Genomic DNA, 230686 nt, shown 5'->3' on the forward strand with positions numbered 1-230686 from the left:
GCCGAGTACACGGCCTCGCCGGACGAACCGACCCGGCCGGCATCCGAACCCAGGTTGACCACATGACCGTGGCCCTGCCCGACCATGATCGGCAGCACGGCCTTGGTGGTGTTCAGCACGCCGTACAGGTTGATCTTGATGACCCGGTCCCAGTCGGCCTCGTCGCTGTCGACGAACGGCCCGACCTTGTCCCAGCCCGCGTTGTTGACCAGCACGTCGATCCGGCCGAACCGCTCGGTGACGGCGGTGACCATGGCGGTGACGCAGGCGCGATCGGTGACGTCCACTCGCAGCCCGACGTGCCGGTCCGAACCACCGCCCAACTCCTTGGCCGTGTGCACGGCGGACTGCTCGTCGACGTCGGTGACGACCACGACGGCGCCTTCGGCCGCGAGCTTCTCGGCGATGCCGCGGCCGATGCCGCGCCCCGCCCCGGTGACGATGGCGATCTTGTGGTCCAGCTTGCCCATGAATGACTCCTTGGTCTGATGTGTCCGTCCGCCCCAAGTGCTGTTGATCATGGGAAGAGTGCCGTTCTGAGGCTCCGATAACGGGCTTCTTCCCATGATCAACAGCAAGGCAGGGAGGCGCGGGGAGGGGAGGCGCGGGGAGGGGAGGCGCGGGGGAGGGGAGGCGCGGGGAGGGGGGAGGGGGGAGGGGAGAGGGGAGGGGGAGGGTGCGCGGGGAGGGGAGAGGAGGGGTTCAGGGGGCGAGGGCGCGGCCCAGGCGTTGCCGGGCGATGATCAACTTCATGATCTGCGCGGTGCCGTCGCCGATCTGCAGGCCGAGCACGTCGCGCAGGCGCTGCTCGATCGGCTTCTCGGTGCGGTAGCCGTACTGGCCGTGCAGCAGCAGGCAGCTGTTGATCACGTCGTAGGCGGTCTTGGGGGCCCACCACTTGCACATGGCCGCCTCGGCGGTGTGCGGCAGGCCGGCGTCCTTGAGCCAGAGGGTTTGGTAGCACAACATTCTCGCCGCAGCCAGCAGGGTCTCGGACTCGGCCAGAGGGAACGAGACGCCCTGGAACGTGCTGATCGGCCGGTCGAACGCCTGCCGCTGCGACACGTAGGCCCAGGTTTCGTCGACGGTCTGCTGGGCGGCGCCCACGCACTGCAGGCCGATCAGGGCCCGGCTGAAGTCGAAGCCCTGCATGACCGAGGTGAAGCCCTGGCCGACCTCGCCGAGCACGTTGCGCGCCGGCACCCGGACCCGGTCGAAGTGGATCGCGCCGCGCCGCACGGGCTTGGTGCCCATGTCCGAGTACGGCTCGCGGGTGAGGCCGGGCCCGGTGAGGTCGACGACGAAGGCTGTCATGCCCCGCCCGCGGCCCTCGTCGCCGGTGCGGGCGAACACGACCGCGCCGGTGCAGTACTCCATCAGCGACATCGACTTGGCCCCGGTGATCAGCCAGTCGGCCCCGTCGCCAGAGCCGTCCCGCTCGGCCCGCATCTGCGGGTTGCCGGCGTCCGACCCGCCGGTCGGCTCGGACAGGCCGATGCCGACGACGCCGGTGCCGCCGGTGATCTGGGGAACCCACTCCTGGGCCACCTCGGGCCGGGCGTTGCCGGCCAGGATCTGCCCGACCAGTGAGCCGACGACCTGCAGGTAGCCGATATTGAAGTCGCCGGTGGCGATCTGCTCGAGCAGCAGCCCGGAGGTCAACCGGCTCTCCCCACGACCACCCAGCTCCGGGGCGATCTCGGCGCCGATGAATCCCCGGCGGCCCATCTCCAGGAAGACCTCCTTCTCGATCAACCCGGTCCGTTCCCGGTTCTGGTAGTCCGCGGCGAGGTCCCGGGCGTAGGCCCGGGCCGCGTCGACCTGCGCCTGCTGCTGGGGGATGAGCGAAAACTCCATTGGTCTCTCGTCTCTCGGCGCTGAGTGGGGTCGCTGGCCGGTCAGTGCCAGGCGACTTGCTGGACGAAGTCGGCCGGGCGCCTCTGTGCGAACGCGGCCGCGCCCTCCAGGCCCTCGGGGGACGCGGTGAACAGGTCGAGGGCGGACATGGCCAGGTTGGACAGGCCGGCCTGGTGATCGGTGTCGGCGTTGAACGACTGCTTGAGGAAACGCAGTGCGGTGGGGCTCTTCTCGGCGATCTCGGCGGCCCATTTCGTGGCCTCGGCCAGCAGCTGGTCAGCCGGCACGACCGCGTTGACCAGCCCCCAGCGCTCGGCGGTGGCCGCGTCGTACATCCGGCACAGGTACCAGATCTCGCGGGCCCGCTTCTCGCCGACGACCCGGGCCAGGTAGGCCGAGCCGAAACCGGCGTCGAAGGAACCGACCTTGGGGCCGGCCTGGCCGAAGCGCGCGGTCTCGGACGCGATCGACAGATCGCACAGCACGTGCAGGACGTGCCCGCCGCCGACGGCCACACCGTTGACCGCGGCGATCACCGGCTTGGGGATGTCGCGAATCAGCTTGTGCAGGTTGCCGATCTCGAACATGCCGGACTCGGTGGGGCCGTAGTCGCCGGTTTCGGCCCGCTGCTTGACATCCCCACCGGTGCAGAACGCCTTCTCGCCGGCGCCGGTGAGGATGACGGCCTGCACGGACCGGTCGGCCCAGGCCAGCCGGAATGCCTTGATCAGTTCCTCGACGGTGATCCCGCGGAACGCGTTGTAGCGGTGCGGGCGGTTGATGGTGATGATCGCGGTCGGTCCCTCGACCTCATACCGGATGTCCTGCAGGGCCGGTGCGGGTCGGGCCGCGGGGCCGGCGTCGGTGATCGTCTGGCTCATGTGCGTCTCCTCGTCGAGTGGCATCGGGCCTGGTGAGAACCAATTAAATGAATGACGGTTCATTCAATGAGACCGACTGTAGGGGTCGATCCGGCCTGGTGTCAAGAGGAAAATGAATGGGCGTTCAACGCGCGCCGCGCCGGCCTAGACTGAACCGGCATTCAGCCGGATCGGGAGGTCGCGATGGGGCAGGCGTTGGACGAGCGGAACGCACGGCAGGCGGCGCGGACCGACGCCCGGGTGCAACGACGGCGACGGCAGATCCTGGATGCGGCGACCGAGGTGATGTCCACGACCGGATTCCACGCCACCTCCATGCAGGCGGTGGCCGAACGGGCCGGGATCAGTGTCGGGCTGATCTACCAGTACTTCGGCAACAAGGACGAGCTGCTCGTCGCGGTGATCGTGGACATCCTGGAGGACTTCCGGGATCAGGTGCCGGCGGCGATCGCGGCGGCCGGGGAGGATCCGGTCGACCGGTTCGGCGCCGCGTTCCGGATCTGTTGCCAGGTCGTCGAGGCCAAGCGGGAGGCGGTGACCCTGACCTACCGCGAGAGCCGAACGCTGCCGGCCGACGGTCTGGAGCGGATCAAGGACCTGGAACTGCAGACGGCCGAGCCGATCCGACAGGCGGTGGCCGACGGCATCGACGCGGGGGTCTTCCGCGCCGTCGATGCCCGGCTGGTGGTGCACAACGTGCTGCTGCTGGCCCATGCCTGGGCGCTCAAGCACTGGAACCTGGCCCGGTTCCTGACGCTGGATCAGTACATCGAACAGGAGTGGGCCCTGCTGCTCGCCTCGGTCTCGCCGCGAGCGCAGTGAGCCCGGGTCAGCTGGCGGCGGCCAGGTCGAAGTCCTGCGTGGTCTCGGCCCGGTCGTAGGCCTTGATGACCTCGACCTTGGCCGCGGAGGCGGACGTGGTGTCGAAGCGGTAGTCGAGCCATTCGCGGACCAGCCGGCGGGCCAGTTCCAGGCCGATGACCCGCTGGCCCATGCACAGCACCTGGGCGTCGTTGCTCAGCACCGATCGCTCGACCGAGAAGCTGTCGTGCGCGGTGACCGCGCGGATGCCGGGCACCTTGTTGGCGCTGATGGCCACGCCGAGCCCGGTGCCGCAGAACAGCAGGGCCCGGTCGGCCTGGCCGAGGGCGACCGCCCGGGCGGCCGCGACGGCCACGTGCGGGTACGCGGCGGGGTTCGCCGGGTCGATGCCGACGTCGATGACCTGGCCCACCCGCGGGTCGGCCAGCAGATCCGCCTTCAGCGCCTGCTTGTACTCAAGGCCAGCGTCGTCGCAACCGATCACGATGCTCCACGGCTCGGACATGGGGTGCTCCTTCGAGGCCAGGCGATGCGTTCAGGTGATATCTAACATTATGAATGTTAGATCGACCATACGCAAGGATCTGGCACGATATTTTCCACATGAACGTGCGCTGGATGGGGCCCGGTGGGCGGTAAAGTGGGGTTTTTCTCACCGGTGACGTGGAGGAACGAGATGACCGCAGGGCCCGGCCGGGGCGACGATGCCGGGTGGCACACCCGCACTGCCAAGCAGCGGCAGCGGCAGCGGGAGATCGCCGAACTCGTCGTCGCCGAGGGCACGGTGCGCATCGAGGATCTGATCGAGCGGTTCGGCGTCAGCGCCATGACCGTGCACCGCGATCTGGATCAACTGGAAAGCCAGGGGCTGCTGCGCAAGACCCGCGGTCAGGTGACCGCGCTCAGCTCCAGCCTGACCGAGTCGGGCATGACGTTCCGGCAGACCCAGCACAACGCCGAGAAGGATGCGCTCGCCGTGGCCGCGCTGGAATTCATCGAGCCCGGCCACAGCGTGTTCCTGGACGACTCGACGACCGGCCTGCACCTGGCCCGGCTCCTGCCGCAACGGGCGCCGCTCGGCGTGATCACCCACTCGGCGGCGGTGGCCGCGGAACTCGCTCGGGAGCCACAGATCTCGCTGACCGTCGTCGGCGGCCTGTATCACTCCTGGTGCGACGCCTACCTCGGGCAAATGACGGTGGACGCCATCCGGCGGATCCGGGCGGACACCTTCGTGATGTCCACGGCCGCGATCACCGACGACATCTGCTTCTTCCAGACCCAGGACACCATCGCGGTCAAGCGGGCGATGTTCGACTCGTCCGCCCAGCGGATCCTGTACACCGACCACACCAAATTCGGTCAGCGGGCCTTGCATGCGTTGCTCCCGCTGACCGAATTCGACGTCGTCATCGTTGACGAACTGACCCCGGACGTGCATGTGGATCGGTTGCGCCGCAAGGGGATCGAGGTGGTGGTCGCGCCGGTGCCGGGAGCCGCCCAGGCCTAGCGGAGGACCTCGGGGATGTGGTCCAGCGCGTGCAGCACCTGGGCGGCGGCGTCGGTCAGGGTGGTGCCGCTGGGCGGGGCGATCTGCTGCGCGGCGAGGGCACCCTCGACGGTGGCGAGTCGCTGTTCGTAGGTCTGGCTCATGAGGTGCTCCTGGGTGCGGTGGAGGGGTCGCGGGAAAGCAGATCGGTGGTGCTGTCCTGGTTGTCGCCGGTGCCGGCCCGGCGCAGGGCCCGCTCGGCGACCTCGGGATCGGTGTCCGGCGGGATGACCAGCAGGGTCAGGATGGCCTTGCCGGCCGGTCCGCTCAGGTGGATCGCGTCGGCGGGTCGGCGTCCGCGGAAGCCGTCCAGCCGGACCCGGCGGCCGCGCACGGTGATCCGCCGCGCGGCCGGCGACCAGGCGGACAGGTCGTAGGAGACACGGTCGACCGCGCCCCAGCCGTCGGCGAGCCGGTCCAGCAGCGCCGGGATTTCGGCGACCAGGTCGGGGGTGCGTGGCCACCAGGCGCCGTCGACGTGACCGGGGGTGGCATTCGCGGGTTTGAGCGAGCACCGAAGCTCGCCGCTCGGGGCGTGTGTCGGGTCGGTGGTGAGAGTCGATGCTCCGGTCATGGCCGGCGTTCCCGTCCCCTGACCCGTCACCGGGCCTGGACCTGTTGATTCGTGAGGAACGCGGCCGGCTCCAGCGCCGACGAACGAAATGCTCCCTACTTGTCCGACTCTACTCCGTCCGCCGCTCCCGGCGGACGCAGTTCCGGCTGCGGGCGGCCGGTGTACCTGCTAGACCTGCAGGTCCGAGAGCATCGAGGGAGAGTGCCGTGAGTTCATCCGGACCGTCCGACTGGAACCGCGCCGTCATCGAGGAATTCCGGGCCAATGCCGGCCGGGTCGGCGGCACCTTCGCCGGAAACCCGATGGTGCTGCTGCACCACATCGGCGCGCGCAGCGGAACCGAACGGATCAGCCCGCTGGTCTACGCCCCCGACGGCCAGGACCTGGTCATCGCCGCCACCAAGGGTGGGTCGCCGACCAACCCGGACTGGTATCACAACCTGATGGCCCACCCGCGGGTCCAGGTCGAGGTGGACAGCCGCACCCTCACCGTGCAGGCCAGCGAGGTCACCGGCCCCGAACGCGATGAACTCTGGCGCCGGATCGTCGCGGTGCGCCCGTCCATGGGCGAATACGAGACCAAGACCGATCGGGTGTTCCCCATCGTCCGGTTGACGCCGGTCCCGGACGAGGACCCCGCCGCCGACGGGCCGGAGCGCTGATCATGACGCTGGACGTCGATGCCCTGCTGGCCGAGTTGACGCTGGAAGAGAAGGCCTCGCTCACCTCCGGTTCCGCCTTCTGGTTCACCGCCGCCGTGGACCGGCTGGGGATTCCCCGGATCATGGTCTCCGACGGCCCGCACGGGCTGCGCGCCCAGCCGGGCGAGGGGGACCACGTCGGCCTCGGCGGGAGCCTGCCGGCGACCTGCTTCCCGACCGCGTCGGCGGTGGCCTCGAGCTGGAATCCCGACCTGCTGCGGCGGATCGGGGTGGCCCTGGCCCGGGAGGCGCGGGCCTGCCGGCTCTCGGTGATCCTCGGTCCGGGCATCAACATCAAGCGATCGCCGTTGTGTGGCCGCAACTTCGAGTACTTCTCCGAGGATCCCTACCTGACCGGCGAACTCGGCCTGGGCATCGTGGACGGCATCCAGTCGCAGGGGGTCGGCACCTCGGTCAAGCACTTCGCCGCGAACAACCAGGAGACCGATCGGCAGCGGGTCGACACCCAGGTCGACGAGCGCACCCTGCGGGAGATCTACCTGCCGGCCTTCGAGCGCATCGTCACCGCCGGTCAACCGTGGACGATCATGTGCTCCTACAACAAGATCAACGGCGTCTCGGCCTCGCAGAACGCCTGGCTGCTGACCACCGTGCTGCGGGACGAATGGGGCTTCGACGGGCTGGTCGTCTCCGACTGGGGCGCCGTCTACGACCGCGTCCCCGCTCTGGTCGCCGGCCTGGACCTGGAGATGCCGCCGAACCGGCCCCACAGCCCGGACCAGATCGTCGCCGCGATCCGGGCCGGGAACCTGGACGAGACCGTCCTGGATGCGCGGGTGCGCACCGTGCTGACCCTGGTCGACCGCGGGGTGGCCGTGCTCGATCTGGACGAGTCCTTCGACGCCGACCAGCATCACCGGCTGGCCCGGGCCGCGGCCGCCGAATCGGTAGTGCTGCTGGCCAACTCCGGTGGGCTGCTGCCGCTGGCCGCCGACGCCCGGATCGCGGTGATCGGCGAGTTCGCCCGGACCCCGCGGTTCCAGGGCGCCGGCAGCTCGCAGGTCAACCCGACCCGGGTGGAGAACGCGCTCGACGAGCTGACGGCCCTGCTCCCGGAGGTCGGCTTCGCGGCCGGCTACGGGATCGACGACACCGCGTCGGACGAGGCGTTGCGCGCGGAGGCGGTGCGACTGGCCGCCGAGGCCGACACCGTGGTCATGTTCCTGGGTCTGCCGGGCGCGGACGAGTCCGAGGGCTTCGACCGCACCCACATGAACCTGCCCGCCGGCCAGCTGGCCACGCTGCGGGCGGTGGCGCAGGTCAATTCCCGGGTGGTCGTCGTGCTGGTCAACGGCTCCACCGTGGTCCTGGGCGAGGTGGTGCCGCACGCCGCGGCGATCGTCGAGGCCTGGCTGGGCGGTCAGGCCGCCGGGGGCGCGATCGCCGACGTGCTGACCGGGCGGGTGAACCCGTCGGGCCGGTTGGCCGAGACCATCCCGCACCGGCTGGCCGACAACTCCTCCTACCTCAACTTTCCCGGCGACTCGCAGGTCGTCCGGTACGGCGAGGGACTGTTCGTCGGCTACCGCGGGTACGACGCGACCGACACCGATGTCGCCTTCCCGTTCGGATTCGGCCTGTCCTACACCACCTTTGCGGTCGACGAGCTGGTCGTGAGCACCTCGGGGGCGGTCGCCGACGGCACCCTGACCGCGCAGGTCTCGGTGCGGGTGCGCAACACCGGCCCGGTGGCCGGCGCGCAGGTGGTGCAGGTCTATGTCCGGGACGTCGCCGCGTCGGTGGCCCGCCCGGTGCGCGAGCTGAAGGGGTTCGGCAAGGTCGAGCTGGCGCCGGGCCAGGCCCGCACGGTCACCGTCACCCTCGACCAGCGGGCCTTCTCCTTCTTCTCGCAGCTGCTCGGCCGGTGGGTGGTGGAGGCCGGCGAGTTCGCCGTCGAGGTCGGCTTTCATTCGCGAGACCTGCCGCTGTCCAGCACGATCCGCGTCGACGCGCCGTCCATCGCGGCGCCGATCACCGCCGGGTCGACGCTGCACGAATGGATGGCCGACCCGGTCGCATTGGAGCTGATCGGCGAGGCGGTGGCCGCGGGCGCGTCCGACCCGACCCGGGACACCGAGCTGGTCGCGGTGATCGGCTCCATGCCGATGTCCACCCTGGCCGCCTTCAGCGGCATGAGCATCGACCACGACACCCTGGACCGGCTGGTCGAGCGCTGGCGGGAACGCACCGGCGGGTGACCGGCCCGGCCGGTCAGCGGCGCAGCAGTACCGTGAGCTCGTCGAAGGTCTCCAGCAGGCCGCTGCGCAGGGCGATCTGGTACTGCCCGCGCTGGTGCACCGCGATCGCGACCTGATCCTGGGCGGCGACGGCCGCCTCGTCGACCAGGTCGGTGTCGTGCAACTCGAACCGCAGGCGGGCCCAGCAACGGGTCAGCGACGCGACGTTCTCGCGGCCGCCGACCGCGGCCAGCAGCTCCTGGGCCAGGCTCATCGGTCCGCTCCGTCCGGGGCGGCGGCCGTGGCGGCGTCCACCAGCCGGCTGACATGCAGCGCGAGATAGAGGATCTCGTCGGTGCTGATGGCCCAGCCGTACTGGTCGGCGAGCAGCGTGCCGATCCGTCCGGCCGAGGTGTACTCGCGGGGCCGGGCCGACTGCAGGGCCGCGTGCAGCTCGGCCGGGGTCTCCCGCAGCTTGCGGCCCTGCTGCTCGCGCAGGAACAGGTACCGCAGGTGGGTGACGAACCGGGCGACCTCCACCGAGCCCTCGTCGATCTCCACCCCGTACTCCTCGCGGATGATGTCCAGGGTGCGGTGCAGGGTCTGCGTCATCTGCGCGGTGGTCGAGATGTCGCTGGTGTCGAACTGCGCGTTGACCAGATGCAGGGCCAGTGGCACCGCCTCCACCTCGGGCAGCCGCACCCCGCGCTCCTGGGCGACCAGGTCCAGCGCGGCCCGGGCCACCTGGACCTCGGCGGGGTAGAGGTACTGCACCTCCCAGCGCAGCGGGTACTCGATCTCCCCGGCGCCCTCCGCGGCCCGGCGCAGGGCGAAGCTCAGGTGGTCGGCCAGCGGGAGCAGGATGTGGTCGGTGATGTGCGGGCCGAGCCGGCCGCGGGCCAGCTCGACGATCCGGCCGGTCAGATCGATGTCCTCGGGCGGGATCTCGTTGACCAGGGCGGCGATCCGGTCCACCCCGCCGGTCCCGCTGGGCCCGAACCGGCGCTCGACCCGGCTCTCGTCGACCGTGGCCCCGGCGGTGACCTTGAAGCCGAGCCCGCGGCCGAACAGGACGTGCTCGACCCCGCGCTCGTCCCGGCCGAGCACGACGTTGTTGTTGAACACCTTCAGGACCTGCACTGCGTCTCTCCTCGCTGAGAGCTGGGGACCGTGATCGATCCTGCCTGCTGATCGGGGTCGCGGCTCGGGCGGGGCGGCGGTGGCCCACCCGAGCCGCGGGTCGGGTCAGTTCTGCCGGAGGGTGGCGCCGTTGGTCGCGATGACCTGCGCGTACCAGTGGAACGACTTCTTGCGGTAGCGGGCCAGCGTGCCGGTGCCGTCGTCGTTGCGGTCGACGTAGATGAACCCGTACCGCTTGGACATCTGCGCGGTCGAGGCGCTGACCAGATCGATCGGGCCCCAACTGGTGTAGCCCAGCACCTGGACGCCGTCGGCGATGGCCTCGCCGACCTGCTGCAGATGCGCGCGCAGGTAGTCGATCCGGTAGTCGTCCAGGACGGTGAAACCGTCGACGGCGTCAGCCGACTCGACCAGCTCGTCCCGGGCGCCGAGCCCGTTCTCGACGATGAACAGCGGCTTGCCCCAGCGGTCCCAGAACTGGTTGAGGATGACCCGAAGCCCGACCGGGTCGATCTGCCAGCCCCATTCGGAGGCCGGCAGGTGCGGGTTCGGCACCCCGCCCATGATGTTGCCCGCACCGGCCAGGCGCCTGGCCGGATCCCCGGTCTCGCAGATGCTCATGTAGTAGCTGAACGAGACGAAGTCGACGGTGTGCGCGGCCAGCAGTTCCCGGTCCTGTTCGGTGATCTGCAGCTCGATGCCGTTCTCCCGGAAGTACCGCAGGGCGTATCCGGGGTACTCGCCGCGGGTGTGCACGTCGCTGAACATCAGGTTGGCGTGATCGGCGGTCATCGACGCCAGCAGATCGTTCGGGTCGGGGGACAGCGGGTAGATCGGCATGCCCAGCACCATGCAGCCGACCTTGATCTGCGGGTCGGTCTCGTGCGCGATCTTGGTGGCCAGCGCGCTGGCCACCAGCTCATGGTGGATCGCCTGGTACAGGTCGGTCGGGGTCAGCTCGTCCTTGGGGGTGTTGATGCCGCCGCTCATGAACGGCGCGTGGATCACCGAGTTGATCTCGTTGAAGGTCAGCCAGTACTTCACCCGGTGGCCGTAGCGGGCGAACACGACCCGCACGTACCGCTCGAACAGGGCGATGACGTCCCGGGAGACCCAGCCGTCGTACTTCTCGGCGATGGCCAGCGGGGTCTCGTAGTGCGACAGCGTGATCAGCGGCTCGATGCCGTGCCGCTCCAGCTCGTCGAGCACCCGGTCGTAGAAGGCCAGGCCCTCCTCGTTGGGCTCGGCGTCGTCACCGCCCGGGAAGATCCGGCTCCAGGCGATGGAGAACCGGTAGACCGAGAAGCCCATCTCGGCGAACAGGGCGATGTCCTCGGCATAGCGGTGGTAGAAGTCGATGCCGGTCAGCTTGAGGTTCTCCGGGGTGGGGCCGTCGGTGCGCGGACCGACGATGCCCTGGGGCATCACGTCCTGGATGGACAGGCCCTTGCCGCCCTGGTCGTAGCCGCCCTCCACCTGGTTGGCGGCGGTGGCGCCGCCCCACAGGAAGCCGGGCGGGAACTGCGTTGGTGCGGAAATGCTGGTCATGATTGCTCTTTCGACGTGGGGGATGGCGAAGTGGGGTGGTCCGGGTGGCGGCCCGCCACGGGGGCGGGCCGCCGGTCGCACGTGATCAGCCCACGAGGTCCAGGGCCAGCGCCTTGGCCTCGACGGTCCCGGCGGCCACCGGCACGACGGCCTGGTAGGCGCCCGGGTTGGTCACGATCATCACCGTGATCGGGTTGTAGCCGGCCTGCTCGATGGCGGCGATGTCGAACTCGCCGAGCAGGTCGCCCGCCCGGACCTGCTGGCCCTGGCTGACCGCCGGGGTGAAGTGGGTGCCGCCCAGCTCGACGGTGTCCAGCCCGATGTGCACGAGCACCTCCAGGCCGTTCTCGTCGCGCAGCCCGAAGGCGTGCGGCATCACGGTGAGCAGGGTGCCGCCGATCGGGGCGAAGGCCTTGCCCTCGGTCGGGATGACGGCCAGGCCCTTGCCCAGCGCGCCGGAGGAGAACACCTTGTCCGGCACCTGGTCGAGAGCCACGACCTGCCCGGCGACCGGCGCCTGTACCGGCAGGGCCTGCGAGGCCACCTCGCCCGGGGTGGTGGCGGTGGGGCCGTCGGCGGCCGCGTTCGGCAGGTCCTTGAAGCCGAAGACCATGGTCAGGCCGAAGGCGACGACGATGGCCAGGGCCGAGCCGATCAGCTGCAGGGTGAAGTTGCCGATGTTCAGCGTCGAGGTCAGGGTGATCGCGCCGGGCAGCACGAAGCCTTCGGCCGCCGACCCGCCGAAGGCGGCGATGGCGCCGCCCACCGCGCCGCCGATCAGCGCGAAGATGAACGGACGCTTGAGCCGCAGCACCACGCCGTAGATGGCGGGCTCGGTGATGCCGGCCAGGAAGGCCGAGATGGTGGCCGGGCCGGCGATCTTGCGCAGATCGGAGTTGCGGGTCTTGAGCCATACCCCGAACGCCGCCCCGGAGATGGCCAGCACGGCCGGGAACAGCGGACCGGTCAGCGGTGAATACCCCTGCGTGGCAATGTCCTGGATCATCACCGGCACGAAACCCCAGTGCAGGCCGAAGATCACCATCAGTTCCCAGGTCCCGCCCAGGATCAGACCGCCCAGGGCCGGCGAGAGGTTCCACAGCCAGTTGACCCCGGCGGACAGCGCATCGCCCAGGTAGTACGAGGCGGGGCCGATGGCCAGGAAGGTGAGCGGGACGACGACCGCGACCGTGACGAGCGGGATGGTGAAGTTACGGATGGTCTCCGGGACGACCCGGGTCAGGAACCGCTCGACCAGCGACTGGATCCACACCGCGAGGATGGTCGGGATGACCGCCGACAGGTAGCTGACCATGACCACCGGGACGCCCAGGAAGGTCAGCTCGCCCCCGCCGTCGGCAAACGCCTTGAGGGTCGTGGTCACGCCGTCCGCGCCGGGAATGACCGCGACGGTGGCCGAGTAGACCAGCGCCCCGACGACGGCCAGCGCGGTGAACGGGTTGGCCTTGAACTTCTTGGCCGCGGTGACGGCCAGCAGGAACGGCAGGAACTGGAAGGCGGCGTCACCGGCGGCGAACAGGATCGCGTAGGTCGAGGTGGTGGCGAACTCGGGGGCGATCTTCACGCCGACCGCCAGCAGGGCCTTGAGCAGTCCGGTGCCGGCCAGCACCCACAGCAGGGGAGTGAAGATGCTGGTGATCAGGTCGATGAACCGGCCCAGCAGGCCGCCGGAGGCCGTGCCGCCGGTGCTGACCGAGGACCGGGCGACCATGGCGTCGTAGACGTTGTTGACGGTGTTGCCGATGACGACCTGGAATTGGCCGCCGGCCTCGACCACGGTGATGACCCCGGGCGTCGCCTCCACCGCCTCCTTGTTCGCCTTCGACCGGTCGTTGAGCTGGAACCGCAGTCGGGTCGCGCAGTGCGCGACGGTCTTGACGTTCGACTCACCGCCCACCCCAGTGAGAATCGCGTCGGCCAGTACGTCGTACTTGCTCGCGGTTGTCATGATTCCTCCGTCGTTCAGGTGTGGAATTTCATGGCTGTCCGCAGCAAGGGGCATGCCTACGAGAACAAAAAAACCCGGGACGGACCCCACGCGATCGATTCGATCAGCAGGGGTTCGGCCCGGGTTTTGCCTGCGGCTCGCAGTAACAATCCCAAGTCTTCGGGGACGCCGGAAGGCATCCAGGACGCAGATTAGAGCCTCCGGTGCCGTGCTGTCCAGAGGTCGACAAGACTCACCAGAACTGCCCGCGAAACGCTCTCCGTGCCTCACGTAGGAATGCCCGCGTAGCGGTGACCGTGCTGGGGCATGGAGAGTGGGTTGTCGATGGCGTCTCGGGCGGAGATCACCACCAGGTACGCCAAGGCGTTCAAGGCTGCGGACAGGCGTACGAAGGGCCGGATCCTGGACGAGGTGGTGTCCGTGACGGGCTGGTCGCGGGACAACGCCCGGCGACGGTTGACCAGCGCCGCGCAGTGCCCGCCGGGCGGCGGCCGACAGGTCGCCCAGCGGCCCAGGAAGCAGCGGGCGAACAAGTTCTCCTACGAGGCGTTAAAGGTCCTCCAGCGGGTCTGGGCGGCTTCCGGTGGGCAGTGCGGCAAGTACCTGGCCGCATCGATGGACACGCAACTGGACGGGCTGGAACGGCACGGGGAGCTGGTCGACGGCGAGGGCCGGTACAGCGCTTCGGTGCGGGCCGAGCTGCTCGCGATGTCGCCGGCGACGATCGACCGCTACCTGCGGACCGCGAAGGCCACCGACCAGGTCCGCGGTGTCTCGACCACGAAACCGTCACCGTTGCTGCGGTCCTCGATCAAGATCCGTAAGGCGGGCGACGAGGTCGAGGCCGAGCCCGGCTTCTTCGAGGGCGACACGGTTGCGCATTGCGGCCCGACCCTGCGGGGCGAGTTCGCTCGCTCGGTGAACCTGACCTGTGTGCATACCGGGTGGGTCTTCACCCGCTCGACGCGCAACAACGCGCACGCCAACATCCTGGCCGCGCTGCAGGCCGGGGTGCAGGAGATCCCTTTCGCGGTCACCGGTCTGGACTTCGACAACGGAGGTGAGTTCCTGAACCGGGCCGTCATCAAATGGGCCGCCGAGCAAGACATCTACTTCACCCGGTCCCGGCCGTACAAGAAGAACGACCAGGCCACGATCGAGTCGAAGAACAACCACCTGGTCCGCCGGTACGCGTTCTACTACCGGTACGACACCGACGAGGAACGACACGCGTTGAACCGGCTCTGGAAGCTGGTCAACGACCGGCTCAACTACCTCACCCCGACGATCAAGCCGGTCGGCTGGGGCGAGAACAAGGCCGGTCGCCGCAAACGCCTTTACGACAAGCCGCAAACCCCGTTGAGTCGGCTGCTGGCCGCCGGCACGCTGTCGCCGGCGCAAGCCCACGAACTGACCGCCTACCGGGACGGGCTCAACCCGGCCGCGCTCGCCCGTGAGATCGCCGGCATTCAGGCCGTGCTGCTGGGCCTGGCCAAGAACAAGACCGAGCAGCTCTACCTCGCGACCGTCCCCAAGGCACTGCCCGACGTGCGCAAAGGCGTCCGGATCAGGGCCGGCTGACGCCCTGCTTCGCGGGCATTCCTAGATGAGGCACGGACCGTCCTACGCGGGCATCTTGACGTGAGGCATTGCGGAGGTGAGCGGCCGGCGATCGGTGTGAGCTGCGCGTCATCCCGCGTCGGGGCCGGCGAAAGCGGTTGTCGGCCCGGCCACCCCGCAATCGGCCGACGGTCAGCCGGTGAGCGCGATCGTGCCCGCCGGTGAACCGGCCGCGGTCAGCGCGGGGTCCTCGTAGGTCAGCGTGTAGGTGCCGCGGCTGGTCGAGGGGACCAGGAAGGCCAGGGTCGCGCGCTCGTCGTCGACCACGGTGCCCGGGTACAGGGCCTCGCAGCAGAAGCCGCTCCGCAGCTGGTCGGTGGCCAGCTTCTGCCCGGCCGGGTCGACAAGGGTGAAGTACCCGCGGTCGACGTAGTACCCGGACGCCTGACAATCCGCCGCGCAGCTGAGCTCGATGCGCAGGCTGATCACGTCGGTGCCGCGCTCGCCGGACTCGTAGCTGGGGGCCCGGGTTCCGCCGACCAGGTCGATCACCACCTGGCCCTGGTTGGCCCGGGCGGACTCGGACAGGGTCATGGGCTCGACGCTGTCCACGGCGCTGCCGGCCGACAGCGGGATCGTCGTCTGGTTGTCCTGGGCGTCACCCCAGACCAGCGATGTCCGGTCGATGGCGGCCTGGGCGCCGGCGGACGGGTCGGTGCCCTGGTCCACCGACACCACGATCGATCCCTTGGCGGTCGCCCCGGCCGGTGTCGCATCCGCCGGCAGGTCCTCGGAGGAGTCGGCCATCGAACCGTCCACCAGCACCACCCCGCGCGGGACGTAGGCCTGCTCGGCGGTGATGTTGCGATACTCCAGGTCGATCTCCAGGTCTAGTCCGCCGGCCGCCTCGGCCGCCCGCACCTGGGTCACGGTGATCGCGAAACCGCCGTACCAGCCGGTCTTGTCGATCGTGACGGCGACCGGCGCCGGCCCGGTGGTGGTCGTGCCGGCCGAGGCCGCGTCGGTGGCCGACCCGGGGTTCGATCGGTCCGTCGATTCGCTGCTCGAGGTGGGCGCGGCCGGTTTCATCGCCCCCATGTCGGTCGAGGTCCGAGAGGTGACCGCGGCCGCGTCACCGCCGACCGGGGTGCTGCAGGCGGCCAGGCCCACCAGGGCGGCGGTCAGGCCGACCGCAAGGGCAAGGCGGCGGGCAGGCGACGGCGTCACGGGAATCTCCTCACGGCAGCTGGGCTGGCATGAAGTCTGATCGCTGCGCCGTCATGGTGATACCCGGGCCTCGATTCCAGGCGCCGTCCCGGGCACCGGAGCCTGCGGCTTTCGCTCCCGCGATTAGGGTGTGCTCGTTCGGATGCGCAATGACGGAAGAGACCGCCATGACCGAAACCCCCCGTCCGGGTCCGGCGCCCCGGGTCGTGTTCCGTGGCCCGTCCCCGGCCGCCCGTCGGTTCCTGGCCACCGAAGCGGCCGGGTCGGTGTTCCTGCTGATCGGCACCGTGCTCGCCCTGGCCTGGGCCAATTCGCCGTGGGCCGCCTCCTACGCCGGCCTGTGGCACCTGCCGGTCGGTGTCGAGATCGGCCCGCTGGCCTTCCAGATGAGCCTGCAGCATTGGGTCAACGACGCCGCGATGGCGGTGTTCTTCTGCGTGATCGGGCTGGAGATCACCCGGGAGATCGCGCAGGGCGACCTGCGGGATCGCCGGACGGTGACGGTACCGACCCTCGGGGCCGTCGGTGGGCTGCTCGTGCCCATCGGCATCTACCTGCTGTTCAACCCGTCGGGGGAGGCGGCGCAGGGCTGGGGTGTGGTGATGTCCACCGACACGGCGTTCGTGCTCGGGGTGCTGGCCCTGTTCGGGCCGCGCTGCCCGGACCGGATCCGGGTATTCCTGCTGACCTTGGCCATCGCCGACGACATCGGCGCGATCACCCTGATGGCGGTCTTCTATTCCGAGGACCCCTCGCTGCCGGCCCTGGGCGTGTCCGTGTTGCTGGTCGGCGCGCTGCTCGGGCTGCGCTGGATCGGCGTCTGGCGGTTGTACCCGTACGTGCTGGTCGGGATCGCGCTGTGGTTCGCCGTCTACCAGTCCGGAGTGCACGCGACGCTGGCCGGGGTGGCCATCGGGTTGATCATTCCGGCGATGCCGCCCGCGCAGTCGGTCGTCGACCGCAGCGCCGCCTACAACCGGGCTCTGCGGGAATCGCCCACGGCCGAACGGGTCCAGCTCGCAGTCCTCGCCGCCCAGGCGACGATCCCGGCCAACGACCGGCTGGAGCGGGCCCTGCACCCGTGGACGGCGTACCTGATCGTCCCGGTGTTCGCACTGGCCAACGCCGGGGTCGCGCTGGACGCCGACGCGCTCGGGTCGGCGTTGGGCTCGTCGGTGACCTGGGGAGTAGCGGTGGCCCTGGTCCTGGGCAACACCGTGGGCATCACCGGGGCCGCCATGCTCACGCTGCGGCTGGGATGGGGGGTGCTGCCGGGCGGGGTGCGCTACTCGCACCTGCTGGCCGCGGCCATGCTGGCCGGCATCGGCTTCACCATCTCGCTGTTCATCGCCGAGCTGGCCTTCACCGATCCCGCCGTGATGGAGCAGGCCAAGATCGGCATCCTGGCCGGGTCGCTGGTGGCTGCAGTGCTCGGCTCGACCACCATGCGGCTGCTGGGCAACCGGTTCCCGATGTGCTCGCCCGGAGCCGGGGAGTCCACCCTGGCGTTGCCGCCCCGGCCCTGGCGGGCCCCGCAACCGGTGCTGGCGCCGGGGCGTTGACCGCCCCGCGAATAATGGCCGGATGACGGATCCGGTGACCGAGGTGCCCGACGAACCGGCGGCGCCGGACGGCGACGTGCCCCGCGAGGACGGCCTGGTCGACCATGTGCGGGGCGCCCTGGACGCCCCGGTCACGGTCATCGAGTACGGCGACTTCGAATGCCCGTACTGCGCGGCGGCCAAGCCGGTGCTGGAGGAGGTGCTGGCGGGCTCGGCCGGCCGGGTGCGGTTGATCTTCCGGAACTTCCCGCTGTACGAGGTGCATCCGTACGCGTTGACGGCCGCACTGGCGGCCGAGGCGGCCGCCGCCCAGGGCGCCTTCTGGCCCATGCACGACATGCTGTTCGCGCATCAGACCCGGCTGTCGGACTGGGATCTGGCCAAATACGCGACCAAGCTGGGGCTGGACGGATCCCGGGTGATCGGCGACCCGGCCCAGCCCTACGGCGACAAGGTCGAGGCCGACTTCGCCCTCGCCCTGGCCGCCGGCGTGCAGGGCACCCCGACCGTGTTCATCAACGGCGTGCTGTACGAGGGTCGCTTCGATGTCACCGGCCTGCGCCGGGCGGTGGCTCAGGCCGGGGGCTGAGCCCGGTCCACTCGGCCTCGGGCCGGGTTCGTGCGGATCGCGCCTCAGTCGCTCAGCCGCCCAGCCGCCGGTACGCCCGCACCGCCAACGGCGCGAAGACCGCGGTGATCGCCACCGGCCAGATCACCGACAGCAGCAGGGCGTGCTCGTTGACCCAGCTGGCCGAGGCCCAGGTCGGGTTGCCGAACAGCTCGCGAGTGGCGGTGGCGGTGGCCGACAACGGGTTCCAGGACGCGAGCGCGCCGAGCCACCCCGGCATGGTGGCCGGGTCGACGAAGATGTTGGACAGCATGCTGATCGGCCAGACCAGGATCTGCACGGCTACCACCGTTTCCGGTCCGGGCGCGATCAGGCCCACGAAGATGCCCACCCACAGCAGCGCGAACCGCAGCATCAGGAGCAGGGCGACCGCGGTCAGGGCCCCGGTCATCCCGTCCGACCATCGCCAGCCCAGCGCCAGGCCGGCGGCCATCAGCACGATCAGGCCCAGCACCGTGTAGATCATGTCGGCCAGGCAGCGGCCCAGCACGACCGCCGCGGGGTGGATCGGCAGCGACCGGAAGCGGTCGGTGACACCCCGGCTGGCGTCGGTGTTGACCGCCGTCATCGTCGTCTCCAGCCCGAACAGCATGGCCATGACGAAGATGCCGGGCATCAGGAACGAGTAGTAGTCCTCGCCCGGCCCGGCGATCGCGCCACCGAACAGCGCGCCGAACATCAGGGTGACCAGCACCGGGAACAGCAGCCCGACGGTGAAGCCACCCGGCTGCGCCCGCCAGTGCCAGAACTGCCGGCGGGTGATGGTCCAGGCGTCGCCGAGCATCGGCTCGGTGCGGTCCCGGGTGGTGGTCATCGGCTCACCTCATCGACGGTCGGGCCAGCAGTGGCAGTGGCAGGAGGAGTGCTGGCGGGGCCGGTGAGCTGCAGGAACGCCTCGTCCAGGGTGGGCCGGCGCACGCTCAGATCGAGCGGATCGAGGCCGGCCTCGGCCAGCGCGGCGGACACGGTGACCAGCGCCCGGGTGCGGTCGACGACCGGCACGGCCAGCCCGCCACCGCGATCCACCGGTTCGCCGACCCGGGCGGCGATCTCGCGGTACCGGGGCAACTCGGCCGGGTCGGCCGGGGTGATCTCCAGCCAGTCACCGCCCACCCGGGCCTTCAGCTCGTCCGGGGTGCCCCGCGCCACCACCCGGCCGGCGGCCAGCATGGTGATCTGTCCGGCCAGGGCGTCCGCCTCCTCCAGGTACTGGGTGGTCAGCAGCACCGTGGTGCCGCCGGTGACCAGGTCGCCGATGGCCGCCCAGACATCCCGCCGGCCCGCGGGGTCCAGGCCGGTGGTGGGTTCGTCGACGAACAGCACGGGCGGGTCGACGACCAGCGCGGCGGCCAGGTCCAGCCGGCGTCGCATGCCGCCGGAGTAGGTGGACACCCGGCGGTCGGCGGCGTCGGTCAAGCCGAACCGGTCCAGCAGTGCCCCGGCCCGGTCGGCGGCGGTGCACAGGTGGTTGAGCCGGCCGAGCATGAGCAGGTTCTGCCGTCCGGTGAGCACCTCGTCGACGGCGGCGGCCTGACCGACCAACCCGATGCGGCGGCGCACCTGGCGACCCTGGGTGCGGACGTCGAATCCGGTGACCCGGGCGGTGCCCGAGTCGGCCCGCAGCAGGGTGGTCAGGATCCGGATGGTGGTCGTCTTGCCGGCCCCGTTCGGGCCGAGCAGCGCGTGCACGCCGCCGGCCGGCACGTGCAGGTCGACCCCGCTCAGGCCGGTGCCGTCGGGGGTGTTCGGGTAGTGCTTGCGCAGGTCGCGGACGTCGATGGCGGGTGCGGTCGAGTTCATGGCGCCTCCGGGAAGTGGGTCGCGTACAGTGTACCGTACAGCGTACGTGAACTTGCGACGAGGGGTGAGCGGCCGGCCGGGGGTGGGACGACCGGCGGAAAGGACAATGGCCAGATGTCCCCGACGGCCGACCGGCCCACCAAGAAGGCCCCGCCGGCCGACCCGGCTACGACGCTGGCCCTGCTCTGGGGCCCGCAGGACCGGCCGGGGCGTTCCGGGCTGACCGTACGGGCGATCGTGCGGGCGGCGATCGAGCTGGCCGACGCGGGTGGGGTCGACGCGCTGTCCATGCGCGGCGTCGCCGAGCGGGTGGGCGCCGGGGCGATGTCGCTGTACACGCACGTGCCGAGCAAGCCGGCGCTGATCGAGCTGATGATCGACACCGTCAACGGCGAGCTCTACGCCGACCTGGACGAGCCGGCCCGGCAGGGTGATTGGCGGGCCGGGCTGCGGTTCGTCGCCGACCGGAACTGGCAGCTGTTCGCCCGCCACCCGTGGTTGCTGCAGATCCCGCAGGGCCGCCCGGTGCTGGGGCCGAACATCAACCGCAAGTACGAGGCCGAGCTGCGGCCGCTGGACGGCATCGGGCTGTCCGACCTGGAGATGGACGGTGTGCTGACCATGGTGCTGGTGCACGTGGCCGGGTTGGCCCGCTGGCAGGGCGCCCTGCAGGCCGACCGCGACGGGACCGGCGAGGACGACCAGCAGTGGTGGGCAGCGATCGAACCGGCGCTGGCGGCGGTGATGGACCCGGCGGCGTTCCCGGTCGGTGGTCGGGTCGGCCGGGCCGTCGGCGAGCATCTGGCCAGCGTGGGTGACCCGGCGGGGTCCCTGGATTTCGGTCTGGACCGGATCGTGGACGGGGTGGAGCGAATACTGGAGCGGAAGCCGCGGCCGGACATGGCACCCTGATCGCCATGACGACGATCGCCATTCTGGGTGCGGGCAAGATCGGTGAGGCCCTGCTGGCCGGGCTCATCGGGGCGGGACGGGCCCCGGACTCGCTGATGTTCACCGAGCGCTACCCGGACCGGGTGGCCGAGCTGACCGAGCGCTATGGCGTGCGCGGGGTGGAGACCGATGAGGCCGCCGCCCAGGCCGACGTGCTGATCGTCGCGGTCAAGCCGCAGGACATCGACCCGTTGCTGCAGTCGCTGGCCACCGCGATCACGCCCGGGACGCTGGTCGTCTCCCTGTGCGCGGGCCTGCCGACCGCCCTGTACGAGCGGCACCTGCCGGCCGGCACGCCGGTGGTCCGGGTCATGCCGAACACGCCGATGCTGGTCGGCGAGGCGATGAGCGCGATCTCGGCCGGGTCGCACGCCGAACCCGCGCACCTGCAGCTGGTGGAGGACCTGCTGTCCACCGTCGGCAAGGTGGTCCGGGTGCCCGAGTCCCAGCAGGACGCGGTCACCGCGCTGTCCGGGTCCGGGCCGGCCTACTTCTTCTTCCTGGTCGAGGCGATGATCGACGCCGGCATCCTGCTCGGCCTGCCCCGGGCGGTGTCCACCGAGCTGATCATCCAGTCGGCGGTCGGGGCGGCCACCATGCTGCGGGACTCGGGCGAGCATCCGGTGACCCTGCGCGAGGCGGTCACCTCGCCCGGCGGGACGACCATCGCCGCGATCCGGGAGTTGGAGAACCACCGGGTCCGGGCCGCGCTGCTCACCGCCATCGAGGCCGCGGCCCTGCGGTCGGCCGAACTGGGCAAGGCTCACGAACCCGGCTGATTCGGCGAGGGCGGACAGAATCGGACGTTTTTGCCCGGGTTGGCCGATCCTCGGTGCCCTGGCCTGGGCTTTTTACCGACCTCTCCGCGCCTTTTTCCGGGTGTGCGGGAAATGGCGGGCTGCGCCGATTCTTGACCGGGCGTAGATTCTCGGTCGAGAGGACTTTCGGCCCTACCGAGTGCGGCGGGGTCACTGGTGAGGTGCGAAGGTCCCCTGCTCTTTCGGGACCCACCACTGCCGAGGAGTGCCCTGAGATGATGCTGGCCCACCCCGCCCCCGCCGCCGATCGCGCGGTGCTGCCGTGAATACCGTTCGGCCGACCGGCCCGTCCTCCCCGGCGGTCACGCAAATGACCGGGCAGGGACGCAACCTCGCGTTGGCGACCTGGACGTTCGCGATCAACTTCTGGGCCTGGAACCTGATCGGCCCGCTGTCCACCCCCTATGCGACCGCGATGAGTCTGTCCAGCACGCAGACCGCGCTGCTGGTGGCCACCCCGATCCTGGTCGGGTCCGTCGGTCGGATTCCGGTCGGTGCGCTGACCGACCGCTACGGCGGGCGAACGATGTTCATGGTGGTGTCGGTCGTTTCGATTGCTCCGGTGCTGCTGGTCGCCTTTGCCGGAGCAATTGATTCGTACGTACTGCTACTGATCTTCGGTTTCTTCCTGGGTATTGCCGGAACCGCCTTTGCGGTGGGTATCCCTTTCGTCAACGCCTGGTACCCGCCGGCCCGGCGAGGGTTTGCGACCGGTGTTTTCGGGATCGGCATGGGTGGAACCGCGCTGTCGGCGTTCTTCACGCCGCGATTCGTGAACTGGTTCGGGCTGTTCGCCACCCACGTGATCATTGCCATCGCGCTGGGCGGGACCGCGGTGCTGGTGATGGTCGCGATGAAGGACGCGCCGAACTGGCGGCCGAACACCTCGCCGGTGCTGCCCAAGCTCAAGGCGGCAGCGAAACTGTCCATCACCTGGCAGATGTCGCTGCTGTACGCGGTGTGCTTCGGCGGGTTCGTGGCGTTCAGCACCTACCTGCCGACGTACCTCAAGACGGTCTACGACTTCTCCATCACCGACGCCGGAGCCCGTACCGCGGGCTTCGCCCTGGCCGCGGTGATCGCCCGGCCGATCGGCGGGATCCTCTCCGACCGAATCGGTCCCAAGGTCATCGTGTTGATCTCGCTGATCGGCTCCGGAGCCCTGGCCGCGGTGGAGATCCTCCAGCCGCCGGCCGAATTGCCGGCGGGCGCGTCGTTCGTCGCGCTGGCGTTCTTCCTGGGCATCGGCACCGGCGGTGTCTTCGCCTGGGTGGCCCGGTCGGCGCCCCCGGAAAAGGTTGGTACGGTCACCGGGATCGTCGGCGCCGCAGGCGGTCTCGGCGGCTACTTCCCGCCGTTGGTGATGGGTGCGACGTACGACTCGGCGGACAACGACTACACCGTCGGCCTTTCGTTGCTGGTGTTGACGTGTGCGCTGACCGCGATCTACACGGCTTGGCGGCTGCATGTGCGGTCGTCCGCGACTTTGGAAGGGACCAGATGAGCACCGGAATCGACGGGCCCGTCGCCGATCTGCTGCTGCGCAGCGGCCGGTTCTTCACCCGTGGCGAGGTGTCGCCGGACTTGCGCACCATCAGCAAGACCGGCGGTCGCGAGGGCGACGTCTTCTACCGGGACCGGTGGAGTCACGACAAGGTGGTGCGGTCCACCCACGGGGTGAACTGCACCGGCTCCTGCTCGTGGAAGGTGTACGTCAAGGACGGCATCATCACCTGGGAGACCCAGGAAACGGACTACCCCAGCGTGGGTCCCGACCGTCCCGAGTACGAGCCCCGCGGCTGCCCCCGGGGTGCCGCCTTCTCCTGGTACACCTATTCGCCCACCCGGGTCCGCTACCCCTACGCCCGCGGGGTGCTCGTCGAGATGTACCGGGAGGCCCGCACCCGACTGGGTGATCCGGTGCTGGCCTGGGCCGAGATCCAGGACGATCCGGAACGGCGGCGCCGGTACCAGCGAGCGCGCGGCAAGGGCGGCCTGATCCGGGTGACCTGGGACGAGGCGACCGAGATGGTCGCCGCCGCGCACGTGCACACGATCAAGCGCTACGGGCCGGACCGGGTCGCCGGGTTCTCGCCGATCCCGGCCATGTCGATGGTCTCGCACGCGGCGGGCTCCCGGTTCGTGGAGCTGATGGGCGGGGCGATGACCTCGTTCTACGACTGGTACGCCGACCTGCCGGTGGCCTCACCACAGGTGTTCGGCGACCAGACCGACGTTCCCGAATCCGGGGACTGGTGGGATGCCTCGTACCTCATGCTGTGGGGCTCCAACGTGCCGGTCACCCGGACGCCGGACGCGCACTGGATGGCCGAGGTGCGGTACCGCGGCACGAAGGTCGTCACCGTCAGCCCGGACTACGCCGACAACACCAAGTTCGCCGACGAGTGGATGCCGTGCGCCGCCGGTACCGACGGCGCTTTGGGCATGGCGATGGGGCACGTGATCCTGCGCGAATTCCTGGTCGAGAAGCGGACGCCGTTCTTTGTCGACTACGTCCAGCGGTACACCGACCTGCCGTTCCTGATCGCCCTCGAGGAGCGGGACGGCGCGTACGTGCCCGGCAAGAATCTGACCGCCGCCGATCTCGGTGACGAGTCCGAGGCGTCGGCCTTCAAGCCGGTGCTGGTCGACGGCCGGACCGGAGAAGTGCTGGCGCCCAACGGTTCCCTCGGCTTCCGGTACACCGACTCCGGCATCGGCAAGTGGAATCTGGAGCTCGGTGACGTCGTGCCGCAGCTGACCGTCCTCGCCGAGTCCGGGGAGTCCGTGCCGGTGCTGCTCACCCGGTTCGACACGCCGGACGGCCACGCCGAGGTGCTGACCCGCGGGGTTCCGGTCCGCCGGATCGGGGACCGGCTGTGCTGCACCGTGTTCGACCTGATGCTGGCCCAGTACGGGGTGCACCGACCCGGCCTGCCGGGCACCTGGCCGGCTGGCTACGAGGACGCCGCCGAGCCGTACACCCCGGCCTGGCAGGAGGCGATCACGGGAGTCTCGGCCGCGCAGGCGATCCGGGTGGCCCGCGAGTTCGCCCACAATGCCGAGGAGTCCGGCGGCCGCTCCATGATCATCATGGGCGCGGGCATCTGCCAGTGGTTCCACGGCGACGCCACCTACCGGGCCATTCTGGCGCTGTTGATCCTGACCGGTTCGATGGGCCGCAACGGCGGCGGCTGGGCCCACTACGTCGGGCAGGAGAAGTGCCGGCCGATCACCGGCTGGGCGACGATGGCCATGGCGTCGGACTGGGTGCGGCCGCCGCGGCAGATGATCGGCACGGGTTACTGGTACGCGCACACCGACCAGTGGCGGTACGACGGCTACCGGGCCGACGCGCTGGCCTCCCCGCTGGGTCGCGGCCGGTTCGCCGGGATGCACACCATGGACGTGCTGGCCGCGTCGACGGCGATGGGCTGGATGCCGTTCTTCCCGCAATTCGATCGCAGCAGCCTGGAGCTGGCCGACGAGGCCGACGCCGCCGGGGTGCCGGTGCCGCAGTACGTGGCGCAGCAGTTGGCGTCCGGTGCGCTGAAGCTGGCCGTCACGGACCCGGACAACCCGGTGAACTGGCCGCGGGTGCTGACCATCTGGCGGGCGAACCTGCTCGGCTCGTCCAGCAAGGGCAACGAGTACTTCCTCAAACACCTGCTGGGCACCTCGTCCAACGTGCGGGCCGACCCGACCCCGGCGGATCTACGGCCCCGCGACGTCACCTGGGTTGACGAGACTCCCGAGGGAAAGCTCGATCTCGTGCTGTCCCTGGACTTCCGGATGACCTCGACCACGCTGCTGTCGGACGTGGTGCTGCCCGCCGCGACGTGGTACGAGAAGGCCGACCTGTCGTCCACCGACATGCATCCCTACGTCCATGCGTTCAGCCCGGCGATCGACCCGCCGTGGGAGACCCGGTCGGATTTCGACACCTTCCACACCATCGCCCGGGTGTTCGGACGGCTGGCCGCCACGCACCTCGGCGTGCGCCGGGACGTGGTGATGGTGCCGCTGCAGCACGACACGCCCGGCGAGACCGCCTACCCGCACGGCACCGAGCGCGATTGGCGGGCCACCGGCGAGGTGCCGGTGCCGGGCAAGACCATGGGTCAGATCGCGGTCGTCACCCGCGACTACCCGGCGCTCGCCGAGCAGTGGGAATCGCTCGGGCCGCTGGTGGAAACCTTGGGGGTGACCACCAAGGCGATCACCGTGTACCCGGACCAGGAGGTCGCCGAGCTGGCCGGCCGGCACGGGGTGATGGGCCACGGCGCGGGCGCCGGCCGGCCCGCCCTGGACACCGCGGTCAAGATGGCCGACACCATCCTGGCGCTGGCCGGCACGTCGAACGGGCGGCTGGCGGTCGAGGGGTTCAAGGCGCTGGAACGCCGCACCGGCCGCCGGCTGGTGCATCTGGCGGAGGGCAGCGAGGAGAAGCGGATCAGCTACGCCGACACCGTCGCCCGCCCCGTCCCGGTCATCACCAGTCCGGAATGGTCCGGCAGCGAGACGGGCGGGCGGCGGTACGCGCCGTTCACGGTCAACGTCGAGGAGCTCAAACCCTGGCACACCCTCACCGGGCGCATGCACTTCTACGTCGACCACGACTGGATGGAGGAACTGGGCGAGCAGTTGCCGGTGTTCCGGCCGCCGCTGGACGTGGCCGGCCTGTTCGGTGAGCCCCGGATCGGCACCGTGGACAAGGGTCTGGGCCTGTGTGTGCGGTACCTGACGCCGCACTCCAAGTGGTCGATCCACTCCGAGTACCAGGACAACCTGTTCATGCTGTCGCTGTCCCGGGGCGGGCCGACGATGTGGATCAGCGGGATCGACGCGGCCAAGATCGGCGTGGCCGACAATGACTGGGTCGAGGCGGTCAACCGCAACGGGGTGATGGTGCTGCGGGCGATCGTGTCCCACCGCATGCCGGAGGGAGTGGTGTTCGTCCACCACGCCCAGGAACGCACGATCGACATGCCGCTCGCCGAGATCTCCGGTACCCGCGGCGGCATTCACAACTCGCTGACCCGGCTGCTCGTCAAACCCACCCACCTGGCCGGTGGGTATGCCCAGATGTCCTTCGCATTCAACTATCTCGGGCCGACCGGGAACCAGCGGGACGAGGTCACGATGGTTCGCCGGCGCTCGCAGGAGGTGCAGTACTGATGCGTGTGATGGCGCAACTGGCCATGGTGATGAACCTGGACAAGTGCATCGGCTGCCACACCTGCTCGGTGACCTGCAAGCAGGCCTGGACCAACCGGTCCGGGGTCGAGTACGTGTGGTTCAACAACGTGGAAACCCGCCCCGGGCAGGGCTATCCGCGCACCTACGAGAATCAGGACCGCTGGGAGGGTGGCTGGGTCCGCGACTCGCGCGGCCGGCTCCGGCTGCGGGCCGGCGGGCGGTTCAAGAAGCTGCTGAACATCTTCTCGAACCCGAAGATGCCCTCGATCGAGGACTACTACGAGCCCTGGACCTACGACTACGAGAACCTGACGACCGCGCCGCTGGGCGAGCACATGCCGACGGCCCCGCCCCGCAGCCTGCTCTCCGGCGAGCCGATGAAGGTGACCTGGTCGGCGAACTGGGACGACAACCTCGGCGGTTCTCCGGAGATCCTGGCCGGTGACCCGGTGCTCGCCCAGGTCAGCGACAAGATCAAGCTGGAACTCGAGCAGGCGTTCATGTTCTACCTGCCCCGAATCTGCGAGCACTGCCTGAACCCGTCGTGCGTGGCGTCCTGCCCGTCCGGGGCGATGTACAAGCGGGCCGAGGACGGCATCGTGCTGGTCGACCAGGACAAGTGCCGCGGCTGGCGGATGTGCGTGTCCGGCTGCCCCTACAAGAAGGTGTACTTCAACCACCGCACCGGCAAGGCCGAGAAGTGCACGTTCTGCTACCCGCGGATCGAGGTGGGTTTACCCACCGTGTGTTCCGAGACCTGTGTGGGCCGGCTGCGCTACCTCGGGCTGCTGCTGTACGACGCCGACAAGGTGCTGGCCGCCGCCTCGACCGAACGCGAGCAGGACCTGTACGAGGCTCAACTGGACCTGCTGCTGGACCCGTTCGACCCGGCGGTCGCCGCCGCGGCCAAGGAGAACGGGATCACCGACGAGTGGTTGGAGGCCGCGCGGAGATCGCCGGTCTACGCACTGATCAAGCAGTACAAGGTGGCGCTGCCCTTGCATCCGGAATACCGGACCATGCCGATGGTCTGGTACGTGCCGCCGTTGTCGCCGGTGGTCGACGCGATCAGCCGGGAGGCGCACGACGGCGAGAACGTGGACAACCTGTTTGGCGCGATCTCCGCGCTGCGCATCCCGATCGAGTACCTGGCCGGGCTGTTCACCGCCGGGGACACCGAACCGGTCGACCGGGTGCTCCGCACCCTGGCGGCGATGCGCGCCTACATGCGTGACCACAACCTGGAACGCGAGCCGGACCCCTCGATCCCGGCCTCGGTGGGGATGAGCGAGGAATCGATGTACGAGATGTACCGGCTGCTGGCGATCGCCAAGTACGAGCAGCGGTACGTCATCCCGACCGCCTACGCGGCCCAGGGGCATCGGCTGGAGGAATCGGTGACCGATTGCGCGCTGGACTTCGACGGGGGGCCGGGCATGTACGACTCCGGCCCGTTCGGCGAGGCCAGCGGGTCACCGGTACCGGTCGCGGTGGAGACCTTTCAGGCGTTGCGGGAACGGCAGACCACCGAGGAGCTCGGCGTGCGCGGTGGCCACCGGTCCCGGGTCAACCTGCTCAATTGGGACGGCAAGGGGACCCCGGAGTCGATGTTCACCCCGCGGCCCGGCTCGCCCCGGGCGACCGGACGCGAGGAGCAGGCATGAGACTGCGCCGCCGAGAGACCGACCGAACCGCCGACCGCCGGGTGATCTGGCAGTCCGCGTCCCTGCTGCTGGCCTACCCCGACGAGGCCTGGGCCGACCGGTTGGCCCTGGTTCGCGCGGCGATCCCGGCGCTGCCGCCGGCCGCCGGCGAACCGTTGCGTCGCAGCGTGGACCGGCTCGCCGAGCAGCCGACGATCGACGCCGCCATCCGGTACGTCGACACGTTCGACTGGCGTCGCCGGCGCACGCTGTTCCTGACGTACTACACGGCCGGTGACACCCGCGGCCGCGGCGTGGCCCTGCTGGAGTTCGCGTCGGCCTACCGGGCGGTCGGGGCGGTCCCGCCGGCCGGCGAGCTGCCCGACCACCTGGCGGTGGTGCTCGAGTTCGCCGCCACCGTCGACGAGGACGCCGGGTACCGGCTGCTCGCCGACCACCGGACGTCGATCGACCTGCTGCACGAGGGGTTGCAGGCCATGGACTCCGCGTACGCGGACGTGGTCCGGGCGGTGGCCGCGACCCTGCCGCCGCCCAGTGAGCAGGACCTGCTGCTGGCCCGCCGGTTGATCATGCAGGGTCCGCCGGCCGAGGCGGTCGGCCTGGACCCGTACCCGCTGGCCGGGCCGCCGACCGCGGCCGGCCGCCGGGCCGGCCCGATCGACCTGCTGCTGACTCCGAACCCGAGAACTCCTGCCGGAAAGGCACTGTGATGAGCGCTGGGGCGCTGTTCTGGGCGATCGTGCCGTACGTGACGATCGCGATCCTGGTGGTCGGGCTGTGGTGGCGGTACCGGTACGACAAGTTCGGCTGGACCACCCGGTCCTCCCAGCTGTACGAGAGCAGGCTGCTGCGCATCGGCAGCCCGCTGTTCCATTTCGGCATCCTGGTGGTCATCGTCGGCCACGTCATCGGCCTGGTGATTCCCGAGAGCTGGACCCACGCGGTCGGTCTGAGCGAGACGGCCTACCACGTCCAGGCGGTACTGCTCGGCACGATCGCCGGCGTCTGCACGCTGGCCGGGGTGATCATCCTGGTCTACCGGCGGCGCACGAAGGGTCCGGTGTTCATGGCCACCACCGCCAACGACAAGCTGATGTACCTGGTGCTGGTGCTGGCCATCGTCGCCGGCCTGGCCACCACCATGGTCGGCTCGGGCATCGTCGGCGAGCCGTACAACTACCGGGAGAGCGTGGCGGTCTGGTTCCGGTCGATCTTTCTCCTCCGCCCGGACGGCGCGGCGATGGCCGGGGCTCCGCTGAGCTACCAGCTGCACGCGATCATCGGGCTGGCGCTGTTCGCGTTGTGGCCGTTCACCCGGCTGGTGCACGCATTCAGCGCCCCCGTGGCCTACCTGTTCCGGCCGTACATCGTCTACCGGTCCCGGGACGCCGGCCGCCCCGGCAACCCGGTCGGCTCCCGGCCGCAGCGCCGGGGCTGGTAAGCGACGTCGCGCCAACGGTGCGCAGGTCGCGCCGACCTGTGCCGGCGCGACCTGCATGGTCCCGGCGCGAAGCCGGCCGGGGGCGAGCCGCGCTCAGCCGGGGACGGCCAACGCCTCGGCGGCCGCGCTCAGGGCGTCCGGGTCCAGGCGCTCCTCGACCAGCTCGGCCAGGCTGCCGTCCTGGACGAGGCTGCGCACCGCCTCCAGATCCGGGCCGATCGGGTCGTCGGCGACGCGGGTGGGGACCAGGCGGCGGATCCCGGCTTCTCGGGAACGACGCAACAGGGCCCGACCGATGAGGGGTCTTCAGACTTGATGGGGCTCTGGGCTTCCGACCTGCGGCGGCGTGTCGGGTGAGATGAGGGCTCGTGGCCTTCGAAACTGGTTGTTCTCTACGCAATCAGCCGAAGGACCACGAGCATGGACCAGAGTAGTAGCTCGCTGCTGTTGGACATTGACGGGTTGGTCGTCGACCGGGTCGTCCGCAACGACGCCGGCCGACGGGTCGTGCACTGCTCGACCGACCCCCAACTGGCCGGCTGGTGCCCGGAGTGCGGTGAGCAGTCGAAGTCTCCGAAGGCGTGGGTGACGACCCGCCCGCGGGACGTCCGGCTCGGCGAGGACAAGCCGATCCTGTTGTGGCGCAAACGGAAATGGCGCTGCCAGGTCGACAGCTGCGAGCGGAAGGTGTTCACCGAATGCCTACCCGAGCAGATCCCCGCCCGGGCCCGGATCACCACCCGCGCCCGCCGGCTGGCGGCGGAAGCGATCGGCGACCACACCCGACCGGTGTCCGGCGTCGCGGCCGAGTTCGGCATGGACTGGCGCATCGCGCACGACGCGTTCGTCGCCCACTCTGCCGCGGTGCTCCCCGACGCGCCGCCGCCGGTCACCGTGCTGGGCGTCGACGAGACCCGCCGCGGCAAGGCCCACTACGAGACCGACCCGACCACCGGGGAGAAGACCTGGGTGGACCGCTTCGACACCGGCCTGGTCGATCTGAGCGGCAACGGTGGCCTGTTCGCACAGGTCAACGGCCGCACCAGCAAGGTCCTCATCGAGTGGCTGCAGGCGCAGGACCCGGACTGGCTCGCCACCATCACCCACATCTCGATGGACACGTCCGCGACGTACGCCCGCGCCGCCCGCCTCGCCCTGCCGAACGCCGTCGTGGTCGTGGACCGGTTCCACCTGGTCGCCCTGGCCAACAAGGCGGTCACCGACTACCGGCGGGAGTTGGCCTGGGCGCTTCGTGGCCGGCGGGGCCGCAAGAGCGACCCGGAATGGGGGGTCTTCGGACTTGATAGGGCTCCGGGCCTCCGACCTGCGGCGGCGTGTCGGGTGAGATGAGGGCTCGTGGCCTTCGAAACTGGTTGTTCTCTACGCAATCAGCCGAAGGACCACGAGCATGGACCAGAGTAGTAGCTCGCTGCTGTTGGACATTGACGGGTTGGTCGTCGACCGGGTCGTCCGCAACGACGCCGGCCGACGGGTCGTGCACTGCTCGACCGACCCCCAACTGGCCGGCTGGTGCCCGGAGTGCGGTGAGCAGTCGAAGTCTCCGAAGGCGTGGGTGACGACCCGCCCGCGGGACGTCCGGCTCGGCGAGGACAAGCCGATCCTGTTGTGGCGCAAACGGAAATGGCGCTGCCAGGTCGACAGCTGCGAGCGGAAGGTGTTCACCGAATGCCTACCCGAGCAGATCCCCGCCCGGGCCCGGATCACCACCCGCGCCCGCCGGCTGGCGGCCGAGGCGATCGGCGACCACACCCGACCGGTGTCCGGCGTCGCGGCCGAGTTCGGCATGGACTGGCGCATCGCGCACGACGCGTTCGTCGCCCACTCTGCCGCGGTGCTCCCCGACGCGCCGCCGCCGGTCACCGTGCTGGGCGTCGACGAGACCCGCCGCGGCAAGGCCCACTACGAGACCGACCCGACCACCGGGGAGAAGACCTGGGTGGACCGCTTCGACACCGGCCTGGTCGATCTGAGCGGCAACGGCGGGCTGTTCGCACAGGTCAACGGCCGCACCAGCAAGGTCCTCATCGAGTGGCTGCAGGCGCAGGACCCGGACTGGCTCGCCACCATCACCCACATCTCGATGGACACGTCCGCGACGTACGCCCGCGCCGCCCGCCTCGCCCTGCCGAACGCCGTCGTGGTCGTGGACCGGTTCCACCTGGTCGCCCTGGCCAACAAGGCGGTCACCGACTACCGGCGGGAGTTGGCCTGGGCGCTTCGTGGCCGGCGGGGCCGCAAGAGCGACCCGGAATGGGCGCAACGGAACCGGCTGCTGCGCGCCGTGGAGACTCTCACTCCGGACGAGCTGGCCAAGGTGCGGGAAGCGATGCGCCGGGCCGACCCCTCCGGCGGCCTCGAGAAATGCTGGCAGGGCAAGGAACTGCTCCGCAAGCTGCTCAAGCTCGCCGGCACCAACCCCGACCGCGGACAGATCTTCAACGCGCTGACCGCGTTCTACCTGCACTGCGCCGACTCCGAGATCTCCCAGCTGCGCAGGCTCGCGTGGACGGTGCATGCCTGGCAGAACTCGATCATCGCCGGCCTGCACACCGGCATCAGCAACGGCCGCACCGAGGGCTACAACCGGATCGTCAAACACATCGGCCGGATCGCCTTCGGCTTCCGCAACCAGGACAACCAGAAGCGCCGGGTACGCTACGCCTGCACCCGGAAATCCCGGGCGTCAACCAGCCACGCGAAGCCCTGCTAACTCTGAAGAGCCGGAATGGGCGCAACGGAACCGGCTGCTGCGCGCCGTGGAGACTCTCACTCCGGACGAGCTGGCCAAGGTGCGGGAAGCGATGCGCCGGGCCGACCCCTCCGGCGGCCTCGAGAAATGCTGGCAGGGCAAGGAACTGCTCCGCAAGCTGCTCAAGCTCGCCGGCACCAACCCCGACCGCGGACAGATCTTCAACGCGCTGACCGCGTTCTACCTGCACTGCGCCGACTCCGAGATCTCCCAGCTGCGCAGGCTCGCGTGGACGGTGCATGCCTGGCAGAACTCGATCATCGCCGGCCTGCACACCGGCATCAGCAACGGCCGCACCGAGGGCTACAACCGGATCGTCAAACACATCGGCCGGATCGCGTTCGGCTTCCGCAACCAGGACAACCAGAAGCGGCGGATACGCTACGCCTGCACCCGGAAATCCCGGGCGTCAACCAGCAGCGCGAAGCCCTGCCAACTCTGAAGAGCCCCGATGAGGGACCCGAATGACCCATCCAGCCAACAATTCCACCCCTATCGGCGCGTCGCTGCTGAGCGAACAACAAGACCGCTACTTTCTGTTGATGCGTCGAGGTATGAACAATGTCCAAGCCTGCCGAGCCGTCGGCATCAGCCGCAAGACCGGAACACGGTGGCGACTCGGCCGCACCGAACACAAGAATGGTCACCGCCGAACATATGCCCCTGTCGGCACGTCCGCAATTCCGCCGATTTCGTCTCGGTACCTTTCCGAGCCGGAACGGGTTCGAATCGCCGACCTTCGCCGGCTCGGGTGGACCATTCGAGCCATCGCGGACGACCTGGGGCGCGCACCGTCGACGGTCAGCCGCGAGCTGAACCGCAACAGCGACCGCGCCGACGGGCCGGGGTATCTGCCGCACCACGCACACCGCCGGGCCGCAGCACGGAGGGCACGTCCCAAGCCGACCAAGCTCGCTCTCGATGCCGAGCTGCGCGAGTTCGTCGCCGCCCGGCTGGCGAAGAAGTGGAGCCCGGAGCAGATCGCGCACGCGCTGCGTACCGAGTTCCCGGACCAGCCCTGGCGGCACCTGGCCATCGAGACCCTCTACCGCGCCGTCTACCGACCGGGACATAGTGGCCTGCAGAAGAACTCGACGGAAGCGCTGCGCACCGGCCGTCCCCGTCGGCGTCCACAGCACCACCCCCACCGGCGAAAGGCCCGGATCTGCGAGCCGAGCAACATGATCGACCAGCGACCGGCCGAGGTCGACGACCGTGCCGTGCCCGGCCACTGGGAAGGCGACCTCATCATCGGAAGGAACGGCGGCTCCGCCATCGCCACCCTCGTCGAGCGGACCACTCGGTTTCTCCTCTTGGTGCATCTGCCCGGGTCGCGTACCGCCGCGACGCTGCGAAAGGCGATCGTCCCGGCTCTCCAAGCCATCCCTGCGCACCTGCGCCGGTCGATCACCTGGGATCAGGGCGGGGAAATGGCTCTGCACGGAGAAATCACAACGGTCACCGGTACCCCAGTGTATTTCTGCCACCCGCACTCGCCCTGGGAGCGTGGGTCCAACGAGAACATGAACGGCGTCCTTCGTCAATACTTCCCCAAAAGTACCGACCTTGCCATCCACACTCCCGAGCGCCTCACCGAGGTCGCCAACGAAATCAACGAGCGACCGCGTAAGACACTGAGTTGGGCAACGCCTGCGGAAATCCTTGCTACACTGTCATCGACCACAAATTGACCGCCATTGTTGCGACGATCGAAAAAATCCGCCGATTGCGGCGTGGGCCGCGCCGGTGCCGACCCCGGGGCGCAGGGGGGCGTGGAAATCCAGCGCCTGCGCCGCGCAGAGCAGCTCGACGGCCAGGATGTGGCCGGCGTTCCAGGCCGCGCGGCGGGCCTTGATCGCGGCGGTGGTGCCCATGCTGACGTGGTCCTCCTGGCCGGCGCAGGTGGAGACCGTGTGCACGGTGGCCGGGGCGGCGTGGGCCCGGTTCTCGGCGGCCAGGGCCGCCGCCACGTACGGCGGGATCATGAATCCGGAGTTGGCCCCGGACCCGGCGACCAGGAACGGCGGCAGCTCGGACAGGTGACTGTTGGTCAACCGGTCCGACCGGGCCTGCGACATCGTGCTCATTTCGGCGATCGCGATCGCCAGGCAGTCCAGCGCGGTGGCCACCGGCGCGCCGTGCCCGTTGCCGCCGGGCAACGCCACGAGTGAGGGCGCCCCGTCGGCATCCTCGCCCGGCACGAAGACCGGATTGTCGGTGACGGAGTTGATCTCGCACTCGACCACACCGGCCACGTAGTCCAGGCAGTCGCGCACGGCACCGTGCACCTGCGGGATGCAGCGCAGGCTCAGCGGGTCCTGCAGGCGGTGGTCGCGGAACCGCTCGATGATCTCGCTGCCGGCCAGCAGCGCGCGCAGCCGGCGAGCCGTCAGCACCTGGCCCGGATGCGGCCGCAGGGCCTGCAGGCGGGCGTCGAAGCCGCGGGTGTTGCCGCGCAGGGCCTCCACGCTCGTCGCCCCGGCCACGTCGGCCACGTCGATCAGGGTCTGCACCTTGCCCACGGCCAGCGCGCCGATGCCGCTGATCTCGAAGGTGCCGCTGATCAGCGCGTGCCCCTCGCGCAGGCCGGGGGCCTGGCCGGGCAGGCCGGCCCGCCGCAGCGCCTCGGCCCCGGGCAGCAGTTCGCCGCCGAACCAGGCCTGTCCCTCGCCGAACACGGCCAGGCCGATGTGGGCGGTGGCGGTGAGGTAACCGACCGACCCCTGGGACGGGGCGTAGGGCACCACACCCCGGTTGAGCATGTCGACCAGCGTCTGCACCAGCCGCACGCTGACCCCGCTGTACCCGCGGGCCAGGGAGCGCACGGTGCAGGCCATGATCGCCCGCACGGCGGCCTCGTCGTGCGGATCGCCCACCCCGCTGGCGTGGCTGCGCAGCATCTGCAGCTGGGCGTCGGCCGGGTCGTGGGTGTCGGGCACGATCGTGTACAGGTCGCCGACCCCGGTGTTGAGGCCGTACACCGGGGAGCCGGACCGCAACACGGTCGGCAGCAGCCGGTGGGTGCGGTCGATCGCCCGGATGGCCCGCTCGTCCAGCGCGACCGGTGCCCCGTGGGCGATGGCCACGATCTCCCGGATCGAGGTGGGTGCCGAACCCAGCAGAACCGTCTCGGTGTCCATGACCGTCCCTTCGCCGGTCCCGATCATGCCGCAGACGCAGCCCCGGTCAGCGCGAACTCGGGGCCGGTCCACCGGCGGCGCAGCCACCGGTCGTGACTGGCCAGGATGACGGCGCCGGGCGCGCTGCCCAACGCCTCCTCCAGCTCGCTGGCCAGCGTCAGTGACAGGTGGTTGGTCGGCTCGTCCAGCAGCAGCAGGTCCGGGGCCAGCGCGACCAGGATGCCCAGGGCCAACCGGCGACGTTGCCCGACGCTGAGCCGGCCGACCGGGACGTCCAGGTCGGCGGCCCGCAGCAACCCGACCGCCAGCAGCAGCGCACCGTCGGGGTCACGATCCCCGGTGGCCCGGCCGAAGGCGGCCCGGGCCGATTCGGCCGGCGCCGGGAAACTCACCTCCTGCTCCAGCAGCCCGACCCGGCGGGCGCGCACCCGGACCGATCCGCGGCTCGGCGCCACCCGCCCGGCCAGCACGCCAAGCAGGCTGGACTTGCCCGACCCGTTCGCCCCGGTGACCAGCAGACGACCGCCGTTGGGGACCACCAGGGTCGGCACTGCCACCCGGCCGGGCACGGCCAACTCGTGCACGTTGACCACCTCGGGATCCGTCGAGCCGCCGTCGGGCCGGCCGGTCAGCGCTCCGGAGAAGGTCAGCGGCGCGGGCGGTGGCGGCACCGCCGCCCGCTCGGCGGCGGCCAGCCGGTGCTCGGCCTGGTGCACCCGGCGGGCGTGGGCCCGCTCGACGTTGGCCCCCTTGAATGCGTAGATGAACTTGTCGTTGTCCCGGGGGCCCCGGTTGTGCGCGATCCGGTCGGTGTCGATGGCGGCGGCCCGGCGCAGCCTGGCGATCCGGTCCTGCTGGTCGGCGTAGGTCCGTTCCCACCGGCGGCGGGCGGCGGCCCGGTGCTCCAGGTAGTCGGTGAAGGTGCCGCCGAACCGGCGCCCGCCACGGCCGTCGGTGCCACCCGCGCGCGGATCGAGGTCGAACAGGTCGGTGCAGACCCGGTCCAGGAACGCCCGGTCGTGGCTGACCGCCACCAGCACCCCGGGCCGGCCGACCAGGTGGTTCTCCAGCAGGTCCAGCGCCGCCTCGTCCAGGTGGTTGGTCGGCTCGTCCAGCAGCAGGCAGTCCGGGTCGGCGATGAGCAGTGCGGCCAGCGCCAGCCGGGAACGTTGCCCGCCGGACAGCTCGGTGACCGGCCGGTCCGGATCCACCGCGCCCAGGCCCAGGCTGGTCAAGGTCAGCTCGGCCCGGCGGTCGGCGTCCCACGCGTCGTGGGCCTGCGCCCACTCCAACCGTTGCGCGAACGCGGCCGCCGCGGCCGGATCGGACGCGAGCCGGTCGCTGAGCAGTTCGACGTCATCGACGGCGGCGTGCAACGGGGCCAGCGCCTGCGCCATCACCTGGCCCAGCGTGCCGACCAGCTCCGGTTCCTGGGCGAGATAGCCTACGGTTCCGGCAATCTCCACCGATCCGGAGTCCGGCGGGGCGGCCGCGGCCAGCAGCCGCAGCAGGGTCGACTTGCCCACCCCGTTCTCGCCGATCACGCCGACGCGCCGGCCCGGGGCGACGTGCAGGTCGATGCCGTCCAGGACGAGGCGGTCGCCGAAACCGACCGTCAGGTCGCGGGCGGTCAGCGTCCCCGGCGGGCCGGCGGGAGACGGTGGCGCCGGGTCCGCCGAGACAGCGGCAGCCGAATGGGTGAAGGGAGATGACATCGCCGGGCCCGTTTCGGGGTGGAGGGACCCGCCGGGCCGGTGGCCACAGGCGCGGGTGGGGGCGAGGTCAGCGATCCATGATGGGTCCACCGTACCGAGCCGCCCGGGCGGGACAACCGGATTTTCACCGGGCCACCGTCGTCCCCCGCGCGTCGCATCCGGTCGCGGCGGGGGTCGCGGACCAGGATCGGCGGGTGGATCCCGCCGTGCTCGCCTTCACCCTGGTGATCCTGGCGGCCTTCACCTTCGGCGTGGCCAGCGCGCCGTTGGGGCTGCTGCTGGGGCTCTCGCCGGGGCTGGTGGCCGCCGGGGTGTTCCTCGGCAGCGCCGGGTTCGTGCTGGTCAGCGGGCCCATCGTGGTCGACCGGGTGCCGGACCGGTGGGCCCGCCCGGTGCGTCGGCTGCTGACCCACGGCCCGCGGGTGGCGCGGTGGTGGGGTCGGGGCGAGCGCACCGCGGGTCGGCTCGCCGTCCGGGTGGTGGACCGGTCGTCGCTGGTGATCGACCGGCTCGGCTACCGCGGTCTGGCCGTGCTGGCCCCGGTGCTGGGACGCTGGCTGGTCCCGGCGGCGGAGATCGCGCTGGACCCGCCGCGCCGGGACCTGTACCGCTGGGCCGTCCTGGGCTGCGCCACCTGGTCGGTGCTCGTCACCGTCGGCACCGACGCGCTGGTGCTGCTGGTGCGGGGCGGCTGACCCGGCGACCCCGCCATCCCGCACGCCCGCCGGGCCCCTGCCGGGCCCGCGGGCTCAGGCCATCTCGGGGACCCGCAGGTGGGCGATCAGCAGGTCGAACTCGGCGACGTCCAGGATGTCCACCCGGGCGTCGCGGGCGGTGCGCATGCGCAGCTCGCGCGCCGAGTCCCGGGTGGCCATCATCAGCTCGGGGGAGTCATAGGTGGCCGAGAGCACGGCCCGGCCGGTCGAGCGATCAACGAACAGGCTGGCGCTGCAGAACCCGTCCAGGCTCTCCATCGCCGGCATCGCGACCATCCGGTAGACGTCGATGCTGCGCTCCAGGTCGGCCGGGGCGCCGTGCATCCAGGTGGCCCGCACGCACGCGCCCTGCTGGCAGTGGTGATGGCGGTGCATGGCCGCGATCTCCCATTCCTCGACGAAGGGCAGCCCACCCAGCAGGACGCCGGCCCGGGTCCGCATCGAGGCCACGGCCGCGTCGCTGGCCCGCATGTCCGTCATCGAGTCCCAGGACGAGGTGACGATGCACCGGCCGGACAGGCGGTCGGCCATCATCGATATCCCCAGGCATCCGGGCATGGCCTGGAAGGCGGGCGCGACCTCGGCGCGCAGGAGGTCGATGCCCGCGTCCATGGAGCGCGCGCGGGCCTGGAACGTCGTGGAGCGTGCGTACATCGCCGGATCCCTTCGGCTCCGGGCAACGCCCCGGCGGCGCTGCCGTGTGTCCAGCCTTCACCCGTGCGGGCCCGCAGGCAATGGTCGGGGAGCCGTTCGGAGCACGCCGTCACTCGAATTGGTGCTCACGCAGGGTGGGTAGTCGCTCACCGCGAAAATCAGCCATCGCGCGGATCCCACCAGTCACGCTAGAGTTCACAGAGCACGTACGTTGGGTGTCCACCGGAGGGGAAGCCGGCGGCGCGAAACGTGCCGGAAGACGGTGTCCGATGCCCGCTCGAGACGACCGACCCCCGAGGGAGCCGACGCCTCGGGATTCGACTCTGTCCGAAATGCGTTTCCTGACGGTGGCCGAGGTGGCCACCCTGATGCGGGTCTCCCGCATGACGGTGTACCGACTCGTGCATTCCGGCGAGCTGCCCGCGGTGCGGGTGGGTCGATCCTTCCGGGTGCCCGAGCGTGCGGTGCACGACTACCTGCGGACCGCGTTCAACGACGTCGGTTGACCCTGGTCAGCCGGCCGGTACCGGCCGGTAGGATGGCCCGGGTTCGGCATCCGCCGGGCCTTCGGACGGGCAGGTTCCGTCCGTGCTCATGCGTCGATGCGGCCAGCGGACCGCGGCGGCCGCACACCGGGAGAAGTATTCATGGGTTCTGTCATCAAGAAGCGTCGCAAGCGGATGGCCAAGAAGAAGCACCGCAAGCTGCTGCGCAAGACCCGGGTGGCGCGCCGCAAGGCCGGTAAGTAGCCGCCCGCTCGCGCCCGGCCGCCGCTCGCGGCGGACCGGGTCGGGCGTGGGTCCTGGTACCTGCGCCCGAGTGCGGGGTAACCCGTTCGGGACTGCGGTCCCGGCTCGAGAATCAGGCAGGGGTGTCAGGTCGATGGCGGGACTGATCGTCCTGGTGACCGGGGTGACCAGGGTCATCGGGTCGTGCCTGGCCGGCCGGTTGGCCGCCCATCCGGGCGTCGACCGGGTCATCGGTGTCGATGCCGCGCTGCCCGAACCCGCCGCCCGGGCCCGCATGGGCGCGGCCGACTTCGCCCGGGTGGACATCCGAAATCCGTTGGTGGCCAGGGTGATCGAGGCAGCCGGCGTGGACACGGTGGTGCACGCCTCGGCGTCATCGACACCGGCATCGTCGGCGGCCCGGACCATGGCCAAGGAAATGAACGTCCTGGGCACCATGCAGCTGCTGGCGGCCTGCCAACGCTCGGAGAGCGTGCGCAACCTCATCGTCCGCTCCACCGGGGCGGTCTACGGGGCCTCCTCCCGCGATCCGGCGATCTTCACCGAGGACATGTCGGCGCGGTCCGTGCCCTCCTCCGGTCCGGGCCGGGACGCCATCGACATCGAGGCCTACGTCCGCGGCTTCGGCCGCCGGCGGCCCGATGTTCGCATCGCCGTGCCCCGCTTCGCCGAGATCGTCGGCCCCACCGTGGTCACGCCGCTGACCCGCTACTTCAGCCTGTCGCCGGCCGTGCCGATGGTGCTGGGCCGCGACGCCCGGCTGCAGTTCGTGCACGAGCAGGACGCGATCGGGCTGCTGGAGCACCTGGCCCTGGGCAGCTTCGCCGGCACCGTCAATGCGGCCGGGGACGGCACCATCACCCTGGCCCAGGCGATCCACCGGGCCGGACGTATCCCGTTGCCGGTGCCCTCGATCGGCCTGGACCCGTTGTCGCGGGTGATGCGGACCCTGCACGTGGGCGGCTTCTCGCCGGGCCAGGTCAAGGTGCTCTCGGCCGGCCGGGTGATGGACACCACCCGGCTGCGCGAGCGGGTCGGATTCATCCCCACGTTCACCACGATGCAGGCGTTCGACGACTTTGCCGCCGGACTGCGGCCCGTGGTGACCCCCGAAGCGGTGCGCCGGGTCGAGGTCCGGGTGGCGTCCACCCTGGGCGTGCAGCCGCTCCCGGACACCCCGATGCCGGGGGCCGCGGTCGAGCCGGCCGATTCGGTCACGGACGTGCTGCTGGCCGGGCCGGACCGCTCCGCGGCCGACGACCCGGCGGACGGGGCTCGGCCCCGGCTGGTCGGCATCGACGGGCACGCCGCGGGCACCCCGCGACGCCGGCGGATCCGATGAGCGGGCCCGAAGGCCCCTCGGTCACCGGGGCCACCGGGGCGCCGCCGGCGCGGATCGCCGCGGTCACCCGCACCAACCAACACACGCTCGAGCGGGAGGGAGGAGCCACCGTGGCCGGCACCGATGCGCCGCCGCCGCGCGGGGGACGGGAAGGCACCGTATCCCCGCAGTTGCCGGCGGCGGCCGGCGCCGGTCCCGCCCCCGTCGATCCCGTTGGCGCCGCGATGAGCCCCGAGTCCGGCGAGTCCGGGTGGCGGCGTGGCCTGGCCGGCTCGCTGGCCTTCCTGCGCCGGCGGATCACCGGCGAGTACCAGGTCGACGACTTCGGCTACGACGCCGACTTCACCGATCACGTGGTCGTCCCGCCGCTCAAGGTGCTCTACGAGAAGTGGTTCCGCATCGAGACTCTCGGGATGGAGAACATCCCGGACAGCGGCGGCGCGCTGCTGGTGGCCAACCATTCGGGCACCGTCGCGGTCGACGCGTTGATGACCGCGGTGGCCGTGCGCGAGCACCATCCGGTGCACCGCCCGCTGCGGATGCTGGGCGCCGACCTGGTCTTCCAGACCCCCGTCATGGGACCGATCGCCCGCAAGATGGGCAACACCCTGGCCTGCAATCCCGACGCCGAACGGTTGCTGTCGACCGGTGAGCTGGTCGCCGTGTTCCCGGAGGGCTTCAAGGGCGTCGGCAAGCCCTACTCGCAGCGGTACCGGCTGCAGCGCTTCGGTCGCGGCGGGTTCGTCACCGCGGCGATCAAGACCGGCGTGCCGATCATCCCGGTGTCCATCGTCGGCGCCGAGGAGATCTACCCGCTGATCGGCAACCTCAAGCCGCTGGCCCGCGCGCTGGGGTTCCCGTACTTCCCGATCACGCCGACCTTCCCGTGGCTGGGGCCGCTCGGGGCGGTGCCGCTGCCCAGCAAATGGATCATCGAGTTCGGCGAACCCATCCCGACCACCGGCTTCGGCGACAACGCCGCCGACGACCCGATGGTCGTGTTCAACATCACCGACCGGGTCCGCGAGACCATCCAGCAGACGCTCTACCGGCTGCTGCTGCGCCGCGGGCACCCGTTCCTGGGCTGACTCAACTCCGGGCTGGCGCCGGGCCGACCCGGGCTCGAGTGTCGAACCCCGGTCAGGGCTTGGCCCGCCGCCAGATCGAGCGCCAGATGACGGCCGCGATGCCGGCCAGCACCACCAGCGCCGTCGGCGGCACCCAGAACTTGGCCGCCTTGCGGCCGGTGCGGAAGTCCCGGATCTGCCAGCCCCGTTCCCGGGCGACGTCGCGCAGCGCGCTGTCCGGGTTGATCGCGACCGCGGTGCCGACCACCGAGAGCATCGGCACGTCGTTCACCGAATCCGAGTAGGCGGTGCATCGCCGCAGGTCCAGACCCTCGCGCGCGGCCAGCGAGCGGATCGCCGCGGCCTTGGCCTGGCCGTGCAGCAGCTCCCCGAACAGCCGCCCGGTGTACTGGCCGTCCTCGGTCTCGGCGACCGTGCCCAGGGCCCCGGTCAGCCCCAGCCGCCGGCCGATGATCTGGGCCAGCTCGACCGGGGTGGCGGTGACCAGCCAGACCCGCTGCCCGGCGTCCAGGTGCCGCTGGGCCAGCTCCCGGGTGCGCGGGTAGATCCGGTCGGCCATCAGCTCGTCGTAGATCTCCTCGCCCAGGTCCACGATCTCGGCGACCTGCCGCCCGGCGACGAAGGCCAGTGCCCCTTCCCGGGCCCGGGAGGTGTCCTGCGCGTCCTCGCCGAGCAGCCGGAACTTGATCTGCAGCCAGGCGAAGCGCAGCAGGTCACCGGTGGTGAAGAAGTTGCGCGCGACCAGGCCGCGGGCGAAATGGAAGATCGACGCGCCCTGCATCATCGTGTTGTCGACGTCGAAGAAGGCGGCCGCGGTCAGATCGGTTCCGGGCGGAAGGTGGGTTTCCTCTTCCTCGTGCACCGCGTTGTACGCGGCCTCGGCGGAGGCGGCCCCGGCGATCTCGGCGGCCTGTGCCTGGTCGTCGAACGCCTTGCGGTTCCTCACCCGTGACCTCCCCTGCCGAGCGCGATCAGCCGATCACCCGCGGCGACCGACTGCGCGTGCCTGCCGTCGGCCAGAGTAGGGCCTGGCGCGACGGCGGCGGCAGACCGGTCCGGCCTGGCGACGGCGGCCTCGCCCGGTGCCTCGGCGGCGGGTACCGGACAATGTCAGCGTGAGCAGCCCCCGCCCGGCCGATCCCTCCGGCGTCCACCCCGGTGACGCCACCGATGCCGACCCGTCAACCGCGCCGACGAACGTCGCCGACCTGCTGCGGTCCGCGGCGGCCCGGTACGGCGACCGGCCGGCGGTGATCGCCGGCGCGACCAGCGGCGGCACCCGGACCTGGGCCCAGCTGGACCGGGCGGCCGATGCCGGCGCGCGCCGGCTGCACGAGCTGGGGGCCGGCCCCGGGGAACGGGTGGTCATCGCCCTGCCGACCGGAGCGGATCTGGCCGCGGCCCTGTTCGCGGTCGCCCGGGCCGGCCTGATCGCGGTCCCGACCGGACCGGGCGCGGACATCGGGGCCCTGGCCGACCGGGTGGGCGCGCTCGTCTCGATCGGGGCCGAGCGGGACCGCCGGCTGGGCCTGTCCCTGGGCCGCGCCGACCTGGCCGACTGGTGGACGGCCCAGGTCGAGGCGGCCGCAAGCGTGGGCGGGGGCGAGGACCTGGCCCTGCTGGCCCGGGCCCGGGGCGACCGCGCCGTGATGCTGTCCCATCGGGCGGTGCTCGCCGCGGTGCGGGCGATCGGCGAGCTGGGACCGGCTCGGGTGACCGACGCGGACCGGGTGCTGCAGGTGTTGCCGCTCTACCACGTGGCCGGCTGGATCGTCTCGTTCCTGCCGACCGCGCTGGTCGGCGGGGCCGCGGTCATCCCCGAGGTCGGGTTCGACGTGGCCAGCGTGGGGGTCGGGATTCCCGGCGGCACCGGCACGATGACCGGCCGGTCCGGTCGGCCGGCCACCGAATCCGCGTTGCGGGCCGCCGCCGACCATGCGGTCACCGTGATCCCCGGCGCGCCCGGCTTCTACCACCACCTGATGTCCGTGCCGGATGCCGAGGCCGCGCTGGCCACCGCCCGGCTGTTCACCTCGGGCACCGCGTCGCTGACCGCGGCCGACTTCGACGCGGTCCGCGCCCGGTTCGGCCGGCCGGTCTGGGAGGGCTACGGCCTGTCCGAGTCGGCCTCGGTGGTCACCACGTCGTTGACCACCGACACGCCCGTGCACGGGTCGGTCGGCCGCCCGCTGCCCGGGATCGAGGTGCGGGTGGTCGGATCCGACGGTCAGGACCTGGCCGTCTCCGGGGCCGCCGACGAGGACGCGCCGACCGCCGATCCCGACCACGATCCGCTGGACACCGTGGCCGACGCCCCGGACGCGGGCGAGGTCGGGCGCATCGTCATCCGCGGCGCGACCCTGTTCTCCGGTTACTGGCCCAACGGCGGTGGTGGTCCCGATGCGGACGGCTGGTTCGTCACCGGCGACATCGGCTTCCTGGACGACGACGGTCGGCTGCACCTGGTCGACCGCGCGGCCGAGGTGATCGTCGTCTCCGGTTTCACCGTCTACCCGCGCGAGATCGAGGACGTGCTCGCCGAGCACCCGGGCGTCGCCGAGGTCGCGGTGATCGGCGTCCCCGCCGACGACGGTCACGAGGAACTGGCCGCCGTGCTGGTCGCCACCGACCGACCGACCGACGGACCGGCCGACGGACCGGTCGACGGCGGCCTCGACGGTGCGGTGCTGGCCGAGTTCGTGCAGGGCCGCCTGCCCGGGTTCAAACACCCGGCGGTCTATCACCTGGTCGACGCGCTGCCGCGGACCGAGGTCGGCCGGGTCGACCGGGACGAGGTGCGCCGCCGGTTCGGCTCGGCCGCCCGGCAGGCGTTGCCGACCCTGGTCGCAGTGCCCGACGACGAGCCCGACGAGGCTGATCAGTCCACCCACCGGAGCCCCGACCAGGCCCCCGATCAGGCCGCCGCGCCGACCGAGAACGCCGAGCCGGCCGTCGATGTCAGCCCCGAACCGGTCGGTGACCTGCAGGAGTTGGGGACCCGGCTGCCGGCCGCCGGCGACCGGGTCGAGCGGGCCCGGGACGACACCGACGAGGACCTGTTTTGACCGGCGGTCACCTGGTCACCGTCTACACCCGGGCGGGCTGCCACCTGTGTGCGGAGGCGATCGCCACGGCCTCCGCCCTCGCCACCGAAGCCGGGGCCGGCTTCACCACCGTCGACGTCGACGCCGACCCGGAGGACCAGGCCGAATACGGCGACCTGGTCCCGGTGATCATGGTCGACGGGGTGCTGCACGGTTACTACCAGGTGGACACCGAACGGCTCCGGGCTGCGCTGGCCGGCTGACGCCATACCCTCTTTCGGCTGTGATGCGCGTCACGGCTGCTCCGACCGGGTGCCGGTCGGCCGCGAGCGGGGTTTCGCTCCGACGCTCCGGTCGGCCCGGACCGGGCACTCGCTGACTTTGTGCACGCGTTCACGAGTGACTAGGCTCGGCGCCGTACCGGGGACCTAGCACATGACGGTCGCCACGGCAGCGGTGGGGGCGTGCTTCGCCCTGTGGAGGACAAACGGGTGACAGGGCAGGTCGGCGGGGCTCGCGAGGGCGGCCGTCAGCGTGCGATTCCGGAAGCCACCGTGGCCCGCCTGGCGCTGTATCTGCAGGTGCTCATTGCCCTGGACGACGGCACCGCCGGCCAGGAAATCATCTCCTCCGAGCGGCTGGCCCAGTCCGCCGGGGTCAACTCGGCCAAGCTCCGCAAGGACCTGTCCTACCTGGGTTCCTACGGGATCCGGGGCGTCGGCTACGACGTGCGCACCCTGACCGAGGAGATCAGCCGTATCCTCGGCGCGCACCGCGCCCACCGGGTCGCGCTGGTCGGCCTGGGCAACCTCGGGCAGGCGCTGGCCGGGTACTCCGGATTCGCCGGCCGCGGCTTCGTCATCTCCGCCCTGTTCGACGTCGATCCCGGCCGGGTCGGTCGTGAGGTCGGCGGCCGGGTCATCCGGCACCTGGACGAGGCCGGTCAGGTCTGCCGGGCCGCGGGCGTGTCCATCGGCGTGATTGCCACGCCGGCCGGCGCCGCCCAGCAGGTCGCCGACATCCTGGTGGCCGCCGGCATCCGCTCCATCCTCAACTTCGCCCCCGGCGTGCTGACCGTCCCCGACGACGTCGAGGTGCGGCCGGTCGATCTGGCCCTGGAGCTGCAGATCCTGGCCTTCCACGAGTCCCGTCGGGACGCCGAGCGGCTGGTCCCGCGGGTGATCGCCGAGACCGAACCGGCGGCCGGCTTCCATCCGGCCGAGCCCGCCCGCGTGGCGGTGACGACGTGAACGACGTGAACAGCGGTGGGTTCAACCTCGTGCTCGACAGGGTGGTCGAGAGCGAGTTCGCCGCGTGTTCACCCCGGCGTCATCGCGACGTCGGTCTTGCAGTACCCGACCGTGCCGCTGACCCAGCAGGGTCAGCTACCGGTCGGCGGCCGCAGCCAGCGGCCGCCGGCGCACCTGAATGCTCGAGGAGCTCGTCATGACCCGCGCACGTAAACCCGTCGGCCGGATCGCCTTTGTAGGGGCGGGTCCCGGCGATCCGGGCCTGCTGACCATGCGCGCGGCCCATGCGCTCGACGCGGCCTCACTGGTGGTGACCGATCCCGACGTGCCCGCCGACATCACCGCGCTGGCCGGCGAGGCCGAGGTCAAGCCGGCGGTCGGCGAGCCGGCCGAGGTCGCCAAGGCACTGGTGGCGGCGGCCAAGAACGGCCAGTTCGTGGTCCGGCTGGTGGCCGGGGACGTGCTCACCGCCGATCCGGTGGTCAAGGAACTGCAGAGCGTGTCCCGCAGCGCCGTGCTCTTCGACGTCATCCCCGGACTGTCCGCGACCGCCGTCGCGTCCTACTCGGGCATCGCCGTCGGCTCGGTGCACACCGTCGCCGACGTGCGGTCCACCTCGGACTGGCCGCGGCTGGCGGCCGCGCCCGGCACCCTGCTGCTGCAGGCCTCCTCGGGTCACCTGGCCGACACCGCCGCCCTGCTGGCCCAGTCCGGGATGGCGGGGGAGACCCCGGCCTCGGTGACCTCGGGCGCCACCCTGCCCACCCAGCGCACCGTCGACGGCACCCTGGCCACCCTGGACGGCATCGGCGGGGACATGACCGGGCCGCTGGTGGTCACCGTCGGCGCCGGCATCACCCAGCGGAACCGGTTGTCCTGGTGGGAATCTCGGGCACTGTACGGCTGGCGGGTGCTGATCCCGCAGACCAAGGACCCGGCCGAGGAGATGCTCGAACTGCTGCGCCTGCACGGCGCGATCCCGCAGCGGGTGCCGACCGTCGCGGTCGAGCCGCCGCGGACCCCGGCCCAGATGGAACGCGCGGTCAAGGGTCTGGTCGACGGCCGTTACCAGTGGATCGTGTTCACCTCGATCAACTCGGTCCGCGCCGTCTGGGAGAAGTTCGTCGAGTTCGGCCTGGACGCCCGGGCGTTCTCCGGCGTGCGGATCGCCTGCGTGGACAGCGCCACCGGTGACGCGGTGCGGGCCCTGGGCATCGTGCCCGAGCTGATCTCCGCCGACCAGCAGTCCTCGGCCGGCCTGCTGTCGACCTTCCCCGAGTACGACGACATCCTCGACCCGGTCGACCGGGTGCTGCTGCCGCGGGCCGACATCGCCACCGAGACCCTGGCCGAGGGCCTGCGCGAGCGGGGCTGGGAGATCGACGACGTGACCGCGTACCGCACGGTGCGAGCCGCGCCGCCGGCCGCGCCCATCCGGGAGGCGATCAAGACCGGCGGATTCGACGCGGTCTGCTTCACCTCGTCCTCCACCGTGCGCAATTTGGTCGGCATCGCCGGCAAGCCGCACGCCCGGTCGCTGGTCGCCTGCCTGGGACCCAAGACCGCCGAGACCGCGCGTGAGTTCGGTCTGCGGGTGGACGTGCAGCCCGAGGTCGCCGAACTCGGCGCGCTGGTGGAGGCCCTGGCCGAGCACGCGTCCCGGCTGCGGGCCGAGGGCGCCCTGCCGCCGCCGCGCAAGTCGCCGCGGCGCCGCTGAGGGGGTGCCGCTGAGGGGGTGCCGCTGAGGGGCGCTGCTGAGTCGGTCGACCGCGGGGGCCGGCCAGGACTCCGCGGAGCTGGCATAGGTCGTTACACTGTGTGTTCGGCCTGTCACACTCTGCTGACAAGATGTACCCGGAGGAGATCAGTCGCCTGGCGCCGACCGGCCCCAAGGTCTTGATCATGACCGAGTCCAGCGCCACGCCCGTCCCTGCATTTGCGTCCGACCCTGGCGGCTTCGGCCTGCCCAAGCCTGTCCGGCCCACGACCGTCACCCTGGCCTTCTACGCCTGGTTGGTGATGACCGCGCTGTCGCTGGTCTCGCTGATCATCGTGTTGACCAGCCCGATCTGGGATCAAGCCGTCGCCGCCGGCCTCCAGGCGGTGGACACGAACGGAGTGCGCATTGACGCGCAGACGCTGGTCAATACGGCCAAGATCACTTCGGTGGTCGGCTTCCTGATCGGGGCCGCGCTCTACCTGTTGTTCGCATTCAAGATGCATGCCGGACGCAACTGGGCCCGGATCGTGCTGACCATCATCGGGGTACTGGGCGTGCTCAGCGCGGTTCTGCCGACCTACCGCTCGGTGACAGTGAACGGCAGCACCTTCGTGGTGCAGAACTACGGCATCCACTGGATCAGTCTGGCGTTGCTGGTGGTCGCGCTCGTGCTGATGTTCATGCCTGCGTCCAACACCTTCTTCACCGCGTCGAAGGCCTACCGGCAGTCGCATCGCTGAACGAACTGGTGGGGGAGATTCGTCTCCCCGGCGATCCTGTGGAGTTACTGTTGATCATGGCCAATCCAGGGTGGGACCAGAACAACAATCCCTACGGAGCGCAGCCGCCGGCGGGCGGCCAGGGCGGGTACTCGCCGCCGCCGTCCTACCCGCCGCCGTCGTACCCGCCGCCCGGTGGTCAGGGCGGGTACCCCGGCGCGCCGGGCGGGTACCCACCGCCCTACCCGGGTGGGCCACAGGGCTACTCGGCCTACCCCGGAGGTGCCGGTCTGCCGCCCGAGCCGGTGCGGCCGATGACCGTGACCCTGGCCTTCTACGACTGGATTCTGATGGTCGTGATCTCGGCCATCTCGGTGATCCTGGTGCTGACCAGCTCGGTGTGGGACCAGGCGGTCGCCGCCGGCGCCGCGTCGAGCGGGTCCGGCTCGATCTCCATCGACGTGAACAGCCTGGTGACCACGGTCAAGGTCATCACCGTAGTCATCTTCCTGGTCTTCGCGGCGCTGTACCTGTTCTTCGCGTTCAAGATGAACGCCGGCCGCAACTGGGCCCGGATCGTGCTCACGGTCGTGGGTGCGCTCGCGGTGCTGTCCGGATTCAGCGCGACGTCCACCGTCACGGTGAACGGGCAGTCCTACAGTGCCAACAACCAGGTGTTCGGCTGGATCGGGGCGTTGCTCGCGGTGGTCGCCATCGTGTTGATGTTCCTGCCCCAGTCGAATGCGTACTTCACCGCGTCCAAGGCCCACCGGCAGGCGCTGCGCTAACGGGTATCACACGGTCGACCGGCACAAGTGTGCCGGTTGACCCCGTGCGCCCGGTAAGTTCGACGGTATGAGTTTCGGCGCGGGCGACGCCCGCAAGCGCCCGGGTTTCATGGATTCGTTCCGTGCCGCCCTGACCCCAGCCCCCCTGCCGCCCGACGACGGGGCGCCGTTGGTGCGCCCCAACACGGTCACCATCGCCACGGTGCTGGCCATCGCGGCCGGCGCGATCTTCGTGCTGATCGGTGCGTACTCCATCTTCACCACCGACGATCAGCTCAACCAGGCGGTCGCCCAGTACAACGCCGACATCTCCGCCTGCACCGCCCAGTTCGGCGGCATCGGTGACGCCGTGGTGGTGCCGTCCGGTGCGTCCACCGACGTCGCCAACCAGGCCGAGACCTGCAAGACCTACGTCGTGCTGACGCCCGAGACCATCTCGAGCGCGCGGACGCAGAACATCATGATCAGCGCCATGGTGGTCGTCATCGGGGCGATCGCGCTGGCCGCGGCCTGGTTCATGCGCTCGGGCAACCGCTGGGGCCGGACCGGCCTGGTGGTCGCGGTGCTGCTGTCGGTGGTGCTCAGCATGATGTTCAAGGTGTCGAACCTGTTCACCCTGGGCGCCTCGCTGATGCTGATCATCGCGGTCATGCTGTGCTTCATCGGAAAGGGCGGCGTGTACTTCGCGCGGGTCAAGGCCCGGCGCGCGGGGTGACCGCGCCGGGCGGGTCGGACGGCCCGAGCATCGGGGCCGGTGTCCTGCCGGAGGCTCCCACGACCTCACCAGCCCCACCGGCCGCCCCGGCGGCGACCGGCGGGACAAATCCGGTGCGCTCCATCGTCGTCCCCGGCCTGCTCACGGTGCTGTTCCTGGCCCTGGCCGTGTTCTGCGGTCGGCGGGGGATCGTCACCGACACCTGGCCGGCCTTCCTGCCGGGCGCGGACTCGACCGCCATCACCCGCTACGTCGGTCCCTGGCTGACCGCGGCCGCGCTCGCGCTGCTCGGCGCCGGCCTGTCGGTGCTGGCCCTGATCCGGGGTCTTCGGGCCCGCGGGAGCCGGGCATGAGCGCGACCACGGTCGTGCACCTGCTGCGGCACGGCAAGGTGCACAACCCGGACAACATCCTGTACGGCCGGCTCCCCGGGTACCGGCTGGCCGCCTCCGGCCGGGCCATGGCCGAGGGCGTCGCCGAGTACCTGCGCGATGCCGACATCGCCTACCTGGCGGCCTCGTCGCTGCAGCGGGCGCAGGAGACGGCGCAACCGCTGGCTGCCCTGACCGGGCTGACGGTGGTGACCGACGACCGCATCATCGAGGCGGCCAACGACTTCGAGGGCACCGCGTTCGGCTTCGGCTCGTTGGGCCGCCCGGCGACCTGGCGGCGGCTGCGGGATCCGCTGCGCCCGTCGTGGGGCGAGCCCTACCTGCAGATCGCGCATCGCATGCTGGCCGCGGTCTACACCGCGGTGCAGGCCGCGCCGGGCCAGGAGGCGGTCCTGGTCTCACACCAGCTGCCGATCGTCAGCGTGCGCCGGTACCTGGAGGGGCGCCGGCTCTGGCACGACCCGCGGCGCCGGCAGTGCTCGGTCGCCTCGCTGACCTCCCTGACTTTCGTCGACGGGGTGTTCAGCCGCGTGGACTACGCCGAGCCGGTGGCCGGCATCGCCGCCGTCAACGATCCCGCCGTCAACGATCCCGCCGCCGGTCCCGACGCGGAACCGGTCGGCCGGCCGACGAAGGGAACGGCATGACCACGCGACGCTCGCTTCGTCACGCGCTGGCGGCCCTGGGCGTCGGGGTGAGCCTGCTGCTGGCCTCCTGCAGCACCGGCAACGACGCCGCCGTCTACGGGGGCTCGTTCACCTTCGTCTCACCCGGTGGCCAGACCGAGTTCTCCTACCCGGCGGCCGAGCGCGGCACCGTGGCCAACCTGTCCGGCGAGAGCCTGTCCGGCGAGGGCACCGTGGCGGTCTCCGACTTCGCCGGCAAGGTCGTCGTGCTGAACTTCTGGGGTTCCTGGTGCGGTCCGTGCCGGGCCGAGGCACCCGCGTTGGAGCAGGCGGCCACCGCGTTGGCGCCGTCCGGGGTGCAGTTCCTGGGCGTCAACGTCAAGGACACCAAGTCGGCCGGCGCCGACTTCATGGCCAGCAAGCAGGTCAGCTATCCCTCGATCTACGACCCGTCGATGCGCACCCTGCTGGCGATCTCGGGGTACCCGGCCAGCGGCATCCCCTCCACCATCGTGCTCGACCGGCAGGGCCGGGTCGCCCACATCTGGCTCCGGGCGATCGACGACGCGCAGGAAATGATCGACGTCATCGGGCCGATCGCCGCCGAACAGGCCTGACGGACCGCCGATGACCGAGACCATCACCTCCGGGCCGTACCTGCTGGCCGCGCTGCTCGCGCTGGCCGCGGGCGCGGTGTCCTTCGCCTCGCCCTGCGTGGTGCCGCTGGTCCCCGGTTACCTGGCCTACCTGGCCTCGCTGGTCGGGGCTGAAACGGCCGCGGCACCCGGGTCGACGTCCCCGGCGAGCGTCGAGGGGACCGGTCCGGTGCGCACCGGGGTGTCGACCGGGACGAGGTCCGGAGCGAAGACCGGGGTGCCGGCCGGGGTTCGGGCCCGGGCGGTCCTGGCCACCTGCCTGTTCGTGCTCGGCTTCACGGTCGTCTTCCTGGCCCAGTCGGTGGTGGTCGTCGGCCTGTCCCGAGCCGTCCTGGCCAACTCCGAGACGCTGATGCGGGTCGGCGGCGCCATCACCGTGGTGATGGGGGTGGCCATGCTCGGGTTCATCCGCCCGCTGCAGGCCGAGCGGCGCCTGCACCTGCGCCCGGCCGGCCGGTACCTGGGTGCACCGTTGCTCGGCGCCGTCTTCGCCTTCGGGTGGACGGTCTGCCTGGGCCCGACCCTGGTCGGCGTGCTGTCCCTGGCCAGCGCCTCGGACTGGGGCGGCTCGGCCTGGCGGGGCCTGTCCTTGGTCGTCTTCTACTGCGCGGGTCTGGGCCTGCCGTTCATCGCGGTGGCCTTCGGCTTCAGCTGGGCGGCCGGCGCGCTGGCCGTCCTGCGGCGGCACAGCCGCACCATCCAGATCGTCGGTGCCGTCGCCCTGATCGTGCTCGGACTGCTTATGCTCACCGGCCTGTGGGGCTCGTTCATCGCCTGGCTGCAGGTCCGCATCGCCGGAGTGGGGACGCTGCTGTGACCCACGCACCGACCCGCCCGGCCCCCGCCCCGGAACCCGCGCCGCCGACCCGGCCCGGCCTGATCCGCAGCGTCCTGGCCTTCCTGCGCAACGTGTGGCGGCAGCTGACCAGCATGCGCACGGCGCTGATCCTGCTGTTCCTGCTGGCCGTCGCGTCGCTGCCCGGGGCTCTGCTGCCGCAATGGTCGCTGAACACCAGCAAGACCGCGCAGTACATCGCCGACCATCCGACGATCGGTCCCTGGTTGGACCGGCTCGGCTTCTTCGAGGTCTTCGGCTCACCCTGGTACGCGGCCATCTACCTGCTGCTGTTCACCTCGCTGGTCGGCTGCCTGATCCCCCGGCTGTGGGAGTTCCTCGGTCAGCTGCGCGCCCAGCCGGTGGCCACCCCGCGCAACCTGGGCCGGCTGCCGCATCACGACCGGCGCGAGGTCGCCGGTTCGGTCGACGAGGTCGCCGACCGGATCACCGCCGGGCTCCGCGGCTGGCGACTGGCCCGCCGGGTGGAGGAACGGCCCGGCGGCGCGGCGCCCGCGGTCACCCTCTCGGCCGAGAAGGGCTTCGTCCGCGAGCTGGGCAACCTGATCTTCCACTTCTCCCTGCTCGGCCTGCTGGTCGCGATCGCGGTGGGCAAGATGGTCGGCTACGAGGGGTCGATCATCGTCAACGTCGGCTCCCAGTTCTGCTCCACCTCGCCCGCCTCCTACGACAACTTCCGGGCCGGCCTGCTGGTCGACGGCACCCAGCTCTCGCCGTTCTGCCTGGACGTGCGCAGCTTCGACGCCGAGTACACCCCGGCCGGTCAGGCCACCAGCTTCGTCGCCGAGGTCGGCTCCCAGGCCGGGAGCCAGGCCGGGACGGACGCCTGGGACCCGGCCGCGCTGCAGGTCAACGACCCGTTGCGGCTGGACGGCGAACGGGTCTACCTGATCGGGCACGGCTACACCCCGCACTTCCAGGTGAGCTTCCCCGACGGCACCGTCCGCGACTACGCGCAGCCGTTCGCGCCCACCCCCAACGACCCGAACTTCACCTCCGAGGGGGCCGTCAAGATTCTCGACCCGCCCGGGGTGACCGGTGACGACGTCCGCAAGCACCAGCTGGCTATCGTCGGCATCTTCGCCCCGACGGTCTTCCTGCACGGCGGGATCATGACCTCCAGCTACCCGGCCGCGAACAACCCCGGGGTCGCCGTCGACGTGTACCGAGGCGACCTGGGTATGGAGGGTGGCCGGTCGCAGTCGGTGTTCTCCATCGACACCAACCAGGTCGACAAGGGCGCGCTGGTCAAGCAGGCCCGGTCCAACCTGATGCCGGGGGAGTCGATCACCCTGGACGACGGCACCGTGATCACGTTCACCGGGTACAACGAGTGGGTGTCCCTGCAGACCTCGTTCGATCCGGCGCAGGGCTGGGCCCTGGTGTTCGCGGTGACCCTGCTGATCGGCCTGATGATCTCGCTGGTGATCAAGCGTCGGCGGGTGTGGTTCCGGCTCACGCCGCCCCCGGCCGGGGGCGATGCGCATCCGGTCCGGGCCGACCGTACGGTAGTAGAGGTCGGTGGGCTGGCCCGAACCGACCAGGCCGGGTACGGCGAAGAGTTCGACGGTCTGGCGGCGTTGGCCGACCAGCCGGTGGTGAATCGGTGACTCGCCCGAGCGCGGGCGCAGAGATGGGTGAGTGCGGATGAGCCAGCTATGGGCCGACATCTCCGACCTGGCGTTCGAGGCGGCGTTGGCCGCCTACATCGTGGCCCTGGTCTGCTACGCCATCGAATTGGCCTCGCGGCGGGCGGTGAACCCGGCGGAGGCGATGGCCGGCGGCCGGGCCACCCTGGTCCGGGCCGGTGGCTCGGGTTCGATCGACCCCGGTGTGATCGGCCGGGTGGAGTCGGCGCCGGTGGCTCCCTGGGGCGTCCGGTTCGGCCGGGCCGCCGTGGTGGTCACCGTGATCGGGGCGGTCGCGAACGTGATCTCGATCGTCACCCGCGGGCTGGCCGTGGGCCGGCTGCCGCTGGCCAACATGTACGAGTTCGTCTCCATGATCTGCGCGGCGGCGGCGATCACCTGGTTGATCGTGCTGGCCCGCACCGGCGCCCGGACGCTGGGCACCTTCGTGCTGACGCCGGTCGTCATCCTCGCGGTGGTCGCCGGGACCAAGCTGTACGTGCCGGCGGCCCCGGTCGTGCCGGCGCTGAACTCGTACTGGAAGTGGATCCACGTCACCACCATCGCCATCTCCTCCAGCATCCTGCTGGTCAGCGGGGCGGCCTCGGTGGGGTACCTGCTCCGGGCTCGCCTGGAGCGGTCCGGGCGGCTGGCGACCAAGGATGCCCAGCCGGTCGGGCCCGGTGGGGTCGGCGGCGACGAGGCGAGCCCGGTGCGGTCCCGGTCCATGCTCTCGGTGCTGCCGTCCATGGTCACGCTGGATCGGATTGCCTACCGGACCGCGATCGTCGGATTTCCGATCTTCACCTTCGCGGTCATCGCCGGAGCCATGTGGGCCGAGGTGGCGTGGGGACGCTACTGGGGCTGGGATCCGAAGGAGACCTGCGCCTTCGTCACCTGGGTGTTCTACGCCGCGTACCTGCACGCCCGGTCGACGGCGGGCTGGCGGGGTAAGCGGGCGGCCTGGATCTGCGTGCTCGGATTCGTGTCGATGATCTTCAACTTGTTCTTCATCAACATGGTGGTGTCCGGCCTGCACTCCTACGCCGGACTGAACTGACCACTGGGCGCAACCCCGGGGCTCGCCGCGGTCAGCACCCGCGGTGAGCGACTGCGGTTAGGAACTCTTGTCCTCGCCGCGGAGCTTGCGGTCGATCTCGTTGAGAAATTCGGGGTCGTCGTCCGGGGCGACCGTCCGCGTCGGCCGCGGTCGCGGCGCGCGCGTGGGACCGGCGCCATGACCCGGCTGCTCCGCCCCCGGCGTCCGTGCGCCCATCCCACGCCAAGCCAGAACGATCACCAGTACCGTGACGGCGATGGCAATGAGCATGTACATCGGCCTACCTCCTCGTTCCCGTCCAGCCTACGCACTTCCGCGCGCGGGCGACCTGCCCAATATGGGTGAGTGGAACAGCCCCTGATACCAGGCTCGGCGACCGACGACAATGCCCCGGTCGGCAGGCGAACTGCCGATCCGGGGCATGTGCCGGAGCGAAATCCCGGGGCGGGATGTGCCGCCCCCGGTCAGATCAGGCTGTGGATCGCGGCGCTTCGACGGTCAGGTCCGCCAGCAGCGCGCTGACCTCGGACTCGCGGAACCGGCGGTGTCCGCCCGGCGTCCGGATGGATCCAATGCGTCCGGCCGATGCCCACCGCGTCACGGTCTTGGGGTCGACCCGGAACATCAGGGCCACCTCTCCCGGCGTGAGCAACCGCTCTGTGATTTCCATGGTCACGTGCCACCTCCACATCGGGCCCCGACTGGCCTCGTTTTGACGGACGAACGGCTGCCCGGAGGCATCCGCCTGATGCCGGGACGTGCCACACCACACTCACGCAGATGCGTCCCAAGTCAACTGGCGTACCGTTTGTCCCATTCTACATTGACACCTGGCTTAGTCGAGGGGGGTCCACTGAATTTTCTTGCGCTCGCTCAACACTTGAAGATCGCCCGCTCGACGCCGCGGAAGCGTCAGCACGGTGGTACCCGGTCGCGACCGGGGCGAAACGACCGAACCGCCTGACCTACCCGGTCGATACCCTGACCGGGTGAGCAGCATCGAACCGGACCGCCCCCCGACGACCATCGGAGCGGGCGTTCCCGACTCCGACATCCAGGCCCCGGGAGTGACACCGGGGTCGACTCCAGGGGCGGGCGCCGGGCGATCCGTCGGCCTGGTTGGGCCGCTCCTGGTCTACACGGCCCTGCGCCTGGGCCTGATCGCCGTCATCACCGCCCTGCTCATGCTGTTCATGCCGTTCATCGTGGCGCTGTTGTTCGCGATCATCGTGCAGTTGCCGCTGTCCTGGTTGCTGTTCGCCGGCCCGCGGCGGCGGGTCAACGAGGCGATGGCGGCCTCGTCGGCGCAGCGCCGGGCCGAACGGGAGCGGCTGCGGGCCGCGCTGGCCGGCGACCGTCCGGCGGCCGAGGGGGAGCGGGCGTCATAGGCTGCCCGTCATGATCACGGGGGATGGCGGCAGCGTGGCCGTGGTGGACCGGTCCCGGCCGGCCGATCGGGCCTGGCTGGCCCACGCAGTGCGGCTCATCGAGGCCGACCTGCAGCGCAGTGCGGACACCCACCTGTTGCGGTTCCCGCTGCCGGACTGCTTCGCCGAGGCGGGCATCGATCTGTATCTCAAGGACGAGAGCACCCACGTCACCGGCTCACTGAAACACCGGCTGGCCCGATCGCTGTTCCTGTACGCGCTGTGCAACGGCTGGCTGACCGAGCGGACCACCGTCATCGAATCCTCCAGCGGTTCGACCGCGGTGTCGGAGGCCTATTTCGCCCGGATGATCGGGCTACCGTTCGTCGCGGTGATGCCGGCCAGCACGTCACCGGAGAAGATCGCGCTGATCCAGGCCCAGGGCGGGCGGTGCCACCTGGTCCAGGATCCGTCCGCGATCTACGCCGAGTCGCACCGGCTGGCGGCCGCCTGCGACGGCCACTACATGGACCAGTTCACCTACGCCGAACGGGCCACCGACTGGCGCGGCAACAACAACATCGCCGAGTCGATCTTCGCGCAGCTTGCGTTGGAACGGCACCCGGTGCCGCGCTGGGTGGTGGTCGGGGCCGGGACCGGCGGCACCAGCGCGACGATCGGCCGGTACCTGCGCTACCGGGGGCATCCGACGCAGCTGTGCGTGGCCGACCCGGAGGGCTCGGCCTTCTTTCCGGGCTGGCGCGACGACGACCCGACCCGGACCGGGACCCCGTCCCGGATCGAGGGCATCGGCCGGCCCCGGGTGGAGCCGTCGTTCATCGGCTCGATCGTCGACCGGATGCACCGGGTGCCCGACGCGGCCTCGGTGGCCACCATGCGCGAGTTGGAGACGATCCTGGGCCGGCGGGTCGGCCCGTCGACCGGCACCAGCGTCTGGGCCTGCCTGGAGCTGATCAACGGCCTGCGCGATGACGGGTTGGACGGCTCGATCGTCACGCTGCTGTGCGACTCGGGCGACCGCTACGCCGGGACCTACTTCGACGACGACTGGGTCGCCGCCCGCGGCTGGGACCTGGCCCCGTACCGGGTGGCGGTCCGCGACTTTTTGGCCGACGGACGCTGGACGCGGTCATGACCCCGACCGGGCTGGCCGACCTGGTGGATCGGCGGCTGCCGCAGCTGCTGGCCGACCTGGAACAGCTGGTCCGCTGCGAGTCCCCCTCGGCCGACCTGGGCGCCGTCGCCGCCAGCGCCGACCTGATCGCCGCGCTGGGTGCACGGCGGCTGGGCGTCGAGCCGCGGCGGTTCACCGTCGAGGGCTGTCAGCACGTGGCGTTCCGGTTCGGCACCGGGCCGATCCGGGTGCTGCTGCTGGCCCACCACGACACGGTGTGGCCGATCGGGTCGCTGGCCGAACACCCCTGGTCGATCGACGAGGCCGGATCGCCGGCGGTGCTTCGCGGGCCGGGAACGGTCGACATGAAGGCCGGCCTGGCGATGGCGATCCACGCGATGGCGGCCGTGGCCGAGCGCGGTCACGACCTGGCCGGCGTGTGCCTGCTGGTCACCGGGGACGAGGAGATCGGCTCGCCGACCTCACGGGCCCTGATCGAGGAGCACGCCCGCGGGGCGCGGGCCTGCCTGGTACTGGAAGGAGCCGGCCCGAGCGGTGCCCTCAAGACCGCGCGCAAGGGCACCTCCTGGTACCGGATCGGGATCGTCGGCCGGGCCGCGCACGCCGGCGGTGAACCGGAGAAGGGCATCAACGCGGCGGTCGAGCTGGCCCACCTGATCCTGGCCGTGGGCGCGCTGGGGGCGCCGGAGGCGGGCACGACGGTGACGCCGACGGTCGCCGCGGCCGGCACGACCACCAACACGGTGCCCGCGGCGGCCGTGCTGAACATCGACGTGCGGGCCCGCACCGCGGCCGAGCAGGAGCGGGTGCACGCCGCGATGCTGGCGCTGGCACCGACCGTGCCCGGGGCCACCCTGACCGTCGCGGGCGGCATCAACCGGCCGCCGATGCCGAGGTCGAGCGCGGCCGGGCTGTTCGCCATCGCCGGCCGGCTGGCCGACCGGGAAGGGCTGGGCCCGCTGGCCGAACGATCGGTCGGTGGCGGGTCGGACGGCAACTTCACCGCCGCGCTCGGCGTGCCGACGCTGGACGGTCTGGGGGCCGTCGGCGGCGGCGCGCACGCGGCCGACGAGCACGTGCGGCTGGACGCGATCGGGCCGCGGACGGTGCTGCTGGCCGCCTTGATCCAGGAGCTGGCAGGCCCCGAACCCGCCGCGCGGGAGCCCGGGTGAGCGAGGCGTTCGCGGTCGCCCGGGCCGCCGCCGCCCGGGCGTCGGTGCAGATCAGGGAACTGGACACGCTGGCCGAGATGACGGCCGCCTGCGCCCTGCTGGACCGGATCTGGCAGATCCCACCGGGGGAGGTCTCGGAGGTGCGGCCGTCGCTGCTGCGGGCGCTCGGACACGCCGGCAACTACCTGGTCGGCGCCTACGCCACCGACGGGCCGCGCGCCGACGAGCTGGTGGCCGCCAGCGTCGCCTTCTTCGGCTCACCGCCCGGCGGCTCACTGCACTCGCACATCACCGGGGTGCTGCCCGGCGCGGGAGCCGGCGTCGGCGCCGCGATCAAGTGGCATCAGCGGGCCTGGGCCCTGGCCCACGGGGTGGGCCGGGTCACCTGGACCTACGACCCGCTGATCGCCCGCAACGCGTTCTTCAACGTGACCCGGCTGGGTGCCCGGCCCCGGCGCTACCTGGTCGACTTCTACGGACCGATGGACGACGGGCCCAATCGCGGTCAGCCGACCGACCGGGCCGACGTCGAGTGGGACCTGCGCTCGCCCGAGGTGCGGGCGGCCGCCGCGCCGGTGCTCGCCGGTCGGCCCGGGACCGACGGACCCGACGTGGACGCGCTGCGGTCGGCCGGTGCGACGGTGGCGCTCGCGGTCGGCGACGACGGCGAGCCGGCCCGGGCCGAATCCGCCGGTGGGGCGACCGGTCCGCTGCTGATCGGGGTGCCCGCCGACATCGAGGCGCTGCGCCGGACGGACCCGGCGCAGGCCCTGCGTTGGCGGTTGGCGGTGCGGTCCGTACTCGGCGCGGCGATGGCCGACGACGCCCGGCGGATCACCGGATTCGCCCGATCCGGTTGGTATGTCCTGGAAGGGAAGGGACCGGCATGAAGCTGACGGGAGCCGAGCTGCGGACGATCCGGATGCCGTTGGTGACGCCGTTCGAGACCTCGTTCGGGGTGGAGGAGGACCGGGTGGCCGTCCTGGTCCGGGTGATCGGCACCGTCGGTGGGGACCGGCGGCCGACCGAGGTCCAGGGCTGGGGCGAGTGCGTGGCGATGGAGCTGCCGCTCTACAGCTCCGAGTACGCCGAGGCCGCCGCGGCGATGCTGCGCACCTTCCTGCTGCCGCGGTTGCTGCGCGCTTCGGCCGCCGGCACCGACATCACCGCCGAGACCGTCGATGCCCTGCTGGAGCCCTTCGTCGGGCACCGGATGGCCAAGGCCGCGCTGGAGATGGCCGTGCTGGACGCGCAGCTGCGGGGCACCGGGCAGTCCATGGCCGGCTACCTGGGCGCGACCCGGCCGACGGTGCCGGCCGGGGTCTCGGTCGGCATCCAGCCGTCGATTGCGACCCTGCTGGACGTCGTCGCCGACTACCTGGCCGACGGCTACGTGCGGATCAAGCTCAAGATCAAGCCCGGGTGGGACGTCGCCCCGGTGGAGGCCGTCCGGGAGCGGTTCGGCGAGCTGATCCCGCTGCAGGTGGACGCCAATGCGGCCTACACGCTGGCCGACGCGCGGGTGCTGCGCCGGCTCGATGCCTTCGACCTGCTGCTGATCGAACAGCCCCTGCCGGAGGACGACCTGCGTCAGCACGCCGAGCTGGCGACGTTGGTGCGCACCCCGATCTGCCTGGACGAATCGATCGTCTCGCCGCGGGCGGCGGCGGACGCGATCGCGCTGAAGTCGTGTTCGGTGATCAACATCAAGGCCGGCCGGGTCGGCGGGTACCTGGCGGCCAAGCAGATCCACGACATCTGCCGGGCCAACGGCATTCCGGTCTGGTGCGGCGGGATGCTGGAGACCGGGCTGGGCCGGGCGGCCAACGCGGCCCTGGCCGCGCTGCCCGGGTTCACCCTGACCGGCGACATCTCGGCCTCCGACCGGTTCTACGAGCAGGACATCACCGATCCGTTCGTGATGGACGACGGCCAGATCACCGTGCCCACCGGGCCGGGCCTGGGCGTCATCCCGAACCAGAGCGTGCTCGAGCGCTTCACCGTGACCACGGAGTGGATCCAGGCCTGACCGGCGGGCGGCTCAGGCCACGGCCAGGATGCGGCGGCGCAGCCAGTCCAGCGAGTTCTCCAGGTCGAAGGTCAGCCGGCGGGTCAGCAGGAAGTGGTCGGGCCGCAGCACCCAGGCCTGCTTGGACTGCACCCCGATCACGCTGACCCGGATCGAGAAGTCGTGCGGGGGCCGTCCGAGCAGCGTGGGCAGCTCGGCGATCAGGGCGTTGAGGCCCGGTCCGGGGGCGGCGTGGGCGTGCCGGATCCGGGGGTCACCGCCCAGGCTGTCGGACCAGATACAGGCCTGGTGATAGTGCCGTTCGACCAGTGCGCGCAGGTCGGGGACGTGCAGCAACGCCGGAAAGTGGGGTGGGCGCAGGTCGTCGATCGCGGCCGAACCGGCGTCCAGCAGGTGCTCCCACCAGCGGGCCCACTGGTGGGCGGCGACGGCCGGATCGACCTCGCGCCGGGTGAGCAGCCGCAGCCCCCGCGGCTCGGCCGGTTCCACGGGCCGGCGGGACCAGACCGGCTGCCACTGCCAGGACGGGTCCAGCGGCGGGATCTCCGGGTCGGTGTGCGGGGTGAGGCCGGCCGCGTCGCGCACGTACAGCGCGATCCGCAGCGCCTCCGGCTCGACGAGCACGACCTTCCACCGCTCGGTCCCGGCGATGAACATCCGCCCATGGTGCCAGTCCGGCCCGCCGCGCTCCGTCCCCCGGACTCGAGTTGATCATGGGCACCACGCCGACTCCGTGTTGATCATGGGGAGAGAGCCGTTCTGGCGCTGCCAGAACGGCACTCTGCCCATGATCAACTGCCGGCGGGCGGGGCCGCCGGCACCCTCACACCCAGGCTTGCAGGGCCAGCCCGGCGCCGACCAGCACCGAATAGACGAACTCGAGCCGGCCGGTCTGGCCGAGCACGGTGATCAGGTCTCGGCCCTTGGCCCCGGCCAGCACGGCGCGGGTCGGCGGAACGGCCAGCGGCACCGCCAGCAGGACCAGCAGGCACCAGGGGTGGGTCGGCGCCAGCACCAGAGCGGCCAGGAACGCTCCGCCGATCATCAGCGCGAACACCTTGCGGCTCAACGGCTCGCCCAGCAACACGGCCAGGGTGCGTTTGCCCACCTCGACGTCGGTGTGCACGTCGCGCAGGTTGTTGGCCATCAGCAACGCGCAGGCCAGCAGCCCGATGCCGATGGCCGCGATCACCGCGTACAGGGAGATGGTCAGCGCCAGGACGTAGGTCGTACCCAGCACGGCGACCAGGCCGAAGAAGACGAACACGAAGATCTCGCCCAGCCCCGCGTAGCCGTAGGGCTTGGGGCCGCCGGTGTAGAACCAGGCCGCGGCGACACTGGCCAGGCCCACGGGGACCAACCACCAGGACGTCATCGCGGCCAGCGCGAGCCCGGCCACGCCGGCGATCCCGAAGCACAGGAAGGCGGCCCGCTTCACCGTGCTCGGCGCGGCCAGCCGGGCGCCGACCAACCGGACCGGCCCGACCCGCACCTCGTCGGTGCCGCGGATGCCGTCGGAGTAGTCGTTGGAGTAATTGACGCCGACCTGCAGGCTCAGCGAGACCACCATGGCCAGCGCCGCGCGGAGCCAGGAGAAGGCGCCCAGGTCGATGCCGGCGCCGACGCCGACCAGGACCGGTGCGATCGCCGCGGGCAGGGTGCGGGGTCGGGCGGCCTGGATCCACTGCTGAGCTGTTGCCACGTGGATCGACCCTACGTGCTCGCGCGCCCATCGCCGGCCCCACCGGCACCACCGTGACCGGGATCGCGGCCACGCCCGGTCCGCCCCCGGGCTGGCGCCCCCTGGTCGGCTTATCAAAGCCGCGCGATCGGCCCACAATTTCGCCGGATTGCGCGGCTTTGATCAGCGAAGCCGGGGGAGGGGATGGCGGTCAGCGGACCAGCGGCACGCCCGCGGCCAGCGCCGGTTCCCGGTAGGCGACGCCCAGCGAGGCGGCGGTCTCGTGGGCATTGAGCCCACTGGGGTTGGGCAGCACCCACAGCTGGGCGCCGCCCAGGTCCTCCGGTTGCCGGCCCGGGCGGGCCTTGGGCCGGCCGAAGGCCTGCCGGTAGGCAGTCAGGCCGAGCACGGCGACCACGGCCGGCCGGACGCGCTGCACGGTGGCGGTCAGCGTGCCCGCGGCCTGCCGGATCTGCTCGCCGGTCAGCTCGTCGGCGCGGGCCGTCGCGAACGGGACCAGGTTGGTGATGCCGATGCCGGCCCCGACCAGCTCGGCCCGGTCGGCCGGCGCCATGCCGCCGCTGACGTCCATCCGCTCCCGGGTGATGCCGGCCAGCTGCAGGGCCGGCCAGAACCGGTTGCCCGGCCGGGCGAAGTGGGCGTTCGCGGCGGCCGTCCACAGCCCCGGGTTGATGCCGACGAACAGCAGCCGGACGCCCGGCTCGATCAGGTCGTCCACCCGGGCGCCGTGGAACGACTCGAGCTGGGCGCGGGTGAACCGGGCCGGGCTCATCGCCGCTCCCGCAGGTCCACCACCGGCACGCCCGGGTGCGCGGCCACGGCGCGGCCGGCCAGCTCACGGGCCGCCACCCGGTCGGGCTTGCCGGGGCCGCGCAGCGGCAGCGCGTCGACCAGCACCAGCATCCGGGGCGCCGCCGCCGGACCGTGCGCCGACCGGGCGTCGGCCCGCAGCCGGTCCAGGTCGGGCGCCCCGGCATCGAGCGGCCCGGCCGGGACCACCAGCGCGACCAGCCGCTGCCCCCATTCGGCGTCCGGCACCGCGGTCAACAGGACGTCGGCCACCCCGGGGGCGGCGGCCAGGGTCGCCTCCACCCCGGCCGGCGCGATCTTGACCCCGCCGGTGATGAGCACGTCGTCGACCCGGCCCAGGACCCGCCACCGCCCGTCCACGAGCCCGCCGAGATCGTCGGTCCGGAACCGGCGGGCGCCGGCCGGATCGCGGTCGAACGCCGGGTCGCCTTGCCGGCCGCGGTACCCCCGGGCGACCACCGGCCCGGCCAGGCTGATCCGGCCGTGCTCGTCGGTGCTCACGGTGACCCCGGGCAGGGGCCGACCGTCATAGACGCAGCCGCCGCAGGTCTCGCTCATGCCGTAGGTGGTCACGGCCCGGACCCCCGCCGCGGCGGCCCGGTCCAGCAGCGCTGGCGGCGCCGGGGCTCCCCCGACCAGGACGGCGGTGAAGCCGGCCAGCGCGGTCGCGGCCGCCGGATCCGGGTCGGCCAGGATCCGTTGCAGCTGGGTGGGCACCAGGGAGACGAACCGCACCCCGGCCGGCATCGCGGCGGCCGCGGCGGCGAACCGGGCCGGGGTGAACGGCGTCGCGGTGTCCAGCACGGTCGGTGTGGTGCCCTCGACCAGCGAGCGCTGCAGCACCTGCAGCCCGGCCACGTGGTGGGCGGGCAGGGCCAGCAACCAGTGCGCCGGCCGGGTGTCCTCGGTCGGTCCGGCCTCGGTCGGTCCATCCTCGGCCGGCCCGCCTCCGGCCAGCACGCGGCGGGTGGCCCGGGCCGAGGCGAGCAGGGCGCCGGCCGGCAGTAGCGTGCCCTTGGGGGCGCCGGTCGAACCCGAGGTGGTGACGACGAAGGCCGTCGGGTCGTCCGGGTCGTCCTCGCCGGGGGCCAGCGCCCCGTCCAGCAGGAGCGCCCGGGCCGCGCGGGCGGCGGCCGGGTTGTCCCCGGCCGGCACCGGGAGCAACGCCGGACCGTCCCCGGCCAGGGCCCGGGCCAACCGGGGGAGCAGGTCGAGCACCGCGTCGCCGGTCGGCAGCGGCAGCAGCTGCAGGGCCCGGGCCAAGTCAGTAGGCCCAGGGGTAGCCGGTGAAATCCGGGGTGCGCTTCTGCAGGAACGCGTCCCGCCCCTCGACCGCCTCGTCGGTGCCGTAGGCCAGCCGGGTCGCCTCGCCGGCGAACAGCTGCTGGCCGACCAGCCCGTCGTCGACCAGGTTGAAGGCGTACTTGAGCATCCGCTGCGCGGTCGGCGACTTGCCGTTGATCAGTGCCGCCCACTCCAGCGCGACCGTCTCCAGCTGGGCGTGCGGCACCACCCGGTTCACCGCGCCCATCGCGAACATCTCCTGGGCCGAGTACTCCTGACCGAGGAAGAAGATCTCCCGGGCGAACTTCTGGCCGACCATCCGGGTCAGGTAGGCCGAGCCGTATCCGGCGTCGAACGAGCCGACGTCGGCGTCGGTCTGCTTGAACTTGGCGTGCTCGGCGCTGGCCAGGGTCAGGTCGGCGACGACGTGCAGCGAGTGGCCGCCGCCGGCCGCCCAGCCGGGCACGACGGCGATGACGATCTTGGGCATGAACCGGATCAGCCGCTGGACCTCCAGGATGTGCAGCCGGCCGGCCCGGGCGGGATCGACGGTCTCCGCCGTGTCTCCGGTGGCGTACTGGTAGCCGCTGCGGCCGCGGATGCGCTGGTCGCCACCGGAGCAGAAGGCCCAGCCGCCGTCCCGCGGGCTGGGTCCGTTCCCGGTCAGCAGCACGCAGCCGACCGAGCTGGTCATCCGGGCGTGGTCCAGCGCCCGGTACAGCTCGTCGACGGTGTGCGGGCGGAACGCGTTGCGCACCTCCGGGCGGTTAAAGGCGATCCGGACCGTGGGCAGATCGACCCGGGCCTGCTCGTCTCCGGTTCCGCCGGCCGGCCGGGTCCCGACATGGCGGTGGTAGGTGATGTCGGTGAAGTCGAAGCCCTCGACCTCCCGCCACTGGGTGGGGTCGAAGATCTCACTCACCGGCGCACTCATGGCCAGCAGCCTACGAGGCGGCACCGAGTCCATGCCGACCCATGCCGTGCCCCCGGCCGGTGCCGGGGGCGGCGGTCACAGCCGCGGATCGACCGGTTCGGACTCCAGCGCCAGCACGGCGAACACGCACTCGTGCACCCGCCACAGCGGCTCGTCGCGGGCCAGCCGGTCCAGCGCCTCCAGGCCCAGCGCGTACTCCCGCTGGGCCAGCGAGCGCTTGTGTCCCAGCTGCCGCTCCCGTAGCCGGTCCAGGTGCACCGGCTCGGTGTAGTCGGGGCCGTAGATGATGCGCAGGTACTCCCGGCCGCGCACCTTCAGGCCCGGCTGGACCAGGCCCCGCCGGCCGCGGGTGAGGTTGGCCGCCGGCTTGACCACCATGCCCTCGCCGCCCCGTCCGGTGAGCTCGATCCACCAGGCGGTCGCCGCCGCGATCGAGTCCTCGTCGGTGGTGTCGACGATCTGCCGGGCGGTCGTGGTGACCAGGTTGGGGTCGGCCGCGGCCAGCCGGTCGGCCTGCGCCAGGTGCCAGGCGTGCGGACGGCCCTGATAGCTCGCACCGTCGCTGGCCAGCACCTGGAACGGGGCGATCCGCACCCCGTCCAGCCCGTCGGTCGGCCAGCAGTACCGGCGATAGGCGTCGGTGAACGCCTGCGCGTTGGCCGCCCGCCGCCGGGTCCGGTCCAGCAGGTCGCCGACGTCGCGACCGGCGGCGGCCGCCGCCTCCAGCACGCCGATGGCCGCCGGCAGCGCCGCCCGGGCGGCCGCCCCGACCGGGGCGTACTGCTCGCGCAGCAGCTGTCCGGCCTTGGCGTTCCAGGGCAGCAGCTCGGCGTCCAGCAGCAGCCAGGAGGCGCCGAGATCGTCGAACAGGCCGGCCTTCTCGGCCGCTGCCCGCAGCCGATCGACGAGGGCGGCGGTCAGCGCGGCCGGGAAGAACGCCCGCCCGGTGCGCGTCCAGACCTGCCCGAGCTCGCCGGCGGCGCCGAACCGGTCGGCCGCCACCGTGGCCGACCGGCAGATCAGGGCCACCGCCCGCGAGCCCATGTGCTTTTCCTGGCACACCACCTGGTCCACGCCCTCGCCGCGGAAGTACTCGAACGCCTGGTGCGGGTGTTCGAGCCACGGCGGCTGCGCCGAGGTCGCCACCGGACTCATCGTCGGCGGCAGGTACAGCAGCCAGCGCGGGTCGACGGCGAACCGGCTCATCACCTCCAGGGCGGCCGCCGCGTTCTCCTCACGAACCGAGATCTTCGACAGGTAGCCGGTTTCCAGCACCCGCCGGCCGGTGACGTCGGCGATGTCCAGCACCTCCGGGTCCCGCACGATGGTCCCGGCGGTGGCCGCCTGCGCGTTAGCGGCGAACGGCCGGGCCGGTTCGTGGTAGACCCGCGCGGCCGGCACCGACACCAGCTCCCGCTCCGGGTAGCGCAGCGCGGTCAGCCGGCCGCCGAACACGCAGCCGGTGTCCAGGCACATCGTGTTGTTGATCCACTCCGGCTCCGGGACCGGGGTGTGCCCGTAGAGCACCATGGCCCGGCCGCGGTACTCCTGGGCCCACGGATAGCGGACCGGCAGCCCGAATTCGTCGGTCTCCCCGGTGGTCTGCCCGTACAGGCAGAACGAGCGCACCCGGCCGGACGCCCGGCCCTGGTACTTCTCGATCACCCCGGCGTGGCTGACCACGAGCTTGCCGTCGTCGAGCACGAAATGACTGATCAGCTCGTCCAGGAAGGTGCGCACCTGGTCGCGGAACTCGGGTGTCTCGGCGGCCAGCTGGGCCAGCGACTCGGCCAGCCCGTGGGTCACCTGCACGTTGCGCCCGGACAGCGCGCGCACGAGTTTGTGCTCGTGGTTGCCCGGCACGCACAGCGCGTGGCCGGCGGCCACCATGCCCATCACCAGCCGCAGCACACCCGGGGTGTCCGGCCCGCGGTCGACCAGATCGCCCAGGAACACCGCCCGCCGGCCCGGGCAGCGGGCGTCGACGGGGCGTCCCCGCTCGTCCCGGATCAGCTGATAACCCATGTCCTGCAGCAGGGTTTCCAGTTCGGCGCGGCAGCCGTGCACGTCGCCGATCACGTCGAACGGGCCGTGCTCGTCGCGCCGGTCGCTGTAGAGCCGGGTGCGGGTGATGGTGACCTCGGCGATCTCCGGCACCCCGCGCAGGGTGTGCACCGTGCGAAAGCCCTCCCGCTGCAGGCCGCGCAGCCCCCGCCGCAGCTGATCGCGCTGCCGCCGCACGACGTGCGGGCCGAAGTCACGGTCGGGTCGGGAGGCGTTGCGGTCCAGGGCCACTCGCTCCGGCACGTCCAGCACGATGGCCACCGGCAGCACGTCGTGCTCGCGGGCGAGGGCGACCAGCCGGCGCCGGGCCTCGGGCTGCACGTTCGTCGCGTCGACAACGGTCAGCCGGCCGGCGGCCAGGCGGAGCCCGGCGATGTAGTCCAGCAGCTGGAACGCCAGCGGGGTGGCCGCCTGGTCGTTCTCGTCGTCGGCGACGAGCCCCCGGCAGAAGTCGCTGGAGATCACCTCGGTCGGCCGGAAATGGGTGCGGGCGAACGTCGACTTGCCCGATCCGCTGACGCCGATCAGCACGACCAGGCTCAGCTCCGGCACGGCCAGTTCGCGGGTCATGCGGCACTCCTGGTGAAGATGGCCAGCTGGGTCGGCGGACCCACCTGCGGAACGTCCGGGCCGACGGCGACACATCGAGCGTGGTAGCCGAACTGGTCACCGACGCGGTCGGCCCAGGCCCGGAACTGGGCCCGGGTCCATTCGAAGCGGTGGTCCCGGTGGCGCATCGTGCCGGCCGCCAGCGACTCGAACCGCACGTTGTGCTCGGCGTTCGGGGTGGTGACGATGACCGCACCGGGCGCGGCGAAACCGAACACGCACCGCTCCAGCGCGGCCAGTCGCGGCGGGTCGACGTGCTCGATCACCTCCATCAGCACGGCGGCGTCCAGGCCGGACAGCCGATCGTCGCGATAGGTCAGCGCGGACTGGAAGATCTCCAGCCGGGCGCGCTGGTACTCGCTCATCCGGTCCAGATGCAGCCGCTGGGCGGCGATCTGCAGCGACCGGGTGGACACGTCGACGGCCACGATCCGCTCCAGCGACCCGTCGGCCAGCAGGTCCCGCACGAGAGCGCCCTCGCCGCAGCCGAAGTCGCCCACCGTTCGGGCGCCGGTGGCCCGGATGGCGGCGAGCACGGCGCCGCGGCGCAACTCGGCGAGCCGCACCGGGCGTTCAGGCTGCTCCGGCGCCGGTTCGGCGTCGTCGAACTCGGCCGGGGTGGCCTCGTCGACCTCGGCCAGCCGGGCCAGGGCGGTGCGGGTCAGCGTGCCCTGGTGGGCCAGGTAGCGGCGGGTGATCAGGTCCTTCTCCGGATGCCCGGCCAGCCAACCCTCGCCGGCCCGGATCAGCTTGTCGACCTCGTCGTCGGAGACCCAGTAGTGCTTCGCGTCGTCGAGCACCGGCAGCAGCACGTACAGCTGGCGCAGGGCATCGGCCAGCCGCAGCTCCCCGGTCAGCCGGGCGTCCAGGTACGGGGAGCGGCCCCACTCCGGGGCGACCGGGTCGAGATCGACGGCGGTGGCCTCGATCTGCCAGCCCAGCGGCTCCAGCAGCCGGCCCAGCAGGTCCGCGCCGCCCAGGCAGCGCAGTGCGGGCAGGTGGATCTGCAGCGGGATGGCCGTGGCCGCCAGCTCGGGCCGGGCCGCGCACCGGCCGGTCATGGCCGTGCCGAAGACGCTCTTGAGGGTCAGCGCGAGCATGCTGCCGGCCGCATACGGCCGATCGTTGACGTACGAGCCCAGCGCGAAACCGTCGGCGTCACGCACCTTCCCGCGCCGGACCAGCCGGATCGGGTCGACCTCCAGCAGCAGCGCCGCGGTGCAGGAGTCCGCCCCCACCTGCGGGTAGAACACGTGCGCCGTGCCCATCGACTCGGTGAACGACTGCACCCGGCCGGGGTGCTTGAACAGCAGGTAGCCCAGGTCGTCGGCCGGTCGGTGGGTGGTGGTGATCGTCAGCAGCACCCGGCGGAGTCTGCCAGTTCCGTCCGCCGCCGGCCGCTGAATTCAGCCGGCGATGGGAAAGATCAGGCAGGAGGAGGTGGCGTGGGCCAGCAGCCGGTCCCCGGCGTCGAGCAGATGGGCCTGTGCGGTGGCGGTGCGCGAGCCTGAGGTCAATACCGTGCCGACACACCGGATCCGGCCGCCGCCGGCCCGCACCGGACGCAGGAATCGGGTGTTCAGGTCCAGGCTGGTGTAGCCGGTGCCGGCCGGCAGGGTGGTGTGCACCGCGCACGCGCAGGCGGTGTCCAGCAGTGCGGCAATCACCCCGCCGTGCACCGTGCCCAGCGGGTTCATGTGGAACTCGGCCGGGTCGAGCTCGACGGTCACCCGGCCCGGCTCGACGGTGAAGTCGGCGAAGTCCAGGGTCGAGGAGATCGGCGGCGACGGCACCCGGCCGGCGGTCATCTCCTGCAGGAATTCCAGGCCGCTGAGCCGGGACAGGGAAGCCAGCGCGATCGCCGGGTCCACCCAGCGGTGCTCCCGGGTGCGCTCGGCGGGGGTCTGGGTCTGCGTCATGAACGCAGCGTCGCACGCCGAGCTGAGTTTGACAAGTAGACCCAGGGGGCTGACGATCGGAGAATGTCCGCGCCTGAAGCCCTGCAGTGGTCGGTCGACAACTGCACCATCCAGCGAAGCCTGGACGTGATGGGCGACCGCTGGTCGCTGATCGTGCTGCGCGAGGTGTTCCAGGGCATCCGCCGGTTCGACGACATGACCTTGCGCACCGCCATCCCACGCCAGGTGCTCACCGACCGGCTGCGCCGGCTGGTCGACGACGGGGTCCTGCGGCGGGTGCCCTACCGGGTGCCCGGCCAGCGCGAACGCCACGAATATCGGCTAACCGACAAGGGTCTGGATCTGTACCCGGTGCTGATCGCGCTGCAGGAGTGGGGCAATCGCTATCTGGCCGACGAGGCCGGGCCGCCGGTCGAGTTCGCCCACCGGGACTGCGGCGAGCCGGTCCGCCTGGTCCTGCGGTGCGCGGCCGGGCACGACCTGGACACCAGCCGCGCGGTGGCCGGCCGGCTCGGCCCGGGCGCGGTGCGCCGCGAGCCGGCCTGAGTCAGCGCAACGCGTCGTCGATGCGGGCCAGCAGCCGGGCCTTGGGCTGGGCCCCGACGAACGTCGCGACCGGCTCGCCGGCCACGAACAGGATCAGCGTCGGCAGCGACATGACCCGGAACCGGGCTCCGGTCACCGGGTTCGCATCGTTGTCGATCGTGCGGACGGTCAGCGTGCCGGCTCGTTCGGCCGCGATCTTGGCCAGCACCGGCGCGATCATGTGGCACGGCGGGCACCACTGCGCCCAGAAGTCGACCAGCACCGGTTCCGGTCGGGCCAGCACCTGGTCGGCGAAATTCTCGTCGGTGACGGAACGCACCAGTTCGGTCTCGGTGATCATGACGATGGCCTTTCTCGGTCCACATTCAGGTCCAGGGGGGCGCGGCAGCCGACGATGGCGCGGGCGGCCGCGGCGGCCTGCCGGGTGAGCAGGGCGGCCCGGATCGCCTGCAGTCGTTCGATCTGCGCGTCGACCTCGGCCAATTTGTGGGAGTACATCTCGAAGGAATCGGCGCACGAGTCGGACGCGTCGTGGCCCGCCCGCAGGCACTCGACGAACGGCCGGGTCTCCTCCAGGCTCAACCCCTCGGCCTGCAGCGAACGGATCTCCACCACCACCCGTACGTCGCGCTCGTCGTACTCGCGGTACCCGTTGGCCGACCGATCGGCATCCAACAGCCCCTGCGACTCGTAGAAGCGCAGGGCCCGGGTCGTCGTGCCGGCCCGCCGGGCCGCTTCCCCGATCCTCATGGCCCGATCCTCATGGCCCGATCCTCAGGACGCGCATCCTCATGACCCCGACGGTAGACATTGACGCCCGGGTCAAGGCAAGCCGGCGGGCTGCCCGTCTTCATCGAACCTGAACAGTTCCCGGACCGTCGCTGCAAACCCGGCGCCCAAGGTCACTGGTGTTGATACCGATCCGGGCGCGAGTCCGGCCGTTCAAGGAGGACGACGATGGCGAAGAAGGCGATCTGGAGCGTGCTGGCGGGAGGCGTCGCGGCCACCGCGATGGCCGCGACGGTGGCCCTGGCCGGTCCCGCGGCCGCGCAACCGGTCACCGGCCAGGCGGTCTCGGCCACCCAGGCGGCCACCGGCACCGACAAGCCCAAATACTGCGACCGGATCGACAAGGCCCTGCAACGCCGGCAGAAGCTGCAGACCCTCCTCGACGGCGACGCGAACACCCGGGGCTCGGTCGCCTGGCTGCAGGCCAAATCGCAGGCGCTGGCCACCAGCAACCCCGAGCTGTCCAAGCTCCTGGCCGACGCGGCCGCCCTGCGCTCACAGGTCAAGGACCCGGCGGCCACGATCGTCGCGGACCTGCAGGCCGTCCAGCAGGCGCATTGCAGTTAGGACGTGTCTGCTGGCCGCATCGGCCGGGACCGGTCAAGGTTGACCCATGGCCGCACATGACGACGCCGGTGCCGATCGGGGTGCTGATCGGGGGCTAGTCGTGGTGGTGGAGGACGAGTCGGTCATCGCCGACGTCATCCGCCGCTACCTGACCGCCGCCGGCTTCGGCGTCCGGTGGTGCCGCACGGGCCAAGAGGGGTTGGCCGCCGTCCGGACCGACCGGCCCACCGCCGTGGTGCTCGACATCGGGCTGCCGGACATGGACGGGCTGGACCTGTGCCGGCGGCTGCGCGAGGCCGGCGATTGGACCCCGGTGTTGTTCGTCACCGCCCGCGACGAGGACGTCGATCGCATCCTGGGTCTGGAACTGGGCGGCGACGATTACCTGGTCAAACCGTTCAACCCGCGCGAACTGGTCGCCCGCTTGCGGGCGGTGCTGCGCCGGACCGGCGGCCCGGCGGCGGCCGGGGGGACCACCCTGCAGGTGGGCCGGGTGCGGATCGATCCCGGCCGGCGCCGGGTCTGGGTCGAACCGGGACCGGGGGAGCCCGCACCCCGTCCGGTCGACCTGACGGCGACCGAGTTCGACCTGCTGGTGCACCTGGCCCGGCATCCGGGCCGGGTGTTCGAGCGGGCCGGGCTGCTCAGCTCGGTGTGGGGGTACGCGAGTGCCGCCGGGGCCCGCACCGTGGACGTCCACGTCGCCGCGTTGCGCGCCAAACTGGGGACGGCCAGCCCCATCCGGACCGTCCGGGGAGTCGGCTACTCGGCCGAGGACCGGCCCGAAGCCGTCTCGCCGCGGTGAGCGGCGCGGGCGGGCGGGCCCGCACGTCCCTGGCCGTCCGGGTCACCCTGCTGGTGATCGCCGTCGCGGTGCTGGTCGCCGCGGTGGCCGCGGTGGCCGGGGTGCTGCTGGTGCGCCGCAGCCTGCTGGACATCTCCAGCGAGGCCCTGTCGGACCGGGCGAACCTGGTGCAGGCGCAGATCACCGCCGATCCGGCCCGGGCCGACGCCGTCCTGGCCGCGACCGCGACCGCGCTGGGCGGTCAGGACACCCGGGTCGTGCTCATCGCCGCCGACGGCACCCTGTCCGGCGCCAGCCCGGTGGCGGTCCGGGCCGCCCAACAAGCCGGGGCGACCGGGGCGGTGGCCGGCCGGTCGGTGTCGGGCCGGGCGACGACCGGTGGCGAGCTGCAACTGGTGGAGGCCCGCTCGACCGGCGCCGGCGGGTTCGCCCTGGTCACCCCGGCCGACGTGGCCGCCGAGACCCGGCGCACCGTGGAGGGCCGGCTCATCTGGTCCGCGGTGGCCGGACTGCTCGCCGCCGTGCTGATCGGGCTGCTGATCGCCCGGGTGGTGTCGGCCCCGCTGCGGCGCACCGCCGACCTGGCCCGGGACATGGGCCACGGCGCCCGGGACGTGCGGGTCCCGGTCGCCGGACCGCGGGAGGTCGCCGACGTCTCGATCGCGGTGAACGAGCTGGCCGATGCGTTGCAGCACAGCGAATCCCGGCAACGGGACTTCCTGGCCTCGGTCTCCCACGAGCTGCGCACCCCGCTGGCCGGGATCAGCGGGCAGGCGCAGGCCCTGGCCGACGGCCTGGTCGCCCCGGCCGAGCAGGCCGAGGTCGGCCGGAGCATCGGCGCCGAGGCCGCGCGGATGAACCGGCTGGTCGGCGACCTGCTCGACCTGGCCCGGCTGGGCGCCGACCAGTTCACCCTGGACGTCCAGCCGGTCGACCTGACCGCCCTGCTGACCGAGATGGCCCGGGTCTGGCGCCCCCGCTGCGAGGCCGCCGGCATCCCGCTGATCGTCGAGGTCCCGTCGCATCCGGTGCCGGCCCGGACCGATCCGCGGCGGCTGCGTCAGGTGCTGGACGGGTTGGCCGAGAACGCGCTGCGGCAGCTGGCGCCCGGCCAGGTGCTGGTGCTGTCCCTGGTCGCCGGACCGGGTGCGGCCACGCTGGCGGTACGCGACGGCGGCCCCGGATTGACGGCCGAGGACTATCCGGTCGCGTTCGTGCCGGGGGAGCTGCACCGCCGCTACCGCGGGCGGCGACCCACCGGCGCCGGGCTGGGCCTGGCCCTGGCCCACGGCCTGCTGCAACGCCTCGGCGCCACCATCACTGCCGGCCCGGCCCCGGAGGGTGGGGTGGCCATGACGATCGGGCTGCCGACGGGCACGATGGGGACGTGACCGAGGACCGCGGGCCGGCCGATTCGCCCGCCGAGCTGCTGGCCGGGGCCCGCGTGTTCTCGGTGCCGATGGTGCACCGGTTCCGTGGCGTGACGGTGCGCGAGGGCGTGCTGCTGCCCGGGCCGGCCGGCTGGGGCGAGTTCGCGCCGTTCCGCGACTACTCCGACGAGCAGTGCGTGCCGTGGCTGCGGGCGGCGATCGAGTCGGCCACCGTCGGCTGGCCCGAGCCGCGGCGCGACCGGGTGCCGGTCAACATCATCGTCCCGGTCATCGACCCGGCCCGGGCGGCGGATCTGGTCGCCGCGTCGGGGTGCCGGACGGCCAAGGTCAAGGTGGCCGACCCGGGGATGGAACTGGCGGCCGACCTGGACCGGGTGGCGGCGGTGCGCCGGGCGCTCGGCCCGACCGGGGCGATCCGGATCGACGCCAACGGGGCCTGGACCGTGGCCGAGGCGATCCCGGCCATCGCCCGGCTGGACGAGGCCGCCGAGGGGCTGGAGTACGTCGAGCAGCCCTGCCGCACCCTGGCCGAGCTGGCCGAGCTGCGGCTGCGGGTCCGGCCCAAGATCGCCGCCGACGAGTCGATCCGCGGGGCCGCCGACCCGGCCGCGGTGCGGCTGGCCGACGCGGCCGACGTGGCCATCGTCAAGGTCGCGCCGCTGGGCGGGGTGCGCGCGGCGCTGCGGATCGCGCAGGGCGCCGGAGTGCCCGCGGTGGTGTCCTCGGCGGTGGACAGCGCGGTCGGGCTGACCGCCGGCATCGCCCTGGCCGCGGCGTTGCCCGAGTTGCCCTACGCCTGCGGGCTCGGCACGGGCGTGCTGCTGGCCGACGACGTGTGCGGCCGGCCGCCCCGGCCCGTGGACGGGGCGCTCGAGGTCGTCACCCGGGCACCGGATCCGGATCGGATCGACGAGGTGGCCGCCGGCGCCGAGGCGACGGCGTACTGGCGGGACCGGCTGCGCCGGGTGGCGCTGATCACCCAGGCGCTCACGCAGGGCAGGACTTAGGTCACTGGCCGCAGCGGATCCGGCCCACCATCATCGGTCCATGACCGAGACCCTCGTCCCCGTGACCCCCATGGCTCCCGACGCGTGCTGGGACCTGCTGCGCGGAAATCAGTTCGGCCGCCTCGCCCTGGCCGTCGGGAACGAGCCGGAGATCTTCCCGATCAACTACGTGGTGCAGCGCGGCACCCTGGTGTTCCGGACGGCGCCGGGCACCAAGCTGGCCGCGCTCACGGTCAACGATGTCGTCGCCCTGGAGATCGACGGATTCGACCAGGAATCCGGATGGAGCGTGGTGGTCAAGGGCCACGCGCATCCGACCGAATGGGGCGAGGACTTCGAGGACGCGGCCAACTCTGGCTTGCGGCCATGGGTGGCCACCGTCAAGCAGGTGTTCGTGCGGATCCAGCCCAGCCACGTCAGCGGGCGCAGCTTCGTCTTCGGCCCGGAGCCCGAGGCGCTCTGATCCGCTCGTCGGCCGGCGTCGGGGGCGCTCAGCCGGCCCCGATCGGCAGCGGCACGTCGTCGCCGAGCCGGTGCCGGGCGACGAAGCGGAACCGGTCGCCCCGGAACACCGACCGGGTCCACTCCACGATCTGCCCGTTCTCGGCCCACCCCGTGCGGTGCACCAGCAGCATCGGCAACCCGGTGTCCACCCCCAGCAGCGACGCCTCGACCGGGTCGGCCAGCGCGGTCTCCACCACGTCCTCGACCGCGGCGATCTCGATCCCGAACACCTCGCGCAGGGTCCGGTAGAGCGAACCGCGCCATTGCAACTCGTTGCCCAGGTCCGGCAACGGGCCAGGCAGGTGCGCGATCTCGTGCGCGATCGGCTCGTCGCCGGCGGTGCGCAGCCGCTCCACCCGGTGGAAGCTCGCGCCGGGGTCGATGCCCAGGTGCCGGGCCACCTGCTCGTCGGCCGGCCGCTCGGTGATCCCCAGCAGGACGCTGCCCGGCTGCCAGCCCTCCTCCTGCAGGTCCTGGGAGAACGAGGTCAGTTGCCGGACCTGCATCAACTTGGGCTCGGCGACGAAGGTGCCACGGCCCTGGGTCCGCTCCAGCCGGCCGTCGACGACGAGTTCGGCGATGGCCTGCCGGACCGTCGTGCGGGAGGTGCCGAACCGTTCGGCCAGCTCGCGTTCGGTCGGCACCGGGGACCCGGGCGCCAACCCGGCGATGAGCTCCAGGATCTGGCTCTTCACCTGGTAGTACTTCGGCACCTTCAGCACGGACGGCCCCTCGTGGTCCTCGGCCAGCGGCAATGGTCTACGCCAATCACTCTAGCGGCCGATTCTCCATGGCGGCCCGCGGCCCGAACGTCAGGCCGGATCGAGCAGGTCCGGCGAGCCGCCGCCGAAAGGATGATCGACGACGTACTGCCAGCGGCCGCCGGGTTGCCGTCGGAGGACCTCGGCGGTGACGCCCCGCAGCACGACGGGCCGGCCATCGGCGTCGCGGCCGCCCTCCATGTGGAAGGCAACACTGCTCAGGGCCAGGTCGCCACTGACCAGCCAGTGCCGGGGGGTGAAGTGCAGCGTCCCGCCCAGGCCGAGGAACCATTCCAGGGCGGCGCGGATGGCGCGGGTGCCCTGAACCGGCTCGGCGCCCGGGCCGGGAACCAGCACGGCGTCGGGTTCGTACATGCCCATCAGGGTGTCCAGATCGCCGGCATTGAAGGCGGCGGCCCATTCCCGGTTGAGCGCGTGCGGCAGTTCGGTGGTGGTCACGGGGGTCTCCTCGGTGCGGTTGGGATCGGTGCGGTTGGGATCGGTGTGGTTGGGATCGGTCAGGGTCGGGGCGTGCCGTGCAGGCGGCGGGCGTAGCGCGCGTAGATCCGCGGGGCCAGCAACGGCACGATGCCTCGGGCCGGCGGCGGCGCGGACTCGAGCATGGTCCGCAGCACGTCGGGATCGCCTTCGTAGGCGAACATCCCGAACACCAACAGCATCTTCGACTTCGGCACCGACGCGGCTCCGGCCGCACCGACCGCGGCCCACTGGGCCGGGGTCAGGTGGGCGGCAGCCAACGGCAGGAGTTCGCGTTCCTCGGTGTCCAGGTGCGTGACCAGCAGCCCCAGCAGCTCGTCCAGCGCGGTGATCAGCAAGTCCCGACTCGCGTCGTCGACGTCGGTGGTCCAGCGCTGCCGGGCGCGGCCGACCCGTTCGAGAGCGCGGTCGATGTCGGTGTGCTGGGCTTGCGCCTCCTCGAGGCGGGCCAGATCGTCGGCGGTGAGCAGCGCGCGCAGCGGCGGCCACAGCAGCTCGTCCTCGCCGGTGTGGTGGTGGTGCAGGAGATCGCACATCAGCTGCAGGTGGGCGTCGACCCGCCGGGCGGCCCGGTGCGCGCCGGTGGGGACCCGGGCAACGGCCCGCGGGGCGAGCCGGAACTCCCGCAGCATCGCGGTGTGCACGACGATCATGTCGCGCACGTCGACCAAGGGATTCTCGACGGCCGTCGGGGCCGGGCTGAGCCGTGGGTCCAGCCGGCGCGGCGTCATGGGTTCGTGCTCGAGGTCACGGCCGGCGGGTTGTTCGGAGCGGGTGTTCGTCATGCGGCAAGCGTCGCCATCGGCCGCCGGAGCGGACATTCCAAGAACTTGGGATCTTGCCCGCGGGGTCGATCCGTCGATGATGGTCAGGTGCACACACCGTGGCGGCCGTTGCCCGACCTGCTCGCCGAAGCCACCGTCGCCGATCTGCACGTGTCGGCGTTGGCGGACCTGGTGTACGCATCGGTGGCTCGCTACGTCCGGTACGACTTCGGATGTCTGGCCGTCACCGATCCGGCCAGCTGGGTGGTCACCTGGGCGTCGAAGACCCGGTCGTTGGGGGTGGGCGACGAGGAGTTCGCCGCCGTGGAATACGGGCCACCGGACCTGAACTCCTTTGCCGAGATCGCCCGCCGGACCCCGCCGGTCGGGGCGTTGTGGCTGGACACCGGCGGCCATCCGGAGCGGTGTCGGCGGCACCGCGAATTCATGCGGCCCCGGTTCGGGTTCACCGACGAACTACGGGTGGTGTTCCCCAGCCGGGGGGTGATCTGGGGCGGGATGGCCCTCTACCGCGCTCATGACGAGCCACCGTTCAACGAGGGCGACGTCGATCAGCTGGCCGGGGTCGCCGGTCTGCTGGGTGCAGCGCTGGCCCGGAGCCTGTTCCGGCCCATGCCGCACCCGGAGGCCGCCGGCACGCCGCTGCAGGCCGTGCTGATCGTCGACCGCGCCGACCAGGTCACCCATCTCACGTCCTCGGCCGACGCCGCCGTGGCCGAGCTCGGCGGGTGGGACCACGGCTCGCTGCCGGCCAGCGTGCTCACTCTGGTGGCCACGACCCGGACTCGCGGAGAGCCGGCGCAGACGGTGGCCCATACGCCCTCGGGCCGGTGGCTGCGCCTGCGGGCCGCACCGCTGTCCGGACCGGACGGCGGCGACACGGTCGTCACCATCGATCCCACACCCCGGGCCGCCCTGAGCCGGCTCGCCCTGGCCGCCCACGGACTGACGGCCCGGGAGGAGGACGTCGCGCTGCTGGTCCTGCAGGGGGCCAGCACCCAATCGATCGCGTCCGCCCTGCACCTGTCGCCGCACACCGTGCAGGATCATCTGAAGAAGATCTTCGGCAAGGTCGGGGTCAGCAGCCGCCGTGACCTGACCGCCCGCCTGACCCTGGGCTGACCTGCGTCGGGGCGTCCGGTCGGCGCACCCGCTCCCTCGCCGGCCCCTGCCCGCGCCTGCCCTCCCCGCGTCGCCTTCCCCGCGCGGCCTCCTCCTGCTGTTGATCAGTCGAAAATAGGTGACGGGCGGCTCGGACGGGGGCGTGTTTGAGTTGCCGGCCTGCTGGTGTGGGCTGGTTGGTGACGGGCGTGGGGGTTGGCGGGGCGGGGTTAGTTCATGCGGCGTCGTTGTGGGTGACGGTGTAGCCGTTGGTTTCGAGGATGGTGCGGGCGCGGCGGATCCGGTTCTTGTCCAGGTCGCGGCGGCGGTATTCGTTCAGGTAGGTGGGTCCGAGGTCGTGGTAGTCGGTGTCTTTGCGGATCAGGTGGTGACAGGTCTCCAGGATGATCCTGGAGATCGCGACCAGGGCTTTGGTTGGTTTCATCCGGGTACACAGATCGGCGTACTTCGCGGCCAGGTACGTGCTGTGGGTGCGGGCGGCGGCCTTGGCGCACTGGAACAGCACTGCGCGTAGTGACCGGTTGCCCTTGCGGGTCCGGGTCGAGAGGTGTCGTCCGGCTGATTCGTTGTTCCCGGGGCTGAGCCCGGCCCACGAGGCCAGCCGGTCGGTCCCGGTGAACCGGCTCATGTCGATCCCGATCTCGGAGACGATGATCATCGCGGCGCGGCGGCTGACTCCCGGGATCGTCTCGAGGTGGTCAACCGCTCGGGCGAAAGGGGCGATCTCCTGGTCGATCTGTTGGTCCAGGTCCGTGAGGAGCGTGTCGAGGTCGTTGATCTGTCGCATCATCGTGGCGGCCAGTCGCGCGTGGTGGTCGGTGAAGTGTCCGGTCAGGGCCTCGGTCAGTTCCGGGAGCTTGCTGCGCATCCGGACCAGCGCCAGGTCCGCGACCTGGCGGGGATCACTCATCGCCCCGGCCGGGTCGTTGATCATCGCGTGCAGCATCGCGGTGGCCGATTTGCCGGTGATGTCGCTGACCGTGCTGGACAGCTTGATCCCGGCGGATTCGAGCAGATCCTGCAGCCGTTGCACGGCGCGGGTCCGGTCGCGGACCACGTTGCTGCGGTACCGGGTCAACTCCCGCAGCTCCCGCACCGGGATGTCCGGCACGAACGAGGGTGTGACGAGCCCGAGCTGAGCCATCCGAGCGATCCATTCGGCGTCCTTGACGTCGGTCTTGTTGCCCGGTACCCGTTTGACGTCCCGCGGGTTGAGTAGCCAGCATCTGAACTGGTCTTCCAGCACCAGGAACAATGGTTTCCAGTACACCCCGGTCGATTCCATCGCGACCAGCTCGATGTCCAGTTCGGTCAGCCAGTCCCGTAGCCGCAGCAGCGATGGTGTCGTCGTGGCGAAGGTGCGGACCTTGAGTCGTTTGACCCGGCCGTTCTCGATCAGCCGGACCGCGACCTTGACATCGCGCTTGGAGATGTCCATCCCCGCGACCCGGCCGTAGGCGATCTCGTCGTCGTCGATCACCGGCATCAGCCTTACCTCCGTTTCCGGTATCCCTTGTGACGGGTGGTGCCGCCGTCGGGTGGGAGGTCTCCCGGCAAAGACGATCAGTCACGTGCTCGAAGCAACACCACGGGATCCCTGACCGACCTCCAGCGTCCAGTTCATGGCCAGGCTCGCCGGCACCAATCAACATCGACGTCAGACAACCCGAGGGCAGCACCAAGAACATTTTCGCCGCCACGGGACGGCCCGCAAGGGCCCCCAGTCGTTCATGGGCAGATTGCCGTTCTGGCTCGGTCATACCGGCACCCTTCCATGATCAACATATTTGGGGGGTGCCGATCTCTTGACGGATCGATTGGTCTATGCCAATCTAGTCGCAGCAAGTTGGTCTATACCAATCCAGACGATTCCCACGATCACCCATCGGGCACCGTTCCGCCGACACCGGTCGACCGGCCACCAACCAGGAGGACAGAACCTTGCGAGGTCATCGCTGATGAGCACAGTCAAGGAGTCGACCGCGGTGTCGACCAAGAACTCGACGGCCAAGTCGGCCAAGAAGTCCGGGCTGCGCATCCCCGGATTCGCCCAGCTGCAGCGCCTCGGCAAGAGCCTGATGCTGCCGATCGCGCTGCTGCCGGCGGCCGGCATCCTGCTCCGGTTGGGTCAGCCCGACCTGCTCGGCGGCATCAAGACCCCGGTCATCGGCCCGTTCTTCGAGGCGATGAGCGCGGCCGGCGGCGCGGTGTTCGCCAACCTGCCGCTGCTGTTCGCCATCGGTGTGGCCATCGGCTTCGCCAAGAAGGCCGACGGATCCACCGCGCTGGCCGCGGCCGCGGGGTACCTGGTGATCGAGGCGGTCTTCAAGACCATGTCGCCGATCGTCCTGGAGGGCGTCGTCGACGTCGCCGGGGTCCAGGCCCAGATCAACTACAGCGTCTTCGCCGGCATTCTGGTCGGTCTGGTCACCGCGTTGCTGTTCGACCGGTACCACACCATCCAACTGCCGTCCTATCTCGGCTTCTTCGGTGGGCGCCGGTTCGTCCCGATCGTGGTGTCGGTCGCCTCGCTGGTGATGGGCTTCGCGCTGAGCTACTTCTACCCGATCTTCGACGCCGGGCTCACCTCGGTCGGCCAGTTCATCGGCGGTTCCGGTGCTTTCGGCGCCTTCACCTACGGGTTCGCCAACCGCATGCTGATCCCGCTCGGCCTGCACCACATCCTCAACACCTACATCTGGTTCATCTACGGCGACTACCAGGTCCCCGGCGGCGATGTCGTCACCGGTGAGCTGACCCGGTTCGCCGCCGGCGACCCCACCGCTGGGCTGCTGACCTCCGGTTTCTACCCGATCCTGATGTTCGGCCTGCCGGCCGCCGCGCTGGCCATGATCCACATGGCCAACAAGAAGCAGAAGAAGATCGCCTTCGGCATCCTCGGCGCCGCGGCCATCACCGCCTTCCTCACCGGTGTCACCGAGCCGCTCGAGTTCGCGTTCATGTTCGTGGCCTTCCCGCTGTACGTGGTGCACGCGGTGCTGACCGGCCTGTCCCTGGCCGTGGCCTACATGCTCGACATCCATCTGGGCTTCTCGTTCTCGGCCGGACTGATCGACTTCCTGCTCTACGGAACGGCTCTCGCGGCCAACAACGTGTGGATGCTGCTGGTCATGGGCGTGATCTTCTTCGCCGTCTACTACGTGCTGTTCCGCCTGGTCATCCGCTGGTGGAACCTGCGCACCCCGGGTCGTGAGCCCGAGGACGAGTTCGAGGCCGAGCAGGCCGCCAACAACGAGGACGGTCCGGTCGCGGTCTCCGGCGGTTCGGTCGCCACGGCCGCCGCCGTTAAGGCCGAGCAGCTGATCGCCGCATTCGGCGGCCGGGAGAACCTGGTCAACGTCGATGCCTGCATCACCCGGCTGCGCATGGAGGTCGCGGACAAGGACCAGGTGAACAAGGCCCGGCTCAAGGCGCTCGGCGCCGCCGGTGTAATCGAGGTCGGCAACAACGTGCAGGCCATCTTCGGCACCCAGGCCGAGCTGCTCAAGAACGACATCAAGGACGCCATGGCCGGTCCCGCCCCGGCCCAGGTCCCGGTGAACGAGCCCGAGCCCGTGGCCGCCGCTCCCGCCGCGCCGGCCGGAACCGGCTCCCGCACGCCGATTCTGGCCCCGGTGCCGGGTCGCGCCGTGCCGCTGCAGCAGGTTCCGGACCCGACGTTCGCCCAGGGCATCGTCGGGAACGGAGCGGCCATCGATCCGCCCCGCGAGATCATCGACGCGGTGGCCCCGATCAGCGGCAAGGTGCTGCAGATGCTGCCGCACGCCTACATCATCGTCAGTGACGACAACGTCGGTGTCCTGGTGCATCTGGGCCTGGACACGGTGCAGCTCAAGGGCGAGGCTTCACCGCCCTGGTCAAGCAGGGCGACGCGGTGACGGCCGGTCAGCCGGTCATCACCTACGACGTGCCGGCGGTGGTGGCCAGCGGCCGCAACCCGATCATCCCGGTGATCGTGATGGACAAGAAGGCCGACGACATCGCGCTGGCCGACGTGATCACCGCCGGCGGGCAGCTGTCCGCCGAACAGCAGATGTTCACCGTCACCTCCTGATCGACCGACGGGCGGCGGCCGGGCAACCGGCCGCCGCCCCGTCCCCCGTCCTGCCTCGACTTTAAGGGAACCCCAATGGAAATCGTCATTCTCCCGGACACCACGGCGATCGGAGCGCTCGCCGCCGACGCCATCGTGAACCTGGTGCAGCGCAAGCCGGACGCGGTCCTCGGCCTGGCCACCGGATCGTCGCCGCTGGCCATCTACGACGAGCTGGCCGCCCGCTACGCCGCCGGCCAGGTCTCGTTCGCCCAGGCCCGCGGCTTCACCCTGGACGAGTACGTCGGGCTGCCGGCCGACCACCCGGAGACCTACCGCAACGTCATCCACAAGGACTTCGTCGATCGGGTCGACTTCGCCGAGGGCGCGGTGCGCGGACCCGACGGGCTGGCCACCGACATCCCGGCCTTCTGCGCCGCCTACGAGGACGCGATCGTCGCGGCCGGCGGGGTCGACCTGCAGATCCTGGGCATCGGCACCGTCGGGCACATCGGGTTCAACGAGCCCGGCTCCTCGCTGGCCTCCCGCACCCGGATCAAGACCCTCACCCGGCAGACCCGGATCGACAACGCCCGGTTCTTCGGCGGTGACGTGGACGCGGTCCCGACCCACTGCCTGACCCAGGGTCTGGGCACCATCATGGCCGCCCGGCACATCGTGCTGGTGGCCACCGGCCCGCAGAAGGCGGAGGCCGTGCACCACCTGGTCGAGGGCGCGGTCAGCGCGCTCTGGCCGGGCACCATCCTGCAGCACCACCCGCACGTGACGGTCCTGCTCGACGGCGCCGCCGCAAGCCGGCTGCAGCTGGCCGACTACTACCGCGAGACCTACCAGGCCAAGCCGGCCTGGCAGGGCATCTGACCCGCCCCCCACTCCCGCCCCTCCCGAACCCGCCCCTCCCGAACCCACCCCTCCCGAAGTTGATCATGGCGTTCTCTGCAGCACCGTCGGCGTGTCGCCGGCGGGTCGAGCAGAGAACGCCATGATCAACAGCAACGAGCACAGAGAAGGAACCGTTCCATGCTGATCACCGCCGACACCATCGCCACCGGGGCGGAGCTGCTCCGGCCGGGCTGGATCGAGGTCGCCGACGGACGGGTGGTCGCCCTGGGGGACGGGGCACCGCCACGGTCAGCCGACCAGCCGGCCGACCGGGACCTGGGCGCGGTGACGATCGTCCCCGGCTTCGTGGACATGCATGTGCACGGCGGCGGGGGAGGGGCGTTCCCGGAGGCCAGCTTCGCCACCACCAAGGCCGCGGTCGAGCTGCACCGGCGGCACGGCACCACCACGATGGTCGCCTCCCTGGTCACCGCGACCGGGCCGGAAATGCTGCGGCAGGTCGGCATCCTGGCCGAGCAGGTGCAGGACGGCCTGGTCGCCGGTGTGCATCTGGAGGGCCCGTGGCTCTCCCAGCATCGCTGCGGGGCCCATGAGCTCTCGGCCCTGCGTGACCCCGACCCGGCCGAGCTCGACCGGGTGCTGGCGGCCGGCCAGGGCACCATCCGGATGGTCACCCTGGCGCCCGAGCGGGCCGGCGGGCTGGCCGCCATCGGCCGGCTGGTCGACGCCGGGGTGATCGCCGCGATCGGCCACACCAACGCCACCTACGAGCAGGCCCGAGCCGCGATCGAGGCCGGCGCCACCGTCGGCACCCACCTGTTCAATGCGATGCGGCCGGTGCACCACCGCGAGCCGGGTCCGGTGATCGCGCTGCTGGAGGACCCGCGGGTGACCGTGGAGATGATCACCGACGGGGTGCACCTGCATCCGGCGCTGTACCGGGACGTCACGTCCAACGTCGGTCCGGACCGGATCGCCCTGATCACCGACGCGATGGCCGCGGCCGGCATGGCCGACGGTGCCTACCGGCTCGGCGCGCTCGACGTCGACGTCCGGGACGGGGTCGCCCGGGTCGCCGGCACCGACACCATTGCCGGCAGCACCGCGACCATGGACCAGGTGTTCCGGTTCGCCGTGCTGCACAGCGCCCGGCCACGGGACGAGGCCCTGCTGGTCGCGGTCCGGCAGTCCTCGGTCAACCCGGCCCGCGCGCTGGGCCTGCCGCCGGCCGGTCTGGCCCCCCAGGCGGCCGCCGATCTGGTGGTCCTGGATGAGGCGCTGACCGTGAGCGGGGTGCTGCAGGCCGGCTCCTGGGTGGTTCAGCCCGGCTGAGGCGGGTCCTCGCCGACCAGTCCGTCGATCGCCTCGCGGAACAGGTCGGCGTGCCCGACGTGCCGGGCGTACTCATCGTGCAGGTCGACCAGCAGGCGGCGGGCGCTGGGCCGCCGGTCGGGTCGGGGTCGAACCGGGCCGACCGGTCCAGCCCGCCGTCGGCCAGCACGTCGGCCACGGCGGCCCGGCCGCGATCCGCGGCGGTGGACCAGAGCCGGTACAGCTCGTCGGCGCCGTCGTCGGCGGCCGAGCGCCAGGGATAGTCGGGGTCGGCGTCCCAGTCCACCGAGCGCCAGGGTTCGGGCATGGGCCAGCCGGTCAGCCGGGTCGCCGTCCAGTCCTCGACCATGGCCAGGTGCTTGAGCAGGCTGCCCAGGGTCATCGCGGACGGCGGGTGAGCCCGCCGCAGCGCCGCATCGTCCAGGCCGCCGCACTTCCAGGCGAAGGTGGCGCGGGAGCGGTCCAGCGCGAACTGCAGCATCTGCCCCTCGTCGGCATCCGCCGCCGCCTCGTGGATCGTGGTGTCCAGAGTGTTCTCGGTCACGTTCCCCACGGTAGCGCCGGCGCCGGGCCGGGTCAGCCCGCCGATGTGCCGCCGGACCGGCGCCGGTCCGGCCGGGCATCGACCAACCGCGCCGTCTGCTCGTGGGTGATCTGGATGGAGCGCTCGAGATAGTCGGCCAGAAACTCCAGGTCCTGCTGCCGGTACCCGGCGTGCAGCTCGTCGAAGGCCCGGCCGATGGCCAGGTAGACGTTCTCGCCCTCGGCCAGCGCGGCCAGGTCGGGCTCGACCAGGACCTTGCGCCGGTCGTCCGGATCGGGGGTGCGCCGCGCGACCCCCCGCCGGGTCAACCGATCGATGACCCCGGTGACCGCCCCGGTGGTCAGGTGCAGCTCCTCGGCCAGCCGCCCGGCCGTGACCCGGCCCTCCCGGACCAGCACGCCGAGCGCCTTCATGTCCGACACGCCCAGGCCGTAGTGGGCCGCCGCCGCCTGCTGGAAGACCGCGGTCTCCGTCGCGTTGCGCTCCCCGAGCACGCGCAGCCGATCGATCAGCGCCGCCCGGTCGGCGTGGTCGTCCGCCACGTGAACCTTCCCTTGTCAGCTAAGTATCTTAGTAGCTAAGATGAATCTCTCGATCAGGAAGGTGATACACGATGACGCGTGAGACTGCTGCCCCGCCGGCCGTGACGCCCCGTCCCGGCGCTGGGCAATCCGCGGACGGCACCCGTCTGGGCTGGTGGAGCGTCGGCTCGGGGCCGGGCCTGCTGGTCGTGCACGGGGCCATGCAGGCCGGGCTCAGCCAGCTCGACCTGGCCCGCGAGCTGGCCGGCACCCGCACCGTGCACCTGCTGGACCGGCGCGGTCGCGGGCGCAGCGGGCCCTGGCCGGACGGTGGGTTCGACCCGTCGACCGAGGTGGCCGACGTCGTCGCGGTGGCCCGGGCGACCGGATCCACCGACGTGCTGGGCGTCAGCTCGGGCGCGATCCTGGCCCTGCGGGCCGCCCGGGCCGATCCCGGGATCGAGCGGGTCGTGGCCTTCGAACCGCCGATCGCGGTGGCCGGGTCGATCCGGATGGACCAGATCGAGCGGTTCGGACGCGAGTACGCCGAGGGCCGGCTGGTCGAGGCGATGGTGACGGCGATGCGGGCGGCGCAGATGGGACCGGCCTTTCTGCGGTGGGTGCCGCGCGGGCTGCTGTGCGCCGTCACCGCCCGGATGCTGCGCCGGGACGACGCCACCACGCCGGCCCCCGGGGTGCCGCACCTGCGCGAGCTCGCCCGGGCACTGCCGGCCGACCTGCGGATCGTGGCGGACAACGCGGAGCGCGCGGGGGACTTCGCCGGGCTGCGGGCCCGGACCGCGCTGCTGGCCGGCAGTGCCACCCGGCCCTACCTGCGGACCGCGGTGCACGCGGTGGCGGCGGTGATACCCGGGGCCCGGTCGGTCGTGCTGCCCGGCACCGACCACGCCGCGACCCAGAACAGGAACCAGTACGGACGGCCCGAGCGGGTCGCCCCGGCGCTCGCCGAGTTCTTCGGGGCCTGAGCATCGGCGACAATGTCCAGTTGTGAGCCGCCAACAGCCCGGTGAGACCGAGCCCGACCGGCCGGTGCAGCGGTGAACCCGTCCACGGCACTGGCCACCGTGCTGGTCGACGAACTGGTCGCCAGCGGCCTGACCGACGCGGTGCTCGCGCCCGGGTCGCGCAACGCCCCGCTGGCCCTGGCCCTGCATGCGGCCGACGCGGCCGGCCGGCTCCGCCTGCACGTGCGGATCGACGAACGCACCGCCGGCTTCCTGGCCCTGGGGTTGGCCCGGGGCTCGGGGCGGCCCGTCGTGGTCGTCACCACCTCGGGGACCGCGGTGGCCAACCTGCATCCGGCGGTGCTGGAGGCGGCCCACGGCGGGGTGCCGCTGATCGTGCTGTCGGCCGACCGGCCGCCGTGGCTGCGCGATGTCGGGGCCAACCAGACCGTCGACCAGCGCGGCCTGTTCGGGCCCGCGCTGCGCTGGTTCCACGAGTTCCCGGTGTCCCAGCGGCGGTCCGGTCAGCAGGCCCACTGGCGGTCCATGATCGGCCGGGCCTGGGCCGCCGCGAGCGGGGCCGCCGCAGTGCCCGGTCCGGTGCACCTGAACCTGCCGCTGGCCGAACCGCTGCTGCCCGACGCCGATCCGGACTGGCCCGAGCCATTGGTCGGCCGGGGCGGCCCCTGGACCACCGCGGTGGCCACGGCGGCGGCCGACGGTCCGGCGGTGCCCGCTCCGGAGCCGGGTGAACGCGTGCTGTTCCTGGCCGACCTGACCCACCCCTGGACGGCGCTGGTCGCCGACGCCGGGCACCTGGTCGTCACCGAGGCCGGCGGCGCCGCCGGTCGGGCGGTGCTGGGCACCGGGATGCACCTGCTGGCCGCCCCGGCGTTCCTGGACCGGGCCCGGCCCGACCGGGTGATCGTGCTCGGCCGGCCCACCCTGTTCCGCTCGGTGCAGGCGCTGCTCGCCGACCCGCGGGTGACCGTCGACGTCGTCGCGCACCCCGCCGGCTACGCCGACCCGGCCGGGCACGTGCGGGCCGTCGCGCCGGGCCTGCCCGACCTGACCGAGCAGCCCGACCAGCAATGGGCGGCCCGCTGGCGCGACGCCGACGCGGCGGCCGGCAAGGCGGTCAGCGACGTGCTCGACGGGTTGGAGCTGACCAGCTCGACCCGGCTGGCCCGCGAGCTCGTCGGGTTGCTGGCCGACCGCGCCACGCTGGTCCTCGGTTCCTCCCAGCCCCCGCGGGACGTCGCGCTGGCCACCCGGGCGCGGGGCGGGGTGCGGGTCGTGGCCAACCGGGGCGTGGCCGGAATCGACGGGACCGTCTCCACCGCGATCGGGGTGGCGCTGGCCGCCGGCGCCGGTCCCACGGTGGCGCTGCTGGGCGACCTGACCTTCCTGCACGACCTGACCGGCCTGGTCGTCGGGCCCGACGAGCCCCGACCGGACCTGACGATCGTGGTCAGCAACAACGACGGCGGGGCGATCTTCGGCACCCTGGAGTCCGGCCGGCCCGACCACGCCGATGCCTTCGAGCGGGTGTTCGGCACCCCGCACGCGGTCGACCTCGGCGCGGCGGTGACGGCGCTGGGTCACCGGCACACCCAGGTCCGGACCCGGGACGAGCTGGCCCGGGCCCTGGACAACCCGGGTGGCATCCGGGTCGTCGAGGTGCGGACCACCAGAACCGATCTGCCGCAGACGTTGTCGCGGCTGAGCGAGGCGGTCCGGGCGGCGGTCTGACCCGTCTCAGCCGCCGAGACGGCCGATCCCGCCCCGATCGTCGCGCCGCAGCGAGCGGGAGATGACCAGCCGCTGGATCTGGTTGGTGCCCTCGAAGATCTGCATCACCTTGGCCTCGCGCATGTAGCGCTCGACCGGGAAGTCGCGGGTGTAGCCGGAGCCGCCGAGCACCTGCACCGCGTCCGTGGTCACCTTCATCGCGTTGTCGGTGGCGACCAGCTTGGCAATGGCCGCCTCCCGGCTGAACGGCAGTCCCTGGTCGCGCAGGCGGGCGGCGTGCAGGTACATCGCCCGGGCGGTCTGTACCGCCGCCTCCATGTCGGCCAGCAGGAATCCCAGTCCCTGGTGGTCGATGATCGCCTGACCGAAGGTCTGCCGCTCCCGGGCGTACGCGACGGCCCGGTCGAGCGCACCCTGGGCCAGTCCGGTGGCCACCGCGGCGATCCCCAACCGTCCGGAGTCCAAGGCGGCCAACGCGATGCGCAGGCCCTCGCCCTCGGCGCCGATCCGCCGCTCGACCGGGACCCGAGCCTGTTCCAGGCGCACGGTCGCGGTCGCCGAACCGGTCAGGCCCATCTTGCGTTCGGGTGGGTCGGCGATCAGCCCGGCAGTGTCGGCCGGCACCAGGAAGCTGGAGATGCCGGTCCGCTCGTCGGAGGTGCGGGCCATCACCAGGTAGAAGTCGGCGTGCCCGCCGTGCGTCGTCCACGCCTTGGCGCCGTTGAGCACGTACTCGTCACCGTCGCGCCGGGCCGTGGTGCGCAGGGCCGCCGGGTCGGACCCGGCTTGCGCTTCGGACAGGCAGTAGGCGCCGAGCAGGTCGCCGGCCAGCAGGTCCGGCAGCCACTGCGCGCGCTGCGCGTCGGTGCCGTAGTGAGCCAACGGGAAGCAGCTGAGCACGTGCACGCTCATCCCGACGCCCACGCTGGCCCAGACCGCACCGACCTCCTCCAACACCTGCAGGTAGACCTCGTAGGGCTGGCCGCCGCCGCCGACCTCCTCCGGGTAGGGCAGGCCGAGCAGGCCGGTCTGGCCGAGCATCCGGAAGACGTCTCGCGGGAACTGCTCGGCCGCCTCGTCCCGGGCGGCCCGCGGCGCCAACTCACGGTCGGCGATCTCGCGCACCAGCTTGAGCAGATCGACCGCCTCGTCGGTGGGCAGCAGTCGACGGGCCGTCACCGGGACCCCCTTTGGTCGGTGTGGTTGTCTAGCGACTGTACGCAGACGTACGCGGACGAGAGGACGACAGCGATGACCCCACCGCCGATCCGGTTCGGTTACAAGGCCTCCGCCGAGCAGTTCGGCCCGAGCGAGCTGGCCGACCTGGCGGTCGCGGCCGAGGAGCACGGATTCGACTCGGTGTTCATCTCCGATCACCTGCAGCCCTGGCGACACGACGGGGGACACGCCCCGGCCTCGCTGCCCTGGCTGGGGGCGGTCGGGGCGCGCACGCAGCGGGTCATCCTGGGCACCTCCGTGCTGACCCCGACGATCCGGTACCACCCGGGCGTCATCGCGCAGGCGTTCGCCACTCTCGGCTCGATGTATCCCGGGCGGATCGTGCTCGGCGTGGGCACCGGGGAGTCGCTCAACGAGGTCCCGCTGGGCCTGGCCTGGCCGGAGCAGAAGGAGCGTTTCGCCCGGCTCAAGGAGTCGGTGAACCTGATCCACGAGCTGTGGACCGGGGAGCGGGTGACGTTCGAGGGCGAGTACTACCGCACCGACAAGGCGACCATCTACGACCGTCCGGCCGACCCGGTGCCGATCTACATCGGGGCGTCGGGTCCGGCGGCGACGCGGCTGGCCGGCCGGATCGCCGACGGCTTCATCACCACGTCCGGCAAGGCGCCCTCGCTGTACACCGACACCCTGCTGCCGGCCCTGCGGGACGGGGTGGAGAAGGCCGGCCGCCGGCTCGACGAGCTGGACACCCTGATGGAGATGAAGGTTTCCTTCGACACCGACCGGGAGCGGGCGATGCAGGACACCCGGTTCTGGGCGGCCCTGGCCCTCAAGCCGGAACAGAAGGCCGGCGTGGAGGACCCGCTGGAGATGCAGCGGCTGGCCGACGAGCTGCCGATCGAGCAGGCCGCCTCCCGCTGGATCGTCTCCGACGACCCGGACGAGCACGTCGAGAAGATCCGCACCTACCTGGATCTGGGCTTCCGGCACCTGGTCTTCCATGCGCCGGGGCACGACCAGCAGCGGTTCCTGGCGTTGTACGGCGAGCAGATCCTGCCCCGCCTGCGCGCCCTGGTCGGCCAGGGCTGAGCCCCGGCCGGCTGTTCGGCCGCTCGTTCGGCCGGTTGTGTGGCCGGGCTGATCAACTCGGCGAAACCGCGTCCGATATGGCCGGTTTCGCGCCGATTTGATCAGCCCGTGGGGTGGAACACCGGCGGGTTGTCCACATTTGCCGGATCCGCGCCCCGCCGGGGCCGGGGGTGCGCGATTCTCGCCGGATGCCCTCCGTATCGCGGCTCCCCGCCGACGTCCGAGCGGAGCTGGCCACGGGTCGCGGACTGCTGCGAGCCGCCGACTTCGAAGGGCCCGGCCGGTCGCGGAGCCGGCTGCACCGGTTGGAACGGAAGGGCGACCTGGTCGTCGTGGCCAAGGGCGTCTACGCCGACGCGGCCGCGTTGGCCGCCGCAGACCCCTGGTCCGCCTTCCGGCTGCGCACCCGGGCCTTCCTGCTGGCCGGCGCGCCGAACACCTACGCGGCGGGCTGGTCGTCGGCGGTGCTGCACGGACTGCCCACGACGGGCCGGCCACCCCAGGTGCCCACCGTCATCCGACCCGGTTCGCGGGTCAGCGGGTCGAACCGGACCTGCCACGGCCGCACCAGATTCGCCGCGGTGCCCGATCGCTGGCTCGGGCAGGCCGACGGCTGCCCCGCCGTCGGCGCGGCCTTCGCCGCGGTCGACCTCGCCCGGCACGCCGGGGCGATGACCGGGCTCGTGCTCGCCGATGCCGTGGCGTTCCGGCCGGGCGGTCGGGAACAGCTGGGCGCCGCCCTGGCCGATATCGGAGCCTGGACCGGGTCCGGCCGGGCGGCCTGGTCGGTCCGGCATTGCGACCCCGACGTCGAGTCACCCCTGGAATCGGTCGGGCGGTGCGCGTTCCTGCGAGCCGGATTGCCGCTGAGCCTGAGCAACGTGTGGGTCGGTGAGTTCGTGCCCGAGGTCCGCCTGGACCACTACTGGCCGCAGCATCGGGTCGGGGCCGAGGGCGATGGGGTGGGCAAGTACCTGCTCGCGGATCCGGCGGCCGCCATCAGGAAGGAGAAGGAGCGCGAATGGTTGCTGCAGCGGATGGGGATCCGGCTCGTCCGGTACACCTGGCCGGTGGCCACGCGCTCGCCGGACCTGCTCGCCGCCCAGGTGCAGGCTCGGCTGGCCGAACCCGCGCGGAGCGGGGGCCGGATCAGGACGTGGGCCCGCGACGACGGCCTGGCCCAGCTCGGGCTGCCCGCGGGCCGGCCGCGGCCGGACCTTCCGCGGACGGGCTGATCAACTCGGCGAAACCGGGTCCGATTGGTCCGGTTTCGCGCCGAGTTGGTCAGCCCGCCGGCTGGGTGGCGCCGGGTGGGTGTCGCCGAGCGCCGGGCGCGAGGTGTCGGATGCGGGCGGGTGGACCGGGTCGGCGGGGGTCCGGGAGAACCGGGGCGCCGGGGCGGCCTGGACGATCCCGTCGACCTCGACCAGGGTGCCGCGGGCGAGCAGGTGCGGGTGCCGGGCCGCTTCGGCGGCGGTCAGCACCGGCGTGACGCAGGCGTCGGTGCCGTCGAACACGCCGAGCCAGTGGGCCCGCGGGGCGGACGCGAACGCCTGCCCGATGGCCCGGCGCAGCCCCGGCCAGCCCGACTGATCGAGCTGGGCCGGCAGGTCCGCGTCGGCCAGGCCCAAGCCGGCCAGCAGGGCGGCGTAGAACGGCGGCTCCAGCGCGCCGACGGCCACGTACCGCCCGTCCGCGCACGGGTAGACGGCGTAGAACGGAGCGCCGCCGTCGAGCAGGTTGGTGCCGCGCTCGCCCGGCCACCACCCTTGGCCGCGCATCGACCACATCAGCTGGGACAGCAGCTCCACCCCGTCGACCATGGCCGCGTCGATCACCTGCCCGCGGCCGGATCGGGCTCGCTCGTACAGCGCGGCCAGGATGCCGACGACGGCCAGCATCGACCCGCCGCCGAAGTCGGCGACCAGGTTGGCCGGCAGCTGCGGGGGCCCGCCGGCCGCGCCCAGGGCGTCCAGGGTGCCGGTCAGGGCCAGGTAGTTGATGTCGTGGCCGACCCGGCCGGCCCACGGCCCGTCCTGGCCCCAGCCGGTGAGCCGGCAATAGATCAGCTCCGGCCGGCGGGCCAGGCAGACCTCCGGCCCGACGCCCAGCCGTTCGGCCACTCCGGGCCGGAAACCCTCCACCAGCACGTCGGCGGCGGCGATCTCGGCCAGCACATCGGCGACCCCGGCGGGCGTGCTCAGATCGGCCGACCGCAGCCGGCAACCGCGCAGCAGCACATCGCGGTCCGGCGGTCCGGTGTCCAGCCCGCCGCCGGGCCGTTGGATCCGCACGACGTCGGCGCCGAGGTCGGCCAGCACCATCCCGGCGTGCGGGACGGGCCCGATTCCGCCGAGTTCGACGACCCGCAGGCCGGCCAGCGGCCCGGCCATCAGCGCGTCGACTCCAACGCGTGCCGGATCGGCACCATCTTGATCTGCGCCTCCCGGGCCTCGGTCTCCGGATCGGAGTCGGCGACGATGCCGCAGCCGGCCAGCAACCGGACGGTGCGCCCGTCGACCTGGGCGCAGCGCAGGGCGATGGCGAACTCGCCGTCGCCGCGGCCGTCGATCCAGCCGACCGGCGCCGCATAACGGCCGCGGTTCATCGGTTCCAGTTCGCGGATGACCTGCCGGGCCACCGGGGTCGGGCTGCCGCCGACGGCCGCGGTCGGATGCAGCCGGGCGGCCAGTTCCAGCGCGGTCGGCGCGATCTCGCCGAGCCGGCCGGTGATGTCGGTCGACAGGTGGGTCAGGTTGGCCAGTTCCAGCGGGGTGGGCCGGTCGGGCACGTCCAGGTGGTCGCAGGCCGGGGCCAGCACCTCGCTGACCGAGCGCACCGCGTACGCGTGCTCGGCCACGTCCTTCGGGCTGCGCATCAGCTCGGCGGCGACCGCGGCGTCGGCGTGCCCGGGCCAGGCCGTGCCGGCCAGCACCCGGGAGGCGATGTGCCGGCCCTGCCGGCGGATCAACAGTTCCGGGCTCGCCCCGACCAGGCCCTGCACGTCGAACGTCCAGCATCCGGGGTAGTCGGCGGCCAGCCGGGCCAGCAACAGCCGCTCGTCCACGGTCCGCGCGGCAGTGGCGACCAGGTCGTGGGCCAACACCACCTTGTCCAGCTCGCCGCGCCGGATCCGGTCGGTCGCCGCGGTGACGGCCTGGGTGAACCCGGCCACCGACCCGTCGTCGGTGTAGCGGATCCGGCCGGGCCCGCGGATCGGGGCGGGCACGGGCAACCCCGCGTCCGGCGCCGATTCCCCGGCCGGCCCGATCCGGGTGACGAACGTGCCGTGCGCGGTCCGGCCGACCACCACCTGGGGCACCACGGCGACCGCCACATCGGTGTCGTCGAACCCGAGGGAGACGAAGGCCAACGGGCCGGTGCCGGCCTCGGCGATCGGGTCGGTCACGGTCAGGCCGGCCTGCACCTGCGCGAACCACTCCTGGATCCGGGCGGCGGCGTCCGGGCCGGTCGCGGTGAAGCGGGCGTGCACGCCCCAGCCGACGAAGCCCCGGTCGCCGCGGACGAAGCAGATCGAGCCGGTCGGCGCGGGCAGCAGACCGATCAGCCCGGCCGGTCCGTCGGTGGTTCCCTCGGTGCGATCCAGCCGTGCGGTCACCGACGAGGCCACGAGGCGGGTCGTCGGCGAGGCAGTCACGAGCGCCCACATTAGTCGCGCGCGCGGGCCGAACCGCTCGACTGTGACGTGCACCCCGCGGCGTGCCGGTCCCTCGTACACTTCCAAGCATGTCGGCCCGCCCGGCCGCGGCCGCCCAGCTCGATCCCGCGAGCGCCCCCGCCGTGGGGCGCCGTCGCCGGCTGTGGCGGTGGGCCGCCCGGGTGATCGTGCTGATCGTGGCCGCGATCACGATCATGATGGTGGCCCTGGCCATCGGCATGCGGCTCAACGACCGGGCCATCGAGGACCATCTGGCCACCGCCACCGCCACCGTGCTCTCGGTGTCGCCGCTGCGCACCGGGATCGAGTTCGTGGACGCCTCCGGCGCGACCGTGCGGCCCGACGGCGGGGTGCTCTACCCGGGTCTGCTGACCGTCGGCCTGCAGTTCGTCGTCGAGTACTCCAGCGTGGACCCGCAGGTCGCTCGGGTGGCCGGGCGCACCGCCTCGGTGGGCACGATCATGATCGCCGGCACCCTGGCGGTGACCTATTTGCTGGCCGGGCCGGCCATCTGGTGGTGCCGGCGGCGGTCCCGGCTGCCGCTGTGGGGGAGCCGTCGTGGCCCGGGACACACCGCGCCGCCGCCGTCCTGAGGGCGCAGCGAGTCCTCGCGTCGGTAGGCTTCCCGGTCATGTTGGCCTGCTGCTGCGACCGTCCGGGGAGGGCGAAGCGATGAACCGCGCCGATCTGGACAAGGAGCCGCGCCAGGTCGCCGCCATGTTCGACGAGGTCGCGCCTCGCTACGACCGCACCAACACCATCCTGTCGATGGGCAACGACCGCCGCTGGCGGCGGCATGCGGTCCGGGCGCTGCAACTGGTGCCCGGTCAGCGGGTGCTCGACGTGGCCGCCGGCACGGCCGTGTCGACCAAGGCGCTGGCCGCGACCGGGGCCTGGGCCGTGGCCACCGACTTCTCGGTCGGCATGCTGGCCGCCGCCCGGACCGGGACAACGTTGCCCCGGGTGGCCGGCGATGCGATGCGGCTGCCCTTCGCCGACGAAAGCTTCGACGCGGTCACGATCTCGTTCGGCCTGCGCAACGTGGCCGATCCGGCCGCCGCCCTGCGCGAGTTCGCCCGGGTGGTCCGGCCCGGCGGTCAGCTGCTGGTCTGCGAGTTCTCCCGGCCCCGGCCGACGCCGATCCGTTGGGGCTACGGCTGGTACCTGCGCACGGTGCTACCGATGCTGGCCCGGCGGGTCTCGTCGAACCCGGAGGCCTACACCTACCTGCAGGAGACCATCGACGCCTGGCCGGACCAGCCCAGCCTGGCCCGGATGATCGCGCGATCCGGGTGGACCGAGGTGGTGTGGAAGAACATGACCTTCGGCGTGGTCGCCCTGCACCACGCCGTCCGCCGGCCGACCGAGTCCTGAGCCGACCGGGCCGAACCCGTGGTTCTCGCCCCGTGTGATGGGTCCTACACTGTGTGGCGCGTGCCTCGTGAACGAATTCACAAACTCATGAGCCCGTGGCAGGGGACGCCGCCGCCTCGCCCTGCCGGCGCCGATCTGCAGTGATGCGGGGGAGGATCCCGATGAACGTGTCGAGTCCGGTGTCGGACCCGGACACCGTGGCCGACGTGATCGTCGTCGGGGCAGGTCCGGCTGGTTCGACCTTGGCCACCCACCTGGCCCGGGCGGGGGTGGACGTACTCCTGCTGGAGAAGTCGACCTTCCCGCGCGAGAAGGTCTGCGGTGACGGGCTGACCCCGCGCGGGGTCAAGCAGGTCCTGGCCCTGGGCATCGACGTGTCCGGTCCGGACTGGATCAAGAACAAGGGCCTGCGGGTCATCGGTGGCGGGACCAGCCTGGAGCTGCCGTGGCCGGTGCTGCAGGAGTTCCCCGACTTCGGCCTGGTCCGGCCGCGCCGCGACTTCGACGACATGCTGGCCACGCTGGCGGTCAAGGCCGGGGCCCGGCTGCGGGTGGCCACCACGGTGAAGGAACCGATCCGCGACGAGCGCACCGGTCGCATCGTCGGCGTCACCGCCAAGACCGCGGACGGGCCGGTGCAGTTCCGCGCCCCGCTCGTGCTGGCCTGCGACGGGGTCTCGGCCCGGGTGGCCGTCGGCATGGGCATCAACAAGCGGGAGGACCGGCCGATCGGGGTCGCCGTCCGTCGCTACTACAAGAGCCCGGCCCGCACCCACGACGACTACCTGGAATCCCACCTGGAGCTGTGGGACCGCTCGAACGCCGACAAGCCGGCCCTGCTGCCGGGCTACGGCTGGATCTTCGGCCTCGGCGACGGGACGGTCAACGTCGGCCTGGGCATGCTCAACTCGTCCAAGGCGTTCGGGCGGACCGACTACCGCGCGCTGCTGCGCCGCTGGTTGGACGGCACCCCGGAGGAGTGGGGCCTGCGCGAGGAGAACGCGATCGGCTCGATCGGCGGCGCCGGTCTGCCGATGGGCTTCAACCGCACCCCGCACTACGCCGACGGGCTGATGCTGGTCGGCGACGCCGCCGGCGCGGTCAACCCGTTCAACGGCGAGGGCATCGCCTACGCGATGGAGTCGGCGGCGCTGGCCGCCGAGGCGGTGCTGCAGGCGCAGGGCCGGCCGGACGGGCCGAGCCGGGAGGCCGCGCTGCACGGGTACACCACCGCCATGAAGGAGCACCTGGGCGCCTACTACCGGCTCGGCGGGATCTTCTCCGGGCTGATCGGCAAGCCGGCGGTGATGAAGACCGCGACGCGGCTGGGTCTGCCCCGCAAGGACCTGATGTACCTGGTGCTCAAGGTGCTGGCCGGGCTGTACGACAGCCGGGGCGGCGACTGGGCCGACCGGGTCACCCGGGCCCTGGTGAAGGCGGCCCCGAGTGTGTAGCCGGGCCGCCGCAGCGGCTGGAGGGACGGATCGATGAGCAGCACGTACCTGCCGGTGGTCATCCTGCTCGTCATCGTCGCGGGCTTCGCGCTCACGATGGTGACGGTGGTCAGCGACGCCCTGGGCCCGCGCCGGTTCAACCGGGCCAAGCTCGACCAGTACGAGTGCGGCATCCAGCCGACCCCGCTGCCGGCCGGCACCGCCGGGCGGTTCCCGATCAAGTTCTATCTGACCGCGATGTTGTTCATCGTGTTCGACATCGAGATCGTCTTCCTCTACCCCTGGGCTCAGTCGGCGGTGGCGCTGGGTGTGCTCGGACTGGTGGAGATCATCCTGTTCATCGTCACCGTCGCCGTCGTGTACACCTACGCCTGGCGGCGCGGGGGCCTGGACTGGGACTGAGCACCACCGTCCCGGGCGCGCCGCCGCCGCCCGGGAAAACCCCGGATTTCCGAACTCCGCCGCGTTCGAGAAGGGAGCAGGACCAATGGGTCTGGAAGAAAAGTTGCCCAATGGGGTTCTGCTGACCAGTGTCGAGAAACTGGTCAACTGGACCAGGAAGGCCTCGCTGTTCCCGGCGACCTTCGGCCTGGCCTGCTGCGCGATCGAGATGATGACGACCGGCGCCCCCCGGTACGACCTGGGCCGGTTCGGCATGGAGGTGTTCCGGGCCTCGCCCCGGCAGGCCGACCTGATGATCGTCGCCGGCCGGGTCAGCCAGAAGATGGCGCCGGTGCTGCGGCAGATCTACGACCAGATGGCCGAACCCAAGTGGGTGCTGTCGATGGGGGTCTGCGCCTCCTCGGGCGGCATGTTCAACAACTACGCGATCGTGCAGGGCGTCGACCACGTGGTCCCGGTCGACATGTACCTGCCGGGCTGCCCGCCGCGCCCGGAGATGCTCATCGACGCGATCCTCAAGCTGCACGCCAAGATCATGGACGAGCCGCTCAACGCCCGGCGGGCCGCCGCGACCGACGGCCAGCGCACCGAACTGGTCGCCTCGTCGGTGCGCTACGGCAAACTGCCGGCCCCGGTCGGCACCCCCGAGGTCAACGTCGCGGCACTGGAAGCGGGGCACCGATGACCACGCCGTCGGGCACCGGGCCGGCCGCCCAGCCGGATCGCACCTCGGTCGACACCCCGGCCGAGAAGCCGTCGGGCACCACCACGGACGCGACGCCGCAGGGTGGCGCGCACGCCGGGGACGTGGCCCGGCCGGAGCAGGCCCTGCACCACCCGAGCAGCCCGGTACCGACCACCGGCCTGGAGCGCACCGGGATGTTCGGCGCGCACGGTTCGGGTGACACCTCCGGCTACGGTCTACTGATCAGCGAGCCGTACACGCCGGCGCCGGCCGAGCGGCCCTACGGGGGATGGTTCGACGAGGTGGCCGACGCGTTGCTGGCGGCCATGCACGAGCGGTCCATCCCGCCGCTGGCGTTGCTGCAGACCACCGTGGCCAACGGCGAGATCACCTTCTACATCCACCGCGACTTCCTCACCGTGATGCTGTGGGCGATCCGCGACGACGAGTCGCTGCGGTTCGAACTGGCCTCCTCGATCTCCGGGGTGGATTACGGCGAGGGTGTGCCCAAGCGGCTGCACGTGGTCTACGAGCTGACCTCGATGACCTACCGCCGGCGGATCCGGCTGGAGGTCGCGGTCGACGTCGACGATGCGCACGTCCCCTCCGCGGTGGCCGTGTACCCGACCGCGGATTGGCACGAGCGGGAGATCTGGGACATGTTCGGCATCGTCTTCTCCGGGCATCCGGGGCTGACCCGGATCCTGATGCCGGACGACTGGCTGGGTCACCCGCAGCGCAAGGACTACCCGCTCGGCGGCATCCCGGTCGAGTACAAGGGAGCCGAAATCGCCGCCCCGGATCAGCGGAGGTCGTACTCGTGACTCAGGATCAGGCCAGGTTTGCCGAGGATTTCCTGCCCCCGGACGAGCAGGACACCGCGACGATGCGTCGGGCCCGGGCCACCGACACCACCGAGGGCCGGATGTTCACGGTCACCGGCGGTGACTGGGAGGACCTGCTCGCGGACAACGAGTTCGAGCACGACGAGCGGATCATCATCAACATGGGTCCGCAGCACCCGTCGACCCACGGGGTGCTGCGGCTGATCCTGGAGCTCGAGGGCGAGACCGTGGTGCAGGCCCGGTCGGTGATCGGCTACCTGCACACCGGCATCGAGAAGTCCTGCGAGTACCGGACCTGGACCCAGGGCGTCACCTTCGTGACCCGGGCCGACTACCTCTCGCCGGCGTTCAACGAGGCCGTCTACTGCATGGCGGTGGAAAAGCTGCTGGGGATCGAGGTCCCCGAGCGCGCCCAGGTCATCCGGGTGCTGCTGATGGAGCTGACCCGGATCACCTCGCACCTGGTGGCGCTGGCCACCGGCGGCATGGAGCTGGGCGCGTTGACCGGCATGACGGCCGGGTTCCGGGAGCGCGAAGAGGGCCTGCACCTGATGGAGTTCCTCACCGGTCTGCGGATGAACATGGCGTTCATCCGCCCCGGCGGGGTGGCCCAGGATCTGCCGGAGAACGCGACCGAGCGGATCGCGGCCTTCATCAAGATCATGGAAGAGCGGCTGCCCGAGTACGACAAGCTGCTGACCGGCCAGCCGATCTGGAAGGCCCGGACGGTCGGCGTCGGGCTGCTGCCGCTGGAAGGCTGCATGCAACTGGGCATCACCGGCCCGATCCTGCGGTCGGCCGGTCTGCCCTGGGACCTGCGCAAGACGATGCCCTACTGCGGGTACGAGACCTACGACTTCGAGGTCCCGACCCTGACCGAGGGCGACTGCTACGCCCGGTTCCTGTTGCGGCTGGCCGAGATCCACGAATCGCTCAAGATCATGAAGCAGTGCAACGAGCGGCTGCGCCAGCCCGGGCCGGTGATGGTGGGCGATCCGAAGATCGGCTGGCCGGCGCAGCTGTCCATCGGTTCGGACGGCATGGGCAACTCGCTGGAGTACATCCGCAAGATCATGGGTCAGTCGATGGAATCGCTGATCCACCACTTCAAGCTGGTCACCGAGGGCTTCCACGTGCCGGCCGGGCAGGCCTACGTCGGCATCGAGAACCCGCGCGGCGAGCTGGGTTGCCACGTGGTGTCCGGCGGTGGGACCCGGCCCTGGCGGGTCCACCTGCGCGACCCCGGATTCGTGAACCTGCAGGCCATGCCGGCGATGTCGGAGGGCTCGATGATCGCCGACGTCGTCGCCGCCGTCGCCTCGATCGACCCGGTGATGGGAGGTGTCGACCGCTGATGTCCGAGACCAATCGCAGGATCGGCGTTCCGGTGTTCCTGGACACCGGCGTCGTCTTCGACGAGCTCACCCACGGCCGGGCGGCCGAGATCATCGCCCGGTACCCGATGTCCCGGTCGGCGTTGCTGCCGCTGCTGCACCTGGTGCAGTCGGTGGAGGGCTGCGTGTCCCAGCAGGGCATCGAGTTCTGCGCCGGCCAGCTGGGGCTGACCGAGGCCGAGGTGTCCGCGGTGGCCACCTTTTACACGATGTACAAGCGCACCCCGTGCGGCGAGCACCTGGTCTCGGTGTGCACCAACGCGCTGTGCGCGGCGCTGGGCGGGGACGCGATCTACGCCACGCTGTCCCGGCGCCTGGGCGTCGGGCACGAGCAGACCGCCGGCGAACCGGGCACGCCCGGCTCGATCACCCTGGAACACGCCGAGTGCCTGGCCGCCTGCGACCACGCCCCGGTGCTCACGGTGAACTACGAGTACTTCGACAACCAGACCCCGGACAGCGCGCTGGATCTGCTCACCGGCCTGCAGTCCGGCGAGCGGCCGCACCCGACCCGGGGCGCCGCGCTCACCGATTTCCGCTCGGTCGAGCTCGAGATCGCCGGCATCCTGGTCGATCTGGAGGACCGGGTGGAGGCGCCGACCGCCTCGGAGCCGACCCTGCGCGGCTCGGTGCTGGCCGAACAGACCGGGCAACGCGCGCCCGTCATGCCCGAATCCATCGAATTCCCGCCGCTGCCGGAGAAGAAATGAGGGCCGCACGGTGACGTTCGCCGCCGACGCCGGACCGGGCGCCTCGCTGACCCCGGTCCTCACCCGCCGCTGGGCCTCCCCGCGATCGTGGAGCATCGAGACCTACCGCCAGCTCGACGGATACCAGGCGCTGCGCTCCGCGCTGACCGTCGATCCGGACCGGCTGATCGAGCTGGTGAAGAACTCCGGGCTGCGCGGCCGCGGCGGTGCGGGTTTCCCGACCGGCCTGAAGTGGTCGTTCCTGCCCAAGGGCGGCAGCAAGCCGCACTACCTGGTGATCAACGCCGACGAGGGCGAACCCGGGACCTGCAAGGACATCCCGCTGATGATGGCGGACCCGCACTCGCTGATCGAGGGCTGCATCATCACCTCGTACGCGATCCGGGCGCCGTTCTGCGCGATCTACATCCGTGGTGAGGCGGTGCACGCCATCCGCCGGGTCGCCGCCGCGGTGCGGGAGGCAAAGGCGGCCGGGTTCCTGGGCCGGGACATCCTCGGCTCGGGCTACGACCTGGAGATCGTCGTGCACGGCGGGGCCGGCGCGTACATCTGCGGCGAGGAGACCGCCCTGCTGGACTCCCTGGAGGGCCGGCGCGGCCAGCCCCGGCTCAAGCCGCCGTTCCCCGCCGTCGAGGGGCTGTACGCCAGCCCGACGGTGGTCAACAACGTCGAGACGATCGCCTCGGTGCCGATCATCGTGATGGGCGGGTCGGACTGGTACCGCTCGCTGGGCACCGAGAAGTCGCCCGGTCCCAAGATCTACTCGCTCTCCGGTCACGTCACCCGGCCCGGCCAGTACGAGGCCCCGATGGGAACCACCCTGCGCCAGCTGCTGGCCAGCGCCGGCGGCATGCGTGACGGCATCCCGCTGAAGTTCTTCACCCCGGGCGGCTCGTCGACGCCGATCTTCACCCCCGAGCACCTGGACGTCCCGCTGTCCTTCGACGACGTGGCCGCCGCCGGGTCGATGCTCGGCACCACCGCGCTGATGTGCTTCAACGAGACCGTCTCGGTCCCGTGGGCGGTGTGGAAGTGGCTGGAGTTCTACAAGCACGAGTCGTGCGGCAAGTGCACGCCGTGCCGGGAGGGCACCGGCTGGCTGGTGCAGATCCTGCGCCGCGTCGTCACCGGTCACGGCACCCTGGAGGACCTGGACACCATGGTCGACGCGGCCGGCAACATCGCCGGCCGGTCGTTCTGCGCGCTCGGTGACGCCGCGGCCACCCCGATCCTGTCCAGCTTCAAGTACTTCCGGTCCGAATTCGAGGACCTGGTGACCGGGCGGACTCCGCCGGTCGTCGACCACCGGCAACTCGCGGGGGCGCACTGATGACCCAGGTAGCAGTTCCACCGACCACGGCAGCGGAACCGGAACCGGTGCCCGAGGGCCATGTCCGGCTGACCATCGACGGGGTCAGCGTCATCGCCCCCAAGGGGGAGCTGGTCATCCGGACCGCCGAACGGCTGGGCACCGCGATCCCGCGGTTCTGCGACCACCCGTTGCTCGACCCGGTCGGCGCCTGCCGCCAGTGCCTGGTCGAGGTGGAGATGGGCGGGCGCAAGATGCCCAAGCCGCAGGCCGCCTGCACCCAGACCGTGGCCGACGGGATGGTCGTCAACACCCAGCTCACCTCCGCGGTGGCCGAGAAGGCGCAGCGCTCCAACCTGGAGTTCCTGCTGCTCAACCACCCGCTGGACTGCCCGATCTGTGACAAGGGCGGCGAGTGCCCGCTGCAGAACCAGACGATGGCCAACGGGTCCAACGTTTCCCGGCTGCGCGAGCCCAAGCGGGTCTTCACCAAGCCGATCCCGATCTCCACCGAGATCCTGCTCGACCGGGAACGCTGCGTGCTGTGCCAGCGATGCACCCGGTTCTCCGATCAGATCGCCGGGGACAAGTTCATCGACCTGCTCGAGCGCGGCTCGGCCCAGCAGATCGGCATCAACTCGGCCGAGCCGTTCCAGTCCTACTTCTCGGGCAACACCATCCAGATCTGCCCGGTCGGCGCGCTGACCTCGGCCGCCTACCGGTTCCGGGCCCGCCCGTTCGACCTGGTCTCGACCAAGACGGTGTGCGAGCACTGCGCCGGCGGGTGCGCGCTGCGGACCGACCACCGCGCCGGGGCGACCCTGCGCCGGCTGGCCCGGATCGACATGGACGTGAACGAGGAGTGGAACTGCGACAAGGGCCGGTTCGCCTTCGAGTACGTGCGCCAGCCCGACCGGATCACCCGGCCGCTGGTTCGTGACGAGAACGGCGAGCTGCAGCCGGTGTCCTGGACCGAGGCGATGACGGTCGCCGCGCGCGGGCTGCTGCAGGCTCGGGACAACGGCGGTGTCGGCGTGCTGGCCGGCGGCCGGCTGACCCTGACCGACGCCTACGCCTACGCCAAGTTCGCCCGGGTCGCGTTGCGCACCAACGACATCGACTTCCGGGCCCGGGTGCACACGGCCGAGGAGGCCCGGTTCCTGGGCGCCCGGGTGGCCGGCACCGCGCCGGCCCGGGGCGGGGTCACCTTCACGGAGCTGGAAAGCGCCCCGGCCGTGCTGCTGGTCGCCCTCGAGCCGGAGGAGGAATCCGGCATCCTGTTCCTGCGGCTGCGCAAGGCCGCCCGCAAGAAGGGCGTGCCGGTGTTCTCGGTCGCGCCGCTGGCCTCCCGCGGGCTGCAGAAGATGGCCGGCACGCTGATCGCCGCCGGTCCCGGCGACGAGGTCGGTGTGCTCACGGGGCTGGCCGGCGACACCCTGGCCGAGGGCGGCCCGGACGCCGAGCAGCGCAACCGGCTGGGGGCGCTGCTGCGCACCCCCGGAGCCGTGGTGCTGGTCGGCGAACGGGCCTGCGAGGCGCCGGGTCTGCTCACCGCGGTGGCGGCCCTGGTCGACGTCACCGGGGCCCGGCTGGCCTGGGTGCCGCGCCGGGCGGGGGAACGGGGCGCGCTGGACGCCGGCGCCCTGGGCACCCTGCTGCCCGGTGGCCGTCCGGTCGCCGACCCGGCCGCCCGGGCCGAGGTGGAGGCCGCCTGGGGCGTGTCCGTGCCGGCCACGCCCGGTCGGGACACCGCCGGGATCCTGGCCGGCGTGGCGATGCCGCTGCCCGCGGAGGACGAGCCGGCCGTCGACGCCGAGCCCGAGGGCCCGCGGGGTCTGGCCGGCCTGCTGATCGGCGGGGTCGAGGTCAACGACCTGCCCGATCCGGCGGCCGCGCTGGCCGCGATCGCCGGGGCCGGGTTCGTGGTGAGCCTGGAGCTGCGCGAGAGCGCGGTCACCGCGCTGGCCGATGTCGTCTTTCCGGTGGCCGCGGCGGTGGAGAAATCCGGCGCCTACCTGAACTGGGAGGGCCGGCTGCGCCCGTTCGACGCCGCCCTGCCCGACGTGGGCACGCTCGACGAGGGCCGCATCCTGGACACCCTCGGGGTGGAGATGGACGTGGACCTGTACACCCAGACCCCGGCCGCCGCGGCCGGCGAGCTGAGCCGGCTCGGCGTCTGGTCCGGTCCCCGCCCGGCCCTCGCCGGTGATCAGGCCGACCACGCCATGATCAACTCCGCGGGGGCGGGCGCCCGTTACCGGCTGGCCAGCTGGCGGATGAACCTGGACGGCGGCCGGGCGATGGACGGCGAGCCGCACCTGGCTGGCACCGCCAAGCCCGACGTCGTGCGGATCTCGCCGGCGGCGGCTCTGGATCTGGGGGTGCGCGACGGCGACCTGCTCGCCGTGCGCGGCCCGGCCAGCTCGATCACCCTGCCGGTCGCGGTGACGCCGATGGTCGACGACGTGGTCTGGCTGCCGGCGATGGTCGAGGGCATGCCCACCGGCGGCCGGCTCGGCGCCGCCGTCGGGGCCCGAGTGCACAGTGACCCCGTCGCGACGGTGGAGGAAGGGGTGGCGCTGTGACTCCCGCGCCGTTGCCGGACGGATCGGTCGAACCGCTGCTGGCCGACGACCCGTGGTGGCTGATGCTGATCAAGGCCCTGCTGGTCTTCGTCATCCTGCTGTTGCTGACGCTGTTCGCGATCTGGTTCGAGCGCCGCGTCGTCGGCCGCATGCAGCACCGCCCCGGCCCGAACTGGAACGGGCCGTTCGGCCTGCTGCAGTCCCTGGCCGACGCGCTCAAGCTGCACTTCAAAGAAGGCATCATCCCCGCGAAGGCGGACAAGGTGGTGTACATCCTGGCGCCGGCGTTCTCGGCCATCCCGGCGTTCCTGATCTTCTCGATCATCCCGGTCGGCGGGCAGGTCACGATGTTCGGCGAGCAGACCGCGCTGCAGTTGATCGACCCACCGGTCGGCGTGCTGGTCGCGTTGGCGCTGGCCTCGGTCGGCGTCTACGGGATCGTGCTGGGCGGTTGGGCCTCCGGGTCCACCTACCCGCTGCTGGGCGGCCTGCGTTCGGCCGCCCAGATGATCTCCTACGACGTGGCCATGGGCCTGTCGTTCGTGGCCGTCTTCCTGTACGCGGGCACCCTGTCGACCTCGGCGATCGTCACCCAGCAGCAGCCCGGCTGGTACGTGTGGCTGCTGCCGGTGTCCTTCATCGTCTACTGCGTCTCGATGGTCGGCGAGACCAACCGGGCCCCGTTCGACCTGGCCGAGGCCGAAGGCGAGCTGGTCGGCGGGTTCAACACCGAGTACTCCTCGATGCGCTTCGGCCTGTTCTTCCTGGCCGAGTACATCAACCTGATCAACGTCTCGGCGATCGCCACCACCCTGTTCCTGGGCGGCTGGATGGCGCCCTGGCCGATCTCGCTGCTGCCGTGGGCGAACACCGGCTACTGGACCATGCTGTGGTTCTTCATCAAGGTCCTGCTGTTCATGTTCGTGTTCGTCTGGCTGCGCGGCACCCTGCCGCGAATCCGGTACGACCAGTTCATGGCCATCGGCTGGAAGGTCATGATCCCCATCTCGCTGGTGTGGATCGTGCTGGTCGGCTCCGTCCGGGTGCTGCGCAACGCCGAGGGCTTCACCACCACCGAGGTCCTGCTGTGGGTCGGCATCCCGCTGGCCGTGATCATCGTCGCGGCGATCGCCTGGCCCCCCAGACGCAAACCCGAGCTGGTGGTCGACCTGCCCGATGAGGATGTGGCATCCGCACCACCGGACGGCACGGTGGTGGCCGAGTCCCGCGGCACCTACCCGGTCCCGCCGCTGGACCTGGCCGTGCCGGTGCCGCCGATCCGGGCCCGCCTGGCCGCCGCGCGCGCGGCCGAATCCACTCCTGCGCTCACCCCGGCCGGGGTCGGGCGCGACCTGCCGGGAGGCAGCAACTCGGGAGGCAGCAATGTCGTTTCTTGATCCCGTCAAGGGTTTCGGGGTCACCTTCGCGACCATGTTCAAGCCGGTGGTCACCGAGGACTACCCGAAGAACCCGGAACAGCCCGCGCCCCGCTATCACGGGCGGCACCAGCTCAACCGGCACCCGGACGGCCTGGAGAAGTGCGTCGGCTGCGAGCTGTGCGCGTGGGCCTGCCCGGCGGACGCGATCTTCGTCGAGGGCGGCGACAACACCGACGAGGAGCGTTACTCGCCCGGCGAGCGGTACGGCAAGAACTACCAGATCAACTACCTGCGCTGCATCGGTTGCGGGTTGTGCATCGAGGCCTGCCCGACGCGCTCGCTGACCATGACCAACGAGTACGAGCTGGCCGACGACGACCGGCAGCGGCTGATCTACACCAAGGACATGCTGCTGGCCCCGCTGCTGCCGGGCATGGAGCAGCCGCCGCATCCGATGCGGCTGGGCGACGAGCACGACTACTACGCCCGCGGACCCGAGCTGGTCCGGCAGGCGCCCGGTGGCGGCGGCGTCGGCGGGGCGGCCCGTGAGTCCGAGGCCCAGCAGGCCGGCCAAGAGGTGCCGGTCGCGGCGCCGCAGGGGGCCGACCATCCCGCGGCGGTCCGGGTTCGGACGCGGGGGCAATCGTGAGTGTGCTGCAGCTGGCCGTCCAAGCGATGGCCGACACCTCGACCTCCGCGCCGAACACCGATCCCGGGGCCGAGCTGATCGCGTTCTGGATCCTGGCCCCGCTGGCGGTGCTGGGGGCCATCGGCATGGTGTTCTCCAAGAGCGCGGTGCACTCGGCCCTGTGGCTGGTGCTCACGATGCTGTCCCTGGGCTGCCTGTACATCAACCAGAACGCCGAGTTCCTGGGCTTCGTGCAGATCATCGTCTACACCGGCGCGATCATGATGCTGTTCCTGTTCGTGCTGATGCTGACCGGCCGGGACTCCGGCGACTCGACGTTCGAGGTGCTGCGCAAGCAGCGGATCGTGGCGATCGTCCTGGGCATCGGCTTCGTCGTGCTGCTGGTGACCGGCCTGCTGCGGGCCCTCAAGGCGGTGCCCGCGGTCGGCCTGTCCGGCGCGTACGCCGACCGGGGCCCGCTGGGCGCGATCGCCGAGCTGCTGTTCACCGACTACCTGTTCCCGTTCGAGCTGACCAGCGCGCTGCTGATCACCGCGGCCACCGGGGCGATGGTGCTGACCCACATCGAGAAGGCGCCCGGCGAGCGCAAGTCGCAGGGGCAGCGGGTGCGCGAGCGGATGCGCTCGGACCGCATGTCGCCGCTGCCCGGGCCCGGGGTGTTCGCCACCTCGTCGTCCAACGCCACCCCCGCGCTGCTGCCCGACGGGTCCATCGCCCCCGGGTCGGTGTCCGACCTGGTGGAGCCGTCGGAGAGCGAGCAGGTCGCCCGCCGCTTCCGCAGCGGCGGCACCCTCACCGAGATCGAAAGTGCCGAGCACCCGCAGCGCGTCGAGGACGCCGACCTGGGTGACGGACCGGTTCAGGGAGATGCTCGATGAGTGAGGCTCGCCGAGCGAATCATCGGCACCGTCGGGGCGTCCGCGTCCGGGTGGCCGAGCCTGCGAGCCACCCGGAAAGGGGGACCCGATGAGCCCGAATCACTACCTGGTGCTGTCGGCGTTGCTGTTCGGCATCGGCGCGGTCGGTTTCCTGGTCCGCCGCAACGCCATCGTGGTGTTCATGTGCGTGGAGCTGATGCTCAACGCGGTGAACCTGTCCCTGGTCACCTTCTCCAACATCTGGGGCAACCTCAACGGCGTCGTGTTCGCGTTCTTCCTGATGGTCGTCGCCGCCGCCGAGGTCGTGGTCGGCCTGGCGATCATCATGGCCATTTTCCGCAGCCGGCGCAGCGCATCGGTCGACGACGCGAACCTGCTGAAGTTCTAGGGGTGGGCGAGATGTCGATGCGGGTACTCGATAAGGAATTGATGCAGTGACGGGTCTGCTCGGAGCCTCCGTGCTCCTCATCGCGCTCCCGCTGGCCGGCGCCATCGTGCTGCTGGTCGGCGGACGGCTGCTGGACCGGGTGGGGCACCTCATCGGCTGCGCCACGGTGCTGGCCGCCTTCGTGCTCGGCGTGGCGATCTTCTTCCACGTCCAGGGCCAGCCGGCGGCCGACCAGCTGAACACGGTCACCGTCTTCACCTGGATGCAGTCGGGCCGCCTGGACATCGACTTCGGGCTGCTGGTCGACCCGCTGTCGATCACCTTCGTGCTGCTGATCACCGGGGTCGGATCGCTGATCCACATCTACTCGATCGGCTACATGTCGCACGACGCCGACCGGCGCAAGTTCTTCGCCTACCTGAACCTGTTCGTGGCGGCCATGCTGCTGCTGGTGCTGGGCGACTCCTTCGTCACCCTGTACGCCGGCTGGGAGGGTGTCGGCCTGGCGTCCTACCTGCTGATCGGGTTCTGGTCGGACCGGCCGGCCGCGGCCACCGCGGCCAAGAAGGCCTTCATCATGAACCGGGTCGGTGACGTCGGCCTGGCCCTGGCCATCTTCCTGATGTTCAAGGAGATGGGGACCGTCTCCTACGACGGCGTCTTCTCCCACATCGACCAGCTCGCCGAGCAGTCGCCGGGCACGGTCACCGTCATCGCCCTGCTCCTGCTGCTGGGCGCCTGCGGCAAGTCCGGTCAGGTGCCGCTGCAGGCGTGGTTGCCCGACGCGATGGAGGGCCCGACCCCGGTGTCGGCCCTGATCCATGCGGCCACCATGGTCACCGCCGGCGTGTACCTGATCGCCCGGTGCTCGCCGATCTATGACGTCACCGCCGACGGCAGCCTGGTCGTCGCCATCATCGGCACCGTCACCCTGCTGGTCGGCTGCATCGGTGGGTGCGCCAAGGACGACATCAAGAAGGTCCTGGCCTACTCGACCGTCTCGCAGATCGGCTACATGTTCCTGGCCGTCGGCCTCGGCGCCGGGGTGTACGCCCTGGGCATCCTGCTGCTGCTGTGCCACGGCTTCTTCAAGGCCGGCCTGTTCCTCGGGGCCGGCTCGATCATGCACGCGATGAACGACGACGTGGACATGCGCCGCTACGGCGGCCTGGCCCGGCGGCTGCCGATCACCTTCGCCACCATGGCCTGCGGCTACCTGGCCATCATCGGCTTCCCGCTGTTCGACGGCTTCTACGCCAAGGACCCGATCATCGAGGCGGCGTTCGCGGCCGGGGGCGTCAAGGGCTGGCTGCTGGGCTCGGCCGCGCTCATCGGCGCCGGCATCACGGCGTTCTACATGACCCGGTTGATGATCATGACCTTCTTCGGTGAGCCGCGCTGGAAGCAGCTCACGTCCACTGATGGGACCGGCCGGGCGTACGAGCCGCACGAGGCGCCGGCCGTGATGACCATCCCGATGATCATCCTGGCCGTCGGCTCGGTCGGCGCCGGTGCCTTCTTCGCCATCAACGATCGCCTGGCCAACTGGCTGGCCCCGTCGGTCGGCCCCTACGAGGAGCCGCACCCGCCGTTCCCGGCCATCGTCGTCACCATCGCGACGCTGGCCGTGGTGGCCGTCGGCGTGTTCATCGCCTACTGGTTCATCGGCCGGCGGCCGGTTCCGGTCACCCCGCCGATGCCGGTCCCGGCGATCGTCACCCTGGCCCGCAACGATGTCGGGGGCAACGCCATCAACGAGACCCTGTTCGCCCGGCCCGGCATCTGGTTGTCCCGGGCGTCGGTGTACGCCGATGCCAGGGGGGTCGACGGGCTGGTCAACGGCACCGCCGCCGCCCTCGGCGGGCTGTCCGGCCGCTGGCGCCGCTGGCAGAACGGTTACGTCCGCTCCTACGCCCTGTCGATGTTCGCGGGCACCCTGGTCGTGGTGCTCATGCTGCTTTTGGTGAGGTCGGCATGAACTCCTGGTACCTGGTCGTCCTGATCTTCCTGCCGGTCGTCGGCGCGCTGGTGCTGGCCGCCATGTCCGGGGCTCCGGAGAAGACGGTCAAGCTGATCGCGCTGGTCTTCTCGCTGGCCGAGCTGGCGGTGGTGGTCGCCCTGTGGATGTCCTACCGGGCGGCGACCACCGACGCGGCGTCGCAGCTGGACGTGCCGTTCCGGGAGACCTTCTCGGTCACCTGGATCCCGTACTTCGGCATCAACTTCAGCCTCGGCGTGGACGGCATCTCGCTGACCATGATCGCGCTGATCGCGGTGCTGATGCCGATCGTGCTGGGCGCCTCGTGGGAGGAGAAGCTGCCGGCCGGCCGGACCATCGGCGGTTACTTCGCGCTGCTGCTGGTCCTGCAGGGCGCGATGGTGGGCGTGTTCGCGGCCACCAACGTCTTCGTGTTCTACGTGATGTTCGAGGTCATGCTGATCCCGATGTACTTCCTGGTCGGCGCGTTCGGCGGGGTCCGCCGGGCCTACGCGGCGACCAAGTTCTTCCTGTACTCGCTGCTCGGCGGCCTGCTCATGCTGGCCTCGGTGATCGGCCTGTACGTGGCCTCCGGGCAGGTGCTGGGCCAGGGCACCTTCGACTGGGTCACGCTGCAGTCGATCGCCGCCCAGATCCCCGAGTCGACCCAGATGTGGATCTTCGCCGGCTTCGCCATCGCGTTCGCGATCAAGGCGCCGCTGGTGCCGTTGCACACCTGGTTGCCCGACGCCGGTACCGAGGCGCCGGTCGGCGCCGGGACGCTGCTGGTCGGCGTGCTGGACAAGGTCGGCACGTTCGGCTTCCTGCGGATCTGCCTGCCGCTGCTGCCGGCGGCCAGCAGCAAGCTGGCCTGGCTCATCATCCTGCTGGCCGTGATCGGCATCCTGTACGGCGCGATCGTGGCGGCCGGCCAGACGGACCTCAAGCGGTTCGTCACGTTCACCTCGATCGCCCACTTCGGCTTCATCGCCCTGGGCGTGTTCGCCTTCACCACCCAGTCGATCGCCGGTGCGGCGCTCTACATGGTCAACCACGGCATCGCCACCGGCCTGCTGTTCCTGATCGTCGGCATGCTCACCGCCCGCGGTGGCAGCAAGCTCGTCGGCGACTACGGCGGGGTGTGGAAGGTGGCGCCGATCCTGGGCGGCTTCTTCCTCGTCGCCGCCCTGGCCACCATCGCCATGCCCGGCACCAACTCGTTCATCTCCGAGTTCCTGGTGCTCATCGGCACCTTCTCCCGGCACCCGGCCTGGGCCGTGCTGGCCACCATCGGCATCGTGCTGGCCGCGGTCTACATGCTGTGGATCTTCCAGCGGACGATGACCGGACCGGTGCGCGGCGCGGCCGTGGTCGGCGGTCGCGGACCGGAGGACCGGCTCGCCGACGGCACCGAGGGCGGTGCGGTGGGCGGGACCGGCGAGCACGGTGACGTCGCACCCGCGCTGACCCCGTTGCCGGTGGGCGCGGCGGCCGTCGGCGGGCAGCCGCACGCCGCCGGCGCCGCGGCGCACGCCGAACCGGGTGGGCACGGCGCGCGGACCAAGGTCAAGGCGCTCTTCGGGGACCTGAACGCCCGGGAGATCACGGTGCTGACCCCGCTGGTGCTGCTGGTGATCCTGCTCGGCGTGTACCCGCAGCCGGTCCTGGACGTGATCAACCCGACGGCGGAACGAACCATGGTCGATGCCGGGTACACCGATCCGGTGCCCGCGATCGACGCGCCGCTGGGAGGCGGACAGTGATGACGGTGCTCCAGACTGCCGCGGTGCAGACCGCGGCCGCGTTCGCGCAGGCCCCGACCGATCCGATCACCGCCCCGACGATCAGCTTCAGCCTGACCGCGCCGGTGCTGATCGCGCTGGGCGGCGCGATCCTGGGCATCCTGTTCGAGGCCTTGCTGCCGCGGCGGGTGCGCTACCCGGTCCAGGTGGTGCTGGCCCTGCTGACGGTGGCCGCGGCGCTGGTCTGGACCCTGCTGGGGGCCAACCGCGGTGACGTCGGGGTGACCTTCGGTGGCGCGCTGGCCGTGGACACCGCGACCTACGTGATGTGGGGCGTGCTGCTGGTGCTGGCCCTGCCGTCGCTGCTGTTGATGGCCGACAAGGTGTCCGAGCCCGGCGGCTCCTTCGTGGCCCAGGCCGCGGCCCGGATCGGCTCGCACCGGGACCGGTTGGCCACCCGGGTCTCGGCGCCGATGCAGACCGAGGTCTTCCCGCTGGCCCTGTTCGCGGTGGCCGGGATGATGATCTTCCCGGCGGCCACCGACATGGTGACCCTGTTCGTCGCCCTCGAGGTGCTCTCGCTGCCGCTGTACCTGCTGTGCGGGCTGGCCCGCCGGCGCCGCCTCATCTCGCAGGAGTCGGCGGTCAAGTACTTCCTGCTCGGGGCGTTCACCTCGGCGATCTTCGCCTACGGCCTGGCCATGCTCTACGGCTACTGCGGTTCCACCCAGTTCGCCGCGGTGGCCGCGCAGGCCCGGGCCGGCGACAGCAGCGACGTGCTGCTGCTGGGCGGCCTGGCCCTGGTGATCGTCGGGCTGCTGTTCAAGGCCTCCGTCGGCCCGTTCCACCTGTGGACCCCGGACGTCTACCAGGGTGCGCCGACTCCGGTGACCGCGTTCATGGCCGCGTGCACCAAGGTCGCCGCGTTCGCCGCGATGCTGCGGGTCTGCCTGGTCGCGCTGGAGCCGATGACCTGGACCTGGCAGCCGGTGCTGGCCATCATCGCCGGCGCGTCGATGGTGATCGGGTCGGTGATCGGGATCACCCAGACCGACATGAAGCGCATGCTGGCCTACTCGTCGGTGGCCCACGCCGGGTTCATCCTGCTCGGCGTGATCTCGATGTCCGAGGCCGGTGCCTCGGCGACGATGTTCTACCTGCTCACCTACGGCATGGCCACCATCGGCGCCTTCGCCATCCTGACCGTGGTCCGCAAGGGCGACGGGGAGGCCTCGCACGTGGGGGACTGGGCCGGGATGGCCAAGCGCTCTCCCGTGCTGGCTGCGTCGATGAGCCTGTTCCTGCTGTCCTTCGCCGGCATCCCGCTGACCGCCGGGTTCATCGGCAAGCTGTCGGTGTTCACCGCCGCCATGCAGGCCGGGCTGGGCCCGTGGGTGGTGCTGGCGATGATCGCCACCGCCATCACCGCGTTCTTCTACCTGCGGATCGTCGTGGTCATGTACTTCGCCGACCCGGTGACGACCAGCCCGACGCCCGCACCGGTGGCCGTCGCCGCCGGCGGCGGCCAGCCGTCGGCCGCGGTCGGGGAGCGCCGCTTCCTGGCCGCCGGGGCCGGCGCGCCGGACGCCCCGTTCGTCGTCGTGCCGGGCCTGCTCACGGTGATCGTCATCGCCGTGGCGGTCATCGTCACCCTGGGGCTCGGCCTGTTCCCGGGTCCGGTGCTCGATCTGCTGACCATCCCGGTCCCCCTGCTGTCGTGAACGCCACTGGGGTGACCGATCCGGCGAAGCCGGCGTCCCGGCGAGGCGGGAGCACCGGCCGGCCTGACATAGGCTCGTGGGTGTGAACGCCCCGACCATGCTCGCCGGCATCCAGCTCACCGACCCCGACCTGTCGGCGCGCGTGGCCGCGGGCCTGGGTCGGGTCGAGGACCTGCTCGAACGCGAACTGATCAGCGAGTTCAGCTTCGTCACCGAGGCCGCCTCGCACCTGATGCACGCCGGCGGCAAACGCTTCCGCCCCTTGTTCACCCTGGTCGCCGCCGGCGTCGGGCCCCGCCCCGACGCCGAGGAAGTGGTCGTCGCCTCCGCGGTGGTGGAGCTGATCCACCTGGCCACGCTCTACCACGACGACGTCATGGACGAGGCGCAGATCCGGCGCGGCGCCAAGTCGGCCAACGCCCGCTGGGACAACTCGATCGCCATCCTGACCGGCGACTTCCTGTTCGCGCACGCCTCCCGGCTGGTCGCCAGCCTGGGTGAGGACGCAGTGCGGATCATCGCCGAGACGTTCGCCGAGCTGGTCACCGGCCAGACCCGGGAGACGGTCGGACCGGGCCCGGACGAGGACCCGATCGACCATCACCTGCGGGTGCTGGACGAGAAGACCGCGTCGCTGATCGACACCTGTGCCCGCTACGCCGGGATCTTCTCCGGCGCCCCGGAGGAGCACGTGTTGGCGCTGCGCCGGTATGGCCGGGCGGTCGGGGTGGCCTTCCAGATCTCCGACGACATCCTGGACATCTGCTCCACCGACTCGGGCAAGACCCCCGGCACCGACCTGCGCGAAGGGGTGCGGACGCTGCCCGCGCTGTACACCCTGGGCGATCCGGCGGCCGACCCGCGGCTGCGCGAGCTGGTCGCCGGCCCGATCCGGTCCGAGACCGACCTGGCCGAGGCGGTCACCCTGCTGACGGCCTCGCCGGGCATGGCCACCGCGCGGCAGACGCTGTCCGGCTACGCCGACGCGGCCGCCGCCGAGCTGGCCCTGCTGCCCGATTCGTCGGCCAAGGACGCGCTGGCCTCACTGGTGCGCTACGTCATGGACCGCACCCGCTGAACCCGGGGGCTCGGCCGTCCCGGCCCGCTCCAGGTCCTCCAGGATCCGGTTGAGCGGCCGGCGGGTGATCGAGGCGACCCGGGTGTGCTCACCGGCCACGAACGCCTGGCGGGCCGCCCGCGCCCGGGCCAGCGCGGCCGCGTACTCGCGGCCGGCCAGGGCGTCGTCCAGGGCCTGCGCCAGCGGCTCGGTCAGCTCGCGCAACGAGTCCGGCCGCAGCTGCGCGTCCTGGTCGAAGTCGAACCGCTCGGCGAAGGTCATCACCTCCTCGGCGAACGCCTGGATGTTCACCGCGCTGCGGGCGGCCAGCTGGCGGGTGGGCTCCAGCCGGCCGACCTCGCGCAGGGCGCCGCGCCGCAGCACGCTCCAGCCCGCGGAGCGAGCGGCGCTGGTGATCTGCGCCTGCATGGTGCGGATCCGCTCCTGGGCCTGATCGAGCCGCTCGATCACGCCGAGCATCTCCCGGGTCCCGTCCAGCACGGACCGGCCCGTTTCTCCGGCGATCCGGGTGGCGTCGCGCAGGCCCGAGGTAAGGGCCTGGGCGATGGCGGCGAGTTCGGCCCGGGCGGCCACCCGCGGATCGGCCGGGAACAGGAACGGGGTGAGCAGGGCGGTCACCGCGGTGCCCACCCCGGTCTCCCACAGCCGGGTCAGGCCGTAGGCGCTGGCGTCGGGGTTGCTGAACACCAGCAGGGCCGAGACCGCGACCTGCATGTTCGGCTGGTTGCCGATCCGGACCAGCATGCCCAGCAGCAGGGACGCGGCCAGCACCACGCTGATGGCCAGCAGGCCCGGCGACATGACGCGCAGCACGGCCAGTCCCAGCAGCAGCCCGATGAGCACGCCGACCAGCCGGGACCAGGACAGGTTGAAGGCGGAGAACGGGTCGGACTTCAGGCTGACCAGCGGCACCAGCACGGCGTAGATCGGCGGGTCCTGCGCGCCCAGCCACAGGCACACCTGCCAGCCGACGGCCGCGACGATGACGATCCGGGCGATCTGCGGCAGCTCCGTCCGGGCGATGGCGCCGAACGCGGCCCGGTCGATCGGCGGCAGGCCGGCCAGGCTCCGCAGCCGCCGGACGGCGCGGTTCCCGGGTGCGGCGCCGGACTCACCGGCCATCGCCGGACCCCGCCGGGCACCCATCAGAGCCAGCCATCACGGCCGGCCATCAGGAAGCCTCGCCCAGCGGGTCGGACCGGCCGGCCGGGTCCAGCTCGGCCCAGATCTCGTCCAGGGACATGCCGACCTCGCTGGCCAGCAGCGCGACCGTGGTGAACGACGGGGTGGGGATCCGGCCGGTCTCGATCTTGCGCAGCGTTTCCGGGGAGATGCCGGCCGCGCCGGCGACGTCGAGCAGGGTCCGCGTCCCGCGGGCCTGCCGCAACAGGGCGCCGAGCGCGCGCCCACGGCGCAGCTCGTCGGCGGTGAGGGGAACCCGGACCATGCCGGTATAGTAGTACCGGGATTTTTATACCGTCGTCGTCAGGGAGTCGTGTCGTGATCCAGGTGCTCAGTCCGGCCCAGGTGGAGGCGGCCCGCCCGGTCGGGCGCTTCGTCGGTTCCACCCTGGCCCAGTTGCGCGAGCGGACCGGGCCCGGCACCAACCTGCTCGACATCGACGCCTGGGCGCGGGAGCTGATCGCCCGGGCCGGCGCCGTCTCCTGCTACGTCGACTACGCCCCGTCGTTCGGCCGCGGCCCGTTCGGCAAGGTCATCTGCACCTCGGTCAACGATGCGGTGCTGCACGGCCTGCCGCACGACTACGCGCTGCGCGCGGGGGATCTGCTCACCCTGGACTTCGCGGTCAGCCTGAACGGCTGGGTGGCCGACGCCGCCGTCAGCTTCGTGGTCGGCGAGCAGCCGGACGCGGCCGACCAGCGGCTGATCGAGACCACCCGGCGGGCCCTGGCCGCCGGCATCGCGGCGGCCGGTCCCGGGAAGCGGATCGGCGACATCTCGCACGCGATCGGCACGGTGCTGACCGGCGCCGGCTTCCGGGTCAACACCGAGTTCGGCGGCCACGGCGTCGGCACCACCATGCACCAGGATCCGCACGTGCCCAACAACGGCCGGCCCGGCCGCGGCCTGACCCTCAAGCCCGGCATGCTGCTGGCCATCGAGCCGTGGGTGATGGCCGACACCGACCGGCTCACCGTGGACCGCGACGGGTGGACGCTGCGCAGCAGCACCGGCTGCCGCACCGCGCACTCCGAGCACACCGTGGCCATCACCCGGGCCGGCGCCGAGATCCTCACCCAGCCGGCCTGAGCCGGCGCGAGCCGGCCTGCTGAGCCGGGCTAGCGGTTGGCCCGGGCCGCCTCGCGGGCCCGCAGCCGGTCCCGCTGCTCGACGAAGCGGGTGGCCTGGGCGTCCAGCGTGTTCAGGAAGTCGGCCAGCTCGATCCGGGCCTGCTCGCCGGCCGGGCCGAAATCGTCGCGGTCGAACACCTTCCAGTACTTGAGCACCGGCATGATCACCGCGTCGTGGTGCAGCCGCAGGTCGTAGATGCCGGCCTTGGCGATGGTCACCGAGTTGCGCTGGAAGTCGGTCATCCCGGCGCCGGGCATGGTGAAGCCGACGACCTCGTCGCGGATGGCGCACATGGTCTCGTCGGGCGCCCGGTCCAGGGCGGCCTGCACCAGGTTGCGGTAGAAGATCATGTGCAGGTTCTCGTCCTGCGCGATCCGGCCGAGCAGCTGCTCGGCCACCGGGCAGCCGGTGGAGGCGCCGGTGTTGCGGTGCGAGACCCGGGTGGCCAGCTCCTGGAACGAGACGTAGGCGACGGCCTGCAGCATCGTCTTCTCGCCGGAGTCGTAGCCGGCGGTCATGTGCTCCATCCGCAGGGCCTCGAGCTTGACCGGGTCGACCCCGCGGGTGACCACCAGGTAGTCGCGCAGCGCGATGCCGTGCCGGCCCTCCTCGGCGGTCCACCGCCCGACCCATTGCCCCCAGGCGCCTTCCCGGCCGAACCGGGTCGCGATCTCGCGGTGGTAGCTGGGCAGGTTGTCCTCGGTGAGCAGGTTGACCACCATCGCGGTCTTGGCCACCGGGTCCAGCGGGGAATCCTCCGGCACCCAGTCCTCGCCGCCGAGGAAGGCGAAGTCCCGGCCCCGGCTCCACGGGATGTAGTCGTGCGGCATCCAGTCCTTGGCGATGGCCATGTGCCGGTTGAGGTTCTCCTCGACCACGGCCTCCAGCTCGTACAGCAGCCGGGTCTGCACGCCCTGCGCCCCGTCGGGCAGGCGGCCGCCGTTGACGCTCACGCGATCACGGCCAGGACCGACGGGCGGACGAGCTGGGCGAACCGTTGCAGACGCATGGAATCTCCGGCGAGCAGGCGATAAGGGTCGACTAAGTCAGTGCCTCCGTCAGACTAGTTCAGGACCGCCATGATCGGGATGGACCAACGTCCCGCGCCGGGACGTCGGTCCATCCGTCGTTCAGCGTTCGCCGGCGTCGACCAGCTCGCGGGCGGGCGGCGGCGCATCCGGCCGGTCGCGCTCCAGTCCGGCGCCCTCGACGTCCAGGGTGGGCAGCCAGGCCAGCCACCGCGGCAGCCACCAGGCCCGCTCGCCGAGCAGGGCCAGGGCCGCCGGCACCAGCACCATCCGGACCACGAAGGCGTCCACCAGGATGCCGATGGCCAGGGCGAAGGCGATGGACTTGATCGGCCCGTCGCCGGCCGGCACGAACCCGGCGAAGACCGAGAACATGATGGCCGCGGCGGCCACCACGACGGGAGCGGCCTGCCGGAAACCGGTCCGGATGGCGTCCAGCGGGGCGGCGCCGTGGGCATGCGCCTCGTGCATCCGGGAGACCAGGAAGACCTGGTAGTCCATGGCCAGCCCGAACAGGATGCCGATCACGATGATCGGGGTCAGGCTGATCAGCGGCCCGGTGCTGTCCAGGTTGACCAGGGCCGACAGCCAGCCCCACTGGAACACCGCCACAGTCGCACCGAGGGCGGCGCCCACGGTGAGCAGGAAGCCGAGCACCCCGACCAGCGGCACCAGGATCGACCGGAACACCAGCACCAGCAGGATCACCGCCAGGCCGACGACGATGGCCAGGTAGATCGGGAGCGCCGCGTTCAGGGCACTGGCCACGTCGTTGCTGACCGCGGTCGCGCCGGTGACGTAGGTGTCCACCCCGCTGGTCACGGTGGGCAGCACCGCCCGCAGGTCGTGCACCAGCTGCTCGGTCGCCTCGGTGGTCGGCCCGGACTGCGGGATGACGGTGAGCAGGGCGGCGGTGCCGTCGGCGTTCGGGATCGGCGGGGTCACCAGCGCGACGTCGGTCAGACCGGACAGCGAACCCGACGCCCCCTGAGCCTGGGCCGCCGCGTCGGGCCCCTCGAACATCATGGTCAGCGGGCCGTTGAAGCCCGGCCCGAACCCGTCGGCGAGCAACTGCTCGGCCCGGGCCTGGGTGGTGCCCTCGGCCGGCACGGCGACCAGGGTGGTCCGCATGGAGAAGAACGGAATGGCCATCACGCCCAGCGCGACGAAGGTGACCAGCACGGCAATCACCTTGTGCCGGGTGACGGCGCCGACCCAGCGCTGGTAGAAGCCGGGGGCCTCGACGGCGTGCTTGCCGCCGGCGGGCACGGTCGGGGCGTTGCGGCGCCGGCGGGGCAGCGCGCGCAGGCCCAGGAAGCTCAGGATGGCCGGCACCAGGGTCAGCGCCACCAGCACGGCGACCACGATGGTGGCGGCCGCGGCGATGCCCATCTGGGTCAGGAACGGGATGCCGGCGACGAACAGGAAGACCAGCGCGATGACGACGGTCAGCCCGGCGGTCACCACGGCCGAACCGGCGGTGCCGACGGCCACGCCGATCGCGGTGGGCACGTCGGCGCCCCGCTGCAGCTCGTGCCGGAACCGGGTGATGATGAACAGCGCGTAGTCGATGCCGACGGCCAGGCCCAGCATGGTGGCCAGCACCGAGGTGGTCGACTGCAGATCGACGAAGCCGCTGACGATGGTGATGCCCAGCACGCCCACGCCCACGCCGACCCCGGCGGTGAGCAGGTTCATCCCGGCCACCACCAGCGAGCCGTAGGTCAGGGCCAGGATCAGCAGGGCCAGGATCACCCCGATCGCCTCGCCGGCGCCGGCCGGCACCTGACCCTGGTTGGTGACCGCGGTGCCGGTGACCTCCACGGTCAGCCCGGACGTGCGGGCCTGGTCCACCGCGCCCAGCAGTGCGTCCTGCTGGGCGGCGCTCACCCCGCCCTGCGGCACGCCGTAGGTCACCGTGCTGTAGCCGGTGCTCTGGTCGGCGTTGACGCCGGGCGCCTGCGGGTTGAGCGGGTTGCTGGCGTTGACCACACCCGGGAGCCGGCCCAGCTCGTCGACCAGGGTGCCGACCGCGGCCGCGTTCTCGGGCGTGGTCAGGGTCTGACCGGCCGGCGCCTGCAGCACCACGCGGGCGCTGGCGTTGTTGTCACCGGCGCCGAACTGGGTGGAGATCTTGTCCAGCGCGATGGTCGATTCCTGGCCCGGGATGGAGAACGTGTTCGACGTCGAACCGCCCAGGGTGGCCGCGCCGACGCCGGCCAGGGTCAGGACGACCAGCCAGGTGATGACGACGGCCCAGCGTCGCCGGTGGGCGAACGTGCCGAGTCGGTAGAGCAGGCGAGCCATGGGTGGGCTTCTTTCTGTCCGGGTGGGAGTGGGGCAGGCTGGGTCAGCTGCGGGGATGGCCGAGGGTGTCGAAGCAGGCCTGCAGGATCGAGGGCCGCCAGGCCGAGGACTGGCCCTGCTGAGCCGCGGCAATCGTCAGCACGGCGACGGCGGACAGGGCGCCGATCACCCGGACCAGGCGGTCGGTGGCGGCGGTCTCCGGGTCGACCCCGAACACGCCGAGGACGGCGTTCGCCGGGCCGTCGTCGGGGGCTTCGTGGGTCGGCTGCAGGGCGGGGGAGAGCAGGAAGGCGACCAGGCCGGGGTGCGCGGCGGCGATGTCCAGCACGGCCTCCAGGGCGCGGCGGTCGCGGACCGGGCCGACCGGCAGGTCGCAGACCTGGCTGGCCAGTTGATCGCCGAGCGTGCCGACCAGCCCCAGGACCGCCTCGTGGATGGCGTCCTTGGTCGGGAAGTGGTGCAGCAGACCTGCTTTGGACAGGCCGACGGCGTTGGCGATGTCCTGCACCGAGGTCTTGGCCACGCCCTGGTGGGCGAACAGGGCGGCGGCCCGGTCGAGGATGCCGTCGTCGATCTGCTGACGGAAGGCGCGGCTCATGGCGGTCACCGTACCGCATGACCGACCAAAATGGTCGGTATACCGACCGAAGTGGTAGGGACCACAGGTCGGGCCGGCGAGCGCCCGGTGGCCCGGTCGAATCGACCGGACTCGGCGCCGACGTTCTCGATACGCATTTCGGATCGAATCACCGGGTTGCCGACGATTCAGTTGACCGACCCGTTACAACGTTGTCATCCCGAGCCGGTCATCGGCTGGCAGTGTCCTGGTCGAATCCCTGTGACCAAGTTCCCACCTGGAGATGTACATGGTGCAGCACGTCGAGACCGATCCCGACCCAACGCCTCCGAAGACCCGAAAACCCTGGTACCGATCGCTGTTCCTGCAATTGCTGGTGGCGATCGTCGCCGGCATTCTGGTCGGCTGGTGGTGGCCCGAGCTGGGTGCTTCCCTCAAACCCCTGGCCGACGGGTTCATCAAACTCATCAAGATGCTGATCGCGCCGATCATCTTCTTCACCGTGGTGATCGGGATCGCCCACGTCGGCGACCTGAAAGCCGTTGGCCGGATCGGGGTCAAGGCGCTCATCTACTTCGAGGTCGTCACCACCTTCGCGCTGTTGTTCGGGCTCGTCGTGGGCAACATCGTGCAGCCGGGAGCCGGTTTCCAGGTCAATCCGGAAACCCTGGCCACCGGGGCCGACGCGATCGCCAAAAAGACCGGTGACGGCTCCCTGCCGCACACCGTCGAGTTCCTGTTGAACATCATTCCGACCTCGATCATGTCCGCGTTCGCCGAGAATGCGTTGCTTCAGGTGCTGTTCTTCGCGGTGCTCTTCGGATTGGCGATGGCCAAGTTCAGCCAGCGCTCGAAGACGCTGTATTCGGTGATCGACCAGGCCAGCCACATCTTCTTCGCCATCATCGGCTGGATCATGAAGCTGGCTCCGCTGGGCGCCTTCGGGGCGATGGCCTACATCATCGGCCAGTACGGCATCGCGTCCCTGGGCAGCTACGGCAAGCTGATCGCCTGCTGCTACCTGGCGGCCGTGCTGTTCATCGTTGTGCTCGGCGGCATCGTCAAGGTGCTGGCCGGGGTCAACCTGTGGAAGCTGATCGTCTACATCAAGGACGAGCTCTTCCTGGCTCTGGGCACCGCGTCCACCGAGGTGGTGCTCCCGCGGATCATGGTCAAGCTGACCAACGCCGGCTGCGATCGGGCGGTGACCGGCCTGGTGGTGCCGACCGGCTACTCGTTCAACCTGGACGGCGCCACGCTCTACCTGTCGATCTGCGTGCTGTTCCTGTCCCAGGCCCTGGGCGTCGAGCTGTCCCTGGGCGAGCAGATCACCGCGGTGCTGGTGCTCATGCTCACCTCCAAGGGGATGGCCGGGGTGCCCGGCTCGTCGTTCCTGGACCTGTCGGCAACGGTGGCGGCGATCGGGCACGGTGCCATCCCGGTGGCCGCGGTCGCCCTGCTGCTGGGCGCCGACCGAATCATGGACTCCATGCGGGTGTCGGTGAACCTGCTCGGCAACTGTGTGGCCTCGTTCGTGGTCGCGAACTGGGAGGGGCGGCTGGACAAGGAGCGGATGCGGGCCGTGTTGGCCGGCGAGCCGGTCGAGCCGCTCACCGAGATCGCGCCGGACGGCACCGTGCAGCCGCTGGCCGAGGAGGAAGCGCTGCTCGCGGGGCCCCGCGACTGACGGCCCCGCCCCCGGACCGAGGCAACGGCCCCGCCGATCGACGCGATCGGCGGGGCCGTTCGCGTACTCACGGCGACCAATTGACAAATAGTTTTGTCTATTCGACACTGGGCCGGTGAGCGCGGCCCTTGCCTTCCTGGACACCCCCGAGCGAGTAGCCAGCGCGCTGCCCGACCTGCGCCGGCGCCTGCTGGAGCGGCTGCGCGAGCCGGCGTCGGCGGCCGAGCTGGCCCGGGAGTTCGGCCTCCCGCGGCAGAAGCTCAACTACCACCTGCGGGTGCTGGAGGGGCAACACCTGCTGGAACTGGTCGAGTTGCGGCCCCGGCGCGGGTTCACCGAACGCGTGCTGCGCTCCGTCGCGGGCGCGCTGGTAGTCGACCCCGGCGTGCTGGGGGACACTGCCCCCGGCGACGGGGACCGGCACGCCGCCGAGCATCTGGTCCGGACGGCCGGCGCGATGGTCCGCGACGTCGGCCGGATGGCGGTGCGGGCCGAGGAAAGCGGCACACGGTTGCTCACCTTCACCCTGGAGAGCGACGTCCGGTTCGCCGCGCCGGGCGACCTGCACGACTTCACCGACGCCCTGGCCCAGGCCGTCGCCGCGGTGGTCGCCGCTTTCGACACCCCGGGCGGCCGGCCCTACCGGTTGCTGGCGGCCGGACATCCGGCGGTGCAGAACAACGCGGTCCAGAACAACGCGGTCCAGAACAACGCGGTCCAGAACAACGCGGTCCAGAACAACGCGGTCCAGAACAACGAGGAGGCATCCGATGGCCGAACCCCGCAGTGACGACCCGGCGCCGATCATCGAGGTCACCGTCGCCGCCCCGATCGACGAGGTCTGGCCGGCCCTGCGTGATCCCGGCCAGCTGCGCAACTGGCACGGCTGGGAGTACGACCTGCCCGACGGCACCGACGCCCTCGAGGCGGAGATCCAGACGATCTACTTCAACCCCACGGTCACCGAGGAACCACCGCACCGGCTCTCGCTGGGCACCGACGTCTTCGAACTGGCCGAGGTCGACGGCGGGGTCCGGGTCCGGATCACCCGCGCCCCGCGTGGGGCCGACCCCGACTGGGACGCCTACTACGACGACATCACCGAGGGCTGGCGGACCTTCCTGTTCCAGCTGAAGTGGGCCCTGGAGCGGCATCCGGGGCAGACCCGGGTCACCCACTTCACCGCCGGCACCCCGCACCGACCGGGTCCGGTCGTGTCCCGGCTCGGCCTGGTCGAGATCGCCGCGCAACCGGTGGGCAGTGCGTTCACCACCGTGCTGCCGATGGGCCTGGCCCTGTCCGGCACGGTCTTCTTCCGCACCGAGCACCAGCTCGGCCTGACCGTCGCCGAATGGGGGGACGGGCTGCTCGAGGTCGCCGACTCACCGCCGGCGCCGCACCGGCCGGTGGCCGGCTCAGCCGCGATCCTGAGCCTGTACGGACTTGGCGAGGACGCCGTGACGCAGCTTCGGGCCACCTGGGACCGCTGGTGGGACCGCGAGTTCCGGGCCGTGACGATGCCGGGGGAGCCGTCCGCCTGAGCAGCCGGCAGCCCGGACCCGCAGATGCAGAAACGGCCCGGCGACCCCTGGTGGGGGATCGCCGGGCCGCTTCCGACTACGCCTGAGTGTGGTGGTCAGGCGGGCTTGTGGGTCGAACCGCTCAGGCGGGCTGGTGCTCCCGCGGAACGCGCTCGGACATCCGCAGGTCGTCGGGGCCGATCGGGCCGGTCGGCTGCAGCGGCCGGGCGATCAGATACCGCACGTAGGCGTACGGGGTGAAGAAGCCGGGCAGGTCGTCACCCAGGGCCGCCTCGGCGAAGACGTCCCGCGCCTCGTCGACGTGCCGGTGGGCCCGCTCGTCCTTGGCCTGGGCATGCAGCTCGGCGACCTCGTGCTCGATCAGCTCGTCGACCAGCTTGCGGGTGACCACCAGGCCCTCGGCGAGCTTGGTCTTGTAGTGCAGCCACTGCCACACCTGGGTGCGGGAGATCTCGACGGTGGCGGCGTCCTCCATCAGGTTGTCGATCGCCACCGCACCCTGCTCGGACACCCACGCGGTCAGGTAGCGCAGGGCGACCGCGATGTTGGTGCGCAGCCCGGCCAGGGTGACCTGGCCCGGGGTCGAACCCGGGTTGACGATGTCCGCGGCGGTGACGTGCACGTCCGGACGCTGCTTGTCGAGCTGGTTGGGCCGGTCGCCCAGCACCGCGTCGAACGCGGCGGTGCAGGTCGCCACCAGGCCGGGGTGCGCCACCCACGAGCCGTCGAAGCCGTCGGCGGCCTCCCGCTCCTTGTCGGCCTTGACCTTGGCCAGGGCCTGCTCGGTGACCTGCGGGTCGGCCTTGTTCGGCACGAACGCGGCCATGCCGCCGATCGCGTGGGCGCCCCGCTTATGGCAGGTCGAGACCAGCAGCTCGGTGTAGGCACGCATCATCGGCGTGGTCATCGTGACGTTGGCCCGATCCGGCAGCACGTACTCCGGACCGCTGTTGGCGAAGGTCTTGATGTAGCTGAAGATGTAGTCCCAGCGGCCGGCGTTCAGGCCGGAGGAGTGGTCGCGCAGCTCGTAGAGGATCTCCTCCATCTCGAACGCGGCCGGCAGGGTCTCGATCAGCACCGTCGCCCGGATGGTGCCCTGCGGGATGCCGAGCAGGGCCTGCGCCTGGACGAAGATGTCGTTCCAGAGCCGCGCCTCCAGGTGCGACTCCAGCTTGGGCAGGTAGAAGTACGGACCCGCCCCGGCGTCGATCAGCGCCTGCGCGTTGTGGAAGAAGAACAGGCCGAAGTCGACCAGGGACGCGGGCAGCGGCCGGCCGTCGATCGTCAGGTGCTTCTCGCACAGCCGCCAGCCCCGGGGGCGGACGACGATGGTCGGGGTCTTCTCGCCGACCTTGTATTCCTTGCCGTTCTCGTCGGTGAAGTCCAGGTTCCCGCGGATCGCGTCGAACAGGTTCAGCTGCCCGTCGACCACGTTGAACCAGCTCGGCGCCGTCGCGTCCTCGAAGTCGGCCATCCACACCCGGGCGCCGGAGTTGAGCGCGTTGATGCTCATCTTGCGGCTGGTCGGGCCGGTGATCTCGCAGCGGCGGTCCTCCAGTCCGGGCGCCGGTGCGGCGACCTGCCAGGCGGCATCCTCACGCACCGAGGCGGTCTCGGCCAGGAAGTCGACCGGCTCACCGCCGGCGATGCGCTTGCTCCGCTCGCGCCGCGCGGCCAGCAGGTCCGCGCGCCGGCCGGCCGAGGCCCCGTCCAGCTTGGCCAGGAACGCCAATGCCTCCGGGGTGAGGATCTCGTCGAACCGGGGATGCATGATGCCCTTGATCTTCGGGGCCTTGGGCGGTCCGAACATCGGAATACTCCTGTCAGGAAAACGTGCTGGTGGATTGGTGTCGGCGCCGAGCCGGTGCGGCGGTGCAAGCCGGCCCGGCGCCGAGGCTAGATCAGTGGAACTGCTCTTCTTCGGTCGACCCCTTCAGGGCCAGCGTGCCGCTGTCGGGGTTGAGGGCGGTGGCGACCTGGTCGAAGTAGCCGGTGCCGACCTCGGCCTGGTGCTTGACCGCGGTGTACCCGACGGCCTCGTCGGCGAACTCGCGCTCCTGCAGCTCCACGTAGGCGCTCATGCCGGTCTTGGCGTAGCCCTGGGCCAGGGTGAACATCGAGTGGTTCAGGGCGTGGAAGCCGGCCAGGGTGATGAACTGGAAGGCGTAGCCCAGATCGCCCAGCTCGTCCTGGAAGGTGGCGATCTCGGCGTCGGACAGCTTCGAGCGCCAGTTAAAGGACGGCGAGCAGTTGTAGGCCAGCAGCTTGCCCGGGAACTCCTTGTGCAGTTCCGTGGCGAACTCGCGGGCCAGGCCCAGGTCCGGGGTGCCGGTCTCGACCCAGATCAGGTCGGCGAAGCGGGCGTACTGCTTGGCCCGGGCCAGCACCGGCTCCAGGCCGCTGCGGACCCGGTAGAACCCTTCGGAGGTGCGCTCGCCGGTCAGGAACGGCTGGTCGACCGGGTCGACGTCGCTGGTGATCAGGTCGGCGGCCAGCGCGTCGGTGCGGGCGACGATGATGCTCGGCACACCGGAGGTGTCGGCGGCCAGCCGGGCGGCGTTCAGGGTCCGGCAGTGCTGGCTGGTCGGGATCAGCACCTTGCCGCCCATGTGGCCGCACTTCTTCTCCGAGGCGAGCTGGTCCTCCCAGTGCACCCCGGCGGCGCCGCTGGCGATCATGCCCTTCATCAGCTCGAACGCGTTGAGCGGGCCGCCGAAGCCGGCCTCGGCGTCGGCGACGATCGGCACCAGGTAGTCGGTGCCGGTCTTGCCGGCGGCGTGGTCGATCTGGTCGGCGCGCAGCAGGGCGTTGTTGATCCGGCGGACCACGGCGGGCACCGAGTTGGCCGGGTACAGGCTCTGGTCGGGGTAGGTCTGGCCGGACAGGTTGGCGTCCGCGGCGACCTGCCACCCGGACAGGTAGATGGCCTCCAGGCCGCCCTTGACCATCTGCACGGCCTGGTTGCCGGTCAGCGCACCCAACGCGCGGGTGAACTTCTTGGTCTGCAAGGCGTTCCAGAGTCGCTCGGCCCCGCGACGGGCCAGCGTGTACTCCTCCTGGACGGTGCCGCGGAGCCGGATCACGTCCTCGGCGGTGTAGGAGCGCTCGATGCCGGCCCAGCGGGCGTCGTCGGCCCACTCCTGGCGCAGCAGGGCTGCCTGGTCCGAGTTCCGGTTCGCCGCGCGCCCCTCGGTGGTGGCGGTGGCATCCAACGTGGCGGTCATTGCTGGCCGTCCCTTCTCGTTCGCATCGGCTCCGGTCGCTCGCCGGTCCCGGTTGGGGGGCGAGTGACCTGCCGTTCATCTGCTCGACACCGCAACTGTCGGCTCCCGGGTCAAGGCCCTCAACGGAACTCGCTTGTAAAGAAACGCGATTCTTCCGCTATCGTGCAGGAGTGAGCGATCCAGCCCCGATCAGGCCCCTGAAGGCAGGGATGAGCCCGCGTGACGCGCGTCACTCAGTTGCGCCGGCGGCCCCGGCCGGGGTGGGAAAAGCCGGTACGCAGCACATTTCGGCTCGTTCGGCGCCGGGGAGTCGATCACTGCGGTCCGCCGTCGAATCGCCCGTGGCGGACCGGCCGGCTGTCAAAAGTTCTGGTCCGCGATCCGCGCAGGCTCGATCGGAGCCGATCAGAACCGAACAGAACGCCGGCGCCCCCGACCCGTTGACCATCGGCCGCCGGCTGCGGCACCTGCGCAAGGCCGCCGGCCTGACGCTGTCCGACGTCGCCGAGGCCGCCGGCATCAGCCCGTCGGCGCTCTCGTTGTTCGAGAACGGCAAGCGGGAGGCCAAGCTGTCGCTGCTGACCACCCTGGCCGGGGTGCTCGGCACCGATCTGGGGGAACTGCTGGCGGTGGCCCCGCCGAGCCGGCGGGCGGCGCTGGAGATCGAGCTGGAACGGGCGCAACGCTCGTCCGGGTTCAAGTCGCTGGAGATCGCGGCGGTCAAGCCGGGCCCGCGGCTGCAGACCGAGGCGCTGGAGTCGCTGGTCGGCCTGCACCGGGCGCTGGCCCGGATCCAGGCCGAGCGGCAGGCCACCCCGGAACAGGCCCGCCGGGCCAACGCCGAGTTGCGCGCGGAGATGCGCCGGCGCGGCAACTACTTCGGCGAGATCGAGAAGGTGGCCGCCGATCTGCTGACCGCCACCGGGTACGAGGGCGGTCCGATCACCCGGTCCGTGGTCGACCGGCTGGCCGCGCACCTGGGCTTCCGGCTGCGGCACTCGGGGGATCTGCCCCAGTCCACCCGCACGGTGACCGACCTGGCCCACCGCATCATCTACCTGCCCCAGCCCGACGCCGGCCAGCACGACTCGCGCTCCCTGGCCCTCAACGCGCTCGGCCATGTGGTGCTGGGACACGAAGTGCCGCAGGACTATTCGGAGTTCCTGCGGCAGCGGGTGGAGATCAACTACTTCGCCGCCTCGCTGCTGATCCCCGAGCGCGGCGCGCTGACCCTGCTCCGGCGGGCCAAGGCGGCCAAGGACATCGCGATCGAGGACCTGCGCGATGCCTACGCGGTCTCCTACGAGACCGCCGCGCACCGCTTCACCAACCTGGCCACCCGGCACCTGGACCTGCCCGTGCACTTCATGCGGATCAGCAAGGCCGGGGTGATCTACAAGGCCTACGAGAACGATGGCGTGCAGTTCCCGATGGACGCGTCCGGGGCGATCGAGGGCCAGCGGGTCTGCCGGTACTGGACCGCCCGGGTCGTCTTCGACCGGCCCGACCTGTCCTCGGCCTACCAGCAATACACCGACACCAAGTCCGGAACCTATTGGTGTACGGCCATTGTCGACCGCACGGCGCAGGGCTTGTTCTCGGTCAACGTGGGTGTGCCCTACGCCGACGTCAAGTGGATGCGCGGTCGGGAGACCACCGAACGCTCCCGCTCCCGCTGCCCGGACCCGACCTGCTGCGCCCTGCCGCCGTCCGAGCTGGCCGACCGCTGGGAGGGCATGGCCTGGCCCAGCGCCCGGGTGCACTCGCACCTGCTGGCCGCCATGCCGCCCGGGGTCTTCCCGGGGGTGGACCAGGTCGAGGTGCTCGGCTTCCTGGAGCGGCACTCCGCCGACTGACCCGCGCCCGCCCCGCGCCCGCCCCGCCCCCGCCCGCACCCCTTGGCCGCGCGGATCAACTACCCCGGCGCGGCCGAAACTGCACCGAATGTGACGCCAGTGACGGCAGAAGCCGACTTCATCCGCGCCGGGCCTGCCGGGCCTGCCGGTCACGATGGGGACGCGCGGCGCGGGGGCCGCCGGTCAGGACGGGCGCGCGGCGAGCACCTCGTCGGGGATCCACGCCCCGTGCGGGAGGCCGGCGGCCACGTGCGCGTCGTGCAGCGGCCAGAAGTCGGCCAGCGGTTGGCTGTGCGGGCCGTCGCTCGGGATGCCCTGCAGGACCTTGTCCAGCTCGCCCAGGCAGCCGTACCAGCCGGTGGCGTTGCGCGCGGCGGTGTCGGCACTGACCAGAACGTTGAGCAGGACCAGCCGGCACCCGGCCTCGGTCCGGCTCAGCTCCAGATGGATCTCGTCGCCGCCCCAGCCGAAGGCGAAGCGGTGCGGCGGATCCCAGGCCAGCACCCGGTCGACCTGCGGCGGCTCGGGCAGATTCGGATCGCCCAGAAAGGTGATCTCGCCGCCGACCCGCGGCTCGTAGCGCACCTGCGAGGGAAACCAGGCGGGCAGTTGCTCGGGGTCAGTGACCGCGGCCCACACCCGCTCGATCGGCGCGGGCAGCAGGCGCTCGAAGCGCACCGCGGGCCGCCCGCCGACCTGCACGTAACTGCCCAGATCCACGATCATGACGATTCCTCCAGATGGTCTTCCAGGCGGTCCAGGCTGTGGTTCCACCGCCGCCGGTAGGGGGCGAGCCAGGCGTCGATCTCTGCCATCGGTCGCGGGTCCAGCCGGTACAGCCGGCGTTGGGCGTCCTTGCGCACCTGGACCAGGTTGGCCTCGCGCAGCACCCGCAGATGCTTGGACGCCTGAGGTTGAGTCAGCTGCAAGCGCTCGACCACGTCGTTGACCGCGTGCTCGCCGGTGGACAGCAGATCCAGCACCGCCCGTCGATGCGGGTCGGCCAGGGCCGCCCAGGTGGTCTCGCTCACCACACCAATATGCCCAACGACGCATATACGTGTCAAGGCATATAGCCGAGCTACGTCAGTGGGCGCGCCGGGCCACCGAGGTGCGGCGAGCCTGCCGCATGGCGTCGACGGTGAAGACGATCAACGCGGACCACACCAGCACGAACCCGACCCAGCGATAGGCCGGCATGGGCTCGTGGAACCAGAGGACGCCGAGCAGGAACTGCAGCACCGGGGTCAGGTACTGCAGCAGGCCCAGGATGGACAGCGGCAGGGCCTGGGCGGCGGCCGCGAAGGCCAGCAACGGGACACAGGTGACCAGTCCGGTCGAGGCCATCAGCAGTACGTGACCGCTCCCGTAGGAGGCGAACGTGGACGTGCCGGCCACCGTGATGGTGACCACGTAGATCAGGGCGGGGACGAACTGGACCAGTCCCTCCGCGGTCAACGACGCGGTCGGGGCCAGCGGGATGATCTTCTTGACCAGCCCGTAGAAGCCGAATGAGAACGCCAGGGACAGCGCGACCCAGGGGAAGCTGCCGCCGGCCACTGCGAGCACGACCACGGCGCCGGTGCCCAGGCCGACCGCGGTCCACTGCGGAATCCGCAGCCGCTCCCGGAAGAGCAGCACCCCCAGCACCACGCTGACCAGAGGGTTGATGAAGTAGCCCAGGGCGGCCTCGACGACGTGCCCGTTGTTGACCGCCCAGATGTAGATGACCCAGTTGACCGAGATCAGGATGGCCGCGGCCACCACCAGACCCCACACGCGCGGCGGCATGGTCACGATCGCCCGCCAGCCACGGACGACGGTCAGGATGATCGAGGAGATCGGCAGCGACCAGAGCATCCGGTGGGCAAGGATCTCGATCGCCCCGGCCGGCTCCAGCAGGGGGAAGTACAGCGGGAACATGCCCCACAGGCCGTAGGCGATGAGGCCGAACATCAGGCCGCGGGGCGGCACGGCGTTCGTTGACGCGGGGGTGACGCCGGCCTTCGATCGTGACCCGGCCGGTAGGCCCGACTCCTGCGGCACTCGACACCCCGATCCTCTGCCGGTTCACGGTAGGTCGGGTGGGGCCCGGCAAGCGAATCGGACGTGCCCCGGTCGCCTGGGCGGGCCGGGGCACGGGCGGCTGCACGGCCGTCAGCAACTGCCGCCGTCGCCCCCGCCGCCACCCCCGCCGCCACTGTCGCCGAACGAGCAGCCGCCGCCGTCGTGGCCGCCGCCCCAGCTGCCGCCGTCGAAGGCGCCCCCGAACCAGCCGCTGCTGCCGCTGTCCCCGGCCCCGGTGTGGGTGGTCCGCCGTCGCCGGCCACCCGGCGCGGGCCGGCGGGCCGACCCGATGATCGACCCGATCACGATGAGCGCCGCCAGCACGATCCACACCACTGCGAGTTCCATCTCGACCTCCCTGTCGCTGGGCTGCTGCCGATCGGACCGGTCCGGTCCTGAGGCAACGGTGGCAGCGACCGCGGGCTCGCGGAAGTAGGCTTGCAATATTGCACGATTAGATCAAGGGAAGGTAAAGCGATGGCTGCCGATCCGCCGTCGGTGCGGGAACGCCGGCTGGCCGCCGAACTGCGCCGGGCCCGCCAGGCCGCGCAGCTCAACGGCCGCGAGGTCGCCGCGCTCACCGGGTGGTCGACGTCCAAGGTGTCCCGGATCGAGAACGGCCGGATCGGCATCGGCGCGGCCGATCTGGACCGGCTGCTGGAGCTGTACCAGGTGCCGCCGGACGCGTCCGCGCTGTTGCGGCGACTGGCGCCCGACGGCCGGGCCCACGGCTGGTGGGAGGCGTACGCGGATTCGCTGTCCACCGGGTACGCCACCCTGCTGCGGCTGGAGGCCGGGTCGAGCGCCCTGCGCAGCTACTGCGCGCTGATCCCGCACCCGCTGTTGATGACGCCGGCCTACATCCGGCAGGTCGTCCGCTCGACCTGGCAGCAGCCGTCGGCGACCGAGATCGATCGGCGCGTCCAGGTGTGCCTGCGCCGCCAATCCGTGCTCACCCGGGACGAGGGCCCGGACCGCACGACGCCGAGGCGGCTGGAACTGGCGGTGGTGCTGGACGAGGCGGTGCTGCACCGGGCGGCCACCGCCGGGCCGGCCCGACCGGAGGATTCCGGCCATGCCGGCGCCGATCCGATCGCGATCCGCCGGGACCAGCTCGCGCACCTGCTGTCCGCCGCCCGCTGGCCGGCGGTGACCATCCAGGTCCTGCCGTTCACGGCCGGCATCCCGCCGGTGAGCGCCGGGTCGTTCTCCCTGCTGGAGTCGGCCGCCACCGGCGCGCCCGACCTGGTCTACCTGGAGAACAAGACGCGGATCTCGTTCGTCGACGGCGAGGACGAGGTCGACCGTTACGCCCGCGACCATCGGCTGCTCACCGAACTGGCGCTGCCCCCGGCGGACTCGGCCGACCTGATCGCCGACCTCGCGCGGGGGAGCAGCGGCCGGTGATCAGCGGTAGTTGGTGAACTGCAGGGCGATGTCCAGATCGGCGTTCTTGAGCAGTGCGATGACGGCCTGCAGGTCGTCGCGCTTCTTGCCCGTCACCCGCAGCTGATCGCCCTGGATCTGCGCCTGGACGCCCTTGGGGCCCTCGTCCTTGATCCGCTTGGCGATCGCCTTGGCCTTGTCCGAGGCGATGCCCTGGACGATCTTGCCGGTCACCTTGTAGGTCTTGCCCGAGGCGGTGGGCTCGCCCATGTCCAGGGCCCGCAGCGAGATCCCGCGCTTGACCAGCTTCTCCTTGAACACCTCGATCGCGGCCAGGCAGCGCTCCTCGGTGCTGGAGGTGATGGTCACCCCCTCCTCGCCGGCCCACACGATGGTGGTGTCGGTGCCGCGGAAGTCGAACCGCTGGGACAGTTCCTTGGCCGCCTGGTTGAGGGCGTTGTCCGCCTCCTGATGGTCGACCTTGCTGACGATGTCGAACGAGGCGTCTGCCACGACTGACTCCTTCCCGAAGTGCGCTTGACCGGCCGCCGGTCCGCGGTGCGAACCGGGTCCGGCCCACCATCCAACACCCGCCCGCGGGCGGGCGGACCAGGCAGGCCCGATCCGGCTCGATGCCGATTCGGTTCCCGCGCGGTCGCCCGGTACGCTGTGTCGGGCCCGGCTCGCCGGGCACATCCCGGCAGGTTGCCCGAGCGGCCAAAGGGAGCTGACTGTAAATCAGCCGGCATTGCCTACGGGGGTTCGAATCCCTCACCTGCCACCGCGGTGGACAAGCGGGTTCGCTCTACGGAGCGGGCCCGCTTTGTCGTTTCCGGGCCGAGCGAGTCCCCGACGAGAGGCCCGGCCCACGGCACGTACTGGCGGTGTGCGCTGAACGGGTAAAGAGATTCACCCAGGCTCACGCAGGTGCTCACCTTTCTGCCATAATTTCGCTGATCGTTTTACTATCTGTGATAGTTCATCGTCACCCACCCGGCAGGAGCTCGGTCTCAATCACCCGGACGCGACCCGGCTAGGGGAAGGGAGCTTCGTAATGACGAAAGCCCTTCACCCGACCGCCCGGTCCCGGCGGACGTTCTCGGCCCGCCAGGTGTTCCCGGTGGTCGCCACGGTGATGTTCCTGCTGGCCGGAGCCCTCTGGGTGCCGGTCCTGCGGCTGTCGGCCAACCTGGTCGATCCCGAGTACCTGCTGCTGGGCATGCTGGTCCTGCTGGTGGCGTTCCTGGCCGGCGAACTGTTCCCCCTGCACATCGAGGTCCGCCGGGAAACGTTGCTGGTCAGCGGATCCGAACTGCCGATGGTCTTGGGGCTGTTGCTGTTGCCGGCCTGGACGGTCGGGCTGACCCACCTGGTGGCCAGCGGACTGGTCTTTTTGTTCCGGCGGGACAGCTCCCGCAACATCGCGGTCAACCTGTCGTTCATCGCCGCCGAGACCGGCGCCGCGGCCCTGATCATGTTGCTGATCACCCGAGCCGCCCCGGCCCCGCCGGTCGGCGTGCAGTACCTGGCGGTCTCGGTCGGCGTGCTGACCGGGGCACTGCTGTCGGCGATCGCCGTCGGGCTGACCTACCGGCTGCTCGGTCCGGCCGAACCGCTGGGCCGGATCATCGTCCGGTCGATGATCTCGGCATTGGCCATCGTGACGTTCGCGCTGGTCGGCTACACCGTGTGGATGGCCGGTCCGTTCGGGCCGTGGCTGTGCGTGGCCCTGGCCGGGGTCCTGGCCGTGCTCTACCGGACCTACTTCGTCTTCCTGCGCCAGCACGCCGACCTGACCCGGATGTACAGCTTCGTCCGCGAGGTCGGTGCGGTGGGCGCCGCGGCCGACGGGTGGCGGGGCGTGCTCGAGCAGGTGCGCGATCAGTTCAACGCCGAGGTGGCGGTGCTGCGCCTGGACGAGGGTGACGGCTCTCTGGCCGGTATCGCCGTCGGCCCCGACGGGCCGCGCCCGGAGCGGACGCTGCCGGACACCGACCCGCTGCTGGTGCAGGCCCGGTCCGAGGGTCGGGTCCGGGTCTCGACCGATCGGACCATGGACACCCCGGTGCTCGCGGCCCTGGCCGAACGGCAGGCGTGGGACGTGCTCGTGGTGCCGCTGCGCTCGGGCGACCGGGACCGCGGTTACCTGGAACTGCACGACCGGCTCAGCCGCTGGGACCGCTTCCGGGACGAGGACCTCCGGGTCCTGGAGACGCTGGGCGGCCACGTCGCCACCGCCCTGGACAATCTGCGGCTGATGGATTCGTTGCGGCACGAGGCCTACCACGACGCCATCACCGGCCTGCGCAACCGGGTCGGTCTCACCGTCGCCGGCCAGGAGGCGATGTCCGGCGGGGGCGGGGGCGCCATCCTGCTGGTCGAGCTCAATGTCCTGTCCCAGGTCAACAACGCCCTCGGGCACGACCGCGGGGAGCTGCTGCTGCGGATGGCCGGCGAGCGGCTGGTCGCGCTGGTCGGACCGACCCGCCCGGTCGCCCGGATCGAGGCCGATCGGTTCGCCGTGCTCTGCGAGCCGCTGCCCGAGACCGAGCTGACCGCGCTGGGCGGGCAGATGCTCTCCGCCGTCGGCGGCGGGTACTCGATCGACGGCATCGAGATCGATCCCCAGGGGGCGGTCGGCATCGCCGTCGTCCCGGCCGGCGCGGCCGGTCATGGCTCCGACAGCGGCCTGGAACCCAGCGTGCTGCTGCAGCGGGCCGAGATGGCCATGCTGGCGGCCAAGGTCCGGCAGGAGTCGGTGCAGATCTACCGGCCCAGCATGGGGGAGGTCTACCGGCGCCGGTTCCAGCTGGTCACCCAGTTCCGGCAAGCGGTCGAGCAGGGCCGGATCATCGTGCACTACCAGCCCAAGGTCGACCTGGCCCACCGGGAGCTGGTCGGCGTCGAGGCGTTGGTGCGCTGGATGCATCCGGAATTCGGGCTCGTCTCGCCGGCCGAGTTCGTCGAGGCGATCGAGGCCACCGGTTCGATCGACATCCTGCTCGAGCACGTGCTGGACAGCGTGCTGGCCCAGCTGTGGCAGTGGCGCAGCGCTGGGCTGCATATCACCGCGTCGGTCAACCTGTCGGTGCACAACCTGCTGGCCGAGAACTTCCCGGCCACCGTGGCCGCGGCCCTGCGCCGGCACCAGGTGCCGGCCCAGCTGCTCACCTTCGAGATCACCGAGTCGAACGTGATGACCGACCCGGAACACTCGCTGCCGGTCCTGCGCGAGCTGCACGCCATGGGCATCCAGCTGTCGGTCGACGACTTCGGGACCGGCTACTCCTCCCTGGCCTACCTGCGGCGACTGCCGATCGACGAGATCAAGATCGACCGCTCGTTCGTGCAGGGGATGGGCACCGACCTGTCGGACCTGGCCATCGTCCGGGCCATCGTCGACCTGGGCCACTCGCTGGGCCTGCGGGTGGTCGCCGAGGGCGTGGAAGAGGAGGCGGCCCGGGACGCGCTGCGCGAGATGGCCTGCGACGAGGCTCAGGGCTTCCTGATCTCCCGTCCGGTGCCGCTGGATCGGTTCGAGGCCTGGCTGGCCTCGCGCACGGTCAGCATCTACGACCCGGCCTCGACCACCCACGTGCTGCGGATGATGAGTTGATCGACGCCGCGCTGGTGCGGAGCACCCCTTGACGTGGGGTAGAGTTGTCCGGGCTCACGAGCTTAGGAAAGTTCGCGGTTCGTGAGCCGATTGCAGTGCGCAGTGCCCGCCCCTTTAGCTCAGTCGGCAGAGCGTCTCCATGGTAAGGAGAAGGTCTACGGTTCGATTCCGTAAAGGGGCTCGGACGGTGACGACGGGCGGCGGAACAAGATTGCCGCCCGTTTCGTTCACTCCAGCGGGGTTTCCGGCCCGCGAGGCGGTGTAGCTCAGTTGGCAGAGCAAGCGGCTCATAATCGCTGTGTCGCCGGTTCAAGTCCGGCCACCGCTACGTGCCCAGCGCGGACCGCCGCCGCGGGGGTCGGGGAAGCCCGGATCCCGCGGGCGGTTCCCGCTGGATGACTCCGTTCGACCGAGCACCAAGCAACAGGAAAAGAGATACCCACCGTGGCCGCCACCGACGTTCGCCCCAAGATCACCTTGGCGTGCGAGGAGTGCAAGCACCGGAACTACATCACCCGCAAGAACCGGCGTAACGACCCGGATCGGCTGGAGATCAAGAAGTTCTGCCCCAACTGCGGCGTGCACCGTAAGCACAAGGAAACCCGCTGATCTAGGCCGCTGACCGTGCCTGTCGATCCCTCATTCATCGGGAAGCCGTTCCCGTACCCGATGTCCTACATCGTGGGCGTGGAGAAGATCCGCGACTTCGCCAGCGCCATCGGCGACGACAACCCGCTGTACCACGATCGGGACGCGGCCCGGCGGGCCGGCCACGCCGACCTCGTCGCTCCGCCGACGTTCGGCGTCGCCATCATCACCCGCGCCCAGGACGAGGTGCTGTTCAATCCGGCGCTCGGCCTGGACTACTCCCGGGTCGTGCACGGCGATCAGCGCTTCGTCTTCCGGCGTCCCGTCGTGGCCGGTGACGAGCTGTTCTGCACCTTCTTCGTGGACAGCTCCCGGATGGTCCAGGGCAATGAGTTCCTGGGTCTGCGCACCGAGGTGGCCGACCCGGCCGGCGAACCGGTGTTGACCGTCTACGGCACGTTGGTCGTCAGGGGGCCCGACGCATGAGCCTGGTCCCGAAGTTCGAATCGGTGTCGGTCGGTGACGAGCTCGCTCCGCTCACCATGACTGTCGACCGGGCCCGGCTGGTCCGGTACGCCGGGGCGTCCAGCGACTTCAACCGCATTCACTGGAGCGAATCGACCGCCGCCGCGGTCGGGCTGCCCGGCATCCTGGCCCACGGCATGCTCACCATGGCCCTGGCCGGCCGGGTGGTCACCAACTGGGTCGGCGACCCGGGCGCGGTGCTCGAGTTCGGCACCCGCTTCACCCGGCCCGTCTTCGTGCCCGACGACGCCGAGGGCGCCACCATTGACTTCACCGCCGCGGTCCGGGCGCTGGACGCCGACGCGCGCACGGCCCAGGTCGACATCACCGCGAAGTACAACGGGCAGACCGTGCTCGGCCGCGCCCGAGCCACCGTCGCGCTGAGCTGACGCCGGCCGCCGCGCCCCCCTTCTCGAGGGGAACCAGCGCTCCCCGAACCGCGCGGATCAACTCTGCCGGCGCGGCCGAAGTAGGGGCCAGATGTGACTGGTGCGACGGAAGTAGCCGACTTCGGCCGCGCGGCCGTAGATGATCCGCGCGGGCCGAGACAGGCGTCGGGCCGGCCCGGGCCGGGCGGCTGACCGCCCGGCCCGCGCTCAGCCCGTCGCTCGGTCCGTCGGTTAGTCCGTCGCGGTGGCCAGGAACTCGGCCATCCGGGTCACCCCGGTGACCAGGTCCTGGTCCGAGAGCGCGTACGAGAGCCGGAAGTACCCGGGTGTGCCGAACGCCTCGCCGGGCACCACGGCCACCTCGGCCTTTTCCAGCACCAGCGTGGCCAGCTCGGCCGACGAGGCCGGGCGCACGCCGTCGAACGACTTGCCGATCAGCCCGGCCACCGACGGGTAGGCGTAGAACGCGCCCAGCGGCTCCGGACAGGACACGTGCGGGATGGCGTCCAGCAGCCCGACGATCAGCTGCCGGCGCCGGTCGAACGCCGTCCGCATCTCGTCCACGGCATCCAGTGGGCCGGTGACCGCGGCCAGGGCGGCCTGCTGGGCCACGTTGCAAACGTTGGAGGTCAGGTGCGACTGAAGGTTGGTCGCGGCCTTGATGACGTCCTTCGGGCCGATCATCCAGCCGACCCGCCAACCGGTCATCGCGTAGGTCTTGGCCACGCCGTTGACCACGATGCAGCGATCGGCGATCTCCGGAGCGACCACCGGCATCGAGACGTGCACAGCGTCGCCGTAGACCAGATGCTCGTAGATCTCGTCGGTGATGACCCACAGGCCCTTGTCGGCCGCCCAGCGGCCGATCGCGGCAACCTGCTCCGGCGGGTAGACCGCGCCGGTCGGGTTGGACGGCGAGCAGAACAGCAGCACCTTGGTCCGCGGGGTCAGCGCCGCTTCCAGCTGCTCGATGCCGACCATGTAGCCGGTGGTCTCGTCGGCCACGACCGGCACCGTGACCCCGCCGGCCAGCGCGACGGCCTCCGGGTAGGTGGTCCAGTAGGGCGCCGGCAGCAGCACCTCGTCGCCCGGGTCCAGCAGCGTGGCGAAGGCCTGGTAGACGGACTGCTTGCCGCCGTTGGTGATCAGCACCTGGGCCGCTTCGACCTCCAGGCCCGAGTCCCGGGCGGTCTTGGCCGCCACCGCCTCGCGCAGCGCGGGCAGGCCGGCCGCCGGGGTGTAGCGGTGATTGGCCGGGAGCGAGCAGGCGGCGATCGCGGCCTGGACGATGTAGTCGGGGGTGGGGAAATCGGGCTCGCCGGCGCCGAAGCCGATCACCGGGCGTCCCGCGGCCTTGAGCGCCTTGGCCTTGGCGTCCACGGCGAGCGTCGCGGACTCGGCGATCCCGCCGATGCGGGCGGAGATCCGGGGATGCGTGGTCGACGAGGATGCGGGCGCGTGCGTGCTCATAGGACAATCGTGGCACGCAGTCCCCAGCCGGGTCAGCCGGGTGGGTTCGCGGGCCGTTGACGTGAGGGTCCGCAGCCGGTCGCGTCGTGCCTTACACTTGACAGCCGGGGTGTGCTCCCGCTTGCCCGTGCGTTGGGCGGACGGGCACATCCCGGATTTGCGAAAGGGGTTCTGATGGCGATCGGCCGGTGACGGTCGTGACCAAAGGGGCGTAGCTCAACTGGCAGAGCAGCGGTCTCCAAAACCGCAGGTTGCAGGTTCAAGTCCTGTCGCCCCTGCAGCACCATCGAACGACTCGGCGCCGCTATGGGCCGGGTCCAGCACAGGTGAGGACGGACGAGAGTGAGCGACGAACACGACGGGGTGTCGGCCGGGACGTCCGGCGACGACCCGTCGGGTGACGGGGCGAAGGCCGCGTCCGACAAGCCGGTGGCCGGCGCGGCCCGCCGGGCCGCAGCCGGATCCAAGCCGGAGTCGGGTTCGGAGTCGACGACCTCTCTGTCCAAGTCCGCACCGGATTCGGTGGAGACGCCGCCGTCCGACGGCCCCGATGCGAACGGGACCGAGACGGATGGCGCCGATGCGGAGTCGATCGAAGCCGACGGTGCCGACTCGGCCCTGACCACCCCCGCCTCGCCCGGGTCCGCCCGGGCCGCGGCGCGACGGGCGGCGGCGCGGGCCGGTACGTCGGAGAAGAAGGGTGAGGCGACCCCGAAGCGGGGGTCGACCACCGCGGTCAAGAAGCCCAACCCGTTCGCCCGGCTCGGCCGGTTCCTGCGGGAAGTGGTCGCCGAGCTGCGCAAGGTCATCTGGCCGTCGCGCAACCAGATGGTCACCTACACCATCGTGGTGATCGCCTTCGTGACCTTCATGGTGGCGTTGGTCGGCGTGCTCGACCTGCTGTTCGCCAAGGGCGTGTTCGCCGTCTTCGGCTAGCCGCCGGAACCGGCGGGTGCCGCGGCGCGGTCGCACCGACCGGGACCGCCGCGGCGATGCGGACCGGCCGCGCGGCAGCGCGCCACCAGCAGTGCGGAACGAAACACACAAGTGAGAACCAGGGAAGTGAGTATCCATCGTGTCCAGTGACGTCGAGTACCCCGGCGGCGAGCCGCCCCGTGACGTCGTGTTGACCGACGGAGACGAGACCATCATCGCCTCCGTGCCGGCAGGCGACGACCTGGCCGATCACGACGTCGAGCAGGAGACCGCGCAGATCGACCAGGCCATCGAGGACCTGGCGCAGGCACCCGCCGACGAGCAGACCGAGACCGCTGTCGAGGCCGATGTTGACGCCGAGGTCGAGTACGAGGTCGACGAGACCGGCCATGTCGAGGAACTGCCGGTCGAGGAACTGCCGGTCGAGGAACTGATCGTCGACGAGACCGTCGAGGACGAGGACCCGGCCGAGGCCCTGCGCTCCGCGCTCAAGCGCGCCGCGGGCGAGTGGTACGTCGTGCACTCCTACGCCGGTTACGAGAACAAGGTCAAGACCAACCTCGAGACCCGCATCAAGTCGCTGGACATGGAGGACTACATCTTCCAGATCGAGGTGCCCACCGAGGAGGTCACCGAGATCAAGAACGGCCAGCGCAAGCAGGTCCAGCGCAAGGTCTACCCCGGCTACATCCTGGTCCGGATGGATCTGACCGACCAGTCGTGGAGCGCGGTGCGCAACACCCCCGGCGTCACCGGGTTCGTCGGGGCGACCGCGCAGAAGCCGTCCGCGCTGACCATCGACGAGGTCGTCAAGATCCTGACCCCGACGGCGCCGCGCAAGCCTGCCAGCGTGGCCACCACGCCGGGCTCGGCGCCGGTGCGCACCGAGGTCGACTTCTCCATCGGCGAGTCGGTCACCGTCATGGACGGTCCGTTCGCCACCCTCCCGGCCACCATCAACGAGGTCAACGCCGACGCCCAGAAGCTCAAGGTGCTGGTCTCGATCTTCGGCCGGGAGACCCCCGTGGAGCTCTCGTTCAGCCAGGTCGCCAAGATCTGACCACAGATTTCCGGCCCTGACCCCAGGTCCGGATCCGCACAGAAGGACAAGCAGAAGGAAAAGCAATGCCTCCGAAGAAGAAGAAACTCGCAGCGATCGTCAAGCTGCAGATCAAGGCCGGCATGGCCAACCCGGCCCCGCCGGTCGGCCCGGCCCTGGGCCAGCACGGCGTCAACATCATGGAGTTCTGCAAGGCCTACAACGCCGCGACCGAGTCGCAGCGCGGTGACGTGGTGCCGGTCGAGATCTCCATCTACGAAGACCGCTCGTTCGACTTCAAGCTCAAGACCCCGCCGGCGGCGCGGTTGCTGCTGAAGGCGGCCGGGGTCGAGAAGGGCTCGGGCACCCCGAACAAGACCAAGGTCGCCTCGGTGACCACGGCTCAGCTCCGGGAGATCGCCACGCTCAAGCAGGTCGACCTGAACGCCAACGATGTGGACGCCGCGGCCAAGATCATCGCCGGCACCGCCAAGTCGATGGGCATCACCGTCACCGACTGAACTCGGTTGACCCGCACCACCCAGATCGTGTGGCAGGGCCCGGCGCGGCCCGACGACCACAACCCTGACCAAGACATACAGGAGCAGAAATGAAGCGCAGCAAGGCTTACCGTGAGGCCTTCGACAAGGTCGATCGCGATCGCCTGTACTCCCCGCTGGAGGCCGCGGAGTTGGCGAAGACGACGTCCCCGTCGAAGACCGATGCCACCGTGGAGGTGGCCATGCGGCTCGGGGTCGATCCCCGCAAGGCCGACCAGATGGTGCGCGGCACCGTCAACCTGCCCAACGGCACCGGCAAGACCGCCCGGGTGATCGTGTTCGCCGTCGGTGACAAGGCCGCCGAGGCCGAGGCCGCCGGGGCGGACGCCGTCGGTTCGGACGACCTGATCGCCCGCATCCAGGGCGGCTGGCTGGACTTCGACGCCGCCATCGCCACCCCGGACCAGATGGCCAAGGTCGGGCGCATCGCCCGCATCCTGGGCCCGCGTGGCCTGATGCCGAACCCGAAGACCGGCACCGTCACCCCGGACGTGGCCAAGGCCGTCGCCGACATCAAGGGCGGCAAGATCAACTACCGGGTCGACAAGGCCGCGAACCTGCACCTGGTGATCGGCAAGGTCTCGTTCCCGACCGAGAAGCTGGTCGAGAACTACGCCGCCGCGCTGGACGAGGTGCTGCGGGCCAAGCCGTCCGCGTCCAAGGGCAAGTACCTCAAGAAGGTCTGGTTCTCCACCACCCAGGGCCCGGGCATCCCGGTCGATCCGGCCCTGACCCGGAACCTGCTGGCCACCGACGAGAACTGATCGTCCCGGCCATAACGAGAACCGCCGCCGACCCGTTGGGGTCGGCGGCGGTTCTCGTTGGCCGGTCCGGAGGTGATCCGGTCAGGCCTTCTTGGTCTCCCAGAAGATCCGATCGATCTCGGCGATCAGGTCGAGCGCCTTCTGGCCGGTCGCCGGGTCGGTGGACGCCTTGGCCGCGGACAGCGCCTTGAGGGTGTCGTTGACCAGGGTGTGCAGCTGCGGGTACTTCTCGAAATGCGGGGCCTTGAAGTAGTCGCTCCACAGCACCGAGACGTGGTGCTTGGCCAGCTCGGCGCGCTGCTCCTTGATGATGATGACCCGGGTGCGGAAGTCGGGGTCGTCGTTGGCCTGGTACTTCTCCTGCACGGCCTTGACCGACTCGGCCTCGATGCGGGCCTGGGCCGGGTCGTACACGCCACACGGCAGGTCGCAGTGCGCCCGGACCGTCACCGTGGGAGCGAAAAAGCGGGACAGCATGATTTGTCCTCCTCGTGCGGTGCTACTCGGATCGGGAAACCTTCCCGGGGGCCGAGCCTACTCACCCGGCCGCCGGAGCGAACGCCGGCGGCCGGGTGAGCGGGACGGCCGTCGGGACAACCAGGAGGGAGCGCGCAGTGGCCGGGTCGGGGCGGCAGTTCGGGATGGCCCGGGTGTCCGGGCCGTCGATGACCCCGACCCTGGTCGACGGGGACCGGGTGCTCGTCCGGTACGGGGTCGCCATCCGCCCGGGCTCGGTGGTGGTGCTGGTCCATCCCACCCGGGCCGACCTGCTGCTGATCAAACGGGCCGTCCGCCAGCAGAGCGACGGCCGCTGGTGGGTGCTGGGCGACAACCCCTACACCGGCGGGGACAGCACGGACTTCGGCGCGGTGCCGGCCGAACTGATCGTGGCCCGGGCCCTGCTCCGGGTCGCCGCACCACCGGCTCCCGGCCGGCGGGCCCGGCTGCGGTGGGCCCGGACGGCGGTGCGCCGGCTGCGGCCCGCCCCGGCCGCCGGCCCGGGTGAGCGGGCGTAACCGCCGGATTTGGATCACCCGGGGCCGGTCGCGTACTCTCGATTCTGATCCACCGAAGACCGTCGGCTCCCGCATGCGCGGGTGAATGTCCCGGAACCAACCGGGCGGCCCACGCAGGGGGACGAGGTAGTCAGAAGTGCGGCCGTCGCCGGCCGCGTTCACGCCCCGTGCCGCTGCGCCGGGGCGTTCGTCGTTTCCGACTCATGCTCGCCGAAGGCCCTCGTTGGCAGGTGCCGGCAGACGCCGTGCACGCACGACGCCGGGGCAACCCGGCCTTTGAGATGTGAAAGGAGGCGACGCATGGCAAAGACCGACAAGGTCGAAACGGTTGCCGAGATCAGCGAGAAGTTCCGGACCGCGAACGCGGCGGTGGTCACCGAGTACCGCGGCCTGACGATGGCTCAGCTCACCGAGCTGCGCCGTTCGCTGGGCAGCGACACCGCGTACACGGTCGCCAAGAACACGCTGGTCAAGCGGGCCGCCGCGGACGCCGGTGTGCAGGGTCTGGACGAGCTGTTCGTCGGGCCGACCGCGGTCGCGTTCGTCAACGGCGAACCGGTCGACGCCGCGAAGGCGCTGCGCGACTTCGCCAAGGCGCACCCGCTGCTGGTCATCAAGGGTGGCCTGCTCGACGGGCGTCCGCTGGAGGCCGCCGAGGTCACCAAGCTGGCCGACCTGGACTCCCGCGAGGTGCTGCTGGGCAAGCTCGCCGGGGCGATGAAGGGGACCTTGACCAAGGCCGCCGTCGTCCTGAACGCGCTGCCGACCAAGACCGCGCAGCTGCTGGCCGCGCTGCAGGAGAAGCAGGGTGCCGCCGCCGGCGACGCGCCTGCGGGCGACTCCGAAGCCCCGGTGGCGGTCGACGCAGAAGCCGCCGCCGAGACCGAAACCGAGACCGCGTCAGCCTGACCGGCCGGCCCGATCTGCATGACCGACCGGTCGCCCGGTCACCCATCACCACCCATCAGACACGCCCCACCCGCCTGACGCGGATGGGCGAGGCAAGTGAAAGGACGCCACCATGGCGAAGCTGAGCACCGACGAGTTGCTGGACGCCTTCAAGGAGCTGACCCTCCTGGAGCTGTCCGAGTTCGTCAAGCAGTTCGAGGAGACCTTCGGCGTCACCGCCGCCGCTCCGGTCGCGGTTGCCGCGGTCGGCGGGGCCGGCGGCGCGGCCCCGGCCGAGGCGGCCGAGGAGCAGGACGAGTTCGACGTCATCCTCGAGTCGGCCGGCGAGAAGAAGGTCCAGGTCATCAAGGCCGTTCGTGAGCTCGTCTCCGGGCTGGGCCTGAAGGAGGCCAAGGATCTGGTCGACTCCGCGCCGAAGGCGATCCTGGAGAAGGCCCCCAAGGAGGCCGCCGAGGCCGCCAAGGCCAAGCTGGAAGAGGCCGGCGCCAAGGCCACCGTCAAGTAATGACGGTGTGCTGACGCACTCGTAGTAACCCGGGAAGCGGGGCGGACCTCCGGGTCCGCCCCGCTTCTGGCATCTCCGGGCCCGGCCCATCGGTATCGATCAGGCGATAGGGCGCCCGCCCGATGTCCCGACGGCCCGGTCCCGGCGACGATGGGACCGGACCGCCGCCGGATGGGGGTGCTGTGTTCGGACGACTGGTCGACGTCGTGAAGTGGATCGGCGCTGCCGCCGACCGCCGGGACGGCGGCGACCCCGTCGCGCATGGCCGGCTGGTGGCCACCGTCGGAGTCATCGAACAGGACTACGCCGCGATCGACCCGACCGAGCCGGGCGGCGATCCGCTCGACGGCCTGGGCGAGTTGTTCGGCCTGGACGAGACCGACCGCGACCTGCTGCTGCTGGCCGCCGCCGCCGACCTGGACGGCAACATCGCGTTGGCCTTCGGCCTGCTGCGCGGGGGCAGCGCACCGTGCCACCCCAGCATCGGGCTGGCCCTGGAACTGCTGGGCATCTCCTCGTTGTCCGGCCCGGCCCGGGCCCGGTTCGCCGACGGGGGCCGGCTGGCCGCGGCCGCGTTGATCGAGGTCGCCGCGACCGGGCCGTGGCTGGCCCGCGAATTCCGCTGCCCCGACCGGGTGGTCACCCAGCTGGCCGGCGCGGCCCACCCGGATCGCAGCCTGGACCCGCTGGTCGTCGAGCCGGTGCCGTTGCCGCTGCCCGGCGGTGCCGAGCTGGTGCGGGCCCTGGAGCAGGGCGCCAGCTTCGTCTGGGTGCATTCGCCGACCGGCACGGCCGGCCTGACCATGGTCGTCGGGGCGCTGGGCGAGGTCGGCGTCCGCAGCCTGAGCCTGACGGTGCCGCTGGCCGGCGACGCCGGCCACGGCGGCTTCCTCCGGGTGGCCATCCGGGAGGCGGCGCTGACCAACCGGTGTCTGGTGCTGGACCGGGCCGAGCGCCTGTTCGCCGCCCCGGAGGGTGCCCCGCCGCGGGACCCGGCCGACCTGCTGGCCGCGCTGGCCCGCCCGCCGGTGCCGGTCGTCGCGGTCGGCACCGCGCCATGGGACCGGCACCTGTCCACCACCACCGCGCCGTACCTGCTGGCCGCGCCGCGGCTGGGACCGGACGAATGCCTGCGGATGTGGGCGGCGATCACCGGCACGCCGCCGCCGGCGGGCGCGCTGGCCGGGCTGCGGCTGTCACCCGACCTGGTCGACCAGCTGGCCCGGTCGGCCACCCGGCTGGCCGCGGCCGAGGACGTGCCGCTGACCGCCGACCTGGTGCGCCGGGTGGCCCGGCAACTGGCCGGCTCGGCCGAGCCCGACGCCGCGGTCGGATTGGCCGATCTGGTGCTGCCCGACCCGACCGAGCGGGCGATCCGCCGGCTGATCGGGTGGGCCCGGCACCGCGAGGAGCTGATCGCCCGCGGGCTGATCGTCGCCGGGCCCGGCAGCGGCGGCGGTATCACCGCGCTGTTCAGCGGCAGCCCGGGGACCGGCAAGACGCTGGCCGCGCACGTGGTGGCGGCCGAGCTGGGCATCGACGTGCTGCGGGTGGACCTGGCCGCTGTGGTCGACAAGTACATCGGGCAGACCCAGAAGAACCTGGAGCAGGTCTTTCACCGCGCGGAGAGCCTGAACGTGCTGCTGTTCTTCGACGAGGCCGAGGCGTTGTTCGGGCGGCGGTCAGAGGTCAAGGACGCGCACGACCGGTACGCCAACCAGGAGGTCGCCTACCTGCTGCAGCGGATGGAGCAGTTCGACGGCATCACCGTGCTGACCACCAACCTGCGCGGCAGCCTGGACCCGGCGTTCAGCCGGCGCCTGAGCTTCATCCTGCACTTCCCCGACCCGGACGAGCCGACCCGCCGCCGGCTCTGGCTCACCCACGCCGCCCGGCTGGGACCGATCGACCCGGACGATCCGATCGACGCCGGCCGGCTGGCCGCCACCGTCGAGCTCTCCGGCGGCGACATCCGCAACGTGGTCGTCGCCGCCGGGTACGACGCGGCCATCGACGGCGTGCGGCCGGGCATGCGGCACCTGCTGGACGCCGCGGTCGCCGAGTACACCAAGTTGGGTCGCCGGGTACCGGCCGACCTGCTGGACGGCGCCCGCCCCCGGTAGCGGGCCGGGCCGGTTCGGCCGGCCGACCGACCCGGACGGCCAACATAGGGCGATCGCCCGATGCACCCGCCGCCCGCCGATGGTGGGCTCGCAGGCAGACGCCTGCCACCGGCGTGCCCGCGCCCGCGCGGGCCGCCCGGCACCCGGGGTGTCGCCCGCGACGGATGAGCAGGTTCGGGGGGCCCGATGACGACTCGCCCGCAGCGACCGGCACTCCCGCCGGCCGACGCGGCCGGTTCGTCGACCGGGCGGGCCCGCGGGGACGGTCCCGCATGATCATCCCGACCATCGACACCGGCCTGGAAACCCTGCTGCGCACCGAACTGCCGCTGCCGGAGACGGTCGGGGACGTCTCCTTCGAATCGCCGTCGGGCACCTGGTCGGCCCAGCTGAACCGGGTCACGGTGAACCTGTTCCTGTTCGGGGTCGGCCGTTCGGCCCAGCAGCCCCGGCCGCCCGTGGACCGCGACCAGAACGGGCAGGCCCAGCGCCGCCGGCCCATCCCGATGCTCGAGCTGCACTACCTGGTCTCGGCCTGGGCCGGCGTGGTCCGCGACGAGCACCAGCTGCTGGGCGACGTGATGGCGTGCCTGCTGCAGTCCACCGCGCTGGCCCCCGCCCACCTGCCGGTGGCGCTGCCGGCCCCGGTGCAGCTGACCATCGAGCCGTACGACAACAGCCGGGCCAAGGACGTGTGGGCCACCGTGGGCGGCGCCATCAAGCCTTCGTTCGAGCTCGTCGTCACCTGCGCGGCGGACTCGCCGGCGTTCGACGACCTGGCCCCCCGGGTGGCCCGGATCGAGGCGCTGGTCGGGCACCTGCGTGAACCACCGCCGGGGGCCGACGAGGCCGATCCGGCCGGCCGGCGGGGCTGAACCGTGCGCGTCACCGCCGGCTCCACCCTGGTCGATCTCGCGCCGGGCGCCTCGACCGACCTGGACTTCGACGTGGTCAACACCGGGTCGGTGATCGACGGCGTCACCGCCCGGGTGATCGGCCTGCCCGAGCAGCAGGTGCGGGCCCACCCGCCGGTGCTCGCACTGTTCCCCGACTCGGCCGGCCGGCTGACCCTGAGCCTGGAGCTGCCGCCGGCCTACCCGGCCGGGCGGCACCCGCTGACCGTGGAGGTGCTCTCCCGGCAGGACGGGGTGGCCTCCGAGTACGTCGACCTGGACCTGGTCGTGCCGACCCGGCCAGACTTCCGGCTGACCATGCGGCCGGAGGTGGACCGGGCCCACCGCACCGGCCGGTTCGTGCTCAGCGTGACCAACTCCGGCAACGTGCGGCTGGCCGTCACGCTGGCCGCGACCGACCCGGAACGGGCGGTCACCGCCCGGGTGGTGCCCGAGCGGCTGCTGCTGGACGCCGGCCGCAGCGGGGACGTGCTGATCGAGGCCCGCGGCCCCCGGATGATTTTCGGCTCGGAGGTGGACCGGCCGATCACGGTGAGCGCGCTGGCCACCCCGGCCGACGAGGCCGCCCGGCAGGCCGACGCTCAGCTGCGCCGGGTCGAGCAGGGCGCGGACCCGCAGAGCGCCGATCCGGCGGCCCTGATCAACCCGGACGGCGACCCGACGCCCGGCGGTGGGGTTCCGGTCGACCCGGCCGGCGATCTCGGCGCGCCGAACCTGCCCGAGCAGAGCATCGCGGCGATCCTGCGGCAGCGGCCGTGGATCACCCGCGGCATGCTCACCGCGCTGATCCTGCTGGCCATCATCGCCCTCTGGGCGGCCATCTTCCTGTTCGGCCTGCGGCAGGTGTTCGCCAGCGACCCGCCGACCAAGGCGGCACCGGCCTCGTTCTTCGACACCGACATCGTGCTGCAGGCCTCGACCGGACAGGCCCAGGCCGAGAACGCCCCGCCCGGGGCGCTGCCCAAGGACGGCAGCATGCCCTCCGGGCTGGGCGGCACCATCGCCGGCACCGTGACCGCGACCAGCGACGGCGCCCCGGTGGGCCGGATCCTGGTCGAGGCGCTGCGGCCGCGGGCCGACGGCGGCCTGGACACGGCCAGCTCGGCCGCCACCCAGGCCGACGGGTCGTTCCAGGTCGCCGGCCTGTTCCCGGGCGGCTACCTGCTCCGGTTCAGCGCCGACGGTTACGACCCGGTCTTCTACCCGGGCACCCCGGACCAGGCCGCCGCCACGGCGGTCACCGCCACCTCCGCGCAGATCACCGCGGGCACCAACGTGCAGATCACCGGGCACCCGGCCTCGATTTCCGGATCGGTCGACCCGGGCGACACCCTGCAGCCGGTGGTCACCACCGTCACCGCCCGCCCGGTCTCCGGCCCGCAGACCGGTCAGGACCTGGCGACCACCACCACCGACGGGGACAACCGGTACACGCTGCCGGACCTGCCGGCGCCCGGCACCTACCAGCTCAGCTTCGCCGCGGAGGGCTACCAGCCGACCGTCGTCTCCACCTCGGTCGAGGGCGGCGCGCAGCGCCTGCAACCGGCGGTGGCGCTGACCGCCGGCCCCGGGCAGATCGGCGGGCTGATCACCGACGGCGCCGGTCCGCTGGGCGGGGCCACCATCAGCACCACGGTGGGCGGCAGCACGGTCAGCACCGGCACCCCGACCGTCGGCGACGTGGGCCGGTTCGTGCTGGGCAACCTGCCCACCCCGGGCACCTACGTGCTGCAGATCAGCGCGCCCGGGCACGGCGGCACCACCCAGGTCGTCGATCTGGGTCCCGGGCAGAACCGCCTCGACCTGACCGTCGCCCTGCCCTCGGGCACCGACCAGGTGACCGGCCGGTTGGTCGACGCGGCCGGCAACGGCATCGGCGGCGCGACGGTCACCGTCGGCGGGATGACCAACCCGCCGCAGACCGGCACCCTGACCGCCGGCACCGTCGGCGGGTTCTCGCTGTCCGGCCTGCCGGCCGGGGCCTCGCTGACCCTGACCTTCACCAAGGCCGGCTACGCGACGACCACCGTGCCCATCCAGGTCGGCAGCAGCCAGGCCGTCTCGGTCACCATGACCGACTCGCAGGGACGGCTGTCCGGGACGGTCACCGACCCGAACGGGACGCCCATCGCGGGGGCCACCGTCACCGCCACCGACGGCAAACGCAGCTGGCCGGTCACCTCGTCGTCGGCGTTCGCCGGCGCGGCTGCCGGGACGTTCGTGATCGCCCAGCTGCCGGCCGGGGCCTACACGGTGACCGCCGACGCGCCGTCCACCCTGGCCCGCACGACGCTGGTGACGGTCACCGCGGGCGGCCAGAGCACCGCCGACTTCGTCCTGCCGCCCGATCCGGCCGCGGTACCCGGGGCGGGTGGCTGACCATGCGGGTCTTCGTCACCCCGGACCGGATCGAGCTCGCGCCTGCCGGCGGCCCTGCGGCCGTCGGCGGCCCGGCCGGGCCGGACGCACCCAGCACCGTCGAGGTGCTGATCACCGTGCACAACACGGGCAACCTGATCGGCGGCTACCAGGTGCGGGTGCTGGGGGCCGACCCGTCCTGGGTGAGCCTGCAGGCCGACAACCTCTCGCTGTTCCCCGACGAGACCCAGACCCTGACCGCCACCGTCGCCGTGCCCGACGGCGTCGCCGCCGGGGAACGCCGGATGGCCGTCCAGGTCCGGGAACTGACCCCGCCCTACGCGATCTCGATCAACGAACTTGAGCTGCTGGTGCCGGCGGCCGAGGCCCTGGACGTCCAGCTGACCCCGATGACGGTGATCGGCGGCGCCACCGGGATGTTCGGGGTGCTGCTGCACAACACCGGCAACACCACGGTGACCACCGAGCTGGCCGGCCGGGACGCCGAGGACGTGATGTGGTTCGAGTTCGAACCGGCCGTGGTCACCCTGGCCCCGGGCGATCAGGCGATCTCGGACCTGCGCGCGGCGGGCCCGCGCCGCTGGTTCGGCCAGCCGGTGGTGCGCCCGTTCGGCGTGCTGCTGGTCCCTCCGGGGTCCCAGCCACCGCCGGGCCGGCGCTCCCGCGGGTTGCTGCCGACCGGCCTGGTGCCGAAGAAGATCAAGCTGCCCAAGGGCCCGCCGCTGCCCGCGGTGCCCAAGCCGCCCACCGGGCCCGGCGGCGGCGCCCCGGCCATGCCGGCCGCGCCCAAGGTGCCCGGGGTCAAGGTCCCGTCGATCAAAGCGCCGGCCGTCAAGGTGCCCCAGCTGACGGCGCCGAAGCTGCCGACCGAGCTGGCCGTGCCGGCCCGGGGCGCCGCGGGGGGACCGGCCGACCCGGTTCCGGCGCCGGCCGCGCCGCCCGAGCCGGTCGCCGTCGGCACCTTGCTGCAAAAGCCGCGGCTGTCCCGCGGGGTGCTCTCGTTGCTGTCCCTGCTGGTCGCGGCCACCGTCTTCGCCACCGTGATCACCATCGCGCTGTCCGCGCTGGTCGGGCAGTCGGCGGCGGATCGCAACCTGGCCATCCAGGTGGCCGCCGCCCGCAACTCGGGCACGCCGGCGGGCGCGTCGACGATGGGCGGGTCGGTGCTGCAGCTGACCAACGGGCAGCCCATCGCCGGGGTGTCGGTGGAGCTGTTCGCGGCCCAGGACGTGACCAGCCCGCTGACCAACACCGCGACCAAGGACGACGGGACCTGGATCATCGGCGACCTGCCGGCCGGCACCTACGTGTTCCGGGTGCGCGGGGCCGGCTTCGCCGAGATCTGGTACCCGAACGCCCTGGCCGCCTCGGACGCCACCCAGATCACCCTGCAGGTCGGCCAGCAGGTCGGCGACCTGGACGTGAACCTGGGCGGGCTGCCGGCCACCGTGTCCGGCCAGGTGACCGGGGCCGACGTGGCCGGCGCCGTGCTCACCGTGCAGGTGCCGGCGGAGGACCTGCCGTCGGATCCGAACTCGGCCGCGGTCGCCCAGGCCGAAGCCTCCCCGGCCGTCGGCACGCCGGCCGGCGCGGTGCTGACCACCGTGCCGATCGGCTCGGACGGAACCTTCGACCTCAAGGACATTCCGTCGCCGGCGGTCTACGACCTGGTGCTGAGCAAGCCCGGCTTCGCCACCGACTCGCAGCGGATCGACCTGTCCGGCGGCGAGGTCCGGGGCGGCATCCAGCTGCGCCTGCAGACCGGTGACGGCCTGATCAGCGGTTCGGTGACCGGCCCGGACGGTCCGCTGGGCGGGGCGGTGGTGACCGCGACCACCGGCACCACCAGCGTGCAGACGGTGTCGCTGACCGACGGCACGGTCGGCTCGTTCACCCTGCGCGGGTTGGTCACGCCGGCCACCTACACGGTGACGGTGACCGCGCCGGGATTCACCACCCAGGCGACCTCGGTGGCGCTGACCGATGAGCAGAAGCTCACCGGGGTGCAGCTGTCGTTGGCCCGCTCCAGCGGCTCGTTGTCCGGGCTGGTCACCACCCTGCCCGGCAACGTCCCCGCGACCGGGGTGACGGTCGCGGTCAGTGGCGGCTCGACCCAGGTGCAGACGGTCACCCAGTCCACCGGGACGGTCGGCGCCTGGAGCATCGGGGGGCTGCCCATCCCCGGCTCGTACACGATCACCTTGAGCCGGGACGACCTGCAGAAACAGACCCTGGCGGTGAACCTGGACGCCTCCGGGACACCGAGCAGCGGCAGCGGCCCCCTTTCGGTGGCGATGACGTCGGCGGTCGCCGAGATCTCCGGGGTGGTCAGCCAGCGGGCCACCGACGGCACCATCACCGCGGCCGGGGAAGCGGTCGTCACGCTCACCTCGGGGGCCGAGACCTACACCGTGACCAGCGCCTCCGAACCGAGCTCGGCGACCGGCGCGTACCGGGTCGGCGGGGTCGTGCCCGGCACCTACACGCTGTCGGTGAGCCGCCCCGGCACCAGCCCGACCAGCGTGATCGTCACCCTGACCGCCGGACAGTCGCTGACCATGAACCCGGTGCTGATCCCGCCGGCGTCGATCGGCGGGACGGTGCGCGGCACCGACGGCACGACCATGCCCGGCGTCCAGGTCGCCCTGTTCAAGGCGTCCGAGTACCCCGCGCAGACCACCGCCACCACCACCACCGACGCCTCCGGCCGGTACTCGTTCCCCGACGTCGACGCCCCCCAGGCCTACGTGCTCGAGGTCCGCAGCTCCAGCCAGGGCACCCTCGGCTCGTCCACCCTGGTGCTGGCGGCCAGTCAGGCCGCGCAGATCGACATCACCGTCGGCCCGTCGACCGCGACGAGCACCCCGGCGCCGGCGCCGGCCGCGCCGAACGTGGCCACCACCGACCCGGCCACCACCTCGTCGACCACCGGGACCGGGCCATGACCGGCGCCGGCGGACCCGAGCTGTCCGTCGACCCGCTGGCCCAGTGCAGCGCGGGGGCGACGGCGACGATCCAGGTGCAGGTCTGGCACCACGGGCCGCGGCCGGCCGAGATCACCGTCGCCGTAAGGGGTCTGGACGCGGAGTGGACCCCAGAGCCGGTCTCGGTCGGGATCCTGCCGCCCGGGCAGGTGGCCACCGTGCCGCTGTCGCTGCGCCCCGGGCCCAGCGCGATCGGCGCCCGGTACCCGTTCGTGGTGGTCGCCGCGGCCACCGACTCGTTCGACCGCGGCGAGCCGGCCGTCGCCACCGCCGAGTCCACCCTGGTGGTCGGCGGCCGCGAACGCGCCGTGCTGGACCTCGACCCGCCGCAAGCGACCGCGGTGTTCGGCCGCCGGATCCGGCTGACCATCACCAACCCGTCGGTCACCGACCGCGATCTGCTGCTCGAACCGACCGTGCCGCAGGGCCTGTCGGTGACCTTGCCGACCGAACCGATCAGCGTCGGGGCCGGCCGGACGGTGACCGTGCGGGGCCGGGTATCCGTGCGGCGCTCCCGGGTGTTCGGCACCGTGCAGACCCACAGCTACGCGATCGCGGCTCGCGGGCAGGGTGCGCCGGTGATCGTCAACGGCACCCTGCAGGCCCGCCCGGTGTTCCGCGGCGCGCTGGTCCGGGCCCTGGTGCTGACCCTGGTGATCGCGCTGTGGGTCGGGCTGGCCGTGGTGGCACTGCCCCGGGTGTCCTCCTACTTCACCGCCGACCAGAAGACCGTCACCAGCACCACCCCGCCGACCTCCGGCAGCGACAGCGGGACGAGCCCGTCGGGTGGCGACCAGGGCGGCACCGCCGGTGGCACCGACCAGGGTGGAAGCGGGGGAGACCAGGGCGGCGGCGGTTCCGCCGGAGATCAGGGCACGGGGGATCAGGGCACGGACGGTGCGGGTGCGGCCGGGGGCGGTTCGGGCGGCGGCTCCGGCAACGGATCCGACGGTCATTCGGGCAGCGGTTCGGCAAGTGGTTCGGACAGTGGTTCGGGTTCGGATGGTGGTGCGGGCACGGGCGGCGGCAGTGGGGGTGATGGGGAGCCGACGGCGCCGCCGTCCAGCACGCCGTCCCAGGTGACCCTGCAGGGTCTGGTGACCGGCGCCGATCCGGGCGGGGTGACCGTCATCCTGGGTCCGACGAGCATGGTCGAGGCGGCCGGGCAGGGCGCGGAACCGGCCCCCGGCACCGACGAGCAGACCGCGTCCGGGCTGCGGGCGGCCCGGGGCGCGATCGGCAAGGTGTGGGCAACCTCGTTGCGGGTCAACCGGGCGGAGGATCCGCCGAGCCTGACCACGACCACCAACGACGACGGCACCTTCGCCCTGGCCGGCATCCGGCCGCAGGGCTACTACCTGCTGACGGTGGCCCGGGCGGGTTTCCGGACCCAGCGGTTCATCATCAACGGGGCCAACCTGGTCGGCGCCGACCCGATGAAGATCGCGCTGATCGCCGGGGACGGCGCCATGTCCGGCACCGTCGCCGGCCCGGACGGGCCGATCGGTGCGGCCACCGTCACCATCACCGACGGTCGGGTCTCGCTGCAGACCTCGACCGTCTCACCGGGCGCCGAGGGCACCCCCGGCTCGTGGAGCGTCACCGGGCTGTCCACCCCGGGCACCTACCTGGTCTCGGCCGCCGCGCCGGGCTTCGCCACGTCGTCGGCGCTGGTCACGCTGGGGGCGGGCGGCACCGCGAACACCGACCTGACCCTGGTCACCGGGGCCGCACAGGTGACCGGCACGGTCACCGGGCAGAACGAATTGGGCCAGCTCGGCGGGCTCGGCGGCATGTCCGTCTCGATCACCGGGCAGTCCGGCGACGTCACCACCACCCGCACGTCGACGACGGCGACCACCGGCCCGGTCGGCCAGTACGTGCTGCCCGACCTGCCGACCCCCGGCGAGTACACGGTCACCGTGTCCGGCGACGGGTATCAGGACCAGGTCCAGCACGTCTCGCTGGCCGAGGGGGTCGGTTCGGCGGTCGTCGACGTGGCCATGGTCCGGGTCGACGGGGCGGTCAGCGGCACCGTCTTCGGCAACCCGGCCACCGGGGACAAGCCCGCCGAGGGCGGGCTGATCGGCGCCGGGCTGACCCTGACCGGCCCGCAGGGCTCGACCAAGACGATGTCCACCTCGGACCCGGCCGGCTCGTTCCGGTTCACCGGCGTCAAACCCGGGGTCTACGTGCTGTCCGGATCGATGTTCGGCCGGTTGCCCTCCTCGGTGACGGTCGAGGTGACGGCGGCCGGTGAGGCCACCGCGGACCTGACGCTGCTCAGCTCGGCCAGCACCGAACTGCCGGCCACGGCCCGGATCCAGGGGCGGGTGGTGGACTCGCGCACCGGCGGCCAGCTGACCTGCGACCGGGCCGAGGACCCGGCCACGCCGTGTGTGATCACGGCCAGCGTCAGCGTGCCGGCGATCGACCCGGCCACCGGGCAGATCGACCCGAACCTGCCCCCGACCACCGTCAGCGCGACCGCCAACCCGGCCGAGAACTACCTGCTGCCCGCGCTGGACGATCCGGCCCATCCCGGTCTGGTCCCCGGCCTGTACACGGTAACCATCACCGCCCCCGGGTACGAGCCGGGCTCGGTGCAGGTGCAGGTGCCGCAGGGTGCCGTGATGTCGGCCGCGCCGGTCAGCTTGATCCCGCTGAGCCTGATCAGCGGCCGGCTCACCACCCGGGTCGGCACCCCGGTGGCGCCGACCTGTGTCGGCGTGGTCGCCGCCGGCGTGGTCCCGCCGACCCGCGCGGACGGCTGCGTGGCCGCCGCGGACGGCCGCACGTGCACGATCGGCACCGACCCCAAGGTGCGCTGCGGCCTGGTCCAGGTCGACGGCACCTACCAGGTCCGGGGCCTGACCCACGGCGGGTACACGGTCGTGGTCATCCCGACCGACCCCGAGTACATCGCCCCGGCCCCCTTCGACCTGACCATCGACCTGGGCAGCGACGGGCGCTACGACCCGCTGCTGGACCGGTTGGGGCGGATCGCGGTGACCGTGCGGCAACCCGACCTGGACACCGCCGCGCTCGGGCCGGCGGAGGGCGCCACCGTCGCTGCCGTGCTCGGTTCGACCAGCACGTCCGCGCCGCCGACCGACGCCGACGGCACCACCACGGTCATCGCGCTGACCCCCGGCACCTACCGGGTCGACGCCAGCGGGGATGCCGGCACGGCCAGCACCGACAACGTCTTCGTCCAGCTCAACCAGACGATCGACGTCAACCTGGTGCTGATCAAGCCGCTGGGCACGGTGGTCGGCCGGGTCGTCACCAACGACGGGGTGAGCCCCCAACCGGTCAGCGTGCCGGCCGCGCCGGTCACCATCACCGGGGTGATCGGCTACACCGGGCTGGCCCCGGTGTTCGGCGCGGTCACGCTGACCACCGACATCAACGGTTGCTTCGCCGTGCTGCCGACGTCGACCACGCCCAAACCCGGCGGTTTCGGCCCCTGCCCGCAGGGCATCTCCGCCGACTCGGCGGCCGCGGCGATCAGCGGGGGCTTCCTGGTGGCGCGGCCGATCTCGGTGGCCATCGGCACCACCGATCAGTCCCAGGCGTCCTACCAGGCCCAGGTCGGCATCGTCGGGGACGGCCAGATCCGCACCATCCCGGTGGACGCCACGACCGTGCAACCCAAGCCGTCGTCGACCGCCAACCTGACCCTGGGCACCCTGCCGGCCGGAACGGCCCGCGGGCTGGCCAACCTGACGGTGCTGACCAAGTCACCGCTGTCCGGGCAGGTCGCCGCGGTCGATCTGCAGAACCCCGCCGGGGGCCTGCGCTGGTCCGACTCGGCGGTGACCGGCGACAACCTGCTCTCGCCCGGCCGTTACTCGGTACAGGCCGCGGCGCCGGGCTTCACCAGCCTGCCGGCGCGCGGCGCGCAGATCCTGTGCAGGTTGGGCACGGCCTGCACCTACGTGGTCGACCCGACCGACGCGACGTCGGTGGCCGATCCGGCCCTGCGGTTGGTCCGCAATCCCACCTTCACCGGGTCGGTCACCGTGTTGCCGACCGGGGCCGGCATCACCGGGGCGACGTTCTCGGTCAGCCCGCTGAACTCGAACCTGCCGCCGATCAGCCTGACCGCCTCCGGCACCACTCTGTCCTGGCAGGAGCAGGGCGCGCCGGCCAACCTGGTCACGCCGGGCAGCTACAGCGTGACCGCGTCGCTGGCCGGCTTCGAGAGTGACCCGGTCACCTTCACCTGCGCGCCGCCGACGACGGGCGCGGAAACCTGCCCGCTGGCGCTGACCCTGCGCCAGCTGTCGTCGCCGACGATCACCGTCGTCAGCAACGTCGCGGTCGGGTCGCCCAACCGCAAGGTGCCGGCCGGGGCCACCATCACCATCACCGGCACGTCCATCGGCACCCGCGGCCCGTTCACCGACAACAACACCGGTGACGGCATCCAGATCGCCCTGCCGCCGCTGTCCTCGCTCGACAAGAGCTACCAGATGACCGTGCGAGCACCGGGTTTCGCGCCGGCTACGTTCACCTCGACGACCACCGGGAACATCAGCTGCACCGGCGGCAGCGGGTTGTTCTTCCAGCCGGGTCCGACCGCCTGCACGGTCACCCTGACCCAGCTGGCCCAGGTCACCGTCACCACGGTGCAGGCCGGGTCGCTGGCCCGGCTGTCCGGGGTCGGGGTGAAGGTCACCCAGCTGACCGGGACCGGTGCGAACTCGACCTGGGACGGGATCACCGTGGGCGGCTCGGTGGTGATCACCGGGTCGGTGGCCAGCCCGGGGTTGACTCCCGGCGAGACGTACCGGGTGAGCGCCAGTCTGGTCGGCTACGACGACGCCAGTACCGACGTGACCATTCCGTCCGGCACGCTCGATCAGCCGGTGACCATCGCGCTCCGGCTGCGCCCGGTCACTCTGCAGGTGGCACTGGTCGCCGGGACCGGCACCAGCCTGCCCAACGGCACCCTCACCGTGACCGGCCGGGACTTCTCCGGCACGGCGGTCAACCGCACCTGCACGTTCACCACGCAGAACACCGGTGCCTGCACCCCGACGCAGACCGACACCACGCTCTCGGGCATCGACGCGCTGTTCGCCAAGCTGCTGCCCGGCGGCTACCAGCTGGCCTTCACCTCCACCGACGGGCTGTACCGGCCGCTCACCCAGTCGGTGCAGGTGGCCGGCGGCACCGATCCGGTGCCGGTGACGATGACCCTGGCCGCCGGGACCAGCGCGCAGACCGGCACGGTGCTCGCGCCCGACGGGTCGCCGCTGTCCGGAGCCACGGTCACGCTGCGGCAGAACAACAACGTCGAGGTGATCGCCAAGGACGTCGCCGGGACCAACCTGCCGGAGATCACCACCGGCGCCGACGGTGCGTTCAGCTTCCGCAACGTGCCGGACGGGGTGTACCGGGTGATGGTGGACGCCTGCGGCTACGGCCGCACGTTCTCGGCCGCGATCACCCTGAACACCTCGGTGACGGCCAACCCGCCCGCGGTGAGCGTGCGGCTGGCCCGGGTCACCCGAGCGGTGACGGTCAACGTCTCCTCCACCGCCGGCACCAGCCTGGTCGGGCTGCCGGCCAGCTTCCAGCCGGTCGCGGCAGACAGCGGGGATCCGTCCTGCACCATGCCGTCCGGGGCGACGAACACCGCGCTGACCGGCTTCTTCGTCGCGCCCGACGGCACGGTGACCGCGCCGCAGCTGCCCACCGGGCGGTGGGTCGTCGCGGTCAGCACGCCGAACTCACCGTTCGGCGCGTCCACGCCGTCGTTCCTCTCGCCCATGCCCGACTACGGCACACCCACGCTGAACCCGACGATCCCGCCGATCAACGTGATCGGCACCGGCGGGCAGATCCGGCAGGCCCAGATCAGCCTGTCCGTGACCTGGCCGGCCGGCTGTGCCAACCCGCCGTCGTCGGTCAGGCTGACGATCACCCCCGCCACCGGCGACCCCGCCACCCTGGACGCCACGGTGCAGTCCGGCACCGACAAGTCGGGCACCGCCAGCCTCACCACGCTGCTGCCGGCCGGCAGTTACAGCTGGTCGTTGGCTGCCGACAACAACTTCACCGCGCAGCCGGCCACCGGCTCGCTGACCGTGCCGTCGTCGGGATCGACACCGGCGCAGTCGATCTCGTCCACCCTGCAGGCGCCCGCGGTGCCGGTGAACGCCACATTGTCGGTCAATGGCGGCACCAGCGGGCCCGCTGGGGTCGTCCGGGCCACCCCGGCCGGCGGCGGCTCGACGGTGACCAGCGACGGCAGCGGACTGCTCTGCCTGGCACCGACCGCCGGCTGGACCGTCTCCATTCGGTCCACCACGGACCCGACCATGCTGATCCCGGACATCACTGGGGTCAGCGTGACCCGGGCCGGACCCAACACCGTCGCGTTCGTCGGATACGGGCTCCAACCGGGGGTCAGCCTGGCCACGGTCGACCGGCGTACCCCGGACACCACCGCGCGCAGCGTGCCGCTGACCGTCACCGGACCGGGTACCTCGTGGTCCGGCACGGCCACCATTGCGGCCGGCGCATCGGCTGGGACCGGCCCGACGCTGACCCTGGGGGCCGGCTCGTACACGCTGGCCGCCGCAGCCAGCGACCCGTTCGGCACGGCCAGCCAGAGCGGCATCGACCCGGCGACGACGCACACCGCCACCCTGACCCTGCCCTACACCGCCGTCACCCTGGCCGTCACCGCGTCCGGTGCTCCTGATCCGGGGGCGACCTTCACCCTGACCCCGGCCGCCGGTGGCTCGCCGATTACCACCACTACGTCCGCGGCGGCCGTGTTCCGGGACATCGCGCCCGGGACCTACACGATCGCGGCCAGCAAGACGGTGGGCACGGTGACCTACAGCGGCCAGCTGACCGACCAGGTGCTGGGTGCCGGCACGTCGCCCCAGCTGAACGTGCCGATGACCGCGCCGCCGCCGCCGAACCCGCCGAACTGACCCGCGTCCCGGGCGGCCCGGGTACCCTGGTAGGTATCTGTGCGGTGCGCGCACTCTCGCGGCACGGACCCGCCGTTGCCCGGGAGGCCGCTGGATGACCGATCGCTACCGCGCCGTGGACGTTCCGGTCCGTGGGGGAGACCTGCGGGTCGGCGTCTGGGAGCCCACCGGGGATGCGGCCGAGCCGGCCGGCCCGCCCGTGCTGGCCGTGCACGGCATCACCGCCTCGCACCGGGCCTGGGTGACGGTGGCCGACCGGCTGCCCGGCGCCCGGATCGTCGCGCCCGACCTGCGCGGCCGGGGCCGGTCCAACCAGTTGCCCGGACCGTTCGGGATCACCGCTCACGCCGACGATCTCGCCCGCGTGCTGGACCACCTCGCCGTGCCGTCGGCGATCGTCATGGGGCATTCGATGGGTGGTTTCGTCACCGTCGCCACGATGCATCGGCACCCGGACCGGGTGGCCGGCGCGGTGCTGGTCGACGGCGGGTTGCCGCTGCCGATCCCGGAGGGCCTGACCCCGGACGAGGCGACGGCGGCCATCCTGGGCCCGGTGCAGCGCCGGCTGACCATGACGTTCGCCGACCACGAGGCCTACCGCGACTTCTTCCGCGCGCACCCGGCGTTCGCCGACTGGACCGACGCCACCACCGACTACATCGACTACGACCTGGTCGGCGAGCCCGGCAACTTCCACCCGGCCACCTCCTTCGAGGCCATGGCCGCCGACTCCCGGGCCCAGCAGGACGGTGAGGACTGGCTGCTGCCCGGGCTGGCCGCGCTCCCGACCGGTACGCCGTTCCTGCGGGCGCCGCGCGGCCTGCTGGACGAGGAACCGGGGCTGTTCCCGGCGCCCTGGGTGGCCCGCTGGGCGGCCGAGTTCCCGGGGATGGACGTGCGTGAGGTGCCCGGCACCAACCACTACACGCTGCTGTTCAACGACTCCGGGACGGCTGCGATCGTCGGGGCGCTGGCCGCGGCGGGGGCCTCGCCGGCCTGACGGACCGGGCCGCTCAGACCTCCTCCCATTCGGAGTCCGATTCCTCCGGGTCGTGGTAGCCGGCGGAGCTATCGGAGATTCCGCGAAGCACCCCGCGATCGTCCAGGTAGCCCTCGGGAAGGTTGCTCTCTACGTAGGCCAGGGCCGCCTCGTGGTTCCAGATCACGTCGGGAGCGCGCCAACCCAAGTAGAAGCCGCCGTGGGTGCCTGAGACCTTGATCGAGTACCCGAGCGGGGCGGCGATCAACTGGTTGTACGCCTCGAAGGCGAGCTTGCAGGCGCCGCAGGCGAGTTTGACCCCGCCGAGATCCCGGACGATCGGGTTCGGCCCCGGGTTCGGGTGCGCCCGCAGGTCCCGGTCCAGGTCGGCGAGGACGGTCATCTCGCCGTGTTCCGCATCGCCGGCTGATTGGCCGACGTTGTGCCAGTTCGGCGGCGCCGTCAGGGCCGCGGACAGCTCACCGAGACCGCGGTTGCTCGCCGCGTGGTGGGCGCGGTAGTCGCCAGACTGCAGGGCCCTGAGCTTGATCGCGTCCTTCCGGGCCCGTCTGCCCTCGGGCAGCCGGGCCCCGGGGTCCAGCGCCCCTCGGAGGGCGGCAAGCCCGCGGGTGGCGTCGGTGGCGGTGACGTGTCGATTGCCGGTGTTGCCGGCGACATGCAGCGATCCGCCGATCGGCGCGGTCGCCAGGTGCGGGGTGGACGCTTCCGGCATGTCCGTCATCAGCACGCGCGCCGTGCGATCCAGAGCCCGCAGTCCGGGTCCGCGCGGGCCCCTGGTCTTCTTCGACGTCGGCTTGAGCCGGTACTTCGCCTTGACGTAGACCGGCACCGACCGGGCGTCCGGGTAGCCGTGCAGGTCCGGACCGGCGAACGGGGGTCGCTCCTCGTCCAGAGCCCGGCGGTGGGTTGCGGGCGGATCACCCCTTCCCCATTTGCCCGCGGTGGCGTCGTACCACCAGGTCGCCGTCCGGTCGACGACGATGTTCCAGTCGGTCTGCTTCCAGACGGCGTTGGGGCCGATGGCCTCCCAGCCGTGTCCGCCGCCGTCGACGAGGCGGAAGACGTCACCGCGCGGATCCTTCAGAACCTCTTCCCAGCGGAGCCCGTCCGGCTGTTTCTTGGATCGCGGCGGCAGCGTGGTGAGCGGCTGCGGGGCGGGTGGCGGCACCGGTTGCCACCATCGACGCAGCCGGTGCAGACCCGTTCGCTCGGTCAGGACGTGGGCAATCTCGTGGGCCAGAACCTGGTCACCGTCGCGGGTCGTGGGATCGACACCACGGCCCAGGAAGACGTCGTTGCCGAGGGTGAACGCACGCGCGGCGACCGCGTCGTTCAACCGGCCGGCCATGGGGTCGTCGTGGAGCCGCACGTGGCTCAGGCCGGTGCCGAAGGCCGCCTCCATCCGCGAACGGTCCGGCCCGGGCAGAGGTCGTCCGCCGCCCAGCCGCGCCGAGATCAGCGTGCTGGTGCCCGGGTCGAGCGGGCCCCCGGCGCGGCCGACGATCGGCGTCGCGGACGGTGCCGGCGGGCGGGGCACGGGCTCGACGCCAACCGTCGGTGTGGTCGACGTCGCCCGGCGCAGGCGTTCGATCGCCGTGTCGGCCAGGGCGTCGGCGGCCCGCTCGGCCGGGTCGTCGGCGTGGCCGACCGTCAGACCGGCCACTGGTTCCGGGCGCCCGGCGATCGACGCCACGGGGACCACCGGGTCAGCCGGCTCGGTGGTCGCGGTGATGACGCCGGGCCGACGTTCGAGGGTGCGCATCGACCTCTCCCACTATGCCGGCGACGTTCACTCCTGGCTCTCGACAATGGCCCGGTCGCGTCGGTTTGTCCAGGTAGTGATGCCCGCCGGGCCGTCCGCGCAGGGAATCACTGCCGTTCGCGGATGATCCCGGCCACCACCCGGTTCAGCGCCTGCGCCACCACCCGCACCGAGCGGCGGCGCAGGTTCTCCGGGCGGGTCAGCAGGTCGATGGTGCGGTGGGCGCCGATCCCGGCCAGCGGGCGGAGCACGATCGAGCCGGGGGGAGCCAGCGGCGAGGTGTACCGCGGTACCAGCCCGATCGCGTGGCCGGCCGCGACGATCGAGTTGAGCGTGCCGTAGTCATTGATCCGGTGGACCACGGTGAGCTGCCGTCCGGACACCGCGGCCACCGCGTCGAGCAGGTCGTCGGGGGAGTAGCCGCCGCGGGTGGTGACCCAGCGTTCGCCGGCCACCTGGTCGGCGGACAGTTCCGCGCAGCCGGCCAGCGGATGGTCGACCGGCAGGGCGACGTCCAACGGTTCCCGGACCAGGGTGATGGTGCGCAGGCCGGCCGCCGGCCAGGCCTGGCTGTGGTCCAGCCGGTGCGCGATCACCAGGTCGTACCGGGCGGTCAGCCCGGGAAAGTCCTGCCGGGGCACGTCCTCGTCGGTCAGCCGGACGTCGGGCGCGGTGGGCAGCCGGGCCAGCTCCTGCAGCAGCAACCCGAACAGGGACTGCCCGGCGCTGTGGAAGCCGGACACCGAAACCGTGCCCCCGGCCGACTGTTCGAAGGTCTCGACCGCGGTGCGGGCCGCGGCCATCGCGTCGATCACCTCGGCCCCGGCGTCGGCCAGCACCTGGCCGGCGTCGGTCAGCGCCAGCGTCCGGCCCTGCTTGGCGGTCAGCGGGGTGCTGAAGCTGCGCTGCAGCGCGGTCAGGTGCTGGGAGACCGCGGAGGGCGAGACGTTGAGTACCTTGGCCACCGCCGAAACACTGCCCAGAGCCCCGAGTTCACGCAGGATCAGTAGCTGGTGGACCTCCACCCGGCAAACCTATCGGTGAAGTATTCGCTAAAGCAACGGCGAAGAAAGAGTCGGTTGTTCTTCAACGTCACCGACCGTCTACTTGTCCCCATGAAGGCACTGTTCAAAGCCGAACGGGCTCCCGGGTTCGAGCTGACCGAGCGCCCCGACCCCACCTGCGGCCCCACCGACGTCATCGTCCGGGTGCTGCGCACCGGTATCTGCGGCACCGACCTGCACATCCAGCGCTGGGATGCCTGGGCCGACTCGATCGTCCGGGCCCCCCTGATCCCGGGTCACGAGTTCTTCGGCGAGGTCGTCGAGATCGGTTCCGGTGTGCGCGATGTCGCCGTCGGGGACCGGGTCTCGGGCGAGGGTCACATCGTCTGCGGCACTTGCCGCAACTGCCGGGCCGGGCGCGGGCACATGTGCATCCGCACGATCAGCGTCGGCGTCCAGCGCGATGGCGCGTTCGCCGAGTACGTGGCCATCCCGGCCGGCAACGTCTGGGTGCATCATCACCACATCGACCCCGACCTGGGTGCGATCTTCGATCCCTTCGGCAACGCCGTGCACACCGCGCTGTCCTTCCCGCTGGTCGGCGAGGACGTGCTGGTCAGCGGCTGCGGCCCGATCGGGCTGATGGCCATCGCCGTCGCCCGGCATGCCGGGGCGCGGTTCGTGGTCGGCACCGACGTCAGCGCCGCGCGGCTGGACCTGGCCCGCAAGATGGGCGCGAACGAGGTGGTCGACGTTGCCCACCAACCGATCTCGGATGCGCAGCGGTCGCTGGGCATGCGCGAGGGTTTCGACGTCGGCTTCGAGATGAGCGGGGCGCCGGCCGCGCTGCAGTCGATGATCGAGAACCTCAACCACGGTGGCCGGGTGGCCATCCTCGGCCTGCCCGCCCAGCCGTTCGCGATCGACTGGGGCAAGGTCGTCACGCACATGCTCACCCTCAAGGGCGTCTACGGGCGCGAGATGTACGAGACGTGGAACGCCATGGGCGCCATGATCCAGTCCAGCCCGGCCCTGCGGGAGGCGATCACCTCGGTGATCACCCACCGCCTCCCGGCCCGCGACTGGGAGCAGGGATTCGCCGCCGCGGCCGCGGCCGGCACCGGCAAGATCGTCCTCGACTGGTCGGAGGTCTGACCCATGTACGGAGCACTTCAGCAGCACATCACCGCCGAGCTCGACGGCATCCGCGAGGCCGGCCTGACCAAGCGGGAGCGGTCGATCAGCGGTCCGCAGGGCACCGAGATCGTCGCCGATGGCCAGCCGGTGCTCAACTTCTGCGCCAACAACTATCTCGGCCTGGCCGACGACCCGCGGCTGCTGGACGCAGCCCGGGCCTCGCTGGACGAGTGGGGCTACGGGCTGGCCAGCGTCCGCTTCATCTGCGGCACCCAGGAGCAGCATCGGGAGCTCGAGCGCCGGCTGGCCGGTTTCCTGGGCACCCAGGACGCCATCCTGTTCGCCTCCTGCTTCGACGCCAACGGCGGCGTCTTCGAAACACTCTTCGGCGCCGAGGATGCCATCATCTCCGACGCGCTGAACCACGCTTCGATCATCGACGGCATCCGGCTGTCCAAGGCCCGCCGGCTGCGGTACCGCAACCGCGACATGGTCGATCTGGAGGAGCAGCTGCGCGCCGCGCAGGACGCCCGGTTCCGGATCGTGGTCACCGACGGCGTCTTCTCCATGGACGGCTACATCGCCCCGCTGGCGCAGATCTGCGACCTGGCCGAGCGGTACGACGCCCTGGTCTTCGTCGACGACTCGCACGCCGTCGGCTTCATCGGTGAGAACGGCCGGGGCACCCCCGAGCTGTGCGGGGTCGAGGGCCGGATCGACATTTACACCGGCACCTTCGGCAAGGCCCTCGGCGGCGCCTCCGGCGGCTACGTCGCCGCGCACGGCGAGATCGTCGAGCTGTTGCGGCAGCGCGCCCGGCCCTACCTGTTCTCCAACACGCTCGCCCCGGCGATGGTCGCCGGCACGCTGGCCGCCCTCGACCTGGTGGCCAGCTCGAACGAGCTGCGCAAGCGTCTGCAGGAGAACGCGGCGCAGTTCCGGGCCGGCATGGCCGCGCACGGCTTCGACCTGCTGCCCGGCGAGCATCCGATCGTGCCGGTCATGTTCGGCGACGCCGCGCTGACCGCCCGGATCGCCGACGAGATGCAGCGCCAGGGCATCTATGTCACCGCGTTCAGCTTCCCGGTGGTGCCGCGGGGCGCGGCCCGCATCCGGGTGCAGCTGTCCGCGGCGCACACCCCCGAGCAGATCGACCGGTGCGTCGCGGCGTTCGTCGCCGCCCGCGATCTGGCCGCCTGACCCGTCCACCCCGAACCCCAGCACCCGGCAGATCCGAACGGCGAGGCGATGAACGACGCGGCGATGCACGTCCTGCGGGTCACCGACCTGTCCGGGGTGCTGGCCAACGCCCTGCTCGGCGGGGTGCTGGCCCGGGCCCGCGGGTTCGATCTGGTCGGCTTCGCGGTGCTGGCCGTGGTGTCCGGCCTCGGCGGTGGCATCATCCGCGACATCCTGCTGCAGAAGGGCACTCCGGTGGCCCTGGTCGACCACACCTACGTGCTCACCGCGCTGGTCGGCGCCGCGGTCGCCTTCCTGGTGCCGATCCGCGGCCGGGCCTGGGAACGCTCGTTCCCGGTGCTCGACGCGCTGGCCCTGGGTTGCTGGGCCGCCGCCGGCGCGCAGAAGGCGCTGAGCCTGGGCCTGGAATGGCCCGCCGCCATCGCCCTGGGCGCCATCACCGCGGCCGGCGGCGGTGTCGTCCGGGACGTGCTGCTGCGCCAGGTGCCGGCCGTCTTCGGCGGCAACACGCTCTACGTCACGCCCGCGCTGCTGGCCGCGGGAACCATGGTGCTATTCCACGCGGCTGGTCAGGTCACCGCCGGCCTGCTGGTCGCCACCGGCGTCGGCGCCGGCCTCACCCTGCTGTCGCACCATCAGGGGTGGCGCCTGCCCGCCCCGCCCGCCTGGTCGGGGCCGGTCCGCCTCGGCCGGCCGCGCCCGGCCGGAACCGCCCGCGACGAGGGCTGACCCGGCGCGCTCCGCTCACCCGTCCGTTCCACCGTTCCGCTCGTCCTTCTCGACCCCTTGCCCCGTGCGCTGCCCTGCCCTGCCCGGGTCGGGCCCCCTCCCCGAAAGGCGCTCCGATGCCCCAGTCCGCGGCCGAAGAAGCCCGCACCGTCAGCGAGCACGTCAACCATCCCGGACCGGACGATCCGGTTCTGCAACAGGAATTCATCGCCGAGAACGCCGGCTATCACAAGGGTCTGAGCAAGCGGCAGATCCAGATGATCGGTATCGGCGGCGCGATCGGCACCGGCCTGTTCCTGGGCGCCGGCGGCCGCCTGCACACCGCCGGCCCGGGGCTGGTCCTGGTCTATCCTCCAGGACCGGGCAGTCATGGCAGATCGCCTTCGCCTGATCGATGCGCCGCTGCTTCTGGGCCTTTCGTTCGCGGGCCGGGTGGAAGAACAACTCCACCTCCATCCCGCGGCAGGTCGCCGCCAACTGCCAGTTCCACTCCTCGGCGACAGGCGCCGGTCGTTGCCCGGCCCGGTCGATGATGCCGTCGCCGAAAGCGCCATCGGGTAAGGAGGATTGGCCAGAGCGTCCCGTCCGAGGACGGTCGGCCGGTCCCGGACCGGCCGGGTCGCATCTGGTCATCGTCATCGAGGTCCATCCTCAGTATGCGGGGTCGGGTCATTGTCGCCGGTGAGAGTGCCTCGATGGTCGGGTCAGCGCACGATGAGCACGGACAGGGTGCGGGGGCCGTGCACGCCTTCGACGCGTTCGAGTTCGATGTCGCTGGTGGCGGAGGGTCCGGCGATCATGGTGAGGGGTCGGACGGGGTCGAGGCGGGCGATGGCTTCGGGGACGGTGTGCACGATCTGCTCGGCGTGCAGGACGACGAGGTGGAAGTCGGGGACCAGGGTGATGGCGCGGCGGCCTTGGCCGGGGCCGCCGTCGAGGGTGATGGTGCCGGATAACGCGATGGCGACGGTGGCGGTGGTGACGACGGCGTCGATCCGGTCGAGTTCGGCGGGGGTGAGCACGGTGGGGGTGCCGTCGGTGGTCAGGGTGCGGCCGGAGCGGGCGGCGGCCGCGGCGATCGCCGGGTCCAGATCGGGTGCCAGCACCACCGACCGTTGATCGGTCAGGGCGGTGTCGATGGCGTCGGCGAGTTGGTCGGGGGTGATCTCGCGGACGTGGGCTTTGTAGTCGACGAGGCGGTCGATCATCAGTTCCAGCACGGGGGGGCTGCCGGGCGGGTGGTCCCCGACGCGGATGTAGTCGCGGGGGATGGGTGGTGGTGGGGTGGTGTCGGCGGCCAGGGCGCTGCGGATGCGGCCCAGGACGGTCTCGCGGCTACTCATGATGCGTTTCCTTCCACCATTGCCGGAACGTCTGCTTGGGCGGGGCGGGCATGTCCTTGGTGTGGGTCCAGGCCGATCCGGGGAACGGCAGGTGTTTGATCTTCTTGTCGCGGCCGGCGACGAGACGGCCGGCGGCCAGGCCTTTCTCGGCGGCGGCGAACCGGGTGGGGTCGCTCATGATCCAGGCGGCGGCTTTCATCGCGGCGTCCCAGCCGCCGGGGATGGTGCGGCCGCGGTCGGCGTCCACGGCGCGGCCGCGCAGTTCGACGAGCAGGTCCGGGATGGGGATCTTGACCGGGCAGACGTCGTAGCAGGCGCCGCACAGCGAGGAGGCGTAGGGCAGGGTCGAGTTCACGTCGTGGTGGCCGTGCATGCCGGTCAGTTGCGGGGTCAGCACGGCGCCGATCGGGCCGGGGTAGACCGAGCCGTAGGCGTGGCCGCCGGTGCGTTCGTAGACCGGGCACACGTTCAGGCAGGCCGAGCAGCGGATGCAGTGCAGCGCGGCCCGGCCGACCTGGTCGGCCAGGGCGTTGGTGCGGCCGTTGTCGAGCAGGATGAGGTGGAAGTTCTGCGGGCCGTCGCCCGGGGTGACCCCGGTCCACAGCGAGGTGTAGGGGTTCATCCGTTCCCCGGTCGAGGAGCGGGGCAGCAGCTGCAGGAACACTTCCAGGTCGGTGAAGGTGGGCAGGATCTTCTCGATGCCCATCACGGTGATCAGGGTCTCGGGCAGGGTCACGCACATCCGGCCGTTGCCCTCGGACTCGACCACGCCGATGGTGCCGGTCTCGGCGATGCCGAAGTTGGTGCCCGAGATCGCGACCTTGCTGGCCAGGAACTTGCGCCGCAGGTGTTCCCGGGCGGCCATCGCCAACCGGCGTGGTTCATCGGTCAGATCGGCCGGGGCGTCTTCCATTTCGGCCAGGAAGATGTCGCGGACCTCGGTGCGGTTGCGGTGGATGGCCGGGACCAGGATGTGCGAGGGCGTGTCGTGGCCCAGTTGCACGATCAGTTCGGCCAGGTCGGTCTCGACCGCGGCGATCCCGTTGTCCTCGAGGTATTCGTTGAGGCCGATTTCCTGGGTGGCCATCGATTTGACCTTGATGACCTCGTCGACGCCCTGCGCGCGGACCAGTTCGGTGACGATCCGGTTGGCCTCCTGGGCGTCGGTGGCCCAGTGCACGACGCCGCCGCGGGCGGTCACGTTGGCCTCGAACTGTTCCAGCAGCGCGGGCAGGTTCGACATCACCTGCGTCTTGGTCGCCGCGCCGGCATCACGCAACGCTTCCCAGTCGGGCATCTCGTCCACGACCAGGGCCCGTTTGCTCCGGATCACCGACGTGGCGTGGGCCAGGTTCCGCCGCAACTGATCGTTGGCCAACTCCCGCCGGGCCGCCTTCGGGAACGGCAACGCCCCCCGCAACGGCGACTCCTCCTGCGCCGCATGTCTTCTCGGGATGCCCAGGAACGTGCTCATGCCGTCGCCTTTCCAACTCGCCTCGCGGGCTCGGCGACCTGGACGCGGCGCCGGCAACTGTGTCGATGATTCGTTCGGCAAGCCTGCATCACGCTGCGACCTGCTCTCGGGTCGAGGCCAGGATCTGGGCCAGGTGGATGGTCTGCACACCGGTGTCGCCGCGGGACAGGCCGCCGCCGATGTTCATCAGACAGGACGCATCGCCCGCGGTGCAGACCTGGGCGCCGGTACCCACGACGTTGGCGACCTTGTCGGCCAGCATCGCCGAGCTGGTGTCGGCGTTCTTGATCGAGAAGGTGCCGCCGAACCCGCAGCACTGGTCGGCGCCGGGCAACTCGACCAGGTCGATGCCCTGGACCGCGCGCAGCAGCTGCAGGGGTTTCTCGCCCACCCGCAGCATCCGCAGCGAGTGGCAGGTCGGGTGGTAGGTGACCCGGTGCGGGTAGTACGCCCCCACATCGGTCACCTTCAGCACGTCGACCAGCAGCTCGGACAGCTCGTAGGTGCGGCCGGCCAACGCGGTGGCCCGGTCGGCCAGCGCGGTGTCCCCGACGCGGCGGGCCACCATCGCCTGCTGATGCCGGACCGACCCGACGCACGATCCGGACGGGGCCACCGCGACATCGAAGTCGGCGGCCTCGAACACCTCGACGTGCTGCCGCACCACCGGCACCGCTTCGGTGAGATACCCGGTGTTGACGTGCATCTGCCCGCAACACACCTGATCCGCTGGGAACACCACCTGATGCCCCAGCCGTTCCAGCAGCACGGTGGTGGCCTTGGCCACCTCGGGGAACAGCGCGTCACCCAGACAGGTGGCGATCAACGCGATACGCATGACGGGACTCCGGTCAACTCATGCAGCGGCGGAAAGAGTTGCAGGTACGGCGTTCGAAGCCATTCTCGGACGGCGCCGGGCGGGGCGCCGTCCGAGAACCGGTGTCAGGTCAGGGGATCATCCAGGACAGCACGTTGCTCTGCAGGTAGACCAGCACGCACATGGCCAGCAGCAGCCCGACGCTCCACTTCAGGACGCGGCGCAGGATGTCCGATTCCTTGCCGAGCAGGCCGACCGCGGTCGCGGCGATGGTCAGGTTCTGCGGGCTGATCATCTTGCCGACCACGCCGCCGGAGGTGTTCGCCGCGACCAGCAGCGTCGGGTCCAGGCCGGCCTTCTCCGCGGCCGACTGCTGCAGGGTGGCGAACAGGGCGTTGGCGCTGGTGTCCGAGCCGGTCACGGCGGTGCCGACCCAACCCAGGATCGGGGACAGGAACGCGAAGAACGCGCCGGTGCCGGCGGCCAGCCACTGGCCGATGGTGATGGTCTGGCCGGACATGTTCATCACGTAGGCCAGGCCCAGCACACTGCCCACGGTCAGCAACGCGAACCGCAACTTGTAGACGGTCTTGCCGAACTCCTTGACCGCCAGGCCCGGCTTGATCCGGTAGGCGATCATCACGATCACCCCGGAGATGATCAGCAGGGTGCCCGCGTTGGACAGGTACCCCAGGGTGTACTGGGTGGCCGTGGACGGCTTACCGGCCAGATTCAAGATGTTGCCGTCCGAGCCCGGCCAGCCGAACTTGATATCGGTGCTGGCCAGCCACGTCTTGAGCGGGGTGAACAGCTTGGCCAGCGAGAACACCACGATGACCACGATGTAGGGCAGGAACGCCATCACGGTCCGCCCGGCGGTCAACTTCTCCGTCGAGACCGCGGTGGCCACCGGAGCGCTGCCGCCGGATGGGCCGCCGGTCGGCTCGACGTGCTCCTCCTTGGCCGCCAGGGCCAGCCGCTCCCGGGCCTCCACGGTGCCCTTGGGCTTCCAGAACTTGAGCATCACCACGACCGAGACCAGCGCGGCCAGCGAGGCGATGATGTCGGTCAGCTCGACCGAGATGAAATTGGCGCTGACGAACTGGGCGATGGAGAAGCAGATGCCCGAGACCAGGGCGATCGGCCAGGTCTGCTTGATGCCCCGCTTGCCGTCCACGATCATCACCAGCAGCAGCGGCACGAACATCGCCAGGATCGGGGTCTGCCGGCCGACGACCGCACCGATCTCGTGATAATCGATGCCGGTCAGGTTGCCGGCCGTGATGATCGGGATGCCGATCGCACCGAACGCGACCGGGGCGGTGTTGGCCAGCAGCACCGTGGCCGCGGCCCGCATCGGGGAGAACCCAAGCGAGACCAGCATGACACCGGTGATCGCGACCGGGGCGCCGAACCCGGCCAACGCCTCGAGCAACCCACCGAAACAGAACGCGATGATGATCCCCTGGATCCGGGGATCGTCCGAGATCCGGTTGAACGCGGTCCGCAGATCCTCGAACCGGCCACTGATCACCGTCAGCTCGTACAGCCAGATCGCCGCCAACACGATCCACATGATCGGGAACAACCCGTACAAGATGCCCTGCGAGGCACCCAACAACGTCAGATCGACCGGCATCCCGAACGCCAGGATCGCCACCAGGATCGACGCCGCCAACCCGGCCAGGGCCGCGAAGTGCGCCTTCGTCTTCAACACACCCAGAAAGATGAACACCACAGCCAACGGGATGATCGACACCATCGCCGTGAGAAAAACACTGTCGCCGACAGCAGTGATGTCGGGCTGATACGGGGTCGCCATTGATCCTCCACGTGGTGGGAAACTCTCGTTCGTGCGCAAACGGTGTGACGGTGGATGTGCGCATCCGGAGACCGATGCTCATGGTGTCCGGTGATCAGATTGCGGTCCACCTGAGACGTGCTGTCGGCCTATGCCGATTCCGCATTCCGGCCATGCATCGTTCGATGCCGGACCGACAAGCAGTTGCTGGAGTTTGTCTCCCACGAGCATGGAGACTGGCTCGCGGCATCTGACGTCGCCTCACGACTTCGTCGGAGGCGATGAGGCCCCGCCGCCCATTCGGGTGCCGCCCGCGTCCGGCGGCCGGGATCCCGGTCCGCTGATGAGGTAGTCGGACAAACTCGCGGCGAGATCCACCAGCGTTGCCACGGCGTGATGATCCGCCAGCCAGGATGCGAACAGCGGTGCCGTCATCCGGCCGTCGGCCGTCATGACCGGTACCGGGACCAGACCGAAAGCAGGATGCCCGCAACCGACGGCCACTCCTCGTCCGGCGGCCGCATTGGCCATCGCCACCGGCGGCCAGTCGTATTCCTCCGCCGTCCGGTAGACCAGCCCCGCGTGGGCGGTGGCCTCGTCGATGATGTGCCGGACGTGCCGCCGGCGGTTCGGCAGGATCAGGGCATGCTCGACCAGCTCGGTCAGAGTCACCGACCCGTTCGCGGCAAGATCGTGAGTAGCCGGAACGAACGCGTACACGGTCCGCCGCGTGACGACCGAGACCGCAAGGTGTCCGGGCGGGATGTCGTCGTCGACGACCAGGTCGGCGTCCGCGTCGAGCGATGCATAGACCTGTCCCGCCTCGGCCGACCGCACGGCGAGCGGCGGTAGGTCGCGCCACGCGGATGCGATGAAGGGCGCCAGCACGTCGTAGGCGGTGACGGCGGACGCCGTGACCTGTACCGCCGTGATTGCGCCGCAGGCGATGTCGCCGGCAAAGGACTGGACATCGGTGGCCGTGGCCAGCAGCGTTCGGGCTCGCGGCAGCAGTTCCCGGCCCGCCGAGGTCAGCACCAGCCGGCCGTCGACGGGCCGGAACAGCACCAGGCCGATCTCCCGTTCCAGCCGGTGGAGTTGGCGGGACAGGGACGGCTGGCTGACGTACAGCTGCTGGGCCGCGGCGGTCACCGAACCGGCGTCGGCGACGGCGATGAAGCAGCGCAACAGCCGCAGGTCGACCACGTGCCGGGGACCGACCGTCCGCGAGGAACGACCGCGAGATGCATCCTGTTCCATGACCGCCTTTGGACGTGAGTGAGTCGATGGCGATGGCGTCGGTGATGGTCCGGCGGTCAAGGTCGGCACAGGTAGCCCTCCTACAGGCGGTGAACGTCGTTGTCGCGGGCCGGCCGTGGGGACGGGCAGCGTGCTGAGGTAGAGAGTCACTCTGGTTACTATGGTAAGACCAAACAATGTCATGACCATAGAGCATGTGTCGGCGCGTGTCCAGAGCTCGCGACGTATCGGCCGGCAACCACGGATCGTCGCCAACCGGGCAGTCGTCGCCGCGCGATCCGGGCTGCACCGGCCGGGCCTGTGGGCCGTTCGCATCGGTCGATCCGCAGTGCGTGGGTTGAGGCAACCCCACCCCCGCACCGCCGCGTGGTCCACCGGTGTCCACAACGACCACAACGACGCCAAAGACGAATAGCCGCACTTGTTTTTCCAAACATCGACGCTCCGCCATGCGCCCTTACGGTTTGTCTACCAGCGACTTTCCGAAGGGAGCACCGATGCTCATCGCCCTCGGCTGCGTGATGATCGCAGTCTTCATGTACTTGATTCTGAGTAAGAGAATCGTACCGGTGATCGCACTGATTCTGGTGCCGATCACCATGGGCCTGGTTGCGACCGGGACCGGAATTGCCGAAGACGTTGAGGGCGGCGTCACCGGCGCCATCATGAAGGCCGTCAAGGACTTCGCGCCGACCGCGGCGCTGCTGTTCTTCGCCATCATCTACTTCGGCCTGATGATCGACGTGGGCCTGTTCGATCCGCTGATCCGCTTCATCCTGCGGGTGGTCGGCAACAGCCCGGTGAAGGTCGTCCTGGGCACCGCCCTGCTGGCCGGTGCGGTCTCCCTGGACGGCGACGGCTCCACCACCTTCATCATCACCGTCTCGGCCCTGCTGCCGATCTACCGCCGGCTGGGAATGAGCCCGGTCGTGCTCTGCGTGGTCGCCAACCTGGCCAACGGGGTGCTCAACATCGTGCCCTGGGGCGGCCCGACGATCCGGGCCGCGACGGTGCTGAACGTCTCGCCCTCCGAACTGTTCAACCCGATGGTGCCGGGCATGATCATGGGCATCCTCACCGTCTTCGTGTTGGCCTACTTCCTGGGCCGGAGCGAGAAGAAGCGTCTGCTCAAGTCGGGGGCGACCCTGGAGACGGTGGCGGCCGAGCTGCGTGGCGGCTCCGGCGGGGGTACCGGCACCGCGGTGCTGACCGGCCCCGGCGCCGGTGGCGGCACCGGCACGACCACCGGGGGCGACTTCCCGCCGGTCCCGCCGGCCAACCTGAACCTGTCCTCGATCGCCCGCTCCGAGCTGGGCGTCACCGACAACGACGAGCACTCCGACATGGAGGACGGCCTCGATCCGAACCGGAAGACCCTGCGGCCCAAGCTGATCTGGTTCAACCTGGCGCTGACCGTCGGCCTGCTGGTCTGCCTCGGGCTGGACAAGCTGCCTTTGGCCCTGGTGTTCATGGTTGCCGCCGCGGTCGCGCTGGTGGTCAACTTCCCGCAGCAGAAGGATCAGGCCGACCGGATCACCGCGCACGCCACCTCCATCGTCTCGGTGGTCGCCATGGTGTTCGCCGCCGCGGTACTGGTGGGTGTGCTCTCCGGCACCGGCATGGTGACCGCGATGGCCAACGGCATCGTCTCCGCCGTCCCGGAACCGCTGGGTCCGTACTTCGCCGTGATCACCGCGATCCTGTCCATGCCGCTGACGTTCTTCCTGACCAACGACGCGTTCTACTTCGGCATCCTGCCGATCCTGTCGCAGGCCGCCGGTCACTACGGGATCTCCCCGGTGGAGATGGCGCAGGCGTCGATCATCGGCCAGCCGGTGCACATGACCAGCCCGCTGGTCCCGGCCATGTTGCTGCTGATCTCGCTGGCTCGGGTGCAGATGGCCGACCATCACAAGAAGGTCATCTGGCGGGCCGTCGTCTGCTCGATGGTCATGCTGGCCACGGCCCTGGTCCTGGGCGTCATCCCGGTCGGCTGATCCACCCGGCCCACCGCCTGTCCCGGGTCCGATGCCTCCGCCGTCGGGCCCGGGACGGCTCCACCCCTCACCCTCTTCCCGACCGCCCCGATCTCGAACAGGAGTGACATGACCGTCACGCACGAAACGTCCCAGCCCATCAACGATTCCGTTCTCGACGAGCCCGACCTGCAGGAAAGTCGCCGCCAGCAGGGTCCGCTCGCCGGGTTCCGGGTGATCGACGCGGCCACCGTCTACGCCGGGCCGCTGGCCGCGACGATGCTCGGTGACTTCGGCGCCGAGGTCATCAAGGTCGAGCACCCCACCGGCGACTCGGCCCGCACCCACGGCTGGCGCAAGCAGGGCAAGGGTCTGTGGTGGAAGACGTTGGGCCGCAACAAGCGCACGGTCACCGCGAAGCTGTCCGACCCGCAGGGTCGGGAGCTGTTCCTGGAGCTGGTCCGCACCGCCGACGTGCTGATCGAGAACTTCCGGCCCGGGGTGTTCGAGAAGTGGGACCTGTCGCCGGCCACCCTGCACGAGATCAACCCAGGGCTGATCATCCTGCGGGTCACCGGGTTCGGGCAGGAGGGCCCGTACGCGCAGCGGCGGGCGTTCGGCACGCTGATCGAGGCGATGAGCGGCCTGGCCCACATGACCGGCGACCCCGACGGCCCGCCGACGCTGCCGCCGTTCGGGCTGGCCGACGGCGTGTCCGCGCTGGCCGGCGCCTACGCCGTGACCATGGCGCTGCTGCACAAGGAGCGGGGCGGCACCGGCCAGGTGATCGACCTGTCCCTGCTGGAACCGCTGCTGCTGATCCTGGGCCCGTCCCCGTCGGTGTACGACCAGCTCGGCCAGGTGCCCGGACGGCACGGCAACCGGTCCCCGAACAACGCGCCGCGCAACACCTACCTGACCAGGGACGGCCGCTGGGTGGCGGTCTCGACCAGCTCGCTGTCCGTCGCCGAGCGGGTGCTGACCCTGGTCGGGCACCCCGAGGTCACCACCGAGCCGTGGTTCTCGTCGGCGGGTGAGCGGGTCGAGCACGCCGACGAGTTGGACGGCTACGTGGCCGACTGGATCGCCGCCCGGGACGAGGCCGAGGTGGTCAGCGAGTTCAACCGGGTCGGCGCCGCGCTGGCCTCGGTCTACACCGTGCACGACCTGATGACCGACCCGCACGTGATCGAGCGCGACATCATCACCACCGTCGACGACGAGGACTTCGGGCCGCTGAAGATGCAGAACGTGATGTTCCGGATGTCGGCCACCCCCGGCGGGATCGACTTCACCGGAAGGGATCTGGGCGCCGACAACGAAGAGGTCTACGTCAAGGAGCTGGGCCACAGCCTCGATCGCATCCGCGGTCTGAAGGACGCGGGTGTGCTGTGAGGACGCCGGTCAGCTACCTGTTCGTGCCGGGCCATCGCCCCGATCTGATCGCCAAGTCGGCCCGCTCCGGGGCCGACGCGGTGGTCGTCGATCTGGAGGATGCCGTGGCCCCGGCCGATCGCCCCGCCGCCCGGGCCACCGTCCGCGAGGCCCTGCTGGCCCGGCGGGAAGCGCCCACCGGACAGCAGTGTTGGGTCCGGATCAACCAACCGGGCACCGCGGACGCCGAGGCCGACCTGGCCGCCCTCGGCGACCTGCTCACCCACGCCCGGGTGCCCAAGGTGGACGACCCGGCGCAGATCGACTGGGTTGCCGCGCGGGCCCCGCACCTTCGCACCACCCTGCCGGCCATCGAGTCGGCGGCCGGGCTGCTCGCCGCGCCGGCGATCGCGGCCCATCCGCGGGTCTGCCGGCTGGGTCTGGGCGGCGTGGATCTGGCCAACGACCTGGGCTGCGACGGCAGTGCCGCGGCGCTGGCCTACCCCCGGTCGGTGCTGGTGGTCGCCTCGCGCGCGGCCGGCCTGCCCGGCCCGGTGAACAGCGTCTACGCCAAGCTCGATGATCCGGAGGGTCTGCTCGCGCACGCGCGGGCGGCCCGGGCGATCGGGTTCGGCGCCCAGTCGGCGCTCACCCCGCGGCAGCTGCCGGCGATCACCCAGGTGTTCGGTCTGGCCCCCGAGCGGATCACCTGGGCCCGGGAGGTGCTCGACGCGTTCCGCGCGGCCGGGGGCGCCGCCTGCCGCACCCCCTCCGGTGACTTCGTCGACCTGCCGGTGGCCCAGGAGGCGCAGCGGATCCTGGCCGCGGTCTGACCCCACCCCCACCCGGCCGTGCCGTGCAGTTGATCATGGGAAGAAGCCCGTTCTGGCGCAGCCAGAACGGGCTTCTTCCCCATGATCAACACGGGTGCGGGTGCGGGTGCGGGCGCGGGTGCGGGTCGGGTGCGGCGGGCGGGGGTGCGGGTCAGACCAGCCGGTACAGCCGCTCGGGGCGGCCGGTCTTGCCGTACTTGAGCCGCACCTGGGCCACCCCGGTCTGCTCCAGGTACTCCAGGTAGCGGCGGGCGCTGACCCGCGAGATGCCCACCCGCTCGGCGCATTCGGTGGCCGACAGGGCCTCGTCGGCGCTCAGCGAGCGGCGGACCAGATCGGCCGTTTCCCGGCTCAGGCCCTTGGGCAGGTCGGCCCGCGGCCGGGTGGTCGAGCCGCCGACGCCGAACAGCTGGTCGATCGCACCCTGGTCCACCTCGGCGGTGTCCAGCAGGGCCCGGGCCTTGCGGAAATGGGCCAGCTTCTCGGCCAACGCGGTGTACTCGAACGGCTTGACCAGGTAGGACATCGCGCCGCCCTGCCAGGCCTCGCGGACCGCGTCCAGATCGCGCTCCGCGGTGACCACGATGACGTCCACCCGGGGGTGCTCCTGCCGGGCGATCCGGAGCACCTCCAGACCACTCATGTCCGGCAGGTGCACGTCCAACAGCATCAGATCCGGGCTCAGCTCGGCCAGCTTGGCTAGCGCGTCGATTCCCGTGCTGGCCACCCCGTCCACCCGAAACCCGTTCTGGGTCTGCAGGAACCGGCAGTGGATGCGGGCCACCATGAAGTCGTCGTCGACGACCAGCACCCCGAACTCGGCCTGCTCGCTGCTCATGCCCGCTCCTGTTCCCGTTCCGATGCATCCGTCGCCGGGTCGGCGTCGGCGGCGTCGCCGGCCACCCGCCCCAGCACCGCGGTGAACACGGCGCCGACGGCGGTGGCCGCGTCCTGACCGCTGCGCACGCCGACCCAGCCGCCCCGGCGAAGGCAGATCATCCGCACCAGGGACAGCCCGACTCCGCGCCCGCCGGCGACTGTGGACGACTTGGTGGAAAAGCCCCGGGCGAAGACGAGATCGTCGGCGTTCTGGGGGATTCCGGGTCCGCTGTCGGCGACCACGATCCGCACCTGGGCCGGATCGGAGACGATCTCGACGGTCACCGTCGCCTCGGCCGAGTTGGCCACCGCGTCCAGCGCGTTGTCGACCAGGTTGCCCAGCACGGTGCCCACGTCGGTGGACAGGTCGGCGCCGAGCCGGTCGCAGTGCGAGTCGGGCGACAGGATCAGCTCCACCCGCGACTCGGCGGCCAGGCTGGACTTGGCGATCAACAGCGAGGCCACCGGCGGGTCCTTGATCAGGTCGCGGATGGTCGAGTCGACCTGGGCCCGCCGCGCGGTGATCGTCGCCAGGTACTCGCGCAGCTCCTCGTACTCTCCGAGCTGGGCCAGTCCGGAGATGATGTGCAGCTGGTTGTCGAACTCGTGCGTCTGGGCCCGCAGCGTCTCCCCGACACTGCGGGTGGCCCCCAACTGGCGCTGCAGGGCGATTAGGTCGGATCGGTCGCGCAGGGTGGTCACGGTGCCGATGGCCTGCCCGCTGCGCGGTCCCTCCCGGCCGGCGGTGCGGGCGGTCCGCCGGTTGGCCACCAGGAACCGGTCGCGGTGCAGCACGACCACATCGACCCCGGCGGCCCGCCCGGCCAGCACGTCGACCACGTCGTCCTCCAGGCCCAGCTCGTCCACCGGCCGGCCGACGCAGTTCTCCGGCAGGTCCAGCAGGTCGCGGGCGCCGTCGTTGGCGATGGTGATCCGCCCGCCCGGGTCGACGCCGATGACCCCCTCGCGGATGGAATGCAGCAGCGCCTCGCGCTGGTCGGTCAGGGTCGCGATCTCGGCCGGTTCCAGGCCGCGGGTCTGCTTCTTGATCCGCCGGGCCAGCAGGAACGAGCCGGTCAGGCCGGCCAGCGAGGCCAGGCCGAGCAGGAAGGCGACCTCGGGCACGTCGGAGACCAGCGACGACCAGGCGCTGGGGTAGGCCTCGCCGACCACGGCCAGCCCGACGGCCGCCGGGTCGCCCGAACTTGCGGTGGCGAACACCGGGGTGCCGGCCACGATCAGCTCGTCCCCGGCCAGGGCCAGATCGCCGTCCCAGGCGCGCCCGCTCCAGGCGCTGTCGTCGGGCAGGGTCAACCGGGTGCCGACCAGGGTCGGGTCGGTGGCGGCGACGATGGTGCGGTCCAGGTCGGCGATCAGCACGACCGAGGTGCCCGACTGGATGCGGGTTGACTCCACCACGGGCGCGAGGTCGGCGGCCGCGGTGGCGCTGCCGATCCGGTCGCGCACGGTGGGATTGGCCGCCAGGCTCTCGGCCGCCCCCAGGATGCGGTCGGCCGCGTTGGTCCGGAACTGGGCCTGGGACTGCCGGGCGGACACGGCCGCGGCCACGATCAGCACCAGCGCGACGACGCCGAGTTGGAGCACCAGGAACTTGCCGGCCAGCGTGTGCGGCAGCCAGCGACGCATCAGGCGAGCCTCCTCGCTCGGACCTTTGGACCGGTCGGCTCCGTGGCCATCCCCGTGCCCTCACCTTAGGGTGAACCGCTCACCCAGGGTGCCGAGCGCGGGTTGACCACAACGATCACTACGACCTTTGCGAGCGCAAGGTCGATCGGCCTCGCCGCATGCCAGGCTGGTCCCGAGGAGGCGCACTGTGTCCAGGTCGGTCCGCGCGGGCATCGCGCTGCTGCTGGGCTGCCTGCTGGTCCTGAGCGGGTGCTCGATGGGGACCCTGGTCGAGCCGACCGGGGGCGGCACCGATCGATTGCGGATCATGGTGCCCAACGTCCCGGGCGGTGGCTACGACGTGACCGCGCGGACTGCGGTGTCGATCGCCGAACGGTCGGGCATCGCCGACGAGCGGATCGCCGTGTTCAACCTGGCCGGCGACCAGGGCCTGGTCGCGCTGTCCCGGCTGCTGGACGAGACGGGCAACGGGCGGTTGGCCATGTTGATGGGCCTGGGCGTGGTGGGGGCGACGATCGCCACCGGCAGCTCGCATCGGGTCACCGACGGCACCCCGATCGCCCGCCTGCTGCAGGAACCGGAGGCGGTGCTGGTGCCGGCGGATTCGCCGTACCGGGACCTGGCCGGCCTGATCGCCGCCTGGCGGGCCGATCCCACTGCCGTCGCGATCGGCGGCGGGTCGGCGGTGGGCGGGCCCGACCACCTGATGACGATGCAGCTCGCGCAGGCGCTCGGGCTGGACCCCCGGCAGGTGCACTACGGCACGTTCGACGGCGGGGGCGCCCTGCTGCCGGCCCTGCTCGACGACCGGATCGATGTGGCCGTGTCCAGCCTGGTCGAGTACACCGAGCAGATCCGCTCCGGCCAGCTACGGGTGCTCGCGGTGTCCGGTCCGGACCGGGTCACCGGGGTGGACGCGCCGACGCTGACCGAGGCCGGCGTCGACGTCGTGTTCACCAACTGGCGCGGCGTGATCGCCCCACCCGGGATTTCGGCGGCCGACCGGGCCGCGCTGACCGAGCTGTTCGCCGGCCTCGAGCAGACCCCGGAGTGGCAGCAGAAGCTGGCCGAGAACCACTGGACCGGGGCGTTCCTGGCCGGCGACGAGTTCGACGCGTTCCTGCACGCCGAGGATCAGCGGGTCCGGAACACCCTGGCCGAACTGGGCCTGGGCTGAAACCCGGAGACCGGCCGAGCCGCATCGGTCCAGTTAGGTCCAACTGGACCGATCTCGCGCGGCCAGCAGGTCGGCCCGGCCGCGGATCGCGTCCCGGTCGTCCAGCGCTGCGAGATCGCTAGGCTGCCAGAATCTCTCTGCCTTTCGGCGGGAAGACTCGCGGTAGTGGGACCAGCGTCGGCGTAATGAGTTCGTCGTCATGCCCTCCATCGTGTGGAGGACTGGCTATGAATGAAAGGGCCAGCCGCGGCATACTGGCCTGATGAGTACCCATCTGCTGTCGGCCGGCCGCCTGGCCCGGGACCTGGCCGACTGGCGCGACGACGGGCAGCGGCCGCGGCCGGCCTTCCGGGCGTTGGCCGAACGGATCAGCGTGCTGGCCCAGGACGGCCGGCTGCCCACCGGCAGCGGGTTGCCGGGGGAGCGCGAGCTGGCCACCGCCCTGCAGGTCAGCCGGACCACGGTGACCGCCGCCTACGCGCTGCTGCGGGAACGGGGCTACCTGGACTCCCGGCAGGGCGCGCGGAGCACCGTGATGCTGCCGGTCACGCAGGCGGCCGGCTCCGCGGTCGGGTACCGGTTCGGGGTGATGAACGATCCGGACGACGCCGTGATCGACCTGTCCTATGCGGCACCGCCCGCGTTGCCGGCGGTCGGCGTGGCCTACCGGGAGGCGCTGGCGTCGATGCCCGAGCAGCTGGCCGGGCACGGATTGGGCGTGTTCGGCATCCGGCGGTTGCGCCAGGCGGTCGCCGACCGCTACACCGCCCGCGGAGTGCCCACCCGTCCGGACCAGATCCTGATCACCCACGGCGCGCAGCAGGCGATGTCGTTGGTCGTCGCGGTGCTCACCGCCCCCGGCGACCGGGTGCTGATCGAACATCCGACCTACCCGCACGTGCTCGAATCGATCGCCGCGGCCGGCGGGCGGGCGGCCCCGGTGCCGCTGCTCACCGACGAGGGCGCCGCCGGGTGGGACCTGGAGGGGTTGCGCGCGGCCGTCCGGCAGTTGGCTCCGAGCCTGGCCTACCTGGTGGTCGACCACCACAACCCGACCGGGTTGACGCTGGGCGAGGCCGGGCGGCGCGAGCTGGCCGGGATCGCCCGGGCCGGCCGGATGACCCTGGTGGTGGACGAGTCGATGGCCGAGATCGTGCTCGACGGCGAGCGGATGCCGCCGATGGCCGCATTCGGGCCGGCGATCAGCATCGGCAGCGCCTCGAAGCTGTTCTGGGGCGGCCTGCGGGTCGGCTGGGTGCGGGCGGACGAGGCGACGATCACCCGGCTGGCCACCGCCCGCGCGCCCCTGGATCTGGGCGTGCCGCCGTTGGAGCAGCTGGCCGTCGCGCTGCTACTGGAGCAGGCCGACCCGCTGATCGCCGAACGCACCGCACAGCTCCGCGGCCGGCGGGCGGCGTTGACCGACGCGTTGCGCGCGCAGCTGCCGGACTGGCGCTGGCTGCCCGGCGTCGGGGGGATGTCGCTGTGGGTGCAACTGCCGCGCCCGGTGTCCTCCCGGCTCAGCGCGGTCGCGGTGGAGTTCGGGGTGGTGACCACCGCCGGCCCGCGGTTCGGCATCAACGGCGCGTTCGAACAGTGGGCCCGGCTGCCCTACGTGCACGAACCGGACCGGCTGCGGGCCGCCGTGGCCGGCCTGGCCGGCGCCTACCGGGCCGTCACCGCCGGCGCCGGCGTCCGGCCCGAGCCCTCGGTGATGGTCTGACCGGGCGGGCGGGGAGGATCAGCCGGAGGAGATGTAGTCCATCAGCTGATCGTGCTCGGTCTGCAACTCGTCGACCCGATGTTTGACCACATCGCCGATCGAGACGATGCCGGCCAGCTTTCCGTCCACCACCACCGGCATGTGCCGAAAGCGTTTGTCGGTCATGGTGATGGCCAGGGAACGCAATTCGTCCTCGGGTTCGCAGGTCAACACCTCCGCGGTCATGATCTGCCGGACGGTGGCGGTGAGCACCGCCGGCCCCATCGTGGCCAGCGCCCCGACCACGTCCCGCTCGCTCAGGATCCCGCTGATCGACGCATCGTCGGCGCTGACCACGACGGCCCCGATCCGGCGTTCGTGCAGCGTGGCGACGGCGTCGGCGACGCTGGCGTCCGGGTCGATCGTGGCGACCGCGCTGCCCTTTCGGTTCAGAATGTCCTTCACCCGCATGTGCGCTCCCGCAATTCTCGGTTTCAACGGCGGCGTGTCATCGAAATTCTGATGAGACCGCCGAGCTTAGTCCGTCGATCCGAATAATTGCCTGATCAACGGCTCATCGTGTATTCGAGCGCGCAGCGGGGGACAATTGCGCACAGGGCGCGGCAGAATTCAACAGAGTTCGACAATGCCGCGGCAGCGGACGGGGCGAGGGGCCGGAACGACGGTGGGCGGCGGGCCGTCGGCCCGGCGTTCGATCGCGGGGGCCCGATCCGTCATCCTGATCCGATGGAGCTGCGCAGTCTGGAGTACTTCGTCGCGGTGGCCGAAGAGCTCTCGTTCACCCGGGCCGCCCAGCGCTGCTACGTCACGCAGCCGACGATCAGCGCGCAGGTGCAGGCCCTGGAGCGGGAGGTCGGCGAGTCACTGTTCGACCGGACGCCCCGCGGGATCGTGCTCACCGACGGCGGACGCACCTTACTGCCCTACGCCCGTCGTTGCCTGGCTGCCGTGGCGGACGCCAAGGCCGAGTTCTCGGCCCGGGCCGGCCTGCTGCGCGGTGCGCTGCACGTCGGGACCGGCGGCGGGATCGAGCACACCACGGTGCCGACCCTGCTCGGCCGGATGCGCCAGCGCCATCCGGGCATCGACATCCACGTGACCGAGGCGACCAGCGCGCCCCTGCTGGACATGGTGCTGCAGGGCCGCCTCAACGCCGCGGTGATCGCCCGCCCGGCGGAGCCGCTGCCGGCGGCCATCACCGCCTCGGCGATGTTCACCGACCGGCTGGTGGCGGTCTTCGACCCCGACGCGATACCGCTGCCCGGTGACCCGGTCCCGCTCGGCGCCCTGGCCGGCCAGCCGATCATCACCTACCCGCGGACCAGCGGGCTGCGCGCCCGGCTGGAGGACGTGGCGACCGAGATCGGCGTGACGCTGACGGTCAACTACGTCGCCAACGACGTCCGGCTGCAGCTGGCCTTCGCCCGGGAGGGGGTCGGGGTGGCGATCAGCGCCGGGTCGGACCCGGCCCTGAGCGACCTCGCCGGCCTGACCCGGCGGTCGATCTCGCCCTCGATCGGGTTCGACAAGATCCTCATCTGGCGCAACGACCTCACGCCGTGCGCGCCGCTCCGGGCGTTCCTGCAGCTGTGGCGGGAGTTTCGAGACGTCGACGAGGAGGGCGAGAAGACCGCCTGACCCGGGCCGCCGGTCAGGACCGGATGAACTCGAGCAGGTCGGCGTTGATCACGTCGGCGTGCGTGGTCGGCATGCCGTGCGGGTAGCCGGGATAGGTCTTGAGCGTTCCGTTCGGCAGCAGTGCGGCCGACAGCGGGCCGGAATCGGCGTAGGGCACGACCTGGTCGTCGTCACCGTGCATCACCAGCACCGGGATCTGCACCGCGCGCAGGTCCTCGGTGAAATCGGTCTGGGAGAACGCCACCACCCCGTCGTAGTGGGCCTTGGCCCCGCCCATCATGCCCTGCCGCCACCAGTTGGCGATGATGCCCGGATCCGGTTCGACCCCGTCCCGGTTGTAGCCGTAGAACGGGCCCGACGGGAACGACCAGAACAGGGACGCCCGGTTGGTCGCGACCTGCTCCTGCAGCCCGTCGAAGAACGACTTGGGCAGCCCGCCCGGGTTGCTCTCGGTCTGCACCATGATCGGCGGCACCGCGGCGATCAGCACGGCCTTGGCCGCCCGCTCGACGCCGTGCCGGGCCAGGTAGTGGATGACCTCGCCGCCGCCGGTGGAATGGCCGACGTGCACCGCGTCGTGCAGATCCAGATGATTGACCACCGCGGCGAGATCATCGGCGTAGTGGTCCATGTCGTGGCCGTCGGCGACCTGCTCGGAGCGGCCGTGACCGCGCCGGTCGTGGGCCACGACGCGGAAGCCGTGGCCCAGGAAGAACATCAGCTGGGTGTCCCAGTCGTCCGCGGACAGCGGCCAGCCGTGGCTGAACACGATGGGCTGGCCCGATCCCCAGTCCTTGTAGTAGATCTCGACACCGTCAGCGGTGAGCACAGTGGGCATGTCGCAGCTCCTTGGTCGGATGGCCGGCGGGTCGCCGAAAACCGTTCCCCGGCGCGAGATTACCGGCCGGCGGCGGCCCTGCCCAGGCCGTCGGGAACCGCGCCCGAGGATCCGGCATCGCAATCTCCGATGGGGGCATCGGGCCGGGCTATCGCCCCGGCCTACTGCATCATGATCAGCAGGACGATCAGCACGATCGCGACCAGCGCCATCACCCCGGCGACCACCCACCACCAGTCGAAGCCGGGCGCGGGCACCGGCTCGGGTTCGGGGTCCGGCTCGAAGACGATGATCGGCTCGGGTTCGGGCTGCGGCTCGGGCTCGGGAATGTCGACCGGATGCAGCGACAACGCGCAGCGCACGCAGATCTCGGCGGACGGCGCGTTCGGTTCCGCGCAGTGCGGGCAGATCAGCGACGCGGTGGCCGCGCGCCCGACCGTGCCGGGCAGCCGGCGCAACGACGCGCCGGACTCCTCGCCATCCGGGGCGATCACCGTGCCCTTGGCCCAGAACAGCGGGAAGTCGCAGGTGCGGCAGAAATCGTCGGCCGAGCGGCGGGCCATGTTCACCGTGGCCAGCTGCCCGCACTCCGGGCAGGTGACCACGTCGGTGGCGCCGGAGGTGCGGCGGTCGGGTAGTTCAGTGGCCGGCGGGGGCTGGTACCCGCGGACGAGTTGGGGCGACTCGTCGACGACGATCGGCCAGCCGCCCGCCCCCGCCGGGCCGGCGCCGGCCGGGACCGGCCCGGTCAGCACGGCGGTGCGCTCCGGATCGGCGGCCCCGGGGGGCTGCAGCCGCGGGGATGCCGGGCCCGGGGATGCCGGGCCCGGGGATGCCGGCCGGGGGGATGTCGGCCCCGGGGGTGTCGGCTCGGTCGTCATCGGTCGTCCTCCACGGTTGACAGGGCGCGCCGGCCGGCGACCCACAACTCCACCCGCACATGCGCGGGCACTTCGTCGCGCAGCAGGGCGATGAACTCCTGGTCGGTCAGGTGACCGGTGCTGCGCACCTCGATGCGCACCCAGGCCACGTCCCGCGGTGCGTCGCCCTCCCGCCACACCCCACCGCCGTCATCGATGGTGGCCGGCCCGCCGGAGAGCATCTGGACGAACTCGCGCAGCCCGTCGACGGTGCCGCGGCGGGCCAGCGAGCGGGCCGAGGAGCGCACGATCAGCCGTTGCAGGTCCTCGGGCAGCGAGGCGTCCACCGAATCGACGCCGATCCACCCGGCCAGCGCCTGCAGCATCGGCACCGGGGTGACCGTCGCGTCGGCGACGTGCTCGACCAGATCGGCGTCGTCCAGCAGCGTGGAGGCCAGCTCCTGGAAGATCCCCACGAAGCGCACGAAGAAGTCCTGCTCGGCCATGCCCACCGGGAGCTGGTCGACCAGCCACCGCGGGTGCCGCGGCGGGCGACCGACCCGCAGGCCCCGGCGCACCGGTGCCCCGGACGGGGCGGCGGGCACCCCGACCACCGGATGCACGTGCAGGGCCAGCGCCCCGCCGGTGGCCGCGGTGGTCACCGTGGGGGCGTCGGCCGGCACCGACGCCGGACCCGGGTCAGCCGGCGTCGTCGTCATTGCTGTCGGTGTTGCTGTCGGTGTCCCTTTCGGAGGTTCCGGCGGGTCGTGGTCGCCCTCGGCGACCGGTCCGGGGGTCTCGTCGGTCATCGCACGACGACCCGGTGGTTCCCGGACAGGAACAGCGAGTGCCGGTCCAGCCGGATGACGTCGCGGCCGGAGCCGACCCGCTGACGGGTGCGCAGGTCGAACTCGAACAGCTGCACCTCATCGACCCGCTCGACCCCCTCGACGGTCTCCAGTAGTTGGGCGATGGCGGCCGCGTTCAGGTCGACGTCGAACAACCAGCCGGCCCCGTCCGCGCCGCCGGTCAGCGGATTGATGTAGCGGGTCAGCTCGTCGATGGCCCGCTGGCGGACCAGGGCCAGCGGCCGTCCGGGCGGCGCGTGGACCAGCGCGGCCACCGACACCCCCTGGTAGTACGGGGTTCCCACCTCGATGGCGGTGCCGACGATGCGGTGCCGGTCCAGGTGATCGGTAATCGTGCGCATCAGCGGGGCGGCCAGCGCGTAGTCGTCGAGCTGCTGCGCCTTGGGATCGGTGCGCACGGCCGGCACCACCAGCAGCCGCACCGGGCCCCGCCCGGTCGCCGACGGCAGGCAGCGGGCCCGGGCTACCTCGACCGAGGACTCCAGCGCCAGCCGCTCGAAATCGCCGGCGGTGACGGCGCGTTGGCCGGTGCGCAGGGTCATCGGGCCGCGGGCCTTGGCCTCGGCCACGGTCTCCGCGTCGACCCCACCGGTGGCCGCCCGCAGGTTCACGCAGCCGGACACGAACGGCACCGACGTACGCATCGCGGTGAGCGTCCGGGCCCCCACGTTGCCGGCCGCCCCGCCGCCGAAACGGTAGCCGGTGACGGCGATCTCGGCACCGTCCCGGGGGATCATGCCGTGCTGGCGGACCGATCCGTCGGCGTACCGGATCCGCGGCCCGAACCGGACCTCGCCGGAGGCGGAATCCCAGACGAAGTGCCGGTCGCCCGGCCCGGACCGGGAGAAGTCCTCCACCTCGGTCCATTCCACCGACCCGCCGGTGTCGGTCACCCGCACGCCTTCGCCGGCGCGGCGGGGCAGGATCGGCGGGAAGCTGACCCGGTACTCCTGGCCCGGGCTGCCGTCGGAACGCCCGAGGACCTCCGCGGGCGATGGCGAGGCGTGCTCGGCCCGCACGGTCGCCCCGATGGCCTCCGCGCGCAGGTCGTCGATCCGCGGCGCCTCCTGGTAGGTGGGCTGGCCGGCCCGGGCCGGGATCAGCCGCACCCGCAACCAGTAGGAGCTGGTCTCGCCCAGGGTCAGCGACTCGTGCTCGCCGGGCACGAGCAGCACGATCTCGCCGGAGCGGTTGAGCCCGCCGGTGGTGTCGGTGAACACGTCCACCGCGATCCAGGCCTCGCCGTTCCACACCTCCCAGGCCAGCGGTGGACGCTGCGGGTCCACCCCGATGCCCTTGGCGACCGCCGAGACGAACAGCCGGATGGCCATCCCGGCCAGCGACCGGGCGAAACCGAGCAGCAGCGCGTCGCCCGGCACGAGGGCTCCGGTCCGGTCGACCGTGCTGAAGCAGGTCACCGACGAGCCCTCGTAGCGCAGATCGTCGATCACGTCGGTGAGCCGTTCGGTCCGCGCGTCGGTGGTGATCGCGGCGACCAGCTCGGGCGGCCGGATGTCCAGCCGGTCCACCGTGGTGAACACGATCGCCCGTTCGGCCATGGTGTCCCGGGCGGTGGTGATCTGGGTGCCCTCGGGCACGGTGACCACCGCGTCCTGGGCCGCGGACAGCCAGAACGTGACGTCCGCCCGGGCCACCGATGGCGGGAAGGGGTCGATCCCGACCAGGTTCAGAAAGTGCACGTACAGCCGGTCCGGCACCTGATTGACCCGGTACAGCACCATCTCGCTCATCCAGGCGAACAGCTCGATGAGGGCGACCCCGGGGTCGGACAGGTTGTGGTTGGTCCATTCCGGCGTGTACCGGGGGATCAGCCGTTTGGCCTCGTCGACGATGTCCTGGAAGGTACGGTCGTCCAGATTCGGTGCGGGCAGCGCCATCTCAGCCCTCCTCGTGCGGGATCACGTAGAACGGGAACACCAGGTTCCGTCGGTCGTTGGTCGCCTTGATCCGGTACCCGATGCTGATGGTGACCAGCGTCGGATCCCGCGGGTCGGGCACCGGGTCGACGCGTTCGACCTCGACCCGCGGTTCCCACTGCACCAGGGCGTCGCGCACCGCCTGGGCCATCAGGCCGAGCACGTTGGCGGTCACCGGTTCGAACAGCAGATCCCAGATGCGGCAGCCGAACTGCGATCTCATCACCCGCTCACCCGGGGCGGTGGTCAGCACCAGCCGCATCGCCGCGTCCAGGTCGGCGGCGCCGTCGGTCAGCCGGATCGATCCGGTGTGATCCACCTGCAGCGGCCAGAAGAAGCCGCGGCCGACGAAGGAGGCTTCGGGGCGGGCCGGTTCGCGGGACATGGCGCCGGCCGGGACGATGTCGGACATCAGTTCACCGCCACCATGGCGCCCTTGACCGACATCATGCCGCCGGAGGAGACCTCGCCGGTGGCCGAGGCCTTGATCGCGACCTGGGTCGCCGAGGTCTCGGCCTTCACGCTGGCCTTGGTGGTCACGTTGACCCCGGAGATCTCGACGTCGGTGTCGGCCTTGAGGGTGATCTTCTTGCCTTGGATGGTGATCGATCCGTCGGCGCCGATGGCGATGCTGGAGTTGCCGGACTTGATCGTCATCGGTTTGCCCGAGGGCACCGTCGCCTCGAACTTCTCCTTGCCCAGCACGATCTGGTGCTCCGCGCCGGCCAGGGTGAAGCTGATGTGCTGGTCGGCGGTCGCGTCGCCGTCCCCGAACTCCAGGAAATGCCCGGCCCGGGAGGTGATCCGGCGCTTGTTGACCTTGCTGTTGGCCACCCCGAACTCCACCGGCACGTCCTGACCGTTGTACACGCCGCCGAGCACGATCGGCCGGCGGCTGTCGCCGCCCTCGAACCCGACGATCACCTCGTCGTTGATCTCCGGGATGAACGTCGCGCCCCGGCCGTTGCCGGCGCCCACGGTGACCACCCGGGCCCAGTTCGACTCGACCTGGTCCCCGGCCGACTTGTAGGCGACCTTGACCTCGCCGGGGGAGCCGTTCGGGTTGCCGACCTTGGTGACCACCCCGATGACGATGCCCTGCCGGCGAAAGCTCGACGAGGCCTGGGTGGACAGCGCGTCGACCAGGGAGGACGGCCGGCGGTCGCCGGCGGTGAAGCGGGTGCTGAAACCCCGGCGGTTGTAGACGTGTTCGATCTCGGTGACGTGGTAATTGCCCGACGCCGGACCCGAACCGGTCACCGCCACCGTGGATCCCGGCACCACGGCTGGTTCGACCTGCACCGTGGTGCCGCGGGCGGTCACCGCCCCCGAGCTCCAGCGGCCGGCCAGCCGGTTGGCCAGCACCTCCGCGTCGGACTGGTCCAGCGGCACCTCGCTGGCCGTCACCGTCTTGGCCCGGCTGGAAAGGTCGCTGGCCTGGATGAACGGCTCGACCAGCGTCGGCACGCTGGACGTGCTGGCCGCCCGCCCCTGCGCGGTGACCGCCTGCTTAGTCTGCGGCCACCAGCCGTGCACCACCGGCTCGGCCGGGTGCAGGGCGCTGGCCCGGACGGTGAACGCGGTCAGCGTCGGGTCGTCGCCGAAGCCGAGGGAGGCGACCGGCTGCGCGTCCGTCGGCGCCGCCAGCACCAGCGTCGATTCCTCCACCCACCAGTCGTTGCCGGTCCGGTCGGCGATCTCGGTCAGGAAGCCGAAGTCGGTGTCGGACTGCATCAGGTAGTCCTGCTGCACGGTCAACGCGTCGGTGCCGCCGCGGTTCTCGAAGCTCAGGCCCTGCTCCCGGCAGATCTGGCCGATCACCTCGCCGTAGGTGATGGCGGCGAACGTGCGGATCTTGGCGCCCAGGGTGAGCTTGTAGGACAGGTCGTCGACGACGACGGTGAACTCGGGCTGCCCGTACTCGATACTCAGGTCGACCCCGGTGACCTCACCGGAGAGCAGCACCTGCCCGGAGCCGGCGGCGACCGAGACGGTGGCGCCGATGGCGAAAGTGCCGCCGGCGGCCAGGGCGTGGCCGGCATCGTCGAAGCGCAGCGTGGCCCGACCGGGCAAGCGCAGGCCCCGGGTGATGCGCAGCTCCATCAACGCGGCCAGCGCGCTCGCCGCCAGCGGCGCCCCGTTGACCTGCAGCACCGGGGCCGTTCGGTTGATGGACAGGGGATGGGCCATCGTCATTCGGTGCCTCCCGGGATGGACAGCAGGGAACCCGGCCGCAGCGCGAGCGGATCGGCAATGGCGTTGGCGCCGGCGATCTGCCGCCAGCGGGTGGAATCGCCGTAGTACTTGGCCGAGATCCGATCGAGGGTCTCGCCGGGTTGGACCCGGTGCACCCGGTGCGGGTTCGGGGTGCCGGAGGTCGGGTTCTGCGGACCGAACGCGTCCGACGGGGCGAACTGGCGCAGGCTCAGGTCGACCTCGGCGCGCAGCGGCACCCCGGTCGAGGAGAAGTAGGTGAACCGCAGCGTCAGATCGGTGACGACCGCCTTGAACGAGTGCAGGTTGCCCCAGTGGAACACCACGTACGGCGGCCGGGCGTTGTTGCTCTGCGCGTCGGTGCCCGGCAGCGACGAGTCGACGTCCATCAGCTTGAGCACCTTGCCGGTGTGCTGGCCGACGGACTGGCCGGTGTCGGTGGTGTCGAAGTGCAGGGTCAACCGCATCTCGCCGGACTGCGCACCCAGGTAGCGGACCTGGCCGACACCCTGGCCGCCGATCGAGTCGGCGCGCCACGAGTTCGTCCGCGAGACCGTCAGTTCCGCCGGGTTGAACATACACGGGATGGTGTCCGCGCGGCCCTCGATCTCCAGGAAAGCCTTTTCGGTCAATGGCATCTCAGAACACCCCCGGGGTGAAGCGTCGGCCGCGCCGGGCCAGCTCGTCGAGCACCCGGTCCTCCAACCGGTCGACGATGACGTCGACCAGCTCGTCCCATTCGCGGGCGGTGAGTGCCTCGGCGATCGGCTGGCGTCGCGGCACGGTCTCGTCGGCCGGTTGGCTCATCCGGGACACCTCCGAACTGGTGGGCGCGAAGCCCGATGGACTGACGGGAGACGGTTCGACCGCGCCGCCGGCCAGGCCCGATGCCGTCGCCAGGCCGGCGCGAGCCCGGTCGAACAGCGAGGGCGGGACCAGATCCAGCAGGCTGTTGCGCCGGTCCGCGACCGGCCGGGTGTCCGGCGGTACGGCCGGGCCGGCGAGGGTGACCGATCCGCCGGGCCGATTGCGGCTGCCGATCCGCAGATCGGACGCGCTGCGGTCGGGGCGGCCGCTGCCGGCGAACGACCAGCTCGGATCGGCGCTGGCCGGAACCTCCGGCCCCCGGGCCGGCGGGTTCTGACGGTGCGTGCCCAGCCGGGGGGTCCCCACCGGCGGCGACGGCGGCATCCGGCGGATGGTGGTCTCGGCGGCCGGGGTGATCCCGGTGGCCGGTGGAATCGCCTGGCGCAGCAGCAGTCCCAACGTCCGCTCGACCGACTCGCGAGCCGGGTGCCCGGGGTGGGCGTCGCGACGGCGAAGGGACGCGGCGGTGGCCTGGAGCGGGGCGCCGGTCGACGGGGCCGCACCGGACACCGGGGAGCGGCGCAGCCGGGTGGTCGCGCCGGGTGCGGGCACGGTGGACCGGGTCGCCGCCGTCCGCGGCCCGACCGCGCCCGGTCCCGGGGCGGCGGCGGTGCGGGCGGCGTCGATCGTGCGGGCCGACCCGATCGACGGCAGCCGGTACGCGGCCGAGCCGGTCGGGATCAGCGACTGCAGCGAGTGCGGAACCTGGTACGCGGCCAGTGCTGTCGCGGTGGGCCCGGCCGAGGCTGGGGTGAACGCGGCAGGGGTGAACGCGGCTGGGGTGAAGGTGGCTGGGGTGAAGGTGGCTCGGCTGGACGCGGCCGGGGCGGACGCGGCCGCCGGCGAGGCGCCGGTCCGGACGGTCCGGCGGACGGGTGGCGCGCTCCGGTGGCCGGCGGCCGCCGGGACCGCGCGACGATCCGCGCCGACCTGGGCGGCCACCGGTCCCCGAGCCGGGCCCCGGCGCGCCGGGGCCGCCGCCGGCCAGGCCCCCGCGGTCTCGCGTCGACGCAACAGCCCCGCGCTCATCCGGCTTCCGGTCGTCCCGGCGAGCCGGTGGTGGCCCGAGGTGGCCGCCGACGGGGCCGGCGCGATGGTGGTCGGGCCGGCGTGCGCGCCGACGACGCCGGTCAGGGCGCTGGGTAGCCCGGTCACGGCCAGCGGCGCGGCGCTCCGGTGGGCCGCGGCCATGGTTCGGCGCAGCTCGGCGGCGCCGCCGGCCCCGCCGAGCACATCGCCTCGGAATTGCCCGGCCCTGGCCGGGATGCCGGCGCCGATGGTGCCGCTGATCGCGCTGCCATCGCCTCGGAGTTGCCCGGTCCTCGCGGGAGTGCCCGCGCCGACGGTGCTGCTGGTCGCGGTGATCTCTCGGGTGATCTCGCCGGAGGTCTGGGCGGACCCGCCGAGCGGCCGGGTGAGGTGGCGGCGGATCAGCGGGGCGGGCATCCGGTTGCCGGTGGCCGTGGCGGTGAACCGATCGCCGGACGCGGCGGCGGCAGACGGGGCGGGGGCGATGCTGGTCCGCGGTCGGGCGCCGGCCAGGCCGGTGATCGCGCTGGGCAGCCCGGCCAGCACCATCGGCCCGGCCGAGGCGCCCGGGGCGGCGCCGGTTGTCGGGGTCGGGGCGAGCGAGCGGCGGATCGTGCCGATGGCGGGCGCGCTGCCGGTGAATCCGCCCGCCGGGCCGCGTTCCGGCGTCGCGGGGCCGAGGGTGCGGCTGGTCTGGCCGGTCTGGCCGGCCGGCGCGGTGAACCGGCGGCGCACCAGGCCGGCGCCGATCCGGGGTCCGGTGATCCCCGCCAGCCGATGGCCCGGCGCGGTGGCGGCGGACGGGGCGGGGGCGATGCTGGTCCGCGATCGGGCGCCGGCGAGGCCGGTGATCGCGCCGGGCAGCCCGGCCAGCACCATCGGCCCGGCCGAGGCGCCCGGGGCGGCGCCGGTTGTCGGGGTCGGGGCGAGCGAACGGCGAATCGTGCCGACGGCGGCGCTGATCGGTGACCGATCTGCCCACGCGGACGCCGCGGGCCGACCCGGCGCCGTCCCCGCGTTCACCGGAACGGGCCGGGCCCGGCCCGAGGCTGCTCCGCCCGCGGCGAGACCCGCAGCGGCACCCACGGCGGCGCCGGCCCACGACCGCAGCAGCGAGAAGGTCGGGGCCGGCCGCGCCGTCGACCGGGCGGGCGCGATGGTTGTGGACCCCCACCGGTTCGCGGGGCCGCCGAGCGGCGCCCTCGCCCTGCCTCCCGCCGTCCAGGCCGCCCCGCGGGACAGCCCGCCGCCCGATCCCGTCAGGCCGGCCGATCCGGGCCTCGGCAACCGGGCCAGGCCAGCCGGCAACGGGCCGCGGCGCAGTGCCGTCCCGGCACCGCCCAGGACGCCGCCGGATCGGGGGCCGCCGACGACCGGGCTACCGGCACCCCCACCGACCCGGGCCGCGCCGACCGGGGCCGCACCGGCTGTGGGGAACCCACCGAGCGGGGCCGCGCCGACCGGGGCCGCACCGGCTGTGGGGAACCCACCGAGCGGGGCCGCGCCGATCGGGGCCGCACCGGCTGCGGGGGAGCGGCGCACCGGACCGGCCAGCTCACGGGAGAGGCGACGCAGCAGGCCGCCCGGCATCGGGCGAATGCCCGGAACAGCCCCGAGCTGACTGCCCGTTCCGGCGGCCCGGCCCGCTGCCGGCCCGCCCGAGGATTGCGCGGCGTGACCCAGCGATACCGGCTCAACACTGAGAGGCGCGCCCGGCCCGGAAGACGACGAGGGTTGGGCCGACGACGATCGCCGGACCGTGCTGCTCGCCGGTTCGGCCGATCCCCGTGCTCCCGATGGCGAGATCCCGCTCCGGCCGGCGGCTCCGGCCGGCGCTGCCGCGGACGTCATCGGGACCTGACCGGCGGTGCTAATGGCGACGGCCGGGGCGGCCGCGGTGGGTGACCCGGCGGCTGGCGCCGGGCTTCGACGGATGCGGCCCTCGATGGCGCTCGGTGGACGCTGTTCCGGGGTGCCCCGACTGGCCGGCGCACTGAGCGAGCCTGCCGCCGCGGCGGCGCCCCGGCCCCGCGCGGAGGAGGCGGCGACCGCCGCGGGACCGGGAGCGACGGGCAGCCCACCGGCCGAGCGGACCCGGGCCAGCGTGGACCGGCGCAGGAAACTCCCGGGTCGCCAGCCCGCACCGCCGCCGGCATCGGCCCGACGCAGGGTCCATCGAGGTGTCGCCGCCTCGGCGTTGGTCAACGCCGATGGCTCGGCGTTCGGGAGGAAATTGCCCGCTGGGCGGGACTTTTCCTCCTGGACGCGGCCCGGCTCGGCCGCAGAGCGCGAGGCCGCGCCCTGGCCGGGGATCGGCTCGGGCCGGCTGGGAGTAGCGGACCCCCCGGTCCAGCGGCGTCGCAGGGCCGTGAGTGGGGGCGTGGTCAGGACCCCGGCGGTTACGCCCGGTTCTCCGGTGTTGGGGAGGAAAGTGCCCGCTGGGCGGGACTTTTCCTCCTGAACGCGGGTCGGCCCGGCCACCGAGCGCGAAGGTGCGCCCTGACCGAGGGCCGGCTTGGTTCCGGGGGCGGCCGACCCCCCGGTCCAGCGTCGACGCAGGGCCGCCGAGCCAGGCAGGGGCGCCGGCCCGGCTGCCGGACCGGACGTCGAACCGGGTTGCGTGGCGGGAGCTGAGGTGGCCGGAGCGGTCGCGGCCGTCACGGCTGAGCTGGTGGTGCTGCCGGCTGGATTCGCGGTCGCCCCGCGGCCGGTTCGGATCGGGCGCGGGGCGCTGGGCAGCACGGGGCGCGCCGGGCCGGGCTGGGCCTGGGGGACGCGCGGGGCCCGGGGGTGCGGTGGTGTGAGCGCGGCACCGGCCCAACGGCGGCGCAGGGCCACAGCGTGCCGAGCCCAGCCGGCCGGGCTCGCCGAACCGCGGGCCCGGGGCGCCGGGCCGGGCTGACCGGCCGGGCTGGGCTGACCGGCCGGGCCGGGTCGACGCGCGGGCTCGGTGGGGGCCGCCATGGTCGGACGCGGGGGAACGGCGGCGGCGGCCGCACTGGTGGCGATGCCGTTCCCCGCGGGCATCCCCGGCGGCGCACCCCCGCCACCGTGACCCCCGCCGTGACCACTGGTGTGACCACTGCCGTCACCACCGCCGTGACCACTGCCCTGTCCGGCACCGGTCCCGCCGGAGGGGTCGGGATGGCCGGGTGCCGGGAGCGGCGGCACCAGCTTGCTCCCCGCCCCCCGCATCGACCCGGTGAAGGTGATCTCCGGGATGCGCCGCACGGCAACCGGTTTGCCCGCCATCGCCGAACTCGCCGCGCCGGGTACACGACCACCCAGCGACGGCACGGTGCCGGCCGCCCGGCGCAGTGACCGGCTGGGCAGGTCGGCGGCCGGCCAGATCACCGCCGGCGGGACGGCCGAGGCCCCGCCCGCCGGCCTGGAAACACCCGGGTGGGCCGGTCCGGCCAACGCCCGCCACACGGACCGCCGCGGACCGGCGGTCGTCGGGGTCGCCCCGGGGTCGGCCGACCCGGTTGCCGACGACGGGCGGCCCGCACTCCACGAGTCCTCGATCCGGCCGCCCGAGGGGTGCCACCACAACGGCGGCCGGGCGGGTCGCTGCCCACCGGCCGGCGCGATCGGCACCGGACCGGCCAGCTGCCGGCGCACCTGAGGCGGGCGGCCGACGCCGGCGGTGAACCGCACCGCGGCGCCGCCGACGCTGCCCAACGGGGCCGGGCGCGCCCGCTGGCGCGGGCCGGGCGTCGCCCACCGCGAGACCAGCGACCGCACAAACGGTGTCGGCGCCGCAGGGGCCGGTGCGGCGTCGGGCATCGGTTCGCTCATCGGGCCGGGGACGAGCTGCGGAAGCCGTGGTGGGCGATCTCCAGCTCCTCGGTCAGCGGGTCGTCGGTACCGATGCCGAACCGGGGTCCGGTCCAGCGCACCGGGTACACCCCCTCCAGCGACCACGCCCGCAGCCGCGAACCGTTGCCGGCCACGGCGGTGATCGCCCCCGTGGAGCGCACGAGCTTGTTCCCGTTCGCGGCGAATCCCTCCCCGGCGGTCTTGTTCATCCAGTCGAACAGGGCATCGGCGTCGGTCAGCCCGCGGGTGAAGGTGATGGTCGGCCACTCGAGCCGGCCGGGCAGCCGGTGCACGAACCCGTTCTGCCCGCCCTCGGCCACCTCGACGAACCGCGAACTCACCTCGAGACCGGCCACGCTGGCGAACAACCCGATCTCGACGCCGTCGACCTCGAACAGGAACCGTGAGCCCAGCGCCGGATCGCCACCGAGATACCGGGCCGATTCAGGCGAACTCACGGACCACCTCCCACGCTCGCTCGTTCAGCCCCGCCACCGACCGGACCAGCCGGACCCGGTCCAGGTGCTCCAGGTCCAGCAGGTCGTCCAGCGGCCAGTGCAGGTGATAGGCCAGGTAGGCCACTTCCTGCCAGATGACCTCAACCGGATACCGCAACATCGCGATCAGGCCGGGACGCGGGGGATTTCCTCGATGCGCGCCCGCGGCATCGGCGGTGCGGTGACGCCGGGGCCCGCGGCCGGGGCGGCCGGCGACCCGGCAACCGCCGGGTCGGGAGCCGGCCGCGGAGCCGGGGCCGACACCCCGATCAGCGGCGACGCCTGCGCCTGAACGGCCAGCAGTTGCTCGTATTCCTCCTGGCTGCCGAAGTTGATCACGCCGTAGAAGTCCTGCAGGAACGCCAGATCCGCGGCGAACAGCCCCTCGATCTCGTGCGGCGTCACCAGGTCCAGCGAGCCCAGGTTCTGCACCACCCGGGCCAGGATCAGCACGGTCAACCGCGGGTCGTCCGGGCCCTGAACGGTCGGGTCGCGTAGCGGTTCCAGCTCGTCCCGGGCCGTGGCCAGTCGCATCCGACCGGTCCGGTGCAGATCCCCGTTCCGGTCGACATAGCCGCGTGGGAGCGTGAACTCGTACGCGGTGGTCAGGCTCACTTCACCCTCGCCAGGCTCTCGACGGTAAGCGTGATCGTCTCCTTGACCGGGTCGTTGGACTCCACCGACAGCTGGTCGGTGGAGATCTTGGACGGCCAGCCGTTGGTGAAGTTGAACCGGGCGATCTCGGCGTTGGTCGAGTCGTACATCACGATCGAGCCGCTCTTGCGGTTGTTGGTCCGGTCGGAGAGCAGGATGCCCTTGTCCCGGATGTCGTTGAACCACCCCCAGAGCTTGTCCTGGGTCATGTCCGGCGGGGCCATCCGGACCAGCGACAGGTCGGGGGCCTTGTTCGACTTGCCCAGGGTCTTGACGACCTGGACCTTGCCGTTCGCCCCGGCCTGTTCCATGGTGACCACCTCCATCTCGATGTCCAGACCGCTGACGCTGGACAGGATGGACACGACGGAGCCGTCGATCTCCAGGAAGAAGTTCTGGCTGACGATCGGGTCGGTGTTGATCAGTTCCGCATTGGGCATGTTCGTCTCCTTGAATGGCGTGAGGGATCAGACGGTCAGTTCGCGACCTGCTTGTGCTGGGCGATGCGGAAGACGACGAACTCGGCCGGCTTGACCGGCGCGATGCCCACCTCGACGATCAGCAGGCCCTGGTCGATCGATTCCGGCGGGTTGTTCTCGGCGTCGCACTTGACGTAGAAGGCCTGGTCGACGGACTGGCCGAACAGGGCACCGGCGCTCCACAACCCGCGCAGGAACGCATTGAGGGTGCGCTTGATGCCCTCCCACAGGGACACGTCGTTGGGCTCGAATACCGCCCACTGGGTGCCGTCGGCGATGGTCTTCTCGACCATGTTGAACAGCCGGCGGACGTTGATGTAGCGCCAGTCCGAGTCGCTGGCCAGGGTCCGCGCCCCCCAGATGCGGATGCCGCGGGTGCCGAACGGGCGGATGCAGTTGATGCCGATCGGGTTGAGCACGGCCTGCTCGTTCTGGGTGACGCCGTAGGCGACATCCAGGCAGCCGCGGATGGTGTCGTTCGCCGGCGCCTTCCACACCCCGCGGGTCTCGTCGGTGCGGGCCCACACGCCGGCGATGTGCCCGCTGGGCGGGATGAACACCTCGGCGTCGCCGTTGACCCCGATCGGGTTCTCCACCTTGATCCACGGGTAGTACAGCGCCGCGTAGGGGGAGTCGTACATGGCGACGTCGCTGCGCCAGTCGCGGATCTGCTGCGGCGTCATGCCGGGCGGCGCGTCCAGCACGGCCATCCGGTTGCCGTTCTGCTCGCAGTGGCTGATCAGCGCCGTCTGCACGGCCTTCCACAGGTTCAGATCGACGGTGCCGTCGTCCTTGGTCGCCGCGGTGATCAGGTCGGGCACCACGACGATCGTCACGTCGTCGGCCACGGCCAGCCCGTTGATGCCCTGGCGGCTGGACTCGGAGCCGGCGAACCGTCGCCCGGTCACCGGAACCGCCGACGGGGCCGCCTTTTCCAGCGGGTACAGGCCCGGTTTGAGCAGCTCGAGCTGACCGGACAGGTCGGTCTTGGACTCCAGCAGCACCTCCACCTTGATCTTGGTCGAGGTGTCGTTGACCACGGTCGCGACGTTGCGCTTGCCGCTGCCCAGGGTCAGGTCGGGGAAGGATTCGACGACCTCCAGCCCCTGCAGGACGTCCAGGGTGAACGGGCTGGGGCCGTCCTCGTCGGTGTCCTGGGTGGTCACGCGGAGGGTGAGATCGGCGTCCGGCTCGAGACTCTCGACGGCCAGTGGCAGTCCGAGGGCGCGGTCCGCGGCGGGCAGCTCCCGGCGGGAGGGCTCGCCCGACGGTGCGGTGTTGGGCACCCGGACGATGTAGGCCAGCGCCCCGCCATTGGCGAAGTAGCCGTACACCGACAGCGGCAGCACGGCCCCGGGGGTGAACCCGCCGTAGCTGGCCTCGAATTGCGACCAGCTGGTGACCAGGCGGGGGGCCAGCCCCTCCGGATCGCCCGGGTCGTCGGTCGGGAAGCGCTCGGTGAAGCCGACGAAGGCGGTCACCGCCGTCGGGGCGGCGGCCAGCACCTTTTGGGTCGACGCCACTTCTTCGACGTACACACCGGGCGCGGCGTAGGTGGGCATCTGGGCTCCTGTCGGGGTCGGACGGGCGGGTGAGGGATGGTCGGGGGACTACGGCGGATTTGCGGCCGGCGCGCGGAGGGTCATGTCAGGCCGCCGTGGTCCGGACGGCACCGGGCATGGTGATGGCGATGACGCCGGCGAAGGCGCAGAAGCACTGCGCGCCGGCGACCACCACCGGCGCACCCCCCGCGGTCATCTGCGGGGCCAGCGGCGTCCACGGTGCGGTCACGACCGGGACGCACGGCATCGGGGTGAGCACGCCCAGCGCCGCCGCGGTGGCCGCGGCGACGGTGGGGTTGGCCAGCGACTGGCACAGCCCGAACGGCGGGATGTTGGCGCCGGGGACGATGTCGGTGATGTTGGCGACCGGCCGGCCCTCCACCGTCGGCCGGGGCGCCACCACGTTCAGCGTGGACGGGGCCAGCCCGAACGAGCAGGTGATCATCGCCCCGGAGACCGCGCACGGCTTACCCATTACGCGCGCTCACTGCTTGGACGCCTTGGCCGAGCTGGTCAGCTCGGCGCCGGTGGTGGTGATGAAGCAGACGATGGAGCGGTCGTCGTTCTGCTCCCAGCCCCGGGCCGACGGCACCAGATAGGTGAAGAACAGCGACGAGTCCAGATAGCTGATGCCGACGTACTGCTCGAACTGCTGGGCGCAGTTGGCGTCGGCGTAGGACTTCAGGTCGGCATCACCGGGAAAGGCGTCGCCGGTGACGCCGGTCGGCGGCTGGTAGTCGACGATGGCGTACGACTCCTGCTGGTGCGGGGTGTCGCAGGGAATCGAGCCCAGGGTGGCGATCTCGGCCTGCACCTCCTGCTGCGCGGTGAAGCACTGGCCGGGTTGCACGTCCAGCACGGAGATCTCGACCGGCTTGGGGGCGTCGGCGTCGCTGCCGGAGAACCAGCTGCAGCCGGTCAGGCAGACCGCGGTCGTGCCCGCCCCGATGGCGTACCCGATTGCGGAGCCGACCCGGCGCACGGTGCGGCGGTGCAGTGCGAGCGCCACCGCGTTCACCCCCGTCGGCCGACCGTCGGACACCCTGCCCGGCGGCAGCGTGCCCGATGAGCCCACCAGTCGGGGCGCTGACCAGGCATCGGGCGAACGCCCTATTTCGCTCCGATCAGCCCACCGGGGTCTGCAGCAACCCGGTCCGGTAGGCCAGGGCGACGGCCTCGGCCCGGCCCCGGACCTCGAGCTTGCGGTAGATGCTCACGCTGTGGTGCATCACGGTTTTCGTGGACAGGAAGAAGTCGGTGGCGATCTGGGCGTTGGTCCGCCCGCTGGCGATCGCGGCCAGGATCTCCAGTTCGCGGGCGGTCAGCTCGTGCAGCCGGTCGCGGGTCGCCGCTCCGGCCGCCGCCGGGGCTGCGGCCAGGGCGGGGGTGGCCCGCGGCGGTTCGGGCACCGCAGCCGGGAGCGCGGCCGGGGATTCGGACTGGGATCCGGACTGGGATCCGGACGGGGGTGCGGCGTCGATCGGCGGCGGGGCCGGGGCCGCCGGCAGGGCGGCGACCTCGACCGCGATGCCCATCGCCCAGCCGCGCAGCCAACTCCACGCCGGGGTGTCGCAACCGACGTCGGGGCCGGGGCTGACGCCCGGTTCGCTACCCGCGGCGGCCAGCCGGTAGTCGTGCAGCAGGGTGGCCGGCAGCAGCCGCTCCAGCAGGCCCAGGTGGTCGGTGACGGCGTCGTGCGCGATGGCGATGTCGGCGTGCCGGCCCAGCCGGCAGGCCAGGAACGAGACCGCCCAGGCCGCGCCGATCTCGCCCAGCCGGTCGTCGCTGCGGCGGGCCTCGGCGATCGCCTCGACCAGGTAGCGGGCCGCCTCCTGGGGCCGGTCCAGCTCGATCATGATGGCGCCCAAGCAATTCAGCGACACCGCGTAGGAGCGGGTGTCCCCGCCGCGGCGCAGCCCGTCCAGGCTTTGCGTCATCGACTCGCGCGCGGCCGTCCAGTCCCGCCGGGCCATCAGGTTCATCCCGGTCAGCGCGACGGCCCGGGCGGCCACCCGGAACAGCCCGTTGTCGGTGGCCGCCATGGCCGCCATCTCGGCCCAGCGCAGAGCGAGCTGGTCCTCCCGCTGTCCGACCGAGGTCCACCGCCAGAGCGCCCGGTGCAACAGGAAGACACACGTCCAGTACGGATCGCGCTGGTCCTCCGCGGCCCGCAGGCCGTCGGCGATCATGTCGCCGCACTCACCTGGTTGGCCGACCGCGAGCAGGCTCAGGATCAGGTTGTCGGTCCAGTTCAACCACTCGAACGTGCCGGCCGCCTCGATCGCGGCCGGCCGGACCCGGCGCATCGAGCGCAGGTGGGCGTTGATTTGGACGGGATCGCCGTCGCCGATGGCCAGCCGGCTCCACCAGGCCAGGGCCAGGGTGCGCGCCCGGTCCAGGGCCGCCCGGCCGGGCGCCGGCCGGGGGTGGTCGCCGGCCTGGGGGTCGGCCTGGAAGTCGGCCTGGAAGTCGGCCTGGGAGTCGGCACCGCCGGTCGATGAATGCGCGGCCGGGCCGGCGGGGAAGTCGGGCTCGGGCTCGGTCGCGTCCAGGAAGACCCGGCACCAGCGCATGCCCTCGGTGGTCGAGCCGCGCAGGCACCAGTACCGGCCCAGCCGGACGGCCAGCTCCAAGCCGATCAGGCCCATCCCTTCGGCGGCGCACTGGGCCAGGCACTGCCGGATGATCGGCATCTCCTGGTCCAGGCGGTCCAGCCAGAGTTGTTCGTCGGTCGAGGCCAGCCCGCGCTCGCCCTGCGCGACCAGGTCCCGGCACCAGCGCAGCAGCCGGGTCTGCACCTCGGGACCCTCGCCGGAGGCGGCCAGCAGCTCCCCGGCGAACGCCCGGGCGACGTCGGACATGACGAAGCGGACCCGCTCGGGGTCGCCCGCGGCGTCCACCGGCTCGACCAGGTGCAGGTCGACCATCTCGGCAATGCCGTCGAGCACGTCGTCGGAGTCGCCGCCGTGGAAGACCGGGTCGGCGCCGGGGCGGCGGTCCGGGGTGGTCGAGCCGCCGGCGGCCTCGGCGGCGTCCAGGCTGAACGAGCCGGGGAAGATGCCCAGCCGGCGGAACAGGACCTGGTCGGTGGGCGTGAGCAGCTGATGGCTCCAGGCCAGCGAGGCCCGCATCGACAGCTGACGCTTGGGCAGGTCGGCCGGCCCCTTGGCCAGCAGGGTGAGCATCCGGCGGTGATCAGGCGAATGGACCTGGGCCAGCAGCGCGGCCGGTGACATCATCCGGGTGCGGGCGGCGGCCAGCTCGATGGCCAGGGGCAGCCCGTCCAGGGCCCGGCACAGGGCGGTGACGGCCGGACGCTGGTCGTCCATCCAGGTGGTGTCGGCCCCGACCGCGCGGGACCGGGTCAGGAACAACTCGACGGCGGCCCCGTCGGGGCCGGTGGGCAGTCCGATCAGGTGCAGCACCCGTTCATTGCTCAGGCCCAGCCGGCTGCGGCTGGTGACCACGATCGTCATGGCCGGAACGGTGGTCCGGATCTCGGCGATCAGGTCGCTGATCTGCCCGACCTGCTCGACCGAGTCCAGGATCAGCAGGCCGGGCTCACCCGGCGGCGCCGACGGCGCGGTCGCGGGGCAGGCCTCGCGCAGGGTGCCGGTGGCCGCGTCGAAGCGGCTGAGCAGCAAGGGTGCGCAGACCCGCCGGATGGCCAGGGTGGCCCCGGTCCGGTCCAGGTCGGCCAGCGGGACGAACACCACCGGTCGGTCCTGCCGCTGGGCGACCTCCAGGACCAGCCGGGTCTTGCCGACCCCGCCCTCGCCGGTGATGGTGACCAGGCCCGGCAGGTCGACCATGGCCCGCAGCCGGGCGATCTGGAGTTCGCGGCCGATCAGGGCGGTGTCGGGAATCGGCAGGGGTGATCCGGACGGTCCGTGCGGGTCGGTACTGCGGGGCGGTCCGGCCTCCACAGTGGTTGCTCCGTCTGCTCGGCCAACCTTGCTCATGCATCCGCCGCCCTGTTCCGGGGTCGGAGTTCTGGACTCTTCCTGCTCCGACCGTAGGGAGATTACGAGGCGAATGTCGACAGCACAACAAATGAGTGACGAACGGGCGGCAACGCTGCGCATTTGGGGGTTGAGCCGCGTGAACGACGGTTCGCAACGACGACGATGACTCCCGTCTGCGATCCCGTCTGCGCTGGTCGGGTGAGGTTCACCCGGTCGCCGTGGGAGCGATTGACGTCTGGTCGACCCGGTTTGTCGGATTGGTCCGACCGTGCGGCCGCCCGGGGTCGATCCTCCGGACGGCCGTGTTCGGTTCGGGAGGTGAGGGGAGTCGAGCAGGGGACGAGCGGCCCGGCCGCGGCCGAGCCGGCCGGACGCGGCCGGGTCGAATCGGCGCCGGATGCTTGACGGATGCCGGTCCTGGGGCCAGGCTAGTCATCGACGTCGGCCATATAGCGGGTCGCGTCCTTCGGACTCCACGTCCGCCGGCTCGAAGGTTCGGTGCTCAAGATTGAGCGCTCCTCGCCGGGACGTGAGGCCAGAAGGAGACGTCTGGACAGGCGTGCCTTCTGGTGGTAAGCTACTTGTTTGCGCTGCCCTCTTTGTGCTGCCCGGGATCCAGCCGGTCCTCGTCGCGAGCGAACGCTCGTCCGCGGAACACCGTCTGACCTGGGCTGACACCCGGCGGGTCGGCCATGTCCTGACCATCCACGACAACCACGACCAGCACACCACCTTGGTTCCGGCCGCTCGGCGTATGGGCGGAACCGCGCGTCAGCGAGTAATCCACACAGTGTTTGTCCTCGAAAGGACGAATCTTGGCAGTCACCAGCACGTCCAGGTCCACCGCAAGCAGCCCCAACCGGGTCTCCTTCGCCAAGCTCCGCGAACCACTGGAAGTACCCAATCTCCTCGCTCTGCAGACCGACTCGTTCGCCTGGCTCGTCGGCGGCGCCGACTGGCGTGCCCGCCAGGACGAGCCGACGCCCAGCGGGCTCGACGAGATCCTGGAGGAGATCTCCCCGATCGAGGACTTCTCCGGCAACCTGTCGCTGTCCTTCTCCGACCCGCGCTTCGACGAGGTCAAGGCGAACGAGGAGGAGTGCCGGGACAAGGACATGACCTACTCGGCCCCGCTGTTCGTCACCGCCGAGTTCATGAACGGCGAGACCGGCGAGATCAAGTCGCAGACCGTCTTCATGGGTGACTTCCCCATGATGACCAGCAAGGGCACGTTCATCATCAACGGCACCGAGCGGGTCGTGGTGTCCCAGCTGGTGCGTTCGCCCGGCGTCTACTTCGACAAGTCGCTGGACAAGACCGCGGGTAAGGACGTCTTCAGCTGCAAGGTCATCCCCTCGCGGGGTGCCTGGCTCGAGTTCGACGTGGACAAGCGCGACACCATCGGTGTGCGCATCGACCGCAAGCGGCGGCAGCCGGTCTCCGTGCTGCTCAAGGCGCTGGGCTGGGACACCGAGCGGATCCGGGAGCACTTCTCCTGGTCGCCGGTGCTGCTGGCGACCCTGGAGAAGGACCACATCGCCGGCCAGGACGAGGCGCTGCTGGACATCTACCGCAAGCTGCGTCCGGGCGAGCCGCCGACCAAGGAGAGCGCGCAGGCCCTGCTGGACAACCTGTTCTTCAAGGACAAGCGCTACGACCTGGCCAAGGTCGGCCGGTACAAGATGAACAAGAAGCTGGGCGTCAATCAGCCGACCAGCGTGGGCACCCTCACCGAGGACGACCTGCTCTCGATCGTCGAGTACCTGCTGCGCCTGCACCAGGGCGATGCCGAGTGGACCAAGAACGGTCGGGTCTACCCGGTCGAGACCGACGACATCGACCACTTCGGCAACCGCCGGCTGCGCACCGTGGGTGAGCTGATCCAGAACCAGATCCGGGTCGGCCTGTCCCGCATGGAGCGCGTCGTCCGGGAGCGGATGACCACTCAGGACGTCGAGGCGATCACGCCGCAGACCCTGATCAACATCCGGCCGGTCGTCGCCTCCATCAAGGAGTTCTTCGGCACCAGCCAGCTCTCGCAGTTCATGGACCAGACCAACCCGCTCGCGGGCCTGACCCACAAGCGGCGGCTGTCCGCGCTGGGTCCGGGCGGTCTGTCCCGGGATCGCGCCTCGCTCGAGGTCCGCGACGTGCACCCGTCCCACTACGGCCGGATGTGCCCGATCGAGACCCCGGAAGGCCCGAACATCGGCCTCATCGGCTCGCTGTCGACCTTCGCCCGGGTGAACCCGTTCGGCTTCATCGAGACGCCGTACCGCAAGGTGATCGACGGCGTCGCGACGGATCAGATCGAGTACCTGACCGCCGACGAGGAGGACCGGTTCATCATCGCCCAGGCCAGCGCCAAGCTGGACAACGACGGGCGGTTCACCGAGAACCGGGTGCTGGTCCGGCGGAAGGGCTCCGGCGAGGTCGACCAGGTCCCGCCGGCCGAGGTCGAGTACATGGACGTCTCGCCGCGGCAGACCGTCTCGGTCGCGACCGCGATGATCCCGTTCCTGGAGCACGACGAGGCCAACCGGGCCCTGATGGGCGCCAACATGCAGCGGCAGTCCGTGCCGTTGCTGCGCTCGGAGGCGCCGCTGGTCGGCACCGGCATGGAGGCCCGCGCGGCCAAGGACGCCGGCGACGTGCTCATCGCCGAGAAGTCGGGTGTGGTCGAAGAGGCCACCGCCGACTACATCTCGGTGATGAACGACGACGGCACCCACCGCACCTACCGGCTGAACAAGTTCCGCCGGTCGAACCAGGGCACCAGCTTCAACCAGAAGCCGATCGTGGATGAAGGGGCGAGGGTCGAAGCCGGCGACGTCATCGCCGACGGGCCGTGCACCGACGGCGGCGAGATGGCGCTGGGCAAGAACCTGCTCGTCGCCTTCATGCCGTGGGAGGGCCACAACTACGAGGACGCGATCATCCTGTCCCAGCGCATCGTCCAGGACGATGTGCTGACCTCGATCCACATCGAGGAGCACGAGATCGATGCCCGCGACACCAAGCTGGGCCCTGAGGAGATCACCCGGGACATCCCGAACGTCTCCGAGGAGGTGCTGGCCGACCTCGACGAGCGCGGCATCGTCCGCGTCGGCGCCGAGGTGCAGGACGGCGACATCCTGGTCGGCAAGGTCACGCCCAAGGGCGAGACCGAGCTGACCCCGGAGGAGCGGCTGCTGCGCGCGATCTTCGGCGAGAAGGCGCGTGAGGTCCGCGACACCTCGCTGAAGGTGCCGCACGGCGAGACCGGCAAGGTCATCGGCATCCGGGTGTTCAACCGGGACGACGACGGCGCCGAGCTGCCCCCGGGCGTCAACGAGCTGGTCCGGGTGTACGTGGCCCAGAAGCGCAAGATCCAGGACGGCGACAAGCTGGCCGGACGCCACGGCAACAAGGGCGTCATCGGCAAGATCCTGCCCGTCGAGGACATGCCCTTCCTGCCCGACGGCACCCCGGTCGACATCGTGCTCAACCCGCACGGTGTGCCTCGACGGATGAACATCGGTCAGATCCTGGAGACCCACCTCGGGTGGGTGGCCTCCCAGGGCTGGCAGGTCGAGGGCGAGCCGGGCTGGGCCAAGAACCTGTCCGAGCAGACCCGGGAGGCCGGGCCGTGGACCAAGACCGCCACGCCGGTGTTCTCCGGGGCCTCCGAGGACGAGATCATGGGCCTGCTCGGTTCGACGACCCCGACCCGGGACGGCGAACGCCTGGTTCACACCGATGGCAAGGCGACCCTGTTCGACGGACGCACCGGCGAGCCGTTCCCGTACCCGGTCGCGGTCGGCTACATGTACATCATCAAGCTGCTGCACCTGGTCGACGACAAGATCCACGCCCGTTCGACCGGTCCGTACTCGATGATCACGCAGCAGCCGCTGGGTGGTAAGGCGCAGTTCGGTGGGCAGCGCTTCGGTGAGATGGAGTGCTGGGCGATGCAGGCCTACGGGGCTGCGTACACCCTGCAGGAACTGCTCACCATCAAGTCCGACGACATCGTGGGCCGGGTCAAGGTCTACGAGGCCATCGTCAAGGGCGAGAACATCCCCGAGCCGGGAATCCCGGAGTCGTTCAAGGTGTTGCTCAAGGAGCTTCAGGCCCTGTGCCTGAACGTCGAGGTGCTCTCCAGCGATGGCGTCGCGATCGAGATGCGTGATTCTGACGATGACGATCTCGAGCGCGCCGCGGCCAACCTCGGAATCAACCTGTCGCGCAACGAGTCGGCCTCGGTCGACGACTTGGTGAACTAACCGGAAGCCTCCTGCGGGGGCGGGACTCACCTCCCGCGAGCCCCGTCCCCGCAGGTTCCCTCTTCCACCCCTTGGTTCCAGGCGCCGACCGGCAGTTGCTGCCGGCTCGTCCGGAATCGCCCGCATTACTGACACAGACAGGGACGTGCCACCAGTGCTCGACGTCAACTTCTTCGACGAGTTGCGTATCGGTCTCGCCACCGCCGACGACATCCGCGCGTGGTCCCACGGCGAGGTCAAGAAGCCGGAAACCATCAATTACCGCACGCTCAAGCCGGAAAAGGACGGGCTCTTCTGCGAGAAGATCTTCGGGCCGACCCGGGACTGGGAGTGCGCCTGCGGCAAGTACAAGCGTGTCCGCTTCAAGGGCATCATCTGCGAGCGCTGCGGCGTCGAGGTCACCCGCGCCAAGGTGCGTCGCGAGCGGATGGGCCACATCGAGCTGGCCGCACCGGTCACCCATATCTGGTACTTCAAGGGCGTCCCGTCGCGCTTGGGCTACCTGCTCGACCTGGCCCCGAAGGATCTCGAGAAGATCATCTACTTCGCGGCCTACCTGATCACCGCGGTCGACGAGACGGCTCGGCACAATGACCTGCCGACCATCGAGGCCGAGATGGGCGTCGAGCGCAAGAACCTGGAGAACGCGCGGGACGCCGACATCGACGCCCGGGCCAAGAAGCTCGAGGCCGACCTGGCCGAGCTGGAGGCCGAGGGCGCCAAGTCCGACGTGCGCCGCAAGGTGCGCGAGGGCGGCGAGCGCGAGCAGCGGCAGATCCGCGACCGTGCGCAGCGGGCCATCGACCGCCTCGACGAGGTGCTCGACCTGTTCCGCAAGCTCTCGGTGCGCCAGCTGATCGTCGACGAGGTGCTCTACCGCGAGCTGGAGGACCGCTTCGGCGACTACTTCACCGGCGGCATGGGGGCCGAGGCGCTCAAGCAGATCATCTCGGACTTCGACATCGACGCCGAGGTCGAGATCCTGCGCGACACCATCAAGAACGGCAAGGGCCAGCGCAAGATCCGCGCGATCAAGCGGCTCAAGGTCGTCGCGGCGTTCCAGATGACGCAGAACTCGCCGCTGGGCATGGTGCTGGACTGCGTGCCGGTGATCCCGCCGGAGCTGCGGCCGATGGTGCAGCTGGACGGTGGCCGGTTCGCCACCTCCGACCTCAACGACCTGTACCGGCGCGTGATCAACCGGAACAACCGGCTCAAGCGACTGATCGATCTGGGCGCGCCCGAGATCATCGTCAACAACGAGAAGCGGATGCTGCAGGAGGCCGTCGACGCGTTGTTCGACAACGGCCGCCGTGGCCGTCCGGTCACCGGGCCGGGCAACCGCCCGCTCAAGTCGCTGTCCGATCTGCTCAAGGGCAAGCAGGGCCGGTTCCGCCAGAACCTGCTGGGCAAGCGTGTCGACTACTCGGGCCGTTCGGTCATCGTGGTCGGCCCGCAGCTCAAGCTGCACCAGTGCGGTCTGCCCAAGCTGATGGCGCTCGAGCTGTTCAAGCCGTTCGTGATGAAGCGCCTGGTCGACCTGAACCACGCGCAGAACATCAAGTCGGCCAAGCGCATGGTCGAGCGGCAGCGGCCGCAGGTGTGGGACGTCCTGGAAGAGGTCATCTCCGCGCACCCGGTGATGCTGAACCGGGCGCCGACCCTGCACCGCCTGGGCATCCAGGCCTTCGAGCCGCAGCTGGTGGAAGGCAAGGCCATCCAGCTGCACCCGCTGGTCTGTGCCGCGTTCAACGCCGACTTCGACGGCGACCAGATGGCCGTGCACGTGCCGCTGTCGTCCGAGGCGCAGGCCGAGGCTCGCGTGCTGATGCTCTCGAGCAACAACATCCTGTCCCCGGGTTCGGGCCGGCCGCTGGCCATGCCCTCGCTGGACCTGGTGACCGGCCTGTACTACCTGTGTGGGTACAAGCCGGAGGCCAAGGGGGCCGGCTCGGTGTTCTCCTCGCCCGCCGAGGGGATCATGGCGCTGGACGCCGGACTGATCGATCTGCGCGCGCCGATCAAGGTGCGGCTGCCCGGTTCGGTCAAGCCGTCGAAGGACACCCTGGCTGCGCTGGGAGAGGACTACGAGGCGGGCCAGCCCTGGCTGGCCGAGACCACGCTGGGCCGGGTCCTGTTCAACGAGCTGCTGCCCGACGGGTACCCGTTCGTGAACGAGGAGCTGCCCAAGAAGCGGCAGGCCGTCATCGTCAACGATCTGGCCGAGCACTACCCGATGTCCGTGGTGGCGCAGGTGCTGGACCGCCTGAAGGAGGCGGGCTTCCACTGGGCGACCCGCTCGGGCATGACGGTGGCCATCGGTGACGTCATCATCCCGCCGGAGAAGGAAGAGATCCTGCTCCGTCACGAGATCGAGGCGGAGCGGGTCGAGAAGGCCTACCAGCGGGGCAACCTCTCCCACGAGGAGCGCAACGACGACCTGGTCAAGATCTGGGAGGCGGCCACCCGGGAGATCGAGGAGGCGCTGCCTCCGGCGTACCCGGCCGACAACCCGGTGTCCACCCTGGTGAACGCCGGCGCCGCCGGTAACTGGATCCAGGTCCGGTCGCTGGCCGGCATGAAGGGTGTGGTGGCCAACTCCAAGGGTCAGCAGATCCCGCGGCCGATTCGCTCCTCGTTCCGCGAGGGCCTGTCGGTGCTGGAGTACTTCATCAACACCCACTCGGCCCGTAAGGGTCTGGCCGACACCGCGCTGCGAACGGCGGAGTCGGGCTACCTGACCCGTCGTCTGGTCGACGTGTCGCAGGACGTCATCGTGCGCGAGACCGACTGTGGCACCGAGCGTGGCGTCACCCTGCCGATGGCCGATCGGTACGCCGACGGCAGCCTGCACATCAACGAGTTCATCGAGACCTCGGTGCAGGGTCGGGTGCTGGCCGGTGACCTGGTCGCCGAGGACGGCACGGTCGTCGTGCCGGCCGGTACGGACATGCGCGAGCACCACGTGCGGGACGCGGTCAACGCCGGGATCACCCTGGCCAAGGTCCGTTCCGTGCTGACCTGCGAGGCGGCCATCGGCACCTGTGCGGTCTGCTACGGCCGCTCGTTGGCCACCGGCAACCTGGTGGACGTGGGCGAGGCCGTCGGCATCGTGGCCGCGCAGTCCATCGGTGAGCCCGGCACGCAGCTGACCATGCGGACCTTCCACACCGGGGCGGCGTCGGGTTCCTCCGACATCACCCAGGGTCTGCCGCGTGTGCAGGAGCTGTTCGAGGCCCGGGTCCCCAAGGGCAAGGCGCCGATCGCCGACGCCGCCGGCCGGATCCGGATCGAGGACGCCGACAAGTTCTTCAAGATCATCGTCACCCCGGACGACGGGTCGGAGGAGATCGTGTACGAGAAGCTGCCCAAGACGCAGCGGCTCGCGACGATGACCGTCGACGGCTCCGAGCGTCTGCTGGTGGACGGCGATCACGTGTCGGTCGGCCAGCAGCTGCTCGAGGGCAACCCGGATCCGCATGAGGTGCTGCGGGTCATGGGCCAGCGCGAGGTGCAGCTGCACCTGGTGCGAGAGGTGCAGAACGTGTACCGCTCGCAGGGCGTGGGCATCCACGACAAGCACATCGAGGTGATCATCCGGCAGATGCTGCGGCGGGTCACGATCATCGACTCCGGCTCGACCGAGTTCCTGCCGGGTGCGGTGATCGAGCGCAAGGAGTTCGAGGCGTCCAACCGTCGCGTGCTGGCCGAGGGTGGCGAGCCCGCGGCCGGGCGTCCCGCGCTCATGGGCATCACCAAGGCGTCGCTGGCCACCGAGTCCTGGCTGTCGGCGGCCTCCTTCCAGGAGACCACCCGGGTGCTCACCGACGCGGCAATCAACGCCAAGTCGGACAAGCTCGTGGGCCTGAAGGAGAACGTGATCATCGGCAAGCTGATCCCGGCCGGCACCGGCATCGCCCGGTACCGGGACATCCAGGTGCAGCCGACCGAGGAGGCCCGCGCGGCCGCCTACACGCTGCCCTCGTTCGACGACACCTACTACGGGGCCGACACCTTCGGGGTCGCCACCGGTGCCGCGGTGCCGCTGGACGACTTCGATCTGGGCCGCGACTACCGCTGAGCGGTGGTCCCGGCCGGTGATCGACACCGGCGCTGAGCACGTCACGACAGGCCCGGCTCCCTTCGGGGGGCCGGGCCTTTCGCATCCCCGGCCGCTGGTCCGGCCGGTGTCTCCGGTCGGCGTCCGGCGCGGCGGGCGGTGGCGCACCGGCCGGCCGGGGCCCGATAGCCTGGGCGGGTGATCGGGCCAATCGGGCGGGGGCTGCCGTGGCAGGCCGTCCGGGCCGTGCTGCTGGCGGTGATCACCGTCGGGTTCAGCGTGGCCGCGCACGGCGCCGCCGGCGGGGCGGTGCCCACGGGGGGCGCGCTCGCCCTGCTGACCGGGCTGTCCGCGGTGGTCGCCCTGCCGATCCTGCTGCGCTGGCGCTCGCCGGCCGCCCTGGTCCCGTTGCTGACCGCGACGCAGGGGGCCCTGCATCCGGCGTTCGGCGTGCTGTCCGGTGGCTCCGCCGGCGTCCATGACGCGCACGCGGCGGACCTGAGCGCGGCCGGCGCGCCCGGGTCGGTCGCGATGCTGGCCGCGCACCTGGCCGCCGGGCTGGTGGCTGCCGCGCTGGTCGTGCTGGTCGATCGGCTGCTGCGGGCGGCCTACCTGGGCCGCTGCGCGCTGCCGCGGCCGCCCCGGCCGGCTCCGCCGGCGGTCCGGCGGGTCGCCGGCCCGGTCCGCGCGCGCCCGGCCTGGGTGGCTGTGGCGGCCGAACTGCGCCACAGCGCCCCACGGCGTGGCCCGCCGTTGCTGCTGAGCTCCTGACGCACCCGGCCTGTCCTCGCCGTCCCGCCCGCGCGGGGCGGCGATAGTGGGCTGCGCGAGCGCGTCCAGGGAGCCCGCGGACGACATCGAGCCAATCCCTTTCGCCTTTCGAGGAGTTTTGCCGTGAGCAAGTCCATCCTGCGTTCCGCCGTGGTCGTCGCCGGCGTGTGCGCCCTGTCCCTGGGCGGCGCGCTGGCCGCCAGCGCGCACGTGTCGGTCAGCCCGAACACGACCGCCGCCGGGTCCTACGCCCTGCTGACCTTCGGCGTCCCGCACGGCTGCGCCGGCTCGCCGACCACCAAGGTCGCGATCAAGATCCCGGAGCAGATCACCGCCGTCACCCCGACCGTCAACCCGAACTGGGACGTGCAGAAGGTGATGGTGCCGCTGAACCCGGCCGTCACCGACAGCCACGGCAACCAGGTCACCGAGCGGGTCGACCAGGTCGTCTACACCGCCAAGACCCCGCTGCCCGACGGGTACCGGGACGCGTTGGTGCTGTCCCTGCAGGTCCCCGACGCGGTCGGGCAGACGCTGAGCTTCCCGACCATCCAGACCTGCGAGGTGGGGGAGACCGCCTGGATCGAACCCACGGTCGAGGGTCAGGCCGAGCCCGACCATCCGGCGCCGGCGTTCGTGGTCACCCCGGCCGCCGGCAACGGTGACGATGACGGGCCGGCGGTCACCACCGCCCCGGCCAGTGCCTCGGCCGTGCCGACCAGTAGCGCCGAGGTCGCGACGGCGGCGGCCACCGAGTCCAGCTCGACCAGCCCGGTGGCGATCGCCGGTCTGGTTGCGGGCGTGCTGGGGCTGGTCGTCGGCGGGATTGCCCTGGCGCGTTCGCGGCGCGCGTGATCCAGCAACTGGGGCCGCGGTCACCAGGACGGGCGCTGGTCCGGGCCGTCCTGGTGGCCGCGGCCGCGCTGGCCTTCCTGCTGGCCGGCTCCGCGCCGGCCTGGGCGCACGCCGAGCTGATCGGCACCGACCCGGCCGACGGGGCCCTGCTGCCGACCGCGCCGGCCGCCATCACCCTGACCTTCAGCGAACCCGTCGCGGTCGACGACGGCGGCATCCGGCTGCTGGACGCGGCCGGGACCGAGCTGCCCAGCACCAGCCAGGCCGTCGACAACCGGGTGGTGATCACCCCGCAGAGTCTGGGCACCGGGACGGTCATCGTGTCCTGGCGGGTGATCTCGGCCGATTCCCATCCGATCGCCGGCGGGCTGACCTTCGCGGTGGGCCAGCGCAGCGCCGCCACGGTGGCCGTGCCCGACGCCCAGTCCGATCTCGCCGTCAGCGTGGCCAGCGCGATCGTGCAGGCCATCGCCTACCTCGGCGTGCTGGCCGCCTGCGGCCTGATCGCGTTCGACGTGCTGGTTCTGCGTGGGCAGGGTGAGGCCGGGGTGCGGGCCACCCTGCGCCGGCTGTCGGCGTGGTCCGCGGGCGGCGGCGTGCTGGCCGCTCTGTTGCTGCTGCCGCTCACCGAACTGCGCCAGCGCTACGAGTCCCTGGCCGGATTGGCCGATCCCGCGGCCTGGACCGCCCAACTGGGGCGGGACGCGGGACTGACGCTGGTGCTCGTCGGCGCCGGGCTGCTGCTGGCCTGGGAGGCCGCGTGGGCGGTCAACCAGCGCACCGCGGCCAGCGCCGGCGCCGCCCTGGCCGGGTGCGGCCTGGCGATCGGGGCGTTCGCGGTCGTCGGGCATACCCGCGGGTACGGCCCGGTGCCGCTGGTGCTCACCGCCGACCTGGTGCATCTGACCGTCGCCGCCGGCTGGCTGGGCGGGCTGGTCGGACTCGGCGTCCTGGTCCGCGCGACCGGTCGGGCGGTCACCGGCCGCCGCCCGGCACCGGCCCGCGGCGCGGCCGGCACCTTGACCGCCACCCGGTCGCTGCCGCGCAGCCGGGTCGAGGCGGCCGCGGTCGCGTTGAGCCGGTTTTCCACCCTGGCTGCGGTGCTGGTCGCGCTGCTCGCCGTCACCGGCACGCTGCTGGCCTGGCGGATCCTGGGCTCGTGGTCGGCGCTGGTGCAGACCGGGTACGGCCAGGCGCTGCTGGTCAAACTCGGGCTGGTCGGGCTGGTCGTGGCCACGGCCGGCTACAACCGGTTCCGGGTGACGCCGGCGATCGTCGCCGGGCCGACCGCCGAGGCGGGGTGGCAGCGGCTGCGCCGGTCGGTGACGGTGGAGGCGGGCCTGCTGGTGGCCGTGCTCGCGGTGACCGGATGGCTGGTCAATGCCAGCCCCACGCCGCCGACCGAGCCCTCCGCCGGGGCCGCGGCCGACGGTTCGAGCGCGGCGGCGACCGGATCGCCGGTGGAGCAGACGGTCGCGCTGGGCAACGATCAGATCCGGCTGCGGCTCACCCCGGCGACCGCGGGGGTCAACTCGCTGGAGTTCACCGTCGTCGACGCCGGCGGCCAGCCGGTGTCACCGGTGTCGGACCCCGAGGTGTCGGTGACCATGCCGGCCGCCGGGGTCGGCCCGCTGACCCGGCCGGTCTCGGCCACGGGTCCCGGCGCGTACCAGGCCGTGCTGGATCTGCCGCTGTCCGGGCAGTGGACCATCGCGATCTCGGTCCGCACGTCCGAATTCGAGGAACCCACCGCCCGGGCGGAGGTGCAGATCCCATGACCCGTCGACTCGGCCGGATCCTCACCCGGGGCGCCGCCCTCATCGCGCTGGTGGCGCTCACCCTGCTCGCCCTGGCCCCGGCGGCCGCCGCGCACGTCGCCGTCGACTCGGCCACGCCCAACGGCGACGGCACGAGCACGGTCACCCTGGTCTGGAACCACAGCTGTACGCCCGATTCGGCCACCACCGGGGTCAGTGTGTCGGCCGGGCCGGGCGTCGAGTTCACCGGCGCGATCACCGATGTCGCCGGCTGGTCGGCGACCGTCGCGCCGTCCACGATCGAGTTCTCCGGTCCCGGCGTGCCGACCGGGCAGCAGGCCGCGGTCCGGGTGACGGCCCGGATCACCGCCGATCCCGGCGCCACGGTCAGCTTCCCGTCGATCCAGTACTGCGGCGATCAGCAGACCGCCTGGACCGACCCGGACCCGTCGTCCGATCACCCGGTGCCGACGCTGATCGCCACCGCGGCCATCGCCACGCCGGCCGCGGCGACCGGGGAAGCCACGAGCCAGGCCGTCGACGGGGGCGCCGATCTGGCTCAGGTGCTCACCGGGGTGCTGCTCCTGACCCTGGCGCTGGGGACCGCCGGTGTCGTGCTCACCCGGCGCGCGGGCGGCTGACCCGGTTCACCAGACCGAGTCGCCACGCAGGACCACGTCCGAGCCACCGTCGATGAAGACGACCTGACCGCACAGGTGGGTGTTCTCCGGACTGGTCAGCCAGCCGATCAGGGACGCGCACGCGGCCGGCTCGGCCACGCCGTGCAGGGGCATCGGGACCAGCTCGAGCAGGCTCGCCGTCGCCTCGGGGGTGCTGATCATCTGCGCCGTCATCGGCGTCCGGATGATCCCGGGGGCGATGGCGTTGAGCGGGATGCCGGCGCCGGCCCAGTCGGCGGTCGCCGCGTGCCGGCGGATCCAGCGGGCGAGCGCCCGCTTGGTGGTCGCGTAGATCGTCTGCCCGCCGGCCTCTTCCAGTTTGCCGGCCAGTTCCAGGGCGTCGGTCGGCGTCCCGTCCAGCAGGGTGCGTTCCAGCTGCTCGTCGACCGGCATCAGCGAGGCCATGGACGCGGTGGCCACCGCCCGTGGGTTGGGCGAGCGCAGCAGCAGCGGGCGCAACCCCTCCAGCGTGGCCACGGCGCCGTAGTAGTTGACCGCGACGGTGGCCGCGGTGGGCGTGGCCAGTCCGGCGTTGGCGACCACGGCGTCGATGTGCCCGTCGGTGCGTTCGGTCACCGCCCGGACCATGTCCTGCCGGCCCTGCTCGGTGGACAGGTCCGCGACGACCTCGGCATCGTGCCGATCGACCCCGATGACCACGTCGCCCCGGGCGTGCAGCATGGTCGCCGTGGCCAGGCCGATGCCCGAGGCCGATCCGGTGATGACGTACGTGCGCATGACTCCTCCGATGTTCTGGACACCCTCCACCGTTGCTCGGGCGCGCGTGATCATCCAGAGGCGATGGTCCCGAGGGGCGACGTGCCGGCAGCCCCGGCCGGACCCCGTCTGGTGACGGGTCCGGCCGGGGCTCGGGCCAGATCGGATCAGCTTCCGACGACGGCGATCTCGTTCGGCGTGTGGGCGAGCGTCCCGGTCGCCGTGGTCTTCCCCGTGGCCAGATCGAACGCCAGGATCTGGTTCTTGGCCGGCTCGGTGATGTAGGCGGTCTCACCGACGACGGACAGCGCGGGGTGCGGATCCTGCCACTTGGCCGGACCGGTCCAGGGTGCGATCACCGGCCAGGTGTCGAGCACGGCGCCGGTCTGATCGAGCCGGTAGAGGTTGCCGTCGGCGCTGAGCACCACCACGTTGTCCTGCGCGTCCCGGTCGACCCCGCGCCAGGTGTAGGACGCGCCCGCCGGCAGCGGCACGACCGTACTGGTCTGGGCGACGCTGTCGATGAAGACCAGAGAGGTCAGCAGGTAACCCTCCTGATCGGGGTCGTTGCGGTAGTCGCCCACCGCGACGGCGCTGGTCTCGGTGACGTAGGCGTTGCCGGTGCGACCGTAGGCGTCGGGCGCCGCCAGCTTGACGAAGGCACCGTTCCGGTAGAGCAGGACGCCGTCCTCGCAGCCGAACATGACGACCTCGTCCTTGAGGGCACCCTCCCCGTGCACGGCCGGGCACTGCTCGTTGCGGGCGATCTCGCTGGTGGTCGTCGCGTCCAGGACCCGCACCCCGGAGCGACCGTCCTTGGTGCCGATCGTCGCCAGCAACGAGCCGTCGGACAGTTGGATCGCGACGCCGTGGTGGGCGGCGGGGGAGGTGACCGTCTGGGTCGGCGGCAGGCCCGTGCCGGTGAGCGAGTCGGTGTCGAACAGGGTGATGTTGCCGGTCCCGTCGGCGAACAGCGCGGTCCGGCCGGCGTGCGGGGTGACGTGGCCGGCCTCGGCCGCGGGGAACAGAACATCGGTGAGCCGCGCGGTCCCGGTGGTCAGGCCGGTGTCCAAGACCTGGAAGCCGTCGGTGGTGGTCACCATGACGTGGCCCTGGGCATCACCGGCGCTATTCACCCGCAGGAAGCCGTCCTTGGGCAGGTCGGCGACCGTCGAGAAGTCGGCGCTGTTCAGGATGAGCAGTCCACCGTCGTAGGTCAGGGTGATCCGGGGATCGTCGGCGGGTTGCGCCGAGGGCGACCGGCTGCTGTTGCCGGCGGCGGCCGGCGCCGCCGACTGGGGGGATGCGCAACCGGCCAGCACCAGGGCGGCGGTGGCCGTGAGCGCACCCGTGGCGACCCGGGCGCGGAGAGGGGATTTCATGCTGCTTCCTTCGTTCGGTGATGGATGGGACTGCTCACAGATCACCGGGTCAGCGCCGCGGTGATCCGGGATGTGTTGGTGCGCATCATGTCCAAGTAGGTACCGGCCCCTTCGCCGGGCGGCGAGAGCGACTCGGTGAACAGCGGGACGACCTCGATGTCCAACCCGGTTTCCTCGGCCACCGCCTGGGCCAGCCGGTCCGGCCGGGATGAGTCGGCGAAGATCGCCGGCACCCCGGTGTCCCGGATGGCGCCGGCCAGGTCGGCCAGGTCCGCGGCGCTGGGCGCGGCCAGGGTGGTCCCGCTGGGGATGACGGCGCCGACCACCTCGAAGCCGAAGCGCTGGGCGAGGTAGCCGAAGACGTGGTGGTTGGTGACCAGGGCCCGCCGGCCCGGCGGGATGGCGGCGAAGAAGGTGTCCATCTCGGCGGACAGCGCCGCCAGCTCGGCGCGGTACTTCGCCGCCCGCTGGGTGAGCTGCTCGGCGTCGATGCCCTCGATCCCGGCCAGGGCGTCGTCGAGGGCGTCCAGCACCAGCACCATGCGGTCCGGGTCGGTCCAGAAGTGGGGGTCGGGCAGGCCCGACGAGCCGTCCGCGATGAAGGTGAGCGGATCGGCCTGGTCGCCGGCGACGAACTGGGGCGTGCCGTCCGCGGCCGCGGCCTGCACCTGGGTCGCGACGCCCTCTTCCAGCCCGAGGCCGTTGGACACGATCAGGTCCGACTGGCGCATGCGCGCCGCTTCCTGGGCGGAGATCGAGAATGAGTGCGGATCCCCACCGCCGGGCATCAGAACTACGACATCGGCTTGGTCACCGACGATCTCATTGACCACGTCACCGAGAATGGTGGTGGTCACGGTGACCGAGGGGCGGTCCGAACCGGCCGCCGTCGCGCAGCCGGCCACGCCCAGGACGGCGCCCAGGATGGAGGTCAGGGCGGCGGCCAGCACGCGGGTGCGCATCAGCCGACCTGCTGCAGGAAGCGGGGATCCAGGCCGTCGAAGGTCCGCGCGATGCGGGCGCCGTCGCGGTAGTCGACCTCCAGGACGATGCCTTCGGCGGGACCGGAGACGTAGGCCCGGTTCGCGTCGACGACGAGCTGGATCTGCGACCGGGTGGCCGGGTCGGCCACCGAGGCGGCCAGGAGCGGCTCACTGGTCCCGAGATCAGCCCCGTCGGGCCCGAAGGCCCGGATCCGACCGGTCGCGTCGACCGCGACCAGCAGCCCGGAGTGGTCGCCAGCCGCGCTGACCGCGACCAGGCCCGGCCCGGGCCGGAATGTCCACTGCCGGCCCCGGGTGTCCAGCTGCCAGGCGCCGGCGGCCCCGGGATCGGCGGCCGGATCGGGAATCCCGGCCAGCACGGGTCGGCCGGTCCGCCCGTCGAGCGAGCGGGCCGGGGGCGCGATCCCGACCGGATAGGGGATCTTCTCGAGGGTCAGCGTGCCGTCCGCGGCGGTGACGAGCACCGCCCCATCGGCGCAGGCGACGACCGCACCCACCCGGGTGGTCGTCGCATCGGATGCCTGCGGGCACGGCGCCGACGCGGCGGCGACCGGCTGTCCCAGGTCGTCAAGGGCCTGCACGCTCGAGGCGGTCCCGGTCTCGTCCGGTGCCGTGACCAGCAGGTGTCCGGCGAACGGCAGTGCGAGCAGGCCCGGGTGCGGGCGCCAGTGCACGCGCAGCGGGGTGCCGAGCGCGCCGGCGGCCAGTTCGTCGTGGGTGAGGACCACGATCTCACCGCTGTCGGGGAAGGCGATCGCGGTCCGCCGGTCGCCGACCCGGACCGCCGGGCGACCGGCTCCGTCGACCGTGCCCACCACCCGCTCGGCGGCGCGGTAGTAGTGATCGTGATCGCCGTGCTCGACGGTCCACCGTCCGGTGTCGACGATCTCGACCGCTTCCCGGCTGCCGGCCGACCGGGTCGGGTAGACGAATCGCCCGTCGCCGGCCATGGCACCGACCGGGGTGCCCGCGGCCGGCAGGGTGACGGCCGTCGTGTCGAGCAGGTCGAACAGGGTGAGGGTGCCCTGGCTGTCGGCCAGGACCAGGCTCAGTCGGGGTTCGGCGAGTTCCTCGGCGCCCTCGACGTAGCCGTGGGTCGTGGTGGGGCCGCCGGCCGATGCGTCGGCAACGACATCGGCCGAGGATCCGGCGGTCGGACGGTCCGGCGCGGTGCAGCCGGAGAGCAGGACGGCCAGGACGGTGGCAGCGACGGTGGCAGCGACGGCCGTGGTGCAACGGGCGGATCGTGCGGCAGGGGACGGCATTCGGCCGGGGGCGAGGGCAGGCATGATCATCGGATCATACTGAGAACGGTTCTCGTTACCAAATCAGCGTCGACGACGGCGGTCCCGGGCCGCCCGCAATCCGGTGGAGACGGCGAAGGCCGCGATCGCGGTGAGGGCGATGGCGGCGCCGGCCGCCCATGAGGCGTGCCAGGAGACGAGAAGTCCGACCAGAACGCTGATCCCGGCGATCGCGGTGGCCAGCACCATCATGGTGGTCACGCTGCGGGCCCACGCGGCGGCGGCCGCTGGCGGGGCCACCATCAGGCCGACCACGAGCAATGTCCCGACCGACTGATAGGACGCCACGATCGCGACGGCGAGGCTGCCGAGCAGCACCGCGTCGGCCGTCCGCGGTCGCAGGCCCAGGGTGTGGGCGATCCGGGGATCGAACGACAGGGCGGTCAACGGCCGGTGGGCCAGGGCGAGAACCCCGATGGTCGCGGCGGCGACCAGGGCGGTGACGGCGACGTCCGTCCAGTGCAGGGCCAGGATGTCGCCGAACAGGATGCCGCTCAGGTCGACCGGGAAGGCCCGGACCGCCGAGACGATGATCACCCCGAGCGCGAGCATGGCCACGAACAGCAGCCCGATCGCCGTGTCCTGCGACACCCGCCCGCGCCGGGTGGCCACGCCGATGCCGGCGGCCATGCCGCCGGCCGCGACCATGGCCCCGGCCGGTCCGGGCAGGCCCAGCAGGACCGCGGCGGCCACTCCGGGCAACATGCCGTGGGCCATCGCCTCCCCGAGAAAGGCCATGCCGCGCAACACCACCCAGGTTCCGGTCACCGCGCACAGGGCGGCGACGACGAGGCCGCCGCACAGGGCGCGCTGCATGAACTCCACGGACATCGGTCGGTGATCACCCACACGGTCCGTACCCTAACGATAATGAGAATGAAGACGAATCCAGTGGGGTCGGTCCGGCTCGAATCGGTGACCTTCGGGTACGGGCGCCGGCCGGTGATCGACGGGCTGAGCCTGGATGTCCCCGCCGGCCAGTTCCTGGCGCTGCTGGGTCCGAACGGATCGGGCAAGTCCACCGTGCTGTCCCTGATGGCCGGAGTGCTGACGCCGGCCGCCGGCTCGATCCACGGGATCCCCGGCCGGGTGGCGTTCGTCGTGCAGCGCAGCGCCGTGCCCGATCGGCTCCCGCTGACCGTCCGGGACACCGTGGCCATGGGCCGGTGGGCCGTCCGCGGTCCCTGGCACCGGCTCGATCGCCGCGACCGTGCCCTGGTCGACGAGGCCATGGAACGGCTGGGTCTGACCGAGATCCGGGGGCGCCGCCTGGCGTCGTTGTCCGGCGGCCAACGGCAGCGCGCACTGCTGGCGCAGGCCCTGGCCCAACGGGCCGGCCTGCTGCTGCTCGACGAACCCGAGGCCGGCCTGGACGCGGCGGCCCGGGGCTGGATCTCCACGGCGGTGGACCAGGAGGTCGCCCGCGGGTCGACGGTGGTGGTCGCCACCCACGACGTGCGGACGGCGGTCCGGAGCGCGCGGTGCGTGCTGCTGCGGTCGGGGCGCCTGGTCGGGGATGGCCGACCGGAGGACATCCTCACCGGCGACTCCTTCGCACGGACCTTCCTGGCCGACGCGACCGCGCCCGACCGCTGACGTCCCTGCGGCCGACGCCCCGATCGACGCCCGGGCGGGGTGCCCGGCATGGCAGGGTGGACCGGAATCGACGACCGAGGGGGCGCGCCGTGGACGGCAGGCAGGACCGGCCGCAGCCGGAATCACCGGGATCGGCCGACGCGGACGCGACCGACCCCCGGCTCAGGCCGGTCTCCGACAACGGCCTGGCCTACCCGCCGCCGCCCTACCCGCCGCCCCCGTACCCGTCCGCCGGCCAGTCGTATCTGTCGCCGGACCAGCCGTATTCGTCGCCGAACCAGCCGTACCCGCCGGCGAACCAGCCGGACCAGCCGTACCCGTACCCGGGCTTGCGGCCCGGACACCCGGCGGCCGGCCAACCGCCCTCCGGCGGCGAACCGTACCCGGCGTCCTGGGCACCGGCCGGGACACCGGCGGGTGTCCGCACGCTGGGACTGGCCGTGCAGATCATGTTGGGCCTTGGGCTGGTCGCCGGCGCCGTCCGGCTGTGGGCCGAGACCGAGCAGTGGGCGATGATCGAGCGCTGGTCGAACCCACGCTCGATCGACCTGGCCGAGGCCGACGCCTCGGACCAGTTCGTCTTCGCCGCCACCATGGTCTGGAACGTGGTGCTGGTGGCCACCGCCGTGCTCTTCGTCGTCTGGTTCTTCCGGCTGCGCCGCAACGCCGGGCTGTGGGCGCCGGCCGCGCAGCGGCTGGGTCAGGGCGCGGCCATCTGGGGCTGGCTGCCGGTGGTCAACTTCTGGATCCCGTTCCAGGTCGCGCAGGATGCGCTGACCGCGACCAAGCCGCCGGGATCGCCCGACAAGACCGGCAAGGGAGCCCTGCGCTTCTGGTGGATCATGTGGGTGGCGATGGTGGTCGTCGGCTTCGTCAACCGGGCCTGGGGGCAGGAGCTGGACACGCTGGCGGAGGTGCGCCGTTACACCAGCAACTCGATCCTGTTGACCCTCGTCTCCTTGGTGGCGGCGATCGCGGCGATCGGTGCGGTGCGGGTGTTGACCGCCGCGCAGGAGCGTCGCCGGACGGTCGCCGGGTACCCCTCCGGCCCGTTCTGATCCGTCCGGTGGATGGTAAAAGCAGGGGTGGATTCCCCTTTCGGGGTGCGGGTTGGATATTGTCCTGCGGCGGCGTGTGACCGCTCCATGCTGCCCTCACCCGGGGCCATGAGCCTCGCACGCTAGACGGTCCGACCGATTCCCACCAGCATCGGGGTTTGGGCCCGCGCATGCGTCCGCCGGGCGAGGCCCGCGTCGGAACGCTCGTGGCAGATCGATGGAAGGCAGAGGCGTCGGTGCGCATCGGAATACCCAGGGAAGAACAACCCGGCGAGACGCTCGTCGCGGCCACCCCGAAGACGACGGCCAAGCTGATCGCGCTCGGGTACGACGTCATCGTCGAGGCCGGGGCCGGGGTCGCGGCGAAGTTCCCGGACGAGGCCTTCGTGCAGGCCGGGGCGAGCATCGGCACCTCCGCGCAGGTCTGGTCGGCCGACGTCGTCGCCAAGGTCAACGAGCCGAGCCCGGCCGAGGTGGCCCGGCTGGCCGAGGGTGGCACGGTGGTTGCCCGGATGACGCCGGATGACCACCCCGAGCTGATCGAGGCGTTGCAGGCCAAGCGGGCCACGGGCCTGAACCTGCTGGCCATCCCGCGGATCTCCCGGGCCCAGTCGATGGACGTGCTGTCCACGATGAGCAACATCGCCGGGTACCGGGGTGTCATCGAGGCGGCCGAGGCCTACGGCGGCATGTTCGCCGGGCAGGTCACCGCGGCCGGCAAGACACAGCCGGCGACCGTGTTCATCATCGGCGCCGGCGTGGCCGGGCTGGCCGCCATCGGTGCGGCGGTGAGCCTGGGCGCTCAGGTCCGCGCGTTCGACGTGCGTCCCGAGGTCGGGGAGCAGATCGAGTCGATGGGCGCGACCTTCGTGCAGGCCGCCGCCGCGCAGCAGCAGGTCTCGGCCGACGGGTACGCGCAGAAGCTGACCGAGGATCAGGAGGCCGCGACCGCGCGCATGTACGCGCAGGAGTCGGCCAAGGCGGACATCGTCATCACCACGGCGCTCGTCCGGGGCTGGGCTCCCACCACCATCACCGCGGAGATGGTCGCCGGGATGAAGCCCGGCAGCGTCATCGTGGACCTGGCCGCGGTCGGCGGTGGCAACTGCGAGGCCACCGTGCCGGGGGAGAAGGTCGTCACCGACAACGGGGTGACGATCATCGGCTACACCGACCTGACCAGCCGGATGCCGGCGCACACCGCGCAGCTGTACGGCACCAACATCGTCAACCTGCTCACCCTGCTCACCCCGGGCAAGGACGGGCAGCTCGTGCTGGACATGGACGACGTGGTCCAGCGGGCGATCAGCGTCACCCACGACGGCCAGGTGCTGTGGCCGCCGCCGCCGGTGCAGGTCTCGGCCGCGCCCAAGGCGGCCGAGGTGAGTGCCGCGGAGAAGCCGCACCTGCCGACCGCGGCCGAGCTGGCCGAGCAGGCCAAGCGCAAGCAGCAGCGCCTCTACGCCTGGTTCGGGGTGGCCGCGGTGCTGGTCGGGCTGGCCATCACGTTCTCGCCGGCCAGCTTCCTGGGTTACTTCACGGTCTTCATCCTGGCCGTGTTCGTCGGCTTCTACGTCATCACCAACGTCTCGGCGTCCCTGCACACCCCGTTGATGGCCCAGACCAACGCCATCTCCGGGATCATCCTGGTCGGCGCGCTGCTGCAGCTGGGCAGTACCAACGTGCTGGTCGTCGTGCTGGCGTTCATCGCCGCGACGGTCGCCTCGATCAACATCTTCGGTGGGTTCGCCGTCGCCGGTCGGATGATCTCCATGTTCCGGAAGGACGCGTGAACACCGTGGTCAACGAGCGCTGGTATTCCCTGGTCCAGGCGGCCTACGTCATCGCGGGCGTGCTGTTCATCCTGTCGCTGGCCGGCCTGGCCCACCAGAAGTCGGCCAAGGCCGGCAACATGGCCGGCAAGATCGGCATGGCATTGGCCCTGGCCGCCACGGTCCTGCTGGCCCTGCTGAACTCCGAGCAGGCCGTCGCGGTGACCGCGGCGCTGATCGCCGGTGCCCTGCTGATCGGTGCGGTGATCGGGACCATCGCCGCCCGACGGGTCGAGATGACCCAGATGCCGCAGATGATCGCGATCCTGCACAGCTTCGTCGGCCTGGCCGCCGTGCTGGTCGGCTTCAACTCCTACCTGACCGAGGAGCACGCCGACGCCGTGCACCTGATCGAGGTCTTCCTCGGAGTGTTCATCGGCGCGGTCACCTTCACCGGTTCGATCATCGCCTACCTCAAGCTGTCGGCGAAGATGAAGTCGGCGCCGTTGACCCTGCCCGGCCGCAACCTGCTCAACCTGCTGCTGCTGGTGATCAGCGCCGCCCTGCTGGCCTGGTTCGTGGCCGCGCCCAGCCTGCTCCCGCTGGTGATCATGACGGTGGTGGCGCTGCTGCTCGGCCTGCATCTGGTCGCGGCGATCGGCGGCGGCGACATGCCGGTCGTGGTCTCGATGCTCAACTCGTACTCGGGCTGGGCGGCCGCGGCCGCCGGCTTCATGCTCAGCAACAACCTGCTGATCATCACCGGCGCCCTCGTCGGCTCCTCCGGCGCGATCCTGAGCTACATCATGTGCAAGGCGATGAACCGCAAGTTCACGGCGGTCATCCTGGGCGGCTTCGGCACCGAGGTGAAATCGTCGAGCAAGTCCGATGAGGATTACGGCGAGCACCGCGAGACCACCACCGGAGACCTGGCCGAGTTGTTGCGCGAGTCGCAGACCGTGGTGATCGCCCCCGGTTACGGCATGGCGGTGGCCAAGGCGCAGTACCCGGTGGCCGACCTGACCGCCAAGCTGCGGGCCATGGGCAAGGACGTCAAGTTCGCCGTGCACCCGGTCGCCGGCCGGCTGCCCGGGCACATGAACGTGCTGCTGGCCGAGGCCCGGGTGCCCTACGACATCGTGCTGGAGATGGACGAGATCCAGGACGACTTCCCCGACACCGACGTGGTGCTGGTGATCGGCGCGAACGACACGGTCAACCCGGCCGCCGCCGAGGATCCGGGCTCGCCGATCGCCGGCATGCCGGTGCTGCAGGTGTGGGAGGCCAAGCACGTGGTGGTGTTCAAGCGCTCGATGGCCACCGGGTACGCCGGGGTGCAGAACCCGCTGTTCTTCCGGGAGAACACCGCGATGCTCTTCGGCGACGCCAAGGACCAGGTCGAGGAGCTGGCCCACCTGGTCGGGGTGTCCGCGCACGAGATGGCGCCCGCGCAGAGCTGATCGCGACCGCTGCGCGAGCATTGCGCCCCGGCGGCCCAGGCGTGTCGCGCCTGGTCCGGCGGGGCGCAGTGGCATTCTCACCTGCGAGCAGTCTCGGTGGGTGAATCCCGCTTCCGAGCGGCATCCGATGGGGGATGCCCGCCCGCCCCGCGCTCGGGAAGGGCATGTCATGAGTCCTGAGCAGATCCTCCGCGCCCGCTCCTTGCGGGCCCATGGCTATTCCGCGCGTCAGGTCGCCAAGGTGCTGGGTCTGCCGCGGGCGGTGACCACCGCCCTGTTCCACCGTCCGCCGGCGACCGACGGCCGCATGCTGGCCGACGGTGAACTGCGCGCCTGCTGGGTCAGTGCCGGCTGGAGCAGCGGTCTGTTGGTGGACGACCGGTTCCGCTGGCCGGACCCGGACGACGCCGCCTCCGCCACCCCCGGGCTGGCCGCCGTGCTGGTCGCCCGCAGCGCCGGCCGGGACTCGGTGAGCGCGTGCGGCTACCTGATTGACCTGTACTGCCTCGGGGTCAAGGACGTGATCGGCCCGCGGGTGCTCAACGACCAGCAGCATGCCCAGTTCACCCGGGCCTTCTTCGCCGGCCACCGGCAGCCGCCGATCGCCGCCCCGCTGGAGCTGGCCCAGCAGCTGGTGCTCGGCTCGGCCCGGTACGCCCGGTCCCTGGGCTTCGAGCCGGCTCCCGGGTTCGACGACGTCCGCGGCCACCTGGGCGAATGGTCCGGGGTCCGGGCCATCACCTTCGGTCACCACGGGCGCCCCGAATACATCCAGGGGCCGTACGACAACGCCGGACACGTGCGGGACACCCTGCGCGGTGGCGCCGCGGACCGGCCGGCCTCGCCGCCGGTCTCGCCGTCGGTCCCGGCCCCGGTCGATCTGGTTGCCGTCTGAGCACTGTCCGCTCGCCGTCCGATCGCCGTCTGATCGGGGCGCCTACCGCACACCCCACAGGGACAACGAGAACCAGCCCTGCTCGTCGGTCCACCAGCCCTGGGGGGTGAACCCGGCGTCGGTCAGTTCCACGGTCAACCGGTCCCGCCGGAACTTGGTCGAGATCTCGGTGCGGATGTCCTCGCCCGCGTCGAACCGCACGTCCAGGTCCAGATCGTCGACCCTGACCGCGACCGGGCGACGCGCGCGCAGCCGCATCTCGATCCACTCGGCCGTCGCGTCCCACACCGCCTGGTGGTCGAAATCGGCCGGATCGAAGTCGGCCCCGAGCCGGTGGTTCAGCACCGCCAGCACGTTGCGGTTGAACGCCGCGGTCACCCCGGCGGCGTCGTCGTAGGCCGGGACGAGCACCTCGGCCGGCTTGACCAGGTCGGCGCCGAGCAGGAAGTGATCACCCGGGCGCAGTCCCGCCCGCAGAGCGGCCAGGAACGCCGCCCGTTCGGCCGGGTCCAGGTTGCCGATGGTGCTGCCCAGGAAGGCGACGGTGCGCCCGGCGCCCGGCGGCAGCACGTCGAGCTGATGGGTGAAGTCGGCCCGGACGGCCGCGACGCGCAGCCGTGGATACTGCGCGACCAGTCCGGCGCAGGCCTGCCGCAGGGCGTCCTCGCTGACGTCCAGGGCGACGTAGCCGAGCCCGTCCGGATCACCATCGGCAGCAGTCTGCATCGCGTCCAGCAGCAGCCGGGTCTTGTCCGAGGAGCCCGACCCGAGCTCGATCAGCGTGCGAGCGCCGGCCAGCTCGACGATCCGTCCCGCGTGGGCGGTCAGGATGGCCCGTTCGGTCCGGGTCGGGTAGTACTCGGGCAGGCGGGTGATGTCCTCGAACAGCTCGCTGCCGACCTTGTCGTAGAACCACTTGGGCGGCAGCCACTTGCGGGTCGCGGTCAATCCGGTCAGCACGTCCTCGCGCAGGCTGCGGTCGGCGAAGTCGGCGGGCAG

General features: G+C 71.6%; 199 protein-coding genes, 4 tRNA genes and 8 pseudogenes (2 of these 211 cut by a window edge). 123 read left to right on the forward strand and 88 right to left on the reverse strand.

Translation table 11 applies throughout. From position 1 onward, the window contains the following. The 3 genes from NAMU_RS04385 to NAMU_RS04395 all read right to left on the reverse strand — a co-directional run. On the reverse strand, window positions 1–470 hold the 5' portion of the coding sequence (locus tag NAMU_RS04385; protein WP_015746203.1) for an SDR family NAD(P)-dependent oxidoreductase. 286 nt of this gene lie to the left of the window's left edge; the window shows 470 of its 756 coding nt (coding positions 1–470); its start codon is at window positions 468–470; its stop codon lies off the left edge, out of view. A gap of 232 nt (window positions 471–702) precedes the next feature. Further along, window positions 703–1857, reverse strand: coding sequence for an acyl-CoA dehydrogenase family protein (locus NAMU_RS04390; RefSeq protein WP_015746204.1), 1155 nt, complete (start codon window positions 1855–1857; stop codon window positions 703–705). A 41-nt stretch (window positions 1858–1898) separates the two neighbouring features. Beyond that, window positions 1899–2738 carry an enoyl-CoA hydratase-related protein gene (locus NAMU_RS04395; RefSeq protein WP_015746205.1) on the reverse strand — a complete coding sequence of 280 codons (840 nt, stop codon included), beginning with the start codon at window positions 2736–2738 and terminating at the stop codon, window positions 1899–1901. 183 nt (window positions 2739–2921) lie between these two features. Between NAMU_RS04395 and NAMU_RS04400 the strand changes: the two genes are divergently transcribed. Next, window positions 2922–3560: a TetR/AcrR family transcriptional regulator gene (locus NAMU_RS04400; RefSeq protein WP_015746206.1), complete on the forward strand. Its 639-nt coding sequence runs from the start codon at window positions 2922–2924 to the stop codon at window positions 3558–3560. Between the two features lie 7 nt (window positions 3561–3567). Here the strand turns inward: NAMU_RS04400 and NAMU_RS04405 are convergent, their stop codons facing one another. Then, window positions 3568–4065 (reverse strand): ribose-5-phosphate isomerase, encoded by a 498-nt coding sequence (locus NAMU_RS04405; RefSeq protein WP_015746207.1) that lies wholly within the window; start codon window positions 4063–4065, stop codon window positions 3568–3570. Window positions 4066–4236: 171 nt separating this feature from the next. Between NAMU_RS04405 and NAMU_RS04410 the strand changes: the two genes are divergently transcribed. Continuing rightward, window positions 4237–5070: a DeoR/GlpR family DNA-binding transcription regulator gene (locus NAMU_RS04410; protein ID WP_015746208.1), complete on the forward strand. Its 834-nt coding sequence runs from the start codon at window positions 4237–4239 to the stop codon at window positions 5068–5070. Here NAMU_RS04410 and NAMU_RS29750 read toward each other — a convergent pair. Together NAMU_RS29750 and NAMU_RS04415 are read right to left on the reverse strand one after the other, a co-directional pair. Beyond that, complete coding sequence (locus NAMU_RS29750) at window positions 5067–5213, reverse strand: DUF6307 family protein (protein ID WP_015746209.1); 147 nt, start codon at window positions 5211–5213, stop codon at window positions 5067–5069. The genes NAMU_RS04410 and NAMU_RS29750 overlap by 4 nt on opposite strands. Beyond that, window positions 5210–5683 (reverse strand): DUF5994 family protein, encoded by a 474-nt coding sequence (locus NAMU_RS04415; RefSeq protein WP_015746210.1) that lies wholly within the window; start codon window positions 5681–5683, stop codon window positions 5210–5212. The genes NAMU_RS29750 and NAMU_RS04415 overlap by 4 nt, the downstream gene beginning before the upstream one ends. Before the next feature lie 206 nt (window positions 5684–5889). Between NAMU_RS04415 and NAMU_RS04420 the strand changes: the two genes are divergently transcribed. Both NAMU_RS04420 and NAMU_RS04425 read left to right on the forward strand, forming a co-directional pair. Further along, complete coding sequence (locus tag NAMU_RS04420) at window positions 5890–6345, forward strand: nitroreductase family deazaflavin-dependent oxidoreductase (RefSeq protein WP_015746211.1); 456 nt, start codon at window positions 5890–5892, stop codon at window positions 6343–6345. 2 nt (window positions 6346–6347) lie between these two features. Beyond that, complete coding sequence (locus NAMU_RS04425) at window positions 6348–8603, forward strand: glycoside hydrolase family 3 C-terminal domain-containing protein (RefSeq protein WP_015746212.1); 2256 nt, start codon at window positions 6348–6350, stop codon at window positions 8601–8603. Window positions 8604–8616: 13 nt separating this feature from the next. On the opposite strand, the gene NAMU_RS04430 is transcribed toward NAMU_RS04425, so the two are convergent. From NAMU_RS04430 to NAMU_RS04445, 4 genes are all read right to left on the reverse strand, one after another. Beyond that, window positions 8617–8856 (reverse strand): PTS transporter subunit EIIB, encoded by a 240-nt coding sequence (locus tag NAMU_RS04430; RefSeq protein WP_015746213.1) that lies wholly within the window; start codon window positions 8854–8856, stop codon window positions 8617–8619. Beyond that, complete coding sequence (locus NAMU_RS04435; protein ID WP_015746214.1) at window positions 8853–9722, reverse strand: PRD domain-containing protein; 870 nt, start codon at window positions 9720–9722, stop codon at window positions 8853–8855. The genes NAMU_RS04430 and NAMU_RS04435 overlap by 4 nt, the downstream gene beginning before the upstream one ends. A gap of 105 nt (window positions 9723–9827) precedes the next feature. Then, window positions 9828–11270: a glycoside hydrolase family 1 protein gene (locus tag NAMU_RS04440; RefSeq protein ID WP_015746215.1), complete on the reverse strand. Its 1443-nt coding sequence runs from the start codon at window positions 11268–11270 to the stop codon at window positions 9828–9830. An 85-nt stretch (window positions 11271–11355) separates the two neighbouring features. Beyond that, window positions 11356–13239, reverse strand: a complete 1884-nt coding sequence (locus tag NAMU_RS04445) for a beta-glucoside-specific PTS transporter subunit IIABC (protein ID WP_015746216.1) — start codon at window positions 13237–13239, stop codon at window positions 11356–11358. 324 nt (window positions 13240–13563) lie between these two features. Here NAMU_RS04445 and NAMU_RS04450 point away from each other — a divergent pair, with 324 nt between their 5' ends. Then, window positions 13564–14820 (forward strand): DDE-type integrase/transposase/recombinase, encoded by a 1257-nt coding sequence (locus NAMU_RS04450; RefSeq protein WP_015746217.1) that lies wholly within the window; start codon window positions 13564–13566, stop codon window positions 14818–14820. 171 nt (window positions 14821–14991) lie between these two features. Here NAMU_RS04450 and NAMU_RS04455 read toward each other — a convergent pair whose 3' ends face one another. Next, window positions 14992–16026 (reverse strand): hypothetical protein, encoded by a 1035-nt coding sequence (locus NAMU_RS04455; RefSeq protein ID WP_015746218.1) that lies wholly within the window; start codon window positions 16024–16026, stop codon window positions 14992–14994. 167 nt (window positions 16027–16193) lie between these two features. Between NAMU_RS04455 and nhaA the strand changes: the two genes are divergently transcribed. Both nhaA and NAMU_RS04465 read left to right on the forward strand, forming a co-directional pair. Continuing rightward, complete coding sequence (gene nhaA, locus NAMU_RS04460) at window positions 16194–17588, forward strand: Na+/H+ antiporter NhaA (protein WP_041369804.1); 1395 nt, start codon at window positions 16194–16196, stop codon at window positions 17586–17588. Window positions 17589–17610: 22 nt separating this feature from the next. Continuing rightward, the gene (locus tag NAMU_RS04465; protein WP_015746220.1) at window positions 17611–18177 is read left to right on the forward strand and encodes a DsbA family protein; all 567 of its coding nucleotides are present in this window, start codon (window positions 17611–17613) and stop codon (window positions 18175–18177) included. A 52-nt stretch (window positions 18178–18229) separates the two neighbouring features. Here NAMU_RS04465 and NAMU_RS04470 read toward each other — a convergent pair whose 3' ends face one another. Further along, window positions 18230–19030: an ABC transporter permease gene (locus tag NAMU_RS04470; RefSeq protein WP_015746221.1), complete on the reverse strand. Its 801-nt coding sequence runs from the start codon at window positions 19028–19030 to the stop codon at window positions 18230–18232. Next, window positions 19027–20016, reverse strand: a complete 990-nt coding sequence (locus NAMU_RS04475; protein ID WP_015746222.1) for a daunorubicin/doxorubicin resistance ABC transporter ATP-binding protein DrrA — start codon at window positions 20014–20016, stop codon at window positions 19027–19029. Before NAMU_RS04475 ends, NAMU_RS04470 begins: the two co-directional genes overlap by 4 nt. 114 nt (window positions 20017–20130) lie before the next feature. On the opposite strand from NAMU_RS04475, the gene NAMU_RS04480 reads away from it, so the two are divergent. The 7 genes and pseudogenes from NAMU_RS04480 to narI form a co-directional block, all read left to right on the forward strand. After that, window positions 20131–20928, forward strand: coding sequence for a TetR/AcrR family transcriptional regulator (locus NAMU_RS04480; RefSeq protein WP_015746223.1), 798 nt, complete (start codon window positions 20131–20133; stop codon window positions 20926–20928). A 5-nt stretch (window positions 20929–20933) separates the two neighbouring features. After that, window positions 20934–21746, forward strand: a complete 813-nt coding sequence (proC, locus tag NAMU_RS04485; protein ID WP_015746224.1) for a pyrroline-5-carboxylate reductase — start codon at window positions 20934–20936, stop codon at window positions 21744–21746. A gap of 349 nt (window positions 21747–22095) precedes the next feature. Then, window positions 22096–23289 (forward strand): nitrate/nitrite transporter, encoded by a 1194-nt coding sequence (locus NAMU_RS04490; RefSeq protein WP_015746225.1) that lies wholly within the window; start codon window positions 22096–22098, stop codon window positions 23287–23289. Next, window positions 23286–26963 carry a nitrate reductase subunit alpha gene (locus tag NAMU_RS04495; protein ID WP_015746226.1) on the forward strand — a complete coding sequence of 1226 codons (3678 nt, stop codon included), beginning with the start codon at window positions 23286–23288 and terminating at the stop codon, window positions 26961–26963. The genes NAMU_RS04490 and NAMU_RS04495 overlap by 4 nt, the downstream gene beginning before the upstream one ends. Beyond that, window positions 26963–28648, forward strand: coding sequence for a nitrate reductase subunit beta (narH, locus tag NAMU_RS04500; RefSeq protein WP_015746227.1), 1686 nt, complete (start codon window positions 26963–26965; stop codon window positions 28646–28648). Before NAMU_RS04495 ends, narH begins: the two co-directional genes overlap by 1 nt. Then, window positions 28645–29358, forward strand: a complete 714-nt coding sequence (gene narJ, locus NAMU_RS04505; protein ID WP_015746228.1) for a nitrate reductase molybdenum cofactor assembly chaperone — start codon at window positions 28645–28647, stop codon at window positions 29356–29358. The genes narH and narJ overlap by 4 nt, the downstream gene beginning before the upstream one ends. Beyond that, a pseudogene (gene narI / locus NAMU_RS04510) lies at window positions 29340–30089 on the forward strand (respiratory nitrate reductase subunit gamma); the annotation flags it as partial. The gene narJ and the pseudogene narI, both read left to right, overlap by 19 nt. A 93-nt stretch (window positions 30090–30182) precedes the next feature. On the opposite strand, the gene NAMU_RS04515 reads toward narI, so the two are convergent. Next, a complete protein-coding gene (locus tag NAMU_RS04515) occupies window positions 30183–30371 on the reverse strand; it encodes a hypothetical protein (RefSeq protein WP_041368425.1) in 189 nt (62 codons plus the stop codon). A gap of 138 nt (window positions 30372–30509) precedes the next feature. Between NAMU_RS04515 and NAMU_RS04520 the strand changes: the two genes are divergently transcribed. The 4 genes and pseudogenes from NAMU_RS04520 to NAMU_RS28065 all read left to right on the forward strand — a co-directional run bounded on the left by NAMU_RS04520 (window position 30510) and on the right by NAMU_RS28065 (window position 34550). Then, window positions 30510–31439, forward strand: coding sequence for a transposase (locus tag NAMU_RS04520; protein ID WP_138179953.1), 930 nt, complete (start codon window positions 30510–30512; stop codon window positions 31437–31439). Next, a pseudogene (locus tag NAMU_RS04525) lies at window positions 31436–32820 on the forward strand (ISL3 family transposase). Before NAMU_RS04520 ends, NAMU_RS04525 begins: the two are co-directional and overlap by 4 nt. A 16-nt stretch (window positions 32821–32836) precedes the next feature. Next, a pseudogene (locus NAMU_RS29755) lies at window positions 32837–33301 on the forward strand (transposase); the annotation flags it as partial. A 112-nt stretch (window positions 33302–33413) separates the two neighbouring features. Then, on the forward strand, window positions 33414–34550 hold the full coding sequence (locus tag NAMU_RS28065) for an IS30 family transposase (protein WP_407669227.1): 1137 nt from the start codon (window positions 33414–33416) through the stop codon (window positions 34548–34550). Here the strand turns inward: NAMU_RS28065 and NAMU_RS04540 are convergent. Both NAMU_RS04540 and NAMU_RS04545 read right to left on the reverse strand, forming a co-directional pair. Next, window positions 34533–35999 (reverse strand): HAL/PAL/TAL family ammonia-lyase, encoded by a 1467-nt coding sequence (locus NAMU_RS04540; protein ID WP_086008619.1) that lies wholly within the window; start codon window positions 35997–35999, stop codon window positions 34533–34535. The two genes, NAMU_RS28065 and NAMU_RS04540, sit on opposite strands and share 18 nt — an antisense overlap. A gap of 23 nt (window positions 36000–36022) precedes the next feature. Further along, the gene (locus NAMU_RS04545; protein WP_015746233.1) at window positions 36023–37714 is read right to left on the reverse strand and encodes an ATP-binding cassette domain-containing protein; all 1692 of its coding nucleotides are present in this window, start codon (window positions 37712–37714) and stop codon (window positions 36023–36025) included. Between the two features lie 194 nt (window positions 37715–37908). Here NAMU_RS04545 and NAMU_RS04550 point away from each other — a divergent pair, with 194 nt between their 5' ends. Further along, window positions 37909–38409 carry a hypothetical protein gene (locus NAMU_RS04550; protein ID WP_138179957.1) on the forward strand — a complete coding sequence of 167 codons (501 nt, stop codon included), beginning with the start codon at window positions 37909–37911 and terminating at the stop codon, window positions 38407–38409. 54 nt (window positions 38410–38463) lie between these two features. Here NAMU_RS04550 and NAMU_RS04555 read toward each other — a convergent pair whose 3' ends face one another. Beyond that, window positions 38464–39084 carry an antibiotic biosynthesis monooxygenase gene (locus NAMU_RS04555; RefSeq protein WP_015746235.1) on the reverse strand — a complete coding sequence of 207 codons (621 nt, stop codon included), beginning with the start codon at window positions 39082–39084 and terminating at the stop codon, window positions 38464–38466. Window positions 39085–39416: 332 nt separating this feature from the next. On the opposite strand from NAMU_RS04555, the gene NAMU_RS27035 reads away from it, so the two are divergent. From NAMU_RS27035 to NAMU_RS04565, 4 genes are all read left to right on the forward strand, one after another. Beyond that, complete coding sequence (locus NAMU_RS27035) at window positions 39417–39590, forward strand: helix-turn-helix domain-containing protein (protein ID WP_217180750.1); 174 nt, start codon at window positions 39417–39419, stop codon at window positions 39588–39590. 141 nt (window positions 39591–39731) lie between these two features. Further along, window positions 39732–39833: a 30S ribosomal protein bS22 gene (locus NAMU_RS28070; protein ID WP_015746237.1), complete on the forward strand. Its 102-nt coding sequence runs from the start codon at window positions 39732–39734 to the stop codon at window positions 39831–39833. A 133-nt stretch (window positions 39834–39966) separates the two neighbouring features. Beyond that, entirely contained in the window at window positions 39967–41175 is a 1209-nt protein-coding gene (locus NAMU_RS04560) for an NAD-dependent epimerase/dehydratase family protein (RefSeq protein WP_015746238.1), read from the forward strand. Continuing rightward, window positions 41172–42263: a lysophospholipid acyltransferase family protein gene (locus tag NAMU_RS04565; protein WP_015746239.1), complete on the forward strand. Its 1092-nt coding sequence runs from the start codon at window positions 41172–41174 to the stop codon at window positions 42261–42263. Before NAMU_RS04560 ends, NAMU_RS04565 begins: the two co-directional genes overlap by 4 nt. Window positions 42264–42315: 52 nt before the next feature. On the opposite strand, the gene NAMU_RS04570 is transcribed toward NAMU_RS04565, so the two are convergent. Then, window positions 42316–43209, reverse strand: coding sequence for an HAD family hydrolase (locus NAMU_RS04570; protein WP_015746240.1), 894 nt, complete (start codon window positions 43207–43209; stop codon window positions 42316–42318). 169 nt (window positions 43210–43378) lie between these two features. On the opposite strand from NAMU_RS04570, the gene NAMU_RS04575 reads away from it, so the two are divergent. The 13 genes from NAMU_RS04575 (at window position 43379) to ccsB (ending at window position 55717) form a co-directional block, all read left to right on the forward strand. After that, a complete protein-coding gene (locus tag NAMU_RS04575; RefSeq protein ID WP_015746241.1) occupies window positions 43379–45328 on the forward strand; it encodes a class I adenylate-forming enzyme family protein in 1950 nt (649 codons plus the stop codon). Next, window positions 45325–45570, forward strand: a complete 246-nt coding sequence (locus NAMU_RS04580; protein ID WP_015746242.1) for a glutaredoxin family protein — start codon at window positions 45325–45327, stop codon at window positions 45568–45570. The genes NAMU_RS04575 and NAMU_RS04580 overlap by 4 nt, the downstream gene beginning before the upstream one ends. Window positions 45571–45798: 228 nt before the next feature. Next, a complete protein-coding gene (locus NAMU_RS04585) occupies window positions 45799–46557 on the forward strand; it encodes a redox-sensing transcriptional repressor Rex (protein ID WP_015746243.1) in 759 nt (252 codons plus the stop codon). 196 nt (window positions 46558–46753) lie between these two features. Further along, window positions 46754–48274, forward strand: coding sequence for a bifunctional uroporphyrinogen-III C-methyltransferase/uroporphyrinogen-III synthase (locus NAMU_RS04590; protein ID WP_015746244.1), 1521 nt, complete (start codon window positions 46754–46756; stop codon window positions 48272–48274). Window positions 48275–48405: 131 nt separating this feature from the next. Further along, on the forward strand, window positions 48406–49017 hold the full coding sequence (locus NAMU_RS04595; RefSeq protein WP_015746245.1) for a hypothetical protein: 612 nt from the start codon (window positions 48406–48408) through the stop codon (window positions 49015–49017). A 56-nt stretch (window positions 49018–49073) separates the two neighbouring features. Beyond that, entirely contained in the window at window positions 49074–49784 is a 711-nt protein-coding gene (locus NAMU_RS04600; RefSeq protein ID WP_015746246.1) for a hypothetical protein, read from the forward strand. 67 nt (window positions 49785–49851) lie between these two features. Next, entirely contained in the window at window positions 49852–50499 is a 648-nt protein-coding gene (locus NAMU_RS04605) for a hypothetical protein (protein ID WP_015746247.1), read from the forward strand. A gap of 113 nt (window positions 50500–50612) precedes the next feature. After that, window positions 50613–50852 carry a hypothetical protein gene (locus NAMU_RS04610; protein WP_041368430.1) on the forward strand — a complete coding sequence of 80 codons (240 nt, stop codon included), beginning with the start codon at window positions 50613–50615 and terminating at the stop codon, window positions 50850–50852. Next, window positions 50849–51538 carry a histidine phosphatase family protein gene (locus tag NAMU_RS04615; RefSeq protein ID WP_015746249.1) on the forward strand — a complete coding sequence of 230 codons (690 nt, stop codon included), beginning with the start codon at window positions 50849–50851 and terminating at the stop codon, window positions 51536–51538. Before NAMU_RS04610 ends, NAMU_RS04615 begins: the two co-directional genes overlap by 4 nt. After that, window positions 51535–52134 (forward strand): TlpA family protein disulfide reductase, encoded by a 600-nt coding sequence (locus NAMU_RS04620; RefSeq protein ID WP_015746250.1) that lies wholly within the window; start codon window positions 51535–51537, stop codon window positions 52132–52134. Before NAMU_RS04615 ends, NAMU_RS04620 begins: the two co-directional genes overlap by 4 nt. Before the next feature lie 10 nt (window positions 52135–52144). Then, window positions 52145–52990, forward strand: a complete 846-nt coding sequence (locus NAMU_RS04625) for a cytochrome c biogenesis CcdA family protein (RefSeq protein ID WP_015746251.1) — start codon at window positions 52145–52147, stop codon at window positions 52988–52990. Next, window positions 52987–54639, forward strand: a complete 1653-nt coding sequence (gene resB / locus NAMU_RS04630; RefSeq protein ID WP_015746252.1) for a cytochrome c biogenesis protein ResB — start codon at window positions 52987–52989, stop codon at window positions 54637–54639. The genes NAMU_RS04625 and resB overlap by 4 nt, the downstream gene beginning before the upstream one ends. Before the next feature lie 37 nt (window positions 54640–54676). After that, a complete protein-coding gene (gene ccsB, locus NAMU_RS04635) occupies window positions 54677–55717 on the forward strand; it encodes a c-type cytochrome biogenesis protein CcsB (RefSeq protein WP_015746253.1) in 1041 nt (346 codons plus the stop codon). 57 nt (window positions 55718–55774) lie between these two features. Here ccsB and NAMU_RS04640 read toward each other — a convergent pair whose 3' ends face one another. Both NAMU_RS04640 and NAMU_RS04645 read right to left on the reverse strand, forming a co-directional pair. Further along, entirely contained in the window at window positions 55775–55993 is a 219-nt protein-coding gene (locus NAMU_RS04640) for a hypothetical protein (RefSeq protein WP_015746254.1), read from the reverse strand. Between the two features lie 193 nt (window positions 55994–56186). Then, window positions 56187–56387 (reverse strand): BldC family transcriptional regulator, encoded by a 201-nt coding sequence (locus tag NAMU_RS04645; RefSeq protein WP_041368434.1) that lies wholly within the window; start codon window positions 56385–56387, stop codon window positions 56187–56189. A gap of 319 nt (window positions 56388–56706) precedes the next feature. Between NAMU_RS04645 and NAMU_RS04650 the strand changes: the two genes are divergently transcribed. The 5 genes from NAMU_RS04650 to menC are packed head-to-tail and all read left to right on the forward strand — an operon-like array spanning window position 56707 to window position 61441. Then, window positions 56707–57105 carry a DUF4229 domain-containing protein gene (locus NAMU_RS04650; protein ID WP_015746256.1) on the forward strand — a complete coding sequence of 133 codons (399 nt, stop codon included), beginning with the start codon at window positions 56707–56709 and terminating at the stop codon, window positions 57103–57105. A 10-nt stretch (window positions 57106–57115) separates the two neighbouring features. Then, window positions 57116–58240 carry an L-cysteine desulfhydrase Cds1 gene (gene cds1 / locus NAMU_RS04655; protein WP_015746257.1) on the forward strand — a complete coding sequence of 375 codons (1125 nt, stop codon included), beginning with the start codon at window positions 57116–57118 and terminating at the stop codon, window positions 58238–58240. Next, window positions 58237–59412 carry a M20 family metallopeptidase gene (locus NAMU_RS04660; RefSeq protein WP_015746258.1) on the forward strand — a complete coding sequence of 392 codons (1176 nt, stop codon included), beginning with the start codon at window positions 58237–58239 and terminating at the stop codon, window positions 59410–59412. The genes cds1 and NAMU_RS04660 overlap by 4 nt, the downstream gene beginning before the upstream one ends. After that, window positions 59409–60302 carry a hypothetical protein gene (locus NAMU_RS04665; RefSeq protein WP_015746259.1) on the forward strand — a complete coding sequence of 298 codons (894 nt, stop codon included), beginning with the start codon at window positions 59409–59411 and terminating at the stop codon, window positions 60300–60302. Before NAMU_RS04660 ends, NAMU_RS04665 begins: the two co-directional genes overlap by 4 nt. Beyond that, a complete protein-coding gene (menC, locus tag NAMU_RS04670; protein WP_015746260.1) occupies window positions 60299–61441 on the forward strand; it encodes an o-succinylbenzoate synthase in 1143 nt (380 codons plus the stop codon). Before NAMU_RS04665 ends, menC begins: the two co-directional genes overlap by 4 nt. 12 nt (window positions 61442–61453) lie before the next feature. Here menC and NAMU_RS04675 read toward each other — a convergent pair whose 3' ends face one another. The 8 genes from NAMU_RS04675 to NAMU_RS04710 form a co-directional block, all read right to left on the reverse strand. After that, window positions 61454–62098 carry a hypothetical protein gene (locus tag NAMU_RS04675; protein ID WP_015746261.1) on the reverse strand — a complete coding sequence of 215 codons (645 nt, stop codon included), beginning with the start codon at window positions 62096–62098 and terminating at the stop codon, window positions 61454–61456. A 166-nt stretch (window positions 62099–62264) separates the two neighbouring features. Beyond that, the gene (locus NAMU_RS04680) at window positions 62265–63143 is read right to left on the reverse strand and encodes a 1,4-dihydroxy-2-naphthoate polyprenyltransferase (protein ID WP_015746262.1); all 879 of its coding nucleotides are present in this window, start codon (window positions 63141–63143) and stop codon (window positions 62265–62267) included. A gap of 190 nt (window positions 63144–63333) precedes the next feature. Next, the gene (locus tag NAMU_RS04685; protein WP_015746263.1) at window positions 63334–63915 is read right to left on the reverse strand and encodes a mismatch-specific DNA-glycosylase; all 582 of its coding nucleotides are present in this window, start codon (window positions 63913–63915) and stop codon (window positions 63334–63336) included. Continuing rightward, on the reverse strand, window positions 63912–65216 hold the full coding sequence (gene menE / locus NAMU_RS04690; protein WP_015746264.1) for an o-succinylbenzoate--CoA ligase: 1305 nt from the start codon (window positions 65214–65216) through the stop codon (window positions 63912–63914). The genes NAMU_RS04685 and menE overlap by 4 nt, the downstream gene beginning before the upstream one ends. Before the next feature lies 1 nt (window position 65217). Next, window positions 65218–66171 carry a 1,4-dihydroxy-2-naphthoyl-CoA synthase gene (locus tag NAMU_RS04695; RefSeq protein ID WP_015746265.1) on the reverse strand — a complete coding sequence of 318 codons (954 nt, stop codon included), beginning with the start codon at window positions 66169–66171 and terminating at the stop codon, window positions 65218–65220. 75 nt (window positions 66172–66246) lie between these two features. After that, window positions 66247–68805: a polynucleotide kinase-phosphatase gene (locus NAMU_RS04700; RefSeq protein ID WP_015746266.1), complete on the reverse strand. Its 2559-nt coding sequence runs from the start codon at window positions 68803–68805 to the stop codon at window positions 66247–66249. Continuing rightward, window positions 68802–70208, reverse strand: a complete 1407-nt coding sequence (locus NAMU_RS04705; protein ID WP_015746267.1) for a 3' terminal RNA ribose 2'-O-methyltransferase Hen1 — start codon at window positions 70206–70208, stop codon at window positions 68802–68804. Before NAMU_RS04705 ends, NAMU_RS04700 begins: the two co-directional genes overlap by 4 nt. A 42-nt stretch (window positions 70209–70250) precedes the next feature. Then, window positions 70251–70763, reverse strand: coding sequence for a PaaI family thioesterase (locus NAMU_RS04710; protein WP_015746268.1), 513 nt, complete (start codon window positions 70761–70763; stop codon window positions 70251–70253). A 63-nt stretch (window positions 70764–70826) separates the two neighbouring features. Between NAMU_RS04710 and NAMU_RS04715 the strand changes: the two genes are divergently transcribed. Further along, window positions 70827–71309: a winged helix-turn-helix transcriptional regulator gene (locus NAMU_RS04715; RefSeq protein WP_015746269.1), complete on the forward strand. Its 483-nt coding sequence runs from the start codon at window positions 70827–70829 to the stop codon at window positions 71307–71309. 1 nt (window position 71310) lies between these two features. On the opposite strand, the gene trxA is transcribed toward NAMU_RS04715, so the two are convergent. Beyond that, complete coding sequence (gene trxA, locus NAMU_RS04720) at window positions 71311–71649, reverse strand: thioredoxin (protein ID WP_015746270.1); 339 nt, start codon at window positions 71647–71649, stop codon at window positions 71311–71313. Then, entirely contained in the window at window positions 71646–72059 is a 414-nt protein-coding gene (locus tag NAMU_RS04725; RefSeq protein ID WP_015746271.1) for a MerR family transcriptional regulator, read from the reverse strand. The genes trxA and NAMU_RS04725 overlap by 4 nt, the downstream gene beginning before the upstream one ends. Window positions 72060–72266: 207 nt before the next feature. On the opposite strand from NAMU_RS04725, the gene NAMU_RS04730 reads away from it, so the two are divergent. The 5 genes from NAMU_RS04730 to NAMU_RS04750 are packed head-to-tail and all read left to right on the forward strand — an operon-like array spanning window position 72267 to window position 76331. Then, window positions 72267–72665 (forward strand): hypothetical protein, encoded by a 399-nt coding sequence (locus tag NAMU_RS04730; RefSeq protein WP_015746272.1) that lies wholly within the window; start codon window positions 72267–72269, stop codon window positions 72663–72665. Between the two features lie 46 nt (window positions 72666–72711). Next, window positions 72712–73470 (forward strand): response regulator transcription factor, encoded by a 759-nt coding sequence (locus NAMU_RS04735; protein ID WP_015746273.1) that lies wholly within the window; start codon window positions 72712–72714, stop codon window positions 73468–73470. Further along, window positions 73467–74861, forward strand: a complete 1395-nt coding sequence (locus NAMU_RS04740; RefSeq protein WP_015746274.1) for a sensor histidine kinase — start codon at window positions 73467–73469, stop codon at window positions 74859–74861. Before NAMU_RS04735 ends, NAMU_RS04740 begins: the two co-directional genes overlap by 4 nt. Next, window positions 74858–75868 carry an o-succinylbenzoate synthase gene (locus tag NAMU_RS04745; protein WP_015746275.1) on the forward strand — a complete coding sequence of 337 codons (1011 nt, stop codon included), beginning with the start codon at window positions 74858–74860 and terminating at the stop codon, window positions 75866–75868. The genes NAMU_RS04740 and NAMU_RS04745 overlap by 4 nt, the downstream gene beginning before the upstream one ends. Before the next feature lie 40 nt (window positions 75869–75908). After that, complete coding sequence (locus NAMU_RS04750) at window positions 75909–76331, forward strand: pyridoxamine 5'-phosphate oxidase family protein (RefSeq protein WP_015746276.1); 423 nt, start codon at window positions 75909–75911, stop codon at window positions 76329–76331. Between the two features lie 28 nt (window positions 76332–76359). Here the strand turns inward: NAMU_RS04750 and NAMU_RS04755 are convergent, their stop codons facing one another. From NAMU_RS04755 to NAMU_RS04765, 3 genes are all read right to left on the reverse strand, one after another. Continuing rightward, the gene (locus NAMU_RS04755; protein WP_015746277.1) at window positions 76360–77094 is read right to left on the reverse strand and encodes a GntR family transcriptional regulator; all 735 of its coding nucleotides are present in this window, start codon (window positions 77092–77094) and stop codon (window positions 76360–76362) included. Between the two features lie 90 nt (window positions 77095–77184). Continuing rightward, the gene (locus NAMU_RS04760; RefSeq protein WP_015746278.1) at window positions 77185–77592 is read right to left on the reverse strand and encodes a YybH family protein; all 408 of its coding nucleotides are present in this window, start codon (window positions 77590–77592) and stop codon (window positions 77185–77187) included. A gap of 59 nt (window positions 77593–77651) precedes the next feature. Continuing rightward, window positions 77652–78416, reverse strand: coding sequence for a hemerythrin domain-containing protein (locus NAMU_RS04765; protein ID WP_217180751.1), 765 nt, complete (start codon window positions 78414–78416; stop codon window positions 77652–77654). A gap of 87 nt (window positions 78417–78503) precedes the next feature. Here NAMU_RS04765 and NAMU_RS04770 point away from each other — a divergent pair, with 87 nt between their 5' ends. After that, on the forward strand, window positions 78504–79538 hold the full coding sequence (locus NAMU_RS04770; protein ID WP_015746280.1) for a helix-turn-helix transcriptional regulator: 1035 nt from the start codon (window positions 78504–78506) through the stop codon (window positions 79536–79538). A gap of 214 nt (window positions 79539–79752) precedes the next feature. Here NAMU_RS04770 and NAMU_RS04775 read toward each other — a convergent pair whose 3' ends face one another. Continuing rightward, window positions 79753–81024: an IS110 family RNA-guided transposase gene (locus NAMU_RS04775; protein WP_015746281.1), complete on the reverse strand. Its 1272-nt coding sequence runs from the start codon at window positions 81022–81024 to the stop codon at window positions 79753–79755. Window positions 81025–81496: 472 nt separating this feature from the next. Between NAMU_RS04775 and NAMU_RS04780 the strand changes: the two are divergent. From NAMU_RS04780 to nagA, 4 genes and pseudogenes are all read left to right on the forward strand, one after another. After that, window positions 81497–83068 (forward strand): annotated as a pseudogene (locus NAMU_RS04780) (PTS transporter subunit EIIC); the annotation flags it as partial. Between the two features lie 153 nt (window positions 83069–83221). After that, window positions 83222–83613: pseudogene (locus tag NAMU_RS31675) on the forward strand (PTS sugar transporter subunit IIA); the annotation flags it as partial. Window positions 83614–83688: 75 nt separating this feature from the next. Then, window positions 83689–84474: a glucosamine-6-phosphate deaminase gene (nagB, locus tag NAMU_RS04790; protein ID WP_015746284.1), complete on the forward strand. Its 786-nt coding sequence runs from the start codon at window positions 83689–83691 to the stop codon at window positions 84472–84474. A 159-nt stretch (window positions 84475–84633) separates the two neighbouring features. Then, the gene (gene nagA, locus NAMU_RS04795; RefSeq protein ID WP_015746285.1) at window positions 84634–85788 is read left to right on the forward strand and encodes an N-acetylglucosamine-6-phosphate deacetylase; all 1155 of its coding nucleotides are present in this window, start codon (window positions 84634–84636) and stop codon (window positions 85786–85788) included. Here nagA and NAMU_RS31680 read toward each other — a convergent pair. The 3 genes and pseudogenes from NAMU_RS31680 to NAMU_RS04805 form a co-directional block, all read right to left on the reverse strand. Then, a complete protein-coding gene (locus NAMU_RS31680; RefSeq protein ID WP_407669228.1) occupies window positions 85776–86102 on the reverse strand; it encodes a mycothiol transferase in 327 nt (108 codons plus the stop codon). The two genes, nagA and NAMU_RS31680, sit on opposite strands and share 13 nt — an antisense overlap. Then, window positions 86006–86269, reverse strand: a pseudogene (locus NAMU_RS31365) (mycothiol transferase); the annotation flags it as partial. The pseudogene NAMU_RS31365 and the gene NAMU_RS31680, both read right to left, overlap by 97 nt. Before the next feature lie 95 nt (window positions 86270–86364). Continuing rightward, the gene (locus NAMU_RS04805) at window positions 86365–86874 is read right to left on the reverse strand and encodes a MarR family winged helix-turn-helix transcriptional regulator (RefSeq protein ID WP_015746286.1); all 510 of its coding nucleotides are present in this window, start codon (window positions 86872–86874) and stop codon (window positions 86365–86367) included. 71 nt (window positions 86875–86945) lie between these two features. Between NAMU_RS04805 and NAMU_RS04810 the strand changes: the two genes are divergently transcribed. Beyond that, window positions 86946–87839: an alpha/beta fold hydrolase gene (locus NAMU_RS04810; RefSeq protein ID WP_015746287.1), complete on the forward strand. Its 894-nt coding sequence runs from the start codon at window positions 86946–86948 to the stop codon at window positions 87837–87839. 72 nt (window positions 87840–87911) lie between these two features. After that, complete coding sequence (gene menD, locus NAMU_RS04815) at window positions 87912–89570, forward strand: 2-succinyl-5-enolpyruvyl-6-hydroxy-3-cyclohexene-1-carboxylic-acid synthase (protein WP_015746288.1); 1659 nt, start codon at window positions 87912–87914, stop codon at window positions 89568–89570. Window positions 89571–89576: 6 nt separating this feature from the next. On the opposite strand, the gene NAMU_RS04820 is transcribed toward menD, so the two are convergent. Next, window positions 89577–90749, reverse strand: a complete 1173-nt coding sequence (locus NAMU_RS04820; protein WP_015746289.1) for an acyl-CoA dehydrogenase family protein — start codon at window positions 90747–90749, stop codon at window positions 89577–89579. A 72-nt stretch (window positions 90750–90821) separates the two neighbouring features. Between NAMU_RS04820 and fgd the strand changes: the two genes are divergently transcribed. Then, window positions 90822–91841 (forward strand): glucose-6-phosphate dehydrogenase (coenzyme-F420), encoded by a 1020-nt coding sequence (gene fgd / locus NAMU_RS04825; RefSeq protein WP_015746290.1) that lies wholly within the window; start codon window positions 90822–90824, stop codon window positions 91839–91841. Window positions 91842–92029: 188 nt separating this feature from the next. Next, window positions 92030–93076, forward strand: a complete 1047-nt coding sequence (locus NAMU_RS04830) for a type IV toxin-antitoxin system AbiEi family antitoxin domain-containing protein (RefSeq protein ID WP_015746291.1) — start codon at window positions 92030–92032, stop codon at window positions 93074–93076. On the opposite strand, the gene NAMU_RS04835 is transcribed toward NAMU_RS04830, so the two are convergent. Then, window positions 93077–94234 carry a CaiB/BaiF CoA transferase family protein gene (locus NAMU_RS04835; RefSeq protein ID WP_015746292.1) on the reverse strand — a complete coding sequence of 386 codons (1158 nt, stop codon included), beginning with the start codon at window positions 94232–94234 and terminating at the stop codon, window positions 93077–93079. Further along, a complete protein-coding gene (locus tag NAMU_RS04840) occupies window positions 94234–95499 on the reverse strand; it encodes an isochorismate synthase (protein ID WP_217180752.1) in 1266 nt (421 codons plus the stop codon). The genes NAMU_RS04835 and NAMU_RS04840 overlap by 1 nt, the downstream gene beginning before the upstream one ends. 89 nt (window positions 95500–95588) lie before the next feature. On the opposite strand from NAMU_RS04840, the gene NAMU_RS04845 reads away from it, so the two are divergent. The 18 genes from NAMU_RS04845 to NAMU_RS04930 all read left to right on the forward strand — a co-directional run bounded on the left by NAMU_RS04845 (window position 95589) and on the right by NAMU_RS04930 (window position 116091). Further along, window positions 95589–96113 carry a DUF3592 domain-containing protein gene (locus NAMU_RS04845; protein ID WP_015746294.1) on the forward strand — a complete coding sequence of 175 codons (525 nt, stop codon included), beginning with the start codon at window positions 95589–95591 and terminating at the stop codon, window positions 96111–96113. 79 nt (window positions 96114–96192) lie between these two features. Beyond that, the gene (locus NAMU_RS04850; RefSeq protein ID WP_015746295.1) at window positions 96193–96894 is read left to right on the forward strand and encodes a demethylmenaquinone methyltransferase; all 702 of its coding nucleotides are present in this window, start codon (window positions 96193–96195) and stop codon (window positions 96892–96894) included. A 161-nt stretch (window positions 96895–97055) separates the two neighbouring features. After that, window positions 97056–98348 carry a geranylgeranyl reductase family protein gene (locus NAMU_RS04855; RefSeq protein WP_015746296.1) on the forward strand — a complete coding sequence of 431 codons (1293 nt, stop codon included), beginning with the start codon at window positions 97056–97058 and terminating at the stop codon, window positions 98346–98348. Between the two features lie 33 nt (window positions 98349–98381). Further along, window positions 98382–98750 (forward strand): NADH-quinone oxidoreductase subunit A, encoded by a 369-nt coding sequence (locus NAMU_RS04860; protein ID WP_015746297.1) that lies wholly within the window; start codon window positions 98382–98384, stop codon window positions 98748–98750. Between the two features lie 85 nt (window positions 98751–98835). After that, a complete protein-coding gene (locus tag NAMU_RS04865; protein WP_015746298.1) occupies window positions 98836–99435 on the forward strand; it encodes a NuoB/complex I 20 kDa subunit family protein in 600 nt (199 codons plus the stop codon). Next, window positions 99432–100259, forward strand: a complete 828-nt coding sequence (locus NAMU_RS04870) for an NADH-quinone oxidoreductase subunit C (RefSeq protein WP_015746299.1) — start codon at window positions 99432–99434, stop codon at window positions 100257–100259. The genes NAMU_RS04865 and NAMU_RS04870 overlap by 4 nt, the downstream gene beginning before the upstream one ends. A gap of 62 nt (window positions 100260–100321) precedes the next feature. Beyond that, window positions 100322–101635, forward strand: a complete 1314-nt coding sequence (locus NAMU_RS04875; RefSeq protein WP_052308133.1) for an NADH-quinone oxidoreductase subunit D — start codon at window positions 100322–100324, stop codon at window positions 101633–101635. Beyond that, window positions 101635–102384 (forward strand): NADH-quinone oxidoreductase subunit NuoE, encoded by a 750-nt coding sequence (gene nuoE, locus NAMU_RS04880; RefSeq protein WP_015746301.1) that lies wholly within the window; start codon window positions 101635–101637, stop codon window positions 102382–102384. Before NAMU_RS04875 ends, nuoE begins: the two co-directional genes overlap by 1 nt. A 10-nt stretch (window positions 102385–102394) precedes the next feature. Then, window positions 102395–103714 (forward strand): NADH-quinone oxidoreductase subunit NuoF, encoded by a 1320-nt coding sequence (nuoF, locus tag NAMU_RS04885; protein WP_015746302.1) that lies wholly within the window; start codon window positions 102395–102397, stop codon window positions 103712–103714. Continuing rightward, complete coding sequence (locus NAMU_RS04890) at window positions 103714–106278, forward strand: NADH-quinone oxidoreductase subunit G (protein WP_015746303.1); 2565 nt, start codon at window positions 103714–103716, stop codon at window positions 106276–106278. The genes nuoF and NAMU_RS04890 overlap by 1 nt, the downstream gene beginning before the upstream one ends. A gap of 62 nt (window positions 106279–106340) precedes the next feature. After that, window positions 106341–107675 carry an NADH-quinone oxidoreductase subunit NuoH gene (gene nuoH, locus NAMU_RS04895; protein ID WP_138180593.1) on the forward strand — a complete coding sequence of 445 codons (1335 nt, stop codon included), beginning with the start codon at window positions 106341–106343 and terminating at the stop codon, window positions 107673–107675. After that, window positions 107662–108306, forward strand: coding sequence for an NADH-quinone oxidoreductase subunit NuoI (gene nuoI, locus NAMU_RS04900; RefSeq protein WP_015746305.1), 645 nt, complete (start codon window positions 107662–107664; stop codon window positions 108304–108306). The genes nuoH and nuoI overlap by 14 nt, the downstream gene beginning before the upstream one ends. Continuing rightward, entirely contained in the window at window positions 108303–109184 is an 882-nt protein-coding gene (locus tag NAMU_RS04905; RefSeq protein WP_015746306.1) for an NADH-quinone oxidoreductase subunit J, read from the forward strand. Before nuoI ends, NAMU_RS04905 begins: the two co-directional genes overlap by 4 nt. A gap of 88 nt (window positions 109185–109272) precedes the next feature. Next, the gene (gene nuoK, locus NAMU_RS04910; protein WP_015746307.1) at window positions 109273–109572 is read left to right on the forward strand and encodes an NADH-quinone oxidoreductase subunit NuoK; all 300 of its coding nucleotides are present in this window, start codon (window positions 109273–109275) and stop codon (window positions 109570–109572) included. Window positions 109573–109627: 55 nt separating this feature from the next. Continuing rightward, window positions 109628–111550, forward strand: a complete 1923-nt coding sequence (gene nuoL / locus NAMU_RS04915; RefSeq protein ID WP_041369831.1) for an NADH-quinone oxidoreductase subunit L — start codon at window positions 109628–109630, stop codon at window positions 111548–111550. After that, window positions 111547–113313, forward strand: coding sequence for an NADH-quinone oxidoreductase subunit M (locus tag NAMU_RS04920; protein ID WP_015746309.1), 1767 nt, complete (start codon window positions 111547–111549; stop codon window positions 113311–113313). The genes nuoL and NAMU_RS04920 overlap by 4 nt, the downstream gene beginning before the upstream one ends. Next, a complete protein-coding gene (gene nuoN, locus NAMU_RS04925; RefSeq protein ID WP_015746310.1) occupies window positions 113313–115013 on the forward strand; it encodes an NADH-quinone oxidoreductase subunit NuoN in 1701 nt (566 codons plus the stop codon). Before NAMU_RS04920 ends, nuoN begins: the two co-directional genes overlap by 1 nt. Window positions 115014–115110: 97 nt before the next feature. Continuing rightward, window positions 115111–116091, forward strand: coding sequence for a polyprenyl synthetase family protein (locus tag NAMU_RS04930; RefSeq protein WP_015746311.1), 981 nt, complete (start codon window positions 115111–115113; stop codon window positions 116089–116091). On the opposite strand, the gene NAMU_RS04935 is transcribed toward NAMU_RS04930, so the two are convergent. Both NAMU_RS04935 and NAMU_RS04940 read right to left on the reverse strand, forming a co-directional pair. Next, on the reverse strand, window positions 116056–117237 hold the full coding sequence (locus tag NAMU_RS04935; RefSeq protein ID WP_041368444.1) for an FUSC family protein: 1182 nt from the start codon (window positions 117235–117237) through the stop codon (window positions 116056–116058). The two genes, NAMU_RS04930 and NAMU_RS04935, sit on opposite strands and share 36 nt — an antisense overlap. A gap of 25 nt (window positions 117238–117262) precedes the next feature. Next, window positions 117263–117538, reverse strand: a complete 276-nt coding sequence (locus NAMU_RS04940) for a helix-turn-helix domain-containing protein (protein ID WP_015746313.1) — start codon at window positions 117536–117538, stop codon at window positions 117263–117265. Between the two features lie 53 nt (window positions 117539–117591). Here NAMU_RS04940 and map point away from each other — a divergent pair, with 53 nt between their 5' ends. Continuing rightward, window positions 117592–118362 carry a type I methionyl aminopeptidase gene (gene map, locus NAMU_RS04945; protein WP_015746314.1) on the forward strand — a complete coding sequence of 257 codons (771 nt, stop codon included), beginning with the start codon at window positions 117592–117594 and terminating at the stop codon, window positions 118360–118362. A gap of 29 nt (window positions 118363–118391) precedes the next feature. Here map and NAMU_RS04950 read toward each other — a convergent pair whose 3' ends face one another. The 3 genes from NAMU_RS04950 to NAMU_RS04960 form a co-directional block, all read right to left on the reverse strand. Next, window positions 118392–119357, reverse strand: a complete 966-nt coding sequence (locus tag NAMU_RS04950; RefSeq protein ID WP_015746315.1) for an acyl-ACP desaturase — start codon at window positions 119355–119357, stop codon at window positions 118392–118394. Between the two features lie 177 nt (window positions 119358–119534). Then, window positions 119535–121739: an MMPL family transporter gene (locus NAMU_RS04955; RefSeq protein ID WP_015746316.1), complete on the reverse strand. Its 2205-nt coding sequence runs from the start codon at window positions 121737–121739 to the stop codon at window positions 119535–119537. A gap of 43 nt (window positions 121740–121782) precedes the next feature. Continuing rightward, the gene (locus NAMU_RS04960; protein ID WP_015746317.1) at window positions 121783–122337 is read right to left on the reverse strand and encodes a TetR/AcrR family transcriptional regulator; all 555 of its coding nucleotides are present in this window, start codon (window positions 122335–122337) and stop codon (window positions 121783–121785) included. 268 nt (window positions 122338–122605) lie between these two features. On the opposite strand from NAMU_RS04960, the gene dctA reads away from it, so the two are divergent. From dctA to NAMU_RS04975, 3 genes are all read left to right on the forward strand, one after another. Next, a complete protein-coding gene (gene dctA / locus NAMU_RS04965) occupies window positions 122606–124003 on the forward strand; it encodes a C4-dicarboxylate transporter DctA (protein WP_015746318.1) in 1398 nt (465 codons plus the stop codon). 115 nt (window positions 124004–124118) lie between these two features. Continuing rightward, window positions 124119–124793: a winged helix-turn-helix domain-containing protein gene (locus NAMU_RS04970; RefSeq protein ID WP_015746319.1), complete on the forward strand. Its 675-nt coding sequence runs from the start codon at window positions 124119–124121 to the stop codon at window positions 124791–124793. After that, window positions 124774–125544: an SRPBCC family protein gene (locus tag NAMU_RS04975; protein ID WP_015746320.1), complete on the forward strand. Its 771-nt coding sequence runs from the start codon at window positions 124774–124776 to the stop codon at window positions 125542–125544. The genes NAMU_RS04970 and NAMU_RS04975 overlap by 20 nt, the downstream gene beginning before the upstream one ends. A 121-nt stretch (window positions 125545–125665) precedes the next feature. Here NAMU_RS04975 and aceB read toward each other — a convergent pair whose 3' ends face one another. Then, the gene (gene aceB, locus NAMU_RS04980) at window positions 125666–127354 is read right to left on the reverse strand and encodes a malate synthase A (protein WP_015746321.1); all 1689 of its coding nucleotides are present in this window, start codon (window positions 127352–127354) and stop codon (window positions 125666–125668) included. Window positions 127355–127445: 91 nt separating this feature from the next. Further along, complete coding sequence (aceA, locus tag NAMU_RS04985; RefSeq protein ID WP_015746322.1) at window positions 127446–128768, reverse strand: isocitrate lyase; 1323 nt, start codon at window positions 128766–128768, stop codon at window positions 127446–127448. 341 nt (window positions 128769–129109) lie between these two features. On the opposite strand from aceA, the gene NAMU_RS04990 reads away from it, so the two are divergent. Beyond that, a complete protein-coding gene (locus tag NAMU_RS04990; RefSeq protein ID WP_015746323.1) occupies window positions 129110–130624 on the forward strand; it encodes a helix-turn-helix transcriptional regulator in 1515 nt (504 codons plus the stop codon). Window positions 130625–130807: 183 nt separating this feature from the next. Here NAMU_RS04990 and NAMU_RS04995 read toward each other — a convergent pair whose 3' ends face one another. The 4 genes from NAMU_RS04995 to NAMU_RS29765 form a co-directional block, all read right to left on the reverse strand. Beyond that, on the reverse strand, window positions 130808–131350 hold the full coding sequence (locus tag NAMU_RS04995) for an SRPBCC family protein (RefSeq protein ID WP_015746324.1): 543 nt from the start codon (window positions 131348–131350) through the stop codon (window positions 130808–130810). Next, window positions 131347–131658, reverse strand: a complete 312-nt coding sequence (locus NAMU_RS05000; protein ID WP_015746325.1) for an ArsR/SmtB family transcription factor — start codon at window positions 131656–131658, stop codon at window positions 131347–131349. Before NAMU_RS05000 ends, NAMU_RS04995 begins: the two co-directional genes overlap by 4 nt. A gap of 52 nt (window positions 131659–131710) precedes the next feature. Beyond that, window positions 131711–132670, reverse strand: a complete 960-nt coding sequence (rarD, locus tag NAMU_RS05005) for an EamA family transporter RarD (RefSeq protein ID WP_015746326.1) — start codon at window positions 132668–132670, stop codon at window positions 131711–131713. A 111-nt stretch (window positions 132671–132781) separates the two neighbouring features. After that, window positions 132782–133039 (reverse strand): hypothetical protein, encoded by a 258-nt coding sequence (locus NAMU_RS29765; protein WP_015746327.1) that lies wholly within the window; start codon window positions 133037–133039, stop codon window positions 132782–132784. Between the two features lie 129 nt (window positions 133040–133168). Between NAMU_RS29765 and NAMU_RS05015 the strand changes: the two genes are divergently transcribed. After that, the gene (locus tag NAMU_RS05015; protein WP_015746328.1) at window positions 133169–134098 is read left to right on the forward strand and encodes a helix-turn-helix domain-containing protein; all 930 of its coding nucleotides are present in this window, start codon (window positions 133169–133171) and stop codon (window positions 134096–134098) included. On the opposite strand, the gene NAMU_RS05020 is transcribed toward NAMU_RS05015, so the two are convergent. After that, the gene (locus NAMU_RS05020) at window positions 134099–134590 is read right to left on the reverse strand and encodes a YajQ family cyclic di-GMP-binding protein (protein WP_015746329.1); all 492 of its coding nucleotides are present in this window, start codon (window positions 134588–134590) and stop codon (window positions 134099–134101) included. A gap of 186 nt (window positions 134591–134776) precedes the next feature. Here NAMU_RS05020 and NAMU_RS05025 point away from each other — a divergent pair. The 7 genes from NAMU_RS05025 (at window position 134777) to NAMU_RS05055 (ending at window position 139195) form a co-directional block, all read left to right on the forward strand. Next, a tRNA-Tyr gene (locus NAMU_RS05025) sits at window positions 134777–134858 on the forward strand. A gap of 273 nt (window positions 134859–135131) precedes the next feature. Continuing rightward, window positions 135132–137693 carry a putative bifunctional diguanylate cyclase/phosphodiesterase gene (locus tag NAMU_RS05030; protein ID WP_015746330.1) on the forward strand — a complete coding sequence of 854 codons (2562 nt, stop codon included), beginning with the start codon at window positions 135132–135134 and terminating at the stop codon, window positions 137691–137693. A gap of 108 nt (window positions 137694–137801) precedes the next feature. Then, window positions 137802–137874: transfer RNA gene (locus NAMU_RS05035), tRNA-Thr, on the forward strand. A gap of 74 nt (window positions 137875–137948) precedes the next feature. After that, window positions 137949–138021: transfer RNA gene (locus NAMU_RS05040), tRNA-Met, on the forward strand. 116 nt (window positions 138022–138137) lie between these two features. Further along, entirely contained in the window at window positions 138138–138302 is a 165-nt protein-coding gene (gene rpmG, locus NAMU_RS05045; RefSeq protein ID WP_015746331.1) for a 50S ribosomal protein L33, read from the forward strand. 15 nt (window positions 138303–138317) lie between these two features. After that, window positions 138318–138767: a MaoC family dehydratase N-terminal domain-containing protein gene (locus NAMU_RS05050; protein ID WP_015746332.1), complete on the forward strand. Its 450-nt coding sequence runs from the start codon at window positions 138318–138320 to the stop codon at window positions 138765–138767. After that, window positions 138764–139195, forward strand: a complete 432-nt coding sequence (locus tag NAMU_RS05055) for a MaoC/PaaZ C-terminal domain-containing protein (RefSeq protein WP_015746333.1) — start codon at window positions 138764–138766, stop codon at window positions 139193–139195. The genes NAMU_RS05050 and NAMU_RS05055 overlap by 4 nt, the downstream gene beginning before the upstream one ends. Window positions 139196–139426: 231 nt before the next feature. Here NAMU_RS05055 and NAMU_RS05060 read toward each other — a convergent pair whose 3' ends face one another. Continuing rightward, window positions 139427–140665: a pyridoxal phosphate-dependent aminotransferase gene (locus NAMU_RS05060; protein ID WP_015746334.1), complete on the reverse strand. Its 1239-nt coding sequence runs from the start codon at window positions 140663–140665 to the stop codon at window positions 139427–139429. Window positions 140666–140870: 205 nt separating this feature from the next. On the opposite strand from NAMU_RS05060, the gene NAMU_RS05065 reads away from it, so the two are divergent. The 5 genes from NAMU_RS05065 (at window position 140871) to rplA (ending at window position 143964) form a co-directional block, all read left to right on the forward strand. After that, window positions 140871–140943, forward strand: a tRNA-Trp gene (locus NAMU_RS05065). A gap of 64 nt (window positions 140944–141007) precedes the next feature. Continuing rightward, a complete protein-coding gene (secE, locus tag NAMU_RS30830; protein ID WP_245544862.1) occupies window positions 141008–141601 on the forward strand; it encodes a preprotein translocase subunit SecE in 594 nt (197 codons plus the stop codon). 241 nt (window positions 141602–141842) lie between these two features. After that, window positions 141843–142661: a transcription termination/antitermination protein NusG gene (gene nusG / locus NAMU_RS31600; RefSeq protein ID WP_169312565.1), complete on the forward strand. Its 819-nt coding sequence runs from the start codon at window positions 141843–141845 to the stop codon at window positions 142659–142661. A 65-nt stretch (window positions 142662–142726) separates the two neighbouring features. Continuing rightward, on the forward strand, window positions 142727–143161 hold the full coding sequence (gene rplK, locus NAMU_RS05080; protein ID WP_015746337.1) for a 50S ribosomal protein L11: 435 nt from the start codon (window positions 142727–142729) through the stop codon (window positions 143159–143161). An 89-nt stretch (window positions 143162–143250) separates the two neighbouring features. Continuing rightward, complete coding sequence (rplA, locus tag NAMU_RS05085; protein WP_015746338.1) at window positions 143251–143964, forward strand: 50S ribosomal protein L1; 714 nt, start codon at window positions 143251–143253, stop codon at window positions 143962–143964. Window positions 143965–144045: 81 nt separating this feature from the next. Here rplA and sodN read toward each other — a convergent pair whose 3' ends face one another. Then, entirely contained in the window at window positions 144046–144441 is a 396-nt protein-coding gene (gene sodN / locus NAMU_RS05090; RefSeq protein WP_015746339.1) for a superoxide dismutase, Ni, read from the reverse strand. A gap of 137 nt (window positions 144442–144578) precedes the next feature. Here sodN and sodX point away from each other — a divergent pair, with 137 nt between their 5' ends. The 9 genes from sodX to NAMU_RS05135 all read left to right on the forward strand — a co-directional run bounded on the left by sodX (window position 144579) and on the right by NAMU_RS05135 (window position 162750). After that, window positions 144579–144980 carry a nickel-type superoxide dismutase maturation protease gene (sodX, locus tag NAMU_RS05095; RefSeq protein ID WP_015746340.1) on the forward strand — a complete coding sequence of 134 codons (402 nt, stop codon included), beginning with the start codon at window positions 144579–144581 and terminating at the stop codon, window positions 144978–144980. Window positions 144981–145280: 300 nt separating this feature from the next. Next, a complete protein-coding gene (gene rplJ, locus NAMU_RS05100; protein WP_015746341.1) occupies window positions 145281–145889 on the forward strand; it encodes a 50S ribosomal protein L10 in 609 nt (202 codons plus the stop codon). A gap of 112 nt (window positions 145890–146001) precedes the next feature. Beyond that, the gene (gene rplL / locus NAMU_RS05105) at window positions 146002–146394 is read left to right on the forward strand and encodes a 50S ribosomal protein L7/L12 (protein WP_015746342.1); all 393 of its coding nucleotides are present in this window, start codon (window positions 146002–146004) and stop codon (window positions 146392–146394) included. A 182-nt stretch (window positions 146395–146576) separates the two neighbouring features. Further along, complete coding sequence (locus tag NAMU_RS05110) at window positions 146577–148517, forward strand: ATP-binding protein (RefSeq protein WP_015746343.1); 1941 nt, start codon at window positions 146577–146579, stop codon at window positions 148515–148517. A gap of 272 nt (window positions 148518–148789) precedes the next feature. Further along, window positions 148790–149392, forward strand: a complete 603-nt coding sequence (locus tag NAMU_RS05115; protein ID WP_015746344.1) for a DUF4255 domain-containing protein — start codon at window positions 148790–148792, stop codon at window positions 149390–149392. Between the two features lie 3 nt (window positions 149393–149395). Further along, window positions 149396–151810 carry a carboxypeptidase-like regulatory domain-containing protein gene (locus tag NAMU_RS05120; protein ID WP_015746345.1) on the forward strand — a complete coding sequence of 805 codons (2415 nt, stop codon included), beginning with the start codon at window positions 149396–149398 and terminating at the stop codon, window positions 151808–151810. A gap of 2 nt (window positions 151811–151812) precedes the next feature. Next, window positions 151813–154755 carry a carboxypeptidase-like regulatory domain-containing protein gene (locus NAMU_RS05125; RefSeq protein WP_015746346.1) on the forward strand — a complete coding sequence of 981 codons (2943 nt, stop codon included), beginning with the start codon at window positions 151813–151815 and terminating at the stop codon, window positions 154753–154755. Beyond that, window positions 154752–161750 (forward strand): beta strand repeat-containing protein, encoded by a 6999-nt coding sequence (locus NAMU_RS05130; RefSeq protein WP_015746347.1) that lies wholly within the window; start codon window positions 154752–154754, stop codon window positions 161748–161750. Before NAMU_RS05125 ends, NAMU_RS05130 begins: the two co-directional genes overlap by 4 nt. A 94-nt stretch (window positions 161751–161844) precedes the next feature. After that, the gene (locus NAMU_RS05135) at window positions 161845–162750 is read left to right on the forward strand and encodes an alpha/beta fold hydrolase (protein ID WP_015746348.1); all 906 of its coding nucleotides are present in this window, start codon (window positions 161845–161847) and stop codon (window positions 162748–162750) included. Between the two features lie 13 nt (window positions 162751–162763). Here the strand turns inward: NAMU_RS05135 and NAMU_RS27040 are convergent, their stop codons facing one another. Together NAMU_RS27040 and NAMU_RS05145 are read right to left on the reverse strand one after the other, a co-directional pair. Further along, a complete protein-coding gene (locus NAMU_RS27040) occupies window positions 162764–164512 on the reverse strand; it encodes an eCIS core domain-containing protein (protein WP_015746349.1) in 1749 nt (582 codons plus the stop codon). A 107-nt stretch (window positions 164513–164619) separates the two neighbouring features. After that, complete coding sequence (locus tag NAMU_RS05145; protein ID WP_015746350.1) at window positions 164620–165537, reverse strand: LysR family transcriptional regulator; 918 nt, start codon at window positions 165535–165537, stop codon at window positions 164620–164622. 90 nt (window positions 165538–165627) lie between these two features. Here NAMU_RS05145 and tdh point away from each other — a divergent pair, with 90 nt between their 5' ends. The 4 genes and pseudogenes from tdh to NAMU_RS31685 all read left to right on the forward strand — a co-directional run. Then, window positions 165628–166671, forward strand: coding sequence for an L-threonine 3-dehydrogenase (gene tdh / locus NAMU_RS05150; protein ID WP_015746351.1), 1044 nt, complete (start codon window positions 165628–165630; stop codon window positions 166669–166671). A gap of 3 nt (window positions 166672–166674) precedes the next feature. Then, window positions 166675–167853, forward strand: coding sequence for a glycine C-acetyltransferase (locus NAMU_RS05155; protein WP_015746352.1), 1179 nt, complete (start codon window positions 166675–166677; stop codon window positions 167851–167853). A gap of 48 nt (window positions 167854–167901) precedes the next feature. After that, window positions 167902–168582: a trimeric intracellular cation channel family protein gene (locus tag NAMU_RS05160; protein ID WP_015746353.1), complete on the forward strand. Its 681-nt coding sequence runs from the start codon at window positions 167902–167904 to the stop codon at window positions 168580–168582. Between the two features lie 116 nt (window positions 168583–168698). Continuing rightward, window positions 168699–168932: pseudogene (locus NAMU_RS31685) on the forward strand (hypothetical protein); the annotation flags it as partial. A 55-nt stretch (window positions 168933–168987) separates the two neighbouring features. Here NAMU_RS31685 and NAMU_RS31690 read toward each other — a convergent pair. The 6 genes and pseudogenes from NAMU_RS31690 to NAMU_RS05185 all read right to left on the reverse strand — a co-directional run. Next, window positions 168988–169221: pseudogene (locus NAMU_RS31690) on the reverse strand (hypothetical protein); the annotation flags it as partial. 65 nt (window positions 169222–169286) lie between these two features. After that, a complete protein-coding gene (locus NAMU_RS05165; RefSeq protein ID WP_015746354.1) occupies window positions 169287–169925 on the reverse strand; it encodes a LutC/YkgG family protein in 639 nt (212 codons plus the stop codon). Further along, on the reverse strand, window positions 169918–171399 hold the full coding sequence (locus NAMU_RS05170; RefSeq protein ID WP_015746355.1) for a LutB/LldF family L-lactate oxidation iron-sulfur protein: 1482 nt from the start codon (window positions 171397–171399) through the stop codon (window positions 169918–169920). Before NAMU_RS05170 ends, NAMU_RS05165 begins: the two co-directional genes overlap by 8 nt. An 88-nt stretch (window positions 171400–171487) precedes the next feature. After that, window positions 171488–172237, reverse strand: coding sequence for a (Fe-S)-binding protein (locus NAMU_RS05175; RefSeq protein ID WP_015746356.1), 750 nt, complete (start codon window positions 172235–172237; stop codon window positions 171488–171490). A 109-nt stretch (window positions 172238–172346) separates the two neighbouring features. Next, window positions 172347–174038 carry an L-lactate permease gene (locus NAMU_RS05180; protein WP_015746357.1) on the reverse strand — a complete coding sequence of 564 codons (1692 nt, stop codon included), beginning with the start codon at window positions 174036–174038 and terminating at the stop codon, window positions 172347–172349. Window positions 174039–174278: 240 nt separating this feature from the next. After that, window positions 174279–175274 carry a LysR family transcriptional regulator gene (locus NAMU_RS05185; protein WP_015746358.1) on the reverse strand — a complete coding sequence of 332 codons (996 nt, stop codon included), beginning with the start codon at window positions 175272–175274 and terminating at the stop codon, window positions 174279–174281. 497 nt (window positions 175275–175771) lie between these two features. Between NAMU_RS05185 and NAMU_RS05190 the strand changes: the two genes are divergently transcribed. The 3 genes from NAMU_RS05190 (at window position 175772) to NAMU_RS05200 (ending at window position 179457) form a co-directional block, all read left to right on the forward strand. Next, window positions 175772–177271 (forward strand): CitMHS family transporter, encoded by a 1500-nt coding sequence (locus NAMU_RS05190; protein WP_015746359.1) that lies wholly within the window; start codon window positions 175772–175774, stop codon window positions 177269–177271. Between the two features lie 108 nt (window positions 177272–177379). Next, window positions 177380–178645, forward strand: coding sequence for a CaiB/BaiF CoA transferase family protein (locus NAMU_RS05195; protein WP_015746360.1), 1266 nt, complete (start codon window positions 177380–177382; stop codon window positions 178643–178645). Continuing rightward, window positions 178642–179457: an HpcH/HpaI aldolase/citrate lyase family protein gene (locus NAMU_RS05200; RefSeq protein ID WP_015746361.1), complete on the forward strand. Its 816-nt coding sequence runs from the start codon at window positions 178642–178644 to the stop codon at window positions 179455–179457. Before NAMU_RS05195 ends, NAMU_RS05200 begins: the two co-directional genes overlap by 4 nt. Before the next feature lie 151 nt (window positions 179458–179608). Here NAMU_RS05200 and NAMU_RS05205 read toward each other — a convergent pair whose 3' ends face one another. Together NAMU_RS05205 and NAMU_RS05210 are read right to left on the reverse strand one after the other, a co-directional pair. Further along, window positions 179609–180295 carry a response regulator gene (locus NAMU_RS05205; protein ID WP_015746362.1) on the reverse strand — a complete coding sequence of 229 codons (687 nt, stop codon included), beginning with the start codon at window positions 180293–180295 and terminating at the stop codon, window positions 179609–179611. Further along, on the reverse strand, window positions 180292–181983 hold the full coding sequence (locus tag NAMU_RS05210; RefSeq protein WP_015746363.1) for a sensor histidine kinase: 1692 nt from the start codon (window positions 181981–181983) through the stop codon (window positions 180292–180294). Before NAMU_RS05210 ends, NAMU_RS05205 begins: the two co-directional genes overlap by 4 nt. A 187-nt stretch (window positions 181984–182170) precedes the next feature. On the opposite strand from NAMU_RS05210, the gene NAMU_RS05215 reads away from it, so the two are divergent. Continuing rightward, window positions 182171–183160, forward strand: a complete 990-nt coding sequence (locus NAMU_RS05215; protein WP_015746364.1) for a Bug family tripartite tricarboxylate transporter substrate binding protein — start codon at window positions 182171–182173, stop codon at window positions 183158–183160. A gap of 262 nt (window positions 183161–183422) precedes the next feature. Beyond that, complete coding sequence (yczR, locus tag NAMU_RS05220) at window positions 183423–184883, forward strand: MocR-like transcription factor YczR (protein WP_015746365.1); 1461 nt, start codon at window positions 183423–183425, stop codon at window positions 184881–184883. Window positions 184884–184901: 18 nt separating this feature from the next. On the opposite strand, the gene NAMU_RS05225 is transcribed toward yczR, so the two are convergent. Beyond that, entirely contained in the window at window positions 184902–185333 is a 432-nt protein-coding gene (locus NAMU_RS05225; RefSeq protein WP_015746366.1) for a CBS domain-containing protein, read from the reverse strand. A gap of 276 nt (window positions 185334–185609) precedes the next feature. Here NAMU_RS05225 and NAMU_RS05230 point away from each other — a divergent pair, with 276 nt between their 5' ends. Then, window positions 185610–186521: a LysR family transcriptional regulator gene (locus NAMU_RS05230; protein WP_015746367.1), complete on the forward strand. Its 912-nt coding sequence runs from the start codon at window positions 185610–185612 to the stop codon at window positions 186519–186521. Window positions 186522–186534: 13 nt separating this feature from the next. Here NAMU_RS05230 and NAMU_RS05235 read toward each other — a convergent pair whose 3' ends face one another. From NAMU_RS05235 to NAMU_RS05270, 8 genes are all read right to left on the reverse strand, one after another. Further along, the gene (locus tag NAMU_RS05235; RefSeq protein ID WP_015746368.1) at window positions 186535–187359 is read right to left on the reverse strand and encodes an alpha/beta fold hydrolase; all 825 of its coding nucleotides are present in this window, start codon (window positions 187357–187359) and stop codon (window positions 186535–186537) included. A gap of 161 nt (window positions 187360–187520) precedes the next feature. Beyond that, window positions 187521–188240, reverse strand: a complete 720-nt coding sequence (locus tag NAMU_RS30360) for a hypothetical protein (protein ID WP_015746369.1) — start codon at window positions 188238–188240, stop codon at window positions 187521–187523. Next, window positions 188237–188938 (reverse strand): phage tail protein, encoded by a 702-nt coding sequence (locus tag NAMU_RS05245; RefSeq protein WP_138179960.1) that lies wholly within the window; start codon window positions 188936–188938, stop codon window positions 188237–188239. The genes NAMU_RS30360 and NAMU_RS05245 overlap by 4 nt, the downstream gene beginning before the upstream one ends. Window positions 188939–189024: 86 nt before the next feature. Beyond that, on the reverse strand, window positions 189025–190986 hold the full coding sequence (locus NAMU_RS05250) for a putative baseplate assembly protein (RefSeq protein WP_015746371.1): 1962 nt from the start codon (window positions 190984–190986) through the stop codon (window positions 189025–189027). A gap of 1 nt (window position 190987) precedes the next feature. Further along, window positions 190988–191437: a GPW/gp25 family protein gene (locus NAMU_RS05255; RefSeq protein WP_217180761.1), complete on the reverse strand. Its 450-nt coding sequence runs from the start codon at window positions 191435–191437 to the stop codon at window positions 190988–190990. Further along, a complete protein-coding gene (locus NAMU_RS05260) occupies window positions 191437–193221 on the reverse strand; it encodes a phage baseplate assembly protein V (RefSeq protein WP_015746373.1) in 1785 nt (594 codons plus the stop codon). The genes NAMU_RS05255 and NAMU_RS05260 overlap by 1 nt, the downstream gene beginning before the upstream one ends. Next, window positions 193218–193877: a CIS tube protein gene (locus tag NAMU_RS05265; RefSeq protein ID WP_015746374.1), complete on the reverse strand. Its 660-nt coding sequence runs from the start codon at window positions 193875–193877 to the stop codon at window positions 193218–193220. The genes NAMU_RS05260 and NAMU_RS05265 overlap by 4 nt, the downstream gene beginning before the upstream one ends. A 1-nt stretch (window position 193878) precedes the next feature. Next, window positions 193879–196014, reverse strand: coding sequence for a hypothetical protein (locus NAMU_RS05270; protein ID WP_015746375.1), 2136 nt, complete (start codon window positions 196012–196014; stop codon window positions 193879–193881). A 2341-nt stretch (window positions 196015–198355) separates the two neighbouring features. On the opposite strand from NAMU_RS05270, the gene NAMU_RS05275 reads away from it, so the two are divergent. Continuing rightward, entirely contained in the window at window positions 198356–198760 is a 405-nt protein-coding gene (locus NAMU_RS05275) for a hypothetical protein (RefSeq protein ID WP_138179962.1), read from the forward strand. A 169-nt stretch (window positions 198761–198929) separates the two neighbouring features. Here the strand turns inward: NAMU_RS05275 and NAMU_RS05280 are convergent, their stop codons facing one another. From NAMU_RS05280 to NAMU_RS29085, 9 genes are all read right to left on the reverse strand, one after another. Then, window positions 198930–199412 carry a phage tail protein gene (locus NAMU_RS05280; RefSeq protein ID WP_015746377.1) on the reverse strand — a complete coding sequence of 161 codons (483 nt, stop codon included), beginning with the start codon at window positions 199410–199412 and terminating at the stop codon, window positions 198930–198932. Beyond that, window positions 199399–199572 carry a DUF6760 family protein gene (locus tag NAMU_RS29775; RefSeq protein WP_015746378.1) on the reverse strand — a complete coding sequence of 58 codons (174 nt, stop codon included), beginning with the start codon at window positions 199570–199572 and terminating at the stop codon, window positions 199399–199401. The genes NAMU_RS05280 and NAMU_RS29775 overlap by 14 nt, the downstream gene beginning before the upstream one ends. A 5-nt stretch (window positions 199573–199577) precedes the next feature. Beyond that, window positions 199578–200066 (reverse strand): hypothetical protein, encoded by a 489-nt coding sequence (locus NAMU_RS05285; protein ID WP_015746379.1) that lies wholly within the window; start codon window positions 200064–200066, stop codon window positions 199578–199580. Then, window positions 200063–200545, reverse strand: a complete 483-nt coding sequence (locus tag NAMU_RS05290) for a phage tail protein (RefSeq protein ID WP_015746380.1) — start codon at window positions 200543–200545, stop codon at window positions 200063–200065. Before NAMU_RS05290 ends, NAMU_RS05285 begins: the two co-directional genes overlap by 4 nt. Window positions 200546–200580: 35 nt before the next feature. Continuing rightward, the gene (locus tag NAMU_RS05295) at window positions 200581–202146 is read right to left on the reverse strand and encodes a phage tail sheath family protein (protein WP_015746381.1); all 1566 of its coding nucleotides are present in this window, start codon (window positions 202144–202146) and stop codon (window positions 200581–200583) included. Window positions 202147–202231: 85 nt separating this feature from the next. After that, on the reverse strand, window positions 202232–202621 hold the full coding sequence (locus NAMU_RS05300; protein ID WP_015746382.1) for a DUF4280 domain-containing protein: 390 nt from the start codon (window positions 202619–202621) through the stop codon (window positions 202232–202234). Between the two features lie 9 nt (window positions 202622–202630). Further along, window positions 202631–203155 carry a septum formation family protein gene (locus NAMU_RS05305; protein WP_015746383.1) on the reverse strand — a complete coding sequence of 175 codons (525 nt, stop codon included), beginning with the start codon at window positions 203153–203155 and terminating at the stop codon, window positions 202631–202633. A gap of 115 nt (window positions 203156–203270) precedes the next feature. Then, a complete protein-coding gene (locus NAMU_RS05310) occupies window positions 203271–206072 on the reverse strand; it encodes a LuxR C-terminal-related transcriptional regulator (RefSeq protein WP_015746384.1) in 2802 nt (933 codons plus the stop codon). Window positions 206073–206688: 616 nt separating this feature from the next. After that, window positions 206689–206937, reverse strand: coding sequence for a hypothetical protein (locus NAMU_RS29085; RefSeq protein ID WP_148234214.1), 249 nt, complete (start codon window positions 206935–206937; stop codon window positions 206689–206691). Here NAMU_RS29085 and rpoB point away from each other — a divergent pair. From rpoB to NAMU_RS05340, 6 genes are all read left to right on the forward strand, one after another. Next, window positions 206927–210376 carry a DNA-directed RNA polymerase subunit beta gene (rpoB, locus tag NAMU_RS05315; protein ID WP_015746385.1) on the forward strand — a complete coding sequence of 1150 codons (3450 nt, stop codon included), beginning with the start codon at window positions 206927–206929 and terminating at the stop codon, window positions 210374–210376. The two genes, NAMU_RS29085 and rpoB, sit on opposite strands and share 11 nt — an antisense overlap. A gap of 154 nt (window positions 210377–210530) precedes the next feature. After that, window positions 210531–214457: a DNA-directed RNA polymerase subunit beta' gene (locus NAMU_RS05320; RefSeq protein ID WP_015746386.1), complete on the forward strand. Its 3927-nt coding sequence runs from the start codon at window positions 210531–210533 to the stop codon at window positions 214455–214457. A 177-nt stretch (window positions 214458–214634) separates the two neighbouring features. After that, window positions 214635–215207, forward strand: a complete 573-nt coding sequence (locus NAMU_RS05325) for a hypothetical protein (RefSeq protein ID WP_015746387.1) — start codon at window positions 214635–214637, stop codon at window positions 215205–215207. 123 nt (window positions 215208–215330) lie between these two features. Then, the gene (locus NAMU_RS05330) at window positions 215331–216062 is read left to right on the forward strand and encodes a YcnI family copper-binding membrane protein (protein WP_015746388.1); all 732 of its coding nucleotides are present in this window, start codon (window positions 215331–215333) and stop codon (window positions 216060–216062) included. Beyond that, the gene (locus tag NAMU_RS05335; protein WP_015746389.1) at window positions 216059–217840 is read left to right on the forward strand and encodes a copper resistance CopC/CopD family protein; all 1782 of its coding nucleotides are present in this window, start codon (window positions 216059–216061) and stop codon (window positions 217838–217840) included. Before NAMU_RS05330 ends, NAMU_RS05335 begins: the two co-directional genes overlap by 4 nt. Then, a complete protein-coding gene (locus tag NAMU_RS05340; RefSeq protein WP_015746390.1) occupies window positions 217837–218460 on the forward strand; it encodes a DUF1775 domain-containing protein in 624 nt (207 codons plus the stop codon). Before NAMU_RS05335 ends, NAMU_RS05340 begins: the two co-directional genes overlap by 4 nt. Window positions 218461–218466: 6 nt before the next feature. Here NAMU_RS05340 and NAMU_RS05345 read toward each other — a convergent pair whose 3' ends face one another. The 5 genes from NAMU_RS05345 to aztB all read right to left on the reverse strand — a co-directional run bounded on the left by NAMU_RS05345 (window position 218467) and on the right by aztB (window position 223737). Next, on the reverse strand, window positions 218467–219237 hold the full coding sequence (locus tag NAMU_RS05345; RefSeq protein WP_015746391.1) for an SDR family oxidoreductase: 771 nt from the start codon (window positions 219235–219237) through the stop codon (window positions 218467–218469). A gap of 146 nt (window positions 219238–219383) precedes the next feature. Further along, entirely contained in the window at window positions 219384–220598 is a 1215-nt protein-coding gene (locus NAMU_RS05350) for a hypothetical protein (RefSeq protein ID WP_015746392.1), read from the reverse strand. A 41-nt stretch (window positions 220599–220639) separates the two neighbouring features. Next, window positions 220640–221560 carry a zinc ABC transporter substrate-binding protein AztC gene (aztC, locus tag NAMU_RS05355; protein ID WP_015746393.1) on the reverse strand — a complete coding sequence of 307 codons (921 nt, stop codon included), beginning with the start codon at window positions 221558–221560 and terminating at the stop codon, window positions 220640–220642. Further along, a complete protein-coding gene (locus NAMU_RS05360; protein ID WP_015746394.1) occupies window positions 221560–222897 on the reverse strand; it encodes a hypothetical protein in 1338 nt (445 codons plus the stop codon). The genes aztC and NAMU_RS05360 overlap by 1 nt, the downstream gene beginning before the upstream one ends. Before the next feature lie 33 nt (window positions 222898–222930). Beyond that, window positions 222931–223737, reverse strand: coding sequence for a zinc ABC transporter permease AztB (aztB, locus tag NAMU_RS05365; protein ID WP_041368462.1), 807 nt, complete (start codon window positions 223735–223737; stop codon window positions 222931–222933). 45 nt (window positions 223738–223782) lie between these two features. Here aztB and aztA point away from each other — a divergent pair, with 45 nt between their 5' ends. The 5 genes from aztA (at window position 223783) to NAMU_RS05390 (ending at window position 229687) form a co-directional block, all read left to right on the forward strand. Then, window positions 223783–224502 (forward strand): zinc ABC transporter ATP-binding protein AztA, encoded by a 720-nt coding sequence (aztA, locus tag NAMU_RS05370; RefSeq protein ID WP_138179968.1) that lies wholly within the window; start codon window positions 223783–223785, stop codon window positions 224500–224502. A gap of 89 nt (window positions 224503–224591) precedes the next feature. Beyond that, window positions 224592–225560, forward strand: a complete 969-nt coding sequence (locus NAMU_RS05375; protein ID WP_015746397.1) for a DUF4328 domain-containing protein — start codon at window positions 224592–224594, stop codon at window positions 225558–225560. A gap of 236 nt (window positions 225561–225796) precedes the next feature. After that, window positions 225797–227353 carry a Re/Si-specific NAD(P)(+) transhydrogenase subunit alpha gene (locus NAMU_RS05380; protein WP_015746398.1) on the forward strand — a complete coding sequence of 519 codons (1557 nt, stop codon included), beginning with the start codon at window positions 225797–225799 and terminating at the stop codon, window positions 227351–227353. After that, window positions 227350–228792 (forward strand): Re/Si-specific NAD(P)(+) transhydrogenase subunit beta, encoded by a 1443-nt coding sequence (pntB, locus tag NAMU_RS05385; RefSeq protein WP_015746399.1) that lies wholly within the window; start codon window positions 227350–227352, stop codon window positions 228790–228792. Before NAMU_RS05380 ends, pntB begins: the two co-directional genes overlap by 4 nt. A 169-nt stretch (window positions 228793–228961) precedes the next feature. Continuing rightward, window positions 228962–229687, forward strand: coding sequence for a helix-turn-helix domain-containing protein (locus NAMU_RS05390; RefSeq protein WP_015746400.1), 726 nt, complete (start codon window positions 228962–228964; stop codon window positions 229685–229687). A 42-nt stretch (window positions 229688–229729) separates the two neighbouring features. On the opposite strand, the gene egtD is transcribed toward NAMU_RS05390, so the two are convergent. Further along, window positions 229730–230686 carry the 3' portion of an L-histidine N(alpha)-methyltransferase gene (egtD, locus tag NAMU_RS05395; protein ID WP_015746401.1) on the reverse strand. It continues 30 nt past the right edge of the window, so 957 of the gene's 987 nt are visible here — the last part of the coding sequence; the start codon falls outside the window, past its right edge; the stop codon is at window positions 229730–229732.

Origin of the sequence: Nakamurella multipartita DSM 44233 (genome assembly GCF_000024365.1) — a bacterium.
In the GTDB taxonomy this organism is placed as follows: domain Bacteria; phylum Actinomycetota; class Actinomycetes; order Mycobacteriales; family Nakamurellaceae; genus Nakamurella; species Nakamurella multipartita.

Bases quoted from the DNA above. Each gene is read 5' to 3' on its own strand.
- NAMU_RS04390 (WP_015746204.1), bottom strand. From the start codon at position 1,857: ATGGAGTTTTCGCTCATCCCCCAGCAGCAGGCGCAGGTCGACGCGGCC.
- NAMU_RS04395 (WP_015746205.1), bottom strand. From the start codon at position 2,738: ATGAGCCAGACGATCACCGACGCCGGCCCCGCGGCCCGACCCGCACCG.
- NAMU_RS04400 (WP_015746206.1), top strand. From the start codon at position 2,922: ATGGGGCAGGCGTTGGACGAGCGGAACGCACGGCAGGCGGCGCGGACC.
- NAMU_RS04405 (WP_015746207.1), bottom strand. From the start codon at position 4,065: ATGTCCGAGCCGTGGAGCATCGTGATCGGTTGCGACGACGCTGGCCTT.
- NAMU_RS04410 (WP_015746208.1), top strand. From the start codon at position 4,237: ATGACCGCAGGGCCCGGCCGGGGCGACGATGCCGGGTGGCACACCCGC.
- NAMU_RS29750 (WP_015746209.1), bottom strand. From the start codon at position 5,213: ATGAGCCAGACCTACGAACAGCGACTCGCCACCGTCGAGGGTGCCCTC.
- NAMU_RS04415 (WP_015746210.1), bottom strand. From the start codon at position 5,683: ATGACCGGAGCATCGACTCTCACCACCGACCCGACACACGCCCCGAGC.
- NAMU_RS04425 (WP_015746212.1), top strand. From the start codon at position 6,348: ATGACGCTGGACGTCGATGCCCTGCTGGCCGAGTTGACGCTGGAAGAG.
- NAMU_RS04430 (WP_015746213.1), bottom strand. From the start codon at position 8,856: ATGAGCCTGGCCCAGGAGCTGCTGGCCGCGGTCGGCGGCCGCGAGAAC.
- NAMU_RS04440 (WP_015746215.1), bottom strand. From the start codon at position 11,270: ATGACCAGCATTTCCGCACCAACGCAGTTCCCGCCCGGCTTCCTGTGG.
- NAMU_RS04445 (WP_015746216.1), bottom strand. From the start codon at position 13,239: ATGACAACCGCGAGCAAGTACGACGTACTGGCCGACGCGATTCTCACT.
- NAMU_RS04450 (WP_015746217.1), top strand. From the start codon at position 13,564: ATGGCGTCTCGGGCGGAGATCACCACCAGGTACGCCAAGGCGTTCAAG.
- nhaA (WP_041369804.1), top strand. From the start codon at position 16,194: ATGACCGAAACCCCCCGTCCGGGTCCGGCGCCCCGGGTCGTGTTCCGT.
- NAMU_RS04465 (WP_015746220.1), top strand. From the start codon at position 17,611: ATGACGGATCCGGTGACCGAGGTGCCCGACGAACCGGCGGCGCCGGAC.
- NAMU_RS04470 (WP_015746221.1), bottom strand. From the start codon at position 19,030: ATGACCACCACCCGGGACCGCACCGAGCCGATGCTCGGCGACGCCTGG.
- NAMU_RS04475 (WP_015746222.1), bottom strand. From the start codon at position 20,016: ATGAACTCGACCGCACCCGCCATCGACGTCCGCGACCTGCGCAAGCAC.
- NAMU_RS04480 (WP_015746223.1), top strand. From the start codon at position 20,131: ATGTCCCCGACGGCCGACCGGCCCACCAAGAAGGCCCCGCCGGCCGAC.
- proC (WP_015746224.1), top strand. From the start codon at position 20,934: ATGACGACGATCGCCATTCTGGGTGCGGGCAAGATCGGTGAGGCCCTG.
- NAMU_RS04490 (WP_015746225.1), top strand. From the start codon at position 22,096: ATGACCGGGCAGGGACGCAACCTCGCGTTGGCGACCTGGACGTTCGCG.
- NAMU_RS04495 (WP_015746226.1), top strand. From the start codon at position 23,286: ATGAGCACCGGAATCGACGGGCCCGTCGCCGATCTGCTGCTGCGCAGC.
- narH (WP_015746227.1), top strand. From the start codon at position 26,963: ATGCGTGTGATGGCGCAACTGGCCATGGTGATGAACCTGGACAAGTGC.
- narJ (WP_015746228.1), top strand. From the start codon at position 28,645: ATGAGACTGCGCCGCCGAGAGACCGACCGAACCGCCGACCGCCGGGTG.
- NAMU_RS04520 (WP_138179953.1), top strand. From the start codon at position 30,510: ATGGACCAGAGTAGTAGCTCGCTGCTGTTGGACATTGACGGGTTGGTC.
- NAMU_RS28065 (WP_407669227.1), top strand. From the start codon at position 33,414: ATGAACAATGTCCAAGCCTGCCGAGCCGTCGGCATCAGCCGCAAGACC.
- NAMU_RS04540 (WP_086008619.1), bottom strand. From the start codon at position 35,999: ATGGACACCGAGACGGTTCTGCTGGGTTCGGCACCCACCTCGATCCGG.
- NAMU_RS04545 (WP_015746233.1), bottom strand. From the start codon at position 37,714: ATGTCATCTCCCTTCACCCATTCGGCTGCCGCTGTCTCGGCGGACCCG.
- NAMU_RS04555 (WP_015746235.1), bottom strand. From the start codon at position 39,084: ATGTACGCACGCTCCACGACGTTCCAGGCCCGCGCGCGCTCCATGGAC.
- NAMU_RS27035 (WP_217180750.1), top strand. From the start codon at position 39,417: ATGCGTTTCCTGACGGTGGCCGAGGTGGCCACCCTGATGCGGGTCTCC.
- NAMU_RS28070 (WP_015746237.1), top strand. From the start codon at position 39,732: ATGGGTTCTGTCATCAAGAAGCGTCGCAAGCGGATGGCCAAGAAGAAG.
- NAMU_RS04560 (WP_015746238.1), top strand. From the start codon at position 39,967: ATGGCGGGACTGATCGTCCTGGTGACCGGGGTGACCAGGGTCATCGGG.
- NAMU_RS04565 (WP_015746239.1), top strand. From the start codon at position 41,172: ATGAGCGGGCCCGAAGGCCCCTCGGTCACCGGGGCCACCGGGGCGCCG.
- NAMU_RS04590 (WP_015746244.1), top strand. From the start codon at position 46,754: ATGACCCGCGCACGTAAACCCGTCGGCCGGATCGCCTTTGTAGGGGCG.
- NAMU_RS04595 (WP_015746245.1), top strand. From the start codon at position 48,406: ATGTACCCGGAGGAGATCAGTCGCCTGGCGCCGACCGGCCCCAAGGTC.
- NAMU_RS04600 (WP_015746246.1), top strand. From the start codon at position 49,074: ATGGCCAATCCAGGGTGGGACCAGAACAACAATCCCTACGGAGCGCAG.
- NAMU_RS04605 (WP_015746247.1), top strand. From the start codon at position 49,852: ATGAGTTTCGGCGCGGGCGACGCCCGCAAGCGCCCGGGTTTCATGGAT.
- NAMU_RS04615 (WP_015746249.1), top strand. From the start codon at position 50,849: ATGAGCGCGACCACGGTCGTGCACCTGCTGCGGCACGGCAAGGTGCAC.
- NAMU_RS04620 (WP_015746250.1), top strand. From the start codon at position 51,535: ATGACCACGCGACGCTCGCTTCGTCACGCGCTGGCGGCCCTGGGCGTC.
- NAMU_RS04625 (WP_015746251.1), top strand. From the start codon at position 52,145: ATGACCGAGACCATCACCTCCGGGCCGTACCTGCTGGCCGCGCTGCTC.
- ccsB (WP_015746253.1), top strand. From the start codon at position 54,677: ATGAGCCAGCTATGGGCCGACATCTCCGACCTGGCGTTCGAGGCGGCG.
- NAMU_RS04640 (WP_015746254.1), bottom strand. From the start codon at position 55,993: ATGTACATGCTCATTGCCATCGCCGTCACGGTACTGGTGATCGTTCTG.
- NAMU_RS04645 (WP_041368434.1), bottom strand. From the start codon at position 56,387: ATGGAAATCACAGAGCGGTTGCTCACGCCGGGAGAGGTGGCCCTGATG.
- cds1 (WP_015746257.1), top strand. From the start codon at position 57,116: ATGATCACGGGGGATGGCGGCAGCGTGGCCGTGGTGGACCGGTCCCGG.
- NAMU_RS04660 (WP_015746258.1), top strand. From the start codon at position 58,237: ATGACCCCGACCGGGCTGGCCGACCTGGTGGATCGGCGGCTGCCGCAG.
- menC (WP_015746260.1), top strand. From the start codon at position 60,299: ATGAAGCTGACGGGAGCCGAGCTGCGGACGATCCGGATGCCGTTGGTG.
- NAMU_RS04675 (WP_015746261.1), bottom strand. From the start codon at position 62,098: ATGTTCATCGCCGGGACCGAGCGGTGGAAGGTCGTGCTCGTCGAGCCG.
- NAMU_RS04685 (WP_015746263.1), bottom strand. From the start codon at position 63,915: ATGAGCCCGGCCCGGTTCACCCGCGCCCAGCTCGAGTCGTTCCACGGC.
- NAMU_RS04695 (WP_015746265.1), bottom strand. From the start codon at position 66,171: ATGAGTGCGCCGGTGAGTGAGATCTTCGACCCCACCCAGTGGCGGGAG.
- NAMU_RS04700 (WP_015746266.1), bottom strand. From the start codon at position 68,805: ATGACCCGCGAACTGGCCGTGCCGGAGCTGAGCCTGGTCGTGCTGATC.
- NAMU_RS04710 (WP_015746268.1), bottom strand. From the start codon at position 70,763: ATGACGCAGACCCAGACCCCCGCCGAGCGCACCCGGGAGCACCGCTGG.
- NAMU_RS04715 (WP_015746269.1), top strand. From the start codon at position 70,827: ATGTCCGCGCCTGAAGCCCTGCAGTGGTCGGTCGACAACTGCACCATC.
- trxA (WP_015746270.1), bottom strand. From the start codon at position 71,649: ATGATCACCGAGACCGAACTGGTGCGTTCCGTCACCGACGAGAATTTC.
- NAMU_RS04725 (WP_015746271.1), bottom strand. From the start codon at position 72,059: ATGAGGATCGGGGAAGCGGCCCGGCGGGCCGGCACGACGACCCGGGCC.
- NAMU_RS04730 (WP_015746272.1), top strand. From the start codon at position 72,267: ATGGCGAAGAAGGCGATCTGGAGCGTGCTGGCGGGAGGCGTCGCGGCC.
- NAMU_RS04735 (WP_015746273.1), top strand. From the start codon at position 72,712: ATGGCCGCACATGACGACGCCGGTGCCGATCGGGGTGCTGATCGGGGG.
- NAMU_RS04750 (WP_015746276.1), top strand. From the start codon at position 75,909: ATGACCGAGACCCTCGTCCCCGTGACCCCCATGGCTCCCGACGCGTGC.
- NAMU_RS04765 (WP_217180751.1), bottom strand. From the start codon at position 78,416: ATGACGAACACCCGCTCCGAACAACCCGCCGGCCGTGACCTCGAGCAC.
- NAMU_RS04775 (WP_015746281.1), bottom strand. From the start codon at position 81,024: ATGCCGGTGATCGACGACGACGAGATCGCCTACGGCCGGGTCGCGGGG.
- nagB (WP_015746284.1), top strand. From the start codon at position 83,689: ATGGAAATCGTCATTCTCCCGGACACCACGGCGATCGGAGCGCTCGCC.
- nagA (WP_015746285.1), top strand. From the start codon at position 84,634: ATGCTGATCACCGCCGACACCATCGCCACCGGGGCGGAGCTGCTCCGG.
- NAMU_RS04810 (WP_015746287.1), top strand. From the start codon at position 86,946: ATGACGCGTGAGACTGCTGCCCCGCCGGCCGTGACGCCCCGTCCCGGC.
- fgd (WP_015746290.1), top strand. From the start codon at position 90,822: ATGACCCCACCGCCGATCCGGTTCGGTTACAAGGCCTCCGCCGAGCAG.
- NAMU_RS04830 (WP_015746291.1), top strand. From the start codon at position 92,030: ATGCCCTCCGTATCGCGGCTCCCCGCCGACGTCCGAGCGGAGCTGGCC.
- NAMU_RS04835 (WP_015746292.1), bottom strand. From the start codon at position 94,234: ATGGCCGGGCCGCTGGCCGGCCTGCGGGTCGTCGAACTCGGCGGAATC.
- NAMU_RS04845 (WP_015746294.1), top strand. From the start codon at position 95,589: ATGTCGGCCCGCCCGGCCGCGGCCGCCCAGCTCGATCCCGCGAGCGCC.
- NAMU_RS04850 (WP_015746295.1), top strand. From the start codon at position 96,193: ATGAACCGCGCCGATCTGGACAAGGAGCCGCGCCAGGTCGCCGCCATG.
- NAMU_RS04855 (WP_015746296.1), top strand. From the start codon at position 97,056: ATGAACGTGTCGAGTCCGGTGTCGGACCCGGACACCGTGGCCGACGTG.
- NAMU_RS04860 (WP_015746297.1), top strand. From the start codon at position 98,382: ATGAGCAGCACGTACCTGCCGGTGGTCATCCTGCTCGTCATCGTCGCG.
- NAMU_RS04865 (WP_015746298.1), top strand. From the start codon at position 98,836: ATGGGTCTGGAAGAAAAGTTGCCCAATGGGGTTCTGCTGACCAGTGTC.
- NAMU_RS04870 (WP_015746299.1), top strand. From the start codon at position 99,432: ATGACCACGCCGTCGGGCACCGGGCCGGCCGCCCAGCCGGATCGCACC.
- NAMU_RS04875 (WP_052308133.1), top strand. From the start codon at position 100,322: ATGCGTCGGGCCCGGGCCACCGACACCACCGAGGGCCGGATGTTCACG.
- nuoE (WP_015746301.1), top strand. From the start codon at position 101,635: ATGTCCGAGACCAATCGCAGGATCGGCGTTCCGGTGTTCCTGGACACC.
- NAMU_RS04890 (WP_015746303.1), top strand. From the start codon at position 103,714: ATGACCCAGGTAGCAGTTCCACCGACCACGGCAGCGGAACCGGAACCG.
- nuoH (WP_138180593.1), top strand. From the start codon at position 106,341: ATGCTGATCAAGGCCCTGCTGGTCTTCGTCATCCTGCTGTTGCTGACG.
- nuoI (WP_015746305.1), top strand. From the start codon at position 107,662: ATGTCGTTTCTTGATCCCGTCAAGGGTTTCGGGGTCACCTTCGCGACC.
- nuoK (WP_015746307.1), top strand. From the start codon at position 109,273: ATGAGCCCGAATCACTACCTGGTGCTGTCGGCGTTGCTGTTCGGCATC.
- NAMU_RS04920 (WP_015746309.1), top strand. From the start codon at position 111,547: ATGAACTCCTGGTACCTGGTCGTCCTGATCTTCCTGCCGGTCGTCGGC.
- nuoN (WP_015746310.1), top strand. From the start codon at position 113,313: ATGACGGTGCTCCAGACTGCCGCGGTGCAGACCGCGGCCGCGTTCGCG.
- NAMU_RS04930 (WP_015746311.1), top strand. From the start codon at position 115,111: ATGCTCGCCGGCATCCAGCTCACCGACCCCGACCTGTCGGCGCGCGTG.
- NAMU_RS04935 (WP_041368444.1), bottom strand. From the start codon at position 117,237: ATGGGTGCCCGGCGGGGTCCGGCGATGGCCGGTGAGTCCGGCGCCGCA.
- NAMU_RS04940 (WP_015746313.1), bottom strand. From the start codon at position 117,538: ATGGTCCGGGTTCCCCTCACCGCCGACGAGCTGCGCCGTGGGCGCGCG.
- NAMU_RS04955 (WP_015746316.1), bottom strand. From the start codon at position 121,739: ATGGCTCGCCTGCTCTACCGACTCGGCACGTTCGCCCACCGGCGACGC.
- NAMU_RS04960 (WP_015746317.1), bottom strand. From the start codon at position 122,337: ATGAGCCGCGCCTTCCGTCAGCAGATCGACGACGGCATCCTCGACCGG.
- dctA (WP_015746318.1), top strand. From the start codon at position 122,606: ATGGTGCAGCACGTCGAGACCGATCCCGACCCAACGCCTCCGAAGACC.
- NAMU_RS04975 (WP_015746320.1), top strand. From the start codon at position 124,774: ATGGCCGAACCCCGCAGTGACGACCCGGCGCCGATCATCGAGGTCACC.
- aceB (WP_015746321.1), bottom strand. From the start codon at position 127,354: ATGTTCGGACCGCCCAAGGCCCCGAAGATCAAGGGCATCATGCATCCC.
- aceA (WP_015746322.1), bottom strand. From the start codon at position 128,768: ATGACCGCCACGTTGGATGCCACCGCCACCACCGAGGGGCGCGCGGCG.
- NAMU_RS04995 (WP_015746324.1), bottom strand. From the start codon at position 131,350: ATGATCGTGGATCTGGGCAGTTACGTGCAGGTCGGCGGGCGGCCCGCG.
- NAMU_RS29765 (WP_015746327.1), bottom strand. From the start codon at position 133,039: ATGGAACTCGCAGTGGTGTGGATCGTGCTGGCGGCGCTCATCGTGATC.
- NAMU_RS05015 (WP_015746328.1), top strand. From the start codon at position 133,169: ATGGCTGCCGATCCGCCGTCGGTGCGGGAACGCCGGCTGGCCGCCGAA.
- NAMU_RS05030 (WP_015746330.1), top strand. From the start codon at position 135,132: ATGACGAAAGCCCTTCACCCGACCGCCCGGTCCCGGCGGACGTTCTCG.
- NAMU_RS05055 (WP_015746333.1), top strand. From the start codon at position 138,764: ATGAGCCTGGTCCCGAAGTTCGAATCGGTGTCGGTCGGTGACGAGCTC.
- NAMU_RS05060 (WP_015746334.1), bottom strand. From the start codon at position 140,665: ATGAGCACGCACGCGCCCGCATCCTCGTCGACCACGCATCCCCGGATC.
- rplK (WP_015746337.1), top strand. From the start codon at position 142,727: ATGCCTCCGAAGAAGAAGAAACTCGCAGCGATCGTCAAGCTGCAGATC.
- rplA (WP_015746338.1), top strand. From the start codon at position 143,251: ATGAAGCGCAGCAAGGCTTACCGTGAGGCCTTCGACAAGGTCGATCGC.
- sodN (WP_015746339.1), bottom strand. From the start codon at position 144,441: ATGCTGTCCCGCTTTTTCGCTCCCACGGTGACGGTCCGGGCGCACTGC.
- rplJ (WP_015746341.1), top strand. From the start codon at position 145,281: ATGGCAAAGACCGACAAGGTCGAAACGGTTGCCGAGATCAGCGAGAAG.
- rplL (WP_015746342.1), top strand. From the start codon at position 146,002: ATGGCGAAGCTGAGCACCGACGAGTTGCTGGACGCCTTCAAGGAGCTG.
- NAMU_RS05115 (WP_015746344.1), top strand. From the start codon at position 148,790: ATGATCATCCCGACCATCGACACCGGCCTGGAAACCCTGCTGCGCACC.
- NAMU_RS05125 (WP_015746346.1), top strand. From the start codon at position 151,813: ATGCGGGTCTTCGTCACCCCGGACCGGATCGAGCTCGCGCCTGCCGGC.
- NAMU_RS05130 (WP_015746347.1), top strand. From the start codon at position 154,752: ATGACCGGCGCCGGCGGACCCGAGCTGTCCGTCGACCCGCTGGCCCAG.
- NAMU_RS05135 (WP_015746348.1), top strand. From the start codon at position 161,845: ATGACCGATCGCTACCGCGCCGTGGACGTTCCGGTCCGTGGGGGAGAC.
- NAMU_RS27040 (WP_015746349.1), bottom strand. From the start codon at position 164,512: ATGCGCACCCTCGAACGTCGGCCCGGCGTCATCACCGCGACCACCGAG.
- tdh (WP_015746351.1), top strand. From the start codon at position 165,628: ATGAAGGCACTGTTCAAAGCCGAACGGGCTCCCGGGTTCGAGCTGACC.
- NAMU_RS05155 (WP_015746352.1), top strand. From the start codon at position 166,675: ATGTACGGAGCACTTCAGCAGCACATCACCGCCGAGCTCGACGGCATC.
- NAMU_RS05160 (WP_015746353.1), top strand. From the start codon at position 167,902: ATGAACGACGCGGCGATGCACGTCCTGCGGGTCACCGACCTGTCCGGG.
- NAMU_RS05165 (WP_015746354.1), bottom strand. From the start codon at position 169,925: ATGAGTAGCCGCGAGACCGTCCTGGGCCGCATCCGCAGCGCCCTGGCC.
- NAMU_RS05170 (WP_015746355.1), bottom strand. From the start codon at position 171,399: ATGAGCACGTTCCTGGGCATCCCGAGAAGACATGCGGCGCAGGAGGAG.
- NAMU_RS05175 (WP_015746356.1), bottom strand. From the start codon at position 172,237: ATGCGTATCGCGTTGATCGCCACCTGTCTGGGTGACGCGCTGTTCCCC.
- NAMU_RS05180 (WP_015746357.1), bottom strand. From the start codon at position 174,038: ATGGCGACCCCGTATCAGCCCGACATCACTGCTGTCGGCGACAGTGTT.
- NAMU_RS05185 (WP_015746358.1), bottom strand. From the start codon at position 175,274: ATGGAACAGGATGCATCTCGCGGTCGTTCCTCGCGGACGGTCGGTCCC.
- NAMU_RS05190 (WP_015746359.1), top strand. From the start codon at position 175,772: ATGCTCATCGCCCTCGGCTGCGTGATGATCGCAGTCTTCATGTACTTG.
- NAMU_RS05195 (WP_015746360.1), top strand. From the start codon at position 177,380: ATGACCGTCACGCACGAAACGTCCCAGCCCATCAACGATTCCGTTCTC.
- NAMU_RS05205 (WP_015746362.1), bottom strand. From the start codon at position 180,295: ATGAGCAGCGAGCAGGCCGAGTTCGGGGTGCTGGTCGTCGACGACGAC.
- NAMU_RS05210 (WP_015746363.1), bottom strand. From the start codon at position 181,983: ATGCGTCGCTGGCTGCCGCACACGCTGGCCGGCAAGTTCCTGGTGCTC.
- yczR (WP_015746365.1), top strand. From the start codon at position 183,423: ATGAGTACCCATCTGCTGTCGGCCGGCCGCCTGGCCCGGGACCTGGCC.
- NAMU_RS05225 (WP_015746366.1), bottom strand. From the start codon at position 185,333: ATGCGGGTGAAGGACATTCTGAACCGAAAGGGCAGCGCGGTCGCCACG.
- NAMU_RS05230 (WP_015746367.1), top strand. From the start codon at position 185,610: ATGGAGCTGCGCAGTCTGGAGTACTTCGTCGCGGTGGCCGAAGAGCTC.
- NAMU_RS05235 (WP_015746368.1), bottom strand. From the start codon at position 187,359: ATGCCCACTGTGCTCACCGCTGACGGTGTCGAGATCTACTACAAGGAC.
- NAMU_RS30360 (WP_015746369.1), bottom strand. From the start codon at position 188,240: ATGACGACCGAGCCGACACCCCCGGGGCCGACATCCCCCCGGCCGGCA.
- NAMU_RS05245 (WP_138179960.1), bottom strand. From the start codon at position 188,938: ATGACGACGACGCCGGCTGACCCGGGTCCGGCGTCGGTGCCGGCCGAC.
- NAMU_RS05250 (WP_015746371.1), bottom strand. From the start codon at position 190,986: ATGGCGCTGCCCGCACCGAATCTGGACGACCGTACCTTCCAGGACATC.
- NAMU_RS05255 (WP_217180761.1), bottom strand. From the start codon at position 191,437: ATGTCCGACATCGTCCCGGCCGGCGCCATGTCCCGCGAACCGGCCCGC.
- NAMU_RS05260 (WP_015746373.1), bottom strand. From the start codon at position 193,221: ATGACGATGGCCCATCCCCTGTCCATCAACCGAACGGCCCCGGTGCTG.
- NAMU_RS05265 (WP_015746374.1), bottom strand. From the start codon at position 193,877: ATGCCATTGACCGAAAAGGCTTTCCTGGAGATCGAGGGCCGCGCGGAC.
- NAMU_RS05270 (WP_015746375.1), bottom strand. From the start codon at position 196,014: ATGGTGCTGGCCGGGCTGCCCGGCGCGATCACCGGCCTCGCCGGCGCC.
- NAMU_RS05275 (WP_138179962.1), top strand. From the start codon at position 198,356: ATGCGCCGCACGGCAACCGGTTTGCCCGCCATCGCCGAACTCGCCGCG.
- NAMU_RS29775 (WP_015746378.1), bottom strand. From the start codon at position 199,572: ATGTTGCGGTATCCGGTTGAGGTCATCTGGCAGGAAGTGGCCTACCTG.
- NAMU_RS05290 (WP_015746380.1), bottom strand. From the start codon at position 200,545: ATGCCCAATGCGGAACTGATCAACACCGACCCGATCGTCAGCCAGAAC.
- NAMU_RS05295 (WP_015746381.1), bottom strand. From the start codon at position 202,146: ATGCCCACCTACGCCGCGCCCGGTGTGTACGTCGAAGAAGTGGCGTCG.
- NAMU_RS05300 (WP_015746382.1), bottom strand. From the start codon at position 202,621: ATGGGTAAGCCGTGCGCGGTCTCCGGGGCGATGATCACCTGCTCGTTC.
- NAMU_RS05340 (WP_015746390.1), top strand. From the start codon at position 217,837: ATGACCCGTCGACTCGGCCGGATCCTCACCCGGGGCGCCGCCCTCATC.
- NAMU_RS05345 (WP_015746391.1), bottom strand. From the start codon at position 219,237: ATGCGCACGTACGTCATCACCGGATCGGCCTCGGGCATCGGCCTGGCC.
- NAMU_RS05350 (WP_015746392.1), bottom strand. From the start codon at position 220,598: ATGAAATCCCCTCTCCGCGCCCGGGTCGCCACGGGTGCGCTCACGGCC.
- aztC (WP_015746393.1), bottom strand. From the start codon at position 221,560: ATGCGCACCCGCGTGCTGGCCGCCGCCCTGACCTCCATCCTGGGCGCC.
- NAMU_RS05360 (WP_015746394.1), bottom strand. From the start codon at position 222,897: ATGATCATGCCTGCCCTCGCCCCCGGCCGAATGCCGTCCCCTGCCGCA.
- aztB (WP_041368462.1), bottom strand. From the start codon at position 223,737: ATGTCCGTGGAGTTCATGCAGCGCGCCCTGTGCGGCGGCCTCGTCGTC.
- aztA (WP_138179968.1), top strand. From the start codon at position 223,783: ATGAAGACGAATCCAGTGGGGTCGGTCCGGCTCGAATCGGTGACCTTC.
- NAMU_RS05390 (WP_015746400.1), top strand. From the start codon at position 228,962: ATGAGTCCTGAGCAGATCCTCCGCGCCCGCTCCTTGCGGGCCCATGGC.